This is a genomic window from Stenotrophomonas sp. X (assembly GCF_055721025.1).
Window position 1 is genome coordinate 1,209,858 of the sequence record NZ_CM146756.1, and the last position, 230,686, is coordinate 1,440,543.

Sequence of the window (230,686 nt, forward strand, 5' to 3'; positions counted from 1 at the left end):
AGCTGCGCGACGAAGAGAAATTCAATGATCTGGCGGCACTGACCGACCAGATGCACCGCGACGCCGAACAGGCGCGCGCCCTCCTTTCCGAACATAGATTGCGAGCCACTGCGTGAGCCAGGACTACAAGACCACCCTGAACCTGCCAGCCACCGAATTCCCGATGCGCGGCGACCTGCCCAAGCGCGAGCCGGGCATTCTGGCGCGGTGGGAAGCGCAGGGGCTCTACCAGCAGCTGCGCGACAACGCCGCCGGCCGCCCGCTGTTCGTGCTGCACGACGGCCCGCCCTACGCCAACGGCCGCATCCACCTGGGCCATGCGGTCAACAAGATCCTGAAGGACATCATCGTCAAGTCGCGCTACCTGGCCGGCTTCGATGCGCCCTACGTGCCGGGCTGGGACTGCCATGGCCTGCCGATCGAGATCGCGGTGGAAAAGAAGTGGGGCAAGGTCGGCACCAAGCTCGACGCGGTTGAATTCCGGCAGAAGTGCCGCGAGTTCGCCGAAGAGCAGATCAACATCCAGCGCGTGGACTTCAAGCGCCTGGGCGTGACCGGCGACTGGGACAACCCGTACAAGACCCTGAGCTTCGACTTCGAAGCCAACGAGATCCGTGCGCTGGCCAAGGTCGTGGCCAACGGACACCTGGTGCGTGGCGCCAAGCCGGTGTACTGGTGCTTCGACTGTGGCTCGGCGCTGGCCGAGGCCGAGATCGAGTACCAGGAAAAGGAATCGCCGGCGATCGACGTGGCCTACGCCGCGCGCGATGCGCAGGCCATCGGCCAGGCGTTCGGCGTGGGCGTGCCGGCCGACGTCGAAGTGGCCGTACCGATCTGGACCACCACGCCGTGGACGCTGCCGGCCTCGCTGGCGGTGTCGCTGGGTGCGGAAATCAACTACGTGCTGGCCGAGGGCCCGGCCCACAACGGCAAGCGCCGTTGGCTGGTGCTGGCCGCCGCCCTGGCCGAGCGCGCGCTGCAGCGCTATGGCGTCGAGAACGTGGTGCTGCACGGTGAAACCACCGGCGCGGCACTGGAGAACCAGCTGCTGGCGCATCCGTTCTATCCGGAGCGCGACATCCCGCTGCTCAACGGCGACCACGTCTCCGACGAGGACGGTACCGGTGCGGTGCACACCGCCCCTGGTCACGGCCAGGAAGATTTCGTGGTCAGCCAGAAGTACGGCCTGCTGGACAAGTACAACGCCGGGCAGGTGACCCCGATCGACGGCCGTGGCGTGTACCTGGAATCGACCCCGCCGGCCGGTGAGGTGGTGCTGGCCGGCCAGCACCTGTGGAAGGCGCAGGAGGCCATCGTCGGCGTGCTGCGCGACAACGGTTCGCTGCTGGCCTTCCACCCGATCCGCCACAGCTATCCGCACTGCTGGCGCCACAAGACGCCAGTGGTGTTCCGCGCCACCCCGCAGTGGTTCATTTCGATGGACAAGGCCAACCTGCGCAGCGATGCGCTGGCCGCCATCGACACTGTCGGCTGGTTCCCGACCTGGGGCAAGGCGCGCATCCAGAGCATGGTCGACGGTCGCCCGGACTGGACCATCTCGCGCCAGCGCACCTGGGGCGTGCCGATCGCACTGTTCACCCATCGCCAGACCGGCGAGATCCACCCGCGCTCGGTGGAGCTGATGCAGCAGGTTGCCGACCGCGTCGAAGCCGAGGGCATCGATGTGTGGTACTCGCTGGACGCCGCCGAGCTGCTCGGCGCTGAAGCGGCCGACTACGAGAAGGTCACCGACATCCTCGACGTCTGGTTCGACTCGGGCGTGACCCATGAGGGCGTGCTCGCCGCGCGTGGCTTCGGCAAGCCGGCCGACCTGTACCTGGAAGGCTCCGACCAGCATCGTGGCTGGTTCCAGTCCTCGCTGCTGACCGGCGTGGCGATCGACAAGCGCGCGCCGTACAAGCAGTGCCTCACCCATGGTTTCACCGTGGACGAGCACGGCCGCAAGATGTCCAAGTCGCTGGGCAACGGCATCGAGCCGCAGGACATCATGAACAAGCTGGGCGCGGACATCCTGCGCCTGTGGATCGCCTCGGCCGACTACAGCAACGAGATGTCGCTGTCGCAGGAAATCCTGAAGCGCAATGCTGACGCCTACCGCCGCCTGCGCAACACCGCACGCTTCCTGCTCGGCAACCTGGACGGTTTCGATCCGGCCCGGCACCTGCAACCGCTCGAGCAGATGGTCGCGCTGGACCGCTGGATCGTGCATCGCGCCTGGGAGCTGCAGGAGAAGATCAAGGCGGCCTACGACGGCTACAACATGGCCGAGATCGTGCAGCTGCTGCTGAACTTCTGCAGCGTGGACCTGGGCTCGCTGTACCTGGACGTGACCAAGGACCGCCTGTACACGATGCCGACCGATTCGCACGGTCGTCGTTCGGCACAGAGCGCGATGTACCACATCGCGGAAGCGTTCACCCGCTGGGTCGCGCCGATCCTGACCTTCACCGCCGACGAGCTGTGGGGCTACCTGCCGGGCGAACGTGCCGGCCATGTGCTGTTCACCACCTGGTACGACGGCCTGGCGCCGCTGCCGGTCGATGCCCAGCTCAACGCCGCCGACTTCGACCAGCTGCTGGCCGTGCGCGAGCAGGTGGCCAAGGTACTCGAGCCGATGCGCGCCAACGGCGCGATCGGTGCCGCGCTGGAAGCGGAGATCACCATCGCCGCCAGCGAAGAGCAGGCCGCGCGCTGGCAGCCGCTGGCCGATGAACTGCGTTTCCTGTTCATCAGTGGCGACGTGCAGGTGCGCCCGGCGACCACCGACGAGGTGTTCGTCAGCGCCCAGCCGACCACCAAGGCCAAGTGCGTGCGCTGCTGGCACCACCGCGCCGACGTCGGCAGCAACGCCGACCATCCGGAACTGTGCGGCCGTTGCGTGAGCAACGTGACCGGCGCCGGCGAAGTGCGGAGCTGGTTCTGATGGCCGCGTCCCGTCCGCATCCGAACGCCCTGGTCTGGCTGCTGCTGTCGGCCGCCATCATCGGCCTGGACCAGTGGTCCAAGGCCTGGGTGCTGTCGAGCCTGCCGGAGTTCCAGCCGGTGGTGGTCATCGACGGCTTCTGGAACTGGTACCGCACCTACAACACCGGCGCGGCATTCAGTTTCCTGAGCGACGCCGGTGGTTGGCAGAAGTACTTCTTCACAGCGCTGGCGATCGCCATCAGCGGCCTGATGGCCTGGTGGCTGCGCGGTACCGCCCGCGGCAACTGGAAGGCCGCAGTGCCGTATGCGCTGATCATCGGCGGCGCCATCGGCAATGTGATCGACCGCCAGGTACACGGCCACGTGGTCGATTTCATCCAGTGGTACGTGGGCAGCTACACCTGGCCCTCGTTCAACATCGCCGACTCGGCCATCGTGGTGGGTGCCATCGGCATCGCCCTGTTTGGCCTGTTCGACGGCAAGTCCGCCAAAAAGGCGGATAATACCAACCCGAAACCGTAAGCCGGCCGCTGCCGGGAGATTGAACTGATGGATGTGCTGCTCGCCAACCCGCGTGGTTTCTGTGCTGGTGTCGATCGTGCGATCGAGATCGTCAAGCGCGCGATCGAAACGCTGGGCGCGCCCATCTACGTCCGCCATGAAGTGGTGCACAACCGCTTCGTGGTCGACGACCTGAAGCAGCGCGGTGCGATCTTCGTCGAAGAACTCGATGAAGTGCCGGACAACAACACAGTCATTTTCAGCGCCCATGGCGTGTCCCAGGCCGTGCGCCAGGAAGCCGATCGCCGTGGCCTGAAGGTGTTCGACGCCACCTGCCCGCTGGTGACCAAGGTGCACTTCGAGGTCGCCCGCCACTGCCGTGCCGGCCGTGACGTGGTGCTGATCGGCCACGCGGGTCACCCGGAAGTGGAAGGCACCATGGGCCAGTGGAACCGCGAAGCCGGCACCGGCCAGATCTACCTGGTCGAGGATGTCGAGCAGGTCGCCACGCTGCACATCAACCAGCCGGACAACTTCGCCTACACCACCCAGACCACGCTGTCGGTGGACGATACGCGCGGCATCATCGATGCGCTGCGCGAGCGTTTCCCGGCGATGCAGGGCCCGAAGAACGACGACATCTGCTACGCCACGCAGAACCGCCAGGACGCCGTACGCGACCTGGCCAAGCGCTGCGACCTGGTGCTGGTGGTCGGCTCGCCGAACAGCTCCAATTCCAACCGTCTGAGCGAACTGGCCCGCCGTGAAGGTGTGGAGTCGTACCTGATCGACGGTGCGCACGAGATCGACCCGGCGTGGGTGGTGGGCAAGCAGCACATCGGCGTGACCGCTGGCGCCTCGGCGCCGCAGGTACTGGTCGATGGCGTGCTGGCGCGCCTGGCCGAGCTGGGTGCCACCGGCGTGGGCGAGCTGGAAGGCGAACCGGAATCGATGGTGTTCGCGCTGCCGAAGGAACTGCGTCTGCGCCTGGTCGACTGACCCGGCCTGGCTCTGGTGGGTGCGAACCTTGGTTCGCACGCCTTTGGCATGCACTGATTGGCGCACCGCCCATGACCTTTGGCCATGGGGCAGGGCACCGCACAGGCCTAGCATCGGAGGATTCTCCGCTGCTGGAAGTTGCCGATGAAGACCCGAGCCCTGGCGATGTCGTTGCTGTTCGCGCTGGCCGCCACGCCCGCGCTGGCGCAGGCCTCGCCATCGGGTGATGCCGCAGCCCCAGGACTGCTGCGCATCGATGTGGATGCGCGCGATCTCGCTCGCCGCATCTTCAAGGTGACCGCCACCGTACCGGTCAAACCCGGCCCGATGACCCTGCTGTACCCCCAGTGGATTCCCGGCAACCATTCACCCACTGGCCCGATCGACAAACTGGCGGGCCTGCGTGTCACCGCCAACGGCAAGCCGCTGGCCTGGCAGCGCGACCAGTACAACGTCTATGCGTTCAAGGTGGACGTGCCCGAGGGCGTCAGCGAGATCGTCGCCCACTTCGAGTTCCTGTCCTCGCAGGGGGGCAGCCAGGGGCGGGTGGTGATGACCCCGGAGATGCTCAACCTGCAGTGGAATGCCAACTCGCTGTATCCGGCCGGCGTCGATGCACGCGACCTGCAGGCGCAGGCCAGCGTGACCCTGCCCAAGGGCTGGTCGTTCGCCACTGCGCTGGAAACCGCGCGCCGCGACGGCGATACCGTGGTGTTCAAGCCGATCTCCTATGACCACCTGGTCGATTCGCCGTTGTTCGCCGGCGAGCACTACCAGCGCATCGATCTCGATCCGGGCGCGAAGGTGCCGGTGCACCTCAATGTGTTTGCCGACGAAGCCAAGTCGCTGAAGCCGAGCGAGGCACAGATCACCCTGCACCGCGCACTGGTGCAGCAGGCCGACAAGCTCTACGGTGCGCGCCACTACAACCACTACGAATTCCTGCTGGCGTTGACCGACCGTCTTGGTGGCATCGGCCTGGAGCATCACCGTTCCAGCGAGAACAGCGCCGACCCGGGTTACTTCACCGAGTGGGACAACAACGCCTGGATGCGCGATCTGCTGCCGCACGAGTACACCCATTCCTGGAACGGCAAGTACCGCCGTGGCGCTGACCTGGCTACCGCCAACTTCAACACGCCGATGGGCGACAGCCTGCTGTGGGTATACGAGGGGCAGACCCAGTTCTGGGGACAGGTGCTGGCGGTACGCTCGGGGCTGTGGTCGACGGCGCAGGCGCGCGACATGCTGGCCAATGTGGCCGCGACCTATGATCGCGGCCGCCCGGGCCTGGCCTGGCGCCCGTTGCAGGACACCACCAACGACCCGACCATCGCCCAGCGCCGGACGTTGCCGTACCGCAACTACCAGATGAGCGAAGACTATTACTCCGGTGGCCAGATGCTGTGGCTGGAAGTGGAGGGCAAGCTGCGCGCGCTGAGTGGCAACCGTCGCAGCCTGGATGACTTCGCGCGTGCGTTCTTCGGCGTCGGCAACGGCGACTGGGGCGTCAACCCGTACACCTTCGACGACGTGGTGGCGACCTTGAACGGCATCGCGCCCTACGACTGGGCAACGTTCCTGCGCGGGCGCCTGGACGGCCACGGTTCGTTGACCGGGGGGCTGGAACTGGCGGGCTGGAAGCTGGTCTACCGCGATACCCCGAACGACGCTTACAAGGCACAGGAGAAACGCGCCAAGGCGGCGTTGCTGGCGTACTCGCTGGGTGCGACCGTGCTCGACAACGGCACGGTCGGTGATGTGATCTGGGACAGCGCGGCCTTCAACGCCGGTCTTGCACCCGGCATGAAGGTGATCGCGGTTGGCGGGCGCGAGTACAGCAGCCAGCGCTTGAAGGATGCGGTGGCGACGGCGGCCAAGGACAAGGCGCCGATCGTGCTGCTGGTGAAGCAGTTCGACCGCATCGAGACGATGAACATCGACTACCACGATGGCCTGCAGTATCCGGTGCTGGAGCGCATTGCCGGCAAGCCTGACCGCCTGGCGGATCTGTGGAAGGCGCGATGACAGCGCGCGTGCGCGACGTCGGGATCCTTCTGATGGCGGTCCTCGCCATCATCGGCGCATTCCTGCACGGTGACGGGCGCTGGCTGCATTGGCTGGCGAAGCCGGCGACCACGCTGCTGATCGCTGCCATCGCCTGGCGGGTGCGTGATCCCGCGCAGCCGTCCTACCGGCGCGCGGTGCTGGCCGGCATGCTGCTGTCGTGCGTGGGTGACATCGCGCTGATGTTGCCGATGGACGCGTTCGTATCGGGGCTGGTGGCGTTCCTGCTGGCGCACCTCTGCTACATCGTCGCCTTTCGTGAGGGCCTGCGTGCCGGGCGTGGCCTGCTCGCCGCCAGCATCCTGCTCGGCGCGTTCGCTGTACTCAATGTGCTTGGGCTGTGGCCGCACCTGCCTGCACCGATGCGTATGCCGGTGCTGGCGTACGTGGTGGTGCTGGCCTCGATGGCGGTGTTGGCCTTGGCACGGCAATGGCGCAGCCCGCAGCCCGCCGTGGAAGCCCGAAGTGCGCCCTGGGCTGCCGTCGGTGCGCTGCTGTTCGTCGCCAGCGATTCGCTGCTGGCCTGGGACCGCTTCGCCGGTGGCCTGCCACTGGCCAGCCTGCTGGTGCTGTCCACCTACTACGGCGCACAGTACGCCATCGCCCGTTCGGTGAAATAGAAAAAGGGGACGGAGGGGATTAAGTCGCAGACGGCACCAAGGCGCAAACGACTTAATCCCCTCCGTCCCCTCTTTGCGTTGACTATCGGAGGCTCGCGTTGCCGGAACGGCCCTGTGCGTCGAACGAGAGTCGTGCGGACTGGCGATCGCCGGCGACCTCGTCCGGCAGCCACACCAGCTTGCCACCCTTGCGCACGATCACATAGACGTGGCCGACGTCACCCGGCGTGGCCATCAGCGCGTTGCGCTGCGCCTGCAGCGCCTGGGCGACGCGTGGCACCGCCTCGAAATCGATGTTGGCCAGCGCCGTGCTGCTGCGGCGCAGGGTGATGGTGGGCGCGAAGCGCTGCGGATCGACCGGCTCGCCCTTGCGCCACTGGCCGTGCTCGAAGTGGTAGCTGTCCACGTGCGTAGGTTGCTGCGGATCGACCAGGTCCAGATTGATGCGGCCGTCGTCGTAGAAGTGGATGCTGTGGAACACCATCAACCGGTGCCCGGCCAGGGCTGGCATCTGTTCCAGTGCCTGGCGGGCGGCCAGCAGGTAGTCCGCATCGAACAAGCGGTTGCTGCGTTCGGGCATCGACATCGACCGCGGTTCGGGAATCGGTGCGAGCGAAGCAGGCCGCTCGCACGGTGGGGGCGTGGTGATCGGCGTGGTTGCGCGGTCATCCTGCACCGAATGGCCCATCGTTTCGGCAAGGGTCTGCAGTGCCCCGCCGGCAACGGCGACGCCGGCCAGCAACAGCAGCACCATCGAAAATACCAGTCGCGTCGAGGGGGGCTGCTTCATACACCCTCCAGGCGAACGTTGCCGCGATCTTCCGGGTCGTACAGCAACGTGACCTGCTCGCGTGGAAGGTTGGCCAGCTCGATCAACGGGATGAAGCGGCGCACGCTCACCTGCTGTATGCCACCTTCGCGGTCGGTGTACTCCAGCTGGAACTCCACCTGCGGCTGCTCGTTGAGGTAGGTGCCGGTCTGGCGCAGCTTCAGCACCTTCGCATCCACGCCGATGCCGCGGTACTTCAGCGCGTCGCCGCGCGCATCAGCCTGCAGCAGGCGCCCCAGGACGCGCAGGCCCAGGGCGTAGCCGCACAACACCAGCGGGCACACCAGCAGTGGGTGGCCGAAGGACAGGAACGTCCAGCCCAGGCCCTCGCCCTGCAGCCGATAGGCGAGCACGTAGGCGCTGGCAACCACGACGATGCCGATGACCGCGCCGGCGCCGCGGCGCCAGAGGCTGGCGACATCAAGTTCGGGCAGGGCACCGTCCAGCACCACATTGGGGAACGCACCCGGCATCCGGCTCAGGCGAACCTCGATGCGCTGGCCGGCCACGAAACGCTGCAGCTGCGGTTTGCTGTCCACCACCAGCATCTGCTCGTTGATCGGCGTGCCGGACAGGTTCTGGAAGCCCAGTTGCAGCTTCCACTGCGCGAAGCCGCGCACGTGCACGCCGGTCTGCTCGGCCTGTTCGATCAACGCCTCACGTGGCTCACCGTCGGCCAGGATGGTGCGCACCCGATGCAGCGCGCGCGGTGGGCCCAGCAGCAGGTAGTGCAGGAAGGCGAGCAGCAACGCGAGCCACAGGGCCAGCGACAGCGCGAGCAGCAGCAGGGCCAGCCATGGCGCGCTGCGTTCGGCCAGTGGCACCGGCCACGACGTGCCGAAGTAGAGGATGCAGGGGAAGGGCAACGCGAAGAACAGCAGGAACGCGCCCCAGAACCAGAGATAGGCCTTCATGGGGTGGTGGGGGACCGATGGAACAGGGCGCGTAGGGTACTACGCTCAGCGGATCTGCAGGGTCAGCAGGAAATAGCGGCCAAGTGGATCGTCCAGCCCCGGCATCTGCCCGCCATTGCCGACCAGGTAGTTCACCGGTTGCGTGTCGAGCACGTTGTGCACGTCCAGCGCGGCGACCACGCGCGGCCCCAGCCGCCTTGCCAGATGCAGGTTCCAGCGCAGCTGCCGCGGATTCATGCAATGGTTCTGCTCGCGCTGTTCCTCCGGGCATTCCGCACCGGGCAGCCAGGCACGCGTGCGTCCCACCTGGTTGCCGCGCAGGGCGATGTCCCAGTTGCTGTTCTGCCACTGCACATTGAGCACGGCGGCCATCGCTGGCGTGACATGGCCACGCAGGTCCACCGTCGCTTCGTGGCCACGCTCGCGGCGTAGCTCCTGCTGTTTCAATGCATCGACGGAGAACAGCCACTGGCCGGTGCTGCCGGTGTCGATGTGGTACTCCCCGCGCAGAACAAGGTTGCGCGACGTGGTGCGGCCGATGTTGTCGAAGGACAGGCGCAGGTTGTGCAGGTTGCCGTCCTCGTCCAACTCCCACGTGCTTGAGTTCCACACTGCGTCGGCCGGTTGCAGGGCCAGGATCTCGTTGCGCAGTTCGACGATGTTGTGGGTCAGCGACAGTGAAAACGCGTCGGTCGGTGTCCAGGTCGCACCCAGGGAATGACTGCGCGACCGCTCCGCTTTCAGCGCATCGTTCTCCACCACGTCCACGGTTACGCTGCAGCGTCCGTTGCCGTTGCTCTGCGCGCAGTCGGGCAGTGCACTGGAGGCGGGTAGTTCGATCGCGCCGAAATAGCCCGGTGGCCGCCGTTGCTCGAACAGGCTGGGGGCCCGGTAGCCGCGCCCGGTGGCAAGCAGGAATGACCACTGCGGTGTCGGGCTCCAGCGTACGCCCACGCGGGGCGAGAAAGCCTGGTAATCGCCATCGCGGTCCCAGCGTGCTGCCAGGTCCACGCGCAGCGTGCGCGCCAATGGCAGGCCGAGTTCGGCGTAGGCACCGCCACTGCGGCGTGACAGGTGGCGTTGTTCCTGTGGCAGGCCCAGCGCCAGGTCGCCCTGGCTCAGCAGCGCGTCGGGATGCGACGTCCAGCTTTCCTGGCGCAGGTCGATGCCGGTGGCCACTTGTGCAGCACCGCCGGCCAATGGCATCAACTCGCGCTGCATGCCCCACCAGCCCTGCCACTGCTCGGTGCGCCCGCGGTTGCGGATCGACGGGAACAACTGCGCGGCGGTCTCTGCCGGCAACGAGGTGAAGCCGGGCAGGAAATCCAGCGTCTCGGCCGCGCGCAAAAGTGGTTGGGCGCGCACGGTGCCGGACGTCGTCAGAGTGACATCGCTGCGCTGTGCGCTGATGCCGGCATCCCAGCTGCGGCGGCCCTGGTCGCGGCCGATGCCGAAGGTGACGTCGGCATCGGTGGCACGTACATGCGGACGCACGTTGCCGGCTTCGCGCAGCACGCTGTTGAAGGTGAACCCATAAAGTCCGATGGCTACGGCGGTCGGGCCGAGGTCGAAGCGCTGCCGGTTGTGGCTGGCCCGCACCTCGGCGTAGGCATAGCGACCCTCGCCGCGCTCATGCCGATAGCGCAGGTAGGCCGAGGCGGTGTCCGAGGCCGGTTGCAGCGAACGCGGGCGTGCGCTGTCGAACCAGCAGGCACCATCGCGCCGTTTCAATGGCCCTTCGCAGCGCGTTGCCGGCCAGTAGCGTCCATCGCGGAACGCGCCGATCAGGTACTGCGAGGTTTCCGCATGCCATTCGCGGCGATCGCCGGCCACGTGGTCGATGCGATGCAGGTCGATGCCAGCGAACCAGCGGTCCCCTCCGTCGCGCACGCCACCGGTGGCCGCCTGCAGGCGATACTGGCCGGCGTCGCCGCGCCCGCTCAGGCCGGTCTGCAGCATGGCTTCAGGGCCATCGGCCTGGTCACGCAGGATGATGTTGACCACGCCGGACATCGCGTCGGCTCCATAGATGGCCGACGCACCGCCACGCACCAGTTCGATGCGCTCGACGAAGCTGAGCGGGATGCCCCCCAGGTCGGTGAGCCCGCCCTGTTCCAGCGACACCATCGGATAGCGTGGCAGGCGCCGGCCATTGACCAGAAACAAGGTCGCACGCGGTCCCATGCCGTCCAGGCTGGTGGTGGTGGCCGCACCCACCGGCAGGTACTGCGAATCGCCACTGCGCGAGGTGCTCATTGCCGGGTGGCCGTTCATGCCCGGCAAGTGTCGCAGCAGGTCGAACAGGCTGCCGTAACCGCTGCGCAGGATGTCATCGCGGTCGATGATGGTCACCGGCAGCGTGGTCTGCACGGAGGTGCGCGGCAGCCGGCTGCCGGTGACATGGATCGGCGCCAGCTCCACCTGCGGTGGCGTCTCCGGCACCCTGCCCGGCGACGGTGCCGCGGGCATCGCACGCGCCGCGACCGGCGGTGGCGATGGCGGTGCCGGCCGGGTGCGGCGGACGACGAATCCACCGGCAGGCGTGCGCAGGATGGTCACCGGCATGCCGGCGACCAGTTCCTTCAGGGCCGCGGCCGCATCGCTATGGCCATGGGTGCCGGCCGTGCGCAGGCCATCCAGTTCACGCGCATCGAACAGCAGGGCGATGCCACTCTGGCGCGCCCATTGCTGCAGGGCAGGTGCGAGCGGGCCTGAACCCACATCGACCTCCAGGGTGCCGGCCTGTTCGGCTGCATCGGCAGAGGGCAGCGCGGCGATGCTCAGTGCGAAGCAGAACAGGGTGCGGAGCAGCCCCTCCCGCAGCGCGCCTGGTACTGCCTTCACTGCAGGCCTCCTCAGTACGTGCGGCGCAGTTCCAGCGCGCCATCCGGTCGCGCCTGGCCAGCCACCGACCAGCCCAGTTCCAGCGCCGACAGCAGTTCCTGCGCATCGCCGGCACGGAAGGTGCCACTCACGGCCAGGCTGGCGATCTCGGGATCGGCGATCACCAGCGGCGTGCGACCGTAGCGGTTCATGCGCTCGACCACGATCGACAGCGGCGTGGCATCGAACACCAGCTGTCCCTTCAGCCAGCCTTCGGCAGCGGCATTGGACGACAGCGCCGGGCCGGGCTGGAAGCGGCCCGAGGGCAGCACCTGCAGCTGCTGGCCGGGTGCCAGGGTGTGCTGGGCCCCGCCATTGCTGACTTCCACCGCACCTTCCAGTAGCGCGACTTCGACCAGGCCGTCGTTCAGGCGCTCCACCTGGAAGGTGGTGCCGATGTCGCGGATGGTGCTGTCGCCGGCGCGCAGCTGCAGCGCCTTGCTCGACGGTGCGACCTGCAGCTGCAGGCGGCCACGTTCCAGCACCAGGTTGCGATGGCGCCAACCGAATCGGGCGTGCAGCGTGGTGCCCGCATCCAGCGTGGCCACGCTGCCATCGGCCAGCGTCTGCTGCCGGGGCTGGTGGGAATCGTTGGCATAGCGAAGCGGTGTGGGGTTGCCGTCTATGGCGACCATCCAGCCGATCCCGATGGCCAGGCAGACGCCTGCGGCGGCGGCCACTGCCGGCAGCCAGCGACGCTGCGCCGGCCGTGCCGCACGTGCTGCGGCGGTGCGCAGCCACGGGTCGGCGGCCAGTTCTTCGCCCCGCTGGAACAGGGTCTCGGCCTGGATCCAGGCGCTGACATGGGCCGGGTCCTCGGCCAGCCAGTCCTCGAACCTCTCTCGCTCGCCCGGCGTGCAGTCCGGAGCCTCCAGCCGCGCCACCCAGGCGCTGGCGCGTTCAAACAGCAGGGTGTCTTCCCTGGATCTGGCGTGACTCATCCGTTGTCCCTGTCGTTGTGCAGCGGATCCGATCCGAGTTCCTGGCGCAGGCCCTGCAGGGCGCGGGCGATATGTTTTTCCACGGTCTTGGCGGTGATTCCACAGTGCCGCGCGATCTGCGTATAGCTCATGCCGGTGATCCGGTTGAGCAGGTACACCTCGCGCGCGCGCTCGGGCAGCTTGAACAGGGCCTGCCGCAGCAGGGACAGCATCTGCCCGGACTCGGCCTGGCGCAATGGATCGGGCGACGTGCTGGAGGGCTCGTCGCCGCCATCGTGTTCGGCAAGAGACAGGTGTGGCCGCGACTGCGACGAGCGGCCGCGGTCTGCCAGGCGGTTGCGGGCGATACGATACAGCAGCAACCGCAGCTCGTCGGCACTGTGCGCGCGATAGCGGATCAGCCGCTCCATGCAGTCCTGCGCGATGTCCTCGGCATCCTCCGGCCCAACGCCGCGCGTGCGCAGGAAAGCGCACAACGGCGCGCGCTCTTCCCGTACGAACGCAATGAACGCGTCCGTCGGCACGGACAGGTCCGGCGCGCGATGGATCAGAGGAGAGGGCGTGGACAGGGCTGGCCTCGGGCGTCGGTGGCGGGTGCGTCTTCGAGTTTTACGCGACGATGACCGGATGGGGAAGAGTGTGCATGGCCCCTGATTCCATTGTGAATGCATTCATGTTTCGGGGGCTGGTGCGCTGGGGGAGTTTGCGCCGCCCGGACGTTGAACTCCTGACCCGTGTGTTGCGGGTGGAGAGAGAACACATGAAGCATTCGAAGTTGAGCCTGGCCCTGGCCGGGCTGATGGGCATCACCGCCATGGCGGCGGTTGATGACGTCATGGCAATGAATTATCACGTGCGGGACGATCGCGTCTTCCTCAGCGGCGGCGTGACCGTCGCCGACGTGGTGGCGCTGCCCGCGCTGCTGGCCAAGGCACAGGCTGAAGGCCGTCCGATCCGCGAGGTCGTGCTGCGCACATCCAATGGTGGCGCGCTGATCGCCGGCGAGTGGCTGCAGGCGGTGATCCGCACCCAGGGCCTGGACACCATCGTGTCCGGCCACTGCATCTCGTCCTGCTCGATCATGCAGTCCGGTGGCGTCAACCGTTACCTCGGCGGCGATCTGCCACTGGTCGACTCGGTGCAGATCCATGCCGCCAGCAGTGGCGGCAAGATCACCTATGCGCCGTCAGCGCGCATGACCCAGATCTACACAGGCAACTACGGCGGCGGCATGGATGCGGGCCTGTTGCACAAGGCGATGTATGAAGTGGTTCAACCCAATGGCCTGCTGGTATTCCGCGACCCGGCGCGCACCACGGGTACGTCGGTCACCTTCGATCCGGATGGCAGCGGCAGCAAGCTGGAGTCGTTCCCGGGCCAGGACATCCGCGGCAACAACATCATCAACACGGCAGGCTATCGCGATCCGGGCGACACCCTCCGTGTCACCAGCAACGTCAGCGGCGACATCAACCCGGGCTACCTGCGCACCGCGCGCCAGCTGCAGGCCTTCGTCGACGACGATTTCGCGCGCTGGAACACCGACTGGGCCAGCACCTACATCAACTACGCGGTGAGCCTGTACAACGTCTCCACGCGGGGGCCGAACGGCATCGGCACGCAGTCGCTGCAACAGCTGCTCGCCGATCCCGACCTCCAGGAAGAGCTGCGCGGCCAGTTGCGGCTGGCCGATCTGGATGCGTCCACCCTGGCCAGTTCGGCGGGCGTGATCCGTGTCAGCAACGGCGCCACCTGGCGCACCGCCGAAACCACCGGCGCCGATTTCATTCTGGTGGACAACGGCACCATCGCACTGGAGGGTGGTGCGCTGCGCACCCCCGAACTGCGGGTGATGCCGGGCAGCATCGTGGTCGGCCACGGTGATATCGCATCGGTCGGCACCGACAGCGATGCGTTGCTGGATGGCACCGGCCCGTCCTACCGCGAAGACGGCTTCAACCGCCTGCGCGTGTTCGGCACGCTGATGCCGCGTGGTGGTGATCTGGTGACCCACGGCTACGTCAACATCATGCCCGGCGGGCAGGTGCTGTTCGACGTTACCGAAACCGGTGGTACCGGCAGTGGCCGCCTGCGCGTGGGCAGCTTCTACGATGGCGGCTCCGAGGAGGGCGCGCTGGTGATCGCGCAGGGCGCACACCTGGCGTTGAACGTCGCCCAGGGCTTCTATGCCGGCACCTACCGTCGCGACCTGGTGGAAGGACCGATCTACCAGGGGGGCTTCCAGGATGCCGTGCGGCTGGGCGATGCCGGCTACAGCGCCAGCATCACGGCCGGTGAAGTGTTCCGCCCGCGCCACAATTCGCTGCTCAGCTTCAACGTCAACCAGACCGCCGATGGCCTGTGGTTGACCGCCAATCCAGGCTTCGACCAGCTGGGCCTGTTCACCAACGGCACCTCCGGCGACGGCCTGGGGCGCGCGCTGGCCGCTGCATCGGACCGGCAGGACAGCGGCCTGAAGTCGTTGCTCGGCGCGCTGCAGTTCGCTGACCGTGATGTGATCGCACAGCAGGCTGGCGCCCTGCGCGGTGACGCGCACGCCAGCCTGCGCCTGGCCGACAATGCACTGATCGGCAGCATCGGCAACGTCGTGCAGCAGCACCAGTCGGCGATGCGCAGTGGCGGCGATGCAGACGGGTTGGCTTCGCAGGCGGCGCAGTCGGTCTCAGCGCAGCCGGGCATGCGCCATGGCAGCCTGTTCAATCAGCTGGCCATGCATCTGGTCGAGCCGGCGGGCGAGGCTGCTGGCGACAGCCGGGTGGCGGGGCGCAGCCATGGCCTTTGGGCACGCGGTTTCGCCAGCCATGGCCGCATCGATGCCGACGGCGGCGTGGCCGGCCTGAGCCACAACATCGGTGGCATCGTGGTCGGTGCCGACACCCGCGTGGCCGATGACCGTGTCACGCTGGGGGTCAGCGTGGCCGCGGCGGACATGTCGACCAAGGCCAGCGATGGCTCCGGTTTCAGTGGCGACGTACGCGCGCTGGATGTGGGCGGCTATCTGGATGCGACCTATTCGCGTGGCTACCTGTCGGCGGCCGTGCGCTACACCGACCTGCGGCATGACACCCGCCGCGGTGTCGGCGGCATTGATGGGCTGCAACAGCCGCTGCACGCCCGATACAGCAACGATGCGATCTCCGCACGTGTTGAACATGCGTTCTCGTTCACCACCGGCAAGGGACTGGTGATCCAGCCGCTGCTGCCGGTGGTGGACTACGCGCGGACCTCGGCCACCCGCTTCAGTGAAGGGCAGGGCGCCGGTGCGCTGGTTGGCCGCAGTGGCAGCCTGGAGAGCATTCGTGTGGGTGCGGGCCTGCAGCTGTTCAAGACCTTCGAAGGCAACAACGGCGAGCGCATCACCCCGCGCGCGCGCGTGGTCTGGCAGAAGGAACTGGGTGACACCCAGGCCCGCTACAGCACCGGCTTCGCCGCAGCTCCGGACCTGCTGTTCGGTGCCAGCAGCCAAGCCGTGGGTGAGCAGGTGCTGGCCTGGAACCTGGGCGTGACCAGCCGTGCCAGCGAGCGCCTGTCGATCATGGCCGACTACGTGGGCGAACGCCGCGATGGGCAGATCCAGAACGGCGTGATGCTGGGCCTGGGCTACCGGTTCTAAGGGGCACTCGGTCCCGGCGATATCCGTATCTCCGGGACCATCCCATCAGGGCAGGTGCTGCGGTATGGTCGGCAGGGAATTCCCGCCAGGCCTGTCCATGCAGATCGCCGTTTTCAGTGCCCGCCCCTACGATCGTCGTTTCCTCGATGAGGCCAACCAGCGCGATGCGGCCGGGCAGGGCTTTGCATTCGTGTACTTCGATGCCGCGCTGGACGTGCATACCGCTGCGTTGGCACAGGACTGCGCCGCGGTATGCGTGTTCGTCAACGATCACCTGGACGCGCCGGTTCTGCACGCCCTGCATGCGTTGGGCGTGCGCGCCGTGCTGCTGCGCTGCGCGGGTTTCAACAACGTGGATCTCGTCGCCGCGAAAGCGCTGGATCTTTTCGTGGCCCGTGTTCCTGCCTATTCGCCCGAGGCCGTGGCCGAGCATGCACTGGCGCTGGTGATGACCCTCAACCGGCAGACCCATCGCGCCTACAACCGCGTGCGCGAAGGCAACTTCATGCTCGATGGCCTGCTCGGGCGCACCCTGCACGGGCGCACGGTCGGCATCGTCGGCACCGGCAAGATTGGCCTGGCTACTGCGCGCATCTTCAGGGGCATGGGCTGCATCGTGCTGGGGCACGACCCGTATCCATCGCCGGCCTTCGCCGGCGTGGGCGACATGGTTGGGCTGGATGAACTGCTGGCGCGCGCCGATATCGTGTCGCTGCATTGCCCGCTGACACCCGATACCCAGCATCTGATCAACGATGCCTCGCTGGCGCGGATGAAGACCGGCGCGATGCTGGTCAACACCTCGCGCGGCGGGCTGGTCGATACCCATGCGGTGATCCGCGCGCTGAAGTCACGGCGGCTGGGTCATCTGGCCATCGACGTGTACGAGCAGGAAAGCGCGCTGTTCTTCCAGGACCTCTCCGGCGAGATCATCGACGACGAGGCCTTCCAGCGCCTGATGACCTTCCCCAACGTGCTGGTGACCGGCCACCAGGGCTTCTTCACCGTGGAGGCGCTGCAGGAGATCTCGGCGATTACGCTGGGGAACCTGCGGGATTTCGCCGAGGGGCGGGTGTGTGCGAACCGGGTGGGGGATGAGTAGGCGTCGCGGCGCACTTGTAGGCGGGTAGGGTCTTTACTTTGAATGAATATCATATGAAGCTGGGGTGAAGGAGGGGCTTGCGCCTCCCTGAATCATAGGGGGCGCAAGGGACGGCGCAGTTGCAGGTTGGCCGGAACATGACGCCAGGACAGGTCGGCGGATGTGCGTAGTCCGTTTGCCGACGCATCTGGAAAGAGGGATGTTCCATGCGCAATTGGCCGTTGCGGGGGGTGTTGGGGACGGTATTGGTGGGTATGGTCTGGTCGGCTGTCGCAAGCAGCCCGTTGACCCCGCATACCGAATACAACAAGCGGATCCGGACAGGTGAGATGCTCTCGCCGCTGACATCGGAACTGTTCGGCGAGAAGATCAATCCAAGCTCCGGCGCGACCGAGTTCGTGGTTACCGACGTTGAACTCCCTGGCAACTCTGCCTTGCCGGTGCGGCTGCAGCGCCGCTTGTCGATAGGCTCATTCAAGGACCGCCAGCCACTGGGCGGATTCGGCAGCTGGGACATCGATGTCCCCTTCATCGATGGGACGTTCGAAGCCACAAGCAAATGGAACATCGGGGGCAACGGGGCGACGCAACGCTGTGGTCAGCCCTTCTACCCGAAGGTTCCGACCATCGCGAATCTGTACGAAGTTTGGACCGGCAACAAGGCACACATCCCCGGTGGCTCCGACCAGGAGCTCCTCTACATCGGCGCAGCCGGCACGGTCAATCCGCGGCCGACCGATGGCGCCATCTACAACTGGGGAACGCGGGGTAATCTCCGTTTCTCCTGCCTGCCAGCCACCGCCAACGGCTATCCAGGTGAAGGATTTCTTGGGGTGGATGGCGAGGGCAACCGGTACTTCTTCGACGTGGGAATCGAGCGTTGGGTCGGGCCGATGGACTTCGGTGGCTCGAGCTTCGGAATGGTGCGGGTGTTGCTGATGGCAAGCCGGGTCGAAGACCGCCACGGCAACTGGGTCGCCTACGACTATGCCGGAGACAAGCTGGTCGGGATCCGAAGCAACGATGGGCGTGCCATCGACATCGCCTACGCTGGTGACGAAATCACCAGTGCGACCGCCAATGGCCGCACCTGGCGCTATGAGTACAACGCGCGAGCCGGGGCGCTGGGATTCGCGCGCTGGCCAAGCCTGCGCGCGGTGGTCCAGCCGGACGGTTCGCGTTACACCTATGAGTACAGCGCACCTGACGAGTTTGGCGGACTGAACCCCGAGTATGGATCCTGGGATGGAAACCCGACGCGTTGCACCAAACCATCGTTCATTCCTTCGACGTTTACGTTGGTCGCGACCCATCCAGCGGGCGCGCGCGGCGAATTCGAGTTTGAGTACGTTCGGCGCATCCGCACGGGTATCGGTGCAAACGCCTGCGCAAAACTGGGTACCCGTTACTACCAGCGCGCCTCGGCTTCGTTCGACCTCTATGCAATCAAGCGGAAGCTTTTGTCTGGGCCGGGGTTGAGCGCCCAGGCCTGGTCATTTGAAGGCGGCGGTTACGACTCGCGTGCCGATGCTGCGGTTTCCACCGTCGTTGAACCGGATGGCACCCGCCGCCATCGCGTGTTCGGAATCAAGATTGACGAGAACGAAGGTCAGCTGTTGGAAGAGGCTGTCCGCGCCCCTGACGGAACGATCGTCCAGGTCGTTAGCAACAGCTACGTTACCGAGGCGGATGCGCCCACGATGCCGTTCGCTGACAGCTATGGTCTGCTGTCTGCAGCGGATGATGCGTTCGCGGTGAGGGCGCGTCCCTTGAAGCAGTCCGTTCTCAGCCAGGATGGCGTCAGCTTCGTCAACACGACAGATCAGTTCGATGTGCATGTGCGGCCGGTGGTGCAGACCGAGAGCAACTCGTTGGAGCGCTCGCGGACGCTGAGAACCACCTACTTCGACGACACCGGCCGCTGGATACTCGGCCAGGTCGGGCGCAGCACACAGACCGTTGGCGGCGTTGAAATCGAGACCGAGCGCACCGAGTTCGACTCGATGGCGCGCCCGCAACGTACCTACGCCTTCGGCATGCTGCAGCAGGCGCTGGGTTACCACGCGGATGGCACGCTTGCCTCCGTGACCGACGGCAAGGGCAATGCCATTGCACTGGGTAGCTGGAAGCGTGGTCTGCCGCAGACTGTTGCGTACCCGGACGGCAGCAGTGCCTCGCTGCAGGTCGACGACAATGGTTGGGTGCGCACGGCGGTGGAGCCCAATGGCGCCAGCCGAAGCTTCGACTACGACGGGATGGGCCGGATCGTACTGGCGACCCAGGCCGCCAATGACAGCGTGGCCTGGAATCCTTCTACAACGCGATTCTTCCAGGTGCCGGGAGCGGAGATCGGGCTGGAAGCGGGACATTGGAAGCGCGAGTCCAGTACCGGCAACGCACGCGCGGTGACGTACTACGATGGGTTGTGGCGCCCAGTGTTGGAAGAGTCGTTCGACGCTGCGGACCGTGGCGGTACATTGCGCCAGACGGTGACCCGTTATGACAGCAATGGGCGCCTGGTTTTCACCTCCTATCCGACGCGCGCGGCGTCCGACTTCCGCTCGGCGCTGCCCGGCACCCATACCGGCTATGACGCGCTCGGGCGCCCCAATCGCAGCGAGCAGGACAGCGAACTGGGTCGGCTTGTCACGACCACCGAGCAGATCGGCGGAGGCAGTGTAAGGGTGACCAATCCGCGCGGCATTGCCACCACCACCGACTACCTGATGTACGGCAAGCCCAGCCAGGACACGCCCATCCGGATTCTCCACGCTGAGGGAGTGGTGACGGAGATTCAGCGCGACACGCTGGGCAAGCCGCTGTCGATCCTGCGACGCAACGGCGATGGCAGCATCAGTGTGCGGCGGCAGTACGTCTATGACGGCGCCCAGCGACTGTGCAAGAGCATGGAGCCCGAAACGGGTGCGACCGGCATGGGCTATGACGCTGCAGGCAATCTGCTCTGGTCTGCCTCGGGCCTGACGTTGCTGGGCCCTCAATGCGACAGCGAGGCTGCCTATGCGTCGCCTTCACGGGCTGACCGCACCTACGACAGCATGAATCGTTTGCTGACGCTGCGCTTCTCGGATGGCCAGGGTGATCAGGACTGGAACTACTGGCCTGGCGGGAAAGTGAAGCGTGTGCAGACCCGCAACAACGGCGCCGTCACCACCAACGACTACACCTACAACCTACGCGGGCTGCCTACGTCCGAGAGCGTGGCCTACGACGGCGGCGAGCCCTGGGCACTGGGCTATGGCTACGATGCGAACGGCGCCTTGGCAACTCATGTGCAGCCGTCCGGCCTGACGATCGACTACGGCCCGAATGCGCTGGGGCAGCCGACGCGCGCCGGAACCTTCGCCACCAACGTGCGCTATTACGCGAACGGCGGCATGAGCGGCTTCACCTATGGTAACGGCGTCGTGCATCAGATGACGCAGAACGCGCGCGGCCTTCCCGATCGCAGCACCGACAGTGGTGCCGGTGGCAAGGTCATCGATGATGGCTACGATTACGATGCCAATGGCAATGTGGCGGCCATCAGTGACGGCCTACCGGCAGCCCCTGGAAACCGCGACATGCGCTATGACGGTCTGGATCGTCTGACCGCGGTGACGGCAGCCAGCTTCGGAAACGCAAGCTATGCGTACAACGTTCTGGACAACATCGTGGCCGCCAACGTCGGCGCGCGGCGGCAGTCCTTTGAATACGACTTCAACAATCGGTTGACGAACGTGCGGGATGTCGACAGTGGTGCGACCGTGACCGGGCTGGGGTATGACGCGCAGGGCAATCTGAAGATCCGCAACGGCGTGGCGTTCCGGTTCGACTATGGCAATCGCCTGCGCGAGGTCGATGGCAAGGAGGCTTATCAGTACGATGCACATGGCCGTCGTACCTTGGCCAGCGCAACCAATGGCAACATTCGCTCCCTGTATGGGCAGGATGGCGTGCTGCGCTATCAGCACGACCAGCGCCAGGCGAAGGGCTTTGACTATATCCAGCTCAACGGCAGCCTCGTTGCCAAGCGTGCTGTGGATATCGCGCCTGCAGCATTGGTCGTAACGGTTCCGGGTTACAGCGCGGACGGCGCGTTTGCGGTGCAGTGGGCAGCCGTTGCCGGTGCGCAGCGTTACGAGGTGCAGGAGTCGAATGGCGGAGACTGGCAGGCTGTCTATCAAGGGCCCGCGCTGAACGTTTCGCTGGCCGGGCGAAGCTCCGGCGTCTATCGCTATCGTGGCCGTGCCTGCAATGGCACTGTCTGCGGCGCTTGGGGTGTGGAAGCCTCCATCCAGGTGGAGCTTGCTCCCACAGCTGCACCGGTGATCACCGCACCGGCACAAGGTATCAACGGAACCTATTCCCTAAGCTGGTCAGCGGTGCAGGGTGCTGCCCGCTTTGTGCTTGAAGAGGCCGTGGGTGATGGTTGGAATGTGGCCTTTGATGGCTCTGGCCGAACCTATCAAGTGACCAGCAAGCCTGCAGGCACCTATCGCTATCGGGTCAAAGCATGCAATCCACAGGGCTGCGGCGCCTACTCGGCCGAAGCGGCGATTACCGCGCTGTATGCCCCATCCGTGCCGACAGTGTCCGTGCCCGCCGCGAGCTACAACGGCAGCTACACGCTCTCTCTTTCGAGTGTGGCTCAAGCCAGTAGCTACCGCATTGAAGAGCAGCTCAACGGTGGCACGTGGACAGAGATCAACAGGATCAGCGGCACTCAGCTGGCCATCAGCGGACGAAGCGCTGGTAGTCATGCCTATCGTGCGTTCGCATGTAATGACGCCGGGTGCAGTGCGGCCAGTTCAACTGCGAACATCGTCGTGACGCTGCCCCCTGTCCAGGCAACGGGGATCAACCTTGGCGGCACGAGTTACAGTTCCACCGTGAGCATGTGGTGGGGTGCGATTCCCGCAGCGACAAGCTATCAGTTGATGGAACAGTTCAATGGTGGTGGCTTCGGCCTTGCTCAGGAGGATGGCGCTACCTCGGTGGCGCGTGGCGGCCGTTGGCCTGGTCAGTGGGATTATCAGGTGCGTGGTTGCAATGTTGCTGGATGCGGCCCATGGTCGGCGGTAGCGGGTGTGCGCGTGATTGGTCCTCCGGCCGCTCCCGAGATCCGGGTGCCTGGAACAGCGGGCATGGGAGTGGGTTACTCCGTCGCGTTGCTGGAAGTGGCAGAGGCGTCTCGTTACGAGATCGACGAGAGCACCGACAATGCCAACTGGAGCACCATCGCGGGTGAACGCAGCGTCACCCTGAGCAAAGGCGGTGGTGGGACGTTCTTCTACCGTGGTCGTGCCTGCAATCCTGCCGGGTGCGGGCCGAGTTCCGTGTCGGGTCAGATCGTCATCTCCAGTGCGCCTCCGGTTCCGACCGGCGTGAGGATCGCCAAGAATCAACCTCAGCTGTGCTCCATCGTCTGGAATATTTCCACTGGTGCAACCTACTACCAGGTGCGTTCGTCCCGCGGTGGTGCGACCTATACGACCACGGGGGCAGGCTACGAGCTGGACACTCGGTGCGATGCAGCCTACGTCGTTCGTGCCTGCAATGCGCAGGCGTGCTCGGCATGGTCGAACTGAGGTGGATATGAACACACGGAAGACAATGCGGGCTCCCAAGTGGCTGGCTGCCATCGCCATGGCTGTGGTGACGTTTGTAGGGACTGCGACAGCACAAACGGTCACTTATATCCACACCGACGCCTTGGGCTCGCCGGTGGCCGAGACCGATGCATCCGGCAACGTCATCAAGCGATACGCCTATGAGCCCTATGGAGCCGTCGTTGGGGGGGAAGTGACTGATGGACCCGGCTATACCGGGCATGTGAGCGATGCAGCAACGGGCTTGAGCTACATGCAGCAGCGCTACATGGACCCACAGTTAGGAGCGTTCCTATCTGTTGATCCCGTGACCGCCCAAGGCAAGGGCGATATGCGCCTGTTCAATCGCTATGCGTATGCATTCAACAACCCCTACACTTTCGATGACCCTGATGGAAGATGCCCATCCTGTGATCGATTTGGTGATGCATTTGCCAAGGAGCCGCAGGCCTTTGATCATCCGGGCTTTACGGTTCCAGCCGCAATTGTGGCGGCGGCCATGGCGGCGCCAGTGGTATGGGAAATGGGGATGGCCGCAATGGCCAATCCTGCGACCACGACCGCTATAGTGGGTGAGGCGGGGGCGGCGGCAGGAGTGACTGGCGTTGGTGCCAATCAAGCAGTGGGAAAAGCTGCAGAAAGACTTGCCGCAAAAGAGCTTGTTGCGGAAGGAAATAAAATTCTGGGTAGCCAAGTAGGAGCAAGGACGTCCTCAGGGTTGCGAGTTATCGATCATTTGGTTGAAACGCCTTCCGGGAAAGTGATGGGCGTCGAGGTCAAGGCAGGGAATGGCGTTCGCAATTCGGCTCAGCTAACAAAGGACGCAAAGATGGCTACGGAAGGCGCAGTACTGACCGGCAAGAATGCGCCAGAAGCACTGCGGGGTCAGCGAATGATCATTGAAACGGTTGAACGGAGGTATCCCAATAAATGAATAATCTCATTGCTCTTGAGAAGGAACTTCTTGCTGAAGTTGGATCCTTGCTCAATAAACGCGGCTTCGGCTCAAGGCCGGTAGGCCAGTCGTTCCGTCTGGCTAGATCCTTCGGATGGGCATCTATTCATCTTGCCTTTGTGCGTCATGCGCAAGTCGACTTTGATGTTGTGGTCAGTGCGGCAATCCGAATCGATGCTGTGCAAGACATGATCCAAGATAAGAGCGACAGATTGATAACTGATAAAGATCGAAAGAACTCTGCAACCATCGGGTGCGAGCTTGGCAATTTGACTGAAGAAGGGCAACGGCGATGGATCGTTTCATCCCATGACGACGTTGGTCGGGTCGCATCTGAAATAGTGGCTGCTTGCGACGAGTGGTTGATCCCCTTTATTGAACGGCACTCCAATATCGCGGCCATTCTTGAAGTGCTAAAGACAGATGATATGCATGCTAAGTTGATATCTCCGATCGAAGAAAAGAGAAGGAAGACGATCTTGGCCTTGTCAGAAATATTGAACGCCGTATAGCGAGTCGGAGCAGCGCCCCCTATCCCTGCGTAAATTGATAACCCGCTAGTGGGTTGGCACAGCTCATCAAGCGAGCCTGCTGGATAGCCTTGGTCGGCAAGCAGATATCGTGCAAGTCAGGAGTACGACCCGGTCCTTCAAGGTTCCTCGTGTCACCCGAGGGCAGCGCTCCAGATAGATCATGCGCTGATGACCAGGTTCGAGCCCTTCCAAGGTAATGATTCCCTTGGGCGAGTACACCATCAGGGGGCCTCTTGGTGACATGAGGGCGCACTTACCGTAGAGCCGGCTTGTCACCCACGCCAATAAAGTGGGTAATCGACGGGTAAGAGTTCGCCGCCGCGCCCCACCGTACCCCTTGTCGGGTACGGCGCCGACAAGCTCGGCGATGAGCTCCAGTGCTTCTTCCAATTCGGCCTGGGGGCGGTGCTCCAAGGCCCAATCGGATTCCGGCAGCTTAGTCGGTGTTGGCGGCCGCGCTGAGCGCGCGGGCCGCGCCGGGTTAACCACCAATGAAAAGGGAGCGCTGGCCCGGCGGGAGCAGCTGATCGCTGAACCGGATCTGCGCTGCAGCCCGTCGGGTCGATTCCTGCTCGCGGCCGCTGGCCGGGGCACTGGGACTACCAGTGCGTCGCCGCAATGTCGCCGGTTGCGGAGCGTGGTCACCGGTGGCGGGCGTGCGCGCAGGAGTTGGAGACGGGTCGCTCAGCACCGACGTAGAGGAGTGGGGAAAATGAGAGGTTCGATCTTGCTGGGGGCGGAGCTGTTGTCCCTCATTGGCTGCAGTTCGCCACCGGGTCTCGGGGTAAGTTTGGGCAATGAATCTGGTGAGGCGATCTATCAGGTCAGATTGCAGGCCGGAGGAAGCATGTTTGGCATCGACCAGTTGCCGGCGGGTGAGAAGGCGTCTGGCAGTCTGGACGTTGTCACGGATTCGGCGGCGGAAGTTGTGTATCGGCGATCACCTCAGTCGGAGGAGATCCATTGCGGCGGGGATGTTTATGTTGCTGCCGGTGCTCGTCAGACATTGGTCGTTGTCGTGGGCAAGGATGGATGCGCGTTCAGGATCCAGTAGATGGGGGGAAAGCAAGTGGATGTGAGAGGGCGGCCAAGATCTGTTAAAGGTAGAGCGATGGGTTGGAAGAGCATGGTGCTGCCTGGCTGCTGTCTGCCCTAGAAGACTCCCGTCGCGCCAATGCTCAGGTACTTCTGGAACACGCCCGATGTGACACCGCGCCAGCTGAAGAATTGAGGAGGATGCGGCAGACGACCCGCTCGCAGCGGAAATCCCGAGGGTGTAGCAGATCGTCTTGGCTGTGCCCTCAAGGCAATTGACCTTGGCGCCTGACAGCCACTAGAATAGCCAGCTAAGCCGGAATAGCTCAGTTGGTAGAGCGGCGCATTCGTAATGCGTAGGTCGCAGGTTCGACTCCTGTTTCCGGCACCATGTTTGATGGAAAGCCCCGGCCCTGGTCGGGGCTTTTTTTGTGCTCCGGTAGTGCCGGCCGCTGGCCGGCGACCCGTAGTGCCAGCCCATGGCTGGCAGCCCCCAATTTCCGAGCCTCGCGGCCTACTCGCCCGCCGGCTTCGCAGGTGCTTAGCGCCGCGCCCTGTTCCTGACCTGGCAACCGCAGCCGGTCATTCCTGTGCCATGAATACCCAGCCTTGCTTCAAGGCTCTTTCAGGGATTGGAAGGATGCGCAGGTTCGGGGAACCGCAGGCGGTGTGTTTACCCGCTTCAAGGGATTGGAAGATCGATTTTGGAAGCTGGGGGCATTCGGCGCCTGGCTGTGCTGCGTTCCGATGATCGGCGTTGGCTTGTCGCCAGCCGCAATTGCCCAGACGACGGTCACGTACATCCATACCGATGCCCTCGGTTGGGTTGTTGCCGAGAGCGATGCCAATGGCAACGTGATCAAGCGCTATGACTACGAGCCTTATGGGCCTGTCGTTGGCGGACAGGTCACGGACGGGCCTGGCTATACCGGGCAGGTGAGCGACTCGGCCACCGGGCTGAGCTACATGCGGCAGCTGTATATGGATCCCCAGTTGGGGGTGTTCCTGTCAGTGGATCCGGTGACGGCGTATCTGAAACCGGTTGGGCAGTTCATTCGGTACAGGTATGCCAACGGGAATCCGTACAAGTTCACTGATCCTGATGGACGGCAGGCGATCCCGGTGCCGGCTCCTTGCATCTTTCCCATCCCGGTTCCCAACCCCGGTGGAAACATCCAGCGCAGTGAGGATACATCCGGGGGGAATCGCGAGAGCGGGCCAAGTGGAAGGCCAACTTCGAGACCCACTGAACGTCCCGCAGGTCGGGATACAGTTCGGCGGGGGCGAGACGGGCAGCCAATACCCAATCGTTTCCCCGACCGACCACTACCCACTAAGCCCAATGGTGAGCCTGCACCAGAACCGGATGCGGCTGGCCCGCATACGCAACTGGGGCAGCGAGATGGTAGAAATGGAAAGTACGACCAGGCGAGAGAATTCGACGGTCACGGGAGGCCGGTAAAGACTATTGATTTTACTGACCACGGCCGGCCGGGCAGTCATACGAACCCGCACGAACATCCTTATGAGCCGAGTGCTACCGGGGGCACTCCTTCACGCGGACCCGCGCGGCCGCTTAACGGAGGCGGATAGTCATGACGGTAAACGCCTGGGACTTCCCAATCACGGGAGACAGGGTAGTTGAGGCGTTAAGAGATAACTTCAGCACGAATGATACTTGGCTGCTATCGCATTTGGATGTCCCTTCGGGAGCGGAGTCAAAAGCGACCTTGGGTCATCTTCGAGAGCGGATGGTGAACAGGCCGTTAGAGGTGTCTACGGGTGATCTGTGCGATGCGCTTGCCGGCGCGCCGCAAGTATGGGTACTGGACATCCGGCTATCATCCGACCACGAAGTCCAGCTCTACATTGAAGATGGTGAGGTATTTGAGGAGAGTCTGGACAGGATGGTCGGAACCGGAAATATCGCTGGACCGACAGACCCGGGACTGAGATGAAATGTAGGTTCGACTCCTGTTTCCGGCACCAGTTGTAGAAAAGCCCCGGCCTTTGGTCGGGGCTTTTCGTTTGGCCGATTAGCGGCGCGACGCGATCAACGCCGCGTCATACCCACATCCTTCGCCAGCCACCACGCCAGCTGCCGGATGTAGCCACCTGCAGCTCCCGCCAATGCGCCGATCAGCAGGCGTGCGAGCACTCTGATCCCGCGCGCGGCCCGCTCCCGCACCCAAGGCAGTACCGCCACCCCCTGCGCACCCAGCAACAGCATCAGCACGTCCAGCCCCAGCGCATCCACCACCGGTAACAACGGCAGCAGATCCGGATTGCAGGCCAGCACGATCACCAGCGCAGCACCCAGCACGGCCATCAGGCGGCGCCCGGCGGGCAGGGTGTTCCAGTGCAGGAGTCGGTTGATCAGGCGCATGGCATTCCTTGTGTCATCTGCGGGAATCCTCATCAGGCCCGATCGGCCGCACCGGCTGCCGCAGCACGGTCTTCAACCGCGCCGCCTCGGTCCTGCGTGGGTCGCTGAGGTAGATCTCATGATGGGACCCGGCAAAGGTGTATCCCAGTGCGGGCATCACTTCGTCATGCAGCTGCGCCAGGATGGGGCCTTCGTCGTCGTAGGCGCCTACATGCAAGGTCTGCAGGCTGGGGCCCTCGGCAAGGATCTGATGGCGAAGGCTGGGCGGCGCGTCCCGCAGCTTCGTGCGCGCCTTGCCGATCGCGGCCTGCCACAGTGCGGGGCCGATGCCCTCAGGCGTTCGGATCATTACGGTCCAGGCCCACTCATCCTTGCGCCGTGCGACGAAGCTGGCCGGGTCCTCGGCACTCCAAAGCGCCTCCAGCGGTGGCACCACGTAGTCGCGCCCTTCGGCCTTCAGCGCGAACTTCAGTGCATAGCTCACCGAATACAGCCACTGCACGGCCTGCAGGTAGGCGGGGGCCGTGTTCGGGTCGCCGCGACCATCGACCATCACGTAGGGAATGGGCGGTACATCCACGCGTACGAACCTGCCGGCGGGCGGTTGATAGAACGCCCGGTCGCGCTTCTTGAAGTCGATCTTGTCCACGGGCCTTCCTCCTGCGCCGAGCATCCCACGCCAGGCACCCGCCAGCACGCCTGAACAGGTTCAGGTGACTTTGCCGAACGAGGGCGGACTGCCGGCCAGCACCTGATGCCAGGATGCCGCCCGCGGGCGTCCTGCCCGCCGCGCGTGCGCGGTGCGACAACGTGTCGCAGCCAGAATCGGGCCTTTCCTGCGCTCGATCATTGTCAATGCCTTTCTTAAATGGTGGGTGACGGCCTAAAATTGAAAGGCTGACTCGACCCCACCTCCCTGCCTGTCTTCCGGACCGGTGGGACCGGCTTTGGCCGGAACAGGCAGGGACGGGGAACGGCATTCCCTCGCAATTGGATCGACCGATGATTCCGTTGAAAACCCTTGGGCGCTGGTTGCGCCCGGGCCTGCTGCTGTCGTTGCTGGTGATGCTCACCGGCTGCGATGCCGTGGCCATCCTCAGTCCGAAGGGCCAGATCGGCCAGGATGAGAAGACCCTGCTGATCACGGCCACCGTGCTCATGCTGCTGGTCGTCATCCCGGTCATCATCATGACCCTGACGTTCGCGTGGAAGTATCGCGCCTCCAACACCAAGGCCCGTTACGAGCCGAAGTGGTCCCACTCGACGGCGATCGAGGTGGTGGTGTGGTCCATTCCCTGCATGATCGTGCTGGTGCTGGCGGTCCTGACCTGGCGCTCGTCGCACGCACTGGACCCGTACCGTCCGCTGGATTCGGACGTCAAGCCGGTCACCATCGAGGCGATCTCGCTGGACTGGAAGTGGCTGTTCATCTATCCGGAAGAGAAGGTGGCGGTCGTCAACGAAATCAAGTTCCCGGTCAACACGCCGCTGAACTTCAAGATCACGTCCGATTCGGTGATGAATGCATTCTTCATCCCGCACCTGGGCAGCATGATCTACTCGATGGCTGCGATGGAGACCAAGCTCCACCTGATCGCCAACGAGACCGGTGAATTCCCGGGCATGTCCTCGCACTACAGCGGCGCGGGCTTCGCCAAGATGCACTTCACCGCCTACTCGGTCACCGATGCCGAATACCGCCAGTGGCTGGACCAGGTCCGCGCCGGCGAGCAGACCCTGGACAAGGCCTCGTTCAAGGCCCTGGGTGAAGCACGCAACGCCGAGTGGTATCCGGTCACTTACTTCGGCAAGACCGAAGAAGGCCTGTTCGACTGGGTCATCGCCAAGCACATGGGCGACAACAAGCATTACGGCATGAAGCACTCGCATGCCGGTGCCGCCGCTGCCGATGCCGCCACCCATGAAGCGCACGAGGGCCACGCCCCGAGTGACGCGCATGATTCCAAGGAATCGGGTGAAAACCTGGATGCCACCGAACACGAACACGCAGGCCATGCCGGCCACGCGGGTTCGGGAGAATGAACATGTTGGGAAAACTCTCTCTTGAGTCGATCCCCCACGATCCGATCGTGCTGACCACCCTGGTCGGCGCGGTTCTTGGTGGCCTGGGCGTCGTCGCCCTGATCACCAAGTTCAAGCTGTGGGGCTATCTGTGGAAGGAGTGGTTCACTTCGGTGGATCACAAGAAGATCGGCGTGATGTACCTCATCGTCGCCTTCGTCATGCTGCTGCGCGGTTTCTCCGACGCCATCATGATGCGTACCCAGCAGGCCATCGCCGTCGGTGGTTCCGAGGGTTACCTGCCGCCGCACCACTACGACCAGATCTTCACCGCCCACGGCGTGATCATGATCTTCTTCGTGGCGATGCCGCTGATCACCGGCCTGATGAACCTGGCCGTGCCGCTGCAGATCGGTGCGCGCGACGTCGCGTTCCCGTTCGTCAACTCGCTCAGCTTCTGGCTGTTCGTGTCCGGTGCGGTGCTGATCATGCTGTCGCTGTGGATCGGTGAGTTCGCTGCCACCGGCTGGCTGGCGTTCCCGCCGTTGTCGGGCATCGAATACAGTCCAAGCGTCGGCATGGACTATTACATCTGGGGCCTACAGGTGGCGGGTTTGGGTACCACGCTCAGTGGTATCAACTTCTTCATCACCATCCTCAAGATGCGCACCCCGAGCATGAAGCTGATGCAGATGCCGGTGTTCACCTGGACCGCCCTGGTGACCAACGTGCTGATCGTCGCGGCCTTCCCGGTGCTGACCATCACCCTGGTGCTGCTGACCCTGGACCGTTACCTGGGTACGCACTTCTTCACCAATGACGGTGGCGGCAACGCCATGCTGTACATCAACCTGATCTGGATCTGGGGTCACCCGGAGGTGTACATCCTGGTCCTGCCGGCGTTCGGTGTGTTCTCCGAAGTCATCGCGACCTTCTCGCGCAAGGCGCTGTTCGGCTACAAGGGCATGGTCTACGCCACCGCCTGCATCGGCGTGCTGTCGTTCATCGTGTGGCTGCACCACTTCTTCACCATGGGTTCGGGTGCCAACGTCAATGCCTTCTTCGGCATCACGACGATGATCATCTCGATTCCGACCGGCGTGAAGATCTTCAACTGGCTGTTCACCATGTTCCGTGGCCGCGTGCACTTCACCACCCCGGTGCTGTGGACCATCGGCTTCATGGTCACCTTCGTCATCGGCGGCATGACCGGCGTGATGCTGGCGATTCCGGCCATCGACTTCGTGCTGCACAACAGCCTGTTCCTGATCGCCCACTTCCACAACGTCATCATCGGCGGCGTGGTGTTCGGCATGTTCGCCGGCATCACCTACTGGTGGCCGAAGATGTTCGGCTTCCGCCTCAATGAGTTCTGGGGCAAGTGCGCGTTCTGGTGCTGGTTCATCGGCTTCTACGTGACCTTCATGCCGATGTACGTGCTGGGCTTCATGGGCATGACCCGCCGCCTGCAGAGCACCGTGAACCCGGCCTACGAGCCGCTGCTGCTGGTTGCTGCCTGCGGCGCGTTCATCGTCGGCGCCGGCATCCTGTGCCAGATCATCCAGGTGGCCGTGTCGATCCGCGACCGCAAGAAGACCGTCGACCTGACCGGCGACCCGTGGGATGCCCGTACGCTGGAGTGGGAAACCTCCTCGCCGCCGGCCTTCTACAACTTCGCGACGCTGCCGGAAGTCACCGAGCTGGACGATTTCTGGGAGCGCAAGCAGCGGGGTGAAGCCTGGCCGAAGCCGGCCAAGTACACCGACATCCACATGCCGCGCAACACCGGCACGGGCGTTGTCATCGGTGCCTTCAGCCTGGTGTTCGGCTTCGCGATGATCTGGCACATCTGGTGGCTGGCCATCGTCGGCTTCGTCGGCATGATCGCCACGTTCATCTACCGCACCTTCGACCAGGACGTGGACTACTGGGTCCCGGCCGCCGAGGTGGAACGCATCGAGAACGAACACCGCAAGCACCTGGAAGCCCAGGGCCTGGTGAAGTCGGAGCTGAAGGCATGAGCACCAATACCTCGACCCTGAGCCACGGGCACGCCGCGCATGCGGCGGCCCATGGCCATGACGACCACGAGCACCACGATACCGGCGGCAACACCGTCTTCGGTTTCTGGGTGTATCTGATGAGCGACTGCCTCATCTTCGCCTCGCTGTTCGCCACCTACGTGGTGCTGGCAGGCGGTACCGATGGCGGTCCCACCGCGAAGGACCTGTTCGAGCTGCCGTTCGTGGCGTGGGAAACCGCGCTGCTGCTGACCTCGTCGCTGACCTTCGGCCTGGGCATGATTGCCATGCACCGCAGGCAGATGGGCCAGATGTACCTGTGGCTGGGCATCACCTGGCTGCTGGGCTTCGGCTTCATGTGCATGGAAGTGTGGGAGTTCCAGCACCTGATCCATCAGGGCTACGGTCCGGACCGCAGTGCCTTCCTGTCGGCGTTCTTCGCCCTGGTCGGTACCCACGGCCTGCACGTCAGCGCCGGCCTGTTGTGGCTGCTGGTGATGTTCGTGCAGCTGAAGAAGTACGGCCTGACCCCGACCAACAAGACCCGCATGGCGTGCCTGAGCCTGTTCTGGCACTTCCTGGACCTGATCTGGATCGGCGTGTTCTCCGTCGTCTACCTCAATGGAGCGCTGTAATGGCACATGACAACCATGCACACGACCACGGCACCGGCGGCGAAAGCCACGGCAGCGTGAAGTCGTACCTGATCGGCTTCGTGCTGGCGGTGGTGCTGACCGTCATCCCGTTCTGGATGGTGATGTCGGGCGATTTCTCGCGCACCGTCAACGGTGTGGTGATCGCGGTCACCGCGGTGCTGCAGATGCTGGTCCACCTGGTGTTCTTCCTGCACCTGGACCGCTCTTCGGAAAGTCGCTGGAACGTCAACGCTGCGGCCTTCACTGTCGTGGTGATCGGCATCATCGTGATCGGCACCCTGTGGGTCATGCACAACATGAACGTGCACATGATGCACTGACGTCCTCGCGACGTTGCCACGCAGAAAGGCCGCCCTCGGGCGGCCTTTCTGGTTTTCCGTTGTCCGGTAGTGCCGGCCGCTGGCCGGCAATTGCGGGACGCCGGCCAGCGGCCGGCTCTACCCGTGGTTCCACCCCGTGCGTGGAGGAGCCGCGCGCCTCACCCCACCCGGCGCAGGAACTCTTCGGCCTCCATCGGTCGGCCCAGATGGTAGCCCTGCAGCTGGTCGCAGCCGAGCTCGCTCAGGTACTCGCGCTGCGCCTGGGTCTCCACGCCTTCGGCCACCACCTGCAGCTGCAGGGTGCGGCCCAGCGCGATGATCGACGAGACGATGGCGGCGTCCTCGTCATTGCGCTCCAGGTCGTGCACGAACGCACGGTCGATCTTCAGTTCGGTGGCTGGCATCCGCTTGAGGTACAGCAGGCTGGAATAGCCGGTACCGAAATCATCGATGGCGATGTGCACGCCCATTGCGGTCAGGTCGCTGAGGATCGCCAAGCTGGCATCGACGTCCTTCATCGCCGTGGTCTCGGTGATCTCCAGGGTCAGCCGTGCCGGTTCGATCCGGTGCCGCTCCAGCACCTCGCGCACGCTGTCCAGCAGTGCCGGCGAGGCGAACTGCAGCGGCGACAGGTTCACCGCCATGGTCCATTCCGCATGCCCGGCATCGTGCCATGCCCGCAGTTGCGCGCAGGCCTGGTCCAGTACCCAGTCACCGATCGGCAGGATCAGACCGCTGCGTTCGGCGATCGGAATGAACACATCCGGCGCCAGCAGCCCCAGCTCCGGGTGCTGCCAGCGCAGCAGCGCCTCGGCGCCGGTGGCCGGTGCGCCCGCGGCCGGAAATTTGGGCTGGTAATGCAGGATCAGTTCGTTGCGGGCGATGGCCTTGCGCAGGTCCTGCAGCAGGCGCAGTTGGCGATTGGCACTGAGCTGCATCGAGGGCGTGAAGAAGGTATAGCCGTTCCGCCCGGTTTCCTTGGTGTGGTACATCGCCGCATCGGCGTGCGCCATCAGCTCGCGCTCGTTGCTGGCGTCATCCGGGTACAGGGCGATGCCCAGGCTGGCGCTGACCTGCAGTTCGGCCGCATCCAGCGTGAACGGCTCACCGGCGGCGGCAATGATGCGCTCGGCCACCACGACCGCATCGTCGGGAGTATCGATGGCCAGCACGATCACGAACTCGTCGCCGCCGAGACGGGCGAACGTGTCCTGCGGGCGCAGCAGGCCGCCGATGCGCTGCGCCACCGCCACCAGCAGGCGGTCGCCAAGCTGATGGCCATAGGCATCATTGACCGCCTTGAAGCCATCCAGGTCGCAGAACATCACCGCCACCGCATGATTGCGGCGCCGCGCCTTCTCGATAGCCTGCTCGATGCGGTCCTGCAGCAGCATGCGGTTGGGCAGCTGGGTCAACGGGTCGTGCAGGGCCGCCTGGATCAGCTTGTCGTTGGCGTGCGCCAGCGAATCGGCCAGCAGCCCGGTGCGCACGCGCATCTGCCGGTCGAACAGCGAGGCCACCAGGGCGATGCCCAGCGTGGCCACGGTGGTGACGATCACCAGCACCGCCAGCCAGCGCGTGTCGATGCCGCCACTGCCGGCGGCGCCACAGAGGCTGCCTTCGGGGAAGCGCGCCGCCGCCATGCCGGTGTAATGCATGCCGACGATGGCCAGGCCCATCACCAGCGATGCGAGCGCGCGCAGGAGGAGGGTGTGGCGCTGCTCGGCGCGCAGGCGGAAGGCGATCCACAGGGCGGCGCCAGCGGCACCGATGGCCACCGCGATGGAGGCGGCAAACCAGCCCGGGTGGTAGTCGATGCCGGGCTGCATGCGCATCGCTGCCATGCCCAGGTAGTGCATGGCTGCGATGCCTAGGCCCATCAGCACGGCCCCGGCCAGCAGCCGGCGCCACGGCAGGCTGGGGCGCGATACCAGCCACAGCGCATAGGCCGAGGCGCTGATCGAGACCGCCAGCGAGTACAGGGTGATGCCGAGGTCATAGCCCACCGGGATCGGCAGGTCGAAGGCCAGCATGCCGATGAAGTGCATCGACCAGATGCCCAGGCCCATGGCCGCCGCGCCTCCGGCCAGCCACCAGCGCGCCACGCGCCCCTCGGCGGTGGCCAGGCGCCCGGCCATGTCCAGCGCCGTGTACGAAGCAAGAATGGCCACCAGCAGGGAGATGATGACCAGGCTCTGACTGTAACTGCCAGTCATGTTGAATCCAGTGGGGGAGGAAGGGGGCGCCCGCAAGGCGCACGCCCGCGACCCCTATCGGCGCGGGTGGGCAGGACTTGAGCGGTCGCAGCAGCTGCGACCCGGCTCGGCTATCCTGCCACGCCTGTTCCCGTTGCTGGAAATCATCCGATGGCCAAAGCCCGCACCGCCTACGTCTGCAATGAATGCGGCGCCGAATTCAGCAAGTGGCAGGGCCAGTGCACCGAGTGCAACGCCTGGAACTCGTTGTCGGAAATCGTGCTGGAGAGCGCGGCGGCGGCCAAGGCACCGGCGTCGCGCCGGGCAGGCTGGGCCGGCAAGATCGATCCGCCGAAGATCACCGCGCTGAAGGATGTGGAGCAGACCGAGCATCGCCGGGTCTCCACCGGCATCGGCGAGTTCGACCGTGTGCTGGGCGGCGGCCTGGTCGAAGGCGCGGTGGTGCTGGTGGGCGGCGACCCGGGCATCGGCAAGTCGACGCTGCTGCTGCAGGCGGTGGCGAAGATGGCCGCTGAGCTGCCTGTGCTGTACGTCACCGGCGAGGAGTCACTGGCGCAGGTGGCTGGCCGTGCGCATCGCCTGGAGCTGCCGCTGGACGGCGTCAATGCGCTGGCCGAGACCGGGGTCGAGTCGATCCTGCAGCACGCATCCAAGGCCGGCCCGCGGCTGATCGTGGCCGATTCGGTGCAGACCCTGTGGACCGAGAGCCTGACCGCTGCGCCCGGTTCGGTCAGCCAGGTGCGCGAGAGCGCGGCGCGGCTGGTGCGGTTCGCCAAGGAAACCGGCACCGCCGTGTTCCTGGTCGGCCATGTGACCAAGGAAGGCGGCATCGCCGGCCCGCGCGTGCTGGAACACATGGTGGACGCGGTGCTGTACTTCGAGGGCGAGAGCGGCAGCCGCTTCCGCCTGTTGCGCGCGTTCAAGAACCGCTTCGGTGCGGTCAACGAGCTGGGTGTGTTCGCGATGGGCGACAAGGGCCTGAAGGAGGTCTCCAACCCCTCGGCGATCTTCCTGTCCGGCGGTAGCACCCATCAGCCGGGCAGCTGCGTGATGGTCACCCGCGAGGGCACGCGGCCGCTGCTGGTGGAGGTACAGGCGCTGGTCGACGCATCGCCGCTGTCGAACCCGCGCCGTGTCGCGGTCGGCCTGGAGCAGAATCGCCTGGCCATGCTGCTGGCGGTGCTGCATCGCCATGGCGGCGTACTGGTCGGCGACCAGGACGTGTTCGTCAATGTGGTCGGTGGCATCCGCGTCCAGGAGACCGCCGCCGATCTGCCGGTGCTGCTGGCGGTGTTGTCGTCACTGCAGGATCGGCCGCTGGCGGAGAAGACCATCGCCTTCGGCGAGGTGGGCCTGTCCGGCGAGATCCGCCCGGTGCCCAATGGCGAAGACCGCCTGCGCGAGGCCGCCACCCATGGCTTCAAGCGCGCCATCGTGCCCAAGGCCAATGCGCCCAAGGGCGGTTCGGTGAAAGGCATGGAGGTGATCGCGGTGGAACGCCTGTCCGAGGCCATCGACGCGGCGTGATGCCAGCCCTGTAGAGCCGAGCCCACGCTCGGCTGCCTTCTGTGGAGTCGAGCCATGCTCGACTGGTGGTCGAACAGCAGCCGAGCATGGGCTCGGCTCTACAAGTGTCCAATGCAGTAACGGTCAGCTTCACTGTGCTAGTTTTTCCCGCTCGACGAAGACGCCCTCTGGCGTCTTTCCGTGCCCAGGAGTAAACGATTACATGCAGGACACCGCACTCACCGCCCCCAACGCCCCCAACGCCGAGATCCGTCGTGCCGGGGTCGATCTCAATGGACTGATGACGGTGCTGGGCAAGCACCTGTATTCCACCCCGGTGGTGGCGCTGCGTGAGCTGGTACAGAACGCGCATGACTCGATCATCCGCCGCCGCATCGAGCAGCCCGGCGTTGACGTGCCTTCGCGCATTTCGGTGCAGGTTGATGCCGGTGCCGGCGTGCTGCGCATCACTGATACCGGTGCTGGACTGACCCGCCAGGAGATCCACGATTACCTGGCCACCGTCGGCGTCGGCTACACCCGTGGCCTGCGCCAGGGCGGAGAGGACGATGAAGGGCTGATCGGCATGTTCGGCCTCGGCTTCCTGTCGGCCTTCGTGCTGGCGCGCCGGGTCAGCGTGCGCACCACCTCGTACCAGACGCCGGATCTGGGCCATCTGTACGTGTCCAGCAACGCCGAGCAGTACACCGTCAGCGAAGTGCCGGCACGCGCGGTGGGCACCGAGGTGGAGCTGGAGCTGCATCCGGACTTCCTGCCGCTGGCCAACGAGGCGCGCCTGCATGAGGTGCTGGGCCGCTACTGCGCGTTGCTGTCCGAGCCGATCTTCATCGGTGCTGCGGGCGAGGCGCTCAATCCCGAGCCGCCGCCGTGGCGCGGCCAGGGGGAGGTCGCCGTGCATCCGGTGCAGGCCCGCCGGCAGGCGCTGCAGTTCGCCGCGCGGTTCGAGCATGATTTCGAGCCGATTGTCACCGTGCCGTTGCGTGCCGATGGCAACAGCGATGCCACTGGCCTGCTGTGGGTGCAGGACGGCGCCACCTATGGCACCAGCGACAACCGTAACCTGTCGGTGTTCGTGCGTGGGATGCTGCTGGATGACGACGCGCGCGACCTGCTGCCGCCGTGGGCCGGTTTCATCGGCGGGGTGATCGAATCCTCGCGGTTGACGCCCACCGCCAGCCGCGAAGACCTGCAGCGCGATGACCAGTACCGCGCGGTGCAGCATGCACTTCTGGAGGCGCTGATCGACGGCCTGGCCGACGTTGCGAAGCAGCAACCGGAAGCCTGGCGGCGCGTGCTGACCCGCCACAACGAGGCGCTGCTGGGTGCGGCACTGTGCGATGAGCGCCTGTTCGAACTGCTGATGGAGCATGTGCGGGTGCCGACTTCGCAGGGCGACCTGCCGGCCAGTGCGCTGCCCGCGCGCGGTGCCGTGCATGTCATCCTCGACAACGGCGGTGGCTTTGAAGAGATGCTGTTCCGCGCGATGGGCGTACCGGTCGCGCATGGCCATCGCTATGCGGTGGTGCCGTTCCTGCGGCGCTGGGCCCAGGCCAAGGGCCTGCGCCTGGTCGAGCTCGGCACCGAGCAGGGCAACCGCGCACTGTTCCGCAGTGATGACAGCCTCGACGAGGCGCAGCTGGCGTGGCTGCGCGAACAACTGGGCGACGGCGAGCAGCTGCTGCCCGCGCGTTTCAGCCCGGAGGCGCTGCCGGTGGTGGTGGTGCCCGATCGCGAGGCCGAGCTGAAGCAGCGGCTGGAAGACGACGAGAACGACAAGCGCGTCTCGATGGCCGCGCTGCGCCTGGCGCGCCAGTTCACCGCGCGCATCGAATCGCGCGCACCGTCGCGGCTGTATCTCAATCTCGACAACCCGGCGGTGCAGGCACTGCTGCGCGCCCAGCACGAGGGCCACCCACAGGCTGAGGCTGCGGCGCGCCTGCTGCGCTCGCTGAAAATCATCGTCGCCGCGCAGGGCCGCCCGCTGGCACGCACGAACGCTACGCCCGGCCCGGACCTCAACGGCGCCTTCACCGACATCGCCGGCGCCCTGCAGCAGATGCTGCGCTGAGCACCGCACCTTCTCATCCAGCCTTCGCTAGACAGGAGCAATTACCCCCATGGACATCTGGAACTGGGTCGAAAAGCTGCAGGGTGACCTGCGCCAGGCCGGCCAGGCGCAGAACGCGCACCTGCTGAACCGTCTCGCCGACGAGGTCAGTGAACTGCAGATCGACCGCGTCGATGCGCTGCTGCCCGAAGCACGCGCCCTGGGCAAGGCGCTGGACAACCCGTGGGTTGACGTCTACGTCGGCCACTGGGCGCTGCGCAACCGCGTCGGCAACCGCGTGGAAGGCGAGAGCGCACTCGGCGAAGCCGTAGCGCTGTTCGAGCGCGCGCACCGCGAGGACACCCTGGAATGCCCGCAGTCGATCTGCGTGACCCAGGACCTGGCCGCCTGCTACGGCAACATCGACGGCCCGGGCTGGGTGCCCGAGCGCATCGAGGTCTGCGACGAAACCCTTGGCCGCATCGATCCGAGCTGGGCCTGTTTCCAGTGCCTGAGCTGCGAGAAGGCCGATGCGCTGCTCGATGATGGCCGTGGCCAGGCGGCGCTGGATTACCTGCAGGTGCAGGCCGATGCCGTGGAAGCCTGTGGCAAGGAAGTGTTCGACAGCTTCCCGGAGATGCAGATCAAGATCCTGCTGGGCATGGGCCGTGCCGATGAGGCACTGGCGCTGATCGAGAAACGGGAGGCCGAAGTTGCTGCGTCCGGAGAGTACGAGCCGGCCAACTGCACGGTGCCGCGCCGCCTGTCCAAGGCCTGGGCGCTGGCCCAGCTGGGCCGCGACGAAGAGGCGCTGCAGCAGCTGGTGCCGTGGAGCGAACTGACCCCGAACTACTGGCGGCTGTGGGCAAACACCGCGGCAGCGCTGTGCCAGCGGGATCCTGCGCGCAACAGCTGGGACCTGGGCACGCGCTTCAACACCATCATCGAGCACTTCGCCCGGGTTGGTTCGCATCGCCTGCTGATCGAAGTGGCGGCGCTGAGCCTGGAGCTGGCGCTGCAGCGTGGCGCGCGCTGGGTCGCACTGCGGCAGCTGGAACTGGCCCGCACCCATCTGGCGCAGCTGCGCCAGGATCGGGGTGCTGCGGCGCTGGTGGCCGGCCTGGCCGCGCGCATCGAGGCATTGCCGGACGTCGCGCCGCTGCCGGTGCCGGCGGGCGAGCTGCTGGCATGGCTGGACGCGCAGGGCGAACAGAACCAGTCGCGCGATCCCGAGCGCGAAGCGCAGTGGTTGCTGCAGGCGCATGCCGAGCTGCCAGATGACGAGGCGCTGGCCGACATGGCCGCCTCGGCACTGAATGCCTGCGGCGCGCAGGCCGAGGCGCGGTCGCTGCTGTGGCGGTTCGTACGCGGCCATGTGCAGCACGATGGCCCCGTGGCCTACACGTTGATGCGCTGGCTGGCCGAACAGGGCGACGACGACGGACTGCGCCAGCTGGCCGATCTGTATCGCGGCAGCGTGCCCGTGTTCGCGCACTGGTGCGAGGTGCAGCGTGCACGCCGCGTGTCCGACTGGCCGGCGCTGGAGCAGGCGGCCCGATCGCTTCTGGAGCTGTCTCCGGGCTCGCACGGCGCGCGCGGCACGCTGGCGCGCATGTACATGGAAACCGGCCGTTTCAGCGAGGCCCAGGCCTGTTATGCACAGCTGGTGGAGCTGCTGGACGAGCCCAATGCCGCGCATTGGGACCACATGAGCGCAGCCAGCGCCGCGCGCGACTGGGACGCCGTGCGCCGCTCGGCGTCGGCGCTTGGCATGGAATTGTCCAGCCAGGACGGCGTGGTAGAGGAGCCGTGGGGCTGGGTGATCATCCGCAGCGAAGAAAACGGCGAGCCGATGGAGTACTACGCCCGTCGCAGCGGTCCGGTGACCGCGCGCATCGTCGAGAACGCGCCGTCCAACCGCGCCCAGCAGGTGGGCGACTGGGTGGTGTTCGATGCCGCGCTGGTGCATCCGGCACCCGAGGAGGAGGAAGCACGCGAGCATTTCATCCCGACCTATGCGCAGGTGCATGTGCTGGAGCGCGGCGGCTTCGCCCGCAGCTGGATGATCGATGGCGCGCACCCGGGCGAGGAGGCCTGGAATGCCTTCGTCGAGGCGGCCGAAGCACAGGGTTGGAGAGTGTGGTCACACAGCCGGCCGGACTACACCGTCACCGACCCCGATGTGGAAGAGGGGACGCTGCCCGGCCTGCTGTTCACCGTGGCCCAGCCGCAGGACCACGCACCGCTGGCACTGCACCGCTTCCTGCAGCAGCACACCGCGACGTGGCCGCATCCGCATTGCTGGTTGCGCCTGGCTGAAGCCTGTGACCAGGATCGCCAGCCGCATCTGGACGTGATCGAGCGTTACGGGTTGTAGGCCCCAGGCTCGTGTAGAGCCGAGCCTGCGCTCGGCTCATGCGGATAATCAGCCGAGCATGGGCTCGGCTCTACAACGAATCATCATCACCAAGGAACGCGATATGCGCGGGACAAGGATGTTCGTGATCGCCGGGGTGCTGCTGGCCCCTACCGCACAGGCTGCACCCGCATGCCAGGAGCCTGCGGCTGTCGCCCGCGCTTTCTACGAGGCGACGACCGGCAACGGTGACCTGCTGGAGCCGCCGGCCGCGCTGGTCAGCCCTGCCTTCGGCAAGGCACTGCGTGGAGAGCGCGCCTGCCAGCAGCGCGAAGAGGGCATCTGCACGATCGATTCGGATCCGTGGCTGGATGCGCAGGACGGTGACATCGAAACCCCGGTGCGCTACAGCTGGAAGGAGGCTTCGGCCTCCGCCGGCCAGGTCGAGATGCGCTATTCGGTGTGGAAGAAGGCCTACCTGACCCGCCTGCCGATGGTGCGCCACGGGCAGGGGTGCTGGCAGGTTGATGACATCGTCACCAACAGTGGTCGTTCGGTGCGGAAAATCCTGGCCCAGCCGCTGCCTTGACCGCCCACGGCATCCACGCATGGTGCGGTCCAGCGGCCGGCACTACCCGGTGATGCTGGGGTGGGTGCCGACCGTTGGTCGGCACGCCTTTATCGCGAATGCCCGAACACCAGTTCGATCACGAACTGGCTGCCGAAGAAGGCCAGCAGCAGCAACAGCATCGCTGCCAGCGTCCAGTGCACCGCCTTCATGCCGCGCCAGCCGTAGCGCCGGCGGCCGATCAGCAGCACGCCGAACACGATCCACGACAGCACGCTCAGCACGGTCTTGTGCACCAGCTTCTGCGCCAGCAGGTCGTCGACGAACAGCACCCCGGTGACCAGGGTCAGGGTCAGCAGCGCGAAGCCGACGGTGATCACCCGGAACAGCAGTGATTCCAGGTCGGCCAGCGGCGGCAGTGCCCGCAGCCAAGGCCGGAACTCGCGGCGGCGCAGCGCGCGTTCCTGCAGCCACAGCATGATCGCCAGCAACGCGGCGATGCTCAGCGTGGCGTAGGCCAGCAGGGCCAGCCAGGCGTGGCTGGCCAGGCGCCAGCCCAGTACCTTGCTCGGTTCGTGGCCGTAACCGTGGTAGGCCAGCAGCAGCACGGCGGCCAGCGGGAACACCACCACGCCCAGCGCCGACATCCGCCCGCGCGCGCCGACCAGCGACGTCAGCCAGGCCATGCCCAGGCCGACCAGCGACAGTGCGGCGAAGAAGTGCATGTCCGGCCCGCCGTTGGTGCGCATCGCCACCATCACGTGGTAGCCGCCGTGCAGCAGCATGGCGGGCAGGGCCGGCCACAGCCAGATGGGGGAGCCGGTCGTCTCATCGCGGCCAAGCGCGCGCACCAGCAGGGCACTGGCAGCCAGGTAGAGCAGGACGGCGATGAGAACGATTGTCATCGTTGCAGTTTCGCATACCCCCGTGATGCTGGCGACGGCCCCGTGGCCGCAGTCCGGGGAGACAGCCGGACCCGTTATACTGTCTGCCTTATTGTCCCCCGCTTTCAGACAGGTTGCGCCGCATGTTCGAGTCCCTGACCCAGCGCCTTTCCGGCACCATCGAGCGCCTGCGTGGCCGTGGCCGCCTGACCGAGGAGAACATCCGCGAGGCGACCCGCGAAGTGCGCATCGCGCTGCTCGAGGCCGACGTTGCGCTGCCGGTGGTGCAGGCCCTGATCGAGCGCATCAAGGTGCGCGCGGTCGGCCAGGAAGTGCTGAAGTCGCTGACCCCGGGCCAGGCGCTGATCAAGATCGTGCGCGACGAGCTGACTGCGGTGATGGGCGCCGAAGCCAGCGACCTGAACCTCAACGTGCCCGCCCCGGCCATCATCCTGATGGCGGGCCTGCAGGGCGCCGGCAAGACCACCACCGTGGGCAAGCTGGCCAAGCACCTGAAGGAAAAGCGCAAGAAGAAGGTGATGGTGGTCTCGGCCGACGTCTACCGTCCGGCCGCGATCGAACAGCTGAAGACCCTGGCCGAGCAGGTCGGCGTGCTGTTCTTCCCGTCCAGTGCCGACCAGAAGCCGGAAGCCATCGTCCGCGCCGCCATCGACGATGCACGCAAGTCGTTCGTCGACGTGCTGCTGGTCGATACCGCCGGCCGCCTGGCCATCGACGAAGCGATGATGGCCGAGATCAAGGCCCTGCACGCTGCGGTGAATCCGGCCGAAACGCTGTTCGTGGTCGATGCCATGACCGGCCAGGACGCGGCCAATACCGCCAAGGCCTTCGGCGATGCCCTGCCGCTGACCGGCGTGGTGCTGACCAAGACCGACGGTGACGCCCGCGGCGGCGCCGCGCTGAGCGTGCGCTACATCACCGGCAAGCCGATCAAGTTCGTCGGTGTCAGTGAAAAGCCGGAAGGCCTGGACGTGTTCCACCCGGACCGTATCGCCAGCCGCATCCTCGACATGGGCGACGTGCTGTCGCTGGTCGAGCAGGTCGAGCAGCAGGTCGACAAGGACAAGGCCGCCAAGCTGGCCGAGAAGGTCGCCAAGGGCAAGAAATTCGACTTGAACGACATGCGTGACCAGCTGGAGCAGATGCAGAACATGGGCGGCATCGGCGGCCTGATGGACAAGCTGCCGGGCCTGGGCAACATCCCCGACCATCTGAAGCAGCAGGTCAGCCAGGGCAAGGAAGTGCCGCGCATGATCGCCATCATCGGCTCGATGACCAAGAAGGAACGGCGCAATCCGAACCTGCTCAACGGCTCGCGCCGCGCGCGCATCGCCAAGGGCTCGGGCGTGACGCCGGCCGACGTCAACAAGCTGATGAAGCAGTACATGCAGATGGAAAAGATGATGAGCAAGATGGCCGGCGGTGGCATGAAGGGCATGTTGCGCAGCATGAAGGGCATGATGGGCGCCATGGGCGGCCGCGGCATGCCGTTCCGTTGATGACGGCCCCCTCCGCAATCTGATGTAGCGCCCGGGCCCACGCTCGGGCGGCGGCGCAAGCGCCGCAGCAGGCCGTCGGGCAGCAGGCTCGACTCTTCCCCTGTCCTGCGCGCACCATGGGGGCCTGTCCGAAACGATGGGCCGTCATGCAGAGTTCCGCTGTAGCTTCCCGCGCCGAGGCGTTCTGCCGGCGCTTTGGCGTTTCCGTTCCGATCCTGCTGGCACCGATGGCCGGTGCCTGCCCGGTACCGTTGTCGGCTGCGCTGGCCAACGCCGGCAGCATGGGCGCAATGGGCGCGGTGTTGTCCTCTTCGGCCGATATCGGTCGCTGGATGGATGACTTCCGCGCAGCCTCCAGCGGTCCGGCGCAGGTGAACCTGTGGATGCCGGACCCTGTACCTGCCCGTGACGTTGCCGCCGAGGCCGCCAGCCGCGCCTTCCTCGCGCAATGGGGCCCGGAGGTGCCCGCCAGTGCCGCCGACGCCACGCCGGCCGACTTCGAAGAACAGTTCGCCGCACTGCTGGCGGCGCGTCCTGCGGTGGCCTCGACCATCATGGGCGTGCTGTTGCCGCGCCACGTGCAGCAGTTGAAGGACGCCGGCATCGCCTGGATCGCCTGTGCCACCACCTTGTCCGAAGCGCGCGCGGCACAGGACGCCGGTGCCGATGCGGTGGTGGCGCAGGGCGCGGAGGCCGGCGGCCATCGTGGTTCCTTTGATCCGGCGATGGCCGAGCGCCAGCTGGTGGGACTGTTTGCGCTGCTGCCGCGCCTGGCCGATCAGCTGCAGATTCCGGTGATTGCCGCCGGCGGCATCGCCGATGGCCGTGGCATCGCTGCCGCACTCACCTTGGGCGCCAGTGCGGTGCAGATCGGCACCGCCTTCCTGCGCACGCCGGAAGCGGCGATTGCTTCGGCGTGGGCCGATGGGCTGGCCGCCAGCGAACCGGAAGACACCTGGCCGACCCGCGCCTTCAGTGGTCGCCTGGGCCGTGGCCTGGCGACGCCCTATGTGCGCGCCGCTGCCGCAGAAGGCGCCCCCGCGCCGCGTCCATACCCGGTGCAGCGCGGCCTGACCGCCCCGATGCGCAGGCAGGCGGCACAGGAGAATCGTCTGGCGGCGATGCAGGCCTGGGCCGGGCAGTCGGCGTGGATGGCGCCGGCGCAGCCGGCCGCCGACGTGCTGCGCGGCATGTGGGAACAGGCGCAGGCACTGCTGCCATGATGGTGAGCTGCAACGGCCGGGCGGCGCAGGTGGAGGATCTCCTGCCGGCGCTGGTGAATTACGGCCACTTCACCTCGCTGCAGGTGCGTGGTGGTGCAGTGCAGGGGCTGGACCTGCATCTGGCGCGGCTGTCACAGGCTACGCGCGAACTGTTCGGCAGCGAACTGGACACGGTGCAGGTACAGGCATGGATGGCGCAGGCATTGCAGCAGTCAGGGCAGGCCGATGCCTCGCTGCGGGTGACGGTGTACTCGCGCCGCTTCGATTTCCGCAATCCGCTGGCGGCGGTGCCGGTGGACGTGCTGGTGGCGGTGTCAGCGCCGGTGACGCTGACCGTCGCCAAGCGCGTGCGCAGCGTGGCCTGGCAGCGTGAACTGCCGCAGATCAAGCACGTCGGCACGTTTGGTTTGTTCGCCGAACGCCGCGCGGCGCTGGCGGCCGGATTCGACGATGCGCTGTTCGTGACCGCCGATGGCGAAGTGAGTGAAGGCAGTACCTGGAACCTGGCCGTGCACGATGGTGAACGGCTGCTCTGGCCGCAGGCGCCGGCCCTGCGCGGTACGGCTGAGGCGCTGCTGAAGCAGCATTGGCCGGGACCTCAGGTCACTCAGCCGCTGCCGCTGGCCGATCTGGCCGGCGTGAAGGCGGCTTTTGCCTGCAACGCCAGCGGCCTGTGGGCGCTGGAGGCCATTGACGGGCATGTCCTGCCCGGCTCGCAGGCGCTGGCTGAACAGGGCAGGGTGATGCTGGCGGCGGTGGCCTGGCAGGGATTGGGGTCAGCCCCCTTTTGCGGCACAAAAGCGATCTGACCCCCCGGGGTTGGCCCGGCCGCGATCTGCCGCTATAATCGCCAGCTTACCTCGCCATCCTGGCGACTGGGCAATAGGAAAAACACCATGGTCAAGATCCGACTGACCCGCGGCGGCGCCAAGAAGCGTCCGTTCTACCACATCATCGTCACCGACGTGCGCAGCGCGCGCGACGGCCGCAACATCGAGCGCGTTGGCTTCTACAACCCGGTCGCCCAGGGCGCCGAGAAGCGCATCGAGCTGGACCTGGCCCGCGTTGACCATTGGGTCAAGAACGGCGCCCAGCCGACCGACAAGGTCCGCAACCTGATCAAGGAAGCGACCAAGTCCCAGGCCGCTGCGGCCTGATCCTGACGGGCCACGCTTCGGCGTGGCCCTCTTGGTTGAAGCAGATGAAAGATATCGAGCGCCGCATCCTGCTGGGCAGGGTTGTCGGCGCTTTTGGTGTGCGCGGCGAAATCAAGCTCGAGTCCTGGACCGAGCCTCGTTCCGCCATTTTCCGTTACCAGCCGTGGATCGTGCGCAGCCCGTCCGGCGTGGAAACCACGGTTGAGGGTGTACGCGGCCGCGACAGCGGCAAGCACCTGGTGGCCCGTTTTCCCGGGGTCGAGGATCGCGATGTGGTCGAAGCGATGCGCGGCACCGAGATCTACGTGGCCCGCAGTGCCTTGCCGCCGCCGAAGCCCGATGAGTATTACTGGGTGGACCTGGAAGGCCTGGATGTGAAGACCACCGAGGGCGTCGCCCTGGGCCAGGTCTCGCACCTGTTCAGCACCGGCGCCAATGACGTGGTGGTGGTCCGGGGTGACCGCGAGCGGATGATTCCGTTCGTGCAGCCGGACTTCGTCAAATCGGTCGATTTCGAGGCCAACCTGATCTTGGTCGACTGGGACCCCGAGTTCTGAGTGCGAGCATGCGTTTCGACGTCATCACCCTGTTTCCCGAGTTCCTCGCCCAGTCCGCTGGACTGGGCGTGGTCGGGCGCGCGCAGGAGAAGGGACTGTTCAGCCTGCATGGCTGGAACCCCCGTGATTACGCCGAAGGCAACTACCGCCGGGTGGACGACCGTCCGTTCGGTGGTGGCCCGGGCATGGTGATGCTGATCGAGCCGCTGCAGGCCTGCCTGCAGGCGATCCGAGAGGCCGATCCAACCCCTGCGCGGGTGATCTACCTCAGTCCGCAGGGCGCGCCGTTGACCCAGGCCAAGGTGCGGGAACTGGCGGCGCTGCCGCGCATGGTCCTGCTCTGTGGCCGCTACGAGGGCATCGACGAGCGTTTCCTGGAGGCCAATGTCGACGAGGAAATCTCCCTCGGCGACTACGTGCTGTCCGGGGGCGAGCTGGGCGCGGCGGTGATCATCGACGCCGTGGCCCGCCTGCAGGACGGTGCCCTGAACGATGCGGAGTCGGCGGCGCAGGACAGCTTCGAGGGCGACCTCGGTCTGCTCGACTGCCCGCATTACAGCCAGCCGGCCCAGCACCCGCTGGGGGACGTGCCGGAGGTGCTGCGCTCGGGCAACCACGCGGCCATCGCCGCCTGGCGCCGCCAGCAGTCGCTGCTCCGGACCGCCCAGCGGCGCCCGGACCTGCTGGATGAACAGGCACTGGGCAAGGCCGACCGCAAACTGCTGGAGCAGGGCCGCCAGGCCCGGAACCAGAAGGCCAGCCCCTAGCGCAGGGCTGGCTTTATCGGCTATCATGGCCAATTCCCGCCAGCCCCGGTTGGCGCGCGCAGTACCCAAAACAAACGTGCAGCACAGTCCGGTGACTGCATGAGCCCACGTTGTCGATACGACACGCCCACCCGAACAAGAATCGGTGTAACCCATGAGCAAGCTGAACAAGTCCATCGTCGCGGAATTCGAATCCGCCCAGATCACCCGTGAACTGCCGAAGTTCAGCCAGGGCGACACCGTTGTCGTCAACGTGAAGGTGAAGGAAGGCAGCCGCGAGCGCGTGCAGGCCTACGAAGGCGTCGTCATCGCCACCAAGAATGCCGGCCTGAACTCCTCGTTCACCGTCCGCAAGATCTCGCACGGCTACGGCGTCGAGCGCGTTTTCCAGACCCACAGCGCCATCATCGACTCGGTCGAAGTGAAGCGTCGTGGTAAGGTCCGCGCCGGCAAGCTGTACTACCTGCGTGGCCTGGAAGGCAAGGCTGCCCGCATCAAGGAAGACCTGGCTGCCGCTGCTGCCGCCAAGGCTGCCCGTCTGGCCGACAAGGCCTGATAAACAACTTCGGTTGTTGCCGCGACGGCCACCTTCGGGTGGCCGTTTGCGTTTCCGGCATCGCATCGGCCACGATCAGCTGATGAACGATATCAACCCGCGCTATCCCGCCGTGATCCAGTCGGCGCTGCGCTTTCTCGACGGCAAGGGGCTGGCGCGCGTGCAGTCGGCGCCGTTGCTGCACCGCCTGCTATGGCGCGCGGGCATCGCGCTGCCACCACCGATCCTGGCTGGTTTTGGTACCAATGCGTTGGTGCAGGGCCTGTTGTTCGGGCTGTTCTGGACCGCGCTGATGTGGCTGATGCTGTGGCAGGGCAGCGAACGTCCGCTGGTGCTGTTGCTGGTGGCCGGCCTGTTGGCCGGAGCGCTGTTCGGCATGGTGATGGCGGCGCTGATGCGCTCGCTGCGCCGCCACCGCAAGCTGCCGGACTGGCGCCGGTTCCGGGCGCGGCAGGCCGATTGAGCCGATGGCGCACTGCGCCGTGACCACCCGGCGGGCCTGCGCTAGGCTGCAGCTTCATCCCGATGGACGTATCGTGCGATGCCTGCCAAGCGAACCGCACCTTCCACTGCGCCCACGCTGCTGTCCGGTGGCAACCCGCAGATCGCCAAGGGCGAGGGCGATGCGCCCGTGCAGGCATACATCGCCGCCATGCCGGATTGGAAACGTGCGATCGGCGCGCGACTGGATGCATTGATCGAGCAGGCCGTACCTGGCGTGCACAAGGCGGTGAAGTGGAACTCGCCGATGTATGCGGTTGCGCCGGGCGAAGGGTGGTTTCTCAGCTTCCATTGCTTCACCCGCTACATCAAGGTGGCGTTCTTCCGCGGCGCGGCACTGGCGCCAGTGCCGCCCGAGCCGTCCAGGAGCGCCAATACGCGTTACCTGCACATCTTCGAAGATGCCCCGTTGGATGAAACGCAGTTCCGCGACTGGGTGCGCCAGGCCGCCGCGTTGCCCGGCGAGCGCATGTAACCCCGACGTTTCGATTCCCTTCCCGACGAGAGCCGCTGATGGTCACGCATGCACCGAACCCTGCCGATGCCGGAACACCGGCGGCTGAACTGATCGACGCGCGCATCGCCGAACTGGGTGACTGGCGCGGCGAAACGCTGGCACGCGTGCGCGCCTTGATCCATGAAGCCCTGCCCGACGTGCAGGAAACCTGGAAGTGGCGCGGCACGCCGGTGTGGGAGCAGGACGGCATCCTGTGCACCGGCGAGACCTACAGGCAGGCGGTGAAACTGACCTTCGCCCACGGCGCGGCGCTGCCGGACCCGAAGGGCCTGTTCAATGCCAGCCTGGACGGCAACACCCGGCGCGCGATCGATATCCATCAAGGCGCGATGCCGGATGCCGCTGCGTTCAAGGCGCTGCTGCGCGCGGCGGCGACGTTCAACGCGGCGAAGAAGAAGCGCTGACCGTCTTCTGTAGAGCCGAGCCCATGCTCGGCTGACAGGCCTGTGCGGACCAACGGTCCGCACCCACCTCAACGTGGCGGCGCTGGCTCCAGTGCCGCATCCGGGTCGGCCACCGGCGACGGTGGGCAGGCCGGAATTTCTGACGGCGTGGCCAGTTCTTCGGCGTGCGAAGGTTTGCCCATCATCTTCGCCTTGCGCCAGCCACCCCAGCGGTAATACGCCAGCGACAGCAGCATCGACACCAGCGAGCTGACCGGGAAGCTCCACCAGATCGCATCGGCGCCCCAGTACGGCTGCAGCAGTTCGGCGAACGGCACGCGCACGCCCCACAGCGAGCCGGCCAGGATCAGCAACGGCGGAATCACCGCGCCGGTGGAGCGCACCACGCCGGAGATCACGAAGCTGACGCCGAAGAACAGGAACGAGCCGATCACTACGTGGTTGAGGTGGCGCGCGATCTCCAGCGCCTGGCTGGCCGGTGGCAGGAACAGCGCCAGCAGCTGGCGATCGAACACCACCAGCGGCAGGATCAACGCGCCGGTCAGCAGGAAGTTGAACAGCACGCCCTGGCGCGCGGTGCCGCGCACGCGGTCCCAGCGCTGCGCCCCCACGTTCTGTGCGGCCATCGAAGAGCACGCTGCACCGATCGCCATCGCTGGCATCTGCAGGTAGTTCCACAGTTGCAGGGCAGCGCCGTAGCCCGCGCCGGTGTCGGTCCCGTACTGGTTGACCATGGTCATCAGCAGGATCACCGACAGCGAGATCAGCACCATCTGCAGGCCCATCGGCACGCCCTTGACCACCAGCGCCTTGAGGATGGTCATGTCGAGCTTGAACAGGCGCATGTCGGCGCGGCCCAGCCACAGGGTGTGGCGCTTGTGCCGCATGTACAGCAGCAGGCCGGCCAGCGACAGCGTCTGTGCGACCAGCGTGGCCCAGGCCGAGCCGGCGATACCCAGCGCGGGGAACGGCCCCATGCCGAAGATCAGCACCGGGTTCAGCACGATGTCCAGTGCCACCGACACCATCAGGAAGCGGAACGGCGTACGCGAGTCACCGGCACCGCGCAGCGCGGCGGTGAGGAAGGCGAACGCGTACAGCGTCGGCATCGCCAGGAAGATGATCTGCAGGTAGGCCTCGGCCAATGGCAGCGAAGCGGCCGGCGTGCCCATCGCCGCCAGCAGCGGATGGGCCATGAACCAGCCGGCGAGGGCGATGATCACCGACAGGCCGATGAAGAAGGTGGCGCTGGTGCCGACCACGCGCCGCGCCTGCACGATGTCGCGCGCGCCGATCGCCTGGCCGATCAGGATGGTGGAGGCCATGCCGAAACCGAACACCGAGCCGATCAGGAAGAACATGATGTTGTTGGCGTTCGCGGTGGCGGTCAGTGCCGCCTCGCCGAGGAAGCGCCCGACCCAGACCGCGTTCACCGAACCGTTCAGCGACTGCGCGATGTTGCCCGCCAGGATCGGCAGGGAGAACAACAGGAGATTGCGCCCGATCGGGCCGGAGGTCAGGTCAAGCGGCGCTTTGGCCATGGAGTGGTGATCGAATCCCGGGAGGCGCACACTAGCACCAAGCCGGTTCGCGGGATGTGGCAATGCATCAACGACTGCAGGTGGAGCGGAGGTTGGCGCTGGCCTTGATCAGCGCTGTATTGGCCGCATGTTCGATGGACGACCGGCTGGGTGATACCCAGATCCGGCCAACCGACCGTCCCGAGTGCCTGGTCGGCAGCCAGCGCCAGGACCTGGCCTCCGGGGTGCGGCCATTGATCGGCGGCACCGGCTGCCGCGCCGACCCGGACAACCCGCGTCCCCTCAACAAGCCACTGGAGTAGCCTGCCCCCATGCCCGAGCTTTCCCCGCTGTCACCCAGTGTCCGCCTGGACATCTGGTTGTGGGCGGCCCGTTTCTTCAAGACCCGCAGCCTGGCCAAGCAGGCGATCGAGACCGGCAAGGTCAGCGTTGCCGGGCAGCGTCCGAAATCCTCACGCGCGGTGCGCGTGGGCGAGCAGCTTCAGGTCGACCGTGGTGAAGAGCATTTCGAGGTCCAGGTGCTCGGCCTGAGCGATCAGCGCGGGCCCGCAGCGACGGCGCAGCAGCTGTATGCCGAGAGCGAGGCCTCCAAGGCGCGTCGTGCCGAACAGCGTGCGCTGCGCATCGCCGCGCGCGATGGGTTCCAGCCGCCGGAGCACAAGCCGGACAAGCGCGCACGCCGGTTGATCCGCGCGCTGGGGGACATCGACGCGCTGTGACGCAGCCCCGGCGTTCGCCGGCGACATCACCTTCCGGGATACGCCGCAGCGCGGTGGCAACGGCTTCAACGAGAGCTCGCCGGACCGTGCCTGCGTCCAGGCGCTGCGGGACGCCAGCCGAAATGGCGTACCTGCTGCGGAGAGCATGCGAACCGACGCTTCGCACCCGGTGAAGCGCGCCGGTAGCGCCGGGCCATGCCCGGCGACTACCCCGATCGCCTCAACCGTGCAGGTCGTAGCGGTCCAGTTCCATCACCCGCGTCCAGGCGGCGATGAAATCCTGCACGAACTTCTTCTCGCCATCGGCGCTGGCATAGACCTCGGCCAATGCGCGCAGCACCGCGTTTGAGCCGAACACCAGGTCGGCGCGGGTACCGGTCCAGCGCACAGCGCCGTCGGTGCGGCCACGGCCTTCGTAGCTTTCGCGGCCGGTGGCCTTCCACTGCGTACCCATGTCCAGCAGGTTGACGAAGAAGTCGTTGCTGAGCGTGCCTGGGCGCGTGGTGAACACGCCGTGCTTGCCACCATCGGCATTGGCACCGAGCACGCGCAGGCCGCCGACCAGCACGGTCATCTCCGGCGCGGTCAGCGTAAGCAGCTGCGCCTTGTCGATCAGCAGCGCCTCCCCGGGCACGCTGTAGGCGCCCTTCAGGTAATTGCGGAAGCCATCGGCGACCGGCTCGAGCACCGCGAACGATTCGACGTCGGTCTGTTCCTGGCTGGCATCGGTGCGGCCCGGGGTGAACGGCACGCTGACCTCATGGCCACCGGCCTTGGCCGCCTGCTCGACACCTACGCCACCGGCCAGCACGATCAGGTCGGCCAGTGACACGTGCTTGCCGCCGGCATTGAAGCTGGCCTGCACCTTTTCCAGCGCGGCCAGCACCTTGGCCAGCTGCTGCGGCTGGTTCACCTCCCAGTCCTTCTGCGGCGCCAGGCGGATGCGCGCACCGTTGGCGCCGCCGCGCTTGTCCGAACCACGGAAGGTCGAAGCCGACGCCCATGCGGTGGACACCAGCTCGGCGACGCTCAGGCCCGCTGCGGCGATCTGCTGCTTCAGCGCGGCGATGTCCCTGGCGTCGATCAGCGGGTGCTGTGCTTCCGGCAGCGGGTCCTGCCAGATGAACTGTTCGGCCGGAATTTCCGGGCCGAGGTAACGTGCGCGCGGGCCCATGTCGCGGTGGGTCAGCTTGAACCAGGCGCGGGCGAAGGCATCGGCGAAGGCCTGGGGCTCGGCGAGGAACCGGCGCGAGATCTTTTCGTAGGCCGGATCCATGCGCAGCGACAGGTCGGTGGTGAGCATGGTGGGGCGGTGCTTCTTCGACGGGTCGTGCGCGTCGGGAATCACCGCTTCGGCGTTCTTGGCCACCCACTGGTGGGCACCGGCCGGGCTCTTGCTCAGCTCCCATTCGTTGCCGAACAGGATTTCGAAGAAATCGTGGCTCCACTGCGCCGGGGTGCGCGTCCAGGTCACTTCCAGGCCGCTGGTGATGGCGTCGCCGCCCTTGCCGCTGCGGAAGCTGCTGGCCCAGCCCAGGCCCTGGTTTTCCAGCCCGGCGGCTTCCGGTTCCTTGCCGACGTTGTCGGCCGGGCCGGCACCGTGGGTTTTGCCGAAGCTGTGGCCGCCGGCGATAAGCGCGACGGTTTCCTCGTCGTCCATGGCCATGCGGCCGAACGTATCGCGGATGTCATGCGCGGCCAGCACCGGATCCGGGTTGCCATCCGGCCCCTCCGGATTGACGTAGATCAGGCCCATCTGCACTGCGGCCAGCGGGTTTTCCAGCGTGCGCGAGTGCACGTCGCCGTCGGCATCGTCATCGGATACGAGCACGCCATGGTTCTCTTCAACGCCTTCCGAGCCATGCTTGTAGCGCACGTCACCGCCCAGCCAGGTGGTCTCGCGGCCCCAGTACACATCCTGGTCCGGCTCCCAGGTATCGGGGCGGCCGCCGGCAAAGCCCAGGGTCTTGAACCCCATCGATTCCAGAGCGACGTTACCGGTGAGGATGAGCAGGTCGGCCCAGGAAATGGCCTGGCCGTACTTTTGCTTGATCGGCCACAGCAGGCGCCGGGCCTTGTCCAGGCTGACATTGTCCGGCCAGCTGTTGAGCGGTGCGAAGCGCTGCTGGCCACGACCGCCGCCGCCGCGGCCGTCGCCGATGCGATAGGTGCCGGCACTGTGCCAGGCCATGCGGATGAACAGGCCACCGTAGTGCCCGAAGTCTGCTGGCCACCAGTCCTGCGAATCGGTCATCAGCGCCTTCAGGTCCGCCTTCAGCGCGGCGTAGTCCAGCCCCTTGAAGGCCTTGGCGTAATCGAAGCCGGCATCGAGCGGATTGGAGCGCGCCGAATGCTGGTTGAGCAGGTCCACGCGCAACTGGTTCGGCCACCAGTCGCGGTTGGTCGTCGCGTCGCCGACGACGGCATGGTTGAACGGGCACTTCGCTTCGCTTTTCATGGGTCTCTACCTGTGGACTGGCGAAAGGTGGAATCGGGGGAGGCCTGACCACGATAGGTGGCGCCTACCAATGGGTAAATTCGATTGATTCAACCGATGCGATAGTGGCGAACTATGGAGCCGTCCGACTAGGACGGTCGTGTCCGATCAACGCTTCAGCAGACCCGCGCCCAGCTTCATCAAGTCACTGGCTCCGAACTGGCCGTCGCCGTCCTGGTCCAGGACGCCGCCGAGCAGGTTGCCGATGCCGCCGGACTGCTGCGTTTCCTGGCCCAATGCCTGGCTCAGCTGGCCTGCGTTGCCACCCTGGGCGAAGCGCTGGGCCAGGAAGGACATGACGATGGGGGCGAGGATTGCCAGCAGCTTGCCCGAAGTGCCGCTGTCGAGACCGGTCTTCTGCCCGAGCAGTTGTGCCGCCTGCGGTTGCTGGCCACCGAACACGTGGCCGAGGATGCCGGCGCCATCGGTGGCGCCGCTGCCGCCCCCGCCCATCACCGCGCCCAGGATCCCGCCCAGGTCGAAACCGCCGCCACCGCTGTGGTCGCGCTGCAACGCGTTGAGCAGCGACTGCGCGCCCTGCGGCTCACTGGCGTTCTGCCCCATCGCGCCGAGCAGCAGGGGCAGGGCGCTGCCGACGGCCTGGGCGGTCTGGCTGCTGTCCAGGCCGAGTTGCTGGGACACCTGCTGCAGGCCCTGGCCCTGCTGCAGCTGCTGGAAGAGGGATGCAGCGAGCGATTCGGTGTTCATGGCAGTCTCTGTTCTGTGAAGGAAGGACGGCCCGAGCATAACGCTGCGTGCACTACGGGAATGCGAAGGCAGCCGAGCATGGGCCCGGCTCTACAGACAGAGCGCCACGGGGTCGTTGTGGAGCCGAGCATGGGCTCGGCTCTACAGGCAGGGCGTGAGTTGTAGAGCCGAGCCCGCGCTCGGCCCAGGCCTGCCAGCGGGCGCGGTTACAGCAGCGTCTTCAACCGGTACAGCGCCTCAAGCGCCTGCTTCGGCGTCAACTCGTCCGGGTCGATCGCCGCCAGCGCTTCCTGCGCCTTGCTGGACGGCGCGCTGAACAGGCCGAACTGCTGCGGTGCATCCAGTGCCTGCGGTGCCAGTTCGGCCGCGTGGCTTTCACCGCCGCGCTGTTCCAGCTCGGCCAGGCGGCGACGCGCCTGCGCCACAGTAGCCCGCGGCAGGCCGGCCAGTGCCGCCACCTGCAGGCCGAAGCTGCGGTTGGCCGGGCCATCCTTCACCGCGTGCATGAACACCAGCCCCTCACCGTGCTCGACGGCGTCCAGGTGCACGTTGGCGATGCCACTGCGGCCGCCCTCATGCTGTTCGTCGGCCAGCGCGGTCAGTTCGAAGTAATGGGTGGCGAACAGCGTGTAGCAGCGATTCTGGTGGGCCAGGTGGCGGGCCACCGCGTCCGCCAGCGCCAGGCCGTCGTAGGTGGAGGTGCCGCGGCCGATCTCGTCCATCAGCACCAGCGAATGGGCGGTGGCGTGATGCAGGATGTAGCTGGTCTCGGCCATCTCGACCATGAAGGTCGACTGCCCGCGGGCGAGGTCGTCACCGGCGCCGATGCGGGTCAGGATGCGGTCGATCGGGCCGATCACAGCGCGGCTGGCCGGCACGAAACTGCCGATATGGGCCAGCAGCACGATCAGCGCGTTCTGCCGCATGTAGGTCGATTTACCGCCCATGTTCGGGCCGGTGATGACCAGCATGCGACGGTCGGGATGCAGGTCCAGGTCGTTCGGTTCGAACGGCTGCTCACGCACCGCTTCGACCACCGGATGGCGGCCACGCTCGATCTTCAGGCACGGCTCGGCCTGCAGCTCCGGGCGCGACCAGTCCAGTGCCTGCGCGCGCTCGGCGAAGGCGGCCAGCACGTCCAGTTCGCTCAGCGCAGCGGCGCACTGCTTCAACGGTTCCAGCTGTTCGCCGAGGGTGTCCAGCAGCTGCTCGTACAGGTATTTCTCTCGCGACAACGAACGGTCGCGCGCGGACAGCACCTTGTCTTCGAACGCCTTCAGTTCTTCGGTGATGTAGCGCTCGGCATTGGTCAGCGTCTGGCGGCGGGTGTAGTGCACGGGCGCACGGTCGGACTGGCCCTTGCTGATCTCGATGTAGTAGCCGTGCACGCGGTTGTAGCCCACCTTCAGGGTGGGAATGCCGCTGCTTTCGCGTTCGCGCTGTTCCAGGTCCACCAGGAACTGGTCGGCATGGGTGGACAGGCGGCGCAGCTCGTCCAGCTCTTCATCGAAGCCGTCAGCCAGCACGCCGCCGTCGCTCAGTTTCAGCGGTGGCACCTCGGCGATGGCGCTGGCCAGCAGCTGCGCGCACGCGTCATGCTCGCCCAGCGCGGCGTGCAGGGCCTGCAGGCGCGGCGAATCCAGCGGCGCCAGCACCTCGCGCACGGCGGGCAGCAAGCCCAGGCCATCGCGCAGGGTGGAGAAATCGCGCGGGCGCGCCGAACGCAGCGCGACGCGGGTGAGGATGCGTTCCAGGTCGCCCAGGCGGCGGAACTGTTCGCGGATATCGGCGTCGCTGCCGCGGTCGATCAGGGTTTCCACCGCATGGTGACGCTGTACCAGGACCTCGCGCAGGCGCAGCGGGCGGTGCAGCCAGCGCCGCAGCAGGCGGCCGCCCATCGGCGTCACCGTGCTGTCGAGCACGCCCAGCAGGGTATTACGGGTATCGCCGTCGACGCGCGTTTCCAGTTCCAGGTGGCGACGGGTGGCGGCGTTCATCGCGATCGCCTCGCCAGCGGTTTCCATCGCGATCGAGGTCAGGTGCGGCAGCCGCTGCTTCTGGGTTTCCTCGACATAGCCGAGCAGGGCACCTGCGGCAGCGGTCGCGCGCGGCTTGTCATCGATGCCGAAGCCGCTCAGGTCATGCAGCTTGAAGAAGGCCAGCAGCTGGCGGCGGCCACTGTCGGCGTCGAACAACCAGGGGGCGCGACGGCGCACGCCGGTGCGCTGGCGCAGGAATTCCGGCCAGTTCTCTTCGTCGGGCACCAGCAGCTCGGCCGGCTCCAGTCGGGCCAGTTCGGCTTCCAGGGCGTCGTCGGTTTCCACTTCGTTGACCAGGAAGCGGCCACCGGCCAGGTCGGCCCAGGCCAGGCCGTAGCCCTGCTTCGTGCGCGACAGCGCCATCAGCAGGGTGTCACGGCGCTCGTCCAGCAGCGCTTCGTCGGTGACGGTGCCGGGGGTGACGATGCGCACCACCTTGCGTTCGACCAGGCCCTTGGCCAGCGCCGGGTCACCGATCTGCTCGCAGATCGCCACTGACTCGCCCAGCGCCACCAGCCGTGCCAGGTAGCCCTCGTAGGCATGCACCGGCACGCCGGCCATCGGAATCGGTGCGCCGCCGGAGCTGCCACGCTGGGTCAGGGTGATGTCGAGCAGGCGCGCGGCCTTGCGCGCATCGTCGTAGAACAGCTCGTAGAAGTCGCCCATGCGGAAGAACAGCAGCAGGTCCGGGTACTCGGACTTGGCTGCGAAGAACTGCTTCATCAGCGGGGTATGTTCGGCGGACTTGTCTTTGGACATGGGACTCGTGGATCAGGGCGTCCGGCCGCGCCGGGCGGCAGCGGCAGCGGAGCGGGTACAGGGCCGTCCATGGTAACTGCTGGGGCCGGTGGGCGCCGCTGCGGTTGGTGGGCATTGCCCGTGCGGGGCACACAGTCAGGCCGGAACCAGGGTGATCTGCCGGTGGCTTGCGAAGATCTCCATTACGATCTCGAAGTAGGTCTGGCCCTGGCCTCGTTGCAGGGCGTCCAGCTGGAGCGCAATGGTCCGCGTATTGAACGTGCCCGGGGCTTCCAGCTTGGACTGCAGCCACTGACATGTGGTAGTTCGTCCCAGTGCGGCGCGGCTGTGCTCGATATCACCCCAGATCACCGTGGCCCGGTCGTGGCCGGCCAACACCCCATAGCCGCCATGCAGCAGGTCATCCAGGGCGTCCAGGCTTGGCCCGAGCTGCCAGTTCCCGCCGGCCATGAACACGCGATTGATCTCCGCGTACAGGCTGGGGATGTCATTGATGGCGGCGCCTTCAATCTGTAGGACGATGGTCATGCGGCGACTGTAGCGTCAGCAGGCGGAAGCTGGCGTGCTGTAGGACCAGGGTTCGCGCCATGGCCCGAACGCGCAGCGTCCTGGGCGTTTGCGGTGTGTTGCCCCGCAGTCGACTGAATTTGCAATCTTTCCTATAGAAGTTCCTGAGGCGGCCGATACCCTTTGCGCCTTTCTGCGCTTCGCGTAGCGGCGTGCTGTCGCCTGTGCGTCGGCAGACCCGAATCAAGCCGGCACGTCGATGCCTTGTCCTTTTCCGGACAGAGCGCCTGACGGCCTGCATCAATATCAGGAAAACACTGTGCGGTCAGGGAAGAAGCAGGCACGACAGGCGTGCCGTGGTGGTGGGTGGGTGGTGTTGCTTGGCATGACCTTCGGTGTTGCCGCCCAGCAGGCCGGTGATCCAGCCGCGCAGGAACTGCTGAGGCAACAGGAACGCGAACGCGTGCTGCGCGAGCAGCAGGAACAACGCCCCGACGTCCGCCTGGAGCGGGACGCGCAGAAGGAGGGCGACCGCCTGCCGGCGCAGGAGCACCCGTGCGTACGCATCGATCGCATCGTGTTGGAAGGCGAAGGCAGCCAGCGCTTCGGCTGGGCACTGGCGGCCGCCGACCCGGTCGACGATCCGGCCACCGGCCGTTGCCTGGGGACCGAAGGCATCAACGTGGTGATGAAGCGTGTGCAGAACGCGATCATCGCCCGTGGCTATGTCACCACGCGCGTGCTGTCGGCACCGCAGGACCTCAACCAGGGCACGCTGGCGTTGTCGGTGGTGCCGGGCCGGTTCCGCGAGGCCGTGTTCTCCGACGCGCAGGGACGGCATCCGGTCCTCGCCAATGCACTGCCGATCCGCAGCGGCGGCCTGCTCAACCTGCGTGACATCGAGCAGGGGCTGGAGAACCTGCAGCGCGTGCCCACCGTGAGCGCCGACATCAAGATCGCGCCGGCCGACGGCGAGGGCGCGGCGCCGGGCCAGAGCGACCTGCAGATCGACTGGACGCAGCGTTCACCGGTACGCGCCAGCGTCACCCTGGACGATGCCGGCAGCCGTGGCACCGGCAAGCTGCAGGCCAATGCCACGCTGTCATTGGACAATCCGCTGGGCCTGAACGAGTTGTTCTACATCAGCGCCGGCCGTGGCGTGTTCAATGGCCGAGGCAAGGACACCAACAGCTGGACCGCGCACTACGACGTGCCCTACGGGTATTGGCTGTTCGGTGCCACTGCCAGCGCCTACGACTACAGCCAGAACGTGGTCGGTGCCTTTGAACGCTATGACTACAGCGGCCGCAGCCAAAACGCCGAAGCGCGGGTAGACCGGCTGTTGCTGCGCAATGCCAAGGTCAAGTTCAGTGCCTACGCACGCGGCTGGCAGCGCGAGTCGAAGAACTACATCGACGATACCGAGATCGAAGTGCAGCGCCGCCGCACCGCTGGCTGGGAACTGGGCCTGACCCACAAGCAGTTCATCGGCACTGCCACGCTCGATGCCAGCGTGGCCTACCGGCGTGGCACGGGCGCCTTCCACGCACTGCGTTCGCCGGAAGAGATGGCGCAGTTGTGGGACCCGACGTTGCCCCTGGAAGGGACCTCGCGGATGAAGCTGATCACCGCCGACGCGCAGTTCAGCGTGCCGTTCCAGCTGGGCAGGCAGCGCCTTCGCTACACCGCCGCATGGCGGGCGCAGTGGAACCGCACGCCGCTCTCGCCACAGGACCGCTTCGCCATCGGCGGCCGCTATACCGTGCGCGGTTTCGATGGTGAAAGCTCGCTCAGCGGTGAGCGCGGCTGGTCGCTGCGCAACGATCTTTCGCTGGGCATCGGCGGTGGCCAGGAGTTCTACGTCGCCGCCGACTACGGCCGCATCGGCGGCCCATCCGCGCAGTGGCAGTCCGGCCGTGACCTGGCGGGCATGGCGCTGGGCCTGCGCGGCGGCTGGCAGCAGCTTTCCTGGGATGGCTTCGTCGGTTCGGCACTGCACAAGCCCGCCCATTTCCCCACCGACTACACCACATTCGGCTTCAGCCTGGCCTGGCGCTACTGATCTGCCACAAGGACACGTGACATGAACACTATCTATCGTCTGGTTTTCAACCGCGCGCTGCGCGTCTGGCAGGTGGCGTCGGAGCTGGTGAAGGGGGGCGGTGGCCTGGTCGGCCATGTGCCGGGCCGGCAGAGCGCCGCGCTGTCGCCCCTGGGCTTCGCACTGATGTGCTCACTGGGCTGGGTCAGCTTGGTACCCCCTGCGCTGGCGCAGTCCGATGCGCGCATCATTTCCGACCCCAATGCGCCGGGCCGTGAACGGCCGACGATGGTGACGGCCCCCAATGGCGTGCCGATGGTGAACATCACCACGCCGTCGGCGGCGGGTGTGTCGCGCAACCGCTATTCGCAGTTCGACGTGGGCCGCGATGGCGTCATCCTGAACAACGCCCGCGGCCAGGTGCAGACGCAGCTGGGCGGCTGGGTACAGGGCAACCCGTGGCTCGCCACCGGCAGTGCACGGGTGATCCTCAATGAAGTGAATGGTCCGGCCAGCCGGCTCAACGGCTATGTGGAAGTGGCCGGGCAGCGCGCCGAAGTGATCATTGCCAACCCGGCCGGGATCCAGGTCAACGGCGGTGGGTTCCTCAATGCCAGCCGGGTGACCCTGACCACCGGCACGCCGATGTTCACGGGTGCAGGCGCACTTGAGGGCTACCGCGTCACCGGCGGCGCGATCCAGATCGATGGCGATGGCCTGGACACCAGCCGTGCCGACTACACCGACCTGATCACCCGTTCGTTGCAGGTCAACGCCGGCATCTGGGCCAACCAGCTGCAGGCGACGCTGGGCAACAACGTGGTCAGTGCCGACCACAGCCAGGCCAGCGCGACCGCGGCCAGCGGCGAGGCACCGGCCTTCGCGCTGGACGTTGGCGCGCTGGGCGGCATGTTCGCCAACAAGATCTGGCTGGTCGGCAACGAGCACGGCGTGGGCGTGCGCAATGCCGGCAGCATTGGCGCACAGGCCGGCGAGCTGGTGGTGACGGTGGATGGCCGGCTGGAAAACACCGGCGCCCTGCAGTCGCGGCAGAACGTGCGCGTGCAGGCCAGTGGCGATCTTGCCAATGGCGGCACCATCGCGGCCACGCGCGAAGTTGCGATCACCGCCGGTGGCACGCTGGACAACAGCGGCGGCACGCTCAATGCACAGCGCCTGCAGGTGGAGGCGCACGGGTTGCGCAACCATGGCGGCGCCATTGAACAGACCGGCGCGCAAGCGCTGGCGCTCAAGGCCGACGCAGCCAGCAACCGTAGCAATGGCCTGTTGGGTGCACTGGATGCCGTAGCGTCAGGTGGTAACGGGAGCAGCGTTGGCAGCGGCACGTCGCCCGGCAATGGCGGTGGAACACCCGGAACCGGCACGCCGGGAACGCCGGGAACCGGAGGCGGCAATGGCGGCTCGGCGGGCACGCCGACGTCGCCGGAGCTGCCCCTGGCCGAGGGCCTGATCGCCATCGCCGGTACGCTGGACAACGACGGCGGCAGCATCAGCAACGGCGGCACGGTGTCACTGGCCGCACGCAACGGTCTCGACAACAGCGGCGGTCGCCTGGGAGTGAGCGCGCTGCAGGCTGGGGGCGAGCTGCGCAATGATGGCGGCACGCTGCAGGTGCATGGCGATGCCGCGTTGCATGTCGGCCTGTTGTCGAACCAGAAGGGTGCGCTGAGCGTGGCCGGCGACCTGTGGCTGGATGCGCAGTCGCTCGACAACCGCGGTGGTGAACTGCGGCACGCCGGCAAAGCGGCATCGTCGTGGACGGTGCAGGGCCTGTTCTACAACGACGGTGGTCTGCTGGCCACCAATGCCACGCAGTTGGCGTTGCGCGCAGGCCAGGTCGGCAATGCCGGTGGCCGCATTGAACATGCCGGTGAGGGTGGCCTCACGCTGGACACGGGTGACTGGGCTGGTCCCGGTGGACGGCTGAGCACGGTGGGGCGCCTGCACTGGACGACTGGCAACGCCGACCTGCGCAACGGTGCGCTCAGTGCGGCGGGATTCGACATCGTGGCTGGCATGCTGGACAACCGCGGCGGCAGCCTGCTGTCGCTCGGAACCGGTGCCAGTTCGGTGAAGGCGTCGAACCTGGACAACGGCGCAGGTGGCACGTTGGCCGGCAACGGCGACCTGATAGTGGCCGCGACCACGCTCGACAACAGCAAGGGCCTGGTGCAGCAGGCTGGCACCGGCACCCTGAGCGTGCAGGCCGATACGCTGCATGGCAGCGAGGGGCGCCTGCTCAGCAACGGCGCGCTGGTGCTGTCCGGCGGCGAGTTGGACGTGAGTGGTGGTACGACATCGGCGCAGAGTGTGCAGATCCACGCCGGGGCACTGCGCAACCGCCAGGGCCAGATCGTCTCGCAGGGTGTCTCGGCGCTGGCGCTGGACGTACGCGATGCGCTCGACAATCAGGGCGGCCAGATCGTCGGCAACGGCGGCCTGCGCATCGACGCCGGTCGCATCGACAACCAGAAGGGCACGCTGCAGTCGGCCGGCACGCAGGGTCTGGTGCTGACGGTACGCGACTCCCTGGACAACACGGGGGGCGCGATATCCGGCAATGGCCAGGTGCAGCTGCAGGCCGACAGGCTGGTCAACCAGGGCGGCAAGGTACTGGCCGCAGGCAGCGCTGCATTGCAGGTGCTGGCCCGCGAGCTGCTGGACAACAGCAACGGTGGCCGATTGGCCGGTACCGGTGATGTGCAGCTGCAGGCAGCGCGCCTGGACAACCGCGGCGGCGCGATCGAACACGCCGGCAGCGGCATCTTGCAGATCCACGCCGACAGCCTGCAGGGCGCGGCGGGCCGCATCCTCAGCCAGTCGTCGCTGATGCTTGAGGGCGGCCAACTGCAGCTGGGGGCCGGCAGCATTACCCAGGCCGAGCGCATCGCCATCGATGCGCAGCACCTGGACAATGCCGGCGGCAACCTCAGCGCGACCGGCAGCGACGCGCTGCGGCTGCACGTGGCGCAGGGCGTGGACAACAGTGGCGGCACGATCGCCGGCAACGGGGCACTGGATGTGCAGGCCGGTGAACTGATCAACCGCACGGGCACGCTCAGCGGCGCCGGAACGGCTGACAGCACGCTGCAGATCGTCGCTGCGCTGGACAACCACGAAGGCACGATCGCCAGCAATGCCAATCGCCTGACGGTCACTTCCGCACGACTGGACAACAGTGGCGGCAGCATCCGCCAGGCCGGCAACCAGGGCCTGGACATCACCACCGGCCGCCTGGACGGCAGCAAGGGCACGCTGGTCTCCTCGGCCACGCTGACCCTGCGTGCTGGCGACGTGGATCATCGTGACGCGACGCTGGGCGCCGATCGCCTCGACCTTGAGGCCACTACGCTCGACAACGCCGGTGGCCGCATCATCGCCAGCGGCGAAGGCGCCAGTCGCATCAAGGCCACGACGCTGGGCAATGCCGGTGGCACGCTGGCCAGCAATGGCGACCTGGCCCTGCTGGCACAGGCGCTGGACAACCGTGCAGGCAGGATCCAGCACGCGGGGAGCGGCCAGCTGCAGGTCTCGGCGAAGACCCTGCTGGGCAACGGCGGCAGCGTGCTCAGCAATGGCAGCTTCGCGCTGGATGGCGCCAACCTCGATCTGGCCGCGGCAACCACCTCGGCGCGCCGCGTCGACATCACCGCCGATACCCTGACCACCGCCGGTGGCACGCTCACCGCAACCGGTGAAGACGCGCTGCGCCTGCGCGTACAGGGTGTGCTGGACAATCGTGGTGGCACGCTGGCGGGCAATGGCGCGCTGGATGTCATCGCGCAGCAGCTGATCAATGCACAGGGCACGCTGCAGGGTGCAGGCGCGGGTCACTCCACGCTGGCGATCGGCCGGGCGCTGGACAACCAGAAGGGCCGCATCCTGCTCGGCGGTGCCGGCACGGTCACCGCGGCCAGCCTTGGTAACCAGGGCGGCACAGTGCATGCGGGCGGCAGCGCGCTGGTGCTGGGCGTTGACGGTCGTCTCGACAATGGCGAGCAGGGGCTGCTGTCCAGCACCGGCACGATGACCCTGGGCGCCGGCAGTCTCGACAACCGCCACGGCACCCTGGTCGCTGGCAAGGACCTGAGCGCGACCACGGCGGCAGGCGTGGACAACAGCGACGGCGCGATGCAGGCCGGCGAACGGCTGCAGTTGCAGGGCAACGGCCTGCTCAACCAGCGCGGCACGCTGCTGGGCGGCCAGCTGGACATCGATACCCGCGGCCAGCGGCTGGACAACCGCGCCGGCACGCTGGGCACGCAGAAGGGCGACCTGATCGTTCGCAGTGGCGCGATGGACAACCAGGGCGGTCGCGTGCAGTCGGCGGCCGACCTGGCCATCAACACGGCCGGGCAGGACATCGACAACCGCGCCACCGCCGGCAGCGGTGGATTGCTGGCGGCCGGGAAGCTGCAGCTGGATGGTGGCGCGCTGGACAACCGTGGCGGCGCAGTCAATGCACAAGGCGATGCGCGCTTGCTGCTGGCCCGCGTCGACAACAGTTCCGGTGGAACACTTGCCAGCGCCGCGAATCTGTCGCTGCAGGCGGCGAGCCTGGCCAATGCCAGTGGTCGCGTGCAGGCCGGGCGCAACCTCGACCTGACCCTGGGCGGGCACCTGGACAACGCCGCCGGTGCGATCGCGGCGGGGCAGCTGCTGGCCCTCAACGCCGCCAGCGTGGACAACCGCAACACCCGTGGCGGCGACGGCACGCGTGGCCTGCAGGCGGGCCAGCTGCAGTTCGGCGCCCAGTGGCTGGACAACAGCCAGGGCCAGGTCGTCACCGATGGCGGTGCGCGGCTGCAGATCAACGGCCAGCTGCAGAACACCGGCGGCGTGATCAGCACCGGAGGCAACCTGGACAGCCAGGCGGACAACGTCGCCAACAGCGGCGGCCTGCTGCGCGCCGATGGCAGCCAGACCCTGGTCGCACGTGCGCTCAGCGAAGACGGCCAGGTGCATGCGCAGCGGGACCTCGGCCTCATCCTGCAGCAGGGCATGCGCCATCGTGGCGAATGGATCGCCAACGGTACGCTGTCGCTGAACCTGTCCGGCGACCTCGACAACCAGGGTGTGGTGCGCGGTGGCAACCTCGACCTCAACGCCCAGAACATCACCAATGCCGCGTCAGGCGAGATCTCCAGCCAGGGCACGACCCACCTCAACGCCCGTGGCCAGCTGACCAACCGCGGCCTGATCGATGGCGCGTTGACCCACCTGGAGGCCGGCGAAATCGACAATCTCGGCACCGGGCGCATCTACGGTGATCGCGTGGCGATCTCCACCGGCGTGCTGAAGAACCGCGCCGAAGAGGCCGGTGGTGCCACCCGCGTCGGCACCGTGGCTGCACGCGAGCGCCTGGACCTGGGCGTGCGCGAGCTGCAGAACACCGGCAAGGGCCTGATCTACAGCGGCGGTGATGCTGCCATTGGCGGCACGCTGAGTGCCGATCGCATCGCCAGCGGCATTGCCGGGCGGATCGACAACATCAGCTCGGTCATCGATGTCACCGGCAACCTGTCCATCGATGCGCAGGTGGTCAACAACATCCGCGAGAACGTGGTCATCACACAGACCACCACCTTGAACGCTCCGGTGCGCATGGATCGACCCGCCTGGTGGCGCAACGGCAAGAATGGCACCGAGGACATTCGCAGCACCAGCCATTATTCCGCGCACGAGGTGTACTACCTCGACCCAGCCGATATCCTCGAAGACACGCCGCACATCACGCCGGATGGCTTCACCGTGCACCGTGCGGTGGTACGACTGACCGCGCAGACCAGTGCCTACTTCTTCGGGCGCGGTGGGCTGTATGCCGCGCTGGGTGAGCGTGCGCGGCTGAACGTGCAGGACGGCACGGTGGTGATGTACTACGTCGGCCGCCAGGACAACCAGGTCAATCCGGACCAGGTTGCCGCTGGCGCCGACGATCCGTTTGCCGAGCTGGCCACCCTGCATCCCGATTCGCCGCCATTCCGCTACGTCGATGACAAACTCACCTACTCGTCAGCGTATGGCACCTGTACGACCAACTGCGTGCAGTTGTGGACCTACAAGGACTACGATCCCGACCGCATTCTGACCAGCCCACAGTTTGCGGGCGGCAACTCCACCAGTGCCAACGAGCAGTATCGCCTGGCCACGCGCACCGTGACCGAAGATGTGTTGCAGCCGAGCGTCGGTGCCGATGCGGTCATCCGGTCAGTCGGTGCGATGCGCATCCGCAGCGATGACCTGCGCAACCACTACGGCAGCATTGCCGCCGGCGGCGATCTGGACATCATCGGCCTGACCGGCGCGGCAAAGGTGGAGAACCTGGCGGCCACGCTGTATCGCACGCACCAGTTCTCCAACGTCAGCCACACCTTCGGCGGGGATGTGATGACCTGGAGTGCTCCGGCCATTTCCGAGGTGACCGGTAAGATTGGCGGCAGCATTGTCAGCGGCGGCTCGTTGAGCATCGACGTCGGTGACCTGAGCAACCTCAACCAGGGACGGAACGCGCCGAACGTGCAGAACGGTTCGGCCATGGCCAACCTCAACGTGCAGGGGCCCACGGCGCTGCCGGATGGGCCGGGTCATGGCGGTGCGCAGGGGCCGGGCCAGTCCGCCGGCACCGGTGCCGAACGCGCGCTGGCACAGGCGGCCGATGGTGCCAGTACCCAGCAAGGGAGCAGCGTCGGCGGCGTGAGCGGCAACACCGGTACGTCCGGGCCGCGCGTGGTCGCAGCCAGTGGAGGATCGCCGGATCGCATCGCGATGGGTGCACCGGACACGCGCGCGCCGAGCGCCAGCCTGTTCAACGTCAATCCCAACGGCGGCCACTATCTGGTCGAGACCGATCCGCGCTTCACCGACCACAAGACCTGGCTGAGTTCGGACCACCTGCTGGGCCAGATGGGCTACTCGCCCGATACCGTGCAGAAGCGGCTGGGTGATGGGTACTACGAGCAGAAGCTGGTGCGCGAGCAGATCGGCCAGCTGACCGGTCGCCGCTTCCTCGACGGCTACGCCAGTGACGAGGCGCAGTACCGCGCGCTGCTGGAGGCCGGTGCCACGGTCGCCAGCGAATGGGGCCTTCGCCCCGGCGTGGCGCTGACCGAAGCGCAGATGGCACAGCTGACCAGTGACATCGTCTGGCTGGTCGAGCAGACCGTCACCCTGGCCGATGGCAGCACCACCACCGCGCTGGTGCCGCAGGTCTACCTGCGCCTGCGCCCGGGCGACCTGGACGGCAACGGTGCACTGCTGGCCGGCGCCAATGTCGATATCAAACTGGGCAATGGCCTAGTCAACACCGGCAACATCGCCGGGCGCAAGCTGGTGACCATCGATGCCGGCAACATCGAGCATCTGGGCGGCAGCATTTCCGGCCAGTACGTCGGGCTGTCGTCGGACAAGGACATCCGCGTTGTCGGTGCAGCCGTGACGGCTAGCGATGCGCTGTCGGTCAAGGCTGCGGGCAATGTCACGGTGGCCTCCACGGTGGAGACACAGCAGGGCGGTGGCACCTACCAGTACGAGACCAACCGCATCGATCGGGTCGCCGGTCTGTATGTAACCAATCCCAGTGGCGACGGCATGCTGTCGGTGGTGGCCGGTGGTGACATCAGCCTGCAGGCCGCACAGATCCGCAACGCCGGCGCCGACGGTCTGACCCAGCTGGCCGCAGGCGGCACTCTGGATGTTGGCGCGATTGCGCTGGAGGAACGCCGCGACGCCACCTTCGATGAACGCAACCATCAGCGCAGCAGCAGGACGACACACGCTGCCACGTCAGTGCAGGGCGCTGGCGATGTGGTGCTGGCGGCCGGCAAGGACATCAACCTGGCAGCCGCGCAGATCAATGCTGGTGGTGGCCTGGCATTGCAGGCCGGCGGTGACATCAACAGCCAGGCGCTGGTGGACAGTGAGAGCCGGGATTTTGCGAACGCGGGCAAGCGCAGCTCGCTGCAGATCAGCCAGAGTGATGAGACGGTGCGGGGCAGCCAGTTGTCTGCTGACGGCGGAATCGCACTCAGTGCAGGTCGCGATGTGAACCTGGTAGCCGCGGAGGTACGAAGCGAACAGGATGCGATCAGTATTGGTGCTGGCCGTGATGTGAATCTGACATCTGCGCAGGAAGAGCATACCTGGGAGCAAGACACCCAGCGCAAGAAGCGTGGGCTCACGTCCACTACGCGTACCGCAACGCACGATGCGACCCAAGACATCCTGGCCGTTGGCACGGTTTTGTCGGGTGAGCGGATCAGCATCGGCGCAGGTCGTGACATCACAGCCGAGGGCGCCAAGATTGCGGCCACTGGCGATGTAGTGATGGCTGCCAAGGGCAATCTCAGTATTGTTGCTGCGGAGTCCAGTCATTCCGAACAGCACAGTAGCGATCGCAAGAAGTCCGGGCTACTTGGAGGGATGAATGGCAGCTTCGGGGTTACCTTCGGCAGCCGAAGCAGCGGCAACAGCAGTTCCCTGACCGAGACGATCGCGGAAGGAAGCATCGTCGGCAGCGCGCTGGGCAGCGTGACACTAACGGCGGGAGAAACGCTGCACATCGGCGGATCCGATGTTCTCTCCAAGAACGGAATGACGTTGCTTGGCAAGAATGTACGTATCGATTCAGCAGAACAGCACTCGGAGTACAACGACAGGAACTACTTCAGGCAGTCCGGTCTGAATGTTGCCGTGGGCGGTGCGACCGTTGATACGATTCAAAGTGCACGCGCCGTGTACGCTTTCGCCAAGCGCGCAGACGAGGTCGAGGACGATCGCCTCAAGGCGCTCTATGCGTACAAGGCGGCGCAGGGTGCAATCGCGGTGGCCCAGGCTGCGGGGCAGCAGTCGGGCGATGGCGGTGGCGGCGCCGGATTGAACGTCCGGGTGACCGCAGGAACCCAGCGATCCCAGTCGGAAACGACGATGGAGCAGACGACCCATCGTGGCAGCACATTGCACAGTGATGGCGATGTGGTGATCGCAGCCACGGGCGGTGATCTGACCGTGGTGGGCAGTAACGTGTCCGGTCGCAACGTAGATCTTGCGGCGGCCAAGGATCTGGTGATCAGAAGCAGCGAGGATCGCTATGCCCAGGACAGCAGAAGCCAGTCCCAGGGTGGAGAGATCGGTGTTGCGATCAGTGGAAGCAGCGGCGGTGGTGCAGCGATCGGTGTCTATGTTGGCGCCAATGCCGCGCGTGGCAAGGCCGACGGGAACGGCACCGTCCACAACGAAAGTATCATCAAGGCCGGGGATCGCCTTACGTTTGCGAGTGGTGGAGACACGACTTTGCAGGGCGCACAGCTGGTTGCCAACCAGGTGATTGGCCAGGTAGCGGGCAATCTGACGGTGCGCACAGAACAGGACACGGATAGATACAAGAGTCAGCAGCTTGCGGCGAAAGGTGAAGCCACGATTGGCTATGGCTTCGAGGGTAGTGCCAGCGGCAGTGCCGCCTTGATTGACAGTGACTACCGTAGCGTCCGTGAGCAGACGGGAATCGCCGCTGGCGACGGGGGCTTCCAGTTGCAGGTGGGGGGCAACACGCATCTGGTCGGGGCCGTCATCGCAAGTACCGCGGATTCCTCGAAGAATCTACTGTCGACGGGTAGCTTGACGGTTGAGGATCTAAACAATCGAGCGGAGTTCCTTTCTGCATCGATCACTGGCGGTACCAGCGGCGGTGGGAGTCCCTCAGACGGGTTCAATTTCAACCCGTCGGTGATGCCGGGCATGCCGACGGGGGACAGCAGGAACACCACCACGCGGAGCGGCGTAGCCGACGGCACGATCGATATCAGAAACGGAGACAGCAGCACGCTGGCAGACCTGCAGCGCGGCGTAACCAGTCTGGACAACGCCAACGGGTTTGCGCCCATCTTTGACGAGAAGAAGGTTCAGGAGCGGCAGGAACTCACGCAGATCCTGGGAGAGATCGGTTTCAAGGCCGTTGGCAATCTGGCCTCCAAGAAGAGTGCCCAGGCCAAGGTGGACCTGGAAGTTGCGCGCGCCAATGGTGATGCCGAGGCCGAGGCAGACGCGCTGCGGCGGATCAGCGAGTGGGGTGAAAGCGGGCGCAACAAGGTCTTGCTGCATGGCCTGACAGGCGCTGCCGTTGCGGCATTGAGTGGCGGCGATATTAGTGGCGCCGCTGCGGGTGCCACCGGTGCCGCGCTGGCCAAGGAGGCAATGACGCGTTTCCTCACAGGCCAGGGCATAGATCCGCGAAGTGGTGAGTTCAACAGCTTGATCGAACTCGCCAGTGCTGCGCTGGGCGGGGTCGTGGGTGGTACCGATGGTGCGGGCACGGCGCTGCTGGGAGATCAGTTCAATCGACAGTTGCATCCTGATGAGATCAATTTCCTGGCCGCAAAGGCCAAGGACTTCGCCAATCTGCTGTTCGGATGCGGGGAAAACTGTAGTAGCGATCAGGTCAAGGTGGCGCGGGGGCGTCTGTTGCGCGAAGCCTACGCACGTGTAGATGCCATATACGGCTCGTACGAGTCAGACTTTGCTGCGTCAAGCTTCATTGGCTCAAACCCAATGACGTTCGTTGGTCCCGATGGTCAGCAGCGCGAAGGGCTCATAGAACTGGACAATGATCGCCGCAATGACCACAGCCTGTACAAGGATCTGCTTGGCACCCGGCGAACGGAATTCAATCTGTTGACGGAAGCACTGCTGGACGGTGGGAAAACCGAAGCGGCGTTAAGACTGGACTACAACCGGCAGCTCGCTGAGCTCGCCACGAGTGCACGTGGCCGTGATGGAGTGATGATCCTCGAAACCTTCAGTGGAGAAATCGGGGGATGGGGCTCAGTAGTAAAGAATGTACTGAAGGGGGATGGTGAGTCTGCGAGCCTTGCAGCTGCGCCTCTTCTTATTTTCACCAAGGTGCCGGGGGCCAAGGCCGCAGCCGAGTTGGCGGAGGACCTAGCGACGCAGATTGTGAAGGGAGCTGCGTCTCGGGCCGAGGCAACAGCAGGCACAATGAGTGCGAACATTGGCACTCCTTTGACCTTCAACAAGGCGACCCGGACTTGGAGTAGTCCGGGAGGGCTTGACTATGGGATGGGCTCTATACATGGAAATCGTATCAAGCACATATTGGCACATACGGTTCCAAACCCAGCAAAGGTCACGCATTCCGTTTTCGTTGAGGATAGATCCAAGTTGATCTCTCTTATCGACGAGGCCTGGAGGATGAAGGGCGCTGCGGTGCCTGGAGATCCGGGGGCATTCATAGTCCCTATGGGGCGAGTAATTGGCACTGCCGGTGAGAAGAACATAAGAATTATTGTTAAGCCTGGCACCAATAAAATAATATCTGCGTATCCTGTACAGTGAGGTGTTTCGTGATTTGTCCGCGTTGTGAGCAAGGTGAGATGCTTGAGGCCCGCGTCAAGGAGAGTGGGGTTCAGATGTTTGTCTGCGACGAATGTGATGCTGTATGGTTTTCTTTGAGTGACATCGGCGTTTCTCCGTTCCGGGATCTTGAGACCTACCTCGAGGAGAATTCAATTGCTCCATCTTGGGATTCAATTTCCGTGGATCGGCGACTGTGATGCCTTGATGCACGCGACGGTTTTTCTCTAGTGAAACAGCAGGAGCAGGGGCGGCACTGAAACAGGGTCGGCCATTTGAGAGTGGCTGGAATGCAGCAAGCTGCAAGCCACGTATGAGCAAGAAGTGGGTACGACCTCCGATGGAGTCCTGTGTGCTTCGTCAAGTGCTACGCCGCGACGTGCGGGTTACGCTTTGTGCTCTCCTTTCAGTTCGAGAGCACCATGCGGCAAGGCTCGGGAAGGAGCTGGTCTTCCCGGGGCTTGCTGCCCCGTAATGCCCGATAGCCGGGTCGCAGCTCCTAGCCTAATACCACTCGCTTCACGTGGTGATATACCTTATGGATATAAGGCGCAGCCTCCGGCCTGCGCGCGGCCACCACGTCGACCGTGGTGACTGCGGGCAGCCAGCGCACCAACAGCGAACAGAGCCATTCGACCAGTGATGCCCGCGTCAGCCAGTTGGCTGCAGGCGGCGATCTCACGTTGATTGCCAACGGGGGCTCGATCCTCAGCCAGGGCACGCAGATGTCGGCCGAGGGCAACGCTGTGCTGCTGGCCACCAAGGACATCGTGTTCGACGTGGCCCACAACACCGAGCGCAGCGACAGCAGCAGCCGCGGCAAGGGCTGGGGCTTTGCCAACAACACCAGCGGCCTGCCGTTCGGTACCAACAACGCGCAGAGCCAGGGCAGCGGCAGCAGTGACACCATCACCGGCACGCAGCTGTCGGTCGGCGGCGGCGTGCGCATGGCCACCACCGAGGGCAACATCCGCCTGACCGCAGCCAACATCGCCGCCGAGAAGGACGTCAGCATTCGTGCGGCCGGCGATCTGCTGGTGCGCAGCGGGCAGGATACGGTCAGCAACGCCAATACGTCCGACAGCAAGGCGATCGGCACGGTACAGATATCGGATACCGAGAAGTTCTCCGGCTGGCACCGCGAGCAGCACCAGGACGACAGCGCGCAGGTGTCACAGGTGGCCAGCAGCATCGGCAGCCTGGGCGGCAGCGTGAACCTGACCGCCGGTGGCAAGTACACGCAGACGGCCAGCAACGTGGTGGCCGCCAAGGACGTGAACATCACCGCCGCCGAGATCGAGCTGCTGACCGCCGACGAAAGCGGCCACTACTCCCAAAGCGACAGGGTCCTGAAGATCGGCGTGTTCGCGCGGGTGAAGTCGCCGTTGATCGACCTGATCAACAACGTGGACGCGGCCCGTCAGTCCGATGATCGCCTGCAGAAGATGCAGGGCATGGCAGCAGGCGCTAACGCGTACCAGGCAGCCAGTGCGATCTCAGCGCTGTCCGGCCGTGGCGGCAGTGGCGAACTGTTCCGTGCTGAAGCAGGCATCGGCTTCAAGACCGCCAACAGCAGTGCCGATGGCAGCAGCAGGGTGTCGCGTGGCTCCACCATCCAGGGTGGCGGCAACGTCAACCTCACCAGCACCCAGGGCGACATCCATGTGGTGCAGGGCAACCTGAGTGCAGGCAACACCCTCAGCCTGGATTCGGCCGGCGACATTCTGCTGGAAGCAGGCAAGGCGCACGTGGCAGACCGCAGCAAGAGCAGCAATGCCGGCGCCGAAGTGGGCGTTGGCGTCTCTGTAGGGGCGCAGACGGGCGTGTATGTGTATGCCGAAGCCAGCGTGGGCAGCAGCAAGGCGAACTCGGACAGCAATACCTGGCAGAACACCACGCTGACCGGCCAGAACATCTCGCTGAAGGCCGAGGGTGACACCACGTTGCGCGGCGCGACCGCCACGGCTGACCGCATCGACGTCAAGACCGGCGGCACGCTGACCATCGAATCGCTGCAGGACATTGCCGAGAGCATGTCCAGGAACAGCCAGGTGGGCGGCCGCGTACAGGTGTCGTTCGGTACCGCGTGGAATGCCGACGGGTATGCCAGCGCAGGCAAGGCCAGCGGCAGCTATCAGGGTGTCGGCCAGCAGAGCGGCCTGTTCGCCGGCAATGGCGGCTACCACGTCGATGCCGGCCACGTGAACCTGGTGGGCGGGGCGATTGCCAGCACTAATGCGGGCAACAGTGAACTGACTGCGGACTCGCTGACGTTCACCGACCTGCAGAACCACATGGACTACGCAGCCAGCTCCGGCAGCATCAGTGGCGGTGCGGGCGGGCAGATGAATGGCGGGGCGCCCAAGCCGGGAACGGCCGTACCGCGAGGTGGTCCGGGCCTGCCGATGATGGAAAAGGGCAGCGACAGCAGCTCCACCCTGGCCACCTTGACCGAGGGCAACATCACCATCGGTGGCAAGCAGACGTCGGCGGCCGAGCTGGGCATCAACACCGACGCCAGTGGAGCGCATCGTGCGCTGGATGCATTGCCGGATGCGAGCAAGCTGCTGGCGGACCAGCAGGCGATGGCGGCTGCGGCGGGAACTGTGATGGCCACCAGCCAGCAGATTGCATGGGATATTGGCAGTGCGGATGCGAAAAAGATCACGGACAAGTATCGGGAGCCGATGAGTCCCGAAGAGAGACGGGCGTTCGATGCGCTTCTTCCCGAGGAGCAGTTCAAGCGCCTGGTCGCGTTCGATGCATCCTACCCGAATGCGCTGGTGACCCAGCAGAAGTGGGCCCCTGATGGCGTCTATGGTCGCGCGCTCGGCGCAGTGACCAGCGCGTTGGTCGGTGGTGTTGAAGGACAGGGACTGGGTCAGCTGGGTTCCAATGCGCTGGCGCCGTATGCGGCTGAACTGATCGGCAAGACGTTTGACCCGAACAAGCAGAGTGCTGTGCCTAGCGAGGCCATGCAGATGCTGTCGCACGCGCTGCTGGGCGCGCTGTTGGCTGAGGCCAATGGTGGCAAGGCGGGGAGTGGGGCGTTGGCGGCCGGTGGTGGTGAGTTGGCGGCGAAGTTCCTGACGGACACCTTGTTCGGCGGCAACCCCGCGAATCTCAGCCCGCAGCAAAGGGAGGCAGTTCTGGCGCTTTCACAAGCGGTGGGAGCGCTGGCGGGTGGGCTGTCGGGGCAGGATCTGGCTGGGATCGCATTGAATGCGGGGATTGCCAAGAATTCGGTTGAGAACAACTGGCTTAGTAGGCAGGAAGGGCGTCAGTACGACGAAGCGAAAGTAGGTTGCAAGAATGGGGACGAGGCGAGTTGCAGTGTTCAACGAAAGCTGGAGAATCTTTCCCATGAGCGCGATGTCGATCACGCCGGATTTGTAAATGCGGCAAGAGAGGCCTTGGTCGCACAGGGGTATGCAATCACTCCCGCTGCGATGGCGGCGATTGAAAATCGCTATTGGCAGAGGCATGGGGAAGATATCCAGTCCGTAGTCTTTACGCAACCTGGGATGAGACCCACTCAGCTGGGTGCCTTGCATCTGTTTGCAGATGCTGCACTGGATAATTCCGCATTAATGGATCGCTTCATCCCGGGGAGCGGAACCAGTCCTCGAATTCTCGCGAATACGTTGATTGGGCTTGGGCAAACCGTGGGTGCATGGACAGGGATAAATCCCGTGACCGGCCTCGAGGTGGTCGGTGTCGACGCATTCGATGCCCGATTTATGACCGTGGTCGACATCGCGACTGCTGCATATGCTGGCGGTAGTACTGTTGCGCGAGCAGCAGGAAAAAGTGCGTTGCGAGACGTTGTTGAGACTTCTGGTCAGAACGCTGGGCGTAACACGGCTAAGGATTTAGCGTCTGAAGGGATGTTGCCGGTAAATATGCTGCCAGACAACATCAATGGTACGGGTCTTATTTCCGGCGGGGTAATAAGTCGTGATCCGGTTGCTCATTCTAACAATCTAATGAATGATGTAATATCGAAGTTTGCGGATCCTGCATTGAGGCCAAAGGATTTTACAATAACGATTGATGGGAAATTCATGCGCGCCGATCCCGTAAATAGTATTAATGCGCCAATATTTCAAGGGGCGTCTGATAATCTTGTAAAGAGCTATTTCATGCAATTGGGTGGTGTTGATTCATTGCCCCTCCCTAAGTCGGTTATGATCAGGGGTTCGAGTGCTGAGGTCTATACTCTCACCAGAAAGGATGGTGTGAGTATAAATTTAAGAAATGGTTCTAGTTCGAGCAATGTTACTGGTGCGAAGTGGACTATAGATATAATGTCGCCGAATGGGGTCAGGGCAAAAAGAGTGGAGATTAAGTTCAAGTGATCAATAACTGGTTGGGTGATCTTGATGCAAGGGAATTTATTGGTAGGGTGGAGCTTCTTGATGTTGATGTGATCTGGTGGAATAGTTTTGACTATCTTCCGGGTCTTTCGTTTGAAGAAAGGAAGCAGTTCTTCCGGTGGGGGTTGGGTGCTGTTTTGAGGGAGGGGAGGGCCAGGCTCGAAGATGTGAATGGTTTTTGGGGCGGTACCGTTAATGAGCAGATTGAGCGTTTCATGGCGGCGTGGCCGCCTGAGTTGGACTGGGATCCGGACATGTTCTGGGTTGCCAAGCCTGGATATGGATGGGTTCCTAGCGGTTTTGTCTGGAAGCTGGAAGATGGTAGTTATTTCAGTCCGTAGATCTAAGTGCTGCTGGGGGCGGAGACGTCGGACGAAGGAGGATGAATCCGAAACATGGACAAGGGTCTTGACCCATTCGGTCGCTGACGGGATCTGAGGGGGAGCTATTGATGAATGATGCGTTCTGTCCGCGGTGCTGGAATCGATCGGTCGCATGGCTGATTCCGTCTCGCGGACCGAGCTGGATGGCGAGCCGATAGCGATTGGCGACTGGCTTGCAGGAAGTGTCGACGGCTTCCCATGCAGCTCTTGCATGATCCAGATGATCAATGGTTTTAGGTTGGGATCTGCCGTCTATATTCCAGCGTTGTTGATTCGTGTCTTTAAGGTTGACGGGACGATAATTTTCGATTTTTCATTCGACATGGATTGGTCGAATGTTGCCGTGGCCATGCCTATGCTGCATCGGCATTTCCAGCAATTGAAGTTGCTGAGTGGAGCGCGCAGTGTGTTTGGAGGGATGGAGCCGGCGCGGGATCTGGACACTAGATTTTTCACTGACGATGCGCGCGGCCCTTTAGTGAGTTCCATTGCCTGATCTGGAAGGGAATCGCCGTTCCGTGAGGGCCGGGGCTTGATCTTTAAGGGGATTTCAACCACTGGCGATGACAGCAAGGGTGATTCACGAGGGGGGCACTAGGTGGAGCTGAGTGGGATCGGTTCTACGGGGGCGAAGTCGCCGTTGATCGATCCGATCATCAACGTCGACGCGGCGCGAAAGCCCAATGATCGCCCGCAGAAGATGCGAGGCGCGCAGTAACATCTCGATGAAGGCCGAGGGCGATACCACGCTGCGTGGTGCCACGGCGACCGCTGATCGCATCGACGTCAAGACCGGTGGCACGCTGACGATCGAGTCGTTGCAGGACATCGCCGAGAGCATGTCCAGGAACAGCCAGGTGGGTGGCCGCGTGCAGGTGTCGTTCGGTACCGCGAGGAATGCCGACGGGTATGCCAGCGCAGGCAAGGCCAGCGGCAGCTATCAGGGTGTCGGCCAGCAGAGCGGCCTGTTTGCCGGCAATGGCGGCTACCACGTCGATGTACGATGGCCTATCAAGCGATGATAAAAAGGCGTTCAACGCGCTTAGCGCGGAACAGCGCGATGCGGTGCTGACGGCAAACAGCCAGGCCTATAACGATGCGAAGAAATGGGGTGATGGTGGTGATTACAGTCGTGCCCTGAGCGCATTGACGACGGCTGTGGTAGGGGGCATAGGCGGCCAGGGCGCCGGTCAGGTCGCGTCCAATGCGCTGGCGCCCTATGCCGCTTACTTCATCGGCAGCAAGCTGGACCCGAATCACGGCAGCGATCCCAATGCGACTCTGCAATTGCTGTCGCATGCGGTGTTGGGTGCGCTGCTGGCAGAAGCCAATGGTGGCAGTGCGGGAACCGGAGCGGTCTCCGCGGCTGGCGGCGAGTTGGCCGCGAAGGTGCTGACCAATACGTTGACCGGAGGAGACCCTTCCAGGCTGAGCCCGGAGCAGAAGGAGATGGTGCTGGCGTTGTCGCAGGCGGTGGGTGCACTGGCGAGTGGGTTGTCAGGGCAGGATCTGGCCGGGATTGCGTTGGATGCGGGGATTGCCAAGAATTCGGTTGAGAACAATTTCCTTGGCAATGACGATCATGCTCGGATGGTGCATCTCCGCGAGAAGGCCAAGCGGCAGGGGGGGCTGGATAAACAGGAATCCTTGGAACTGGTTCTGCTTGATGCTGCGGACCAGATGAGTGCGGGGTTGCTCCGGAAGGCGTTGGCAGGAGAGACCCTGACTGAGGTTCAAGCCGCAGATCTCGCGACTTATATCAATCGTTACGAACTGCAAAACGGTCCGCTAGACCTTCCGGAGCTACAGAAGCAGTTCCTCGCCAACAGTGGTTCTCTGAATCCTGGCGAATTGCAGGGAATCAACCCGTCGCAGTCCTATGGGCGACCCTATGTCGGTTTGGGGGCTGACCAGAAGGCATACAAGGATGCAAACTATTCGTGGTTTGAAGATTTAATCTATCGTGGCAAAGGGACAAACGAGCGCCTGTACGATGCTGCGTTGAAGCAGTCTGGGCTTGAAATAACTCGTTCCGAAGACTTGCTTCCCTCAGCAATGCAGCTTAGGAACTTCTTCGCTGTACATGACGCTCAAGCTTCAAGTGCTATCGCCAGTGCCGCGTTCATTGCCGCAACGTTGGGTGGCGCGAGCGAAGAGAATCGACGAGCGCTGACGTTGACGATGGGGGCCTTGGCCAACATCGGAGCAGTGAGATTTGTGAACAGGACTGGGCTTTTGCCTCAGACGGGCGGTCTTGGTGTAACGCGGCCACGAGCGCTCAGACCAACTGATGAGGCGTCGACAACGAATTCCGTGCCGGCTGGGTACGAGAAGGGCTTCTCTCGTCCGGAAAATTCCAATCCGCCAAAGTTACAGGTAACCAATGACGGTGGGGGTTTCAGTGCTCCAGGAAATCCAGTTCAGCGTGGTGTAGTGCTTTCGCGAGTCAATCTGGCCAACGGACGGACACGAACAACGCCTTTGCGCGACTCAGGGGCTCCGGTTTCTGCGGGCTTTCAGCATGTTCTAGATGGGCACTTTGGAAAGTCACCAACTGGAAATAGATCCATCTTCAGTATTAATCCGGATGAGCTCAAGGTGGTTCTACAAAGCGCGGTTGTTGTTCGCTCTCCTGTCTATGAAATTCCTGGAGGACAATACGTTCGTATTGTTGATGTTGGAAGGCCGATTGGGATATCTTCACTGAAGGATGGGGGGGCAGCCAACCTCCGTCATCAAAGTGTTTACAGATAAGGCGGGAAACTTGATTACAACGTTTCCAATAAAGGGTGGAGAGTAATGGCTCGCTTGTCGGGAATTTTGAGGAATAGACTGATTTCAGGTCTTTCGAGCGTAAATAATAATTCGGGTGCGAGGGGTGTTGTTGAGGCACTGATCCAATGGGTTATGGAATGCGAGGGCGAGGTTCGCAGAGAACCATTCCTAAGCTATGGCTTTGACTTGATTGTGAATATGGATGGTCGATTGGATGAATATCCATTCGCGGAGATCGGGGAAGCGGATGTTGGGCGCGTGCATTCGCGTGCGACCCAGTTGAGAAACGCAAGTGATGACGGTGTCGCGCAGTTTGTCAGAGATCTGATGGAGGAGTTGGTCGCCGTCGAGATTGACAGGGTGTGTTCCCGCTGCGGGGAGGCGTATATGCGGGCATATATGGGGTTGATTAGTTTTACGCCCGCATTTCAGTGTGGTGTATGCGGCTATGGCGAATTCTTGAATGGTTCGGCTTTGAGAGGTGAAAGGCTTCGATTCATTACATTGAAGGAGCTTGAGTCTTTCGGGATTTCTTAGCTGTAGATTGCTGCACGCCCTGGATTCGATCCAGGCCGAGTACTCCGACGGTACTGACGGTCTGCATGGGCATCTTCCAGCATCCAACACCGGCTTCGGGTTCGGCATCGTCGACCCACCGGAAGCTGTCGTGGCGGAAGGGATTGAAGCCGAGTGGCAGGTGGGTCTGCTGGGTTCGTTTCATTTCCGCGCGAGCGGGTTTGAAAGCGCCTGGGGGGAAATCTGCCGCTTCATCAAGCTCTACACCGCGACGTGCGGGTTCCGGTTTGTGCTCTCCTTCCAGTTCGAGAGCGTCTATGCGGCAAGGCTCGGGAAGGATCTGGTCTTCCCGGGGCCTGCTGCTCCGTAATGCTGGATACCGGGGAGGCAGGCCCGGCCTGATCCCATTCTCGGTACACATGGCGATATACCTTATGGATATAGCGCGTTCGTGGGTTGTCTGATTTCACACCTGTCTGCACAGTTCCGGAGTTTTGGATCGATATAATAATATCGACCCATAAAGTTTCCCCTGCCTGCGCCGCCATCGATCATACGGCCATGATCAAGGGAATTGAGATGCTCGCCTTACGCAACCTCCGAGTGGGATCCCGGCTGGGTGCCGGGTTCGGTTTGCTGCTGCTGTTCATCGTGGCCATCGTCGGCCTGGCGCTGTACGGAAACCATCTGAAGTCCGCCCAGTTCTCGAAAGTGGTGGACGTCAACATGGTGAAGATGCGGCTGTTGAACGAGATGCTGGATACCAACAACGCGGTGTTGATGCACCGCCGGCTGATGGTGATCAAGCGCGGCGAGGATTTCGACAAGGATTATCAGAAGGCGCAGGAGCTGTCGCAGACCTACGACGGTATCTGGGCCAAGTACATCAAGATTCCGCGCGACGCCACTGGCGATACCCTGGTCGCGAAGATCGACGCGGCACGCAAGGCCACCGACGCCTCCACCCAGCATCTGCACGAGCGCATGAAGGCCGGTGATTTCGACGGTGCGGCCAAGGAACTGCTCGCCGAGCACGGCCTGGCTACCGCATGGAACGAGACGATCTCGACCCTGCTGCGGCATCAGGAGACACTGACCGCGCGCAGCCGCGAGGAATACCGTTCAACCGAGTCCTGGACCGGCACGCTGTCGATCGTGTTCGGTGTGCTGAGCCTGATACTGGGCTCGCTGGCCGCGTGGGCCATCACCCGCAGCCTGACCTGCCCGCTGGAAGGTGCGGTGAAGCTGGCCGACGGCATCGCCAACGGGCGGCTGGACAACAGCATCGACGCGTCCGGCAACGATGAGGTGACGCAGCTGCTCAGGTCGATGCAGCGCATGCAGGCGCAGTTGCAGTCGGTGATGGCGGCGCAGGGCGAGCTGGCCCGCCAGCACGATGCCGGCAGCCTCAGCTATCGCATGGACGAGAGTGCCTTCCCCGGCGACTACGGGCGCATGGTGCACGAGACGAATGCGCTGGTCGGCTCGCATGTGCAGGTGCAGAACCGGCTGATCGAAGTGATGAAGCACTACGCCCAGGGCGACCTGTCGGTGGACATGGATCCGCTGCCGGGCGAGAAGGCGGCGATCACCCAGGCAATGGACGAGACCAAGACCAGCCTGTCGGCGATCAACGGCGAGATCCGCCGGTTGGCGACAGCGGCCGCGGCAGGCGACTTCAGCCTGCGCGGTGACGAAGATCGCTTCGCCTACGATTTCCGCGACATGGTGGCCGGGCTCAATCGCCTGATGCAGACCACCGACCAGAACCTGGTACAGGTGTCGACCCTGCTGCAGGCGATCTCGCGCGGTGACCTCACCGTACGCATGCAAGGTGATTTCCACGGCGTGTTCGCCCGCATGCGCGATGACTGCAATGCCACCGTCGATCAGCTCAAGCAGATTGTCGGCCGCATCCAGTCCAGTGCGTCCAGCATCAACCTGGCAGCGGGCGAGATTGCCTCGGGCAACACCGATCTGTCGCGGCGTACCGAGCAGCAGGCGGCGAACCTGGAAGAGACGGCGGCGTCGATGGAGGAACTGACCTCCACCGTGAAGCAGAACGCCGAGCATGCACGCCAGGCCAACCAGCTCGCGATCGGCGCGCATGGTGTCGCCTCGCAGGGCGGCGAGGTGGTCGGCCAGGTGGTCACCACGATGTCGGCCATCGAAGCCTCGTCGAAGAAGATCGCCGAGATCATCAGCGTCATCGACGGCATCGCCTTCCAGACCAACATCCTGGCCTTGAACGCGGCGGTGGAAGCCGCGCGTGCCGGCGAGCAGGGCAGGGGCTTTGCGGTGGTGGCCAGTGAGGTGCGCACGCTGGCACAGCGCTCGGCCGGCGCGGCCAAGGAGATCAAGGGCCTGATCGAGGATTCGGTCGGCAAGGTCGCCGATGGATCGGCGCTGGTCCGCCAGGCAGGCACCACAATGGGCGAGATCGTGGCGTCGGTGCAGCGCGTGACCGACATCATGGCCGAGATCTCTGCCGCATCGCAGGAGCAGAGCTCGGGCATCGAACAGGTCAACCAGGCGGTGGTGCAGATGGACGAAACCACGCAGCAGAATGCGGCGCTGGTGGAAGAAGCCAGCGCGGCGGCACGCTCCATGGCGGAGCAGGCCAACCTGCTGGCCGAGGCGGTATCGGTGTTCCGCACCGGTGCGGCAACCGCGGCTGCAGCCGTGCGTCCGGCCCTGGCTGCGGTGGCCGCGACAGTCACTCCGGTGCGCAGGCCGGCGGCACTGTCGCCGCGCATCGAGCCGACACTGGCGGCCAATGCCGGTGGTTGGGAAGAGTTCTAGAACGTGGCACGCCGGTAGGGAGACGGCGCCCATCACGACGGCTGATCGTGATGGGCGGACTTTCTTCCTGAACGCGCGATGGCCGATGAGGTGGCGGACACGCGCATTTCACTTCCGGTTGCCAACCGCAGGAGGAGACTTGCGCCATACCGGAACTCAGGAGATGGCCATGAAGACCTCGACCCGATTGCTTGTGCTGGGCACCCTGCTGGCGGCTTCGTCGGTGGCCGGCGCGCAGACGTATGGCCCGCGCGATGAGGGACGCAAGTTCAACGACGGCAGCCGCGTGGTCTGCAAGAACGTGGAAGTGCAGCGCAACTCGCGCGATCCGAACCGCATTGCGGGTACGGCCACGGGCGCAGTGATCGGCGGCCTGCTGGGCAACCAGGTGGGCGGCGGCAATGGCAAGAAGCTGGCTACCGTCGCCGGTGCCGTGGCCGGTGGTGCGGCCGGTCGCCAGATCCAGGGCAACAGCCAGCAGAAGAACGGCGACCGCGTGGTCGAGCGCCGTTGCGAGCGCGTCTATCGTTGATCGGTTGCCGACAGCGCCCGTTCCCCCTTACACATCGCAGTACTCGAACGCCGGCCCCGCGCCGGCGTTCTTCGTTCCGGACCTGTATCGCTGACTCCGGCGTCGTGCCTATACTGCGCCGACTCAACGGATGAATGTCCAGTGAACGAATCGGCTCCAGCTCCCCAACCGGCACCGCTCGCAAGGCACGACCCGATACCGGAAGCGACTGCCCATCCCCATCGGGTGCGTGATCGCACCGATGAACTCGAGCTCTTCATTTCGGGCCTGCTGGCGTTCGCGCTGCTGGCCGTGCCGGGTTATCTGTTCGACGCCTGGGCGCGCAGCAGCCTGCACACCGAAGGCATGTACTTCCAGATGCTCTGGTTCGGTTTCAGCATCAGTGTCGGCATGTGCTATGTGCTGGCAGTGGCCTTGATCATCCACCTCACGGTGCGCGGCTACTGGATCGGGCTGATCGGTCTCAGGTCGCATTTCCCCGATGGCATTGACTGGGGGCGCCTGCCAAGAATGGGGGCGGTCACGCGCGCCTTCCTGCAGGCCCGGGACGGAGGCCTAGATGGCAGCATCGAACGTGCCGACCGGCTGGCGACGATGCTGTTCTCGACCACCCTGCTTGCCGTACAGACATTGGCGGGCACTCTGGTACTGGCCGTCCTGACGCTTGGTGTGTCGATGGTGATCGGCGCGCTGTCCGGTGGCGCCGATCATGTCGCCATGCTCGCCCTGTGCACCGTGCTGGCCGCAATGTTGGCGCTGGCTGTTACCCCCGGGATCCTGGAGAAGATCGTGGCGCGGCGGCAGGCGCGCGGGCAGCCCCATGAGCGACCGCAGCGACTGCTGCAGGGCATGCTGGCGGCACTGCAACGGGTTCCGCTGTTGCGCCTGATGCAGACCATGCAGCTGACCATGCAGAGCAACCTGCGCTCACGCTCGTTCATGGCGGCCTACCTGTTCGCGGTGCTGGTAGCGATGCTGCTGGCGGCCGTGCAGGTGATGGCGTCGTTGAAGTTCTCGCTGTTCAACCGTTACCAGATCGTCACGGAAGCGGCGGTTGAGCACGGCATGCTGAGTGCGCATTACGAATCGATGCGTTCGGCGCATGACCAGCTGCTGCCGTACCCGATGATCCCGTCGGACACGATCAGCGGTGCGCAGCTTCGTTTGTTCATTCCGCATCGCCCGCAACGCGACAATCCGCTGGCGCGCCAGCATTGCACCGCACTTCCGGACGCGCGCAATGAGGCCACCGGGCAACAGGCCGCCAATGCCGCAGTGGAGTGCCTTTCCCGGCTCTGGCAGGTCAAGCTGGACGGCACCCCGGTCGACCTGCATGGCTTCGTGCCCATGGAGCGGCGTGACCTGGATATGCGCGGCCTGGTGGGGTACCTGCCTACCCGGGGGCTCGCACCCGGACGCCATGACCTGGAACTGGTGTGGAATGCTGCAGGCGGCGAGCGGGGGGCCGGACGGCGCCGCGCGTTCCGCATCCCGTTCTGGTACGCCCCGGACCCCTGAACCTTGGATCAAAGCGGCCATGCCGCGCCGCTTGAACCGGCCGCTTACGACTTAATTCCCTCCGTCCCCTTTTTTGGCGAGGAGGCGCCAGGAGGCGAGGCTGCCGTAGAGCAGCAGCAGGACGGTGAGGGTGATCAGTTCGTGTCTGACGTCGGCCAGGCGGGCGTCCATCTGGTTCAGGCGCACCATCAGATTGATGCCCGAGGTGGTCGGCAGCAGCTGTGCCAGCCAGACCAGCGGTTGCGGCGTCATCACCGCCGGCCACGATAGGTTGGCCAGGAAAAACAGCGGGATGGAGGTGGCGATGATGTACTGGAAGGCGCGCTCGCGGGTGCGGAAGAAGCTGCCGACGAACAGGCCGAAGGCCACGGTGGTGGCGATGAACAAGGTGCCGCCCAGCAGCTGGCCCATCGGGTTGCCGCCGCGTGGATAGTCCTGCACCCAGGCAGTGAAACCGGCGTACCAGAACAGGCCGAACAGGCCGATCAGGCCGAAGCCCAACGCCATGCCGGCCAACGTCGGCAGGTCGAAGCGCAGGCGCCGGCCCAGTGCGAGGCGGCGGCCGCCGAGCAGAACGCCGATGCCCATCAACAGCGTCTGGTGCACGATCAGCTCGGCCACGCCGGGCACGATGGCGCTGCCATAGCCTTCCTGCGTGTTGTACAGCGGGCGCTGCACCAGGGTGACCGGCGGTGCCTGCGGCGCACCCATGAAGGCGGCCTGGCCGACCACCGCATCACGCCCGAACGCACCCAGCGCATCAGCTACGCTGCCCAGCACCCAGCTGGCGCGGCCCAGGTAGGCACCGTTGCCAAGCAATACCAGCTTGGCCGGATGGCCGCGCATGATGTCGCGCTCCAGGTTGGCCGGGATCACGACGATGCCTTCGGCGTGGCCGGCTTCCAACTGCTGGCGTGCGCTGTCGACGTCCGCCGGTTGCCCGACCACGCGCGCAACGCGCAGTGCGTCGAGCTTGCGCAGCAGCTCGCGGCTGGTCGCGCTATGGTCCTCGTCCACCACCAGCACCGGCAGGTTGCCGGCCACCTGGTGCCGGTAGGCGGCTGGATAGAAGAACGAATACAGGATCACCGCACCGACCATCACCACGATCGCGTAGCGGTCGCACAGCACCGCCATCAGGGTCTGCCGCAGGCTGCGCCAGAGCATGCTCATGCGTCAGCCCCTGCGGATTGTGCGGCGGCAGGCGTGCGTGCAAAGGCGATCAGGCGCAGGCCGCCGATGCCACCGGCCACCACCGTCATCAACAGCAGCGTAGCCAGCGGCCATGCCGAAACCTGCAGCGGCGAGCCGATGAACTGCTGCTGGGTCTGCAGCTTGATGTAGGCGCTCAACGGCAGCAGCTGGTGCCAGACGCGGGTAAACAACGGCCCGTCCAGCACCGGGAAGGTAGCGCTGGAGAACGCCAGTGCGGTGCCGATGCTCAGACCGACCGCAGACAACGCGGTGCCCATGTCGCGGGTGACGCCGACGAAGAACAGCGCGTAGGCGGCCGTGGCCAGGTAGAACAACGGCTGCGCGAGCAGCAGCAGAAGCACGCTGCCGGCCACACCATCGCCGCGCAGCCACGCCAGGTAGCCGATGCCGAGCGCGCCATACAGCGAGAACAGCAGGAGGTACGGCGCGACCTTGCCGGCAATCGCCGACCACGGCGTGCGAGCCAGCCAGGCGGGCAGGGTGCCATCGCGGATCTCGCGGCCGAGGCTGCCGGCCACCGCAAGTGCCAGCACCAGTGACAGCACCGCCGGGAAGATCAGTGGCAGCAGGAACAGTTCGTAGCTGCGCGCCGGGTTGTAGAGGATGTCCGACTGCACCGCGATCGGCGCCGCGCGCAGCTTGCCCGGGCCGACCTGCAGGCCGATGCGCTCGCGCAGCAGGCGTGCGTTCCATGCGGAAATCGCGTCGCCGATGTCGCGCGACGCCGACTGGCCGGTGGTCATGTAGGTGGCGTTGTAATAGGCGAACACCGTGCCCTGGCGCCCACGCAGCGCCTGCCGGGTGACATCGCGCGGCACCAGCACGATGGCGAACACGTCCAGGCTGCGCAGCTGCGATCGTGCCTCCTCCAGGTCCGCTGGCTGGCTGGCGACGCGTACGCCGGGACTGGCGTCGAGCATGCGCAGCAGCAGGCGGCTGTCACTGCTGTGGTCAAGGTCGACCACAGCAATCGGGATATCGCGCATCACCGACGGCGTGAACATCCATGCCATCACGACCAGCATCAGTAGTGGCAGCAAGGTGACCAGCAGCAGGTCGGCACGGTTGCCGCGCAGCGACTGCAGCTCGCGCCGCCACGAAGCGGCGAAGCCGTTGCGGTCCGGGCTCAGTGCTGGGGCCATGCGAACAGCACGCTCATGCCGGGGCGGAAGCCCTCGATGCGGCGTACCGGGCGCACCCGCACCTCGAAGCTGCGAACGTCATAGCCGGACGACTGGCGGGTGGTACGCCAGGTTGCGTAGTCGCCGGCCGGATTGATGAAGTAGACCTCGAACTCGCCATCCAGGCCCAGCGCCGGCACGCTGCCCTGCAGTTTGCTGCCGACCTTCAGGCCCTGCATCTGCGATTCGCGCAGGTTCATCGCCACCCACATGCGGTCGATGTCGACCAGGGTGAACACCGGATAGCCGGCCGGCACCAGCTCGCCCGGATCGGCCATGCGCTTGTTGATCTCGCCCGCCACCGGCGCGCGTCCTTCCACTTCGGCTCGCGCGGCGTTGACCTCGGCCACCGCGCCCTGCGCCTGCTGTACCTGGCCCTGCGCGGCGCGCTTGTCCTGCTCGCGGGCGCCGGCCAATGCCATGTCGTACTGCGCGCGGGCGGCGCGGGCCAGTTCGCGCGAACTGGTGGCCTGGGCATGCGCTTCATCGCGCTTCTGCCGGGTCATCACCCCTTCGTTGAACAGGTTCTGCACGCGCCGGTAGGTGGCTTCGGCCAGTGTCGCGCCGGCTTCGGCCCGCTTCCAGTTCGCTTCGGCGGCGCGGATGTCTTCGCTGCGCGCGCCTTCGTCGGCCTTGTCGGCCACCGCCTGCGCAGCCGCCAATGCGCCGTGCGCCTGCTGTTCCTTGGCAGCCACTTCGGGGCTGTCGAGCAGGAACAGCACCTGCCCGGGCTGCACGCGGTCGCCCTCGCGTACCTTCAGTTCGGCCACGCGCGCGGTGATCTTGGCAGCTACGTTGATGGTGTCCGCATCGGCCATGCCCTGGATCTGGTCGGCCGGGCTGCGCCAGGCCAGCCACAGGCCGAGCGCCACTGCGACCAGCAGGACCACCAGCAGGATCGGTCCCAGCCGTCGCTTGCCGGGTGGCGTCGTCGCATCGTCGTGCAGCACATCACTCATGGTCGATCACCTCGTCCGCACGCCGCCGGAATTCTTCGAAACGGTCCATCTGTCCACTGATCTCCAGCAACTGTGCCAGCGCAATGTCGTATTGGTAGGCGGCCTGTGCGCGCTCGACACGGGCGCCGCCCAGGCCGAGCCGCGCATCGATCACATCCAGCGAGGTGGCCTGGCCTTCGCGGAATGCCAGCTCCTGCAGGCGCAGGTTTTCCTGTGCCTGGGCGATGCTGCTGTCGAGCAGCACGAACTGCTGGCGCGCGGTCTCAAGTTCGTTCCAGGCCTTGCGCACGCCCAGTGCGACCTGGTTCTCGGCCTCGCGCAGGCCTGCTTCGGCCTGCTCCTGCTGCGCACGCGCGGCGCTGATCTGCGCCGGCCGCGAGTTCGGCGACAGGAAGGTGTACTTCAGGCCGATGCCGAACGCCCAGTCCGGGTCGGTCAGCATCTCGTCGCGGCGACGGAAGTCGTACTGGCCGAAGGCGAAGATCTGCGGCTTCAGCTTGGCCTGCTGCACGCGCACGCCCTGTTCGGCCTGCGCAACCATCGCGCGCAAGCGCGCGATCTGCGGCTGGCGCGCCTGCGCCGTGCGCTCGAAGCTGGCCACCGGTTCCATCGGCACGCGCTGCACGAACAGCGGCGACACCGGCTGCACTTCGCCACCACTGCGCAGCAGCGTGGCCAGCGCGGCCTTCAGCGTAGCCAGATCGTTCACCGTCTTCTGGTATTCGCGCTCGGCCTTGTCGCGGGCCACGGTGGCCTGCAGGCGCTGGGCGCGGGTGGCAAAGCCCTCGCGTTCCAGCTTTTCTGCATCGGACAGGTGGCGGTTGAGGCCGTCGCGCACGTCGCGGCGCACGTCCACCGCCTGCTCGGCCAGGCGCTGGCCGAAGTAGGCCTGGGCCAGCTGCACGGTCAATGATTGGCGCTGCGCCTCGCGCTCGGCGTTGGCCTGCTCATGGGCGGCGCTGGCCGCACGTTGCGCGGCCGGGATCACGCCGCCGGTGTACAGCGGCAGCACCGCGGTCACTACCGGGCGTGTACGCCAGTCGCGCTCGGTGAACGACAGCGGCGAATCGATACCGAAGGCTTCAGCCACGGGCGCCAGCGAACCCAGTGGCAGGGTCAGGGTCTTCTGGAACTGCAGGCGGCGCACTTCGCCGGTGATCTCCGGCAGGCGCAGCAGGCGCGTGGCGTCCTGCAGGTCCTGCTTGTTGCGTACCGCTGCATCAGCGGCCGCCAGCGCATCGGAGACCTGCTCCAGGCGTTGGCGTGCCTGTTCCCAGTCCAATGCGGGGGCGTCGTTGCTGTTCTGCGCGGACGCAGCGGTTGGCAGGCAGGTCGCCAGCACCAGCGCCAGCGCGGCCTTCGCGCGGTGCATCCTTGTACGTCGGCCGATCACGCCCATGCCGTCCCAGTGGTAAAGAAGTGCGCAAACGGTAGTGCGCGCGGCGTGAAGCCCGAGTCTGCGGTCATCGGATTGTCCTCAACGAAGGGTGCCGCTGGCTGCAGTGCGCAGCGCCTGGGTGATGTGCTGCAGCGTGCTTGAGCGCACGGCGGCATGTTGCCAGTACAGCGGCACATCCAGCCAGCGGCGGGGTTCCAGTACCACCACGCGGCCGGCGCGCACGGCGGGCGCGACCAGGGTTTCCGGGGCCATGCCCCAACCGAGTCCACACGCGGCGGCTTCGACGAAACCGGTGGAAGAGGGCAGGTAGTGTAGCGGCGGCTGCAGTCGCGCGCGGGTCAGGCGCCGCACGAAGCGCCATTGCAGTTCATCCTTGCGGTTGAACACCAGCATCGGTGCGCGCGCCAGGGCCGCGGCCTGCATGCCATCGTTGAAGTATTGGCGGGCGAAGCCGGGCGAAGCGATCGCGTGGTAACGCATGGCGCCGAGCGGGTGCACGTTGCAGCCCTTCACCGGCTGGCTTTCGGCGGTCACTGCGCCGAGCACGCTGCCATCGCGCAGCAACTGCAGGGTGTGGTCCTGGTCGTCCATGCGCAGATCGAACAGGTAACCATGGCGCTGGTGCAGGTCGGCGACGGCGGGCACGAACCAGGTATCAAGCGAGTCGTCGTTGACCGCCAGGGGGATGGGCGTACGCGCAGCGTCGTTGCCACGCTCGGGTAGCAGCTCGGCCAGCGCCTCGGCTTCCAGCGCCTGCATCGGGCGTACCCGGCGCAGCAGCGCTTCCCCCGCGGCAGTCGGTCGGCAGGGTGCCTGGCGCACCACCAGGACCTGCCCGAGCCTGTCTTCCAGCGCCTTGATCCGTTGCGACAGTGCTGATGGGCTGATCGACAGGCGGCGTGCCGCGGCCTCGAAGCTGCCTTCTTCCAGCACCGCAGCGAATGCGGCCAATTGTGGATGTACCAGATCCATGCCGGTGCCCCTTCAGTTTTCCTGCACAGGATAAAGAAAAATCAGATTGTCTAAACAGGGGCGGTGGCCGCACCCTGCGCGTCCCCTCGCTGCCTGGCCTGTCCTGATGTGGATCGCCGCTACCGCCGCCGGCCTGTTCGCAGGTGCCGGCCTGATCATCGCCATCGGCGCACAGAATGCCTTCGTGCTGCGCCAGGGCCTGCAGCAGCGGCATGTGGGCAGGGTGGTGCTGGCCTGCGCCGGCGCGGACACCGCGTTGATCCTGGCCGGCGTCGGTGGCATGGGCGCGCTGGTGCTGCAGTGGCCGCTGCTGCTGCAGGTGCTGCGCTTCGGTGGCGCGGCGTTCCTGCTCTGGTATGGCCTGCGGGCCGGGCTGCGCGCGTGGCGCGGTGGTAGCGTACTGGCCGCCGCCGAGGCGCAGGCCGGCAGTGCGCGCCAGGTGCTGCTGACCTGCCTGGCGTTCACCCTGCTCAACCCGCACGTCTATCTGGATACGGTGGTGCTGCTGGGCAGCCTGTCCACGCGCTACCCGGGCGATCTGCGCTGGGCCTTCGCCGCCGGGGCCTGCGTGGCCAGCGTCGCCTGGTTCTGCACGCTGGGCTATGGCGCGCGATTGTTGCGGCCGGTGTTCCGCAGGCCAGGTGCCTGGCGGGTGCTGGATGCCGCCGTGGCGGTCTTCATGTTCTGCCTGGCGACACTGTTGCTGTTGCGTCCGCTCTAGGCCGCGTCGACCGCGCACAGTGGCGCTTCGCCGGGGCGCAGGGTCAGTACGCGCACACCGTTGCGGGTGACCGCCACCGTGTGCTCGAACTGCGCCGACAGCTTGCCGTCGCGGGTGTACACCGGCCATTCGTCCGGCTGCTGGCGGATGGCCGGCTTGCCCTGGTTGAGCATCGGCTCGATGGTGAACACCATGCCTTCTTCCAGCACCCTGCCGGTGTTGGGATGGCCGTAGTGCAGGATCTGCGGTTCTTCGTGCATTTCCTGGCCGATGCCATGGCCGCAGTATTCCTTCACCACGCTGTAGCCGTGGCTGCGCGCGTGGCGGGCGATGGCGTGGCCGATATCGCCCAGGCGCGCGCCGGGGCGCACCGCAGCGATGCCTTTCCACATCGCCTGGTAGGCGGTCTGCACCAGCCTGCGCGCGGCGTAGTCGACCTCACCGACCAGGTAGGTGGTGCTGGAGTCGGCGATGTAGCCGTTCTTCTCCAGGGTGATGTCGAGGTTGACGATCTGGCCATTGCGCAGCACGTCGGTGGTGCTGGGAACGCCGTGGCAGACCACGTTGTCGATCGAGGTGTTGAGCACATACGGGAAGCCGTACTGGCCCTTGCTGGCCGGCCGCGCCTGCAGTTCATCGACGATCATGCGTTCGACGAACTCGTTGATCTCCATCGTGCTGCGGCCCTGCAGCGGCAGCCGGTCGAGCGCGGCGAACACCTGCGCCAGCAGGCGCCCGGATTCGGCCATCAGCGCGATTTCGTGCGGCTGCTTGATCACCGCCACGTCAGGCCCGCCCGGGTGCCAGCGCCTGTGGCTGCACGCCGGCGGCGCGCAGTTCGCTGGCGACGATGTCCTGGAAACTCAGCGTCGGGTTCATTTCGCACAGCATGCCGACCCGGATCCAGAAGTTGGCCTGGGCGTTGATCGAGCGGCTGGAGACGGTGCAGGCACGGCGCAACTGGTCGTGCAGGGTGTCATCGATGTTGACGATGCCCATCGGCGGTCCTGGAGCAGGGAATATACGAAGCGTATATGTTTCGTATATCCGCCTCAAGCCCGCGTTGTTCAGTCCAGGTGGGTGGCAAAGCGCAGGCGGTTGCCGTCGGGGTCGCGCAGCAGCATTTCGCGGCTGCCCCAGTCGGTGTCATGCGGTGGCTGCTCGATCGGCACGTTCGCGGCGCTGAAGGCGCGGTACACGCTGTCGACGTCGTCGACGATGAAGTACACCGCGCTGCCGACCTCGCAGTCACCGCTGTGCTCGGTGAGGAAGATCGTCTGGCCATCCCGGGTGAGCTGGGCGAACAACGGCAAACCGGCTTCGAAGCGGTGTTCCCAGTCGACCACGAAACCCAGCCCCTGCACGTAGAACGGCAGGGTGGTATCGGCATGGCGCATGCGCAGTTGCGGGATGACGGTCTGGGGCATGGCGGCGGCTCCGAGGTGGGAACCCAGTGTAGAGCCGAGCCATGCTCGGCTGCTGTTCGCGGTCCCCTCAGGCGAGCATGGCTCGACTCTACAGAAGGCGCCAGCCGGGCGTGGGCTCGGCTCTACCCGGCGCTGGTAGATGCCAACCTTGGTTGGCATTGCCGGCCAGCGGCCGGCACTACCGACGCGGTCAGCAGGCCGTCGGCACGGCGGCCATCGCGGCCAGCAGCTCGCGGTTGACCTGTTGGTGCCGTGCCTGCCAGACTGGCAGGTCCTCGGCGCTGATGTCGGGCTGGCCATCCAGCGACGACAACCAGCGCTTGAAGCCGCTCTGGTAGTTCGCCAGCGAGACTTCGCCGGTGATGTCACTGCCGACCAGGCCACCGGCGCGCAGTGCTTCGATCACCACCAGTGCGTGTTCCAGCTGGAAGCGGCCCTGGTCCCAGTTGCTGCGCGCAACGTCCTCGGCGAATACATCCTTGTCGATCGACAGGTAGGTCGGCTGCGGGGATGTGGCCTGCTCGGCGGCGAACGCGGCGACCAGTGCCTCCGGATGCTCGAAGCGTCGGAACGCACGGCCCATGCCGAGGCGGTGGCCCCAGCCCACGTCCACGTCCATGCACCAGTACGTCAGGCGTCCACCCATCAGCGGTCGCCAGTGGTTCTCCCAGGCATGACCGGGGCCGATGTCGCTGGAAGTGATGCCGAGCACATGGATGTGCGAGATCTGCGGCAGCTTGCTGGCGGCGTTCACCCACGAGCCGCAGTGCATGCCGAGCGGGAACCGCATGTTGTCCGGATGGTTGTCCAGCACCACCAGCTGGAACGGGGCCTGCCCATGCATGCGGCGCAGCAGTGGCAGGGTGAGGTGGTGGAAGTCGCCACTGCCGAGCATGACGGTTCCGAGCTGGGCCGGCAGTGGTGCCAGCACGTCAGCGGCGAAACGGTCGAGGGTGGCATTGCTGCAGGCAAAGCGCAGCGGGTCATGCCACTGCGGCAGGGCCAGGGTCTGCGCCTGTGGCAGCGGCAGCACGCCACCGTCCAGGTCCAGGATCAGCGGGGAACGCAACGGCATCATTCAACCGCCTCCATCAGGTTCGCCCTGCAGATAGGGTGCCAGCCGGCGCAGCGCAGCGCGCAGCAACGGGGAACGAGCATGGATCGCATGCCGGGTGGAGGTGAAGCGCGCACCCAGTTCGGCCTTGATGCGCGAGTCGGTCCAGCCGGCCACGTAGTGGCTCAGGCCGTGCTGCTGCGCGTACTCGAGGTTGTGCATCCAGCTCACTGCGTACAGGTTGTGCTCGCGCGACTGCGGATAGGCCAGGCCGATGTACTTGTCCACCAGTTTGCCGGCATGCACGTAGCACAGGTTCCAGCCGATCAGCCGGCCCTGGTGGCGGTACAGGAACATCCGTCCCTGGCCCTGGCTGTCGGCCAGCAGGTACTGGAAATAGGGCAGGTCGAGCTGGTCGAAATGCACCGCGCTCTGCGCGTATACGCCCAGGTACAGCGCGTACAGTTCGGCCTGCAGTTGCGGGTCGGCCAGGGCCGGGTTGCCGGTGGCGATGCAGTCGATCTGCAGGTCATCGCGCGAACGCAGCTTGCGACGGATGTTCTTGCGGCGCGACGATGACAGGCGGCCGAGATAGTCGTCGAGCGAATCGAAATCGATCGCCACCCAGGCCAGCGGCATGCCTTCCAGTTCGACGAAGCCGCGTGCCAGCAGCGCCTGCAGGAAGGCGCCGCTGTGTGCGTTGGCGGCGTCGTCCAGCAGCGGTGAATCGATCGCCAGGTCCTTCACCACCAGCAGCCGGGTATCGCCGATCGCGTGACGTGTCACGTCCTCGGCCAGCGCCTCCGGCGCCACGTGCGCCGGCAACGGGGTGTACTCGGTGCTGGTGGCACCGACGAAGCGCGTCTTCCAGGTGATCCAAGGCCGCCACAGGCGCGACAGCGGCAGGCCGAGCAGCCTGCCGCGCAGTTCGTCGTCCATCGTGGTGGTCAGGTCCAACGGGGCACGGAAGGTCGGCAGGCCGCTGGGAAGGCGGCCCGCCTCGAATCCGAGCGGCGGGTGGGCCAGGAAGCCCTCCAGCAGCGCGGCCGGTTCCAGCGCGGTGCTGGATGCGCGTGACCTCATTTCCATCGGCACGGGAACCGGCAGCGCATCGACCTCAGCCCTTGGCCTTGGTCAGCGCCTGGTCGAGCAGGGTGATCGCCAGGTCGATCTCTTCGTAGCTGATGTCCAGCGACGGCGCGAAGGTGATCACGTTCTTGTACCAGCCACCCACGTCGAGCACGAGGCCCATGCGCTTGCCGTCGTGCAGCAGGTCACCGGCCAGGCCGATGTCGACCATGCGGTCCAGCAGCTCCTTGTTCGGGGTGTAGCCGTCGGCCTGGCAGATTTCCGCACGCAGCGCCAGGCCCAGGCCGTCGACGTCGCCGATTTCCGGGTGGCGCTTCTGCAGGCCGCGCAGGCCGTCGAGGAAGTACGCGCCCTTTTCCGGCACGGTGCGCTCGTAATCCATTTCCTTGCCCAGCTTCAGCACTTCCAGGCCCAGGCGGGTGCCCAGTGGGTTGGAGTTGAAGGTGGAGTGGGTGGAGCCCGGCGGGAACACGGTCGGGTTGATCAGCTCTTCGCGCGCCCACAGGCCCGACAGCGGGTTCAGGCCGTTGGTCAGCGCCTTGCCGAACACCAGCACGTCCGGGGTCACGCCGAAGTGCTCGATCGACCACAGCTTGCCGGTGCGCCAGAAGCCCATCTGGATTTCATCGACGACCATCAGGATGCCGTACTTGTCCAGCACGCGCTTGAGGCCGGTGAAGAAGTTGCGCGGCGGGATGACGTAGCCACCGGTGCCCTGGATCGGCTCGACGTAGAACGCGGCGTACTCGGCTTGGCCGACCTTGGGATCCCACACGCCGTTGTACTCGCTTTCGAACAGCCGCTCGAACTGCCACACGCAGTGGTCGGAGTACTCGTCCGGGGTCATGCCCTTCGGGCGACGGAAGGGGTACGGGAACGGGATGAACATCGCGCGCTCGCCGAAGTGGCCGTAGCGGCGGCGGTAGCGGTAGCTGGAGGTGATCGACGACGCACCCAGGGTGCGGCCGTGGTAGCCGCCCTCGAAGGCGAACATCAGGCTCTTGCCGCCGCGCGCGTTGCGCACGATCTTCAGCGAGTCTTCAATGGCCTGCGCACCGCCAACGTTGAAGTGCACGCGGCCGTCGAGGCCAAACTTCTCGTGCATGTCCACGGCAATGGTCTTGGCCAGCTGCACGCGGGTCGGGTGCAGGTACTGGCTGGCGACCTGCGGCAGGGTATCGATCTGGTCCTTCAGTGCATCGTTCAGGCGCTTGTTGCTGTAGCCGAAGTTGCACGCCGAGTACCACATCTGCAGGTCGAGGTAGGGCACGCCTGCGCCGTCGAACATGTAGCTGCCTTCGCCGCGCTGGAAGATCTTAGGCGGATCGACGTAGTGGACGGTATCGCCGAAGGAGCTGTAGCGGGCTTCGTCGGCCAGCAGCTGCGCATCGGAGGCAGCGTTCTTGTCAAAAATGTTCATGCAGTTCGGTTCCGTGAAGGACGTTCGAAAGGGGTAACAGGGGAGCGCGCCTGGAAGGGAGTGCTCAGGCGGTGGCCAGCAGCAGGGGCAGTGCGGCGGGCTGCGGGCTGGCGTCGAGGCGACGTGGCTGCAGCAGGCTGCCATCGAGCAAGCGCGGCAGCAGTGCGATTGCATCGTGGAAGGTGTCGATGGCGGCATGCTCGATGCCGGCATGGGTGCAATGGGTGATCAGGCGGCGCTTGGCGAACACGAAGTCGGCATCTTCGGATACACAGAAATCCGAACTGCCGTCGCCGATCATCAGCACGCGCGGTGCTTCGTTGGCGCGCGCCTGCGCGGCGCAGGTGCATTTGCAGGTGCCACTGCGGCAGCCTTCGGCCTGGTAGGGCGATTCCAGTTCCCAGTGGTCATCGCACCAGCGCAGGTGGTTGGCCACCACCGGCAGCTGCGCCAGGCCGTGGTTGGCGAGAATGCGATGGATCGCATAGTCCAGGCCGTCACTGACGATGCGCAGCGGAACGCCCAGCTGTCCGGCACGGCTGACAAAGGCGGCGAAGCCCGGATCGATCTGCACCTGGTCCAGATGGGCATCGAGCGTGGCCGGGTCCAGCTTCAGCAGCCGCACCTGGCCCTGCATGCATTCACGCGAGCCGATCTTTCCCGCCTTCCACTGGTCTTCCAGTTCCTGCCAGCCCGGCTGGCCGTACTTTTCCAGCAGCGAGTCGATGACATCTTCGAGGCTGATGGTGCCGTCGAAGTCACACAGGATGCTCCAGCGCATGGGCAGGTCCGTCGATGAAAGAAGCGTCCGGCACGATGCCGGGGCAGGCTCAATGTAGGCAGGCCGCCTTTCTCGTTCCTTTCCTGTTGAAAGGCTTTTTTTACGGGCTGGGAAAGCGTTCAGGAAGATGCATGGATGAATGCGCGGCGCGCAGGCCATGCATGCACGTGCGGGTCAGGCACGGGCCAGGACCTGCAGTATTTCGGCCGTCTCCTCACGGGTCTGCCAGGCGCTGTTGCCAAGGGTGAGCATGCGTGCGGCGAAGTCACGTGCATTGGGCACGTCCTCCTGCGGCACGATGCCACGCAGGTAGGCGTAGTCGGGCAGGGCACGGATGAACATACGGCTGGCGCCGAGGCCGCGCGGCCACAGTGTGTCCAGTGCGGCGTCACGCGCGCGCTGGCTGGGCAGCAGCAGCATCAGCATCGGCCAGGTGCCGCCGCTACCGGCCAGGCCATCGACCACCTCCACCGCCGGCAGTTGTGCCAGCTGCACGCGCAACTGCAGTGCGCGCAGGCGCCCGGCCTGCAGGAACGCCGGCAATCGCCGCGCGGCATGGGCACCGATGTTCTGCCGCCATCGGCTGACCCGGTGCTGCGGTATGTCCAGCGGGAAAACATCACCGACCGCGTCTTCCAGATCGCCACGCTGCAGTGCGTTGCGCAGCGGATTGCCGTACACCAGCGACAGCAGCGAGGGGCGATAACAGGCGGCAAGGCCAAGCAGCTGCACACTGCGAAGCAGCTCCCAGCGCAGGTTGAAGCGCACGTGTTCGGCGGCATGCTCGGCCAGTTCGGCGCGCAGTTCGTCATCGCGGCTGACCAGCAGGCCGCCTTCGTGCAGGCTCAGCCCCTTGCCGGCGGCCAGGCTGAAGAATCCGATGTCGCCACGCAGGCCGACACTGCTGTTGCCCACCCGTGCGCCCAGCGCCTGTGCGGCATCTTCGATGACCCAGGCGCCGGCGCCGCGCGCGATGTCGCAGGCCCGTTCGACATCGGCGATGCGACCGCCGAGGTGGGTCGGCAGGATGGCCAACGTACGCGCATCGGCCAACCGCTTGAGCTGGCCGGGATCGAAGTCGAAGTGGCCGCGCCGGGTATCGCACAGCTGCACGCGCAGGCCGAGGCTGTGCACCGCGATCGGCACCAGCGGACAGGTGTAGGCCGGCATGATCACCGTGTCGCGCCTGGGCGCGCGCTTGCGCAGGGTGCGCAGGGCGATCAGCAGCGCGTGCGTGCCGGAACAGGTCAGCTGCAGCGGCGGCGTGCCCAGCTGGTTGGCCAGGATCCCGCGCAGGTCACCACCACCGGGAAGGAAGTCGCTGGCCTGCATCGGCAGGCCGGCGGTCGGTGGCAGTTCGCGCGCGAACAGGCTCATCGCAGCCCGCTCACGAGGTGCTTTCGGCGGGACTGTGCGGGTCGTCCGCTTCCGCGCGGCCGAGGCAGACGATGCCGGCCACGATCAGCACCGCACCGACCAGGTGGTGCAGGGTGAGCGGCTCTTTCAGCAGCCAGGCCGACAGCAGCAGCACACTGATCACTTCCAGGTGCGAGGCCGCGAATGCCGGGCCGATCGGCGCATGCCGCAGCAGGCTCATCCAGGTGAAGAACGCACCCACGTAGCCCAGGATGGCGCCGTACACCCATGGTTGCGACAGCACGCGCAGCAGCCAGGTGGTGTTGGCCTCGACCGGCAGCGCAGCATCACCGGCGTACTTGAAGCACAGCTGGGCCAGGGTGTCGAAGGCCATCAGCAGGGGGAAGCCGATCACATACAGGCGCCTCATGAGCCGGCCCCCACCACCGCCACGCCTGCTGTGACCAGCAGCATCCCGGTCACCCGCAATGGCGTGAGCTTCTCGCGGAACAGGATGCGGCCGGCGATCATCAGCGCCACGATGTTGATCGAGCCCAGCAGCACGCCCTTGGACAGCGGAACCAGTGACAGGAAGGCGATCCAGGCGACGAACTCAAGCACGTAACAGGCGATGCCGATCCACAGCCAGGGGCGGCTGAGCATGTGCTTCCAGCGCTGCAGTCCCTCGCCCTCCTGCGGGTCGCTGGCGGCGGCCTTGAAGGCGAGCTGGCCACCGGTATCGAGCACGACATTGGCCAGCCACAGCAGCGTGGCAAGTGCCCCCATCTCAGGCCACCGCCTTGAGGACGCCGCTGTGTTCACCGATCCCGGTGAAGAAGCGCGCGCTGCGGCGGATCACCTCGCGGCGTTCGCGGTCGATCGTGATCATGTGGTAGCTGTCCTCCAGCACCACCAGTTCCTTCGGGCCACTGACCCGCGACATCACCAGTTCGGCATTGCCCATGCTGGCCACGTCGTCTTCGCGGGCGTGCATCACCAGGCACGGGGCGGTGACCTGGTGCAGGTGGCGGCGGGTCCAGTTGCTCAGCGCACGCATCTCGGCCAGCGCGTGCCAGGGATTGCCCGGAAGGCCGGCCGCCGCGCTGTCGCCGGACAACATGGCGGCGCTGACCTGTGCACGCAGGCGCTCGTCGCGCAGGCCGTACGGCGGTTCTTCCATGAACATGCGGTCGCGGCCGATGTTGAAGCGCTTGAACCACGGCAGCAGGAACGAGAGGCGGGCGACAGCGGGTATGTTCCAGCCGTCGTAGCGGAACGTGGCGCCATACACGCCGACGCCGGACACCCAGTCCGGTCGTCGAGCAGCAAGTGCCAGCGACAGCACCGCGCCCATCGACAGGCCACCGACGAACAGCTGGTCGACCTTGCCGCGCAGGCTTGCCGCCGCATTTTCCACGCCCTGGTACCACTGTTCCCAGGTGGTCGCCAGCAGGTCATCCACGGTGCCGCAATGGCCGGGCAGCTGCACGCCGTGTACGGTGAAGCCGGCGTTGTTCAGGCCCTTTCCCAGCATGCGCATCTCCGCCGGAGTACCGGTCAGGCCGTGGACCAGCAGCACGCCGTGCGGGCCACCGGGAAGGAAGAAGTCGTGCGAGTCGGTCACCTGGCGGCTCCGGGACGGCAGTGGGGAGGGTCAGGATCGCAACCGCGATTTTCGCCAGCCTTTCAGCGCCCCGGTCCGGGTCAGGGGCCCTTCAGCAGCGGCAGCGTGATGGCGACCTTGAGCCCGCCGCCGGGGCGGTTGAGGAAGCTCAGGCGCCCGCCGAAGTGCTCCACCGCCTCGTGGGCGATGGCCAGGCCCAGGCCGGTGCCGCTGGCGGTGGTGCCGGGGGCGCGGAAGAAGCGCTCGCCCAGCCGCGGCATCACGTCCTCGGGTACGCCGGGCCCGTTGTCCTCCACGTACAGTTCGACGTCGTTGTCATCCAGCGCGTGCACGCCGACGGTAACGGTCGCATCGCGGCCGGCATAGCGCAGCGCATTGTCGATCAGGTTGTCCAGTGCTTCCTGCAGCTGGGCACCGTTGCCGAGCACGCGCAGCGGCTGGGGGCTGCCGCGGTAACCCAGATCGATGCCATCGCGGATCGCTTCAGGCACGCGTGTACCGACCCACTGCGGCACCCGTTCGCACAGGTCCAGTGCCTCCACCGTCTCCGGCACGGTCTGGGCCCGGCTCAGCGCCAGCAGCTGGGTGCTGACCCGCGCGGTGCGCTGGTTGAGCCGGCGGATGTGCTGCAGTGCCTCGCGCACCGTGTCCGGGTCGCCATGCGCCAGTGCCTGGTCCACGTGCAGGGCCATGCCGGCCAACGGGGAGCGCAGCTGGTGCGCGGCGTCGGCGATGAATCGGTTCTGCAGGGTGATCATTTCCGCCTGGCGGGCAAACAGATCGTCGATGGTGCTGATCAGTGGCTGGATTTCCTCCGGCACGTCGGCGTCGGAGATCGGCGCCAGTTCGCCGCGGCGCTGTGCCAGACGGGTCCTCAGCGGGGTCAGGATGCGCAGGCCATGGGTCACCCCGAACCAGACCAGCGCGGCAGTGCCCAGCGCCAGCATGGTCATCAGCGGGATGATGATCATCAGGATCTCGCGCGCGCGCTGGCGTCGTTCGGCCATGCTTTCGGCCACGGTCACCGCCAGCTGGTCCTGCGGATCGTTCATCGCACGCGTGCAGACGGTGGCCATGCGCACCGGCTGGCCGTTGAGAATGCCATCGTACAGGGTGGGGTCCACGCCGGTGCATTCCTGCGAAGGCGCGTAGGCACTGAAATCTGCATTGCCGCTGAGCGTCCCCTGGCGGCTGCTGTCGACGTTGAAATAGCGATGGCCGTCGGGCTCGTACTCGATCAGGAAGCGCGCCTGCGGAGAAAGGTCGCTGGTCACCGGCATGGTGCTCAGCATCTGCGCGAACGAGTGCGTGTCGTCGATCAGGTTGCGGTCGTGGATGCGGTTGGAATAGTCCAGCGCAACGTAATAGGCCAGGATCGTATTGAAGGTGAGAAGGCCCAGCATCGGCAACGCCAGGAAGGCGAGCAGGCGCCGGCGCAGGCTGGGCGGTCCACTGATCACGGGGCGCTGTCGTCCTGCGCGTCTTCCAGCATGTAGCCCAGCCCGCGCACGGTGCGGATGCCCATGCCGCCCGGCTGCAGCTTGCGGCGCAGGCGGTGCAGGGCGATGTCCAGGCCGTTGTCGGTCAGGTCCTGGCCCCAGTCGCACAGCGCTTCCACCAGTTGCGCGCGTGACACGATGCGCTCTGCACGCACCGCCAGCGCCGACAGCAGGCCGAACTCGCGTGCAGTCAGTTCAAGTGATTGGTCGTCGATCCATACGCGGTGCCCGGCCAGGTCCAGGCGCAAGCGGCCGATGCGCAGGTCCGGATTGCCATTGCTGGTGACCCGCCGCAGCTGTGCACGCACGCGGGCTTCGAATTCATCCAGTGCGAACGGCTTGACCAGGTAGTCGTCGGCACCGAGGTCGAGCACGCGCACCCGCTCGGCCAGGCCGTCACGCGCGGTCACCACCAGCACCGCCAGGCCATCGCCACGCTGGCGCAGTCGTTGCAGCACGTCGCGGCCATCCAGTTGCGGCAGCCCCAGGTCCAGCACCAGCAGTGCGTACTGGGTCGAGCCCAGTGCTGCATCGGCGTGCGCACCGTTGTCGACGTGGTCGACCACGTGCCCCTGCCGGCGCAGCGAGGCGCACAGGCCGGAGGCGATGTCCGGGTCGTCTTCAGCAATCAGAACGCGCATGCGCGGGGGCTCCTGTAACGGTCAGGCCCACCGGCTGGACGGGGCGGGCCTCTCGGCTGCCGAAGGGTAGCCGCAAACCGGGTGAAGGTGGAGCGCGCCGGCACCTCCCGGCGCCGTCACGCTGTCCCTCCATTCAGTCCTGCAGCTCCGGCTCACCCGGCGCCAGCGGCACCCGGGAGCCATCCAGCAGGCCACGGCTGAGCTTGCCCTCCTCGATGAACAGCAGTTCGCCGTTCTCGCCGTTCTTGATGCTGCTGTCGATGGCGATCACGCGGTCGCCGTGGAAGCTGCTGACGTGTGGCATCGAGGTATGGCCGACCACGATGCGCTTGAGCTGCAGGCGGTCGAGCACGGCCTGCACACCCGCGGTGTCGAGGCGGCCATCGAAATAGCCGCGGTACCAGATCGGGCTGGTCTTGCCGTCATACAGCGGTGCGGTGGCCGGGTCGGCCTTCACTTCGGCCTTGGGCAGGCCCAGTGAGGCCTGATAGGCCGCGTTGGTGCGTGCCGGGTCCAGCGCCAGCTGCACCGCCTCGGGCGAGATGCCGCCGTGCAGGAACAGGGTATCGCCGATCTTCAGCAGGACCGGTCGGGTGCGCAGCCACTGCCCGATCACCGAGTCGGCGCCATACAGCTGCGGGTAGCTGCGGTCCAGCAGCTGGGCGCTGCGCAGGTACTTCGGGTTGACGTAGCGCAGGTCGTCGTACAGCACCATGGTTTCGTGGTTGCCGAGCAGGAAGTGCACGGCGCCACCGGCGGCGGCCGCCTGCTGCTGCAGGCCGTAGAGCAGCCAGAACGCCTCGGTCACCTGCGGGCCGCGGTCGAACACGTCGCCGGCGATGACCAGCGTGTCCTTGCCCAGCGCCCAGCGATCCTCCGCGTCGATCACGTGATGGGCACGCAGCAGGCGCACCAGCAACCCGTACTGGCCGTGGATGTCGGACAGCGCGACGATGCGCGGTGTGGCCGGCAGCACCGACACCGAGGCTGCATTCGGCGCAGCCACGTGCACGGTGTGTTCGTAGCCGCAGCGCGGTGCGATATCGGTCCCTGTTGCCCCGGAGGCAAGCGTGCGCGATTCGACCTTGTCGGCGCAGATCCATTGGGCCTGCACCTGGTCGCCCTGGCGGAACACATAGGGGCCATCGGCCTGCACGTGGTCGGCGGGCGCGGCCACCTCGCGGGCCTGCGTGGTTCCGGCGCTGCAGGCCAGCAACGGCAGCAGCAGGGCGGTCATCAGGGAAGGGCGATAGCGCGACATCGTCGGTATCCGGCGGCGGAAACATCCGATGCTAACCGGCGCGACCGGGTCGCGGTGTGCGCGAATGGGCGGGTCAGGCGCTGTGCCCGTCGTCCCTGAGCTTGCGCACACGGGTGGCGGCGGCCTGCAGGGGCCGACCGTCGCGCCCGCGCGGCTGCATGTACGGCAGCGGGCGACGTGTGCTCGATTCGATCAGCTGCGAATGGGCCTCACCGGCAGCGAAGCGATGGCGTTCGCCCCACTGGCGCAGCGCGACCAGCACCGGGAACAGCGCCTGGCCCGCGGCGGTGAGCACGTATTCCTGGTAGGCCGAGCCGTCGGAGGCCGGTTGCAGTTGCAGGATGCCGGCCTCGACCAGCCTGCGCAGGCGATCGCTGAGGATGTTGCGGGCGGCGCCCAGGCTGCGCTGGAAGTCGCCGAAGCGGCTGACGCCGTCGAAGGCATCGCGGATCACCAGCAGTGCCCAGCGATCACCGAGCAGGTCGGCGCTGCGGGCAACGGGGCAGGGGCTGTCTGCGTGCATGGCGGTCTCCGTCCTATGTGGTTGCAGTTTAAAACCAAAGTGGCTAGCCTGCATCTGGTTTCAATATGAAACCAGATGACGAATGCCATGCCGATTCCACGCCCCCTGCTGGTGCTGCTTGCGGTTGCCGCCGGCGCCAGCGTTGCCAACGTCTATTACGCGCAGCCGCTGCTGGATCAGCTTGCACACGCCTTCGCGCTGGAGCGGGCGGTTGCCGGCGCGGTGTTGGCCGCGACCCAGGCCGGCAGCGTGCTGGCATTGCTCGGGTTGCTGCCGCTGGCTGATCGCGGTGACCGACGGCACCTGCTGCGGCTGCAGCTGGCGGCACTGGTGGCAGCCCTGCTGTGGCTGGCAGCGGCACGCACGGCCGGTTGGCTGTTGTCGGGCATGCTGCTGGCCGGGCTGTTGGGCACGGCGCTGACCCAAGGCTTGATCGCCTACACGGCAGCGATGGCTCCGGCCGCGCAGCGCGGGCGCGTGGTGGGGGTGGTGCAGGGCGGGGTGTTCATCGGGTTGCTGCTGGCGCGCGTGCTGTCCGGCACGGTGGCGGCCATTGCCGGCTGGCAAGCCGTCTATCTGCTGTCGGCAGCGCTGATGGCGACCCTGGCCGCACTGCTGTGGCGGCGCCTGCCTGCTGTGCCGATACCCGTGGTGCCGCCGCGTTGGCGCGACCTGATCGGCTCGATGCTGGGCATGCTGCGCCGGGATCGAACGCTGCGCGAGCGCGGTCCACTGGCGTTGCTGCTGTTTGCCGGACTCAACGTGTTCTGGGCGGCGGCCCCCTTGCCGCTGTCGGCCCCACCGCTGCAGTGGTCCACTGCGGCCATCGGTGCGCTCGGCCTGGCCGGGGTGGCAGGTGCATTGATGGCGTCGCGGGTCGGGCACTGGATGGACCGCGGTTTTGCCGATCGGGTCAGTCTTGGCGCGCTGCTGTTGATGCTGGTCGCGTGGTGGCCGCTGCTGGGCCTGCCGCAGTCGCTGTCGTTGCTGCTGCTGGGCGTGATCGTGCTCGATCTGGGTGGGCAGGCGCTGCATGTCTCGAACCAGGCGCTGCTGCTGCGCGCGCCGGGCGAGCAGCATGGACGCCTGGTGGCGCTTTACATGCTCTTCTATGCGGTGGGCAGTGGTGCCGGTGCGGCTGCCGGGCCCTGGATGCAGGCCCGGCACGGCTGGCCTGCCGTGTGCCTGCTGGGCGCCGGCATCGCGCTGCTGGCGCTGCTGTGGTGGGCAGCGTGGCGGAGGCGGGCGGTGAAAGCAGCGGCTGGCGCGCGAATCGGTAGAGTCGACTGTTAGTCGACTGCTCCTCGTTCCGACGGCGAAAAGCTCCGCGCTGCGCGCGGTAGTCGACTAACAGTCGACTCTACCCGCCACCGGGATTTTTCATTTCCGCCAGCTCAGCGCTGCAACGCGCGCCGCCCCGGCGTTTCCTGCAGGTCCGCGCTGGCCACCACCACGCGGTTGCGGCCGCTGCGCTTGGCCTCGTACATCGCCGCGTCGGCACGTGCCATCAACCGCTCGTAGTCCGGGTGGCCATCATGGCCGGCCACGCCGATGCTGGCAGTCAGCGACAGAGCCTGGCCGTTGGCCAGTGCCACTGGCGACTGCGCGATCTGCCGGCGCAGGCTCTCGGCGATCACCGTGGCCTGTGACTCACTGGCGGCAACCAGCACCACCACGAACTCCTCGCCGCCGTAGCGGAACAGGTAGTCGCTGCCGCGGGTCAGCTGGCCGAGCAGGCCGGCGACGTGCTGCAACGCGCGGTCGCCGGCATCGTGGCCGTGGCCGTCGTTGATCGCCTTGAAGTGATCCAGGTCGAGCAGCAGCAGCGAGAACGGCGTGCGGTTGCGCGTGGCCAGCTCGATCTCCCTGCGCAGCACGGTAGGCAGGAAGCGGCGGTTGAGCAGGTTGGTCAGGGCATCGCTGCCGGCATCCAGTTCACCGATGCGTTCGAACAACAGCGTCATCAGGGTACGGATGGCGGCCAGGTCCTCGCGGATGGCCGGCAGCACCGCCAGTCGTTGCGCCGGGGTGTCATGGCTTGCCCGCTGCAGGTTGCCGTCGATGCGGGCCATCAGTTGGCCGACCTGCTGGGTTTCGCTGCTCTCGCCGAAGCTGGGGATGCCCTTGTGGGTGAACCACAGGCCGAATTCCGAGGTCGCCAGGCTGGCGCTTTCGCTGGCCTGCACGTGGCCGGCGAGTGCGTACAGCAGGGCGTTCTCCCAGTCCAGCAGCAGTGCACGCTGGCGCTCGCGTTCAGTACCGACATTCTGCACCAGCGAGAACAGCCGATAGGCAGCATCGGCACGGGTGGAGCGCTCGCGTGCATGGGTGTAGGCCAGGGCCATGCCTTCCATGGCGATGTCCATGATCGCGCTGAGGCAGTCGATGGCGGCGAACGCGGTGGCGCTGTCGGGCGCGTCGTCGCGCAGGCGCACGAACAGCTCGTGCTTGAGTACGCGCGCGCCGCGGGTGACCAGGTCGACCGGAATGCCGACCCGGGCATGCACATCACCGATCACGCGTTGCGAGGCAACGGTGGCGGCAATGCCGTCGGCATCAGTGGTCAGCAGCTGCACCAGCCAGCGCTGCATGGCCGGTTGCAGGCGTTGCTTGACCTGATCGTGGGACAGGAAGCGGCGTGCACGCCCGTCCTGCAACAGCACTTCGTAGAAGCGTTGGGCCAGCGCCGGCGGGGCATCGGTTGCGGCGGCGTGCAGCAGCGCGGTGGCGGCCGGGCCGGCCTGTTGCAGGCAGTGCTGCCAGGCCTCGGCCAGCGGCTGGCTGGCATCGTCCAGTTGGGGTGGTTCCACGTCGATCTCTGACTGCGTACGGCAAACCACGGGTATCGGCCGCGGTGGCGTGCGGTTGATGGTGGGCAAGCCGGCCAGTTTAAGCGCGATGCAGGGTCGTCCGGCACGCAGGCCACATCACGCCTGCGGTATCAATGAGCGAACGCATTTGAGAATCACTCGCATTGATGGGAGAATGCGCGCACGGATCGGGCCGCAGGCGACTGCAGCGACGCTCCGCCTCCCCCTCGTCGTTGCCTCAAGCCCTTTGCCAGAGGCCCCGTTGCCCTGCCAGAAGGTCCAGATCATGTCTCCTGCCGTTGTCCTCTCGCCGCGCCCGCTGGCGCTCGCCGTTGCCGCCCTGCTGGCGGGCAGCGCCCTGACCGCCCAGGCTGAAGCCGACGCCACCGATATCGACACGGTGCACGTCACCGCCTCGCAGATTGCCCGCCAGGCGTTGGGTACCTCGACCATCACCGCCGAGGACATCGCCAGGCGCCCACCGGCCAACGACATCGCCGAACTGCTGCGCACCATGCCGGGCGTCAACCTCACCGGCAACAGCGCCTCGGGCCAGTACGGCAACAACCGCCAGATCGACCTGCGCGGCATGGGCCCGGAAAACACCCTGATCCTGGTTGACGGCAAGCGCATCGGTGCGCGCGATGCCGTGCGCATGGGCCGCAGTGGCGAGCGCAACACGCGCGGCGACACCAACTGGGTGCCGGCGGAGATGATCGAGCGCATCGAAGTGCTGCGCGGACCGGCGGCGGCGCGCTATGGCTCCGGTGCGTCCGGCGGCGTGGTCAACATCATCACCAAGCGCCCGACCGGCGACCTGACCGGTGCCGTCGACCTGTACGGGCTGGTGCCCGAACACAGCGCCGAAGGTGGCAGCGAGCGCGTCGGCCTGCAGCTGAGTGGGCCGATGACCGACACGCTGTCGTTCCGCCTGTACGGCAACCTCAACAAGACCGACGCCGATTCACTCGATCTCAACCGCCGGTACGCCACCCAGCCGAACGCAGTGCCACCGGCTGGCCGCGAGGGCGTCAAGAACCGCGACATCAACGCGCTGCTGCGCTGGGACGTGACCGCCGACCAGGTGGTCGAGTTCGAGGCCGGCACCAGCCGCCAGGGCAACATCTATGCTGGTGACCGCGCGGTCAGCACCACCGGCACTTCGACCGGCATCGATCTGGCCGCGCTGGCTGACGGCAAGGCGGAAACCAACCGCATGTACCGCAACACCGGCGCGATCACCCATCGTGGCCGCTGGGGCGATGTGACCTCGCGGGTGACCGCCGCGGTGGAGGCGGTGAACAACTCACGCATCAATGAAGGCCTGGCCGGTGGCCCGGAGGGCAGCTTCAACGGCACCGACTGGTCGACCTCGCGCCTGCGCAACTACCAGCTGGATGGCGAAGTGAGCTTCCCGACCACGCTGGGCGGCGCCGAGAACATCTGGACGCTGGGCTTTGAATACCTGGACAGCCGCCTGACCGACCCGTACTCGATGAGCCAGTCCAGCAGCAGCGGCGGTGGCATCCCGGGGCTGTCGGCCGATCGTGCGCGCGGCAAGGCCGATGCGCAGACCACGGCGGTGTTCGTGGAAGACAACATCTACCTGGGCGAGCGCTGGATCGTTACCCCGGGCCTGCGCTTCGACCACCACAGCCAGTTCGGCAACAACACCAGCCCCAGCCTCAACGCGCAGTTCCGCATCAGCAGCGACTGGGTGGTGAAGGGCGGCATTGCCCGCGCGTTCAAGGCGCCGAACCTGTATCAGTCCAATCCCGACTATCTCTACTACACCCGCGGCAACGGCTGCCCCAATGCGCTGCCGAGCCTGGGCGCCGGTTGCTACATGCGCGGCAACGCGGACCTGAAGGCGGAAACCAGCCTGAACAAGGAACTGGGCATCGAGTGGGCACCGCAGAGCGGCTGGCAGGCGTCGTTGACCTACTTCCACAACGATTACAAGGACAAGATCCAGGCCGGCTACACCCAGATCGGGCTGACCGCCGACACCAAGGGCCGCATCTTCCGCTGGGAGAACGCGCCGAAGGCGATCGTGCAGGGGCTGGAAGGCAACCTGGTCATTCCGCTGCTGGGCGAGCAGGGCAACCGCCTGAAGTGGAGCAACAACTTCACCTACATGGTGGAAAACGAGAACAAGACCACGCACCAGCCGTTGTCGGTGATTCCGAAGTACACGATCAACACCATGCTGGACTGGCAAGCCACCGACAGGCTGTCCGTGCTGCTGACCGGCACCTTCTACGGCAAGCAGGAACCGGCCACGACCAACATCAACAACGACCCGCGCTGCACCGGCAGCTGCGATGCATCGATCGCGCTGCAGGATCGTGGCGCGTACAACATCTGGGGCGTGAGCGCGCGCTACAAGGTGACCGAGACGGTCAGCTTCGGCTTCGGCGTGAACAACCTGGCCGACAAGCGCCTGTTCCGCGAGGCCAACAGCAGCGATGCCGGTGCGGCGACCTACAACGAACCGGGCCGGGCCTACTGGGCCAGCCTTCGCTTCGGCTTCTGACCGCAGGCCGGCGTCGGTCTGCAGCCCTCGCCGGGCCATGCCCGACGAGGGCTCGTGTGGCCTGCAATGTTATAAACATCGTAATAGTCTCCCCCGCCAGCACGGCGTAGCCTGCACCGCATCGCAAAGGAGCTGTTGCCATGGGCCACGACCACGATCACCTGCCATCCCAGATCCGCCACGAGAAACCCTTGTGGTGGGCACTCGGCCTGACCACCACCTTCCTCGTCGTCGAAGTGGTGGGCGCGTTCTGGACCAACAGCCTGGCGCTGTTGTCCGACGCCGCGCACATGGCCACCGATGCGCTGGCGCTGATGATCGCGCTGGTCGCGGTACGGTTGAGCCGGCGCCCGCCGGATGCGCGCCGCACCTACGGCTATGCACGGCTGGAAGCGTTGGGCGCGATGATCAACGGTGCCATGCTGTTCGTGGTCGCCGCCTACATCCTGTGGGAGGCGGTCGGCCGCTTCCGCCAGCCGCAGGAGATCGCCTCCTCCGGCATGCTGGTGATCGCGGCTGCGGGCCTGGTCATCAACCTGATCTCGATGCGCCTGCTGCAGGCGGGCAGTGGCGAGAGCCTCAACGTGAAGGGCGCCTACCTGGAAGTGTGGGCCGACATGCTCGGCTCGGTGGCTGTGATTGCGGGCGCATTGTTGATCAAGTGGACCGGATGGAAACCGATCGACCCGATCCTGGCCGTGCTGATCGGCCTGTGGGTGCTGCCGCGTACCTACGTGCTGATGCGTGAAGCGATCAACGTGCTGCTGGAAGGCGTGCCCAAGGGCATGGACGTGGACAGGGTGCGCGACAGCCTGTCCGGCCACGCCGCAGTCCTGGACGTGCATGACCTGCACGTGTGGGCGCTGGCTTCCAGCACCCCGGCGCTGACCGCGCACATCGTGATGCGCGAGGGCACCGATGCCGATGCGCTGCGCCGTGAGCTGGGCGGACGCCTGCATGATGACTTCGGTATCGAGCACGTGACACTGCAGATCGAAGCGGACCACTGCGGCGAAGCCTGTGGCGGGCCGGCGCCGGCCAAGGGCGGCGGACACGAGGGCCATGAAGGCCACGACCACGGCGAGGACGTGCAGGGCCATCGTGGCCATGTGCATCGTTGATCGAAGATGACGCGCGCGCCGGGAGACGCCCGGCGCAGCTATTCGTCCCGCCGCGAGGCCAGCCGATCCGCCAGCCGGGTTGGCTCCGGCAGCCGATAGCCACGCAGGGTGTGCTGCACCCAGCCCAGCGCGGTATCGGCACTGATCCGATGGCCACCGGCCACGAACAGCGGCTTGCAGCGCACCTTGCTGCGCAGCACCCAGCCCAGCTGCTCATCGCCGTCCAGCAGTGGTGTATGCGCGCCGGCCTCGGCGCCCGGTTCGACGAACCTTCCCACCAGTTTCGATTTCGCCACGCCGATGCTCGGCAGGTCGGTGACCACGCCCAGATGCGCGGCCACGCCCAGCCTGCGCGGATGGCTGATGCCGTGGCCATCGACGAACACCACGTCCGGTGCCCGCGGCAGCAGCGCCAGCGCGGCCAGCAGCGCCGGCAGCTCGCGGAAGCTGAGCAGGCCGGGGATATAGGGCATCACCGTGGGGATGCGCGCGATCTCCTGCGCCACGGGCTGCAGCGTCCTTGCATCCAGCAGCACCGCCGCGGCGCGGGTAATGGCACCGTTGTCCTCGAAGCCGACGTCCAGCCCGGCCAGCCAGCGCACGTCACGGGGCAGGCGGTCCTGGCGTTCCACGCGGGCGGCCAGTTGCAGCTGTTGCGCGCGGGCAGCGGTGACGCTGCCTTCCCAGCGCCCGGGGTCGATCACCGTATTCATTGGCTGCAGCATCGCATGCGCGGCGCCACGGCACGGTGAGCGGCGACCGGGGCTACAATGGCGGCCTGCCTTTCCTCGCGTTGGAGACCCTGCAGTGACCCGTAAACTCGTACTGTTGCGCCATGGCCAGAGCCAGTGGAACCTGGACAACCGCTTCACCGGCTGGGTCGATGTCGACCTGACCGAGCAGGGGCGCCGGGAAGCGGCTGCCGCCGGTCGCCTGATGCGCGAGGAAGGCCTGCAGTTCGACGCCGCCCATACCTCCGTGCTGAAGCGCGCCATCCACACCCTGCAGGGTGCGCTGGCCGAGCTGGAGCAGGACTGGCTGCCGGTGAACAAGTCCTGGCGCCTCAACGAGCGCCATTACGGCGGCCTGCAGGGCCTGGACAAGGCCGAGACCGCTGCCAAGCACGGCGAAGAGCAGGTCAAGGTGTGGCGTCGTTCGTACGACATCCCGCCGCCGCCGATGGACCTGGAAGATCCGGGCCACCCGATCCATGACCGCCGTTACGCCGGGCTGGACCGCAACGCGCTGCCGGGCACCGAATCGCTGGCCACCACCCTGGACCGCGTGCTGCCGTACTGGCACGACGCCATCGCGCCGCAGCTGAAGGACGGCAAGACCGTGCTGGTCACCGCCCACGGCAACTCGCTGCGTGCGTTGTACAAGTACCTCAACAACGTCTCGCGCGAGGAAATCCTCGAGCTGAACATCCCGACCGGCATCCCGCTGCTGTTCGAACTGAACGACGACCTGACCGTGCAGTCGTTCCGCTACCTGGGCGACCCTGAAGCGGCGCGCAAGGCCGCCGAAGCCGTAGCCAACCAGGGCAAGGCGAAATAAGAAACAGAAGGCCGGCGCAAGCCGGCCTTCGCTTTTGTAGAGCCGAGCCCACGCTCGGCTGCTTTGGGCTTTTGCCGCAGGAAGCATGAACCCGGAACGGAGAGCAGTCGAGCATGGCTCGACTCTACAGAAGGACGCTCTGTGACCTTTGGCCGGTCCCCAACCTCACGCCCCCGGCTACCCTGTGAAATTACCCGCAGGAGAGCCTCATGAACGTCCGCAACCTGGTCCCGCTGGGCCTGACCATCGCCATCGCTGCCTCGCTGGCCGCCTGTGGCAAGAACGAAACCGCGCCGGCGGCCAGTGCCGACGCCAAGCCGGCCTTCGACCTGTCGCAGATCAAGACGCCGCTGATCTCGCTCAACAGCGCCGACCTCGATCCGGCCATTTCGGCCTGTACCGACCTCAATGGCTTCGTCAACAGCAAGTGGCTGAAGGCCAACCCGGTGCCGGGCGACCAGACCACCTGGGGCAGCTTCGAGATCCTGCGCGAGCGCTCGCTGGAAGTGCAGCACGCGCTGGTGCAGCAGGCCGCCGCCAGCCAGGCCAAGGCCGGCTCGGTGGAAGCCAAGATCGGTGACATCTGGAAGACCGGCAACGACGAGGCCAAGATCGAAGCCACCGGCCTGGCGCCGCTGCAGCCGCAGCTGGACAAGATCACCGCGCTGAACGACACCGCCGCCATCACCCAGTACCTGCGCGACAGCCAGGCCGAAGGCAAGGGCGTGTTGTTCTCGCTGTTCGCCAATGCCGACTACAAGGATTCGGCCAACGTCATCGCCTATGTCGGCCAGGGCGGCCTGGGCCTGCCGGAGAAGGGCTATTACTTCGACGATGCGCAGGCCAAGATCCGCGACGCCTACGTGGCCTACATCGCACAGGTGCTGACCCTGTCCGGCGTGGACGCGGCGCAGGCCGCCGAGCAGGCCAAGGCCGTGATGGCCTTCGAAACCCGCCTGGCCAAGGCCTCGATGTCGCGCATCGAAATGCGTGACCCGGCCAAGCGCTACAACCCGCTCAGCGCCGCCGACGCCGACAGGCTGACCCCGAACTTCAGCTGGACCGCGCTGTTCGACACCCTGAAGGTACCGGCCGCGCAGAAGTTCTCGCTGGCCCAGCCGGGCTTCTTCGGTGAAATGGACAAGATGCTCGCCGACGTGCCGGCCAGCACCTGGCAGGCCTACCTGCGCTTCCACACCATCGACGATGCCGCGCCGTACCTGAGCAGCCAGTTCGAGAAGGCCAACTTCGATTTCTACGGCACCACCCTGCGTGGCCAGAAGGAAATGCAGCCGCGCTGGAAGCGCGTGCTGGAGTCGGTCAACGGTGGCATGGGCGAAGCCCTGGGCCAGCTGTACGTCGACGCCGTGTTCCCGGCCGAGTCGAAGGTGGCCATGCAGCACCTGGTGGAGAACCTGTCGCAGGCATTGAAGGCGCGCCTGGAGCAGCTGCCGTGGATGGGCGAGGAAACCAGGAAGAAGGCACTGGAAAAGTGGGCCAGCTTCACCCCGAAGATCGGCTACCCGGACAAGTGGCGTGACTGGTCGGGCCTGCAGACCAACGGCGACAGCTACCTGGGCAACATGCAGGCAGCACGCGCGTTCAACTACCGCTACATGCTGGACAAGATCGGCAAGCCGGTGGACAAGACCGAGTGGGGCATGACGCCGCAGACCGTCAATGCGTACTACAACGCCACCAAGAACGAGATCGTGTTCCCGGCGGCGATCCTGCAGGCGCCGTTCTTCGACGCCAAGGCCGATCCGGCGCTGAACTACGGCGGCATCGGTGCGGTCATCGGCCACGAAATGATGCACGGCTACGACGACTCGGGCAGCCAGTTCGCCGCCAACGGCAACTTCGACAACTGGTGGACCGACGCCGACCGCAAGGCCTTCACCGAGCGTACCGACCAGCTGGTCGCCCAGTTCGACGGCTACGAGTCGGTGCCGGGCGTGTTCGTGAAGGGCAAGCTGACCCTGGGCGAGAACATCGGCGACCTGGGCGGCCTGACCGTGGCCTATGACGCGCTGCAGATGGCGCTGAAGGAAGACCCGAAGGCGAACGTCGAGGTTGACGGCCACAGCCAGGACCAGCGTTTCTTCATGAACTGGGCCACCGTGTGGCGCCGCAACTTCACCGATGGTGAGCTGCGCGTGCGCCTGAACACCGATCCGCACGCGCCGGCCAACTTCCGTGCCAACGGTGCGCCGTCGAACATGCCCTCGTTCGCCGCTGCATTCCAGTGCAAGGCGGGTGATGCGATGGTGCGCGCCGACGACAAGCGTGTGGTGATCTGGTGATCGATCACCCGTGATGCGAGAAGCGAAAGGCCCGGCGAACGCCGGGCCTTTCGTTTGCCCGGCCGATCTCAGGCCAGCGCCGGTTCCCGCTCCAGCATGCGATGGAAGCGTTGCAGCACGTACGGATCCACCAGCCCGCCGGCCTGCTCGTCGATGATCCGCAATGCGGCCTCATGCTCCATCGCGTCGCGATACGGGCGCACGCTGGTCATCGCATCGTAGGCATCGGCGATGGTGACGATGCGCGCGCCCAGCGGGATGGATTCGCCGCGCAGCCCATCGGGGTAGCCGCTGCCATCGAAGGCCTCGTGATGGGCGCGGATCAGCCGCGCCACCGGCAAGGCGTCGCTGCGGCCGGTGGCCAGGAAGATGTGTTCGCCGCGTACCGGATGCTCGCGCATGATCGCGCGCTCCTCGTCGGTATGCCGGCGGGGTGCCAGCAGCACGTCATCGGGTATGCCGATCTTTCCGATGTCATGGAAGCGCGCGGCCAGGCCGATCTGCGCACGGGCCTCGTCATCAAGATCGCAGTGCGTGGCCAGGCGCTGCGCGAGCAGGCCAACGCGGTCGCAGTGGTGGCGGGTGTAGGCGTCGCGCATCTGCAGCGACATCGAGAGGGCATCGATCAGGCAGGCCTGCGCGTGCAGCAGGTCGGGGGCGGGTACGGCGTCAGGGAACATGGTCATCCGCCCGCACCGGGTGGGGACCGGTGCGGGGTGTTCGGGGGGGGCGATCAACCCGGGGCGAGGGTGGTCAGAAGGGCGCGGGCCGCATTGAAGCGGTCTTCCGGCAACGGCAGCGGGTGCTTGATGCGCAGCTTGTCGGGCCCTTCCATGGCATAGAGGTTCGGTTGTTTCTGGATCAGCTGGATCACCGCCATCGGATCGATGTTCGGCTTGGACTCGAACACGATGCGGCCGCCGTTCTCGCCCAGGTCGAGCTTGCGGATGCCCAGCGTATTGGCTTTCAGCTTCAGCTCGGCGATGGCGAACAGGTGCTTGGCTGCATCCGGCAGCAGGCCGAAGCGGTCGATCATCTCCACCTGCAGTTCGCGCAGCGCATCGCTGTCGCGCGCGCTGGAAATGCGCTTGTACAGGGTCAGGCGGGTGTGCACGTCCGGCAGGTAGTCTTCCGGGATCAGCGCCGGCACATGCAGCTCGACCTCGGCGCCGCGCACTTCCTCACCGGCATCCAGGTCGGGCAGCTTGCCCTGCTTGATGCTGCGTACCGCGCGTTCCAGCAGCTCCGTATACAGGCTGAAGCCGACCTCGGCCATCTGCCCGCTCTGGTCCTCGCCAAGCAGTTCACCGGCGCCGCGGATTTCCAGATCGTGGGTGGCCAGGGTGAAGCCGGCGCCCAGCTCGTCCATCGAGGCGATCGCTTCCAGGCGCTTCTCGGCGTCGGGGGTGATCGCGCGACGGTCGGGGGTGATCAGGTAGGCGTAGGCACGGTGGTGCGAACGGCCGACGCGGCCACGCAGCTGGTGCAGCTGGGCCAGGCCGAAACGGTCGGCACGGTTGATGATGATGGTGTTGGCGTTGGGGATGTCGATGCCCGATTCGATGATCGTGGTCGACAGCAGCACGTTGAAGCGCTGCTTCTGGAAATCCAGCATCACCTTTTCCAGTTCGCGCTCGGGCATCTGCCCGTGGGCGATGCCGATGCGTGCCTCCGGCACCAGCTCGGACAGCTCGCGCTGCATGCGGCCGATGCTCTCCACATCGTTGTGCAGGAAGTACAGCTGGCCACCGCGCGCCAGTTCGCGCTGGAAGGCTTCGCGCAGCAGCGCGTTGTCCCACTGGGTGATGAAGGTCTGCACCGCCAGCCGGTTCGGCGGTGGCGTGGCGATGATCGACAGGTCACGCAGGCCGGCCATGGCCATGTTCAAGGTGCGCGGGATCGGCGTGGCGGTCAGGGTCAGCAGGTGCACATTGGCGCGCAGCGCCTTCAGCGCCTCCTTCTGGCGCACGCCGAATCGCTGCTCCTCGTCGACGATGACCATGCCCAGGTCCTTGAACTTCACGTCCGGCTGCAGCAGGCGATGGGTGCCGACGATGACGTCGATGGTGCCAGCGGCCACCTTCTCCAGTTCGGCCTTGATTTCCTTGCTGGTCTTGAAGCGCGACAGCACTTCGACCTTCAGCGGGTAATCGGCGAAACGGTCGCGGAAGTTGCGGTAATGCTGCTCGGCCAGCAGCGTGGTCGGCACCAGCACCGCCACCTGCTTGCCGGCACTGGCCGCAGCAAATGCAGCGCGCACCGCCACCTCGGTCTTGCCGAAGCCGACGTCGCCGCAGACCACGCGGTCCATCGGCTGGCTGCTGGCCAGGTCGCGCAGGGTGGCATCGATCGCAGCCAGCTGGTCGGGGGTTTCCTCGAACGGGAAACCGGCGGCGAACGGCTCGTACATCGCGCGGTCCACCTGCAGTGCCAGGCCGGCACGCGCCTGGCGGCGGGCCTGGATCTCCAGCAGTTCGGCGGCCACGTCGCGCACCTTCTCGGCGGCCTTGCGCTTGGCCTTGCTCCACTGCTCGCCACCGAGCGAATGCAGTGGCGCTGTCTCCGCCGAAGCGCCGGAGTAGCGGCTGATCAGGTGCAGCTGGGCGACCGGTACATACAGGCGGTCGCCCTTGGCATATTCGATCTCGAGGAACTCGCCGGGCATGCCGCCGACGTCCATCGCGATCAGGCCACGGTAGCGGCCGACGCCATGGTCCTCGTGCACGATCGGCGCACCCTCGGTCAGCTCGCCGAGGTCGCGGATGATCGCTTCCGGCTCGCGGCCGGCGCGGCGCGTACGCCGGGTGCTGCCGGCGCGCTCGGGGAACAGCTGGCGCTCGGTCAGCACCGCGATGCGCGGATCGTCCAGCGCGAAGCCATCTTCCAGCGGCGCCACCGCGATCGCGAAGCGCGCATCGCTAGCGAGGAAACTGGGCAGGTCGGCCACCACCGGCGGCTTCAGCTCGGCGGCCTGCAGCACTTCCAGCAGTGCCTCGCGGCGGCCGGGCGAATCGGCGGCGATCAGTACCCGGCCCGGATAATGGCCGAGGAAGGATTTCAGCGCATCGCCGGGGGGGGCTTCGCGTGCGGCCACCGGCAGCGGGGGCAGCGGCTGGTCACCCAGCGCGTGCGCGTCGGCGATGCGTGCGTGGTCGGCGGCCCATACCTCGATGCGCGGGGCATCATTCAGGCGCTCTCGCAGTAGCTCCGGCGACAGGTACAGCGCCGACGGCGGCAGCAGCGGCCGTTCCACATCGTGGCGGCGCTGCTCATAACGCTCGCCGGTCTGCGCCCAGAACGCCTCGGCGGCTTCGCCGGCACCGGCATAGACCACCGGCAGGCTGCCGCTGGGCAGGTAGTCGAACAGGGTTGCGGTGCGCTCGAAGAACAGCGGCAGGTAGTACTCGACGCCGGCCGGCGCCAGCCCGGATTTCAGATCCTGGTACAGCGCGCTGCGCCGGGTATCGACATCGAAGCGCTCGCGCAGCGTGGCCAGCACGCGGGCGATGCTGGCCTCGTCCATGGGCACTTCGCGGCCCGGCAGCATGTGCACGGCCTCGACCTTGTCCAGCGAACGCTGGCTTTCCGGGTCGAAGGCACGGATCGAATCGATGTCCTCGTCCAGCAGTTCCACCCGCAGCGGCTCGTCGGCGCCCATCGGGAACACGTCGAGCAGGCCGCCGCGCACGGCGAAGTCACCCGGGTCCATCACCTGCGGCACGTTGCGGTAGCCGGCGCTTTCCAGGCGGCGCTTCTCGGCTTCCAGATCCAGGCGCTGGCCGACCTTCAGGTCGAAGCTGCCACCAATCACGTAGCTGCGCGGGGCCAGCTGCTGCAGCAGGGTCTGCACCGGCACGATCACCAGGCCACGCTTCAGCGTGGGCAGGCGGTGCAGGGCAGCCAGGCGCTGCGAGATGATGTCCGGATGCGGGCTGAAGCGGTCGTAGGGCAGGGTTTCCCAGTCCGGGAAGGCGACCACCGGCAGGGCCGGGTCGCCACCGAGCAGGGTCTGCAGGTCGGCTTCGAGCTGGTTGGCGCCGTGGTTGTCACGGGCGATCACCAGCAGCGGAGCGTCGTGCACGCGCGCTGCCTGGGCCAGGTACCAGGCCAGTGCGGTGGGCGAGGCGGGGGCGCGCCACCAGGCGCGGAGCTGGCCGGCGCGCGGCAGCGGCGGGGCGGGGTATGAGGTACGCGACATGGACCCCGGATTTTAGCAGAAGCCCGATCCGGCTCCTGTGCGTCGTGCCGGCCGGTTGCCGGCAGCCTCATGTGCCGTTGGCGGAGCGGAATGCCGGCCAGCGGCTGGCACTACCGGGAGACGTGGCCGGGCAGGGCCCGGCGCATCCGTCAGTTGTCCAGCTCCAGCACCATCCGGACCAGGCCTTCGGCGCCGGTCGGGTGCGGCACCGGCTTGAAGCCCAGCGACGCGGCCAGCTGCTTCATCGGTTCGTTCTCGGCGGCAACGTCGCCGTACAGGCGGTCCAGGTACTTGCCACGGCCCCACTTCACCAGCTTGCGCATCAGCTGCCGTCCCAGGCCTTGGCCGATCAGGAAGCGGCTGATCAGGATCGCGTACTCGGCTTCACGGGTGCCGGGGATGATCGAGGCCCGGGCGACCGCGCCGACCACCGCTTCGCCAGCGGGCAGGGACTCGGCTGCGACCAGGGTGATCTCGGTCTTGGGGTTGGGGTGGGTCAGGCGCTGGGTGGTTTCCGGCGACAGCTCGGTCACCGCCTGCAGGAAACGATCACGGATTTCTTCCGGCCCGAACAGGCTGAATGCCGCTTGCAGCGGTGCGCCGTCTTCCGGGCGGATGGGGCGGATCAGCAGCTCGTGGCCGCTGGGAGCCTTGAAGATCTCATGCCAGGGCGGCATGCGGTTGCGAGTGGCCATACCGGGTGATTCCTTGGTGGTCCATCGATTGTGGCATCACCGGGGCTGCGTTCCGTGAACGAAAGGCTCACGGCGGTACAGCCTCGTGAAGGCCGTTATTCGGGGGCTTTGAGCCAGTCCAGGCGGGTGCTGGCCCCGGGTTCGCCCAGGTGCTGGCGCAGCGCCGGCAGGGCCGGGCCGACCACGCGGTCGAACTGCCACGGCGGGTTGAGCAGCAGCATGCCGCTGCCGTTGAGGCGCAGCGGTGAGTCGTCCGGGCGCACCAGGAACTCGATCGTCATCGCCGATTTCACCGGCAGGGCGGTGGCCTTGCGCAGGAAGTGCAGGATGGTGCGGCGCTGCTTGATCGGGAACCAGACCGCACAGGTGGCCTGCGGCCAGCGTGCCAAGGTCTCGGCCAGGGCGGCCAGGATGTTCTGGTATTCGGCGTCCTGGGCCTCGTACGGGGGGTCGATCAGCACCAGGCCTCGGCCGATCTTGCTGCCGTTGAACCTGGGCGGCAGCAGCGAGCGCAGCAGGGCGTAACCATCGCCGGGGCGCACGTCGACGCGGCTGTCATGGGCAAACAGGGCCTTCAACGTGGCCGCTTCGGCTTCCTGCAGCTCGCAGACCGCCATGCGGTCCTGCGCACGCATGGCCTGTGCGCTCAGCAGCGGCGAGCCCGGGTAGTTGGTCAGTGCGCCCACGGGATTGTCGGCCTGCACCGCCTTCAGGTAGCGCTCGACCACCTCCGGCAGCCTGGGCTGGGCCATCAGCCGCATGATCCCGGACTCGGCCTCGAGGGTCTTGCGGCTCTCTTCGCTGGCCAGCAGGTAACGGCCGGCACCGCCGTGGGTATCGAGCACGAAGAACGGGCTGTCCTTGCGCTTGAAGCTGTCGATCAGGGCCAGCTGCACGATGTGCTTGAGCACATCGGCGTGGTTGCCGGCATGGAAGGCGTGGCGATAGTTCATGGGCGGCAGTGTACGGGGCGGCAGCCGCAGCGGCTATGCTGCGCGCCATGACAGCTCCTGTTGCCCATGTCCTGGTCGTCGAAGACGAAGCCGCCATCGCCGAAACCGTGCTTTATGCGCTGCGCAGCGAGGGCTATGCCGCCAGCCACTGCCTGCTCGGTGGCGAGGCCCTGAAGCGCCTGCAGGCCGGGGATATCGACGTGGTGGTGCTGGACGTGGGCCTGCCCGACCTGGGCGGCTTCGAGGTGTGCCGGCGGCTGCGCGCGCAGCCCGGGCCGGCGGCCCAGCTGCCGGTGATCTTCCTGACCGCCCGCAACGATGAAGTGGACCGCGTGCTGGGCCTGGAACTGGGCGCCGACGATTACATGACCAAGCCGTTCTCGCCGCGTGAGCTGGTGGCGCGGGTGCGTGCGCGCCTGCGTCGCGCGGCACCGGTCGCGGCAGCCCCCGGCGCCGATGCGGGCTGGCAGGAGCATGGTGCCTTCGCCATCGACCGCGAAGGCCGGCGCATCCGCTTCCGCGGCCACGCGCTGGACCTGACCCGCTACGAGTACGCGTTGCTGGAAGCGCTGCTGCAGCGGCCGGGCGCCATTCTCAGTCGCGCCCAGTTGATGGATCGCGGCTGGGACAGCAGCGCCGACAGTGCCGACCGCACCGTCGACACCCATGTAAAGACGTTGCGCGCCAAGCTGCGCGCAGCCGGTGCCAGCGACGACCCGATCCGCACCCACCGTGGCCTCGGCTACGCGCTGGAGGTCTAGCCGATGCGCCTGGTCCTGAAGCTGTTCCTCGGCTTCTTCCTGATCACCGGCATCGCCGCGTTCTTCGTGATGCGCGTGTTCGTCAACGAAGTGAAGCCGGGTGTGCGCCAGGCGATGGAATCGACCCTGGTCGATGCCGCCAACGTGCTGGCCGAGATGGCGGCGGCCGATGTCAAGGACGGCACCATCCGCAGCGGCAGCTTCACCCGCAACCTGGCCAAGGCGCGGCAGCGTGACCTGAAGGCGATGGTCTGGCGCTTTCCCAAGCGCTCACTGGACTACCGGGTGACCATCACCGATGCCAAGGGCATCGTCATCTACGACTCGCTGGGCCGCGACCTGGGGCGTGACAATTCGCGCTGGAACGATGTCTACCGCACCCTGCGTGGCGAGTACGGCGCCCGCTCCAGCCCGGAAGTGCCAGGCGAAGAAGGCGATACGGTGATGCATGTGGCGGCGCCGGTATACGACCCGGCCGATGGCCGCACCCTGATCGGCGTGCTCAGCCTGGCCCAGCCCAACCGCAGCATCGATCCGTTCATTGCGGCCAGCCAGCGCGCCATCATCGAGCGCGGCGCCTGGCTGATCGGATTGTCGGCGCTGGTCGGCGTGCTGGTGACGATGTGGCTCACCACGGGCCTTGGCCAGCTCAGCCGCTATGCACGCGCGGTCAGCGCCGGCGAACCGGTGCCACCGCCGCGGCGTCGCCGCGACGAGATCGGCGACCTGGGCCAGGCACTGGAAACGATGCGCCGCAAGCTGGAGGGCAAGGCCTACGTCGAGCAGTACGTGCAGTCGCTGACGCATGAAATGAAGAGTCCGTTGGCGGCGATCCGCGGTGCCGCCGAGCTGCTGCAGGAGCCGCTGCCGGAGGCCGACCGCGTGCATTTCGCACGCAGCATCGTTGATCAACAGGAGCGGCTGACCGAGACGATCGACAAGCTGCTGGCGCTGGCCGAAGTGGAACAGCACGGCTGGCTGCAGACCCGCGATCCGATCGCGCTGCCCACGCTGCTGGCCGATGCGGCGGCGGCCGCGCAGGTGCGTGCGCAGGCGGCCGGCGTGCAGGTGCGCATCGGCAGCGTGCCCGACCTGCGCGTGCAGGGTGATGCCTATCTGCTGCGGCAGGCGTTGCACAACCTGATCGACAACGCCATTGCTTTCTCACCGCCCGGCGCGGACATCGCGCTGCAGGCCGAGGTGGACGGGCCGGGCGTGCGCCTGCAGGTAGCGGATCGCGGTGCCGGCATTCCCGACTACGCGCGCGAACGGGTGTTCGAACGCTTCTATTCGCTGGCCCGCCCCGGCAGCGGCCGGCGCAGTTCCGGCCTGGGCCTGCCGTTCGTGCAGGAAGTGGCTCGCCTGCATGACGGACGCGCCAGCCTCGACGCCCGCGATGGCGGTGGCACGGTGGCAAGCCTGTGGCTGCCGTTGGGTGCAGCGGGCCAGCGCCCGCGCCGCTGACTTCACACTCGCTTCAAATTCGCCACAAACCCTGCTCACCGCAGCGGTCCATCCTGCAGCCCTCTCCAACGAGGATGGACCATGAAATCCCTGAAGATGCTGCTGCGGTTCGCCATTGTCGGCGGGCTGATCCTGTTGTTGCTGGTGCCGCTGATGATGATCCGCGGGGTGATCACCGAACGCAGCCAGTACCGCGACGAGGCCTTTGCGCGGGTGGCCGACAGCCGTGCGGGCACGCAGCAGCTGGTGGGCCCGGTGCGGGTGGTGCCGTGGGTGGAACGCAAGCAGGTTGAACTGGTTGACCCGCTGGGCGTCAAGAAGACCGAGGTGCAGGTCACCGAGGGGCACTGGCTGCAGATGCCGGCGTCGCTGGAGGTGGGCGGTGAGATGCTGCCGAGCCAGCGCGAAGTCGGCCTGTTCAAGGTGCCGGTGTACAGCTGGAACGGCCAGATGAAGGCGAGCTTCGCCGCTGACGATTATCCGGTGAAGGCAGGGCGCACGTATGGCCAGCCGTATGTGGCGGTGGGAATTTCCGATGTGCGCGGCCTGGTCGGTACACCGAACCTGCGCGTGGATGGCAAGCAGCTGCGCCTGCTGCCGGGCGTCGGCGTGGCCAGCGAAGTCGGCCGTGGCCTGCATGCGCCGGTGGCCGGTTTCGCTGCGGATCAGGGCGGCACGCTGGCGGCCAGCACCGTTGAACTGGAGCTGCGCCTGGATGGCAGCCGTATGCTGTCGGTGGTGCCGGTGGGCGATGACACCCACATCGCGCTGCGTTCGAGCTGGCCGCATCCGTCGTTCAGCGGTGCGTTCCTGCCCAACGAGCGGCGCGTTGATGCACAGGGATTCGACGCGCGCTGGGCGGTGTCCTCGCTGGCCTCCGACGCACAGCGGCAGCTGCGCAATGAAGGTTCGGTCGACTCGCAGGCAGTGACGGTGTCGCTGGTCGATCCGGTCGATACCTACACCCAGGCCGACCGTGCGTCCAAGTACGGCGTGCTGTTCGTGCTGCTGACCTTCGTCGGCTTCATCCTGTTCGAGCTGATCAAGTCGCTGCGCATCCACCCGCTGCAGTACCTGATGGTCGGCCTGGCGCTGGCAATCTTCTTCCTGCTGCTGATCAGCCTGTCCGAACACATCGCGTTCTGGAAGGCCTACCTGGTTTCGGCGGTGGCCTGTATCGGCCTGCAGGCGGTGTACCTGGCCAACGTGCTGGGCCATTGGAAGCGCGGCCTCGGCTTCGCGGCCCTGCTGACCGTGCTGTACGGCGCGCTGTATGGCCTGCTGGTGTCGGAGAACAACGCACTGCTGATGGGGTCGCTGCTGCTGTTCGTGATCCTGGCGCTGGCGATGTGGGTGACCCGCCGGGTCGACTGGTACGCGCTCGGCGCGGACCTGAAGTAAGGAGCACCCCATGGGCTGGCGCCAGGGATTGCGGCAACGGGCACAGCAGGGCGTTCCGGCCCTGCTGGAAGTGGATGCACTGCTGCAGGCACATGGCGTGCTGGCGGCCCTGCCGGGGGCGCGGATCGCCCCCGGCCTGGTCCGCTTCCAGCTGGCGGCGGTGACCTGCGAAGGATTGCAGGGGCAGGGATTGCGTTGGCTGCAAGGTGCGCGGCAGGGACGCGGCGTGGTGGCCGGCCGGGTGCCGCGCTACCGGCCATGGAAGGCCGGCGCGGAGGCATTGGCCGAGATCGGCATCGGCGGTCTTCCGGATGACTGGCCGGCACACGCGGCGGTGTACGGCTGCAGCAGCATCGACCGGCGGCACTGGTTGCTGTTGCTGCCGGAGCGGGCGCAGTTGTGGTTGGGATGGAGCGGGTGATTGGGCTGTTCATCCACGCACGGCGTGGATCTACTGGTGTGGGTGCGAACCTTGGTTCGCACGCTTCCGCGCCGTCCATGACCGATGGGACGGTATCGCCGCGCCCCGGCTGGCTAGACTCGATGGGTTGATGATCGAGCCGAAGGGCAGGGGTGCGATGTGTTGAAGTGGGGCGTGCTGGCTGCAGCGCTGGCGATGGGTGGCAACGCAGGGGCGCAGCAGCGCGAGACGGTGGACCTGGACATGGTCAGCCGCATCCGCCAGGAGGCCTTCCACCGCTCGCAGGTGATGGACACCTTCAGCTATCTCACCGAGCGCATCGGCCCGCGCCTGACCAACTCGCCGGCGATGGGCCGCGCCAACGCCTGGACCCGCGGCAAGTTCAACGAATGGAAGCTGGACAACGTCCACGACGAGGCCTTCGACGACTTCGGGCGCGGCTGGGAGTTCACTTCGGTCAGCGTGGAGATGCTGGGCGACCGCGTGCAGCCGCTGCATGCACTGCCCAAGGCCTGGACGCCGGGCACCAAGGGGCCGGTTGAAGGCGAGCTGGTCCAGGTCGAGATCAAGAAGCCCGAAGACATCGAGAAGTACCGCGGCAAGCTGCGCGGCAAGATCCTGCTGCTGGGCGAGGCGCGCGAGTACAAGCGCGGCACCGAGGCGGATTCGCATCGCCACGACGCCACCTCGCTGGAGGGCCTGCAGGAGTTCACCCTGCCCAAGGACAAGGACGCCACCGCCGAACGTGCCAAGCGGGTCAAGGAGTACCAGGAACGCCAGCAGCTGGCGGCCAAGGTCAATGCGTTCTTCGTCGAAGAAGGCGCGCTGGCCTCGATCAGCATCAGCAGCTGGGACAACGGCATCATCCGCGTTGCCGGTGGTGGTTCGCGCAAGGCCGGGGAGTCGGTGGGCATCCCCGAGCTGGCGATGATCAGCGAGCACTTCAATCCGCTGGTGCGCGCGCTTCAGGCCAAGCAGACGGTGCGCCTGCGCGTGGATGTAGCGGCGCGCTTCACCGACGAGGCCGACCAGCCCGGCTACAACACGCTGGCCGAGATCCGCGGCAGCAGCAAGCCCGATGAAGTGGTGATGATCGGTGCGCACCTGGATTCGTGGCACAGCGGCACCGGTGCGGCCGACAACGCCGCCGGCGTGGCGGTGATGATGGAGGCGATGCGCATCCTCAAGGCCACCGGCGCCAAGCCCAGGCGCACCATCCGCGTGGCGCTGTGGAGCGGCGAGGAGCAGGGCCTGATCGGCTCGCAGGCCTACGTGGCCAAGCACTTCGGCAAGTTCCCGGAGCCGACCGACCCGGCCCAGAAAGCGCTGCCGGCGTCGCTGCGCGAGCCGACCGGTGCACTGCAGAAGACCCGCGATTACAGCAAGTTCCAGGTCTACTTCAACATGGACAACGGCTCGGGCCGCTTCCGTGGCATCTACGCGCAGGAAAACCTGGCGGCGATGCCGATCTTCGAAGCCTGGCTGGCGCCGTTCCATGACGTGGGCGCCACCACCGTGGCCACCCGCAACACCGGCAGTACCGACCACATCAGCTTCGATCGCATCGGCCTGCCGGGCTTCCAGTTCATCCAGGACCGGCTGGACTACTTCACCAACGTCCACCACAGCCACCTGGACACCTGGGACCACGCCGAACCGGAAGACCTGAAGCAGGCCGCGGCCATCGTCGCTTCGTTCGCCTACAACGCCGCAATGCGCGAATCGTCCTTCCCGCGAAAGGCAGAACCGTAAAAGGGGACGGAGGGGATTAAGTCGTTTCTCCCCTCCGTTTCTCGGTTGCAGGCCCAGCGGCCGGGCAATCGCGACTTAATCCCCTCCGTCCCCTTTTTCCGTCGGGGGCGGTGGGCTGGTAAAATCGGGGAATTCCCGTTCCTCGAGCCGTCCATGACCTGCCGCACCCGCTTCGCCCCCAGTCCCACTGGCTACCTGCACATCGGTGGTGCCCGCACCGCGCTGTACTGCTGGCTGGAGGCCCGCCACCGTGGCGGCGAGTTCGTGCTGCGCATCGAGGACACCGACCGTGAACGCAGCACCCAGGGCGCGATCGACGCGATCCTGGAGGCGATGGAGTGGCTGGGCCTGGACTACGACGAAGGCCCGATCTACCAGACCGACCGCGTCGCCCGTTACCAGGAAGTGGCCGAGCAGCTGATTGCCGAGGGCAAGGCGTACTACGCCTACGAGACCCGCGAGGAGCTGGATGCCATGCGCGAGGCTGCCATGGCCAGGCAGGAGAAGCCGCGCTACAACGGCGCTGCGCGCGATCTGGGCCTGCCCTACAGGGACGACCCGAACCGCGTCATCCGCTTCAAGAACCCGCTGGAAGGCACGGTGGTGTTCGACGACCTGATCAAGGGCCGCATCGAGATCGCCAACAGCGAGCTGGATGACATGGTCATCTTCCGCCCGGACGGCTACCCCACCTACAACTTTGCGGTGGTGGTGGACGACTGGGACATGGGCATCACCGAGGTCATCCGCGGCGACGACCACATCAACAACACCCCGCGCCAGATCAACCTGTATGAAGGCATCGGCGCGCCGGTGCCCAGGTTCGGCCACATGCCGATGATCCTGGACGAGCAGGGCGCCAAGCTGTCCAAGCGCACCGGTGCGGCTGACGTGATGCAGTACAAGGACGCCGGCTACCTGCCCGATGCGCTGCTGAGCTACCTGGCCCGCCTGGGCTGGTCGCATGGTGACCAGGAGCTGTTCAGCCGCCAGGAACTGATCGACCTGTTTGACGTGAAGGACTGCAATTCCAAGGCCTCGCGCCTGGACATGGCCAAGCTGGGCTGGGTCAACCAGCACTTCCTGAAGACCGAGGACGTGGCCGCGATCGTGCCGCACCTGGTCTACCAGCTGCAGAAGCTGGGGCTGGACGTGGCCGCCGGCCCGGCTCCGGAGGATGTGGTGATCGCCCTGCGTGAACGCGTGCAGACCCTGAAGGAGATGGCCGAGAAAGCCGTGGTCTGGTACCAGCCGCTGACCGAGTACGACGACGCGGCGGTGGCCAAGCACTTCAAGGCCGGCGCTGATGTGGCGCTGGGCAAGGCGCGCGAGCTGCTGGCCGCGCTGCCGGAATGGACCGCCGAGTCGGTGGGCGTCGCCCTGCACGACGCGGCCGCAGCGCTGGGAATCGGCATGGGCAAGGTCGCCCAGCCGCTGCGCGTGGCCATCACCGGAACCCAGGTCAGTCCTGACATTTCCCATACCGTGTACCTGGCCGGCCGCGAGCAGGCCTTGAAACGCATTGATGTGGCCATCACCAAGGTAGCAACGGCCTGAGGCATCCTTGCCAGGCCCGAACCGGAGAATACGCATGCCCGCCAAGACCGCCACTGCCTGTACCGCCCCGCACCACCACGTCCACGACGCATCGGATTTCGTGGCGGTGGTCGAGCGTGTCTCGCGCGAACGCGGGCTGCGCCTGACCCCGATCCGCGCCAATGTGCTGAAGCTGATCGCCGAGGCCGGCAAGCCGGTCAAGGCCTACGAGCTGCTGGAATGGGTGCGCAACGGCAAGGGCGTGGGCGCTGATGCCCCGCCCACCGTGTACCGCGCGCTGGACTTCCTGATGGCCAATGGCTTTGTGCACAAGCTGGAGTCGGTGAATGCCTTCGTGGCCTGCCATCATCCAAGCAGCGCTGCGCATTCGGTGCCATTCCTGATCTGCAACAGCTGCCACAGCGCAGTGGAGCTGGAAGACCGCGAGATCGTCAGCCAGCTGGAGAAGCGGGCCAAGGAACTGGGCTTCCAGCCGCAGGCACAGACGCTGGAAGTGCACGGACTCTGCGCGCGTTGCGCGGGGTAACGCAATGGTAGTGCCGCCCGCTGGCCGGCATTCTGGGATTGGGGTCAGATCCCTTTGCCATTGGCAAAGGGATCTGACCCCGTTTCATATCGGCGCGACAGGGCCCGCGTCCTAGTCCATCGCCTTGGAACGGGTATCCACCCGCACGATCACCGACATGCCGGGCCGCAGCTGCGCGGCCAGCTTCTGGCCGTCATCGATCGATATCCGCACCGGCAGCCGCTGCACCACCTTGGTGAAGTTGCCGCTGGCATTGTCCGGGCGCAAAACGCTGAACTCCGATCCGGTGGCGGGCGCGATCTCCTGTACGCGGCCCCTCAGCACCTGCCCCTGGAACGCGTCCACCGAGAACGTGGCCGGCTGGCCGATCGCCATTCCCCAGGTCTGGCCTTCCTTGTAGTTGGCCACCACCCACAGTGTGTCAGGTACCAGGAACAGCAGCTGCGAACCGGCGGCGACATACTGGCCCACGCGCACGCTGGCTTCACTGATCTGGCCGTCGCGCGGTGCGTGGATCACCGTGTTGGCCAGGTCGATGCGGGCCAGTTCCAGCTGCGCCTGTGCGCTTTCCACCTGGGCCTCCAGGCTCTTGCGCGCGACCTGGGTCGACACCAGTGTTTCCTCGGCGATGCGGATCTGCGCCTGCGACTGCTGCACGCTGGCCTGCGCCGAGGCTTGGCTGGTGCGGAACTTGTCGCGGTCATTGATCGACACCAACTGCTGCGCGGCCAGTTCCTCGTAGCGCTTCAGCTCGTTGCGCGAGCGCTGCAGTTCGGCCTGGCCGGCCGAGAGCGTGGCGCGCGCCGAGGCGATCTGCGCACGGTTCTGCGCCTGCGACTGGTCGGAGTTGGCCAGCGCCGCACGCGCACTGTCCAGCGTCGCCTGCGCCTGGGCGACGCGTTGGGCATAGATGCGGTCATCGATGCGCAGCAGCGGCTCGCCCTGCCTCACATGCTGGAAATCCTTCACCAGCACTTCGGTCACATAGCCGTTGACCTGTGGCGCCATCACGGTGATCTGGCCGCGCACATAGGCGTTGTCGGTCACCATCACGCTGCTGGTGAACGGCCACAGATGCCAGGCGCGCAGGATCAGCGCAATGCCCAGCAGGGCCACCACCACCATCACCAACACGCTGCGCGCGCTGGGCTTGAGATACTTCGGCGCGACTGCCGGTTCAACGGGCGTGGGCGCAGGTGCCGCGTCGGTCGGCGGCGGTGGCGTCACATTGTCGGCGTCGTCGGATCGGGGCGGAACGGGGGGCATGGCGGAGGACTCAGCGGTGCGCGGCCGGGGTGGCCGCAACGGGTGAAGTGGGGTGGCGCTTGCGCCATTGCTTGAGCACGGCGGTGCGCAGCGACAGCAGCAGCAACCAGCACAGGAAACCGATCGCCAGCCAACCGCTCAGGGTGAACACATCATTGAAGCCGCGCACATTGGCTTCGCGGCGCGTGGTCTGCGCCAGCTGCGCGCTGCCCTGCGCGCTGCGCAGCACCGGGTCGGTGATCTGTGCGCTGTACAGCTGTTGCTGGATGCGCAGGCGTTGTGCCACCACCGGATCGGCGGGGTCGAGCTGGCTGGTCAGCGCGCTGGAGTACAGTTGCTCGCGATGCAGCTGGAAGGTGCCCAGCACTGCCGAGCCGGCCAGGGCGCCCAGTGTCTGCGTGATCGACAGCGTCACCAGGAAGGTGATCATGTGGTCCACGCCCTGTTTCAACGCAGCGGAAATGCCGAGCATGATCAACGGACCCATGAACATGCCGGCGCCGACCGAGGCCAGGAACTGGCTGGCGTAGAAATCGTGCGGCCGATCCATGCTGGTGCGGTGCTGGTCGAAGAAGGCGGCAGCGCCCAGCAGCAGGATCGCCATCAGCAGCTGGGCAATCAGCCGCTTCGGGCCGAAGGTCAGCGAGGCACCGGCGATGCCCACGATCACCCCGGCCAGGATCACCACGAACAGCGGCCGCATCTGGTCAGGCCCCATGCCGAGCGTGCGCATCAGGTTGACCACGCCATAGGACTGCTCGGTGGTCAGGAAGCGGATCAGGAAGGCGCCGACGATGAAATGCAGCACCGGCAGCGTCGACAGCCAGCGGATCTGCAGCAGTGGATTGCGCCGGTAGTGCTCGATGATCAAGGCGGTGGTGGACAGCACGATCGAGGCGACCAGGGCCCAGCCCAGCCACGGCGTGTTGAGCCACCAACGGGTGTAGCCCTGCGCCAATACGATCACCAGCAGCGCAACCGCCGGCGCCAGCAACGCGAAGGTAAGGAAATCCAGCGGCTCGAAGGCCTTCACCTGGATGCCGGGCGGCAGCTTCAACACCACCACAGCGGCGAACGCACACAGCGCCAGCCCGGCTTCAAACGAATAGAGCTGGTGCCATTGGCCGGTATCCACCAAGCCTGGTGAGACGATCCAGGCGATCGGCACCGCCAGCTGGGAAAGGCCGACGCCGACCACCAGCAGATTGCCGGTGAAGCGCCGCGGCAGCGCCTGCAGCATGTACAGCGTGCCCAGCGTTGAACAGGCCGCGCCGGCGAAGCCGCTGGCGGCACGGGTCAGCATCGTGGTCTCGAAGCTGCCGACGAACAGGTGCAGCACCGCCAGCGCCGCATACAGCCCCAGCCCGATTTCGGCGAACAGGCGGATGCCGTACTGCTGGCGGAACTTGAAGGCCAGCAGGTTGGCGGTGACGTTGACCATGGCATAGGCCGCTACCAGCCAGCTGCCCTGGGTCGGGGTCAGCGCCAGCTGGCCCTGCAGGAACGGCAGGTTGGCGGTGACCAGCGCATTGCCGAGGCCGCCGGTGATCGCCACCAGCAACGATACCAGCGCATAGGCCGCGCGCCGGTACGGCGGGTGCCAGGGCATCGACGCCGAGCCGGGCATGGTCGGCTTCTCATGCTCCTCCCAATCCGGAACCGGCTTCAGATACGGCTGGACCATCAGCGCGCCTCGCTGGTTGCTCCCTGGAGACCCCCGCGCAGCAGCTGCAGGGCGCGCCCGGCGAGGTGGGCGCGCTCGTCGCGGGTCTTGCCGCGCAGGGCCGCACCCAGCATGCCCGAGATCAGTGAAATATCCGTCTTTTCCAGGTCGGCACGGCACAGTCCGGCGGCCTTGGCGCGGGCGATCGGCTCCTCCAGCAGGTCGCGCACGGTCTCGCGCGCCGCGCGCATGGCCGGCACGTCCGAATCGACCGCGCGCCAGTAATCGGCCAGTGCGGGCGAATCGATGATGCGCTGGGCCATGCCCTCGAACACCTCGAACAGGGCGTCGTCGCGGTCACCGAGCTGTTCGACCTGGCGCCGGATGCGATCAACCGTGCGCTGCAGCAGCGCCTGGATCAGCGCGGTGCGGTCGGGGAAGTTGCGGTACAGGGTGGCGCGGCCCACCTGGGCGCGTTCGACCACCAGGTCCAGTGGGGCAGTGACACCGTGTTGGCCGAACACATGATCGGCGGCGTCGAGGATGAGGGCACGGCGGGCAGCGGCATCGGCACGTTGGGCAGTCATGGAATTATTTTCGGACAAAAGTGTCCGATTGGCGAGACATTGGGTGACGGGATTGTCCGCTTGTTGTGGTACGCACATCTTTGTGACGGGTGTGTGAGCGAGGGCGCCGCGACCTCGCTCACGCATAAAGGAACGGGGGGCCAGACGGCCCCCCGGGAGAGAGAATGGTATTCGTGGTGCGGCCCCGCCATGCGTGGAAGGGCGAGTGGGGGCAGAGCCCTTTCCCGCGGAAAGGGATCCGCCCCCCTGCATCCGATCAGAAGAACGCGCGGATGCCGAATGCGACCCCACGGCCCGGCAGCGGCGAGTAGTCGCGCAGCAGCGAGGTATGCGGGCGCACTTCACGGTTGGTCAGGTTGCTGCCATCCAGGAAGACTTCGTAGCTGTTGCTGGCGTTGCGGTCCCAGCGGTAGGCCAGGTGCGCATCGACCAGGGTGTAGCCATCGCTCGGTGCTTCGTTCTGCGCGACGTCCTTCTGGCGGCTGTAGCGCACCGCACCGACCGAGGCGCGCCAGCCGTCCTTCGACCAGCGCAGGTCGGCGCCGACGCGGGCCGGGGCGATGCGCGGCAGGTAGCCGGTGTTGGCCAGCTCCACCGAGTAGTTGTGGTTGTGGTCGCCATGCGGCACGGCGATGTCCAGGTTGCGGCTGCCGCTGCCATCCAGCTTGGCCTTCACGTAGTCGCCGAACAGGCGCAGATCCCAGTCACCGGCGCCGCCCTCGAACAGGTGCACCAGCGCTTCGGCCTCGGCGCCGCGGAACACCGCGTCCTGCTGGGTCCAGGCGCGGACCGGCAGGCCTTCGGTAACACCGGTGTCGGCCAGGTAGATGAAGTCCTTGAACCTGGTCTGGTAGACCGACGCGGAGAAGTCCAGGCGCTCGCTGTGGGTGTGGATGCCCAGTTCCACGCGCTGGCCGCGCTCGGTCTTCAGGTTGGAGTCGCCGATTTCCAGCGAGCGGGTGGCGATGTGCGCGCCGGCGGCATACAGCTCTTCGTTGGTCGGTGCACGCTCGGAGCTGTCCACGCCGATGCGCAGGTCAACGGCGTCGTTGAGCTTCCAGATGCCAGCGGCCGACAGGTTGGTGGCGCCGAACGTGCGGCGGCGATAGTCACCGCGCGGGTCCAGCTTGACCTGGTCATGGCGGCCGCCCAGTTCCAGCTTGAACGGGCCGAACTGCTTTTCCTGCAGCACGAACAGGCCGATGTTCTTGGTGCCGGTATCCGGAACGAATGCCTCTTCGCCCTTGGCGCCGAAATCACTGTTGCCGAACTGCAGGCCGAAGGCGCCGTCCCAGCCGCCGATCTGCTGCTGCACCGCTTCCAGGCGTGCCTCGATGCCGCGGTTGGTGAAACGGGTGGACGGCGTGCCGGCCTCCAGCTCCACGTGCTCGTAGTCGGTGTAGGCCACGCGTGCGTTGATGTTCTTCAGGAACGAGACCGGGTTGTAGATGCCAGCCTTGGTCTCGAAGCGGTTCTGCACCATGTCGATGCGCACGTCATGCTCGTCGCCGCCTTCCTCTTCATCGCCATGGTCGTGACCGTGGTCATGGCCATGATCATCACCGTCGGCGTGCACGTGCGCGCCATTGGGAATGCCATAGTTGGTGCGGTAGGTGCTGGCCGATACGCCGAAGTAGCCGCCGTCGCCCAGCCACGTTGCGCCGACGCCACCGGCGCGGGTGCGGATCGAGCTGTTGTCGAGGCGGCCGCGGCGCGGTTCTTCGCCTTCCTCGCCCGCGTGGTCATGGTCGTGGTCGTCGTGGTGGTCTTCAAGGCTGTCGATCACCGCGTAACCGGGAATGCGGTAGTCGTCGCCGTTGCGGACCAGGCCATCCACATGCAGCACGACGTTGCCGCTGACGCCGTCGAGGCGGAACATGCCGCTGCGTTCATTGTTCACCGAATTGCCGCGCAGCTCGGCGCAGCCGCTGAGCGGGCGCTCCGGCAGTTCGCGCGCGATGCGCCCATCGACCACATTGACCGCGCCACCGATGGCGCCGCTGCCGAACAGCAGCGTCGCCGGCCCCTTCAGCACTTCGATCTGGTCAGCCAGGAACGGCTCGATGCTGGTGGCGTGGTCGGCACTGACCGTGGAGGCGTCCATGTTGCCCATGCCGTTGGACAGCACGGCCACGCGCGGGCCTTCCTGGCCGCGGATGATCGGGCGGCCGACGCCGGGCCCGAAGAAGGTGCTCTGCACGCCGGGCAGCTTGGCCACGGTATCGCCGAGGGTGCCGGCCTTCTGCTCGTCCAGGCGCTCACCGGCCAGCACGTCCACCGGGCGCGCCAGGGATTCGGCATCGCCCTGCAGCGGCGACGCGGTGACCTGCACCGAGGACAGCTCGGTCAGGTGGCGGTCACGATGGGCGGCGTCCTGACCGGCTGCAAAGGCGCCGGACGGCAGCAGGGCGGCGAGGGCCAGAGCCAGGGAATGCGGCTTGAGCCGTGCGGTGTGGGTGGGCATGGATGGGTCCTTTGTTACACTGTATCAATCGCTGGGCGCACGAATCCCGTCGAGGGACGGGGAGAGGGAAAGCGTGCGGGTCAGGAAGGGATGTTATATTATTCCATAACGATTCGCCGACCCTGCTGGAAGTCATGTCCTTGTCCTCACGCCTGCGCCACCTGCTCGACCGTTTCGGTGCCACCGGTTCGATGCTGTGCGCGGTGCATTGCGCAGTCATCCCGGTGCTGCTGGCGGCAGCGCCCTCGCTGGGCCTGTCGTTCTGGCTGAGCGACGGCGTTGAACAGGCGCTGGTGCTGTTCGTGACCCTGCTTGGGCTGTTCAGCCTGGTCTGGGGTTACCGCCGCCACGGCGCGCTGCGTGCGCTGGGCTTCCTGATCCCCGGCCTGGTGGCGCTGTGGGCCGGCGTGCTGTACGAGCCGCTGCATCACAACGCCGTGCCGCATGCGGTGGTGATGACCATCGGTGGCCTGCTGGTGGGCGTTGCCCATCTGGTCAATCTGCGCCTGAACCACGGCCACGTACACGACGCCAGCTGCGCGCACTAGGCGCTCCGTGATAGGATTTTCGATCGTGCGCGGGGGCGCCCAGCAAGGCGGCCCCGCCGAACCCGTGTCAGTACGGGGTAACCAGATTTCACACTTGAGGAGTTGAAGACATGGGTAAGGGTGACCGCAAGACCGCCAAGGGCAAGCGCTACAACGCCAGCTACGGCAACGCCCGTTCGCATACCGCGAGCAAGGTCGCCGTAGGCGCCGCCGCCCCGGTTGCCAAGAAGACCGTGGCCAAGGCTCCGGCGAAGAAGGCCGTGGCGAAGAAGGCCGTCGCCAAGGCCTGATCCGGCCGACCGACCGGTCCAAAGAAAACGCGGCGCCTGGCGCCGCGTTTTTTTATGCACGATTTTGCAGAGCCGAGCCCATGCCCGGCTGGCGCAATGCAGCCGAGCGTGGGCTCGGCTCTACAACCGGATCAGCGCAGGGTCTTCTTCAGCGTTTCCGGGTTGCCGTCATTCGGCGCGGCCGGCACCTGCAGCAGGTGCGCCAGCAGTGGATAGACATCGACATTGTCGAAGCCATCGATCACCAGGCCCTGGCGGAACGACGGACCGCTGGCCACGAACACTGCACGCATGGACGGCAGCGCGTTGTCGTAGCCGTGCGAGCCGCGGTCCTGCTGTTCGCGCTTGGCGATCTTTTCCTGATGCAGGGCATCCCAGCCTTCATCCATCATGCAGACAATGGCGGGAATGCGCGGATGGGTGCCGTAGTGCAGGCGCGCCGGCAGTTTTTCTTTCTTCCAGCATTCGTAGTGCGCGTGGCGGCCGAGCAGGGCGCGTTCGGCGGCAGCTTCATGGCCGACCACCGGTGCGAAGCCGACCGACTGGCCTTGGCTGACATTGCGCGCAATCGCAGGGTCAACCATCGATTCGGTGGAGATCACCTGGCCGACCGGCACGCTGGCCATGCCATGGTCAGAGACCACGATCACATTGGTGGTTGCGGCCAGCCCACGTTGCTGGAGTCCGTCGAGCACCTGGCCGACGATCTGGTCGGCGCGCACGATGGCGTCGGCATACTGCTTCGACTCGGGGCCGTAGTTGTGGCCGGCCTTGTCCACGTGTTCCATGTACAGCGTGGTCAGGCGGGGTGCATCGGCGTCGGTCTGTGCAAGCCAATCGAGCACGATGCCGGCGCGCTGTTCCAGCGGTTCCTTGCCGTCGTAGATGCGCCACTGGCTGGGGCGTACACCACGGATCTCCGATTCGCTGCCCGGCCATGACGTGGTGGCCGAACGCACGCCAGCGTTCTCTGCGCCGACCCAGATCGGTTCGCCGCCCCACCAGCCACTGGTGGTGACCGCTTCGCGATTGCTCAGCTCGAACCGGCCCAGTGCTTCATCGTCCATGCTGTTGTTGACGATGCCGTGGTGGTCCGGACGCAGGCCGGTGACGATGGTGTAGTGGTTGGGGAAGGTCAGTGACGGATAGGACGGGGTCATCCAGCGTGCACGCACGCCGCCGTCGATCAGGCGTTGCAGATTCGGGGTCAGGCCGCGGTCCAGCGCGTCGGCGCGCAGGCCGTCGATGGAGATCAGCAGCAGCTTGGGCGGCGCCGCTGTTGCAACAGTGGTGGGAACAGAAGCGGAAGGGGCGGGTGCGGTGGTGCAGGCGGCCAAGGGCAGCAGCAGCGCCAGCGCGCAGGTCAGGCGTACGGAAGTCATCCGCGCATGATAGTGCGAGGTAATGACGCGCCCAAGACACGGCGCACTATCGCGCGCCGTGTCCGCGCATTTTTCCTTATCCCCGCGCCTGTCGGCGCGCCCCCTTCAACAAGAAGGGGGCTTTTCTCCAGACAGATTCCAGATGCCTCCATCCACGCATGGCGTGGATTTACCGTGTCGACCAATGTCGACACCTACCAGCCGCCGCGCAGTACGCCGTCCCGGCAGATCGCAGGAATCAGTCGAAGGCGGGGTGGGTCCGGTTGCAGGGGCGTGAGCGCCATGGATGGCGCGACCGAGCTTACAAGGGTGAGGGCGCTTTGTTTGCGAAGCACTGCTTCGCAAGCGCCCGAACGCCCAGCCGCCAGCGGCTGGGCCGGGACCCGGAGGGGGACTTGCAGCGTCCCCTGCAACTGGACCCACCCTGGCTCCCCGCAGGAAGCCCGCTGTTGCTGTTGCTCTAGCCTCTGCGGGTGCCGGGCGCAGCCCGGCCAGCCCACTCAGGCGAACAGCGGGGCCTGGCGTTGTTCCAGCCGCAGCAGCGCGGCCTTGGTTTCCAGGCCGCCGCCGAAGCCGGTCAGTGCACCGTTGCTGCCGATCACGCGGTGGCAGGGCAGGATGATCGGCAATGGATTGCGGCCATTGGCCGCGCCCACCGCGCGGGTCGCGCTGGGCTGGCCCAGGTGCTGCGCCAACTGCAGATAGCTCCAGGTCTGGCCGAACGGAATCAACGCCAGCGCCTGCCACACGCGCAGCTGGAAAGGCGTGCCTCGTGGTGCAAGCTGCAGGTCGAACCGGCTGCGTTCACCGTGCAGGAACTGCAGCAGTTGTTCGCGCGCTTCGGGCAATGCGCCCGGCGCGTGATGCCAGCCGTCGCGCCCGCGCGCGGGGTGGCGGTTCTCCGGGAACAGCACGTGAGCAAGACCACGCTCGTCACCGGCGATGGTCAATACGCCGATCGGGCTGTCGAAACGATCGAACAACAGGGTCATGTCGGTTCTCCAACGAACGTGCCGGACAGGTGCCACAGGTGCAGCACCGCGTAGGCGCGCCACGGGCGCCATGGTTGCGAGCGCGCTTCGGTCGCGCGTTCGCTGAGGCGCTGGCCCTGGACGTGGCCGAGCACCTGCTGCAGTACAAGATCGCCGGCCGGGAAGGCATCGGGCTGGCCGAGTCCGCGCAGGGCAATGTACTGAGCGGTCCAGGGGCCGATGCCGGGCAGTGCAACGCAGCGGGCCACGAATTCCTCCAAAGCTTGGCCGGGCCCGAAGTCGAGCCGGCCGCTGGCGCAGGCGGCGGCCAGGGCGCGCACGGTGGCCGCGCGGCTGCGCGGCAGGCCGATGGATTCCAATGGTGCCTCGGCCAGTACCTCGGGCGCGGGGAACTGGCGATCGAATTCCGATGGCATGCCCGGCAGGTGTGCGCCGTAGGCATCGACCAGGCGCCGCGCGAAGGTGGTGGCCGCGGCCACGCTGACCTGCTGCCCGAGTACCGCGCGTACGCCCACCTCGAAGCCATCCCAGCCGCCGGGTACGCGCAGTCCGGGGCGTTCGGCGATGCCACGCGCGAGCAGCGGTTCTTCGCCCAGCGCGGCATGGACCTGCTGCAGGTCGGCATCCAGATCAAACACCCGACGCACGCGGCGCACGATGTCGGGGATCAGGCGCGGATCCACCGCGCCCAATTGCAGGCGCAGTTCCGGCCGCTTCGAATCGGCGGTGACGCGCAGCAGGGTGGGGCGCTCGGGCGTACCCAGTACGCGCTGGTAGCTGTCTTCGCCGATCAGTTCGATGCCGGGCAGGCTGCGTTTGCGCAGGAAGGCCAGCATGCGTGGGAAGTCCAGTGGTGGACGGTAGCCCAGGCGCAGCACCAGGCCGCCATCATCTGCAGCCAACGGTTGATGCTGGCGACGCAGGGCGGTCGGCGCCATCCCACAGCCCTGCAGGAACGCGGTATTGAAGCGGCGCAGGCTGTTGTAGCCGGCAGCCAGCGCGACGTCGGTCACCGCCAGCGTGGTTTCGGTCAGCAACTGTTTGGCCAGCAACAGGCGATGGGTTGCGTGGATCTGCCCGGGCGTCGCGCCGAGATGTTCGACGAACAGGCGCTGCAGTTGGCGCGCGCTGAGGCCGAGCTTCGTTGCAAGATCGGCCACCGGCTGCTCCTGCAGGAAGCCGCCGTGGATCAGCGCCAGTGCCCGCTGCACGGTCTGTCCGGCCAGGGCCTGCTGGGCCTGCGGTGCCAATTCCGGGCGGCAGCGCAGGCAGGGGCGGTACCCGGCGGCCGCAGCGGCCGCGGCGGTCGGAAAGTAGGTGATGTTGCGCGGCTTCGGCGGCGGTGCCGGGCACACCGGGCGGCAATAGATGCCGGTGCTGCGCACGGCGGTGAAGAACACGCCGTCGAAGCGTGCGTCGCGGGCCAGGCGGGCGCGGTCGCAGGCGGCGGTGTCGAGGGCGAGGGCGGTGTCCATGGCGCCAGTCTAGGCCCGTGCGGGCGGCGATACTCGCCACATTCGGACATGGATGCTGAAGGGGGTCAGGCCGGGCTGCGCCAGACATCGCGGTAGTGCCGGCCGCTGGCCGGCAACAGCATCCCGCTCTGGTAGGTGTCGACCTTGGTCGACACGCTTCCCCAAGGGTCAGAAGGGGTTCAGTGCCACGCGCTGAATGCGTCCCCCGGACGGGTAGACTGTGGCTCCTGCTCACGTGAAGACTGGTTGCCCGATGTCCGCCAAACGCCGCTGGTTGCCCCTGTTGTGCCTGGCCCTGGCGGGCTGCAGCCAGCTGGAAAATCCAGGCAATGTGACCGCTGCTGACAAGGCGGCGCGGGCGCCGGCCAGCGATGGCGAGAACATGGTGTCGATCAATGCGGCCGATGCACCGCCACCGCCAGCGCCGCCGCGCAGCCAGGCGGATCGGCCGTGGCCGCAGGCGCAGCTTGAGAATGGCCGTGCCTGGGTCAGCTGCAGCACGGAATATGCTGGCGATGCCGGTGACGGTGTCGAGCTGGAAGGCCTGCAGCGCGAGCAGATCACCCAGGCGCTGGCGCCGTGCGCCGAGCGCGGCCTGATGCGCGTGCGTTACGCCGGCAAGATCAATCCGGGCTTCGCCGAGATGATGTGGCGACTGGCCGTGGTCGCTGACGAGCAGAAGATCCACAAGCGCATCCTCGATCTGGATTCCAGCGGGGGGCAGGTGGAGTCGGCGATTGTCGCCGGTGACAGCATCGGTGAATCGGGCTGGACCATCTGGGTGCGCGAAGGCTCGATCTGCCATAGCGCCTGCGTGTTCGTGCTGGCCGCCGGCGACAACCGCCTGCTGTCGGGCAAGGTCGGCATCCACCGCATGATGCGCATCAGTTCCAAGGCCACCTCGCGCGCCGAGCTCAACCGCGAGCTGCACGAGGTCTACGACAACGTGAAGGACTACCTGCAACGCAACGGCGTGGCGGTCGGTGTGGCCGATCTGATGATGACCGTGCCCAACCGCAGCCTGCGCCTGCTGACTCCGGACGAACTGCGCCAGTACGGTCTGGATGGCACCAATGCGGTGCAGGACGATCTGGAACGGATCAAGCAGATGCGTGCCTGCGGCGACGATTTCGTGCAGCGCAAGGACGCCTTCCTGGTCGCCTTCGACCAGCAGTGCAAGCGCGAGGGCGCCGACATGGAGTCGATCAACAGCTGCGGCCAGGCGTTGAAGCAGCGCTTCGGCTTCCCGGACGCGGTCTGCCCCGACGAAAGCCCGCTGTCGGAGATCGATGTGGCGACGCTACCACCAGCGCCGCCGGAGCCGCCGCCGGTGGCCGAACAGGCGCCAGCAGAGACCGGCACGCCGGCCGCGCAGGCCGATGCGGCGGCGGTGGAAGGCAACGCCCACGCGCGCTGACGAACCGCTCACTGCGCTGGCGTAGACTGCGGTCCTTTCCTCCAGAACCGGCGGTGTCCATGAAGCGCGTGCTCCTGCTGCTGTCCCTGCTGCCCCTGACTGCGTTGGCGCAGGCACCTGCGCCGGCCACGCCGGCACCGGCACCCGCGCGCCCGGCCCCGGCATCGCCGGCGGCCGCGAAGCCCGCCACTGCAGGTGCCCCGGCGTTGACCGCTGCGCAGCAGGCCCAGGTGCAGAAGCAGGACGCGGAAATGGGCGCGGCTGCGTTGAAGGCGGCGCAACTGGTCGATGCCAACCGCGCCGGCGAATTGTGGGATGGCGCTTCGGCCGTCGCGCGCCGTGCGGTGCCGAAGGCCACCTTCGTGAGCCAGCTGACCACCGAGCGTGCACGCCTCGGTGCGTTGGCCGGGCGTGGCCAGCCGACCATCACCCGGGTCAAGTACAGCCCCGGCGCCGCAGTGCCGGAAGGGCTGTACATAAATGTCAGCTTCCCGACCCGTTTCGCCAACAGCGCACAGCCGGTGCGCGAGCTGGTCTCGTTCCGTTTCGACGAAGACCAGGTGTGGCGCCTGGCCGGTTACAGCCTGCGCGCGTCGGCGCCCTGAGGAGATGAGCGATGGCAACTGAACTGACGATGCTGGCCTGGTCGGTGCTGCTGGGTTTTGTCTACATCTTCGCCACCTCCACCGTGGTCACCCGCGAGCGCGGGATGAAGTGGAATGCCTCGGCACGGGATGGCGATGCAAAGCCGCTCAGCCCGCTGGCCGGCCGCCTGCAGCGTGCGCAGTCCAACTTCCTGGAAACCTTCCCGTTCTTTGCCGCTGCCGCCATCGCAGTGGTCGTGGCCGGGCGCAGCAACGGCACCACGGCGCTGGCTGCGCAGGCCTACGTCTGGGCGCGTGTGGTCTACCTGCCGCTGTATGCCGCGGGCGTGCCCTACGTACGCAGCCTGGTCTGGCTCGTATCGCTGCTGTCGATCCTGGCGCTGGTGTTCGCACTTCTGTAAGTCGGCCTGATCCAGATCAAGGCCGCTCAGGCGCGCGGCGCTATGCTGGCCCGGACTGAATCAACGGCAGGAGGCGCGCATGCGCAGGATGGACGTGGTGGTGGTCGGCGCCGGACCGGCGGGCCTGTGCTTCGCGCGTGCGCTGGCCGGCAGTGGCCTGCAGGTCGGGCTGGTCGAAGTGCAGCCGCGCCAGGCCCTGGCCGACGCCGCCTTTGATGGCCGCGAGATCGCGCTGACCCATGCCTCGCGGCAGAGCATGGAACAACTGGGGCTGTGGCAGCGCCTGCCGCAGGCCGAAGTCGCCGAGCTGCGCGATGCCAGGGTGATGAACGGCGGCTCGCCGTTCGCGTTGACCTTCGCCAGCAGCCAGGTCGACGGCCAGCCGCTGGGCTGGCTGGTACCCAACCATCTGATCCGCCGTGCTGCCTGGGACGCCGTGCAGGGCCAGGATGGGCTGGAGCTGTTCGACGGGCGCAAGGTGCTGGGCGTGCAGGCCGATGCGCAGGGCCAGGTGGTCAGACTCGATGACGGCAGTCAACTGCACGCGCGCCTGCTGGTCGCAGCTGACAGCCGCTTCTCCGCCACCCGCCGCATGCTTGGCATCGGTGCGCAGATGCGCGACTTCGGCAAGTCGATGCTGGTATGCCGCATGCAGGTCGAGCGCGACCATCACCACACGGCCTGGGAGTGGTTCGGCTACGGCCGCACCATGGCGCTGCTGCCGCTCAACGAGGGCCAGGCATCGGCGGTGATCACGCTGCCGCCGCGGCAGATCGAAGAACTGCTGGCGATGGACGAGGTGGCTTTCGGTGAGGCCATCAGTGCCTGCTTCGAGCATCGGCTGGGCCGCATGCAGCCGGTGGCCACACCGCAGGCGTATCCGCTGGTGGGGGTGTACGCGCACCGTTTCGTCGGCGAGCGTTCCGCGCTGATCGGCGATGCCGCGGTGGGCATGCACCCGGTCACCGCGCACGGCTTCAATCTGGGACTGGCCAGCGCACAGCGGCTGGCACAGGGCATCGTCGCGCAGCAGCGGCGCGGTGCGGACATTGCCGCCGCCGGCATGCTGGCCAGCTACCAACGCGGTCATCGGTTGGCGTCGCGGCCGCTGTACGAGGCCACCAACGCGATCGCCAGCCTGTACACCGACGATCGTCGCCCGGCACGCCTGCTGCGGGCCGCGGGCCTACGCCTGGCGCAGGGCGTGGCGCCGTTCAGGCAGCTGATCGCCTCGCACCTGACCCAGCGCGTGGCCTGAACACTCTCGGATCAGCCAGCGGCCAGCACGCGGATCTGGCTGTCGGCGAACTCGACCACCTGGCCTGCGCGGATCTTGCAGGCCTTGCGCAGTTCGACCTCACCGTCGACCCGCACCTGGCCCTCGCTGATGACCATCTTGGCCTCGCCGCCGCTGGTGACCAGGTCGGCCAGCTTCAGCAGCTGCTTGAGTTCGACGTAGTCGCCGTCGAGGTCGAATTCGAGAATCTGCATGGAGCGAGGGGTCCTGGAAAGAGGGCGCAGGCCAGCGGCCGGGCCGGGAAGCGGGCGCGTATTGTGCGCCAGCACGGGGCACGACGGCACGCGCATGGAAAGCTGTACGCCTCGTTCAGGATCAATGCGGTATCATTCCGCTCTGAGCGAGTGAAATCTCCTCCGACCGAGCAGCGCCAGGGCACGCGATAAGAAGGGCGCCCAAAGCGCGGACCATCACCCTTTTTATCGCACTGCCAGGAAGACGGCAGTGCCTTCGGAGTTCCCCATGTCCCAAGATTCCCAAGCGCCGCTGCAGTTCGCGCAGCTCGGCCTGTCCGAGCCCGTGATGCAGGCGGTCACCGCCATCGGCTACGAAACGCCGTCGCCGATCCAGGCCGCCACCATCCCGGCGATGCTGGAAGGCCGCGACGTGCTGGGCCAGGCCCAGACTGGTACCGGCAAGACCGCTGCGTTCGCACTGCCGGTACTGTCCAACATCGACCTGCAGCAGATCAAGCCCCAGGCCCTGATCCTGGCGCCGACCCGCGAACTGGCCATCCAGGTTGCCGAGGCGTTCCAGTCCTATTCGTCGAAGATCCCGGGCTTCCGCGTGCTGCCGGTGTACGGCGGCCAGCCCTACGGCCAGCAGCTGTCGGCCCTGCGCCGTGGCGTGCACATCGTGGTCGGTACTCCCGGCCGCGTGATCGATCACCTGGACCGCAGCACCCTGGACCTGTCCGAGCTGAAGACCCTGGTGCTGGACGAAGCCGATGAAATGCTGCGCATGGGCTTCATCGACGATGTGGAAGCCGTGCTGAAGAAGCTGCCGGAGCAGCGCCAGGTGGCCCTGTTCTCGGCCACCATGCCGCCGCAGATCCGCCGCATCGCGCAGACCTACCTGCAGGACCCGGTGGAAGTGACCATCGCGGCTAAGACCACCACCTCGGCCAACATCCGCCAGCGCTACTGGTGGGTGAGCGGCATGCACAAGCTGGACGCGCTGACCCGCATCCTGGAAGTCGAGCCGTTCGACGCGATGATCATCTTCGCGCGCACCAAGGCCGGCACCGAAGAACTGGCCAGCAAGCTGCAGGCGCGTGGCCTGGCCGCTGCCGCCATCAACGGTGACATGCAGCAGGCCCAGCGCGAGCGCACCATTGCCATGCTGAAGGAAGGCAAGCTGGACATCCTGGTGGCCACCGACGTGGCCGCCCGCGGCCTGGACGTGGAGCGCATCAGCCACGTGCTGAACTACGACATCCCGTACGACACCGAGAGCTACGTGCACCGCATCGGCCGTACCGGCCGTGCCGGCCGCAGCGGCGAGGCGATCCTGTTCGCCACCCCGCGCGAGAAGGGCATGCTGCGCCAGATCGAGCGCGCCACCCGCCAGCCGATCGAAGAGATGCAGCTGCCGAGCGTGGAAGCGGTCAACGACACCCGCATCAACAAGTTCACCTCGCGCATCAGCGAAACCCTGGGTACCGGTGGCCTGGACTTCTACCGCCAGCTGCTGGAGCGCTTCGAGAACGAGCAGAACGTGCCGGCCATCGAGATCGCCGCCGCGCTGGCCAGGATGCTGCAGGGCGATACCCCGTTCCTGCTGCAGCCGCCAGTGCGTGCCCCGCGCGAAGAGCGCGCAGCGCGCGAGCGCTTCGACCGTGGTGACCGCCCGGAACGTGGTGATCGCTTCGACCGCAACGAGCGGGGGCCGCGCTTCGAGCGTGGCCCGCGTCGCGACGACGCCGAAGGTGGTTTCGAGCAGCGTCCGCGCCGTGAAGTTCCGCCGCGTGGTGCACCGGAGCAGGGCATGGAGACCTACCGCATTTCGGTGGGCCATCAGCATGGCGTGAAGCCGGCCAACATCGTCGGCGCCATCGCCAACGAAGCCGGCCTGGAAAGCCGTTTCATCGGCCGCATCGACATCCACGACGACTTCTCGCTGTTGGACCTGCCGGCACAGATGCCGCCGGACGTGCTGTCGCACCTGCAGAAGGTGTGGGTGTCCGGCCAGCAGCTGCAGATGCGTCCGCTGGCGGCCGGTGAAGAGATCAACCCGGCCCCGCGTCCGTTCAAGCCGCGCTTCGACAAGCGTGGTCCGGGCGGCCCCGGTGGCCCGCGTCGTGGTGGTCCGGGTGGTCCGGGTGGCCATGGCGGCGACCGCGGCGGTGACCGCGACAGCCGCTCGCCACGTCGTGATGGCTTCAAGCCGCGCGGCCCGCGCAGCTTCTAAGCTGCACCCACAGCCGTCCAGAGCAACGCCAGCCCCCGGGCTGGCGTACAGGAAAAGGGGACGGAGGGGATTAAGTCGTATATGGCAGGCCATGCGCTTATGCCGAAAACGACTTAATCCCCTCCGTCCCCTTTTTCGCACGGTCAACACATTGCCGGTCATAGGCTGGTCCGGTTCCAAAGGAGGTTGTCACCGCAGCACATTCGGGGGGATCCGGGATGGGTAGGAGTGGCACGGACCAACAGAGCCGGCGGGTGCCGATGACCCGGGGGCTGGGACTGCGATTTGCGTTGTTGACCGGCATGGCGATCGGACTGGTCGCACTGTCGGCGTTGATCCAGGAACTGCAGGCGGCCTCCACCGCCTGGATCGCCGGCCAGGGATACTGGTCGCGCGGTCAGCAGGATGCGACCGCCGCGCTCAGTCGCTACCTGGCGCGCGGCAATGTCCAGGACCTGGACGATGCACGCCAGGCCCTGCAGGTGCCGTTGGGCGATCTGCAGGCGCGCTTGGCGCTGGAACAGGCGGAGCCTGACGAAGAGAAGGCCCGGCAGGGCTTCCTGCAGGGGGGCAACGCGCACGCCGACATTCCGCGCCTGGTGTTTTCGTTCCGCTACGCGCGCGATATCGGTGCTTTCCGCGAAGCGACCGCGTTATGGCGGCAGACCGACGGGGACCTGATGGCGCTGCAGCGCCTGGTCGATGAGTTGCAGCGGCGGCACGAGGGTGGCCCCTTGCTGACAGCCACGCGTGACCAGTACCTGCAGCAGCTGCGTGACCTGGACCAGCGGATGAAGGTGCAGAGCCAGGCGTTCTCGCAGGCGCTGCTGCGGATGGCGACGCTGGTGAGGCTGGCCACGTTGATGGTCGCGGGCCTGTCGGTGCTGGCGATCAGCCTGATGGCGGTGGCCCTGGCGCGCCGCGTCGGCAAGGACCTGACCGAACACGAGAGCCGCTTCCGCGCAGCGTTCTACCAGGCCAACGTCGGCATGCTCAAGCTCGATACCGAAGGCAAGGTGATCGAGGCCAACCAGGCGATGGCCGACATCCTCGATCATCGCCGCGACGTGCTGCTGCAGCTGTCGCTGGCTGACCTGCTGATGGACGGCGAGCTGGTCATTGACGGGGTGGGGCGCATCGATTGGGACCGCCAGCTGCGCCCGAGCGAACTGCGATTCCGCCGTCGCGATGGCAGCCTGGTCTGGGGCCGCTGGAGCGGCACCGGTGTGCGCAGCGCCGGCGGCGGCCTGTCGGTGTTCGCGATCATCGAAGACGTCAGCCAGAACCATGCACTGGCGCGCGAGATCGAGCACCACGCCAGCCATGACCCGCTGACCGGCCTGATCAACCGGCGCGAGATCGAGCGCCTGCTGGAACGCGCACTGCTGCAGGTGCGCAGCGAAGGTGGCACGCACGCGCTGTGCTACATCAACCTGGACCATTTCAAGCTGGTCAATGACAGCTTCGGCCATGCCGCCGGCGACCAGATGCTGCGCAGCTTCGCCGAGTACCTGGTGGCGGCGGTGCGCGATGGTGACTGGGTGGGCCGGCTGGGTGCGGACGAGTTCGCGGTGTTCCTCGCCCATGCCGGGCAGGACGAGGCCAAGCGCGTGCTGCAGCGCGTGATCCGCAATCTGGGGCAGGCGACGTTCCTGGTGAGCGAGGGCAGCCCGCAGTTGAGCTGCAGCATCGGCGTGGTCGAGGTCAGCGCCGATGCACCGGATGTGAACTGGTTGATGAGCGCCGCCGACAGTGCCTGCTATGCGGCCAAGCAGGCCGGGCGCAACCGCGTGCACTGCTTCAACGAGAACCGCATGGCGCTGGAGGAACGGCGCCGGGAAGCCGAGCGGCTGCAGGGCGTCAGCCTGGCCATGGCCGAGAACCGCATGGTGCTGTATGCGCAGCGCATCGCCCGCGTCGGCGATCCCACCTACCTGCACTATGAGGTGCTGGTGCGCATGCGCGGCAGCGATGGCAGCCTGCACCTGCCGGGCCAGTTCATGCCGGCGGTGGAGCGCTATGGCATGGCCGTGGCGCTGGACCGGCACGTGCTCGGCCTGCTGTTCCGGCACCTGCAGGTGTGCCCGGCGCATGTGCGGCAGCTGGGACTGTGCAACGTCAACGTGTCGGCGCAGTCGATCGCCGAGCCCGGCTTCCTCGCCTTCGTCTGCGACCTGCTGGAGCGCAATCGCGCGCTGGCCTCCAAGCTGTGCTTCGAGATCACCGAGACCGCCGCGATCAGCAACCTCAGCCAGGCGCGCGCGTTCATCGATGCGGTGAAGGCGCGCGGCTGCCGGATGGCGCTGGACGATTTCGGCTCCGGGCTGTCCTCGTTCGGCTACCTGCGCCAGCTGCCGGCCGACATCCTGAAGATCGACGGGGCCTTCGTGCGCGACATGGATACCGATCCAGTCAGTCACGCCACCGTGCGCGCGATCAGTGAACTGGGGCGCGAGCTGCAGATGGAGGTGGTGGCCGAATGGGTAGAGACCGCCGAAGTCGCCGCCGCGCTGACCCGGCTTGGGGTGCAGGGCCTGCAGGGCTATGCGGTCGAGCGACCGCAGCCACTGGAACGGATGACCCTGGCCGACCTGCGGCCGGTGCGCCTGGTGGCCGTGAAAGGTCCTCCCGCCGCAGGCTGAATGGTCTGCGGCGACTTTGGTCTACACATGCGTTGCAGCCGCGGCTGCGATAATGCCCGCCAGGGGCGACGCGCAGTGGGCGCGGGCGTAAGCAGGAACAGGACGTGGCGTGGGCGGCAGGCAGTGGCAGTACGGAACAGGGGCGGTGCTGGTCGTGCTGCTGGTGTGGTTGGCAACGCCGTGGCCACTGTGGGCCGCCGCCGCCGAAGCCGGCCGCGATTACCTGCTGGTCGGCGCAGCCACCGATGAACCCACTCCACATCGCGCATGCACGCCGGGCATGCTGGCCGGTCACCGGCAGCAGGTGCAGGTGCCTGCGCCGCCGGGTGGCTGGTCGGGGCAACCGCAGGCCCTGGACGTGTTCAATGTGTTCGCTGGCGAAGTCCGCGTGCAGTATGGCGATCGCGAGATCTGCGGCAACATGCACGATGCCCGTACCCGAGACTCACGCTTCCGCGCAGGCATCGGGCTGGTGGCGGTGCCGCCAGCGGGCAGTCACGATCCCTTCCTGGTGTCGTGGCAGACGCCGTTGAAGGCGCGTTGGGTACCCACCCTTCGGCTGGGCGCGCCCAGTCCCGTGCAGCAGAACGATACCGCCCGCCTGCTGGTGCGCGCGGCCTGCATCGCCGTGGCGATCGCACTGGCGTTGTCGGCACTGATGGCCTTCCTCACCACCCGCGACCGCAGTTTCCTGGTCTACATCGCCGGTACCACCGTGCTGGTGCTGTGGCAGGCCATCCTCGGTGGCCTCAGCGGCTATCCGGAACCCTGGCTGCCGGTGGGCGAGCGCGGTGCCTGGTGGCTGCTGGTGTTGACTGCGGCCACGCAGGCCCTGGTGCTGCCGGCGCTGTGGCGGCTGAATGGCGGTGATCGCCTGTTGCCGCGTTCGCGTCCGTTCCAGCTGCTGGCGCTTTGGGGATTGCTGGCGTTGGCTGCACTGGTGCCTTGGCTGCCATGGGACAGCCTGGCCTGGGTGGCGCAGGGCCTGCAGGTGTCCTATCTGCTGGGCTGTGGCCTGGCGTTGATGGCAGGGGTGTGGGCACGGCTGCGCGGTGACCGCTGGGCGCAGGCGGGGCTGGCGGCGCTGGCGCCGATGCTGGTGTTGATCCTGGCCGACGCCTGCCGCGCGGCGTGGTTGCTGGAATACCGCGTGGAGGCCCTGCAGCTGGCGGTGACCTGGCTGCTGATGATGGCCGCCTACGCACTGAACCAGCGGCTAGGTCGCCTGCGCCAGCAGCGCGATGAACTGCGCCAGCTGGCCGAGACTGATGGCCTGACCGGCCTGCCCAACCGCCGTGCCGGCCTGCAGCAGCTGGCCCGCCACTTGGAGCGGGTTGACCGCGAACGTGGCCCGCTGGTGATCGGCTTCCTCGATATCGATCTGTTCAAGGACATCAATGACCGCCATGGCCACGCCGTGGGGGACCAGGTGCTGGTGGCGGTGGCGCGCGCATTGCGTGCCGCGGTACGCAGCCAGGACCAGGTAGTGCGGATGGGGGGCGAAGAGTTCCTGCTGCTGATGCCGGGCATGCCGCGGGAGGCGGCGTCGGCGCGCCTGGATCGCCTGCGCCGGCACATCACGGAGGCGGCCCGGGCGCTGCAGGTGCCCGGCCTGGAGGTCACCGCCAGCATCGGCCTGGCGCAGTGGCGGCCGGGCGAGGACGATCTCGCCGCGCTGCTGCGCCGGGCCGACCATGCCATGTACGTGGCCAAGCGTGCCGGCCGCAACCGGGTGTTCGACGGCGAAGAACTCGATCCACCCGGCCTGGCATGAAGCGCGGCGGGCGGCGATGCCGGATAATAGGGCGATGACCACCCGACTCAACAAACACATCGCCGACACCGGCTTCTGCTCCCGCCGCGAGGCCGATCGCCTGATCGCCGCCCGCCGGGTCACCGTCAACGGCCACCCGGCAGGCACCGGCGCGGTGGTGGGCGAGGAAGACCAGGTGCTGGTGGATGGCCAGCCACTGCGCGCGCGCGTGGCCCGCAAGCCCGGCGCCCGCCGCCACGTCTACATCGCGCTGAACAAGCCGGTCGGCGTCACCTGCACCACCGAGACGTCGGTCAAGGGCAACATCGTCGACTTCGTCGGCCATGAACAGCGCATCTTCCCGATCGGCCGCCTCGACAAGGACTCCGAAGGCCTGATCCTGATGACCAGCAACGGCGACATCGTCAACCAGATCCTGCGTGCCGAGAATGGCCACCAGAAGGAGTATCTGGTGGCGGTCAACAAGCCGGTCACCGATGAGTTCCTGCGCGGCATGGCGCGTGGTGTGCGCATCCACGACCAGATGACGCTGCCATGCAAGACTTCGCGCATCGCCAAGTTCGGTTTCCGCATCACCCTGCAGCAGGGCCTGAACCGGCAGATCCGCCTGATGGCCGCCGAGTTCGGCTATCGCGTGACCCAGCTGCGCCGCGTGCGCATCGACAACATCAAGATTGGCGCGCTGAAGCCGGGCCAGTGGCGCAACCTGACCGAGCAGGAGCTGCAGGGCCTGCTGCCGAAGCAGCTGGACTGGTAGTGCCCGCCGCTGGCCGGCTGCAATGGGCGCGCGATGTATCCGGGATGCCGGCCAACGGCCGGCACGACCTGCCATGCGGATTGCGCACCGGCTTCCGCTAGACTTCGCGGTGACCTGCCGGAACGTGACGTTGCATGATCAAGCCCGACAAGCCCGCCAACGAAGCCCTTCGGCTCGAGGCGCTGTATCGCTACCGCATCCTCGATTCGGAGCGTGAAAAATCCTTCGACGACCTGGTGGTGATCGCCAAGGCAGTCTGCGGCACCTCGATGGCGGCGGTGACCCTGATCGATGTCGAACGGCAATGGTTCAAGTCGATCCAGGGCATCGATGCGGCGGAAAACCTGCGCAGCGAATCGATGTGTGGCCATGCCATCCTGCAGCCGCAGCAGATCATGGTGGTCGAGGATGCGCTGCAGGATGTGCGCTTCCACGACAATCCGGTGGTGGTCGGCGATCCGCACATCCGCTTCTATGCCGGCGCGCCGCTGATCAGCTCCGACGGCTTGCCGCTGGGTACGCTGTGCGTGTTCGACGCACAGCCGCAACACCTGGCCAGCGACAAGGCCGAGGCGCTGGCCGCACTGTCGCGGCAGGTGATGCTGGTGATGGAGTTGCGCCGTTTCGCGCTCGACATCCAGAACCACATGCTGGAACGCGATGATTATGAGCGCCTGCTGTCGGAGTACCACGACGTGCTGCTGGCGCAGAACGCCGACCTGGCCGAGCAGAGCCGCACTGATGCGCTGACCGGCCTGCCGAACCGCCGCGCGATGGCAGCGGCGCTGGACGAGGCCGTGGCGATGACCGGGGAGCAGCCCGCTGAGGCCTGCGTCGCGCTGCTGGACATCGATCATTTCAAGCACATCAACGACTTCCAGGGCCACGCCACCGGCGACCGCGTGCTGGCCGAACTGGGCGCGCTGCTGCGGTCGCACTTTGCCGGCCGTGGCATGGCGGCGCGCTATGGCGGCGAGGAGTTCGTGGCAGTGATGCCCGCAACCGACCTGCGCACCGCCGAACTTCAGTGCGAGTTCCTGCGCCTGGCCGTGGCCGACCTGCCACTGGGCTTCCCGGTCACGATCAGTATCGGCATCGCCCAGCACCAGCCCGGTGAAAGCGTGGACGACACGCTGGCACGTGCCGACAAGGCGCTGTACCGGGCCAAGGGCAATGGCCGCAACCGGGTGGAAGTAGCGGGCTGAAGCGCCCCGCCCGGTAGATCCACGCCATGCGTGGATGCTCTTCCCGATTCACATCGCGTCGCAGCGCCTGCGATCAAGAGCGGGCAGGATGACGCCCTGTTTTCCCGGACGCCGACCATGTTGCAGACCCTGGCCATCGCCCACTATCGCTCGCTGCACGGGTTGGTATTGCCGCTGCAGCAGTTGAATGTGGTGACCGGCGACAATGGCAGTGGCAAGTCCAGCCTGTACCGCGCGCTGCGCCTGCTGGCCGAGACCGCGCAGGGTGGCGTCGCGGCGGTGCTGGCCCGCGAAGGTGGGCTGGGTTCGGCGCTGTGGGCGGGCCCGGAAAAAATAGACCGTCGGGTTGCTGCCGGCGAAATCCCCTTGCAGGGCGGCCCACGCCAGGAATCGGTGGGATTGAAGCTCGGCTTCACCACCGACGAATTCGGCTACGCCATCGATCTCGGCTACCCGCCGCCCAGCCGTTCGGCGTTTGCGCTGGACCCGCAGATCAAGGCCGAGGCGATCTGGGCGGGGCCGTTCCTGCGCAGCGCCAACCAGCTGGTCGATCGTCGCGGGGCGATGGTGCGGCAGCGCCATGCGCGCGGTTGGGATCTGGTGGATGACCGGTTGTCGCTGTTCGACAGCCTGTTCACCCAGGTCGGCGATCCGCAGCGCATGCCCGAAACGATCACCTTGCGTGAGTACATCCGTTGCTGGCGCTTCTATGACCATTTCCGCAGCGATGGCGATGCCCCGGCGCGGCAACCGGCGATGGCCACGCGCACGCCGGTGCTGCATCACGATGGCCGGGACCTGGCGGCGGCCTGGGTGACCATCCTCGAGATCGGCGACCCGGTTGCGTTGGCACGCAGCGTCGACGACGCGTTCCCGGGCGCTACGGTCGATTTCGAGGCGCTGGATGGACGCCTGGCGCTGCGCTTCCACCAACCTGGGTTGCTGCGGCCATTGTCGATGGCCGAGCTCTCCGACGGCACGCTGCGCTTCCTGCTGCTGGCGGCGGCGCTGCACACACCACGCCCACCGCCGCTGATGGTGCTCAACGAACCGGAGACCAGCCTGCACCCGGACCTGCTGCCGGCGCTGGCGCGGCTCATCATCGCAGCCAGTGCGCGCAGCCAGGTATGGGTGGTGTCGCACGCCAGCCGGCTGATCGCGGCGTTGGAACAGGCGCCAGGGTGCCATTCGCTGCATCTGTACAAGGACCAGGGCCGCACGCTGTTGAGCGGGCAGGGCCTGCTGGATGCGCCGGCCTGGCATTGGCCGCAGCGCTGATGCGGCCATCCACGCCATGCGTGGATGCACTCAATCGGCGATGTTGCGCGCTTCGGCCGTGCCGAGGATTTCTGGATGCTGCACCGGCTTGCGGCGGTTCAGCAGCGGATGCAGGAACACCGCGCCGACGATGATCGCCACGCCCAGGTAGAACCACGGGGTGACTTCGTGCTGCTCGCGCAGCAGCACCACCGCCAGTACCACCGCATAGACCGGCTCCAGGTTGGTCACCAGCTGCACCGTGTAGGCGCTCAGGTGGCGCAGCGCGACCAGGGCCAGGGCGAACGGCAGCAGCGTGCAGAACCCGGCCAGCACCAGCAGCAGGATCCCGTCGTGCAGATTCGGGACCACCCACAGCGGGCTGGCCAGCGCCGGCAGCAGATAGGGCATCAGCGGCGCCAGCAGGGTCAGTGTGAGGGTGCCGGCACCCAGCTCCAGCGCGGTGACCGTGAGCGGATCGGCATGGCTGACCATGCGCTTGTTGAGCGAACCGAACACCGCCACCAGCAGCGCCGAGATCGCGCCGATCAACACACCCAGGCGCATGCCATCGGGCACGCCACCGACCACCAGCGCAACACCCGGCAGCACCGCCAGGCCAAACGCCAGCTCACGCAGCTGGAACGGCCGCTTGGCCACCCACGGCTCGATGATCGAGGTGAACACCGGTGCCAGTGCGATGCAGGTGGCAGCCACCGAGGCATTGGCCAGCTTCACCGCGCCGTAGAACGTCAGCCAGTGCAGGGCGACCAGCGCGCCGATGCCGGCGTAGCCGGCGACCAGCCGCAGGGGCAGGGTACGCAACCCGCGCCAGACCCGCGGCAGCAGGGCCAGCATCGCCGTCACCAGCAGCATGCGCCACCACACCAGCGGCAGCGCGGGCATCGTGATCAGCTTGCCGAGGATGGCGGTGACGCCCCACAGCAGGACACAGAAATGGATCTGCCACAGCGCTTTGCGGGTGTCGGGTGTGCTCATCGGCCTATTGTGAGGCAATCTTACGGTCGCCGGCGACGCCTGTGGCATGCTCGCGGCATCGACCCAGGGAACCGAGCCATGGCAACCGATCGCTCTTTTCTGCGCGGATGGGCCGCACTGACTGCCATGGTGGCAACAGCCTCACTGCTTTTGCAGTACGTGTTGCTGGTGCGCGGGCCGGGGGGGGCGGCCGGGATCGGCGTGGCGACGCTGCGCTTCTTTGGCTATTTCACCATCCTCAGCAACCTGGCTGTCTGCGTCGGATGCGGGTGGGTGCTCCTTGGCAGAATGCTCAAGCCGACAGTGGCGGCGGGCCTGGCGCTGTGCATCGGCGTGACCGCGTGCGTCTACGTGCTTGCATTGCAGGGGCTGTGGCAACCGACCGGGCTGCAATGGTGGGTCGATGCGGGCCTGCACTATGTCGTGCCTGCGCTGTTCCTGCTGGGGTGGCTGCTGCTGTTGCCGCACGGCGCGCTGCGCTGGCGGCGTGCTGCTGGTACCGCTGGTCTACCTTGGCTGGGCGATGCTGGTCGCTGCAATGACCGGACAGGCGCCGTATCCATTCCTCGAACTGCAACGCCTGGGGCTGGCGGCCTTCCTGCTCAACGTGCTGCGCGTTGCGGGCGTGTTCGTGGTGGGCTGGACCCTGCTGTGGGGGCTGGACCGCTGGCGCCGTCGATGAGGCGCTGCAGGGCCATCGCTGCGGCCGGGTTGCGGGCCTTGCCGGCACCGATGCACAGCAGGTAGACCTCGCGCGGGGTTTCCGGGGCGGGCCCGGCCAGGCAGGGCAGGTCGTCCACCGGCTCGCCGCGTGACCAGCGTCGTGCGCGTTCAGCCCAGCGCTGCTGCACGGACGCAGGCAGGCCCTCGTTCAAGCGGGCCTGGCTGCGCTTGATCCGCGCGTAGACGAAGCCCGCACTGACATCGCCATGCAATGGCGCCTCGTCGCTGTCCTCGATCACCAGCGCCACGCCGTGGCGGCGCGCGGCGGCGACCAGAGCCGGTCCATGTGCCTCGGCGTTGCGCACTTCCAGAGCGTGCTGCAACGGCACGCCCTCGAGCTGCTTCGGCAGCTGCGCCATCAGCGCTTCCAATGCATCGGCGTCGGCCGGATGGTGCGGATCGAACTGCCACAGCAGCGGGCCGAGCCGGTCACCCAGCGCAAGTGCCGCCTGCAGGAACGGCGTGGCCGCTTCCACGGTGCTGGCCAGGTCGCGGCGCTGCACCAGGTAGCGTGGCGCCTTCATCGAGAAACGGAAGCCTTCCGGCGTCTGCGCGGCCCACTGCGCGCACTGGGCCGCAGTCGGCGTGCGGTAGAAGGTGCCGTTGATCTCGATGCAGCGCAGGGCGCGGCTGGCATGGGCCAGTTCCTCGCGCTGCGGCAGTCCCACCGGATAGAACATGCCGCCGCGCCACTCGGGAAACACCCAGCCACCGATGCCGCAGCGGATCTCCGCCTGCCGGGCGGTCGCGGTCACTGGTCGTGGTCCTCGCGCCAGGGGTCGTAGCTGCCGAACCACCACAGGTAGCCTTCAGGATCGGCACAGGCGTAGCCGCGGCCACCGTAGTCCTGGTCGGCAATGTCGATGACGATGCGCGCCCCAGCCGCCTTGGCCCGCGCATAGTGCGCATCGACATCGGTGACGATCACGCAGGCACTCTGGGTCTGGCGGCCGCCGACTTCTCCGGGCAGGACCGCGTGTTCGCTCCACGCGCTCTGGTTGTTGGCCGAGCCGAGCATGATCATGCCGTTGCCGAAGGTGAGCTGGGCATGGAAAACCGTATCGCCATCGGCATACACGGCCTGGGCATGGAAGCCGAAGGCCCGTTGCAGCCAGTCGATGGCGGCCAGCGCGTCGCGGTAGCGCAGGCACGGAATGATGGTGGAGCCGTTGCTTGGTTGGCCGTTCCCGCCCATGACACCCCTCCTTTGGCACGGGGCAGGGTGCATCGGCGACCGTTACCATCCTGCGAAACCCCGGTGACGGCCTGCACATGGCCGCGACCCCTGTTCGGAGATGGTGCTCGATGAAAACCTGGATCGGAGGAGCCGTGCTGCTGGCGTGCACGACCATGGCCAATGCGGCGACCCCGCAGCAGCTGCAGGACCTGGATGCGACCGTCGAGCGCGTGCGCACGCAGTTCGACGTGCCCGGCATCGCCGTGGCCGTGGTCAAGGATGGCCAGGTGGTGCTGGAACGTGGCTGGGGCGTGCGCGAGCAGGGCAAGCCGGAACCGGTGCAGGCCGACACCCTGTTTGCCATCGCTTCCAATACCAAGGCGTTCACCGCCACCTCGCTGAACCTGCTGGCCGAGGACGGCAAGCTGAAGATGGATGACAAGGTGATCGACCACCTGCCGTCGTTCCGCATGTCCGATCCGTTCGTGACCGGGCAGATGACGATCCGCGACCTGCTGTCGCATCGCAGCGGGCTGAGCCTGGGCGCCGGTGACCTGCTGTTCTGGCCGGCTACCTCCTACAGCAACGCCGAAGTGGTGGAGCGACTGGGTAGGGTACCGCTGAAGGGCGGCTTCCGCGAAAGCTATGCCTACGACAATATCCTGTACGCGGTCGCCCAACAGGTGATCGAGCGCGTGTCCGGCATGAGCTACCAGCAGTTCCTGCAGACGCGCATCTTCGACAAGGTGGGGATGGCTGGCACGCGCTACAACGCCGACCACCTGAAGCCAGGTGACAAGGCGGCGGTCGGCCACGCCAAGTACGATTTCAAGGACCTGCGCACCGTTGCACCGCTGACCTGGTCGAACAATGCCGGCGCCGGTGGCATCTATTCCAGCGCGCACGACATGGCGCGCTGGATGCAGGTGCAGCTGGCCGGAGGCAAGCTGGCTGACGGCACGCCGTTGTTCAGCGAGAAGAGCCAGCAGCAGATGTGGCGGATGATCACCCCGCAGTCGATCCCGGCGCCGAGCGTGCCGGAGCTGGCACCGGCGCGGGCCAACTTCGCTGGCTACGGCGAAGGCTGGAGCCTGAGCGACTACCGTGGTCAGAAGCTGGTCTGGCATACCGGTGGCTGGCCGGGCATGGTCTCGCGGTTGACCCTGGTGCCAGGCGAGAAGCTGGGCGTGGTGGTGCTGACCAACCAGGAAGTGGGCGCGGCATTCAATGCGATCACCCTGAGCGTGCTTGACGCTTACCTGGGCGGAGAAAAGCACGATTGGGTGGACGCCTATGCCAAGGCCGTGGCCAAGGGCCAGGACAAGGCCGACGAGGCCTGGGCCAAGCACCAGAGCGCACGCGACAAGGGCAGCAGGCCATCGCTGGCGCTGGCCGGCTACACCGGCAGCTTCCGTGACCGCTGGTATGGCGACATGCAGATCAGCGCCGAAGGCAAGGGCCTGCACCTGCGCTTTGCGAAGACCGCGCAGCTGAGCGGGCGCCTGGAGCACTGGCAGCACGACACCTTCATCGTGCGCTGGGGCGACCGTTCGCTCAACGCCGATGCGTTCGTGAACTTCAGCCTGGACCCGGATGGCAAGGTGCGTGAGGTGCGCATGCAGCCGATTTCCGACCTGACCGATTTCAGTTTCGATTTCCAGGACCTGCTGTTCACCCCGGTCAAAGAATGAGGGTAGCGCCGGCCGCTGGCCGGCAACCTCATGATCCCTGGAAACGTCGCGAGGTTGCCGGCCAGCGGCCGGCACTACCGGCGCCACGGCATCGTCGGCCGGCGTACACATCCGGCGTGGGATACTCCGCCGGCTATTGATGGCGAGGGAATGCGATGTTCCGTTGGTTTGAATCCCTGATTCCGGTGTTCCCGCCCGTGGATGGGCGCATGCCACCGCGCAAGGTGCTGCCGTTCTACCTGCACTACCTGCGCCCGGTGTGGCCGGTGCTGCTGGCCACGCTCATCGCCGGCCTGCTCCTGGCGCTGGTGGAAGTGGCCATGTTCGATTACCTGGGCCGCATCGTCGACATGGTCGCCGAGCAACCCGGTGCCGATTTCTTCAAGCGCCATGCCAATGAACTGGGCTGGATGCTGTTCATCACGGTCATCGCGCGGCCGATCCTGGTCGGCCTGCACAACCTGCTGGTCAACCAGGCGATCGTGCCCGGCCTGAGCAACCGCTCGCGCTGGCTGATGCACAACTACGTGGTTCGGCAGAGCCTGAGCTTCTTCCAGAACGACTTCGCCGGCAGTGTCGCCAACCGGGTCATGCAGACCGGTACCTCGCTGCGCGAGTCGGCGGTACAGATGGTCGATTCGCTCTGGTACATCGTGGTCTATACCGGCACGGCGCTGTACCTGTTCGCGCAGGCGGACTGGCGGTTGATGGTGCCGCTGGTCCTGTGGCTGCTCGCCTATGCGGTGATCATGGTCTACTTCGTGCCGCGCGCGAAGGAACGGGCCTGGATTGCGTCCGAAGCGCGCTCCAAGGCAATGGGCCGCATCGTCGATGGCTACACCAACATTCCCACGCTGAAGCTGTTCGCCCATGGCGGGCGCGAGCAGGCCTACGTGGCCGAGTCGATCCAGGAACTGGCGGTCAAGCACCGCGCGCAGACCCGGGTGACCACCGGCATGGACCTGACCATCGCCATCGTCAACGGTTTCCTGATTGCCGGTACCTGTGGGCTCGCGCTGTGGCTGTGGAATGGTGGCCATATCACCGTGGGCGCGATCACCCTGGCGACCGGCCTGGTGATCCGCATCCACAACATGTCCGGCTGGATCATGTGGACCATCAACGGCATCTTCGAGGACATCGGCACGGTGCAGGATGGCATCACCACCATCGCCCAGCCGCTGACCGTGCAGGACCGCGAGGACGCGGTGCCGCTGCAGGTGACCCGTGGTGGCGTGCAGTTCCAGGACATCCACTTCCATTACGGCAAGAAGGGCGGCGTGATCGCCGGCCTCGACCTGGTGGTGAAGCCGGGCGAGAAGATCGGCCTGGTCGGTCCTTCCGGTGCCGGCAAGTCGACCCTGGTGAACGTGCTGCTGCGCTTGTACGACCTGGAGAGCGGCCGCATCCTGATCGACGGCCAGGACATCGCCTACGTCACCCAGGAAAGCCTGCGCCAGCAGATCGGCGTGGTCACCCAGGATACCTCGCTGCTGCATCGCTCGATCCGCGACAACCTGCTGTACGGCCGCCCCGACGCGACCGAGGAGCAGCTGCGTGCTGCCGTAGCCAAGGCGCGTGCCGAGGCCTTCATCGATACTCTGGTGGACGGGCAGGGGCGCCGTGGCTACGACGCGCATGTCGGCGAGCGCGGCGTGAAGCTGTCCGGTGGCCAGCGCCAGCGCATCGCCATTGCCCGCGTGCTGCTGAAGGATGCGCCGATCCTGGTGCTGGACGAAGCGACCTCGGCACTGGACTCGGAAGTCGAAGCGGCGATCCAGGACAGCCTGGATGAGCTGATGGGCGGCAAGACGGTGATCGCAATCGCGCACCGGTTGTCGACCATCGCGCGCATGGACCGGCTGGTGGTGATGGACCAGGGCCGCATCGTCGAGACCGGCAGTCATGCCGAACTGATCGCGGCCGGTGGCCTGTACGCGCGCTTGTGGGCGCGACAGACCGGTGGTTTCGTGGCCGCGGAGCAGTGATTGCTTCAAGGCTTTTTGAACGGGGCACGGAGGCGGAGCCCAGGCAATTGCTTCGACGCATCGAGATCTGATGCGGACGTAAAGCGCCACGCTGTGGTGCAATCCGCGCGTTGTTTTCGCACAACTGACGCTAGATGTTCGGCTCGTCTTTCGTCCTCAATTCAGCGGGAGGGAGTGGAAATGAGAATCACGGATTTCCTGGTGATGGACGGTGAGGGTGACCAGATCCCTGCTGATCCGCATGGCAACCATGTGGCTTTCAACTGTTTCGAGTGCGGATACCCAGTCGTGGCTGGCTCATTGGAAAACGAGCGTGGCAGTGATGAGGATTGTCCTGCAGCCTGTCGTGGCTGTGGTGCCGAGTACTTCGTGGATCTGCGGCTGGGCTCAAAGAAAATGTACATCCATCTGCTCTGATCCGGCAGCAGCCCAAGCAGGGGCGAACAAAGAAAGCGGCCCGGGTTTCCCCGGGCCGCTCCGCTTCATCTCACACCGTCCCGATCACTCGATCGGCTGGTCCAGCATCAGCTGGCGGGCGAAACGCACCGGCGGCGCGCCGTAGGACAGCACCTGGTCGTGGTACGCCTTCAGGTTGAACTTGTCCCCCAGCTTCTCCTGCACTGCCTTGCGGGTGTCGAAGTGTTCCTGCGCACCGACGAAGTAGGTCGGCAGCTGTGCCGACGTCAGCTGCGCGCGCACCCACTTGCCGGCCGCTTCGCTTTCCTGCTGGAACGCGTCGTGGGTCATCAGGTGCATCGCCTTTTCGCGATCCCAGTTGTCCACGTGCACGCCCTGGTCGAGGATCGCGTTGGAGATCGTGCGCAGGTAGAACTTCAGCTGCACCAGGTGGAACAGCGGATCGTTGTTGAGGTAACCCTGCTCCTGCATCATGCGCTCGGTGTAGACCGCCCAGCCTTCGGCGAACAGGCCCGAACGCAGCACCGCACGCAGGGTCGAGGGGAACTTGGCCGAGTGCCAGCCTTCCAGGTAGTGGCCCGGGGTGCCTTCGTGGATGCTCAGCAGGTGGATCATGCGCGAGTTGTACTCACGCAGGAACGAGTCGACCTGCTTCTCGTTCCAGTCGTCCGGAATCGGCGACACGGCGTAGAAGGTCTTCAGGTTCTTGTCCAGCGGGCCCGGCGAATCGCAGTAGGCCACGGCCACGCCACGCTGGAATTCCGGCATCAGGATGATATCCACCGGCGCATCGGGCAGCGTCATCAGATCGTGCTCGCGCACGAAAGCGGTGGACTGCTCCAGCGCGGCCTTGGCATCGTCAACCACCTTGTCGCGTGCCGGCTTGTCGGCGTAGGCCAGTTCCAGCGCGGCCTCGATCGCCTTCTGCTGCTGCTCGTCGGTCGGCTGGGCCGGCGTCTCCGGTGCACCCGGCTTGTCCTTCAGCACGGTCTGCGCGATGCCGTACATGTCCTCGCGCACGCGCTTGAGTTCGGCGCGCGCACGCTCACCGATCTCCTGGCGCGACAGCGAGGAGCTCAGCGCGAATTTCAGCTTCTGGTCGTACTTCTCCGCACCGATGCGGAAGTCGCCCTTGGCGTTCGGCACCAGGGTCTTGTCCAGCCAGGTCTGCTGCTCGTCCACGGCCTTCTTCAGGCCGTCGATGGCCGCTTGCAGGCGCTGCTGGTCGGCCTGCGGCAGTTCGCCGATATGCGGGGTGATGAAGGTATCGACGATGCTGAGGATGCCCTTGTTCTGCTTGGCAACGGTCTCGGCATGGATCTTCGGCACGCGGGCCGGATCCAGGTTCTCGCGCGCCTGGGCGAAGATCGCCGGCAGCTTTTCCATGCGCGCGGTGGCCGCCTTCAGGCGCTCCGGCAGCGGTGCGAACTCGCGCGCCATCAGGCCGTAGATCGCGCTGCCGGCGATGCCGTTGTACAGCTGCGGGTCCCACTTGCCGGACTGCAGCACTTCAGCGTTCCAGATTTCCGACTGCAGCTGGTTGCGCAGGATCGCCGCGTCCACCTGGTTCTCGCGGCCCAGCTTGGCCACTTCGATCTTGTCCAGCTCGCCCAGCAGCGCCTTGTAGGCGGCCACGGTCTTCTGCTGGCCGGCGGCGCTCAGGTCGTCCAGCTCGCTGTCGTAGCGGTGGTCACCGATCTGGGTGGCGCTGACCGGCGACAGCTGCATCCAGGTGTCCAGGGCGCGCTTGGACAGATCGGCGAAGGCGGCATCGACCGCCGCGTCACCGGCCTGCTGGCTGGCGGCCGGGGTGGAAGCGGTGGTCGGGGCGTCGGCCGGCTGGCAACCGGCCAGCGCGGCGACCAGGGCGAGGGCAAGAAGATGCGGGCGCATCGGCATTCCTGTACGGGGTCAAACCCTGAGCATAGGGCCCCGTTGCTGCTTTGTCCCCGTGCCATAGGATTACCATGGGCGGATTCAAGGACCCTCCAAAGGAGCGCAGGACATGGAATACCAGGGAAGCTGCCATTGCGGCAGGATCGCATTCACCGTGCAGGCCGAGGCGCCGATCAGCGACGTCATCGACTGCAACTGTTCGATGTGCCGGCGTTGCGGCAGCCTGCTGTGGTTCGCTCCGCGTGCGGCGTTCCAGCTGGCCACCGATCCGGCTGACGTGGCCACCTACCACTTCAACAAGGCCCACATCGACCACCACCACTGCCGCGAATGCGGTATCGCTCCCTACAGCGAAGCGGTCGATCCGCGTACCGGCACACCGATGGTGGCGGTGAACGTGCGCTGCGTGCCGCAGGTCGATCTGGCGGGCCTTTCGGTGACCTCCTACGACGGAGCGGCACTGTGAGGCCGGTGCGAGCGTGGACGCGCAGGGCGGCGCTGCCGGTACTGCTGCTGGCGCTGGGCGCCTGCGCCAAGCAGGGCGACATGGTGGGGGATGCGGGCGCCACGGCCGCCGAGGCTGCCATCGCGTCGCCGGAAGGCGCATTCCTGGCCTACGAACATGACGTGCAGGTGCAGCTGGAAGCGGCGCAGATCGCACCGCGCATCCAGCAGATCGCTCAGGCCTGCCAGAGCGCGAAGTTCGGCGACTGTGCAGTGTTGCAGGTCGAGCAGCACGGCGGCGAGCAGCCCAGCGGTGAAGTGAAGGTGCGCATCGCCCCGAAGGGTACCGAGCCGCTGATCGCGATGGCTGGTGAAGGCGGCAAGCTGCAGTCGCGCAATACGCGCGCCGAGGATCTCGCGCAGGCGGTGGCCGACACGGCATTGACCAAGGCACGGCTTGAAAAGGAGCACGCCCGCCTGCTGTCCTACCAGGACCGCAAGGACCTGAAGATCGAAGACCTGATGGCGATCACCACGCGCCTGTCGGAGATCGAAGCGGGTGTCGAGCAGGCCAACAAGGATGCCGCGCAGCAGCGCCGGCGCATCGATACCCAGCTGGTGACGATCCACTTCGACACCACCTCGGGCCAGCGCAGCCGCAGCGAGATCGGCGAGGCGCTGAGCGAGTCGGGCAGCATCCTCAGCACCAGCATTGCGTTCCTGATCCGCGCCGCGGCCGCGCTGCTGCCGGTGGCGGTGCTGGCCTTGATCGCGGCCTGGGGTGTGCGGGCAGGGTGGCGTCGCCGCCGTCGCAAGCTACCGCCCAACCGCTGAGGTGAAGGCTGATGCGGGCCGTCAGCCGGCATCAGCCCTCGTCGGTCTCGTACTCGACGAACACATCCAGCTCCAGCGCCAGTTCCTGCACCGCATCGCGCACCTTCTGCGCGGTGCTTTCATTGCCGACTTCCACTTCCAACTCGTGGATGCCCGGGCCGATGTCATCGGACAGCCCGGCCGAACTGGAATCGTCGTCGTCCATGTGCGGCATCAGGTCGTCGGTTTCCTCGACATGTTCGATGCCGTCCAGGCCGAGCAGCAGGTCGCTGATGGCGCGGGCGTCGTCTTCGGTTCCGGTGATGCGCAGTCGCAGCATGGCCATGGCATAGGTACGTTGTGGGTTCGCCAGCAGCCTAGCCAGCGTGAGGCAAAGAACGGGTGAGGGCGCAGTCAGGCGTGCGTCGCCGGCCGCCCGAGCAGGCTGTCCGGCAATGCCGGGATCGGCGTGCGCTCGTCCTGCGCCTGTTCCAGCAACCAGTCGATGAACAGGCGCGCGGCCGGGCTCGGCGGTTGCCCTTCTGCGTGCACCACGTGGTAGGCATAGCGTGCCTTCAATGCCGGACCGGGCAGGCGCACCACCTCGTAGCGCTGCAGGTAGGGCTGGGCAATGTGGGTGCGCGCCAGCACCGCGCCCATGCCATACACCGCCGCACGCATCGCGTCGGTGCTGTCGGCGAACGTGTGCATCGGCGGCAGGGGCGACGGTGGGCGCACGCCGGCGTGGCGGAACCAGTCACGCCAGCCCTGCGGCGACAGGTCGGTCAGCAGCGGCAGGTCGGCGATGCGCGCCGGATCAACCAGTGCTTCGACCCCGGTCAGCGCCGGTGAGGCCACCGGGAACAGGAAGTCATCCATCAGGTGCTGTGCACGCAGGCCCGGCCATTGGCCCAGCCCGTAGCGGATGCCGACTTCCGGTCCGTTGTCGTCGTAGCGATCCAGCCCGCTGCCGGTGTGCAGCTCGATGCGGATGTGTGGATAGGCCTGGGTGAAGCGTGGCAGTCGCGGCAGCAGCCAGCAGTACGAGAGCGAGCGCAGCGTGGTGATCCGCAGCGGCACGCTGTCGGCATCCGGTTGCAGGTGATGGGCCACCGCCGCGACATCGGTGAAGGCGGCGCTGGCGGCGTCGGCCAGCTGCCGGCCCTCGGCGGTCAGGCGCACGCCGCGGGCGTGGCGCAGGAACAGCCGGGTTTCCAGCACTTCTTCCAGGCGGCGCACGTGGTGACTGACCGCGCTGGCGGTCAGGTGCAGCTCCTGCGCGGCCTGGGCGAAATTCTGGTGCCGTGCGGCGACCGCGAACACGGCCAGTGCGGGGAGCAGGGAAGGGCGTAGCTGCATGTCAAGCCTCAAACCATATTTGTGGCTGACAGCGATACTACGCGCTTGTGCGGCGGGCGTCTGCGCCTGATCCTGTCTGCCTTGGCGAGGAACAGACGATGGACGGAGGCAGGACATGAATGCGATCCCACAGGCGGCCGAGCGCGACTGGCGCACGCCGCTGGAATTGACCCTGCTGGGCGCCATCTGGGGCTGCTCGTTCCTGTTCATGCGGGTGGCGGTGCCGTCGTTCGGCCCATTCGCGCTGGTCGAGGTGCGGCTGGCGCTGGGCGCGCTGGTGCTGCTGCCGTTCCTGTGGCGCGCCCGCGCGCAGTTCCCGCCGCGCCGCTGGCTGTGGCTGGCGCCGATCGGCCTGATCAATTCGGCGCTGCCGTTCGTGCTGTTTGCCTATGCCGCCGAGCAGGCGCCGGCTGCGATCGGTGCGATCTGCAATGCGATGACGGTGCTGTTCGCCGCGCTGATCGCGTTCCTGTTCTTTGGCGAGAAGATCGGCATGCGCCGTGCCGGGGCGCTGCTGGTCGGCTTCGCCGGCGTGGTGGTGCTGGCCACGGCCAAGGTTTCCGGCCTGAGCATCGGCACCGCAGTGCTGGCCGGTGCGGCGGCATCGCTGCTGTACGGTCTGGGCGTAAATCTGGTGAAGCGGCACATGACCGGGTTGCCGTCGGCCGCCGCCGCGGCGGCAACGCTGTCGTGCGCCTCGCTGTGGATGCTGCCAATGGCGGTGATCCACTGGCCGCAGGCGGCGATCCCGGCCAAGGCCTGGGGCGCGGCGATCGCGCTGGGCGTGGCCTGTACCGGCTTGGCGTTCCTGATGTTTTACCGCCTGATTGGCCGAATCGGCCCGTCGCGTGCGTCGACGGTGACCTACCTGATTCCGCTGTTCGGCGCGGCGTTTGCGTGGTTGTTCCTGGGGGAGGTGGTGACGGTGCAGATGTTGATTGCTGGTGCGCTGATTCTGGGGAGCGTGGCGGTGAGTCAGAAGGGCTGAGCGGTTTCGCGCGTGACGCGTGCTGAAGGTGCTTCACTGTTCATGGGCGTTACTTTTCTTTGTACGCAAAGAAAAGTAACCAAAAGAAACGTTCCGCCGGCCGCGAGCCGGTGCTGCGCACCGGTGCCCTGCGCTCCTCCGCCCGTCGAGGGACGGCGCGGGAACTCGCTGCGCTCAGACACCCGCGCCTCTTCGCCCTCGCCGGACCTGCGGTGCTCGGCTCGCTCAAGGCGGACTGGAAGGTCAAGATCAACAGCAAGAGCATCCACGCATGGCGTGGATCTACTGGGTGCAGCTGTGGCCTTTGAACTGGGTCCGCCTTGAGCGAGCCGAGCATCGCAGGGGAATCAGGGGCGAAGAGGTGCCGATGTCTGAGCGCAGCGAGTTCGGCACCGTCCCCTGATTCACCGAGAAGCGCAGGGGACCGGCGTGCGAAGCACGGCGGCTCGCGACCCGGCGGCGCGTTTCTTTTGGTTACTTTTCTTTTCGCGCGAAAAGAAAAGTGACGCCCATGAACAATGAAGCCCCTTCAGCACGCGTCACACGCAGGAAACCATCAGCGCACCGGCACCGGGATATTGCAAAGATCGATATGCCCCGCCGGGCGCTTGTAGAAATCATCCACGCGGTTGCGCCGCGCCTCCACCGTATCGGCGAAGGTCTTCGAGTCGGTACGCAGTACCTGGATCGGCGTGCGCTCGGCCGCCGGCACATCGCTGGCGCGGCGGATCGACATGATCGGCGTACGCAGCTTCGGGTCGGTGTAGAAGCCCATCGGCGCCGGTCCGCGGGGGGTCGCGCTGAGCAGTTCCATGCCCTTCAGCACGCGGCCGACCAGGGTGATGTTGCGGTCCAGCTGACGCGGTGACTGGCCGGTCACCACGTACAGTTCGGCGCCGATGCTGCTGTCTTCCTCGTTGCTGCGGCCCGCGCCCAGCATGCCGTAGCAATGGGCCAGCCAGGCCTTGCCGGCCTGTGGGTCCTGGCCGACCGGGAAGCCGTCGACGAATCCGGTCTGCGCGGCCCAGCCATCGCGATCCGGCAGCACGTTGACCTTCAGACCGGCGCTGGCGCGCTCGAACTCGGCCGGCAGCTTGCGCGCGGCGCTGCCGAACGGCCTGGCCTTGGCTGCGTCATCGGCGTCGGCATCGCCGAACTGCACCACGAAGTTGTCCTGCGAGCGGTAGATGCTGGTGCTGTCCCAGAAGTGCTCGTGGGCGAAGGTCTGGATGTTGGCGACATGGCGCGGGGCGAACTGCGGCGCCAGCTCGATGATCACCCGCCCGGCCGGCAGGTCCATGTACAGCAGATTGGCCGGGTCGGGGGTGCGCCAGTCGCTGGCGGCCGAAGCGTCCAGGATCTGCTGCGGGCTGCGGTAGGGCGTGGCCGCGCTGGCCACGGCGGGCAGCAGGCAGGCGAGGGCGAGGGCGAGGGCGGTCAGGGCAAGGCGACGACGGTGCGGCATGGGAACCCCGGAACATGAACGAGGCTTCGATTCTGCGTGAGCAATTCGGTCACGCCAACCGGCAGAGTGACTAACGACACATTCGCTATACCGAACTTCGCACTACTGTGGACTTCAACGTAGTGGAGGACCGGCCATGTCCGAGGACGATGTCCACCTGAAGAAGTTCCAGAAGGAACTCAGCGCCGGAACGGTGTCGCTGGCCCTGCTGGCGGTGCTGGCCCGGGCCGGGGAGCCGCTGTACGGCTACCTCATTGCCAAGGAGCTGGAGCGGGTGGGCGAGGGCGTGCTGAGCGGCAAGCAGAGCGCGCTGTACCCGGTACTGCGCAACCTGGAGGGCGCCGGCCTGCTGGAAAGCCATGTGGAACCGTCCAGCAGCGGGCCGCCGCGGCGCTACTACCGCATCAATGAACGTGGCCGCGAGGTGCTGGCGCAGTGGCGCCAGGCGTGGCAGGCCACCCGTGATTCCGTCGATTCCGTGTTGGAGGGGGTACCGCAATGAACGACCCGAGCCTGGCAGGCCGCGCCCTGCCGACCACCATTCCGCAGTACTTGGCGCAGCTGCGCGCTGCGCTGGAAGGTGCCGATCCGGCGATGGTGCAGGACGCGCTGTACGACGCCGAGGAATACCTGCGCTCGGAGCTGGCGGCGCAGCCCGGCCGCAGCGAGGCCGAGGTGATCGCCGATGTGGCCGGCAGCTATGGCGCGCCGGACGAAGTGGCCGACATCTACCGCGAGACCGAAGTGACGGTGAACCGCGCGCTGCGTACGCCGCGTGCGGATACCGCGCCGGTACTGCGTGCCGCTGCCGAAGCCAGTGGCGTCGAACCGGCCGCGCCGCCGCCGGCGCCGGTGCAACGCTCGCTGCTGGCGCGATTCTTCGGGGTGGTGGCCGATCCGCATACCTATGGCGCGCTGTTCTACATGCTGCTGTCGCTGGCCACCGGCATCTTCTTCTTCACCTGGGTGGTGACCGGCCTGTCGCTCTCGCTCGGCCTGTTGATCCTGATCGTCGGGATTCCGCTGACCGTGCTGTTCTTCGGCTCAGTGCGCGGGCTGGCGCTGCTGGAAGGGCGGCTGGTGGAAGCATTGCTGGGCGAGCGCATGCCGCGCCGTCCGCGCTACACCGACCGTAGCCGCACGTGGCTGCAGCGCATCGGCGACATGTTCACCGATGGCCGTACCTGGCTGACCCTGCTGTACTTCGTGCTGATGCTGCCGTTGGGCGTGGTCTACTTCACCATCGCGGTGACGCTGCTGTCGCTGTCACTGGGGTTCATCTGGGCGCCGGTGGCCGCGCTGTTCAGCGGTGACATTCCGGGTGTCTACATCGATGGCGTGAACGTGTTGCCGATGGCCGCCTCGCCGCTGGTGGGCATCGTGATCGCAGCCGTGGGCGTGCTGCTGTTGCTGTTGACGATGCACCTGGCACGGGGCATCGGCAAGCTGCACGGGCTGATTGCCAAGAACCTGCTGGTGCGGTTGTAACAGGCCAGGGGTCGGATTCCTGTTCGCAGAGCAGGGCTCTGACCCCGGATCCCATCATGCTGGGTCAGTGCCCTTCCCGTTGGAAAGGGATCCGACCCCACGGCGGGGAGTTACCCCGCCTTTCGCCGCAACGGAGTGACGTTGCTCTTCTTCTTCGTAGCCTTCGCCGCCGGGGCTTCGGCGTGCGCGGCGAAGAAGTCGCGCACCTTCGGGTACACCACTTCGCGCCAGCGACGGCCGCTGAAGATGCCGTAGTGGCCGGCGCCTTCGACGATGAAATGCTCGCGGCGGTCAGCAGCAATGCCGGTGCACAGCGCCTGCGCTGCTTCGGTCTGGCCGAGTCCGGCGATGTCGTCCAGTTCGCCCTCAATGCTCAGCAGCGCGGTATCGCGGATCGCCGACGGATCGACCTTCTCGCCATTGACCACCCACTCGCCACGCGGCAGCAGGAAGTCCTGGAACACCACGCGGATGGTATCCAGGTAGTACTTGGCCGGCATGTCCAGCACCGCGTTGTACTCGTCGTAGAAGCGACGGTGCGCGTCGGCGTCTTCCAGGTCGCCCTTGACCAGGTCGGTGTAGAAATCCCAGTGCGAACTGAAGTGGCGGCTGGGGTTCATCGACAGGAAGCCGGCGTGCTGCAGGAAGCCCGGATACACGCGGCGGCCGGCGCCGGGATAGCTGGCCGGCACGGTGTGGATGACGTTGTTCTCGAACCACGACAGCGGGTTCTGCGTGGCCAGGTTGTTCACTGCGGTCGGGCTGCAGCGTGCATCGATCGGGCCGCCCATCATCACCAGGGTGCGCGGTGTCGGCTCGCCACGGCTGGCCATCAGTGAAACCGCGGCCAGCACCGGTACCGTCGGCTGGCACACGCTGACCACGTGCAGGCGTTCGACGCCCAGATGGCGGATGAACTCCTGGATGTAGGCGATGTAATCGTCCAGGCCAAACTCGCCTTCGTTGGCCGGCACCATGCGCGCGTCCACCCAGTCGGTGACGTATACACGGTGGTCGCGCAGCAGCGTGCGCACGGTATCGCGCAGCAACGTGGCGTGGTGCCCGGACAGCGGTGCCACCACCAGCACGAACGGCTGGTTGAGCATGGTGTGCAGCTGTTCGGCTTCATTGCTGTGGCGCTTGAAGCGCAGCAGCTTGCAGAACGGCTTGCTCACTTCCTCGTGCACGACGATCGGCACGCGCTCGCCGTCGACCTCGATTTCGTTGATGCCCCACTCGGGCTTCTCGTAATCCTTGCCGATGCGGTGGAACAGCTCATTGACCGCCGCCAGGCGATCGGCGCCGGGCATCTGCGACCACCAGTGGCCCGGGTTGGCGAAGAATCTGGCGTTGGCCTGGGCCTGGTGCACCCAGGGGGCGAGCAGGTTGCGGGTCAGTTCGTGCAGTTGATAGAGCATGACGACCGAATATGTATGGTCATATGTTGCCGCGCAGCATATCCCATCCGGGTGTCCCGCAGGTTAAGTTGGCTGAAAATAATGAATCTGGATTCACATCCGTTCCAGCGCGGCGGCGTCGCCTGCCAGGGCGGGGCCGAGCCAGCAGTGCGACCCGACCGGCTGCAGGCCGTGCCGGGCCAGCGTCCGCCGATACCAGCGTGCCGGGCGGGCCTGGAAGCCCTCGTGGTCGCCGTCGAACGCGTCTTCGGCGGCGAAGGTCTCCAGGAAGGCCACGCCGCCGGTCAGCTCGGCCACGCCGGCCAGGCCGGCGCGCAGCTCGCGGTCGGGCACGTAGTGCATCACGTCCGAACACACCAGCAGGTCGACCGGCGCGCAGGGCCGCAGCCAGGCGAAGTCGCCGAAGTGGGCCAGGTGCAGGTTGCGGGTGCGGCCGTAGCGGCGCACAGCGTACTCGCTGCTGTCGAAGCCCAGGTATTCGACCTTCGGACGCAGCTTCAGCAGCGGCGCGCGCCAGGCGCCTTCACCGCAGCCGATATCCAGCACGCTGCGGATCGGCCGCTCCAGGTAGTACTCGGCGCTGGCCACGGCCAACGCAACCTTGCGCGCCAGGCGGGCGCTGCCGCCGATGTCGGCACGGCGGTACCAGCGTTGGAAGTAGGCGGCGTCGTAGGTCTTGTCCATGGGGCGGTGCGCGATCGGGGAAAACGGCGCCTATCGTACGGTGTTGCGGCGCGCCATGCGTCGATGTGTCGCGGCGGGCGTGCCTGCGGCGGCTTCGCCACGGCATGCGAGAATGGCCGCCAACCTACGCCAGCCGCCGGAGCGAGCGCATGCAGAGCTACTACTGGGTCAAGACCTTCCACATCGTGTTCGTGGTGGCGTGGATGGCCACGGTGTTCTACCTGCCGCGCATCCTGGTCAACCTGGCCGAGACCGCAGGCCAGCCAGCGGTGACCGAGCGCCTGCAGCTGATGGGCCTGCGCCTGTACCGTTTCGGCCACTCGATGTTCGGCCTGGCTTTTGTGCTGGGCCTGGTGCTGTGGCTGGGCTACAAGGTCATCCCGGATTTCCCGACCATGGTCGCGCCGGGCGGCGCTGGCTGGCTGCACGCCAAGCTGGGCCTGGTGGTGGTGCTGCTGGTGTATTTCAGCTGGATCGGCCGTCTGTTGAAGGGCGTGGCCAAGGGCAGGGCGCTGCCGTCGTCGCGCGCGCTGCGCTGGATCAACGAGATCCCGCTGCTGGCGTTCATTCCGATCGTGTGGCTGGTGCTGGCCAAGCCGTTCTGAACGGGGCGCGCAGCGCATCGCACAGATGCATCCACGCATGGCGTGGATCTACTGGGTGCAGCTGTGGCATTTGATGTTCAGGTCCGCCATGAGCGAGCCGAGCATCGCAGGTGAAACAGGGGCGAAGAGGCGCCGATGTCTGAGCGCAGCGAGTTCGGCGCCGTCCCCTGATTCACCGAGAAGCGCAGGGAACCGGTGCGTGGCACCGGCTCGCGTTCGGCGGCGTGTTCTTTGGTTACTTTCTTGCACGAGCAAGAAAGTAACAAGCCGATGAATCAGGCCGCTTCGTACGTGCCGTAACTGCGCAGGCGCGTGTAGCGCTGCTCCAGCAGTTGCTCGGTGGAGAGCTTTTCCAGCGCGTCCAGCTCGTTCAGCAGCACGGCCTTCAGGCGCTTGGCCATCTGGGTCGGGTTGCGGTGGGCGCCACCGGTCGGCTCGCGCACGACCTTGTCGACCAGGCCCAGGCTCTTCAGGCGCGGGGCGGTCAGGCCCAGTTGCTCGGCCGCTTCCTTGGCCTTGCCCGCGTCCTTCCACAGGATCGAGGCGCAGCCTTCCGGGGTGATGGTCGAGTACACCGCGTATTCCAGCATCACGGTGCGGTCGCCCACGCCCAGCGCCAGCGCGCCGCCGGAGCCGCCTTCACCGATCACGGTGCAGATGATCGGCACCTTCAGCTCGGCCATCTCGATCAGGTTGCGCGCGATGGCCTCGGACTGGCCGCGCGATTCGGCGTCGATACCCGGCCAGGCACCGGCGGTGTCGATCAGGGTCAGCACCGGCAGGCCGAAGCGCTCGGCCATCTTCATCAGGCGCAGCGCCTTGCGGTAACCCTCCGGCTTGGGCATGCCGAAGTTGCGCTTGATCTTTTCCTTGGTGTCGCGGCCCTTCTGGTGGCCGATCACCATTACCGCGCGGCCATTGATGCGGGCCAGGCCGCCCATGATCGCCTTGTCGTCGGCGAAGGCGCGGTCACCGGCCAGCTCCTGGAACTCATCGAACATGACGCGGATGTAGTCGGCGGTGTACGGACGCGACGGGTGCCGGGCCAGCTGCAGCACCTGCCACGAGGTCAGGTTGCGGAAGATCTGCGCGGTGCGCATGCGCAGCTTGTCCTGCAGCGCGTGCACTTCCGCCTCGACATTGACCGCCGGCCCGGCACTGGCGTTGCGCAGTTCCTGGATCTTGGCTTCCAGGTCGGCGATGGGTTGCTCGAAGTCGAGGTAGTTCGGATTCATCGGAAGCCGTCGTGTAAAGAAGGGGGCAATTCTAGCCGAATGCGTGCAAACCACCCGTACGCCTTCGTCTGGAAGGCGACGGTAGCGCAGCCGGGCAGGCGGCGCCAGTCAGCTCAGGGCACCACCAGGGCGCTGCGGCCCATCAACTGGCTGCGCTGGGAAACGAAGTCGTTGTAGGCCTCGTTGGCCTCCCGGCCCAGGCCGCTGCCCAGGGTGGCAGTGGCCGAGGTGAAGGCCATCTGCGCAGCGAAGTCCTGCTTGCGCAGGGCCTTCTGTTCATCGGCGGTGGTGGCCTTCAGCCACTGCGCGTAGACCTCGCGCAGCGGCGCGGCATGCGCCTCGAACGCCGGCGCCAGCGCCGGCAGGCTGGCCGGTGCCGGTTCAAGCCTGTATGCCGGGGCCACGTAGCCGGCCGGCTGTTCGCGCTTGAACGCGCCCGGCTCGCCCATGCCTTCCTCGACGTAGGCGATGAAATCCGGTGCCGTGAACACCTTGGCGACGATCTGGCCACCACTGGAATCGACGTGGGCGACCACCTTTTCCTTCGGGAACGGTTCGCGCACGCCGTAGGTCCAGGTCTTGTCGATGAACAGTTCGTGGCTCTTCTCGAACGGGCCCTCGAAGTCGACGCCGCCCAGCTCGATGCCGACCTTGCCGGTGCCGAAGTTCTTCAGCTTGCTCTCGTCGGTGACATAGACCTCGCGAGCGATCACGTACTCGCTCAGGGTCGGGTTGATCAGGCCGCCGCGGCCATCGACGTAGACGATGAAGCGCACATCGCCGAGCGTGTCGGTGTGCAGGCGATGCTCGCCAATGGCCAGCGAAACCGGGCGCGAGCCGTGCGCGGCGACCGGCAGGTCCTTGCCATCGATGCTCAGCGCCAGCGGCGTGTCGGTCGGGTTGTCGATCTGGAACTCGATCTTCGACGGCGAGCAGGCGGCCAGCGCCAGTGCGGCAACGAACGGAAACAGCAGGGTCTTCATGGGCAATCGTCCTTGATGACTGGAACGGGAAAACAGGAACACGAAGGAGCCAGCCTCAGCTGGCCCACGGCGGGCTGTAGCGCACCTTCAGCGTGCGTACGGCCGGGTCGGCGCGCAGCGCCTCCATCAGCTTGGAATCGATGCGTACCGCGCTCTGCCCGGAGACATCCAGCATGCCGGCGACACCGCCGTGCGGGCCCTTCAGCAGCAGGTCCAGGCGCAGCGGCGTGCGCCCCGGGCGATGGCGGTCGAGCAGAGCATTGATGCGCTCCCAGACCGGGCGCTGCTGGCGCAGGTCCAGGCGCAGCGACAGCCGCGTGGCGTAGTTGGCGCAGACTTCGTCGAAGTCCCAGCACTGGCGGATGCGCAGCGCGTAGCCACCGTTGAACTCGTCCTCGCGCAGGCCGCCCTTGACCACCAGGATGCGGTCCTTGGTCATCAGGTGGCCGAACTCGGCCATTGCATCGGAGAACGCACTGCACTCGACGCGGCCGCGGCCATCCTCCAGCTGGATGAAGATCTGGCTTTCGCCCTTGCGGCGCACGCCGACCACCTGGCCGGCCAGCACGGTCTGCACCTCCGGGCGCCAGCGCTTCTCGCCGCCACCGCCGCCACCGCTGTTGGCGCTCCAGATTTTCTCCACCGAACCCAGGTCGTTGCCTACCAGATCGCGCACATCGTCGCGCCAGGGATCGAACGGGTGGCCGCTGAGGTAGAAGCCCAGCGTGTCGCGCTCGCCGTTGAGGCGCTGCAGCAACGGCCATTCTTCGGCTTCCGGCAGGTCCAGCTGGATCGAAACGGTGCTCGGGTCGGGCCCGCCAAACAGCGAGTTCTGTCCGGACGCACGCTCGCGTGCCATCTGATCAGTGGCCTTGATCACTTCCGGCAACTGCAGCATCAGCGAGGCACGGTTGCGACCGAGCTCATCGAGCGCACCGCAGTTGATCATCGCTTCCAGCGTGCGCCGGTTGAGCTTGGCCGAGCCGACGCGGGTGCAGAAGTCCAGCAGATCCTTGAACGGTCCGCCCTTCAGTCGTTCCTCGACCACCGCTTCGCAGGCGCCCTGACCCACGCCCTTGATCGCGCCCAGGCCGTACTGGATCGTGTCCGGGGTGACCGCTTCGAACATGAAGGCCGACTGGTTCACCTTCGGCGGCAGCACGGTCAGGCCGAGGTTGCGCACCTCGTCGAGGAAGCCGACCACCTTGTCGGTGTTGTCCAGGTCCGAAGACAGCGTGGCCGCCATGAATTCGGCCGGATAATGGCGCTTCAGCCACGCGGTCTGGTAGCTGACCAGTGCGTATGCAGCGGCGTGCGACTTGTTGAAGCCATAGCCGGCGAACTTCTCCATCAGGTCGAAGATCTCGTCGGCCTTGGGGCCGTCGACGCCGCCCTTGGCCGCACCTTCGCGGAAGATCTCACGGTGCTTGGCCATTTCCGCCGGCACCTTCTTGCCCATCGCGCGTCGCAGCAGGTCAGCGCCGCCCAGCGAGTAGCCGCCGACGATCTGCGCCATCTGCATCACCTGCTCCTGGTACACCATGATGCCGTAGGTGTCCTTCAGGATCGCTTCGGTGCGCGGATCGGGATAGATGATCTCTTCCTGGCCGTGCTTGCGCGAGTTGAAGGAGGGAATCAGGTCCATCGGGCCGGGGCGATACAGCGACACCAGCGCGATCAGGTCTTCGAAGCGGTCGGGGCGCGCGTCCTTCAGCAGGCGGCGCATGCCCGAGGATTCGAACTGGAACACCGCGCCGGTGTTGCCGTTGGCGAAGATGTCCTTGTAGGTGGGCGCATCGTCGAGCGGGATCGCGGCAATGTCGACCGGCGGAATGCCCGCGCGTTCGTGGCGCTTGTTGATCGCCTTCACTGCCCAGTCGATGATGGTCAGCGTGCGCAGGCCGAGGAAGTCGAACTTCACCAGGCCCACTTCTTCCACGTCGTTCTTGTCGAACTGGGTGACCGGGTTCTTGCCGAGCCCATTTTCGTCGTGTTCGGCGTACAGCGGGCAGAACTCGCTCAGCGGCTCGGGCCCGATCACCACGCCACCGGCGTGCTTGCCGGCGTTGCGGGTCAGGTCTTCCAGCTGCAGCGCCAGATCGATCAGGTCGCGGACATCGTCCTCGGTCTCATAGCGCTGGATCAGTTCGGCCGAGGCCATTTCCGAGCTCGGGCCTTCCTTGCCCTTGCCCAGCGCATCCTTCAGGTGGATGCCCAGGATGTTCGGGATCAGCTTGGAAACACCGTCGACCAGGCCATACGGGAAGCCGAGCACGCGGCCGGAGTCGCGCACCACCGCCTTGGCGGCCATGGTGCCGTAGGTGATGATCTGGCTGACGCGCTCGCGCCCGTACTTGCGGGCGACGTAGTCGATCACCTCGTCGCGGCGGTCCATGCAGAAGTCGATGTCGAAGTCGGGCATCGACACGCGTTCCGGGTTCAGGAATCGCTCGAACAGCAGGTTGTACGGCAGCGGGTCCAGATCGGTGATCTTCAGCGCCCAGGCCACCAGCGAGCCGGCACCCGAGCCGCGGCCGGGACCGATCGGGATGCCCTGGTTCTTGCCCCACTGGATGAAGTCGGCCACGATCAGGAAGTAGCCGGGGAAGCCCATCTTGATGATGGTGTCGAGCTCGAACTCCAGGCGCTCGAAGTACTCCTCACGGGTCTTGCCCGGCGCCAGCGGATTCTTCTCCAGGCGCTCTTCCAGGCCGTCGCGCGACATCTTCTGGATCCAGGTGTCCAGGGTCTCGTCGTCGGGCACCGGGTAGTTGGGCAGGAAGTAGGTGCCCAGCCGCATCTCGATGTTGCAGCGCTCGGCCAGCGCCAGCGTGTTGTCGATCGCATCGGGGATGTCGGCGAACAGCGCGCACATCTCCTCGGCCGACTTCAGGTACTGCTGGTCGCTGTACTCGCGCGGACGCTTGGGATCGTCCAGCACGCGGCCGGTGGAAATGCACACGCGCGCTTCGTGCGCGCTGAAATCCGACGGCGACAGGAAGCGCACGTCATTGCTGGCGACCACCGGCAGGCCGCGCTGGCCAGCGGCCATCAGCGCGAACTGGTTGAAGGTTTCCTCGCCCTCGCGGCCGGTACGGGTCAGCTCCAGGTGCAGGCCATCGCCGAATACGCGCTGCCAGTCGGCCAGCTGCTGCTCGGCCAGTTCATGCTTGCCGTCCAGTGCCAGGCGCCCGGCCAGGCTCTGCCGGCCGGCCAGCGCGAACAGGTTGGCGTTGCCGGCCTTCAGCCAGTCCGGGTGGATGGCCACACCGCCTTCCGGGCGATGGCCTTCCATCCAGGCGCGGGTCAGCAGCCGCGACAGGCTCAGGTAGCCCTCGCGGTCGCGGCACAGCAGGGTCATCCGCCACGGGTCCTGGCCTTCCTCGGCGATCAGCACGTCGGCACCGGCGATCGGCTTGATGCCCACGCCTTCGGCGGCCTTGTAGAACTTGACCAGGGCGAACAGGTTGTTGAGGTCGGTCACCGCCAGCGCAGGCAGGCCGAGCTCGACCGAGCGCGACAGCAGGTTGGCCTGCTTGGCCTTCTTCGGGTCCGCCTGGTCCGGCTTGGCCGGCACGCGGATGGTCGAGTCCGCCAGCGAGAACTCGGTGTGGACGTGGAGATGTACGAAGCGGGAGTTGGACATGCCGGACCAGGTTGGAGCGCGCGGGCCCCGGGTGCTGACGGAGGTTCGTCGCCGGGGTCGGGAAGCGCTGGAATGCCCGGTCAGGGTAGCGAGGGCAGGGGGTTGCCACAAGGCTTGACAGGGGCACGGCGTGGCGCCGGATTCAGGCGTGCGGGAGGCCGTTTCCTGTAGAGCCGAGCCCACGCTCGGCTGCTGCGGAAAGCCGAGCATGGGCTCGGCTCTACAAGGTCAACCGAGGCACTCCCGCACCGGGGCGAAGCTGCGCCGGTGCTCCACGCAGGGGCCGTGCTCGCGCAGGGCGGCCAGGTGGGCCGGAGTGCCATAGCCCTTGTGCTGCTTGAACCCATACTGAGGGTGGCGGGCGTGCACGGCCTGCATGTAGCGATCGCGCGAGACCTTGGCCAGGATCGAGGCGGCCATGATCGCGCGGTCGATGCCATCGCCGCCGACCAGCGCCTGCGCCGGCAGTACCAGGCCCTTGGGCACCACGTTGCCGTCGATGCGGGCGAAGCCGGCCACATGGGCGACCGCTGCAACGACGTCACGCATGCCCTGCAGGGTGGCCTGGTAGATGTTCAGGCGGTCGATGGTGTCCACGTCCACCAGCACCACATGCCAGGCCAGGGCGCGCTCGATGATGCGGTCATGCAGCTGCTCGCGGCGGGCAGCGGTCAACTGCTTGGAATCATCCAGGCCGTTGATGCGTGGCCGTGACGGATCGAATACCACCGCCGCCACCGCCACCGGCCCAGCCAGCGGGCCACGCCCGGCCTCGTCGACACCGGCGACCAGGCGCTCCGGCTCGATCACTGCCGTACCGTCGAACAGGGTCAGGCTGGCTGCTGCGGCGTGGCGGCGGCTCATGCCTGCGCCTGGTCGCGCATCATCAGCTCGCCGACGGCATCGGCGGCACGCGCCGAGGCGTTGCGTCGCAGTCGCTGGTGCAGGCGCACGTACGTGTCCTGCAGGTCGCTCACCCGCTGCGGGTGGTCGAACCACTGCTGGATGGCCGAGGCCAGCCTGTCCGGCGTGCAGTCGTGCTGCATCAGTTCCGGCGCCAGGTCCTGGCCGGCCAGGATGTTGGGCAGGGCGAAGCGGTCGACCTTGATCAGGCCAAGCGCCTTGACCAGTCGATAGGTCAGTTCGTTGACGCGGTAACCGACCACCATCGGCCGCTTCACCAGCATGGCTTCCAGGGTCGCGGTGCCGGAGGCCAGCACCACCACGTCGGCGGCGATCATCGCGTTGCGCGCCTGGCCGTCAAGCACGTGCGAGTAGGCCACCGGCAGCGCCGAGCGCGACAGCTGTTCTTCGATCAGCTGCCTGCAGGCCGGGTTGGCGGCAGGCACCACCACATGCAGGCCCGGAATGCGTTCGGAAACCTGCCAGGCCGCTTCGAAGAACGGCTCGCCCAGGCGCGAGATCTCGCCGAGGCGGCTGCCCGGCAACACCGCCAGCACCTTGGCCGAGGCCGGCAGGCCGAGCGCGGCGCGTGCTTCCTCGCGGTTGCCCTGCAGCGGAATGTCATCGGCCATCGGGTGGCCGACGAAGCGCGCGTCGATGCCGTGCCGGGCATAGATCGGCGGCTCCATCGGGAACAGGCACAGCACCAGGTCGGCGCTGCTGCCGATTTTCTCGGCGCGCTTTTCGCGCCAGGCCCAGACCGACGGGCTGACGTAATGCACGGTGCGCACGCCACGCTGCTTCAGCCAGCGCTCGATGCCCAGGTTGAAGTCGGGGGCGTCGATGCCGATGAAGACGTCCGGCTGCCAGTCCAGCGCACGCTGGCGGAACGCCGAGCGCAGCTTGAGCAGGCGCGGCAGGTGGCGCAGCACTTCGGTCAGGCCCATCACCGCCAGCTCGCTGGCATCGTGCCAGGTCTGGCAGCCGGCGCTGCGCATGGCATCGCCGCCGATACCGGCGAACTCGGCATTCGGGAAGCGCGCCTTCAGTTCACGCACCAGGCCCGCACCGAGCAGGTCGCCGGAGGCTTCGCCGGCAACCAGCGCGATCCGCAACGGGCGCTCGCTGAGCACCCGCTGCGCGGGAACGCTGCCGGCCATCGAGGCCAGCGGGATCACCGCGGCGCCGGCCGGCGCCTGGCCGGTCGAGCTGCTCATCGCAGCAGGGGCCTCTCGGCGTGCTCGATGAAGTCCAGCATCGCCTTCACGTCGTCGCTGTCACGCGCCTGTTCGGTCAGCTGCACCTTGGCCTCTGCCAGCGGCAGGCCCGCGACGTACAGCGTGCGGTAGGCACGCTTGATGGCCGAAATGCGGTCAGCGTCGAAGCCGCGCCGCTTCAGGCCTTCGCTGTTGATGCCACGCGGGCGTCCCAGCGAATCGGTACCGACCATGGTGAACGGCGGTACATCACCATTGGTCAGCGCGCCCATGCCGAGGAAGGCATGCGCGCCGATGCGGCAGAACTGGTGGGCACCGGCGAAGCCGCTGATGATCACGTAGTCGCCCACGGTCACGTGGCCAGCCAGAGTGGTGTTGTTGGAGAACACGCAGAAGTTGCCGACATGGCAGTCGTGCGCCACGTGCGTGTAGGCCAGCATCCAGTTGTCGTTGCCGATGGTGGTGATGCCGCCGCCGCCGCCGGTGCCACGGTTGAGCGTGACGAACTCGCGGAACACGTTGCGATCGCCGATCACCAGTTCGGTGCGCTCGCCGCCGAACTTCTTGTCCTGCGGCTCGCCACCGATCGCGGCATGGCCGACGAAGCGGTTGTCGCGGCCGATCCGGGTCGGGCCGTGGATGCTGCAATGAGGGCCCACCACCGTGCCGGCACCGATTTCAACGTCGGGGCCGATCAGGGTGAAGGCGCCCACCTGGACATCGTCGGCCAGGCGTGCGGCCGGGTCGATGACGGCGGTGGGGTGGATCCGCGGTGCGTTGTCAGTCATTGCTGCCTCCAGTGGATCAGCCCTTGGCGCCGGCACACATGACCTCGGCCGACGCGACGACTTCGCCGTTGACCTTGGCTTCGCCGTAGTACCAGCCCATGTTGCGGATCAGGCGCTTCATCTGCACGTCCAGCATCAGCACGTCACCGGGCACGACCTGCTTGTTGAAGCGGGCGTTTTCCACCTTGACCATGTAGAACAGCTTGGACTGCGCATCGCGGCCGAGCGTGAGCTGGGTCATGACACCGCCAGCCTGCGCCAGCGCTTCGATGATCAGCACCCCGGGCATGATCGGGCGGCCCGGGAAGTGGCCCTGGAAGAACGGCTCGTTGATGCTGACGTTCTTCTGCGCCAGGATCCGCTTGGCCTCGACGTCGAGTTCAAGCACCCGGTCCACCAGCAGGAACGGGTAGCGGTGCGGAAGCAGTTCCTGGATCTGGCAGACGTCGATCGGAAGCTGCAGCGAATCGTTCATTCTTTCTCCTTGCCAGCAGCCAGAACGCGGCGAGCCAATGCGTCCAGCTGCTTGAAGCGCGCGGCGTTCTTGCGCCACGTGCGGTTGTCGGTCAATGGGGTGCCGGACGAGTACTCGCCCGGCTCATGGATGGAGTTGCGGACCACCGACTTGCCGGTGATCACGACCTTGTCGCAGATCTCGAGGTGGCCGACCACGCCAACGTGGCCGCCGAGCAGGCAGTAGCGGCCGATCTTGGCGCTGCCGGCGATGCCGGTGCAGCCGGCAATGGCCGAGTGCGCGCCGATCTGCACGTTGTGCGCGATCTGCACCAGGTTGTCCAGGCGCACGTCTTCGTCCAGCACGGTGTCTTCCAGCGCACCACGGTCGACGCAGGTGTTGGCGCCGATCTCGCAGTCATCGCCGATGCGGACGCCGCCGAGCTGCGGCACCTTGATCCACTTGCCGGCGTCCATCGCCAGGCCGAAGCCGTCGGCGCCGAGCACGGCACCGGGATGCACGCGCACGCGCTTGCCCAGCCTGACCCGGGTGACCAGGGTCACGCGTGCGATCAGCTCACAGCCGGAATCCAGGCTGCAGTCCTCGCCGATCACGCTGCCGGTGCCGATGATGCAGTTCTCACCGACGACGCTGCGCGCACCGACCGAGACGAACGGGCCGATATGGGCGCTGGCGGCGACCTGGGCGCTGGGATCGATCACTGCGCTGGGATGGATGCCGGGCGGGCGGGTCGGCGCGATGTCGAACAGTGCGGCAATCTTGGCGAATGCGGTGTACGGGTCCTTGGCGACGAGCGCGGCGCCGGGGGCGGCCTCGACGTCATCGGCACGCAGGACCACCAGCGAGGCCTGGCTGTCGGCCAGCTGGGCGCGGTAGCGCGGGTTGGCAAGGAAGGTCAGCTGGCCAGGTCCGGCATGGGCGAGGGTAGCCACGCCATGGATGGCGGTAGCGGGATCGCCATGGACCTGCAGGCCGAACTGCTCGGCGAGTTGCTGGGCGGTGTAGGTGGGAGTATTCACGGCGGGAGTTTAACGTGTGACGCCATTTCGGTCATGCAGGGTCAAAAGCGGCGCCTGCCTGATGTCCCGGGGTGATGGCGCAGGGGGCTGCCCAGGACACGCCGTAAACCCATCCCTGGGGGCTCGATGGCGCCATCCATGGCGCCAACGGTCCTGGTCAGCCCCCTGCGCCATCACCAGATGATTTCACGCGAGCGCGGGAAGTAACGGCGGCGAGCAAGTAAAACGGAAACGCCGGGCAATGCCCGGCGCTTCGCACCCCGTCTGGTGGAGAGCCCCCCTTTGTTAAGGGGGGCGCGCCCCTGGGAATCGCAGGAGCGATTCCCAACGTTGCTATGCAACGGCCCGAAGGGCGCATGCCATGGATGGCATGCGTAGCGGCGCGGGGGATAGGTGGAATGCGGGGGCAGTTCTGGCGAACCGCCTCGCGGTTCGTCAGAACTGCCCACCGAACGTGAATTGCAGGCGTTCGATCTTGTCATCGTCTTCCTTCTTCAGCGGGAAGGCGTAGCTGATCGAGATCGGGCCGACCGGGGCGCGCCACAGCAGGGCCACACCGGTGGATACGCGCAGCTCGTTGGCCTTGAAGTTGTCCACGCCGGTATACACGTTGCCGAAGTCGACGAAGGCCGACACGCGCGCCGACGGGCTGTCGAACAGGCGCGGGAAGTAGGCTTCCACCGAACCGACGGTCTTCAGCGAGCCACCCAGCGGCTGGCCTTCCGGATAACCAGTGGTGACTTCGCGCGGGCCGAGGGTGTTGTCCTCGAAGCCGCGTACCGAGTTGGTACCACCGGCGTAGAAGTTCTCGAAGAACGGCAGGCCGCTGGCGGTGACGGTGCGGGTGGTGCCATCCGGATTGGTCAGCGTACGGGTGTAGTCCTTGCCGTAGGCATCGCCGTAGCCGATTTCGGCGCGGGTGTTGATCACCAGCGACGGCATGATCGGCCAGTACTTGCTGATCTGGTAGTTCAGCTTGTAGTACTCGATGGTCGAACCCGGCAGTGTGGTTTCCAGGCCCACGCGCTGGTAGGTACCGCGGGTCGGCATGAAGTAGTCGTTGCGCGAGTCGCGCGCCCAGCCCAGCTCGGTGCGCCAGGCATGGAAGGTGCGCTTACCGACGGCGTTGATGTAGTCGATGATCGACTGCGGGGTCGAGCCCTGGTAGGTGGTGATCTGGTTGCTGTCGATGCCGAACATCAGCGAGACGGTATCGGTCTCGGTCAGCGGCACACCGAACACCACCTGCGCGGCACCGTTGGTGCTGTTGTACTGCGCGGTGTTGAAGTCGGAGTAATCCAGTTCGCGCCAGGACAGGTTGTAGCCCAGCGACACGCCGTCATCGGTGAAGTACGGGTTGGTGTAGCTGAAGCCGTAGCGCTGCAGGTAGCTGCTGCGCGAGGCTTCGACCGACACGCGGTTGCCGCCGCCGAGGAAGTTGTTCTGCGACAGCTGCACCGAGGTGGTCATGCCGTAGGACTGCGAGTAACCCAGGCCGAACACGAAGCTGCCCGAGGTGGTTTCCTTGACGTTGTAGACGACGTCGACCTGGTCGTTGCTGCCGCTGACGGCCGGGGTTTCCACTTCCACCGATTCGAAGTAGCCCAGGCGCTGCAGGCGGATCTTGGAGCGGTCGATCGCGGCCTGCGAGTACCAGCTGTTCTCGAACTGGCGCATTTCGCGACGCATCACTTCATCGGACGTGCGGGTGTTGCCGCGGAACAGGATGCGGCGCACCGACACGCGCGGGCCGGGCACGACCTGCATGTTGATGGCCACGGTCTGCTCGGCGCGGTTGGTGGTCGGGATCGGGTTCACCTTGGCGAACGCGTAGCCGATGTTGGACAGCGAATTGGTGATGGTGTCCGAGCTGAACTCCAGCAGGGCACGCGAGAACGTGTCGCCGGACTTCTGGATCACCATGCGCTCGACGTCCTCCTGCGGGAGGATGGTGTCGCCGCTGACCTTGATCTCGGAAATCTTGTACTGCGCGCCCTCGGTCACGCCCGCGGTCAGGAACATGTCGCGCTTGTCGGGGCTGATCGAGACCTGGGTGGAATCGATGCTGAAATCGACGTAGCCGCGATCCAGGTACCAGGAGTTGAGCTTTTCCAGGTCGCCGGACAGCTTTTCCTTGGAGTACTGGTCGTCACGGCGGTACCACGACGCCCAGTTGTGCTCCTTGGACTCCCAGGTCTCCAGGATGTCCTTGCTCTCGAACTTTTCGGTGCCCACCAGGTTGACGTGGCGGATCTTGGCGGCCTTGCCTTCCTTGATGGCGATGGCGATGTCCACGCGGTTGCGGTCCAGCGGGCTCACCGTCGGGGTGATGTCGACGTTGTACTTGCCACGGTCGTTGTACTGGCGGCGCAGTTCCTGGGTCACGCGGTCCAGGCTCAGGCGATCGAAGGTGCCGCCCTCGGTCAGGCCGATGTCGGACAGGCCCTTGAGCAGCTGGTCGGACTTGATGTCCTTGTTGCCGGTCACGGTCAGCTTGTTGATCGCCGGGCGTTCCTTGACGGTCACCACCAGGATCGTGCCCTGGCGGTCCAGCTGCACGTCTTCGAAGAAGCCGGTCTTGTACAGGGCGCGGATCGTCTCGCCGACCTTGTTGTCGGTGATCGTCTCGCCGCGTTCCACCGGCAGGTAGGTGAACACCGTGCCCGAGCTGATGCGCTGCAGGCCATCGACGCGGATGTCGCTGACAGTGAAGGGCTCGGCTGCCTGGGCCAGGGCGGGAGCGCCGGTGACGGCGGCGAGGGCGAGGGCCAGCAGGCGGCGATTGGGGAGTCGCGTCATGTCACGTCCGGTAGGAAGGTCGATTTCATTGGTGCGGGATGCCGACGCTGTAGACGGCAACAACGTGGAAAAGTTCATCGCGGGACCAGGCCGAGGATGTCGTTGTAGAACGCCAACCCCATCAGCCCGGCCAGCAACGCCAGGCCGATGTATTGGCCGGCGGCGATGGCACGCTCGCTCAGCGGGCTGCCCTTGACCAACTCGATAAGGTAATACAGCAGGTGGCCGCCGTCCAAGATCGGGATCGGCAGCAGGTTGATGATGCACAGGCTGAGCGACAGCAGGGCCAGGAACTGCAGGAACCAGTCGAGGCCGCGCTTGGCCGAGACATTGGCCACGCGGGCGATGGTGACCGGCCCGGAAACGTTCTGCAGCGAGGCCTTGCCGGTCACGATGCGACCCATCATGCCCAGCGAGTCGGCGGCCAGGCGGCCGGTCTCGCGCACCGCCACGGTCACCGCATCCAGCGGGCCATAGCGCAGCAGGGTGTCATAGGCGGGGCTGTAGCTGGTGGGGAAGCCGACGCCGATCTGCCAGACCGGATTGCCCTTGCCGTCCTTGCCCTGGCGCGGGGTGACTTCCAGCGCCAGGCGCTCGCCGCCACGCAGGACCTCGATCATTCCCGGCCCGCCGGCACGGCCCAGGGCCTGGATCTCGCCGATCACCTGGTCGACGCTGTCGATGCGCTGGCCGTCGATGGCCACGATCAGGTCGCCTGGCTGCAGTTGCCCTGCCACCACGGAGTCCGCAGTCAGCGACTCCACTTGCGCCGGCTGCAGCCACGACTGCCAGTGCAGGCCAGCCAGGATCGGCACCCGCCGCTCATCGAAACCCGCCGGCAGCTGCGACAGCGGCAGGGTGCGCGTGCGTACCTGGTCGGCCGTATCCAGCACTTCCAGCTTCACGTCGCGGCGGTCCATCGCGGCTGCGGTCAGCGCCATGCTGGCCTCGCCGAGGGTGACCACCTGGCGGTCGTCCACGCGCAGCACGCGGTCGCCGCTGGCCAGGCCGGCACTGGCGGCGATGCCGCTGACACGGCCGATGGTGGGCGAGTAATCCTGCTTGCCGATCACGAACATCGCCCACAGCAGCAGGATGCACAGCAGCAGATTGGCGATCGGGCCGGCGGCAACGATCGCGATGCGCTGCCAGACGGTCTTGTGGTTGAAGGCCTGGCCGCGCTCGTGCGGGTGGACTTCGACCTCGCGTTCGTCGAGGAACTTCACGTAACCGCCCAGCGGGATGGCGGCGATGGCGAACTCGGTGCCGTGCCGGTCGCGGCGCGACCACAGTGGCCGGCCGAAGCCGACCGAGAAACGCAGGATCTTGACCCCGCACAGGCGCCCGACCCAGTAATGCCCGAACTCGTGAAAGGTGACCAGCAGCCCGAGGCTGACGATCATCCACCAGACCGATCCGATGAAGTCAGTCATGCAGGCTCACAGTGGTGGGCAAGGGCGGCGGCGTCATGCTGGGCGAGGCGGTCGTTCAGGCGGCGTCGATGGCGTTCAGGGTGAGCTGGCGTGCCCGCTGGTCGGCGGACAACAGGACCTCCAGTGTATCGGCTGGCTGGGTCGGCAGTGTTGAAAGAGCGTTAGCAACCAGCTCCGGGATCGTCAGGAAACCGATCCGGCCCTGAAGAAACGCTGAAACCGCCTCTTCATTGGCGGCGTTCAGCACCGCCGGCGCGGTGCCGCCGGCCTGCATCGCCTGCCAGGCCAGCGCCAGGCAGGGGAAGGCGTCGGTATCCGGGGCCTCGAAATCCAGGCGGCCCTGGGCCAGCAGGTCCAGCCCGGCCACGCCCGATTCGATGCGCTGCGGCCAGCCCAGGCCAACGGCGAGGGTGGTGCGCATGTCCGGCAGGCCCATCTGGGCCAGGGTCGAGCCATCGACGAACTCGACCAGCGAATGGACCAGGCTCTGCGGGTGCACCAGCACCTCGATGCGCTCGCCGGGCACGCCGAACAGGTGGTGGGCCTCGATGACTTCCAGGCCCTTGTTCATCAACGTCGCCGAATCGACCGAGATCTTCGGCCCCATCGACCACTTGGGGTGGGCAACGGCCTGGGCGGGGGTGACCTGGGCCAGCTCGGCGCGGCTGCGGCCACGGAACGGGCCGCCGGAGGCGGTCAGCAGGATCCGGCGCACGCCGGCGCCGTCGACACTGGCATCGCGCGAGCGCAGGCACTGGAAGATCGCGCTGTGCTCGCTGTCGATCGGGATGATTTCGGCACCGGCACGTTCGGCCGTCCGGGTCAGCAGTTCGCCGGCCAGCACCAGCGATTCCTTGTTGGCCAGCAGGATGCGCTTGCCGGCGGCGGCGGCAGCCAGGGTCGAGGACAGGCCGGCCGCGCCGACGATGGCCGCGACCACGGTATCGCAGGCATCGCTGGCGGCCAGCTGGTCCAGCGCGGCCTGGCCGGCATGAGCCTCGGTGGCCAGTCCGGCCTCGCGCAGGCCGTCACGCAGCTCGGCGAACAGCGATGCGTCGGCGATCACCGCGTGCGCGGGTCTGTGCTGGCGGCACAGCGCCAGCAGCGCCTGCACCTGGCGGCCGGCAGCGAGCACCGTGGCCTGGTAGCGGTGCGGGTGGCGGGCGATCACGTCCAGCGTGGAGGCGCCGATCGAGCCGGTAGCGCCGAACACGGCGACCCGGCGCAGGTCTGCAGCTGCATTCATGGTCAGAACCCGAAGATTTCCTTGCCCAGCGCGAACACCGGCACGGCGGCGAGGACGCCGTCGACCCGGTCGAGCACGCCACCGTGGCCCGGGATCAGGTGGCCCGAGTCCTTGGCGCCGGCATGGCGCTTGATCAGGCTCTCGAACAGGTCGCCCAGGACCGAGGCGAACACCGCCACCACCGCGGTGATCAACAGGCCGGGCAGGTGTGCGGCATCGATGCCAGCCAGCCAGCCCAGGCCGAGGGCCACGGCGACACCGGCCAGCAGGCCGCCGAACAGGCCTTCCCAGGTCTTGTTGGGGCTGATCCGCGGCGCCAGCTTGTGCTTGCCGAAATGGCGGCCAGCGAAATAGGCGCCCGAGTCGGCCGCCCACACCAGCGCCAGCGCAGCCAGCAGCCACAGGTGGCCCTGCTGGCCCGGCGGATCGCCGCCAGCATGGATCAGCACCAGCGCGGCCCACGCCGGCACGATGGCCAGGGTACCGGCCAGCATCTTCAGGATCCGCGAGGGTGCCGACGGCTGCGCACCGAAGTTGAAGAAGCGCAACCAGACCAGCGCGGCCAGCCACCAGGCAACGCCGGCCAGCGTGGTTATCTGGAACAGGACCAGGGTGCTGCCATCGGCCCAGACCAGCAGCACCATCAGCAGCAGGTTCAGCACCAGCAGCACAGTGCGCGCCAGGGTGTCTTCGATACCGGCCAGCTTCAGCCATTCCCACAGGCCGATCAGCAGCACGGCGGCGGCGGCGGCGGCCAGCCATTGCGTAGGCAGCAGCAGGATCGCCGCAATGGCTAGCGGCGCCATGATCAGCGCGGCAAGGACTCGGGTCTTGGTCATGGGCTGGAAGTCTCGGTGGCCAGTGCGGCAATCTGGGCGCTGGTCAGGCCGAAACGACGCTCGCGACCGGCATAGGCGTCGAGCGCCTGCTGCAGCTGCCCGGCGTCGAAGTCCGGCCACAGGGCCTCGGTGAACCACAGTTCGGTATAGGCGAGCTGCCACAGCAGGAAGTTGCTGATGCGGGTGTCGCCGCCGGTGCGGATGAACAGGTCCGGCGGCGGCAGGTCGGCCAGGGCCACCTGGCTGCCCAGCAGCGATTCATCGATCTGCTCGGGCAGAAGGCGACCGGCCGCCACTTCGACGGCCAGGGCGCGCGCGGCGCGGGCGATGTCCTGGCGGCCACCGTAGCTGGCGGCGATCGACAGGGTCAGGGTGGTGTTGTCGGCGGTGCGCTGCTCGGCCAGCTGCATGCGGCTGACCAGCCCGGCGCCGAAGCGCTCGCGTTCGCCGATGAAGCGCACGCGCACGCCACGCCGGTGCAGCTCGTCCACTTCGCGGTCGAGTGCACCGAGGAACAGCTTCATCAGCGCGTCCACTTCCTCCTGCGGCCGGCCCCAGTTCTCGCTGGAGAAGGCGAACAGGGTCAGCGCCGGAATGCCCAGTTCAAGGCAGCGCTCGATGGTGCGGTTGACCGCGCGCGCGCCGGCACGGTGGCCGATCACGCGGGGGCGACGGCGCTGCTGTGCCCAACGCCCATTGCCATCCATGATGATGGCAATGTGGCGGGGCAGGGAGGCAGGCAACGGAGGCGGGACTGAAGGCATCGACTTCAGACCGACAGCAGTTCTTTTTCCTTGTCGGAAACGACCTTGTCGACGTCCTTGATGTTGGCGTCGGTCAGCTTCTGGATGTCGTCTTCGCCGCGCTTCTTCTCGTCTTCGCTGATCGCCTTGTCCTTGACCAGCTTGGCGATTTCCTTGTTCGCGTCCTGACGGATGTTGCGGATCGCGATCTTGGCGCCTTCCCCTTCCTTCTGCACCTGCTTGACCAGCTCCTTGCGGCGCTCTTCGGTCGGCGGCGGCATGTTGATGCGGATCGCGGTGCCCAGCGTGTTCGGAGTGAACTCGGCGTTGTAGAGACCCTTTTCGATCTCCTTGATCATGCCTTTGTCGAACGGGGTGACCAGCAGCGAGTGGGCGTCGGCGTTGGAGATCGACGCGACCTGGTTCAGCGGGGTGCTGGCGTTGCCATAGGCGCTGACCGTCACGCGGTCCAGCAGGGCCGGGGTGGCACGGCCGGTCCGGATGGAGGTGAGGGTGTGCTTCAGAGCGTCAATGCTCTTGGCCATGCGCGTCTGCGCGTTGTTCTTGATGTCGTTGAGCATCGCCCGGTCCTGGATGTATCTGGAATCGGGCGATTATAGGCGAATACGGGACGCTGCCGGGCCTGAATCGGCCCGGTTGTCGCTTTGCGCTCAGGCTCAGGCCGGGTCGCGGCCCTGGACCAGGGTGCCGATGTTCGCGCCGTTGAGGATCTTCAGCAGTTCGCCCGGCTGGCCCATGTCGAACACGCGCATCGGCAGGTCGCTGTCGCGGGCCAGAGCGAAGGCCGCCGTGTCCATCACTTCCAGGCCGCGGCGGATCACTTCGTCGTAGCTCAGGCTGTCGAAGCGGACCGCATCGCTGTGCTTGTTCGGGTCTTTGTCGTACACGCCATCGACCTTGGTGGCCTTCAGCAGCAGGTCAGCGCCGATCTCGATCGCGCGCAGCGCGGCGCCGGAGTCGGTGGTGAAGAACGGGCTGCCGACGCCGGCAGCGAAGATCACCAGGCGGCCCTTTTCCAGGTGGCGGATGGCGCGGCGGCGGATGTAGTCCTCGCACACGTCGTTGATCTTGATTGCGCTCATCACCCGGGCCTTGGCACCCAGCTTCTCGAGGGCGTCCTGCATGGCCAGGGCGTTGATGACGGTGGCCAGCATGCCCATCTGGTCGCCGGTTACGCGGTCCATGCCGCCGGCGGCCAGACCGGCGCCGCGGAAGATGTTGCCACCTCCGATCACCAGCGCGACCTCGGCACCGGCCTGCTGGGCTTCGATGACCTCACGGGCGAGGCGATTGATGATCTTCGGGTCGATGCCGTAGTCCTCGTCTCCCATCAGCGCCTCCCCGGACAGTTTCAGAAGGATGCGGCGATAGGCGAGCTTGGACATGGGGACCTCGGGTGCGTGGAAATCGCGGGCGATTCTACGCGCATGCGGCGTTGTGCCAAAGTGTTTTGTGCACTGCGGCGCAGAATCCGGTGGTTCGCCCGGTCGGCCGGGGCGTCCCGTTCAGCCCAGTTCGGCGCTGGCCGTGGCCGACAGCTCGTCATGGCCCAGCGCCCCCGGCGAGCGGGCGATCACCCGGTTGCGGCCCAGGTTCTTGGAGCGGTACAGCACGTCGTCGGCCGCGCGCAGCAGGTCCTGGACGTCGGCGAAGCGCTCGTAGCCGCCTTGGGTGGCCACGCCGGCGGAGAAGGTGACGAACAGCGGACCACCCTCCAGCTCGGCCATCGGCGTGGCGACGATGTTGGCCAGCACCCGGCGGATCACGTCCAGGGCCACGCTTTCGCTGGTGTTGGGCAGCAGCGCGACGAACTCCTCGCCGCCGAAGCGGGCCACGGTGTCGCTGTTGCGCAACTGGCCCTGCAGCTTGCCGGCGAAGGCGCGCAGCACCTCGTCGCCGGTCAGGTGGCCGTGGGCGTCGTTGATCTTCTTGAAGTCGTCCAGGTCGATGAAGGCCACCGACAGTGGCCAGCCCTGGCGGCCGGCACGCAGGAATTCCTGCTCCAGCACCGCTTCCAGCTGGCGGCGGTTGAGCACGCCTGTCAATGCATCACGATGGGCCTGGTCGGCCAGGCGCTTGGCGCGCGCCTCGAATTCGTCGGCACGGCGGCGTGCCTGGTCGGCATCCTGCAGTTCGCGCAGGTTGCGCAGCGTGGCCAGTTCCTGCGCGTGATCGATCAGCTCGCGTACCCGCGCCGGCGAATTGAGGCTGGCATCGAACAGGCTGGCGATGTCGGGCAAGGCCTCGCTGATGCGGGCCAGCACCTGGTCGAAGCGCGCGCTGTCCAGCTCCAGGCGGTCGTGCACCTGCTGCAGTGCGCGCTCGCGCGCGGCATCGGCATCGTTATCCAGCCAGATGTCGGCCACTGCGCCGGACAGTTGCACGCAGACCTGGAATGGCGATTCGGCGGCGTCCTCGTCCTCGCTGTGGCTGATGCTCTCCACCAGGTAACGTGGCAGGCCCCATTGCTCGGCCACCCAGGCGCCGACGTCGGCGTGGCTGCAGCCCAGCGCCTCGCGCTCGCGGGAAACCAGGTCGATGTTGTCGCGTGCCTCGCGCAGCAGTGGCAGGTAGCGCTCCGATTCGGCCTGGGCCAGGCACAGCACGCCCAGGTCCTGCAGCAGTCCGGCCAGCATCAGCTCCTCCAGCCGGCGCAGGCCGCGCGCCTGGCCCAGTTGGCTGGCGGCCAGGGCACTGAGGATGCTGCGCTTCCACGCGCGCTGGCGCAGGTCATGATCGGCGCCACCGCCGGCCAGGCCCTGGGTGACGGTGAAGCCGAGGGCGAGGCTGATCGTGGCGTTCAGGCCCAGCATGGTCAGCGCCTGGCCGAGGTTCTCGATCCGACGGCGGCTGGCATACAGCGGCGAATTGGCGATGCGCAGCATGCGAGCGCTCAGCGCCATGTCGATGGCGATGATGTCGGCGGCGGTGGCGATGTCCGCTTCCGGGTCCTGAGCCAGTTCGATGATGCGCAGGGCAATACCGGGTGGCGAAGGCAGGTTGCGGCAGAGCGCCAGGGCAGCTGTCAGCTCGGGAGGCATGTCGGGTCGTTCAATTCCATTGGGACAAGAATACCTAGGAATGCATCACAGTCCGCGATTTTCGTTCCTGCTAAGTGACTGAGGATTCCCTGCGACTGAGTATCGGCTTGATTCGAGCGCAACGCAAAGGTGCCGGTTGTGCGCACCAACGGTGCGCACCCATCGAGGGGCCATGGGTTAATCCCTGGGCCCATGCATAAAAAAAGAGCCGCGGTTTCCCGCGGCTCCTTCTGGTCGCTTCACAGCCGGAGGGCTGGAATCAGACCTGCATCGCCTTGGCAACTTCGGCGGCGTAGTCTTCCACCACCTTTTCGATGCCTTCGCCGACGATCAGCAGCTTGAAGCCTGCCACGTCCGCACCAGCGGCCTTGACCACCTGCTCGACGGTGGTGTCGCCCAGCACGTAGGTCTGGCCGTACAGGGTCACGTCGCTGACGATCTTGTTGATCTTGCCGCTGATGATCTTTTCCAGGATGTCGGCCGGCTTGGCCTTGTCCTTCTCGGTCATCTTGGCCAGCTCGATTTCCTTTTCCTTTTCGACGAAGTCAGCCGGAACGTCCGCAGCCTTGTTGTGCGGCGGCTTCAGCGCGGCCACGTGCATGGCCAGGCCGCGGGCCAGCTCGACGTCGCCGCCGACCAGGTCGACCAGCACGCCGACCTTGCCGTTGGTGTGGACGTAGGCGCCGATGTTGCCGGTGGTGTCGACCTTGACCATGCGGCGGATCTGGATGTTCTCGCCCAGGGTCTGCACGGCGGTGGCGCGTGCTTCTTCAACGGTGCGGCCGTCGGCCAGCGTGGCGGCCTTCACGGCTTCGACGTCATTGGCGCCCGATGCCAGGGCAGCGGCGGCGACGGCGTTGACGAAGGACTTGAAGTTGTCATCGTTGGCGACGAAGTCGGTTTCCGAGTTGACTTCGACCAGCACGGCCTTGCCGCCGTCCTGGGCCAGGCCCAGACGGCCTTCGGCGGCCACGCGGTCAGCCTTCTTGTCGGCCTTGGCAGCGCCGGACTTGCGCATGGCTTCAGCAGCGGCGTTGATGTCGCCGTTGGCTTCGGTAAGCGCCTTCTTGCATTCCATCATGCCGGCGCCGGTGCGCTCGCGCAGTTCCTTGACCAGGGAAGCAGTGATTTCCACGGGATTACCTCACGAAAGAAAGGGGTTGGGCCGGCATGGTGGCCGGCCCGTGTGACACGGTCCTGTCACGCGCCAGGGGCTGCGTGCAGGGAGGGTGGACGCCGGGCGTCCACCCGGGCCTGGATCAGGCCTGGGCGTCGTCGCCCTTCTTGGCAGCCTTCTTGGCCGGAGCGCGGCGGGCCGGCTTCTCTTCGCCTTCAGCAGCGGCTTCCGCGAACTCTTCCTCGCGCACCGAAGCGGCGTGCGGCGCAGCGGCCTTGCCTTCCAGTACGGCGTCGGCAGCGGCGCGGGCGTACAGCTGCACAGCGCGGATGGCGTCGTCGTTGCCCGGGATGGCGTAGTCCACCAGTTCCGGGTTGTAGTTGGTGTCGACCACGGCGATGACCGGAATGCCCAGCTTCTTGGCTTCCTTGATCGCGATGTCTTCGTGGCCGATGTCGATCACGAAGATGGCGTCCGGCAGGCGGTTCATGTCCTTGATGCCGCCCAGCGAGGCTTCCAGCTTGTCGCGCTCGCGACGCAGGCCCAGCACTTCGTGCTTGACCAGCTTCTCGAAGGTGCCGTCGGTTTCACCGGCTTCCAGTTCCTTCAGGCGGGCAACCGACTGCTTGACGGTACGGAAGTTGGTCAGGGTGCCGCCCAGCCAACGCTGGTTCATGAACGGCATGCCGCAACGCTCGGCTTCTTCCTTGATGGTTTCGCGGGCGCTGCGCTTGGTGCCCAGGAACAGGACGGTGCCGCGCTTCTGGGCAACCGACGAGATGAAGTTCATCGCATCGTTGAACAGCGGGACGGTCTTTTCCAGGTTGATGATGTGGATCTTGCCGCGGGCGCCGAAGATGTACGGAGCCATCTTCGGGTTCCAGTAGCGGGTCTGGTGGCCGAAGTGGACGCCGGCTTCCAGCATCTGACGCATGGTGACCTGGGGCATTGCAATACTCCTGATAGGGAACCAGCGATTCCGCCCGCGGGATAGGTATGCGGGACGCGTGGAAGCGCGATCGGTTCCGGGGTTGGGCTTCCCTGTTGCCTCCGTGGCCGAACTCCTCGCGGAGCACCCCGGCACGGATGGGGGCAGCAGGTGTGGATTCACCGGTGACGTCCGGTGTGGACGGGCTCCCGCGCACGCAGGCGGCAGGAATCCGGTCGATTATAGCCCGCTGGGGGCGTCCGCTGCAATGGCAGGGTCAGATGCGGCCAGATCGACCTCGCGGCCGTCCTGCAGGCGGGCCCGGAAGTGGCCGCCCACATAGCCATCGGGGCGGGCGGGCAGGGGCCAGCGACGTTCATGGCCTGCGAGGATATAGCCGGCCAGCCCGGCCACCAGCAGCGACGATTGGCCGTCGGCCGCTATGAATCGCAGATCGTGCAGGCGGCCATGCAGCGTACTGGAATTGCTGAGTCGCAGCATGGCCTGAGGCCCATGTGCCTCGACGCGGGCCTGCAGCCAGGCATGCAGCGCTGGCGCCGCTGGGCCGCGGAACAACGGCAGCGAGTAGCGGGGCAATCCCGGCAAGGCCGGCGCCAGTACGATCCGATAGGCCTGTTCACCCACCGATGCTGGCGGACCGCCTGGCAGCAGCCAGACGCGCTGGGTGCTGCCAGGGGCCAGGTCCAGCCGCGCAGGGCTGACCCGGATCCGGTCGCTGGGCTGCAGTCGTTCGGCGTCCAGTTGCTGCTCCCAGGCCAGCACCTGCACCTGGCCCTGCCAGCGGCCGGGCCCCGGATTACGCAGCCACAGTTCGGCGCGGCCGCCTTCGGCGGGTAGCTGCAGGGTGGTCGGCAACAGCTCCAGCGCCGCCGAGGGCTGCGCCAGCAGCAGTCCAAGCAGGATCAGCAGCGCGCGCATCAGTAGATGAGGGTCACGGAGGGCATTGCGCTGTCGTCTGTCGCCGGTGGTGCGAGGTCGCGGACCTGGGGCGGCACCTTGGGGGCGTCACTGCGCTGGTGTGGCGCCGCGCAACGGGGAGCGCCGGCATCGTCGCTGCAGGATTCGACCACGGTCAGCCGGATCTGCAGCGTGCTGCTGCGCGGTTCGGCGCGGGCCGGCGTGCTGGCGACCAGCATCGCCCCGATCAGAAATGCGCGAATCACCTGCCAACCACCGTGCTGAAAGATCTTGCTGCGCGGTATCGGCTGGATGCGCCGCAACTGTAGCGCCGAGCCCGCGCTCGGCACGGCCTTCGTCCGGTGGGTGCCGACCGTTGGTCGGCACGCAGGTCAGTAGGTGATCGTCACCGTCACCAGGTCGTTGTAGGTGCCGGCTGGGGGCTGGCCGGTGACCGGCGGTACCCGGCCGTAGATGGTCAGCTGCTGTGCGCTTCCGGTGCCGGTGCTGCTGGCCGTGTCGACCGTCAGGGTGTTGCCCCAGCGCTGGCTTCGTGCCGGATCCCGGTACAGCTCGTAGGGGAGGTAGTAGGTGCCGCTGCCGATGGTGGTGGCCATGCGCCGGGTGGTGGTGGCGGCAGGATTGTTCTGGCCGTTGTTCAGGCCGACCTGGAAGGCGGTGTTCTTCAGGCAGGTCAGGGTCAGGGTGGCGGTCTGGTCGATGTTGGCCGGGATGCCGCCGGTGACGTTGCCGAAATTCATGTTGGTGGTGACGTAGCTGCCGCATTGCGGCAGCACGTTGGCGGTAGCGGTGAAACTGAAGGCCGCACTCGCGCTGTTGGTACCGGTGGCACCGCCGTTGCAGGTGGCGGGGACGGTGGCGCTACCGGCCAGCACCTCGTTCCAGGCCCAGGTCAGCACCACGCCGGCACCGCTGAAAGTGCTGCTGTACGCGCCGGAGGCGAGGACCTGGTTGGCCGGAATCTGACCGAACAGCTGCACAGTCTGCGCACCACTGCCGCCGGTCAGCAGCGGTACGTTGTAGCTCATGGTCAGCTCCTGCGCTGGCGGCGTGCCGCGCGGGACCAGGCCAGTGACCTGGCCGAAGCTGGCGTTGTTGTACAGCTGGAAATTCATCGTGTCGCTGGTGGAGGTGGCCATCGTGCGGAACGTGGAACTGCTGCCGCCGCCACTGCCTGCGCCGATGCCCACGCAGACGCGCACGCCGGTGGTGGCCAGCAGGCTCAGCGCGGCGGTGGTGCAGGTCACCGTGATGTTGAGGTTGGCCGTGCTCGGGCCGGGTGCATTGCTGTTGATGTTGCCGAACGGCAGGGTCGGATTGGCGACCGCCGTGCAGACCGCTGTGGCACCGGCCGGCGCCGCTGCCAGCAGGCCGGCCCACAGCAGCAGGACGAGCAGCAGCACCCTCATGGCGCCACCTCCGGGATGCACTGCTGCGGCGCCGGCTTCGGGCGGGCACCGGACGCCACCACCTTGGGCGGGTCCGGTACCTTCACCCGGCACGGGCCATGGCTGGTGGTGACGTACAGCACGCTGCCGGCGGCGACATCTTCCAGATAGAGCAGGCCGTCGTAGCCGACCGTGGCCTGGCGACCGTCAGGCAGCTGCACCTCGCTGCCCACCTCCAGAGGCTGGCCGTCCATGGCCAGCAGGGTCAGGCCCAGTGACGACCGCGAACGCAGCTGGAAGGTCACGCGGGTGCCCGCGCGCTGGCGCGGCGTGACCCAGTCCTCGATGCGGTCGGCACGCATGTCTTCGGGCAGGTCCAGGGTGTCGATCGAGACCCGGTTGCGCTGCCAGGACAGCAACGGACTGACCAGCAGCAGGCCGCGATCGTCGGTGACACCGATCAGGCGGTTCTCCAGCCGCACCGGGACGCCGCCGACGCCATTGGTGCTGATCACCGCGAACGCATCGGATACCTCGCGCGTGGCGAAGGCGTGCCCGCCCATCCACACCAGGCTGCCGCTGGCACTGGCGTAGGCATGGTTGAGCCCGCCCTGGCGCGAGGCACCGAAAGAATAGCGGCCGACATCGTTGAGGATGCCGACCTCGGCCAGGCCGCCGTTGCCGTCCTCGCCGTGGCGCAGCTGCGCGCGCCAGCCGACGCCGCCGGCGCTGCCATCGCCGGGCACCGGCTGGGTCACGTCCGCGACCCAGCTCTGGCTGTCGCCGTTGCGCTGGCTGGAGAGGCTGGCCTGGCGATTGTTGCCCAGGCTGGCAGTCATCGACAGATAGATGCTGCGGTCATCGCTGCGGTCCAGGTTCTGGTTCACCGACAGGTAGGCCGACCAGCGTTGGCTCCAGGTGCGCGACCAGAACAGGCTGGCATAGCGGTTGTCGTCGCCGTCGGGGTAGCGCAGGCGCAGATAGCTGGCGCTGAGCGTGCCCAGCCGCAGCAGGTCCAGGCCGACCGTGGCCTGCTCGCTGATGCTTGGTGGCAGGTTGCCTTGCAGCGCGCCCAGGTCGCGGTAGTCGCCGTGACTGCGCACGCTGCGCAGATTGACGTTGAAGCGACGGTTGTTCCAGCTGTAGCCCAGCGCCCATTGCCCACCCTGCAGGCCGTGGTAGTCACTGTGCGCATAGGCGGCATTGAACACGCCGGCGGCGCCGAGCAGCCACCAGCCGCCAATGCCGCCCTGGGCCAGGCCGCCGCCGCCTTCGGCATGCGCCTCGCCGGTGAACGTGTCGGTGACACCGCCGCGCCAGCTGGCGCTGGCCACCGTGCGATCGTCATAGGCGAAGGAGCGCTCGCCGAAATCCCGGCGCAGGTGGCCGACGCCGACCGACCAGTCCGACAGGCTCTTGGCCAGCAGCTGCTGGGTGCCGTAGAAACTGAAGTCCAGCGTCTGCATTCGGCCGAATGCGTCGGTCACCACCACCTGCGCGTTGCCGGTGCCGCTGATGCCGGGTTGTGCTGCGAGCTGGAAGGGACCGACCGGCACCTGCCCGCTGTACTGGCGCAGGCCATCGACATACAGCTCGACCGTGGAGGGCACCACGGCCTGGCCGAGGAAACTCGGCGTGGGCGTCAGCACGCGGTAGGGCTGCAGGCCATAGTTGCGGCCGATCTGCAGGCCACCCAGGCGCACGGGGCGGGTCCAGTCGACGAACCCGCTGTAGAAGTCGCCGACCTCCAGGGTCGTTGCGCTATCGGGGAAATCCAGGCTCCAACGCGTGTCCAGGCGCACGCTCTCGCCGCGCCAATGGCGGTCGCCGGGTTGCTGGTAGCGGCGGCTGATGGCGGTGTTCTCGAAAGTGCCATTCCCGATACCGAATACGCGCAGCTCCGAGCTCAGGCTGAGGTTGCCGAGCGTGTCCACCTGGCTGCCGTAGACGTCGTAGTTGAGCAGCACGCCGGGCGAGGCGCTGCCGGTGGGGGCGCGCGTCTGCGGGCGGCTGAGCACGGTGGTGGGCAGTGTCAGCTGGTCCAGCGGCACGTCCAGCGCCAGGGTCTGCATGTGGGCGTCGTAGCGCACCACCGCACCGCTGATCTGGTCCAGGTAGACCGGTGCATCGCCGCTGGCGTTGAAGCCGAGCTGGCGCAGCACTTCGGGGCTGGCCTGCAGCCGGCCACGGTTCTCGGTGAACGGCAGCAGGCCGCGCGGCGTGCTGTTGAGCGACACATCCAGGTACAGCGTCTGGCTGGCGGTCAGCGGGGTGGGGGGTGGCAGGATCGCATCGGCCGACACGCCGGATACATCAGCCGCCGTGGCCACGCCGGACACATCGGCAGCCTCGGTCGCCGCGGGAACCAGGGCAGCCAGCAACGCGCCCATCATGGCCTCAGCGAGCCGGTGGGGGCGACAGTGGCGTCTGTTCCGACTCGCCATTGAGCTTGGCCGTGATCTGGTCGTTGTCGCGGTCGATCACCGTGCGTTCGATCGGCCAGCGCATCACCTGACCGGGCAGTACGTAGCCCAGCAGTCCAGGATGGACGATGCGTGGGCGCGTGGCGCTGCCCAGCGCGAGATCGGCGATCTGAGCGTAACTGTTGCCCGAATTGGCTACTTCGACGCCGTTGCGGCCGTCCGCCAGCTTTACCAGCCGGGCCTGCAGCTGCGGCGCCAGCGTGCCGGCCGAGGGCTGCACGAACACCGGGATCGAATAGCGCAGGACGAACTGCATGCCACCCGCGCGGATGGCCAGGTCGGGCACCTCGTCAACGATCAGGCGGTAATGTTGCTGTGCCGCTGGCGGTTCCTTGTCCGCACGCATGACCCGCACCAGCTGCTGCTGTCCGGCGGCCAGTTCCTGCATCGGCGGAGTGGCCATCAACGCATCGGTGGGCAGCAGCTGTTCCTGGCCGTCCTGCTGCACCCAGCGGAACACGCGTACCTGCAGCTTCACCGGTGAGGTGCCGCTGTTGGTCAGCCACAATTCGCCGGCACGCTGGCGGGCTTCCAGCTGCAGGCTGGTCGGGGCCACCTGCAGGCTGGTGGCGCCGGCGGCCGCGATGGCAAGCAGGTACAGGGCGAGCAGCGCCACGCCGGTGGCGCGCCACGGGCGGGATCCGGCCATGCGGGCGTGCTCCATCAATAGGTGATCGTGGCGGTAACCGTATCCAGGTAGCTACCGGCGGCCGGGTTGTTGGTGCTCAGGTTCAGGATCTGGCCGTAGACGATGTAGGGCACGGCCAGGCCGGTGCCGATGCCGGCCTGGGTGTTGGTGCCGGTTGTGGCGCCCCAGACCAGGGTATGTGCGGCATCCTGGTAGAGCTGGTAGCCGACATAGTTGTTGGCGGTCACCGCCGCATTGGTGTTCTTCATCCGGCGGGTGGTGACGTCATTGGCGGTGCTGGCGTTGGCACCTGCATTCAGTGAAATCGTGTACGGGGTCAGTGCCGAGCACTGGGCGGTGACCGTGCCCTGGCCCAAGGTGGGGGTCGCCGTGGTCGAAGCGGCGGTACCGAAGTCGACGTTGGTGGCCGCCGCCGCGGTGATGGTGCAGGCCTTGGTGACCACCAGGGTGACATTGAAGGTGGTGGTATCGGCGGCCAGTGCCGGGCTGGACAGCAGGAACCCGGCCACGGCCCATGCCAGCGGGGATCGAACTGGGGATCGCATGAACAACCTCCCTGACCCGAAGGTCCGTTGAACAAGGCGAAGACGGCACGTTCGGTGCCGCTTTGACGACGGTGGATCCAGCTTAGGAGGCGTAAGTGTCTGTAATCCGTGATAATTAGGCAGACGAAAAAGCGGAGGCCATCACGCTTTCACTTTCCTTGCCGGAACCGTGCATGACCCGGATCGGCAGTTGGGTGGCGTTCGTTCAGATTGCGGCCGGATCGGCGATAATGGGTGCCATGAGCGTGAATCTGAAAACCCCGCAGGAAATCGAGATGATGCGCATCGCCGGCCGCCTGGCCAGCGAAGTGCTCGACATCGTCACCCCCCACGTCAAGCCCGGTGTCACCACCGAGGAACTGGACCGCATCTGCCACGACCACATCGTGAACGTGCAGGGCGCGATTCCGGCCAACGTCGGCTACCGCGGCTTCCCGAAGACCGTGTGCACCTCGGTCAACAATGTCATCTGCCACGGCATCCCCAGTGAAGGGAAGGTGCTCAAGGATGGCGACATCATCAACATCGACGTCACCGTCATCAAGGACGGCTGGCACGGCGACACCAGCCGCATGTACTTCGTCGGCACCCCGTCGGTGATGGCCCGCCGCCTGGTGGAAACCACGTACGAAGCCATGTGGCGCGGCATCCGCGCGGTGCGCCCGGGCGCCACCCTGGGCGACATCGGCCATGCCATCCAGAGCTATGCCGAAGGCGAGCGTTTCAGCGTGGTGCGCGAGTACTGCGGCCACGGCATCGGCAAGGTCTACCACGACGAGCCGCAGGTGGTGCATTACGGCCGCCCGGGCCAGGGCCTGGTGCTGCAGCCGGGCATGACCTTCACCATCGAGCCGATGATCAACGAGGGTACCCGCTACAACAAGGTGCTGCCGGATGGCTGGACCGTGGTGACCAAGGACCGCAAGCTGTCGGCACAGTGGGAGCACATGGTCGCGGTCACCGAGACCGGCGTCGACGTGCTGACGCTGTCGCCGGGCGAGTCGCAGGTTTCCTGACGATGCTGCCGGCGAGTTCGCTGCTGGACACGCCGGCCGCGTCGCTCAACGACCCGGACTGGGCTGCTGCCGCGCGCCAGGCGCTGCAGCAGGCCGACGCGCGCCTGTATCGCCGCTTCGACCAGGGCGACAACATCGAGCGCCTGCTGGCGCTGCGGGCGCGCGCGGCCGACCATCTGATCCGCCTGGCCTGGCAGCGTTGCCTGCCGGCCGACAGCGGCCTGTCGCTGTTCGCGGTCGGTGGCTATGGCCGGGGTGAACTGTTTCCGCGTTCGGACATCGACCTGCTGGTGTTCGGCGACCCGCCCGCACAACTGGCGCATGAAGCGGCATTGGCACGCCTGTTCGCGCTGCTGTGGGACTGCGGATTGGCGGTCAGCCATGCGGTGCGTTCTGCATTGCAGTGCCGCGAGGCGGCGGCTGACCAGACCGTGCTGACCGCGCTGATCGAGGCGCGTCCGATCCTGGCTGATGATGCAGCGCGCCGTGCGCTGCGCGAGGCCATCGACGACCGCGAGCTGTGGCCGGCGCGTGCCTTCTTCCTGGCCAAGCTGGAAGAGCTGCGCAACCGCCACCAGCGCTTCGGCGACACTGCCGACAACCTGGAACCGGATCTCAAGGATGGTCCCGGCGGCCTGCGCGATCTCAACACGCTGGGCTGGATGGCGCTGCGCGCCTTCGGCGTACGCGACCTGGAAGCGCTGGTCGGCCTGGGCCACCTGGGCGCCGACGAAGCGGCTGCGCTGAAGCGCGAGCGTGCGGTGCTGGCGCGGCTGCGCTTCGGCCTGCACCTGGTCGCGCGCCGCCCGGAAGAACGGTTGCGCTTCGATTACCAGAAGACCCTGGCCGCGCGCCTGGGCTTCGAAGACGATGCCGAGAATCTCGGTGTCGAGAAAATGATGCAGGGCTTCTACCGCGCCGCACTGGTGGTGCGCCGGATCAGCGACCGCCTGCTGCAGCGCTTCGAGGAGCAGTTCGATGGCGAGGCCCAGCCGGAACCGCTGACCGTAGGCTTCTCCCTGCGCCGCGGCTACCTGGCCGCCAACGAGGCCGACTGGCCGCGCGGTGACATCGGCCAGGTGTTCGCCCTGTTTTCCAGCTGGGCCAACAATCCACAGGTGCGAGGCCTGCATTCGCTGACCGCGCGCGCGCTGGCCGAAGCGCTGCCGTTGTTGCCGGCCTACGACCAGGCCGATGCCGATGCACGCGAGCAGTTCCTGTCCCTGCTGCGCGGCCAGCGTCCGGTCGACACGCTTTCGCGCATGGCGCGGCTGGGTGTGCTTGGCCAGTGGATCCCCGCGTTTGCCCAGGTCAGCGGGCGCATGCAGTTCGACCTGTTCCATGTCTATACGGTCGACCAGCACACGCTGATGGTCCTGCGCAATATCGGCCAGTTCGCCAGCAGCCGTGCCGACGAACGCTTCTCGATCGCGCACGAAGTGTGGCCCCGCCTGCGCAAGCCGGAACTGCTGCTGCTGGCCGGCCTGTTCCATGACATCGCCAAGGGCCGCGGCGGCGACCACTCGGAGCTGGGTGCGGTGGACGCGCGTGCGTTCTGCCAGGCGCATGCGCTCAGTGGCACCGATACCGAGCTGGTGGCATGGCTGGTCGAACAGCATCTGCGCATGTCGGTGACCGCGCAGAAGCAGGACATCGCCGATCCGGTGGTGATCCATCGCTTCGCCACTCTGGTCAGCAGCCGCGACCGCCTGGACTACCTGTACCTGCTGACCTGTGCCGACATCGCCGGCACCAGCCCGAAGCTGTGGAATGCCTGGAAGGACCGCCTGCTGGCCGACCTGTACTTCGCCACCCGGCGCGCGCTGCGCGAGGGGCTGGAGCATCCGGTACCGGCCGCCGAACGCGTGGCCGAGGCACGTGACAGCGTGCGCGCACTGGTGCGCGAGCAGGGTTACGACGACGCCACCATCGATCGCCAGTTCGCGGTGATGCCGGATGAGGGCTTCATTCGTCTGCGCCCCGAGCAGCTGGCCTGGCAGGCAGCGGCGCTGGTACCGGTGAAGCAGGGCCAGGCGCTGGTGAAGGTGCGCCGGATCAGTGTGGATGACCCGGCGCTGGAAGTGTTCGTGCACTCGCCCGACCGCGACGGCCTGTTCGCCGCGATCGTGATGACCCTGGACCGCAAGGGCTATGGCATTCACCGCGCACGCGTGCTGGACGGTCCGGCCGATACCATCTTCGATACCTTCGAAGTGAACCCGGCCGACACGTTTGCCGATGGCAGCAGTGCCAACCTGGAGGCGGCGCTGCGCGAGGCACTCAGTGGTGACCTGTCGCGCCTGCGGCCGTCGCGCCGTGTGGTACCGCGGCAACTGCGGCACTTCCGCTTCGCCCCGCGCATCGAGTTCCGCGACGAACCGGGCGCAACCCGTTTTGCCCTGGTCGCTCCCGACCGTCCCGGCCTGCTGGCCGACGTGGCGTTCGTGCTGCGCAACCAGGGCCTGCGCGTGCATGATGCGCGCATTGCCACGTTCGGCGAGCGCGCCGAAGACACCTTCGTGATCAGTGACGAACACGACCTCCCCCTGACTGAACCTGCCCGGCAGCAGCTGCATGACGCAATGCTGGCCTGCCTGGACCCTGATCGAAACGCCGGAGACCCTGCCTGATGGCCACCAAGCCCGCCAAGAAGACCGCCGCGCCCCCCAAGAGCGCAGCGGCCCGGAAACCTGCTGCAGCCGCACCGGCCGCAAAGAAGGCCACTGCGCCGAAGAAGGCCGCTGCGGTGAAGGCCCCGGCGAAGAAAACGGTTGCGGTCAAGCGTGCTGTGAAGAAGCCGGCCCCGGCCAAGAGCGCCGAAGCCGTCCGCGCCGAAACCATCGCCCGCAAGTCGCTGCGCAAGCCGTCGGCACCCGGCGTGGAAGAACTCAGGTTCGGCATCGAGAGCGCCTTCGAGCGCCGCGCCACCTTGACCCTGCATGAGCTGGAAGGCTCGACCAGGCCGCTGGTCAACCGCGTGATCGACGGTCTCGAGAGCGGTGAATTCCGCGTCGCCGAGCCGGACGGCCAGGGCGGCTGGAAGGTCAACGAGTGGCTGAAGAAGGCCGTGCTGCTGTATTTCCGCGTCAACGACATGGCGGTGGTCGATGCACGACCGGCACCGTTCTGGGACAAGGTCGAATCGCGCTTCGCCGGCTATGACGAAGCGAAGTTCCGCCGTGGCGGCGTGCGCGTGGTGCCCGGTGCGATCGCCCGCCGCGGCACGTACTTCGGCAAGGACGTAGTGCTGATGCCGAGCTTCACCAACATCGGCGCCTACGTCGGCGAAGGCACCATGGTCGACACCTGGGCCACCGTCGGTTCCTGCGCGCAGATCGGCCAGCACTGCCACCTGTCCGGCGGCGCCGGCATCGGCGGCGTACTGGAGCCGCTGCAGGCCAGCCCGACCATCATCGAGGACCACTGCTTCATCGGTGCGCGTTCGGAAGTGGTGGAAGGCGTGGTGGTCGGCCACCACAGCGTGATCGGCATGGGCGTGTTCCTCAGCCAGAGCACCCGCATCTACAACCGCGCCACCGGCGAGATCAGCTACGGCTACATCCCGCCCTACAGCGTGGTGGTGTCCGGCTCGCTGCCGAGCAAGGACGGCACCCACTCGCTGTACTGCGCGGTGATCGTCAAGCAGGTTGATGCCAAGACCCGCAGCAAGACCAGCGTCAACGACCTGCTGCGCGGCCTGGCCGACTGAAGGTGAGTGCGCCGGAGGACCTGGCGCAGTCCGCGATCTACCGGCATCCGTCCGACAACGCGCTCGGACGGATGCTGCCGCGCCTGCTGCACGCTCCGCGCTGGACCCGGTTGCGCCGGGCACTGTCGCGGCGCTGGCCGATGCCGGTGCTGGCCAGCGACGTGCGCGACGTGGTCTACGCGAGCTGGTGGGTCGATGTGCGCCATGCCCCGCCAGCGCCACCTGGCCATCACTACGTGGTCCATGCAGGACGCACGCCTTATACCGTTCTCAGCTATCGCCATGGCCATTTCGGGCCGGTGCTGGCGGGACCGTTGCGCTGCTTGATGCCGTCGCCAAGGCAGAGCAACTGGCGCTGGTACCTGCGCCGTGACGATGATCCAGGCGGGGCCCCGGTGGTGCTGTTCGATCGCAACGTGATGGACCAGCTGGCCTTCGTCGCCGGCGCGCGCGCTTTCAGCGATGCCATGCAGCCCCACCTGTCCACGCGCTTCGAGCATGTGGTGCGCGCCGATGGCGATGGGCACACCCTGATCGAAGGCGGGCAGGGCGGTGCGCCTGCGCTGCACCTGCAGTGGCGGGCCGCTGCGGGCTGGGAGGACGGGGCGTGGCGGGGGGCCTTCGGTGGCCATCAGGCCCTGCTGCGCTTCCTGACCTGCCAGGATGAGGCCGTTGCGCGCACCTGTGACCGGCGCTGGGCCAGCACCCGCATCGCGCTGCCGGTGGATGTCGACAGCCTGCAGCCGCTGCAGCTGGAAGGCGAACTGCAGTGCCCGCGCCTGCAGGCGATGGACGTGGCGCTGCACGAGGGGCTGGCCTTCCGGCTGCCAAGGGTACCGTTCCGGGTCGTGTCCGAGCGCCTGTTGTGAGATTCTGGGCCTCTGTTTTCCAGCATCACAGATGGCCATGAGCACCACTGTCTACGGTTTGAAGAACTGCGATACCTGCAAGAAGGCGACCAAGTGGCTGGACCGCTTCGGCGTGCCGTACACCTTCGTTGACTACCGCGACAACAAGCCGAGCCCGGAAACACTGCTGGCGTGGGCTGAGCAGCTGGGTGGCCTGGCCGCGATGGTCAACAGGTCCTCCACCACCTGGCGGCAGCTGCCGGACAACCGCAAGGCCGCCGATTCCGAGGCCGAATGGAAGCTGCTGCTGCGCGAGTACCCGCAGCTGATCAAGCGCCCGCTGGTGGTCACCGCCGACGGCACGGTCAGCCAGGGGTTCAGTGACAATGGCTTCAAGGCCCGCTTCGGCGTGGGTGACGCGTGAGCGCGGTCCTCGACCTGACCTGCGAGCTGATCGCACGGCCCTCGGTGACGCCCGATGATGCCGGCTGCCAGGCACTGCTGGCGGCACGCCTGAAGCAGGCCGGGTTCCAGTGCGACCACCTGCGGCTGGGTGAGGTCGACAACCTGTGGGCGACCCATGGCCAGGGCGCGCCGGTACTGGTGCTGCTGGGCCATACCGATGTGGTGCCGACGGGGCCGCGCGAGGCCTGGACCAGTGATCCTTTCACGCCGACGATCCGTGATGGCGTGCTGTATGGTCGCGGCACCGCCGACATGAAGGGCAGCGTGGCGGCGTTCGTGGTGGCGGCCGAGCAGTTCGTTGCCGCGCATCCCGATCACCCCGGCACGCTGGCGGTGCTGCTGACCAGCGACGAGGAGGGCGATGCCATCGATGGCGTGCGCCACGTCGCACGGCTGTTCGCCGAGCGCGGCCAACGCATCGACTGGTGCATCACCGGCGAGCCGTCGTCGACCGCGACGCTCGGTGACCTGCTGCGCGTGGGTCGTCGTGGCAGCCTGTCGGCCAAGCTGCGGGTGCAGGGCGTACAGGGCCATGTGGCGTACCCGGAGAAGGCACGCAATCCGATCCACCAAGCGGCGCCCGCCCTGGCCGAGTTGAGCGCACGGCGCTGGGATGACGGCTACGAGAGTTTCCCGCCGACCAGCCTGCAGGTCTCCAACATCCATGCCGGTACGGGCGCCAACAATGTGATTCCCGGCGAGCTCGAAGTGGATTTCAACATCCGCTACAACCCGCACTGGGATGCGCCGAAACTGGAAGCGGAGATCACCGCGCTGCTGGATCGGCATGCCCTGCAGTACACGCTGAAGTGGCATCGCAGCGGCGAGCCGTTCTACACCCCGGAAGGCACGCTGCGCGCCACTGCGCGTGCGGTGCTGGCCGAGCACATCGGCCGCGCACCGGAGGAAAGCACTGGCGGCGGCACGTCCGATGCCCGCTTCATCGCGCCATTGGGCGCGCAGTGCATCGAAGTGGGGCCGGTCAACGCCAGCATCCACCAGGTGGACGAGAACGTGCGCGTGGACGAACTGGAAGCGCTGCCCGGGCTGTACCAGCGGCTGGTGGAGCGGCTGCTGGTGTGAGGAGCGTGGGTGCCGACCGATGGTCGGCACGCCTCCCGGCGGCACTGCTTTCCTGTAGAGCCGAGCCGTGCTCGGCTGGTTTTTCCCGGCAGAAGCAGCCGAGCATGGCTCGGCTCTACTATTCCGAAAAGAGGAAGAACGGCGGCTCGACCGCCTTCTTCCAGTAACTCGGCGCGGCCATGTAGAAGTGCTGCGCTTCGGCCCTGGCGAACCAGTGCGCCGCCGCGTCGGTGTCCTTCTCCACGCCCGGCGCACCGCGGCCCAGCAGCAGCCCGGCGAAGTACTGGCCGAACACATTGCCCTTCGCACCGGCGCGCTGGTACAGCTGCAGCGCACGCGCAGGATCGCGTGGCAGGCCTATGCCCTTTTCCAGCAGCGCGCCCAGATCGACCTGTGCGTCGGCATCGCCACGCTCTGCGCGACGCTGGATCTGCGCAACCCGTGGATGCACGGTGTCACCCTGTGCGGCGACCGCATCCGGCCGTCGTGACGATGAACTCGGATAGCGCTCGTAGATCATTCCGCGCAGGTCCCAGCGCAGTGCCTGTTGCGCGTCGCCTTGCTGGCGATAGGCCTTGGCGAGTTCGTGGAACGCATAGGGATTGCCGTGGTAGGCGGCCGCCAGATAGGCACGTTCACCGCGTCGCCAGGACGCGCGCAGCACCGGTGCCGGGTTGATGTGGGGGCTGTCGGCATGGCGCAGCGTGCCCGAGATCCAGATCCTGCCCAGTGCTTCTTCCGCCCTGGTGTTGTGGAAGGTCCAGGGCGTGACCGCTGCGGCGCGCTCGTAGTAGTCGATGGCGCGCGGATCGTTGAAGCGCTCGAAGGTCTGCGCGGTATCAAAGGCACCCTCGAAGCTGCCGTCGGCGCCGCGTTGTTCCAGGCCCCGCAGCTGAGCCGGCGGCAGGGGCGACGGCCGGGGCAGGGTCTGGCAGGCGGCCAGGCCCAGGCAGAGCAGGGCGGCCAGCGCGGCGTTGCGTCCAGTGCGGTGTTGCATTTCCATTACACGTTTCACGGCGGGCCATTATGCGCGCCGGGGAGTGGTTGCCAACGCAACGGTTGCGCCGTGCCGGAAACCGGGGTAGGGTCGATGCCATGTCGATCCGCCTGGCCACCGCCGTCAATAACAACAACCGCAATAATCTGCGCGCGAATAATCGTGCGCGGCCGATGCGGGACTGCGCCCTGGGTAGATAGACAGCAACACACGCCCGGACACCAGAAAACCCGCATCGGTCGATGCGGGTTTTTTTGTGCCCGGGCGCGCAGCCCCACCCGGGCCTGGATGGCCGGTCGAACACCCTCCCACCCGTGAAATTCCCCCAACAGGAGCTCCCCCATGTGTTCGATCTTCGGAATCTTCGGCCTGCAGGCCGGTGACGATCTTCCGGCCCTGCGCCGCCATGCGCTGGAACTGTCGCAGCGCCAGCGCCACCGCGGCCCGGACTGGAGCGGCGTGTATCTTGACGAAGGTGCGCTGCTGGTCCACGAGCGGTTGGCCATCGTCGACCCGGCCGGCGGCTCGCAACCGCTGCTGTCGGCCGACGGCCAGCTGGCGCTGGCGGTCAACGGCGAGATCTACAACCACCAGCAACTGAAGGCCGCACTGACCACCGCCTATGACTTCCAGACCGGTTCGGACTGTGAAGTGATCAATGCGCTGTACCGCCAGGGCGCTTCGCCGGCTCAGTGGCTGGAGCAGCTCAATGGCATCTTCGCGTTCGCGCTGTGGGACCGTGGTGCCGGTCGTGTGCTGGTGGCGCGCGACCCGGTCGGCGTGGTGCCGCTGTACTGGGGCCACGATGCCCAGGGACGTCTGCGAGTGGCCTCGGAAATGAAGGCACTGGTCGATACCTGTGCCGACGTCGCCCAGTTCCCGCCGGGTCACTATTTCGACAGTGCCAGCGGTGAGCTGGTGCGCTACTACCAGCAGCCGTGGCGCGACTACGCTGAAGTGCAGGATCGCCAGGCCGATCTGGCCGAGCTGCGCAAGGCCTTCGAGCATGCGGTGGAACGCCAGCTGATGAGCGATGTGCCGTACGGCGTGCTGTTGTCTGGTGGCCTGGACTCGTCGCTGGTGGCGGCGGTGGCCGCGCGCTATGCACGCCGTCGCATCGAAGATGGGGGGCAGACCGAAGCCTGGTGGCCGCGCCTGCACTCGTTCGCGATCGGCTTGAAGGGCTCTCCCGATCTGGCCGCCGCTGCAATCGCCGCCGAAGCGCTGGGCACCGTGCATCACGGCTTCGAGTACACGTTCGAGGAGGGCCTTGATGCACTGCCGGAAGTGATCCGCCATATCGAGACCTACGACGTCACCACCATCCGCGCATCGACGCCGATGTTCCTGCTGGCACGGCGGATCAAGGCCATGGGGGTGAAGATGGTGCTTTCCGGCGAGGGCAGCGACGAGATCTTCGGTGGTTACCTGTACTTCCACAAGGCGCCGGATGCGCGTGAGTTCCACGACGAGCTGGTGCGCAAGCTCGACGCGCTGCACAACTACGACTGCCTGCGCGCCAACAAGTCGATGATGGCCTGGGGTGTGGAGCCGCGGGTGCCGTTCCTGGATCGCGAATTCCTCGATGTGGCGATGCGCTTCGACGCCGCGCACAAGATGGTCGGTGCAGGCTTTGGTAGCCGCCGCATCGAGAAGGCGGTGCTGCGCGAGGCGTTCGAAGGCTACCTGCCGGACAGCATCCTGTGGCGGCAGAAGGAGCAGTTCAGCGATGGCGTTGGCTATGGCTGGATCGACGGGCTGAAGGCGCATGCCGAAGCTCAGGTGAGCGACCGTGTGCTGGCAGCGGCCGACAAGCGCTTCCCGCACAACCCGCCGCAGACCAAGGAGGCCTACTACTACCGTCACCTGTTCGAGCAGTTCTTCCCGAGCCGTGCGGCCGCCGAGACCGTGCCGGGTGGCAAGTCCATCGCCTGCTCGTCGCCGGCGGCGATCGCGTGGGATGCCAGCTTCGCCGCTGCTGCAGATCCGTCGGGGCGCGCGATCGCTGGCGTGCACGAGCAGGCACTGGCGTAAGCCCCTAAAAGGGGACGGAGGGGGCCGGGGCGCTTGTGCCACTAACGACTTAATCCCCTCCGTCCCCTTTTTGTATGATCGCCCCCCTGCACATTGGGGAATGTTCATGGACGTACACAGCGGGGGCCCGGCGCCACCGACGAAGTGGGGATGGCGCTACCTGGCCTGGGCCGGGGTCCCGCTGCTGGCCGGCGTGCTGCTGGCCCGTTATGCCGGGCCGGCGGCGCCCGAGGCTGTTGCCCGCGCCACGGCCACGGCCACGGCCGAAGCCACCTGGGTGCAGCATCTGGCGTCCCCGCTGGGCCTGTTCCTGCTGCAACTGCTGGTGCTGTTGCTGGTGGCCAAGGGCGCAGGCGCGCTGCTCAAGCACTTTGGACAACCGGCGGTGATCGGCGAGATGGCCGCCGGCCTGATGATGGGCCCATTGATGCTCGGCAGCCTGTTGCCGCCGCTGCATGGAGCCCTGTTCCCGCCCAGCTCGCTGGGCCCGCTGGGCATGCTCAGCCAGTTGGGTGTGCTGATGTTCCTGCTGGTGGCCGGTGCCGAGCTGGACCTGGCGGCGCTGCGTGGACGCCGGCGTTTTGCCTTTACGGTCAGCCATGCCGGCATTGCGGTGCCGTTCGTGCTTGGCGTCGCCCTGGCGATCTGGCTGTACCCGCAGCACGGTCCGCAGGGCGTGGGCTTCACCGCATTCGCACTTTTCGTTGGCATATCGATGAGCATCACGGCCTTCCCTGTGTTGCTGCGCATCCTTGCCGACCGCGGTATCACGCAGGCGCCACTGGGGCAGACCGCGATTGCCTGCGCTGCATTGGGTGATGCCACCGCGTGGTGCCTGCTGGCGCTGATCGTGGCGGCTGCACAGGCCAGCGGATGGCTGCCGGCCAGCCTCAACCTGCTGTGCGTAGTCGCCTTCGTGGCGCTGATGCTGGGGCTGGTGAAGCCGTGGTTCGCCCGCCAGCAGATCGCGCCGGGTGGTGAGGGACGCTGGCTGCTCGGCATCCTGCTGCTGTCGCTGGCCAGTGCCCTGGTCACCGAGATGCTCGGCATCCATGCGCTGTTCGGTGCGTTCGCGGCTGGCGTGGCGGTGTCGTCAAATGTGCAGTTGCGCGAGCTGCTGATGGCGCGCGTCGAACCGTTCGCGGTGACGCTGCTGCTGCCGCTGTTCTTCGCCATGACCGGGCTGCGCATGCGCGCCGATACGCTGCAGGCCAGCGATGTCCTGTTGTGCGTGGTGGTGATCGCGGTAGCGACGACCGGCAAGCTGCTGGGTACCTTCAGTGCCGCACGCAGTGCCGGCATGCCCACCCGTGAGGCGTGGCGGCTGGGTGCACTGATGAACACCCGTGGCCTGATGGAGCTGATCGTGCTCAACCTGGGTTACGAACTTGGCCTGCTCGGTGACCGCCTGTTCGCGGTGCTGGTGATCATGGCGCTGGTGACAACGGCGATGACCGGGCCACTGTTGAACCTGATCGAGCGGCGTAGAAGCTGACCCGGTAGCGCCGCGCGGGCATTCTGTAGAGCCGAGCCCATGCTCGGCTCCGCGCCAGAAGCAGCCGAGCATGGGCTCGGCTCTACAGCGTGCAGCGCACCCTCGGGCATGTGGGTGCCGCCGTCAGCGCGCTGGCACCAGCGTCATGGTGTGCTGCGCCTTGCCCGGCAGGAACGGCGTCGGCCGCCCATGCACCCAGTCTTCGTGGCCGGCACCCCAGTAGGGCGACAGTGGATGCCCACTCTGGCCGCCGGGCATGTGCACGATGCCATCCGCCTCGTGGCCCGGTGAAACCACCATGCGCTCGGAAGCGCCGAAGTTCGGCGTCTGCACGCGCGGCATGTCGCGGTCGCCGGGCAGGCGGTCGGCCGGCATGCACAGCCAGCGTTTGGCGATGTCCGGCAGCGCCCGTGCGATGGGATGGCAGATCGCCGCGGTATTGCGTTCGCCCCAGCTGCGTTTGGCCAGCGGTCCCTGCCTGGTCAGCTCACTTTCGGTACGGCGTGCGGCGTCGATCAGCAGTGCATCCCAGCTGTCGAAGGCCGGTGGCAGCAGATTGGCCGGCCGCTGCTGCAGCATCGGCCAGGCCACGCCTTCCAGCTGCGCCAGTCGCGGCTCCAGATAGTCATCGCCCAGCTGCGCGTTGGCCGGTGCCAGCAGTGCATCGGACAGTGTTGCCATCACCTGCGTACGGAACTCACGCACCACCCGGTAGCTGACCGAGCTGGCCGAGGCACGGCCGTCCCATTGATGGCTGGCCTCCTTCATGCGCTTCAGTGCAGGGTCGTCACTGCGTTCGATGACGTCGTGCAGCAGCGCCCACCAGCGCTGCAGGAACACCGCGCGATCGTCGAGCTGGATCGCCAGCAGGTCGTGTTCATCGAAGCGCTCCTGGATCGCCAGCAGGTCGCGGATCTGCCGCGCGCGGGCGCCAAGGTCATAGCCGCCGTTGCCGGCCTGGGCCAGTGCCTCGCCGTCGAGGACGCGGCCGTTGGCGGTCCACAGGCGATGGTTGGGTGGATCGATCAATGCCGGCGAGGCATCGCTGCGGATCGGCCAGGGGGCGCAGTCCTGGTTGTGGGCGGCGTTGAAGCCGGCCGGCGCGCAGCCCGGACCGCGATCCGGGCGGGCGCCGATCAGGCGCCAGGCGATGCGTCCGGTGCGGTCGCCGACCACCAGGTTCTGTGCGGGAATGCCGGCGTGGTCGGCGAACTGCAGGGCCGCGTCCAGGTCACCGGCGCGGGCCAGGTCACCGAAGTCCAGGCGCACCGCACCGGGCAGCTGGGCGACCCAGCGCAGCGCGTCGCCGCTGCCATCGGCATGCGTGTGCAGGATCGGTCCCCAGGCGGTTTCGCGTACCGGGAACAGCACATCCGCCCGGCCGGCCACCGCAATCCGTTCTTCATGCACCGTCACTGCGGCATTGGCCGGTTCGGTGCGGTAGTCCGCCGTGTCGATGTAGCTGTTGGTGAACCCCCAGGCGACGTGCCCGTTGCTGCCGACGATCACGGCCGGAAGGCCCGGCAGCGAGAAGCCGGTGACGTCGACCTGGCCGCCAGCGGCCTGCGGGTCGGGATAGCGCAGGCGCACGCGGAACCACAGGCTGGGTGCGCGCAGGCCAAGGTGCATGTCGTCGGCAACAATGGCGCGGCCGTCGGCGGTGAGCGCACCGGCCACCGCGAAGTTGTTGCTGCCGACGGCGTCGGCTTCTTCCTGCCCGGTGCCCGGCGTTCCCTTCAGCGTGCGCAGGTCCAGCTGGCTGGCATCGGGCAGCGTGGCGTTGCCGGTCGGTTCGCCGAACAGCGGTGCATCCCATTCAGTGCCGCCGTGGGCGATCAGTGCGTACAGCGCCGACGGCACCACCGCGCGGATGCGGCTCAGCGCAAGCTCGGTCTGGTTGCCGGGATCCTGCAGGTCGGCGTACATGGCCAGCCCGGTCAGCACGCTGTCGCTGGCCTGCCAGGGCTGCGGTGACTGCCGCAGCAGCAGATAGGCCCACGGGCGCACGGAGAGATCGGCCAGGCCCTTGTTGACGCCATCCACGTAGGCGCGCACGGACGCGCCGTTGTCGCCCAGTGCGGCCTGCAGATTCGCCTCGGTGCGTGCTCGCAGCCGGTGCACGCGCATGCGCTTGTCGGCGTCGATGGCCTTCGGCCCGAACAGCGCCGACAGCTCGCCAGCGGCACTGCGGCGCATCAGGTCCATCTCGAAATAGCGCTCCTGCGCATGCACGCGGCCCAGCGCGCGCATCGCATCGGTCTGGCTGCCGGCCGTGATGGTGACCACGCCCAGCGCATCGCGCTCGATGGTGACCGGCTTGGCCAGGCCCGGCAGTGGATGCTCGCCGTCCAGGTCGGCCAGGCTGCCGCGCAGCAGCAGCCACAGGACCAGTGCGGTGATCAGCACGATGGCGATCACTACGCCCAGCATCCAACGCCATGTACGTCGCATCGCACGTCCTTTCCGAACTCGTGGGCCGATTGTAGCCGCAGGCGCAACTGCGACTGATTCCGATTAGATCACCGTATTCTGAAATGCGGCACCCTATGCCGCATCGATTCACAGGAGCCCCCCATGAAAGGCAACCCGGACGTCATCGCCTGCCTGAAGGAACTGCTGCGCGGCGAGCTCGCTGCCCGCGACCAGTACTTCATCCATTCCCGCCGCTACGAGGATCAGGGCCTGTTCGCACTGTACGAGCGCCTGAACCACGAGATGGAAGAGGAAACCCAGCACGCCGATGCGCTGCTGCGTCGGATCCTGTTCCTGGGGGGCGATCCAGACATGCGTCCGCATGCCACGGAGCCGGGCAAAACCGTCGAAGAGATGCTGCAGAAGGATCTCGACACTGAATACGCCGTTCGGAACAATCTGGCCGCCGGCATGAAGCTGTGCGAGGAGAAGGGCGACTACGTGAGCCGCGACATCCTGCTGGCGCAGCTGAAGGACACCGAAGAAGACCATGCCTGGTGGCTGGAACAGCAGCTGGGCCTGATCAAGCGCATCGGCCTGGAGCTGTACCAGCTGAGCAAGATCGACGGCAGCGGCGCCCCGGCGCACTGAGCCGGCACCGCTTTTTGTAGAGCCGAGCCAATGCTCGGCTGCGTTCCGGTAGCGCCGACCGCTGGTCGGCTGCTTTTCGGTAAAGCAGCCGACGGGAGCAAAGAGCAACCGACCAGCGGTCGGCTCTACCGGAAGTACAGCGTTCTGTCGCCCGCCAGCACCGGAGCACGGCCAGCCAGCTTTCGCCCGCCAGCCGCTCCACCGCCCGCCAGCCGACAACGAAAAAGCCGGGGAATGCCCCGGCTTTTTCGTGTCCGGGGTCAGATCCGTTTTCGACGAAAACGGCTCTGATCCCATTGGCTTGGCAATTGCCAACCGAGGTTGGCGTGTACCGGGGTAATGCGTGTCAACCAAGGTTGACACCTGCCAGGGGCGGTGTCCGGGGTCAGAGCCCTTTCCGGTGGAAAGGGATCCGACCCCGGTGCTCCTCACTCCACCGACAACCCTTCCACCTTCTGCCAGCCGCGCGGCAGCAGGTGGCCGCGGGTGGCGCGGGCGCCGAGGTAGGCGTCGAGCTCGTTGAACTTCAGCCCCATCGTGCGCTGGCCACTGCGCACCTGCAGGGTCTGCCCCGGGCTGATCGCCACGATGGCGACCACGCGTTCGGTGGCGAGCTTGGCCTTCGGGATCTCGATGATCTTGTTGCCCTTGCCCTTGTCCAGTTCCGGCAGGTCGTTGGCGGCGATCGCCAGCAGGTTGCCGGAGCTGGTCACTGCCACGATGCGGTCGGTGGCGACGTTGGCCACTGCCGACGGGGTCAGCACCGACGAACCGGCCGACAGGTTCAGCATCGCCTTGCCGGCCTTGTTGCGGCCGATCAGGTTCTCGAAGCGGGTGACGAAGCCATAACCGTGGCTGGAGGCCAGCACGAAGCGGGTGTCCGGCTCGGCGCTGGCCAGGGTCACGAAGCTGGTGCCCGGTGCCGGCGAGAAGCGGCCGGTCAGCGGTTCACCATTGCCACGCGCGGAGGGCAAGGTGTGCACCGGCGTCGAGTAGGCGCGGCCCTCGCTGTCGAGGAACGCGACCTGCTGGGTGCTGCGTGCGCGCACCGCGCCCTGCAGTCCGTCGCCTTCACGGTAGGACAGGGCAGATGCATCGACGTCGTGGCCCTTGGCGGCACGGATCCAGCCCTTCTCCGACAGCACCACGGTCATCGGCTCGCTCGGCACCAGCTCGGTCTCGTCGATGGCCTGCGCCGCCTGACGCTGCACCAGCGGCGAACGGCGTGCGTCGCCGAACTTCCTGGCGTCGGCGGTCAGTTCATCGCGGATCAGCTTCTTCAGCTTGGCCTTGCTGTCGAGGATGCCGAGGATCTTCTCGCGCTCCTTGGCCAGCTCGTCCTGCTCGCCGCGGATCTTCATCTCCTCCAGGCGGGCCAGCTGCTTCAGCTTGGTTTCCAGGATGTACTCGGCCTGTTCCTCGGACAGGCCGAAGCGCGCGATCAGCGCCGCCTTCGGTTCGTCCTCGGTACGGATGATGTGGATCACCTCGTCCAGGTTGAGGAAGGCGACCAGCAGGCCTTCCAGCAGGTGCAGGCGGCGCTCGACCTTCTGCAGGCGGTGCTGCAGGCGGCGGGTGACGGTGTTGCTGCGGAAGGTCAGCCATTCGCTGAGCAGCATTTTCAGGTTCTTCACCTGAGGACGGCCGTCCAGCCCGATCACGTTGAGATTGACGCGGTAGCTGCGCTCCAGGTCCGTGGTAGCGAACAGGTGGCCCATCAGCTGGTCGGCGTCGACCCGGTTCGAACGCGGCACCAGCACCACGCGCACCGGGTTGGCGTGGTCGGATTCATCGCGGATGTCTTCCAGCCACGGCAGCTTCTTGGCGCGCATCTGTGCGGCGATCTGCTCGATCACCTTCGACGGCGACACCTGGAACGGCAGCGCCGTGATCACGATGTTGCTGGCTTCCTTGGTGAAAGTCGCGCGTGCACGCACGCTGCCGTTGCCGGTCTCGTAGATGTTGCGCAGGTCATTGGCCGCGGTGATGATCTCGGCGCTGGACGGGTAGTCCGGGCCCTGCACGTGTTCGCACAGATCGCGCACGGTGGCGTCGGGGTTGTCCAGCAGGTGCAGCAGCGCGCTGACGATCTCGTTGAGATTGTGCGGCGGCACGTCGGTGGCCATGCCCACGGCGATGCCGGTGGTGCCGTTGAGCAGCAGGTGCGGCAGCCGCGCCGGCATCCAGGTCGGCTCCTGCAGGGTGCCGTCGAAGTTCGGTGCCCAGTCGGTGGTGCCCTGGCCCAGTTCGCCCAGCAGCACTTCGGCGATCGGGGTCAGCTTGGATTCGGTGTAACGCATCGCCGCGAACGACTTCGGGTCGTCACTGGAGCCGAAGTTGCCCTGGCCCTCGATCAGCGGGTAGCGGTACGAGAACGGCTGCGCCATCAGCACGAGTGCTTCGTAGCATGCACTGTCGCCGTGCGGGTGGTACTTACCGATGACGTCACCGACGGTGCGCGCGGACTTCTTCGGCTTGGACGCGGCATTCAGGCCCAGCTCGCTCATCGAATAGATGATGCGGCGCTGCACCGGCTTCAGGCCGTCGCCGATGAACGGCAGGGCACGGTCCAGGACCACGTACATCGAGTAGTCGAGGTAGGCGCGTTCGGCGTACTCGCGCAGCGGCAGTTGTTCGAATCCGTGGAACACGGGGCGGGCAAGTTCGGTCATGCGGCGTTGTTACCTATGTCGGGAGGCGGCGACGGTGGTCGCCGCTCGCAATCCTGTGATTATCCGGATGCGGCGGGGGATGCCAAGCCGCGCGCAGGGTCCAGCCCGGTTTCCAGGCCGTGGCCGGCCCGCGCCAGGTAGCGCCCCGGTGGCAGCCCGAAGTGGCGGCGGAACACGGTGACGAAGGCGCTGGCGCTGCTGAAGCCCAGTGCGTGGGCGATGTCGGCGACGCTGCGGCCATCGGTCAACTGGCGCAGGGCTTCGGAGAGCCGGGCCTGCTGCCGCCACTGGGCGAAGCTGAGCGTGGTCTCGTCGCGGAAGTGGCGGGTCAGGCTGCGCGGTGACAGGCCGGCCCAGTGCGCCCATTCGGCCAGGCTGCGTTCGTCGGACGGGTCGGCCAGCAGCTGCGAGGCGATCTTCAGCAGGCGCCGGTCATGCGGCATCGGCAAGTGCATGCGCTGGCGTGGCGCTGTGCGGATCTCGTCCACCAGCACCTCGATGATGTGCTGGCGTTCGGAGGTGGTGTCGTAGCCCGGTGGCCAGTCACAGATGCGGTCGGCGAGCGCCTGCGCCAGCTTGGACAGGCCCAGCACGCAGGGATCGGAGGGCAGGGTGGCACAGACCGGGGCCGCCAGCGCCATGCCCCAGCCACGCAGGGGTCCGTCGAGGGTGACCGTGTGCGGCTCCAGCGGCGGCATCCAGCCGGCCGAGCCCGGCGCCAGCGACCAGGTGCCGTGCGAGGTACGGGTGGTCAGCAGGCCGCGCTCGACGCAGATCAGCTGCGCGCGCTGGTGATGATGCCAATCCACCTCACGGACCAGCCCTTGCGGGCTGTCGAAACGGAAACCGACCACCGGGGGACCGTCGTTGCGCTCGAACCAGTCCAGTGCTTCGTCTCTGAGCAGGCGTTTGGGAGTAGAGATTTCTGCCTTGTTCATCATGTCTGCTGGCTGAAATGTGTCATCCATTGGCTGAATTGTACTACCGGGCCACCTGACCAGGTCATTAAGGTAGGCGCCGTCACTGATCCAGCCCACTGCTGCAACACAGCATTCGATGCCAGATCGAATATTTCCATTGAGAAATATTTTTTTTGGAAGAGAATGCTCCCCCATGATCTGTCCTGCAACCACTCCCCCCAGCTTCGGCCTGCTGCTGCGCCAGGTGCGCGACGGCCTGGTCCGCCAACTCGACGCGTCCATGGCTGAAGAAGATCTGGGCATCGGCTTCACCCACTACATCGGGTTGAAGGTGCTTTCGAACATGGCGCCGTGCACCGCCAACGAACTGGCCCAGGCCATCGATCAGGTGCCCAGCGCGGTGACCCGGCTGCTGGACAAGCTCGAAGCGCTGGGCTGCGTCCGCCGCGAACCACATGCGCAGGACCGGCGGGCATTGCAGATCGTGCTGACCGACGAAGGCCGCGCGCTGTGGGCGCGCCTGAAGCTGCGTGGCGACGCGGTGATGGATTACGCCCTGCGTGATCTTTCCGCCGACGAGCGCACGCTGCTGCTGTCCCTCCTTACCCGAATCCGCGATTCCCTGACGACCCCATGAACCCGATCCCGCATTCCACTCTCCGCCGGTCCGGGCGCGCGCTGCTGGTGTCAGCGCTGGCCCTGGCCCTGGCCGCCTGCGCCAGCAGTCGTGGCCTCAACCCGCAGGGCCACGTGCTTGACGTGGACAGCCTGCACAGCGAACGCACCCTGGCCGACACCGACCTGAGCGCCACCGGCTTCCCGGCGCAGGACTGGTGGAAGGCGCTGGGCGATGCGCAGCTGGACGCGCTGGTCGCCGAGGGGCTGGCCGGCCACCCGAGCCTGGACGCCGCCGACGCGCGCCTGCGCCAGGCCCAGGCCCAGGTCGGCACCGCACGTGCCGATGAGCTGCCCAGCCTGTCGGTGTCCGGTGGCTATACCGGGCTGCGCCTGCCCGAATCGATGGTCGGCAGCGAGATGGGTGGCCGTTACGGCGGCAGCAGCCAGGTCGCCTTCGACTTCAGCTACGGCGTTGACCTGTGGGGCGGCAAGCGCGCCGCCTGGGAAGCCGCCGTGGATGGCGCGCATGCGGCCACCGTCGAGGCGCAGGCGGCACGCCTGAACCTGTCCACCGGCATCACCCAGGCCTACGCCGACCTGGCCTACGCCTGGCAGCTCAACGATGTGGCCGAGGAAGAGCTGGCCCGTTCGCAGAAGTCGCTGGAACTGACCCGCCAGCGCCGCCGCGCCGGCATCGACAGCGATCTGCAGGTGCGCCAGGCCGAGGCCCGCGTACCGGCCGCGCAGCAGCAGGTACAGGCCGCACAGCAGCGGATCGACGCGGCCCGCACCGCACTGGCCGCGCTGGTCGGCAAGGGCCCGGACCGTGGCCTGTCGATCCAGCGCCCGCAGCCGTTGAACCCGGTGGCGCTGCAGCTGCCGGGCGTGCTGCCCAGCGAACTGCTCGGCCGTCGCCCCGACATCGTCGCCGCACGCTGGCGCGTGGAAGCGGCCGACAAGCAGATCAAGGTCGCCAAGACCAAGTTCTACCCGAGCTTCAACCTGACCGCGCTGGCCGGCGTGGTCGCCCCGAACGTGGGCGACCTGCTGAAGAGCAGCTCCACCTTTGCCTATATCGGCCCGGCGCTGAGCCTGCCGATCTTCGAGGGCGGCAAGCTGCGCGCCAACCTGGCCAATACCGATGCGCAGTACGACCTGGCGGTGGCCAACTACAACCAGACCGTGCTCGACGCACTGCGGGACGTCGCCGACCAGGTCAACGCGGTGCGCTCGCTGGCACAGCAGGCGCAGTCGCAGCAGCAGGCGGTGGACACCGCACGCGCTGCCTTCGACCTGGCCCAGCAGCGCTACCGCGCCGGCATCGGCAGCTACCTGGACGTGCTGACCGCGCAGTCCACCCTGCTGCAGTCGCAGCAGCAGCTGGCCGGCCTGCAGTCGCAGCAGGTGCAGTCCTCGGTGCGCCTGAGCAAGGCGCTGGGCGGTGGTTTCCAGCCCACTGACGCCGACCGCGCACCGATCGCCTCCCATTCCGATTCCTCGCATTCCTGAAGATCTCCGACATGAGCCAGACCCAAGACACCGCGGCCCCGGCCGCCCCCAACCGCCGCGGCAACCTGCTGCGCGGCCTGTTCGTGATCGTCGTGCTGCTGCTTGCCGCTTTGGCGCTGTGGTACTTCATGTTCGGCCGTTGGTTCGAAGAGACCGACGATGCCTACGTGCAGGGCAACCAGGTGCAGATCACCCCGCTGGTGGCCGGCACCGTGGTCGCCATCAATGCCGATGACGGCATGCGCGTGGAGCGCGGCCAGCTGCTGGTGCAGCTGGACCCGTCCGACACCGCAGTGGCGCTGCAGCAGGCCGAAGCCAACCTGGCCAAGACCGTGCGCCAGACCCGCGGCCTGTACCGCAGCGTAGAAGGCGCGCAGGCGGACCTGAACGCCCGCCAGGTGACCCTGAAGCGCGTGCGCGAAGACTACGCCCGCCGCAAGGACCTGGCCGCCACCGGCGCCATCTCCAACGAAGAACTGGCCCACGCCCGCGACGAGCTGGCCGCGGCCGAAGCGGCCGTGGCCGGTTCGCGCGAGACCGTCGAGCGCAACCGCGCGCTGGTTGACGACACCGTGATCGCCACCCAGCCGGACGTGCAGGCCGCCGCTGCGCAGCTGCGCCAGGCCTTCCTCAACAATGCCCGCGCCGGCATCGTTGCACCGGTCTCCGGCTACGTCGCCCGTCGTTCGGTGCAGGTCGGCCAGCGCGTGCAGCCGGGCAATGCCCTGATGGCCGTGGTGCCGACCGAGCAGATGTGGGTCGAGGCCAACTTCAAGGAAACCCAGCTGCGCCACATGCGCCTGGGCCAGGAAGTGGAGCTGAAGTCGGACCTGTACGCCGGCGACGTGAAGTACAAGGGGCGCATCCAGAGCCTGGGCCTGGGCACCGGCTCGGCGTTCTCGCTGCTGCCGGCACAGAACGCCAGCGGCAACTGGATCAAGATCGTGCAGCGCGTACCGGTGCGCATCGCCATCGATGCCAAGCAGCTGGCCGAGCACCCGCTGCGCATCGGCCTGTCGATGAAGGCCGAAGTGAGCCTGCGCGACCAGAAGGGCGAAGTGCTGCCGAGCACCCCGGCCAAGGGCACGGTGTTCGACACCGACGTGTATGCCAAGCAGCTGCATGATGCCGACGAGGTGATCCACACGATCATCCAGGGCAACCTGCCGCAGCAGCAGGCGAAGGTGGGCTGAGGTCGCCATGTCCGCACAAGCTCCAGCCGCGCCCGGCGCTCCGGGCGCACCGGCGGCGCCGGCTGCGGCCTCCGGGTTCCTGCCGCCCAGCGTCGCCCTGTGCACCGTAGGCCTGGCGATGGCGTCGTTCATGCAGGTGCTCGACACCACCATCGCCAACGTCTCGCTGCCGACCATCGCCGGCAACCTCGGCGCCAGTTCGCAGCAGGCGACCTGGGTCATCACCTCGTTTGCGGTCAGCACAGCCATCGCGCTGCCGCTGACCGGCTGGCTCAGCCGCCGTTTCGGCGAACGCAAACTGTTCGTCTGGGCCACCCTGGCCTTCGTCATCACTTCGCTGTTGTGCGGCCTTGCGCAGAGCATGGGCATGCTGGTGGTGTCGCGTGCGCTGCAGGGCTTCGTGGCCGGCCCGATGTACCCGATCACGCAGTCGCTGCTGGTCTCGATCTATCCACGTGAGAAGCGCGGGCAGGCATTGGCACTGCTGGCGATGATCACGGTGGTGGCGCCGATCTGCGGCCCGATCCTCGGTGGCTGGATCACCGACAACTACAGCTGGGAATGGATCTTCCTGATCAACGTGCCACTGGGCATCTTCGCCGCGCTGGTGGTGGGCAACCAGCTGAAGGGACGCCCGGAGCAGATCGAGAAGCCGAAGATGGACTACGTCGGCCTGATCACGCTGGTGATTGGTGTCGGCGCGCTGCAGCTGGTGCTCGACCTGGGCAACGACGAGGACTGGTTCTCGTCGATGAAGATCGTGGTGCTGGCCTGCGTGGCGGTGGTGACGCTGACGGTGTTCCTGATCTGGGAACTGACCGACAAGGATCCGATCGTCGACCTGAAGCTGTTCCGGCACCGCAACTTCCGTGCCGGCACGCTGGCGATGGTGGTGGCCTATGCGGCGTTCTTCAGCGTGGCGCTGCTGATTCCGCAGTGGCTGCAGCGTGACATGGGCTACACCGCGATCTGGGCAGGCCTGGCGACCGCGCCGATCGGCATCCTGCCGGTGATCATGACGCCGTTCGTGGGCAAGTATGCGTCGCGCTTCGACATGCGGATGCTGGCCACCGTGGCCTTCATCGTGCTGTCGATGACCAGCTTCCTGCGCTCGAACTTCAACCTGCAGGTGGACTACATGCACGTGGCCGGCGTGCAGCTGATCATGGGCATTGGCGTGGCGCTGTTCTTCATGCCGGTGCTGCAGATCCTGCTGTCGGACCTGGATGGGCGCGAGATCGCGGCGGGCTCCGGCCTGGCGACGTTCCTGCGCACGCTGGGCGGCAGCTTCGCGGCCTCGCTGACGACGTGGCTGTGGGCGCGGCGTACCCAGGTGCACCATGCCGACCTGACCGAGCACATCTCGGCCTATCAGCCGGGCATGCAGGAGCAGGTCACGGCAATGGGGCAGGGCGACCTGCAACATGGCGCGGCGGTACTGAACAACATGATCAACCACCAGGCATCGCAGATGGGTTTCAACGACATCTTCTTCCTGCTGGGCTGGATCTTCCTGGCGATCATCACCTTCCTGTGGCTGGCCAAGCCGCCGTTCGGCGCCGGCGCGGGTGCGGCGTCCGCGGGCGGTGGGCATTGATCGACCATTGGCGTTGAAACGCAGAAAACCCCGCCGCAAGGCGGGGTTTTTCTTTTGGTAGATCCACGCCATGCGTGGATGGATCCCGGGGTCGTGTGGGTTCCCGAATTCCGGAAACGAAAAAACCCGCTTTCGCGGGTTTGATCATCTTGAGTCGTGGTGCCCAGGAGAGGACTCGAACCTCCACGGTTTTACCCGCTAGTACCTGAAACTAGTGCGTCTACCAATTCCGCCACCTGGGCGACTCAGGAGAGGAATTGTGCGGCACGGCAGAGAGTGTGTCAACAACATTTCACACTTTTTTCTGCGGTTGCACGCCCAGGTGGTGCAGCAGGCTGCGCATCGACGGTGACAGCTGCGCCCATCCGGCGAAACAGGCGCACAGGCGGCGCTGTGCCCACGCATCGGCAAGCGGCACCGCAACCGTATGCGTACTGCGTCGATGCTGGCGCGCGATGCTCCGCGGCACGATGCCGACACCGATGCCGTAGCCGACCATGATGCAGACACCCTCGAAGGTTTTCATGCGGATGCGCACATCCAGGCGGCGCCCGATGTCGCGGGCCTGGTCTTCGATGTAGATCTGAAGCGCGTTGCCATCGGCGAGGGCAACGAAGGTCTCGCCGGCGGCATCGGCGAAGGTCACGCTGCGCAGTGATGCAAACCGGTGATCGGCAGGCAGCAGCATCACCAGCGGATCTTCGGCCACCACATGCTGCTGCAGGCCGGTGGCGTCGACCGCATCACTGATGATGCCGGCCTCGGCCTGGCCAGCGCTGATTGCACGCACGACTTCGGGGCTGGTGCGTTCCAGCAGTTCGACGTGCAGGCGGGGTCGTTCGGCCAACCACGGTGCGAGCCGCGGGGGCAGGTAGCTGGTCAGTGCTGCGGTGTTGGCATACAGATGCAGGGTGCCGCGCGCCCCCTGCGCGAATGCCTGCAGTTCGCCGCGCAGCTGCGCCTGCTGTTGCAGGATCAGGCGTGCATGGTGGGCGAGGGCGGCGCCGGCTTCAGTCAGGCTGACGCCACGTGGATGCCGGTTCAGCAGCGGGGTGCCGGCATCGGCTTCGATCGTGCGCAGGCGTTCGCTGGCCGAACCCAGGGCCAGGTTCGCCTGCACTGCACCGGCCGTGATGCTGCCCGCCTCGGCAATCGCCAGGAACAGCCGCAGGTCGGCAATGTCCATCCGCATGTGATGCCCTCATCGCAACGCCCGAGCCTTCGGGTCAGCCGAAGGGTGGGCCGGGAAGACCGCATTGTGCGCCGGGCGACGGCCCGATCCAATGAAGGCATGAATGAATCGATGTACTTCTATGGGTTGCTGGTGGTGGTGTTCGTGCTGGCCGGCGTGGTCAAGGGCGTGACGGGCATGGGGCTGCCGACGGTGGCGATGGGCCTGCTCGGTGGCGCGCTGTCGCCGGTGGCGGCGGCGTCGATGCTGTTCATCCCGACCTTCGTCACCAATGCGTGGCAGCTGCTGTCCGGGCCGTCACTGGGCCACATCGTGCGGCGCCTGTGGCCGATGATGCTGGCCGTGGTGGTGGTGACGCTGGGTTCGGCAGCGCTGCTGGTGCGGGTCGATCGCACTGGGTCGCGCGTTGCCCTGGGCCTGGCGCTGGTGGTCTATGCGGCCTATGCGCTGCTTGCGCCGGTGTTCCGCGTGCCGCAGCGGCGCGAGCGTTGGCTGGGGCCGCTGGTGGGGGCGTTGTCCGGCGTAGTGACCGGCGCCACCGGCGTGTTCGTGATGCCGGCCGTGCCGTACCTGCAGTCGCTGGGGTTGCAGCGCGAAGAGTTGGTGCAGGCGCTCGGGTTGGCGTTCACCGTGTCGACGATTTCGCTGACCACCGGCCTGGTGCTGCACGGTGCGTTCGGCATCCAGCAGCTGGGGCTGAGTGCACTGGCGGTGCTGCCGGCGCTGCTGGGCATGTGGTTGGGGCAGGTGATCCGGCAGCGCATCAGCGCACGGGTGTTTCGGGCGTGCTTCCTTGGCTTCCTGCTGCTGCTCGGCCTGGAGCTGGTGCTGCGGCCATTGTTCTGATGCCAAATTCCCGGCATGAAAAAACCCGCTTTCGCGGGTCTTTCTCATTCTCGACGTGGTGCCCAGGAGAGGACTCGAACCTCCACGGTTTTACCCGCTAGTACCTGAAACTAGTGCGTCTACCAATTCCGCCACCTGGGCGTCGAGGAGCGAGATTATGGGGTGTCGTTATGGGGGTGTCAACACCTTTTGCAGCGCCGGGGTCGGATCCCGTTTCGCTTGCGAAAGGGGCTCTGACCCCAGGGCCAGAGCGCCGGATCGCAGGCAAAAAAAATCCCCGCCGAAGCGAGGAGTTTTTTCGTTGGTGCCCAGGAGAGGACTCGAACCTCCACGGTTTTACCCGCTAGTACCTGAAACTAGTGCGTCTACCAATTCCGCCACCTGGGCGTTCCAGAGGCGCAATTGTGAAGATGAATCCGGGAGCTGTCAACGACTTCCTGAAATTATTTCATCCAACGCCTCCAGGGCGGGCGCTGACCCGTTCTGCACGCCATCAACGGCTACCATGTAGGGCGATGACTACCAAAAAACCAAGCAAGGGCGGGAGCAAGTCCCGCAGCCAAGCCCCGAAGAAGGGCCCGAAGGCGGGCGCAGCCCGCACCACCAAGCCGGGCAAGCCGCTGCCAGGCTGGTTCCCCGAATTGAATGAAGGCGGTGCGCCGCCACGCGGCCGCAAGGTCCGCACCGCTGATGCGGCAGCACCCGGCCCGGCCCCGGGCCGCAAGCTGCCGCCGACCGGCAAGGTGATCGACGATCCCTATGCCGCCCGCGAAGCCGAGAAATACGAACAGCCCATCGCCAGCCGCGAGGCCATCCTGGCCCTGCTGGAGCGTTGCGAAGGGCCGCAGACCGCCGAGGAACTGGGCGCACGCCTGGGCCTGACCGCCCCGGACCGTGCCGAAGCACTGTCGCGCCGGCTCGGCGCCATGGTCCGCGATGGCCAGCTGGTGCAGAACCGCCGAGGCGGCTTCGCCCCGATCCAGACCCTGAACCTGGTCACCGGCGTGGTGATCGCCAACCCGGAAGGATTCGGTTTCCTGCGTCCGGTCGAGGGCGGCGACGACCTGTTCCTGCCGCCGTATGAAATGCGCAAGGTCATGCACGGTGACAAGGTGCTGGCCCGCGTGACCGGCATCGACCACCGTGGCCGCCGCGAAGGCAGCATCGCCCGCGTGCTGGAGCGCGGCATGACCCGCCTGATCGGCCGCTTCAGCGTCGAGATGGGGATCAATTACGTGGTACCCGATGACAAGCGCGTGCAGCGCAACGTGCAGGTACCGCCGGACCAGACCGGGGGCGCGCGTGATGGCCAGCTGGTGGTCTGCGAACTGACCCAGGCCCCGGACAGCCGCCGTCCGCCGATCGGCCGCATCATCGCCGTGCTCGGCGACAAGCTGACCGCATCGCTGGTGGTGGAGACCGCCATCCACGGTCACGAGCTGCCGTTCGAGTTCCCGCAGGAGGTACTGGATGAAGCGGCCTCGGTGCCGCTGGTGGTCGAACCGGCAATGATCGGTGACCGCGTCGATCTGCGCAGCACGCCGCTGGTTACCATCGATGGCGAGGATGCCAAGGACTTCGACGACGCGGTGTACTGCGAGCCGAATGCCGACGGTTTCCGCCTGGTGGTGGCCATTGCCGATGTCTCGAACTACGTCCGCCCCGGCACGCCGCTGGACGAGGAAGCGCAGAAGCGTGCGACTTCGGTCTACTTCCCCGGCTTCGTGGTGCCGATGCTGCCGGAGACCCTGTCCAACGGCATCTGCTCACTGATGCCCAAGGTCGACCGCATGTGCTTCGTCTGCGACATGCAGATCGACCGCGATGGCCTGGTCACGCATTCGCGCTTCTACGAGGCCGTGATGAATTCGCACGCGCGCCTGACCTACACCCAGGTGTGGAAGGCGGTGGGCGAGGACGATGCCGATACCAAGGCCTGGATGGGTAACCTGCTGCCGCAGGTGCAGCGCCTGCACCAGCTGTACAAGGTGCTGTCCAAGGCGCGCGCCAAGCGCGGTGCCATCGAGTTCGAAAGCAGTGAAGTGCGCTTCGTGCTGGACAACCGTGGTGAAGTCACCCAGGCCGGCATGCTGGTGCGCAACGACGCGCACAAGCTGATCGAGGAATGCATGATCGCGGCCAACGTCGAGGCGGCGAAGTACCTGCTGTCGCGCCACGTGCCGGCCCCGTACCGCATCCACGAGAAGCCGCCGGAAACCAAGTACGCCGACCTGCTGGAATTCCTCAAGGAGTTCAAGCTGAGCCTGCCGCCGTGGTCGAAGGTGCGCCCCGGTGACTACACCAAGCTGCTGAAGAAGATCCGCGACCGCCCCGATGCGACGCTGCTGGAGTCGGTGTTGCTGCGCAGCCAGAGCCTGGCGATCTACAGCCCGGAGAACCACGGCCACTTCGGCCTGGCGCTGGAGGCCTACGCGCACTTCACCTCGCCGATCCGTCGCTATCCCGACCTGCTGGTGCACCGCGCGATCAAGCATGCGCTGTCCGGCAAGCCGCTGGACAAGTTCACCTACAACGCCCGCGAGATGGCCGCGCTGGCGCTGCAGTGTTCCGAGCGTGAGCGCCGTGCCGACGAGGCCGAGCGCGAGGTCGACGAGCGTTACCGCGCTGCGTGGATGGAAAAGCACGTGGGCGGCCAGTTCGACGGCGTGATCAGCGGCGTGACCAGCTTCGGCCTGTTCGTCGAGCTGGACGAGTCGAAGGTACAGGGTCTGGTCCACGTGACCCAGCTGCCGCAGGACTATTACAAGTTCGACGCGACCCGCAAGACGCTGACCGGCGAGCGCCGCGGCGGCAGCTACCGGCTGGGTGACCGCGTGCGCATCCTGGTGCTGAAGGCCAGCATGGAAGAACGCAAGATCGACTTCCGCCTGGTGGAACACAAGGGTGAGGACGAGGGCGATGGCCTGCCGCCGCTGCCTGAGCGGGGCAAGCCGGCCAAGCGGAAGAAAGAGAAATATTGATGACCGTGGTAGTGCCGGCCGCTGGCCGGCATCCATGGCACCCTCGGCACCGACGGGTTGCCGGCCAGCGGCCGGCACCACCAGGAGACATCGCATGCAAGGCCAACCCGAATACAGCGGCGGCTGCCAGTGCGGCGCGATCCGCTTCCACGTGCGTGGCGCGCTGACCGACAGCTCGATCTGCCACTGCCGCATGTGCCAGAAGGCCTTCGGCGCCTACTACGCGCCGCTGGTGTCGGTACGCGGTGTGCAGTTCAGCTGGACCCGCGGCCAGCCGCGCTATTTCCAGTCGTCCAACGTGGTGCGGCGTGGCTTCTGCGCCGACTGCGGCACGCCATTGACCTACGAAGCGCCCGATGGCGTGGCGGTGGCTGCCGGCGCGTTCGACGAACCCGAACGCCTGCCACCGACGATCCAGTACGGGGTCGAACGCAAGCTGCCCTTCGTCGACAGCCTGGCCAGACTGCCGGTACGGCGTACCGAGCAGGACATCGCGGCCCTGGACTTCCTGGCCACGATCGTGTCCCACCAGCACCCCGACCACGACACGCCGCACTGGCCACCGCGCAGCCGGTGAGGTTTGTGTAGAGCCGAGCCCATGCTCGGCTGCCTTGAAGCGCGGCCGCCGCCGATGCTCTACCATAGCCACCCCCTTTCCGGTCCCCGCCCGCATGAGCAAGAACAGCCAGTGGATCGTCGGCGTCAACGCCGTCGCCTCCTCCATCGAGAACGACGCCGAGAACGTCCGCGAAGTGCTGGTCGAGGCCGGAGCGAAGAACCCGCGCCTGACCGAGATCGAGGAAAACGCCCGCCGCAAGGGCATCGACGTGCGCAAGGTGAACAGCCAGGCGCTGGACGGTGTGGGCGGCTCGGTGCGCCACCAGGGCGTGGCCGCGCGCTATGCCGCCGCCCGCACCTACAGCGAGAACGAGCTGGAAGGCCTGGTCACTGCGGCCGAGGGCAGGGCGCTGCTGCTGGTGCTGGACGAGGTGCAGGACCCGCACAACCTGGGCGCCTGCCTGCGCTCGGCCGCTGCGGCCGGTGCGACTGCAGTGATCATCCCCAAGGACAAGTCGGCCACGGTCAACGCGACCGTGCGCAAGACCTCGGCCGGCGCCGCCGACCTCATCCCGGTGGTGGCGGTAACCAACCTGTCGCGCTGCCTGAAGGACCTGCAGAAGCAGGGCGTGTGGATTTATGGCTTGGCCGGCGAAGCCACCGCGTCGCTGTACCAGCTGGACCTGAAGGGCAACATCGCGCTGGTGCTGGGCGGCGAAGCCGACGGCCTGCGCCGCCTGACCCGCGAGAACTGCGATGGCCTGGTCAAGATCCCGATGCCGGGCGAGATCGAGAGCCTGAATGTCTCCGTCGCCGCCGGCGTCAGCCTGTTCGAGGCCGTGCGCCAGCGCGGTTGATCTGTAGAGCCGAGCCCACGCTCGGCTATCGCATACCCGATCAGGAAAGCAGCCGAGCATGGGCTCGGCTCTACAGAAGCCGCTACCCCGCGCTGCCACCCAGTGCCTTGAACAGGGTCACGTCGTTGTTCAGCTGGCCCTGGCGCACGCGCGCCAGCGACAGCTCGGCATCGCGCCGGGTCTGCTGCGCTTCCAGCCAGGTGCGCAGATCGGTAGCACCCACGCGATAACGCACTTCCTGCGCGCGCTCCACTTCCACCGCTTCCTCGTACGAAGCCTGCGAGGCAGCGACCTGGCGCGCCAGCTGCTCGCGCGCGGACAGGGCGTTGTCCACTTCCGAGAGCGCGGTGTACAGCGTCTTGCGGAAATTGGTCGCGGCGATCTGATAGCTGGTGCCGGCGATATCGGTATCCAGCTGCGCGCGCTGCAGGTTGAGGAATGGCAGCGAAAGGCCGGCACCCAGCGTGGCCACCGGATTGCGCAGTACATCGCCCAGCGAGGCCGCACTGGAACCGAGGCTGCCGGTCAGGCTCAGTGCCGGGTAGTACTGCGTGGCGGTGACCCTGATGGTCTTCAGGCTGTTGCGCAGGCGGAGTTCTGCCGCACGCAGGTCGGGGCGGCGGCCGAGCAGATCGGCCGGCAGCCCCTCGACAATGCGCGGGCTGCGTGCGCCCAGCAGGTCCTGCGGTTCGTCCTGTTGTGGCCAGGGCGTGCCGTCCAGCAGCACGGCCAGTGCGTTGCGCACCTCCACCCGCTGCTGTTCCAGCGCGCTCTGCGAGGCGCGCTGCGATTGCAGGTTCTGCAGCGCCTGGCGCACTTCCAGGCGCGATACCGCACCGGCGTCGAAGCGGGCCTGCACCAGTTCGCGGGTGCGCTCCAGCCGCTCCAGGTTGGCCTGGCCGGTGGCGATCGACTGGTTCAGGTAGGCCAGGTTCCAGTACTGGGTGATGGTGTCGCTGATCACCAGCAGGGCGGTATTCTGCCGGTCTTCCTCGCTGGCTTCGGCTTCCCAGCGGGCGATGTCGCGCTGGGTGCGCAGGCGTCCCCACAGATCCACCTCCCAGCCCAGCGATACGCCGGTGGAGTAGCTGCGGCGCCATTCGTCGGCCTGGTCGGTGGCGCGGCTGGCATTGCCGCTGACGCCCGATGACGAAGGCTGCGGCCACAGCGCGTTGCTGGCCAGGCCGGCCTGCAGGCGCGAACGCTGCACGGCCAGGCCGGCGGCGGCCAGGTCGCTGTTGGCGGCCAGCGCCTGCGCCACCAGGCGGTCCAGGCGCTCGTCGCCGAAGCCGGTCCACCAGGTGTCCTGGCGGATGTCGTGGCCCGGTGTGTCCAGGCTGCTGCGCGGGTCGCCGGCCGGTGCGTTGAGGGTGGCATCGCCACGCCCATACTGGGCCGCCACGTCGGGATCGGCCACCGGATAGCGGCCGACAGAGGCGCAGCCAGACAGGGCGAGCAGAACGGCACCCGCCAGCAGCCGGCGCGAGGGGGCAGGGAAGGGCAGTCGGGTCATCATCTTCATTCGCGTGCCAGGGCCTCTACCGGGTCAAGCTGCGCGGCATTGCGCGCGGGCAGGAAGCCGAACGCCACGCCGATCAGGGTCGAGCAGGCGAAGGCGGCAACAATCGAGGCGGTGGAGAACAGCACCTGGAAGTCGCTGGCGAAGCGGCCGATCATCGAGCCCAGCAGCAGGGCCAGGCCGATGCCGAGCACGCCACCGAGCAGGCACACCAGCACCGCTTCGATCAGGAACTGCTGGCGGATATCACTTTGTCGTGCACCGACGGCCATGCGCACCCCGATCTCTCGGGTGCGCTCGGTCACCGACACCAGCATGATGTTCATCACGCCGATGCCGCCGACCAGCAGCGCGATGGCGGCGATGGCGCCGATCAGCAGGGTCATCGTGCGCGTGGTCTGCTCGATGGTGTCGCGGATCTCCGCGCTGTTGCTGAGGAAGAA

The 230,686-nt window shown here is 66.6% G+C and carries 185 protein-coding genes, 4 tRNA genes and 2 pseudogenes (2 of these 191 only partly in view); 100 read left to right on the forward strand and 91 right to left on the reverse strand.

From position 1 onward, the window contains the following. The 6 genes from ACZ75I_RS05595 to ACZ75I_RS05620 all read left to right on the forward strand — a co-directional run. Positions 1-116, forward strand: the 3' end of a protein-coding gene (locus ACZ75I_RS05595) for a bifunctional riboflavin kinase/FAD synthetase (protein WP_472958796.1). Its footprint begins 832 nt before the window's first position; only the last 116 of its 948 coding nucleotides appear in the window; its start codon lies beyond the left edge, outside the window; the stop codon is at positions 114-116. Further along, a complete protein-coding gene (gene ileS / locus ACZ75I_RS05600) occupies positions 113-2,944 on the forward strand; it encodes an isoleucine--tRNA ligase (protein WP_472958797.1) in 2,832 nt (943 codons plus the stop codon). Before ACZ75I_RS05595 ends, ileS begins: the two co-directional genes overlap by 4 nt. Next, positions 2,944-3,468, forward strand: coding sequence for a signal peptidase II (lspA, locus tag ACZ75I_RS05605; RefSeq protein WP_180870959.1), 525 nt, complete (start codon positions 2,944-2,946; stop codon positions 3,466-3,468). Before ileS ends, lspA begins: the two co-directional genes overlap by 1 nt. 27 nt (positions 3,469-3,495) lie before the next feature. Beyond that, positions 3,496-4,446 (forward strand): 4-hydroxy-3-methylbut-2-enyl diphosphate reductase, encoded by a 951-nt coding sequence (ispH, locus tag ACZ75I_RS05610; RefSeq protein WP_180870957.1) that lies wholly within the window; start codon positions 3,496-3,498, stop codon positions 4,444-4,446. A 144-nt stretch (positions 4,447-4,590) separates the two neighbouring features. Further along, positions 4,591-6,474, forward strand: coding sequence for a M61 family metallopeptidase (locus ACZ75I_RS05615; protein WP_180870955.1), 1,884 nt, complete (start codon positions 4,591-4,593; stop codon positions 6,472-6,474). Beyond that, positions 6,471-7,133, forward strand: a complete 663-nt coding sequence (locus ACZ75I_RS05620; protein WP_180870952.1) for a lysoplasmalogenase — start codon at positions 6,471-6,473, stop codon at positions 7,131-7,133. The genes ACZ75I_RS05615 and ACZ75I_RS05620 overlap by 4 nt, the downstream gene beginning before the upstream one ends. Before the next feature lie 82 nt (positions 7,134-7,215). On the opposite strand, the gene ACZ75I_RS05625 is transcribed toward ACZ75I_RS05620, so the two are convergent. From ACZ75I_RS05625 to ACZ75I_RS05645, 5 genes are read right to left on the reverse strand one after another with little or no spacing between them, the layout of a single operon-like run. After that, positions 7,216-7,923, reverse strand: coding sequence for a hypothetical protein (locus ACZ75I_RS05625; protein WP_180870950.1), 708 nt, complete (start codon positions 7,921-7,923; stop codon positions 7,216-7,218). Next, positions 7,920-8,876, reverse strand: coding sequence for a hypothetical protein (locus ACZ75I_RS05630; RefSeq protein ID WP_472958798.1), 957 nt, complete (start codon positions 8,874-8,876; stop codon positions 7,920-7,922). The genes ACZ75I_RS05625 and ACZ75I_RS05630 overlap by 4 nt, the downstream gene beginning before the upstream one ends. Positions 8,877-8,921: 45 nt before the next feature. After that, positions 8,922-11,720, reverse strand: coding sequence for a TonB-dependent receptor plug domain-containing protein (locus ACZ75I_RS05635; RefSeq protein WP_472958799.1), 2,799 nt, complete (start codon positions 11,718-11,720; stop codon positions 8,922-8,924). Between the two features lie 11 nt (positions 11,721-11,731). Then, positions 11,732-12,700, reverse strand: a complete 969-nt coding sequence (locus ACZ75I_RS05640; protein WP_472958800.1) for a FecR family protein — start codon at positions 12,698-12,700, stop codon at positions 11,732-11,734. Further along, positions 12,697-13,224, reverse strand: coding sequence for an RNA polymerase sigma factor (locus ACZ75I_RS05645; protein WP_080352916.1), 528 nt, complete (start codon positions 13,222-13,224; stop codon positions 12,697-12,699). The genes ACZ75I_RS05640 and ACZ75I_RS05645 overlap by 4 nt, the downstream gene beginning before the upstream one ends. A gap of 236 nt (positions 13,225-13,460) precedes the next feature. On the opposite strand from ACZ75I_RS05645, the gene ACZ75I_RS05650 reads away from it, so the two are divergent. From ACZ75I_RS05650 to ACZ75I_RS05685, 8 genes are all read left to right on the forward strand, one after another. Beyond that, positions 13,461-16,334, forward strand: a complete 2,874-nt coding sequence (locus ACZ75I_RS05650; RefSeq protein ID WP_472958801.1) for an autotransporter domain-containing protein — start codon at positions 13,461-13,463, stop codon at positions 16,332-16,334. Between the two features lie 97 nt (positions 16,335-16,431). Then, positions 16,432-17,436, forward strand: coding sequence for a 2-hydroxyacid dehydrogenase (locus ACZ75I_RS05655; protein ID WP_180870941.1), 1,005 nt, complete (start codon positions 16,432-16,434; stop codon positions 17,434-17,436). A gap of 206 nt (positions 17,437-17,642) precedes the next feature. Continuing rightward, positions 17,643-23,024, forward strand: a complete 5,382-nt coding sequence (locus ACZ75I_RS05660) for an RHS repeat protein (RefSeq protein ID WP_180870939.1) — start codon at positions 17,643-17,645, stop codon at positions 23,022-23,024. Between the two features lie 58 nt (positions 23,025-23,082). Further along, positions 23,083-23,979 (forward strand): RHS repeat-associated core domain-containing protein, encoded by an 897-nt coding sequence (locus ACZ75I_RS05665; protein WP_472958802.1) that lies wholly within the window; start codon positions 23,083-23,085, stop codon positions 23,977-23,979. Next, positions 23,976-24,512, forward strand: coding sequence for a hypothetical protein (locus tag ACZ75I_RS05670; RefSeq protein WP_157803433.1), 537 nt, complete (start codon positions 23,976-23,978; stop codon positions 24,510-24,512). Before ACZ75I_RS05665 ends, ACZ75I_RS05670 begins: the two co-directional genes overlap by 4 nt. 733 nt (positions 24,513-25,245) lie before the next feature. After that, positions 25,246-25,587, forward strand: coding sequence for a hypothetical protein (locus tag ACZ75I_RS05675; RefSeq protein WP_099494772.1), 342 nt, complete (start codon positions 25,246-25,248; stop codon positions 25,585-25,587). 296 nt (positions 25,588-25,883) lie between these two features. Continuing rightward, positions 25,884-25,959: transfer RNA gene (locus ACZ75I_RS05680), tRNA-Thr, on the forward strand. A 356-nt stretch (positions 25,960-26,315) separates the two neighbouring features. Beyond that, complete coding sequence (locus tag ACZ75I_RS05685) at positions 26,316-27,161, forward strand: RHS repeat-associated core domain-containing protein (protein ID WP_472959045.1); 846 nt, start codon at positions 26,316-26,318, stop codon at positions 27,159-27,161. Positions 27,162-27,621: 460 nt separating this feature from the next. On the opposite strand, the gene ACZ75I_RS05690 is transcribed toward ACZ75I_RS05685, so the two are convergent. Beyond that, the gene (locus ACZ75I_RS05690; protein ID WP_472958803.1) at positions 27,622-27,954 is read right to left on the reverse strand and encodes a hypothetical protein; all 333 of its coding nucleotides are present in this window, start codon (positions 27,952-27,954) and stop codon (positions 27,622-27,624) included. Positions 27,955-27,967: 13 nt separating this feature from the next. Continuing rightward, positions 27,968-28,603 carry a GyrI-like domain-containing protein gene (locus ACZ75I_RS05695; RefSeq protein WP_111201638.1) on the reverse strand — a complete coding sequence of 212 codons (636 nt, stop codon included), beginning with the start codon at positions 28,601-28,603 and terminating at the stop codon, positions 27,968-27,970. Positions 28,604-28,956: 353 nt separating this feature from the next. On the opposite strand from ACZ75I_RS05695, the gene cyoA reads away from it, so the two are divergent. The 4 genes from cyoA to cyoD are packed head-to-tail and all read left to right on the forward strand — an operon-like array spanning position 28,957 to position 32,973. Continuing rightward, positions 28,957-29,997, forward strand: coding sequence for a ubiquinol oxidase subunit II (gene cyoA / locus ACZ75I_RS05700; protein ID WP_005415723.1), 1,041 nt, complete (start codon positions 28,957-28,959; stop codon positions 29,995-29,997). A 2-nt stretch (positions 29,998-29,999) separates the two neighbouring features. After that, positions 30,000-31,997 carry a cytochrome o ubiquinol oxidase subunit I gene (cyoB, locus tag ACZ75I_RS05705; protein ID WP_061479143.1) on the forward strand — a complete coding sequence of 666 codons (1,998 nt, stop codon included), beginning with the start codon at positions 30,000-30,002 and terminating at the stop codon, positions 31,995-31,997. Next, positions 31,994-32,632 carry a cytochrome o ubiquinol oxidase subunit III gene (cyoC, locus tag ACZ75I_RS05710; RefSeq protein WP_134968501.1) on the forward strand — a complete coding sequence of 213 codons (639 nt, stop codon included), beginning with the start codon at positions 31,994-31,996 and terminating at the stop codon, positions 32,630-32,632. The genes cyoB and cyoC overlap by 4 nt, the downstream gene beginning before the upstream one ends. Continuing rightward, the gene (gene cyoD, locus ACZ75I_RS05715; RefSeq protein ID WP_005415725.1) at positions 32,632-32,973 is read left to right on the forward strand and encodes a cytochrome o ubiquinol oxidase subunit IV; all 342 of its coding nucleotides are present in this window, start codon (positions 32,632-32,634) and stop codon (positions 32,971-32,973) included. Before cyoC ends, cyoD begins: the two co-directional genes overlap by 1 nt. Before the next feature lie 158 nt (positions 32,974-33,131). Here cyoD and ACZ75I_RS05720 read toward each other — a convergent pair whose 3' ends face one another. Next, complete coding sequence (locus ACZ75I_RS05720; RefSeq protein ID WP_472958804.1) at positions 33,132-35,189, reverse strand: putative bifunctional diguanylate cyclase/phosphodiesterase; 2,058 nt, start codon at positions 35,187-35,189, stop codon at positions 33,132-33,134. 150 nt (positions 35,190-35,339) lie between these two features. Between ACZ75I_RS05720 and radA the strand changes: the two genes are divergently transcribed. From radA to ACZ75I_RS05740, 4 genes are all read left to right on the forward strand, one after another. Next, complete coding sequence (radA, locus tag ACZ75I_RS05725; RefSeq protein WP_014646395.1) at positions 35,340-36,716, forward strand: DNA repair protein RadA; 1,377 nt, start codon at positions 35,340-35,342, stop codon at positions 36,714-36,716. A 202-nt stretch (positions 36,717-36,918) separates the two neighbouring features. Further along, a complete protein-coding gene (locus ACZ75I_RS05730; protein ID WP_180869371.1) occupies positions 36,919-38,784 on the forward strand; it encodes an ATP-binding protein in 1,866 nt (621 codons plus the stop codon). A 49-nt stretch (positions 38,785-38,833) separates the two neighbouring features. Beyond that, positions 38,834-41,140 carry a tetratricopeptide repeat protein gene (locus ACZ75I_RS05735; RefSeq protein WP_472958805.1) on the forward strand — a complete coding sequence of 769 codons (2,307 nt, stop codon included), beginning with the start codon at positions 38,834-38,836 and terminating at the stop codon, positions 41,138-41,140. A gap of 103 nt (positions 41,141-41,243) precedes the next feature. Next, positions 41,244-41,708, forward strand: a complete 465-nt coding sequence (locus ACZ75I_RS05740; protein WP_472958806.1) for a YqhG/Tai3 family protein — start codon at positions 41,244-41,246, stop codon at positions 41,706-41,708. 89 nt (positions 41,709-41,797) lie between these two features. On the opposite strand, the gene ACZ75I_RS05745 is transcribed toward ACZ75I_RS05740, so the two are convergent. Beyond that, positions 41,798-42,592 (reverse strand): cytochrome C assembly family protein, encoded by a 795-nt coding sequence (locus ACZ75I_RS05745; RefSeq protein WP_005415730.1) that lies wholly within the window; start codon positions 42,590-42,592, stop codon positions 41,798-41,800. Positions 42,593-42,714: 122 nt separating this feature from the next. On the opposite strand from ACZ75I_RS05745, the gene ffh reads away from it, so the two are divergent. The 10 genes from ffh to ACZ75I_RS05795 all read left to right on the forward strand — a co-directional run bounded on the left by ffh (position 42,715) and on the right by ACZ75I_RS05795 (position 49,773). Next, entirely contained in the window at positions 42,715-44,091 is a 1,377-nt protein-coding gene (gene ffh, locus ACZ75I_RS05750; protein WP_472958807.1) for a signal recognition particle protein, read from the forward strand. A 146-nt stretch (positions 44,092-44,237) separates the two neighbouring features. Beyond that, positions 44,238-45,314 carry an NAD(P)H-dependent flavin oxidoreductase gene (locus ACZ75I_RS05755; RefSeq protein ID WP_061479149.1) on the forward strand — a complete coding sequence of 359 codons (1,077 nt, stop codon included), beginning with the start codon at positions 44,238-44,240 and terminating at the stop codon, positions 45,312-45,314. Continuing rightward, the gene (locus ACZ75I_RS05760) at positions 45,311-46,123 is read left to right on the forward strand and encodes an aminotransferase class IV family protein (protein WP_346476513.1); all 813 of its coding nucleotides are present in this window, start codon (positions 45,311-45,313) and stop codon (positions 46,121-46,123) included. The genes ACZ75I_RS05755 and ACZ75I_RS05760 overlap by 4 nt, the downstream gene beginning before the upstream one ends. Before the next feature lie 87 nt (positions 46,124-46,210). Next, complete coding sequence (rpsP, locus tag ACZ75I_RS05765; RefSeq protein ID WP_005415733.1) at positions 46,211-46,471, forward strand: 30S ribosomal protein S16; 261 nt, start codon at positions 46,211-46,213, stop codon at positions 46,469-46,471. Between the two features lie 44 nt (positions 46,472-46,515). After that, positions 46,516-47,028, forward strand: a complete 513-nt coding sequence (rimM, locus tag ACZ75I_RS05770; RefSeq protein ID WP_346476514.1) for a ribosome maturation factor RimM — start codon at positions 46,516-46,518, stop codon at positions 47,026-47,028. Positions 47,029-47,036: 8 nt separating this feature from the next. Next, positions 47,037-47,795 (forward strand): tRNA (guanosine(37)-N1)-methyltransferase TrmD, encoded by a 759-nt coding sequence (gene trmD, locus ACZ75I_RS05775; protein WP_005415735.1) that lies wholly within the window; start codon positions 47,037-47,039, stop codon positions 47,793-47,795. Between the two features lie 154 nt (positions 47,796-47,949). Further along, entirely contained in the window at positions 47,950-48,351 is a 402-nt protein-coding gene (rplS, locus tag ACZ75I_RS05780; RefSeq protein WP_005415736.1) for a 50S ribosomal protein L19, read from the forward strand. 82 nt (positions 48,352-48,433) lie between these two features. After that, positions 48,434-48,814 carry a DUF6404 family protein gene (locus ACZ75I_RS05785; protein WP_134967842.1) on the forward strand — a complete coding sequence of 127 codons (381 nt, stop codon included), beginning with the start codon at positions 48,434-48,436 and terminating at the stop codon, positions 48,812-48,814. 78 nt (positions 48,815-48,892) lie between these two features. Continuing rightward, on the forward strand, positions 48,893-49,327 hold the full coding sequence (locus tag ACZ75I_RS05790; protein WP_242890018.1) for a DUF1801 domain-containing protein: 435 nt from the start codon (positions 48,893-48,895) through the stop codon (positions 49,325-49,327). Between the two features lie 38 nt (positions 49,328-49,365). Further along, positions 49,366-49,773 carry a DUF1801 domain-containing protein gene (locus ACZ75I_RS05795; RefSeq protein ID WP_061479152.1) on the forward strand — a complete coding sequence of 136 codons (408 nt, stop codon included), beginning with the start codon at positions 49,366-49,368 and terminating at the stop codon, positions 49,771-49,773. Positions 49,774-49,841: 68 nt separating this feature from the next. On the opposite strand, the gene ACZ75I_RS05800 is transcribed toward ACZ75I_RS05795, so the two are convergent. After that, entirely contained in the window at positions 49,842-51,314 is a 1,473-nt protein-coding gene (locus ACZ75I_RS05800) for an MATE family efflux transporter (protein ID WP_180869354.1), read from the reverse strand. Between the two features lie 62 nt (positions 51,315-51,376). Between ACZ75I_RS05800 and ACZ75I_RS05805 the strand changes: the two genes are divergently transcribed. Together ACZ75I_RS05805 and ACZ75I_RS05810 are read left to right on the forward strand one after the other, a co-directional pair. After that, positions 51,377-51,616, forward strand: a complete 240-nt coding sequence (locus tag ACZ75I_RS05805; RefSeq protein WP_061479154.1) for a hypothetical protein — start codon at positions 51,377-51,379, stop codon at positions 51,614-51,616. 9 nt (positions 51,617-51,625) lie between these two features. After that, positions 51,626-52,033 (forward strand): RNA-binding S4 domain-containing protein, encoded by a 408-nt coding sequence (locus ACZ75I_RS05810; protein WP_005415742.1) that lies wholly within the window; start codon positions 51,626-51,628, stop codon positions 52,031-52,033. Between the two features lie 220 nt (positions 52,034-52,253). Here ACZ75I_RS05810 and katG read toward each other — a convergent pair whose 3' ends face one another. The 4 genes from katG to ACZ75I_RS05830 form a co-directional block, all read right to left on the reverse strand. Continuing rightward, the gene (katG, locus tag ACZ75I_RS05815; RefSeq protein ID WP_134967844.1) at positions 52,254-54,491 is read right to left on the reverse strand and encodes a catalase/peroxidase HPI; all 2,238 of its coding nucleotides are present in this window, start codon (positions 54,489-54,491) and stop codon (positions 52,254-52,256) included. Positions 54,492-54,638: 147 nt separating this feature from the next. Then, entirely contained in the window at positions 54,639-55,238 is a 600-nt protein-coding gene (locus tag ACZ75I_RS05820) for a DUF937 domain-containing protein (protein WP_061479156.1), read from the reverse strand. 206 nt (positions 55,239-55,444) lie between these two features. Next, positions 55,445-58,036, reverse strand: a complete 2,592-nt coding sequence (gene mutS / locus ACZ75I_RS05825) for a DNA mismatch repair protein MutS (RefSeq protein WP_472958808.1) — start codon at positions 58,034-58,036, stop codon at positions 55,445-55,447. Between the two features lie 135 nt (positions 58,037-58,171). Continuing rightward, positions 58,172-58,564: a barstar family protein gene (locus ACZ75I_RS05830; RefSeq protein WP_061479158.1), complete on the reverse strand. Its 393-nt coding sequence runs from the start codon at positions 58,562-58,564 to the stop codon at positions 58,172-58,174. 364 nt (positions 58,565-58,928) lie between these two features. Between ACZ75I_RS05830 and ACZ75I_RS05835 the strand changes: the two genes are divergently transcribed. The 13 genes and pseudogenes from ACZ75I_RS05835 to ACZ75I_RS05895 all read left to right on the forward strand — a co-directional run bounded on the left by ACZ75I_RS05835 (position 58,929) and on the right by ACZ75I_RS05895 (position 84,871). Next, positions 58,929-60,605, forward strand: coding sequence for a ShlB/FhaC/HecB family hemolysin secretion/activation protein (locus tag ACZ75I_RS05835; RefSeq protein ID WP_258009448.1), 1,677 nt, complete (start codon positions 58,929-58,931; stop codon positions 60,603-60,605). Positions 60,606-60,626: 21 nt separating this feature from the next. After that, a complete protein-coding gene (locus ACZ75I_RS05840; RefSeq protein WP_472958809.1) occupies positions 60,627-71,951 on the forward strand; it encodes a hemagglutinin repeat-containing protein in 11,325 nt (3,774 codons plus the stop codon). 8 nt (positions 71,952-71,959) lie between these two features. Continuing rightward, positions 71,960-72,169: a zf-TFIIB domain-containing protein gene (locus tag ACZ75I_RS05845; RefSeq protein WP_081275792.1), complete on the forward strand. Its 210-nt coding sequence runs from the start codon at positions 71,960-71,962 to the stop codon at positions 72,167-72,169. Between the two features lie 348 nt (positions 72,170-72,517). Next, positions 72,518-75,233 (forward strand): annotated as a pseudogene (locus ACZ75I_RS05850) (hemagglutinin repeat-containing protein); the annotation flags it as partial. Positions 75,234-76,323: 1,090 nt separating this feature from the next. Further along, the gene (locus ACZ75I_RS05855) at positions 76,324-76,686 is read left to right on the forward strand and encodes a hypothetical protein (protein ID WP_134967847.1); all 363 of its coding nucleotides are present in this window, start codon (positions 76,324-76,326) and stop codon (positions 76,684-76,686) included. 154 nt (positions 76,687-76,840) lie between these two features. Next, positions 76,841-77,224: a hypothetical protein gene (locus ACZ75I_RS05860; protein WP_180869344.1), complete on the forward strand. Its 384-nt coding sequence runs from the start codon at positions 76,841-76,843 to the stop codon at positions 77,222-77,224. Positions 77,225-77,453: 229 nt separating this feature from the next. Further along, entirely contained in the window at positions 77,454-77,750 is a 297-nt protein-coding gene (locus ACZ75I_RS05865; RefSeq protein WP_258009446.1) for a hemagglutinin repeat-containing protein, read from the forward strand. Then, positions 77,707-79,482 (forward strand): VENN motif pre-toxin domain-containing protein, encoded by a 1,776-nt coding sequence (locus ACZ75I_RS05870; protein ID WP_472958810.1) that lies wholly within the window; start codon positions 77,707-77,709, stop codon positions 79,480-79,482. The genes ACZ75I_RS05865 and ACZ75I_RS05870 overlap by 44 nt, the downstream gene beginning before the upstream one ends. A gap of 45 nt (positions 79,483-79,527) precedes the next feature. Then, a complete protein-coding gene (locus ACZ75I_RS05875; protein WP_472958811.1) occupies positions 79,528-80,040 on the forward strand; it encodes a hypothetical protein in 513 nt (170 codons plus the stop codon). A 7-nt stretch (positions 80,041-80,047) separates the two neighbouring features. After that, positions 80,048-80,389 carry a hypothetical protein gene (locus tag ACZ75I_RS05880; RefSeq protein ID WP_258009444.1) on the forward strand — a complete coding sequence of 114 codons (342 nt, stop codon included), beginning with the start codon at positions 80,048-80,050 and terminating at the stop codon, positions 80,387-80,389. Between the two features lie 209 nt (positions 80,390-80,598). Continuing rightward, positions 80,599-82,821, forward strand: a complete 2,223-nt coding sequence (locus ACZ75I_RS05885) for a methyl-accepting chemotaxis protein (RefSeq protein ID WP_472958812.1) — start codon at positions 80,599-80,601, stop codon at positions 82,819-82,821. A gap of 163 nt (positions 82,822-82,984) precedes the next feature. Continuing rightward, positions 82,985-83,353 carry a glycine zipper 2TM domain-containing protein gene (locus ACZ75I_RS05890; protein ID WP_005415760.1) on the forward strand — a complete coding sequence of 123 codons (369 nt, stop codon included), beginning with the start codon at positions 82,985-82,987 and terminating at the stop codon, positions 83,351-83,353. A 225-nt stretch (positions 83,354-83,578) separates the two neighbouring features. Further along, positions 83,579-84,871, forward strand: a complete 1,293-nt coding sequence (locus ACZ75I_RS05895; protein WP_329846370.1) for a hypothetical protein — start codon at positions 83,579-83,581, stop codon at positions 84,869-84,871. 51 nt (positions 84,872-84,922) lie between these two features. On the opposite strand, the gene ACZ75I_RS05900 is transcribed toward ACZ75I_RS05895, so the two are convergent. The 5 genes from ACZ75I_RS05900 to ACZ75I_RS05920 form a co-directional block, all read right to left on the reverse strand. Continuing rightward, positions 84,923-86,044 (reverse strand): ABC transporter permease, encoded by a 1,122-nt coding sequence (locus ACZ75I_RS05900; RefSeq protein WP_472958813.1) that lies wholly within the window; start codon positions 86,042-86,044, stop codon positions 84,923-84,925. After that, complete coding sequence (locus ACZ75I_RS05905; protein ID WP_180869331.1) at positions 86,041-87,228, reverse strand: ABC transporter permease; 1,188 nt, start codon at positions 87,226-87,228, stop codon at positions 86,041-86,043. The genes ACZ75I_RS05900 and ACZ75I_RS05905 overlap by 4 nt, the downstream gene beginning before the upstream one ends. After that, positions 87,213-88,226: an HlyD family secretion protein gene (locus tag ACZ75I_RS05910; RefSeq protein WP_180869329.1), complete on the reverse strand. Its 1,014-nt coding sequence runs from the start codon at positions 88,224-88,226 to the stop codon at positions 87,213-87,215. Before ACZ75I_RS05910 ends, ACZ75I_RS05905 begins: the two co-directional genes overlap by 16 nt. Next, a complete protein-coding gene (locus tag ACZ75I_RS05915) occupies positions 88,219-89,625 on the reverse strand; it encodes a TolC family protein (RefSeq protein WP_180869326.1) in 1,407 nt (468 codons plus the stop codon). The genes ACZ75I_RS05910 and ACZ75I_RS05915 overlap by 8 nt, the downstream gene beginning before the upstream one ends. A gap of 78 nt (positions 89,626-89,703) precedes the next feature. Next, a complete protein-coding gene (locus tag ACZ75I_RS05920; protein ID WP_180869324.1) occupies positions 89,704-90,597 on the reverse strand; it encodes a LysR family transcriptional regulator ArgP in 894 nt (297 codons plus the stop codon). Positions 90,598-90,703: 106 nt separating this feature from the next. Between ACZ75I_RS05920 and ACZ75I_RS05925 the strand changes: the two genes are divergently transcribed. Then, positions 90,704-91,318 carry a LysE/ArgO family amino acid transporter gene (locus ACZ75I_RS05925; RefSeq protein WP_180869321.1) on the forward strand — a complete coding sequence of 205 codons (615 nt, stop codon included), beginning with the start codon at positions 90,704-90,706 and terminating at the stop codon, positions 91,316-91,318. Here the strand turns inward: ACZ75I_RS05925 and map (ACZ75I_RS05930) are convergent. The 15 genes from map (ACZ75I_RS05930) to ACZ75I_RS06000 all read right to left on the reverse strand — a co-directional run bounded on the left by map (ACZ75I_RS05930) (position 91,315) and on the right by ACZ75I_RS06000 (position 103,993). Beyond that, positions 91,315-92,097: a type I methionyl aminopeptidase gene (gene map, locus ACZ75I_RS05930; protein WP_154351704.1), complete on the reverse strand. Its 783-nt coding sequence runs from the start codon at positions 92,095-92,097 to the stop codon at positions 91,315-91,317. The two genes, ACZ75I_RS05925 and map (ACZ75I_RS05930), sit on opposite strands and share 4 nt — an antisense overlap. 7 nt (positions 92,098-92,104) lie before the next feature. After that, positions 92,105-92,317: a ParD-like family protein gene (locus tag ACZ75I_RS05935; RefSeq protein ID WP_006425741.1), complete on the reverse strand. Its 213-nt coding sequence runs from the start codon at positions 92,315-92,317 to the stop codon at positions 92,105-92,107. 68 nt (positions 92,318-92,385) lie between these two features. Next, positions 92,386-92,745, reverse strand: coding sequence for a bleomycin resistance protein (locus ACZ75I_RS05940; RefSeq protein ID WP_180869319.1), 360 nt, complete (start codon positions 92,743-92,745; stop codon positions 92,386-92,388). Between the two features lie 190 nt (positions 92,746-92,935). Further along, positions 92,936-93,820 carry an arginase family protein gene (locus ACZ75I_RS05945; protein WP_346476530.1) on the reverse strand — a complete coding sequence of 295 codons (885 nt, stop codon included), beginning with the start codon at positions 93,818-93,820 and terminating at the stop codon, positions 92,936-92,938. Between the two features lie 3 nt (positions 93,821-93,823). Continuing rightward, the gene (locus tag ACZ75I_RS05950; protein WP_346476531.1) at positions 93,824-94,888 is read right to left on the reverse strand and encodes a GNAT family N-acetyltransferase; all 1,065 of its coding nucleotides are present in this window, start codon (positions 94,886-94,888) and stop codon (positions 93,824-93,826) included. Between the two features lie 28 nt (positions 94,889-94,916). After that, complete coding sequence (locus ACZ75I_RS05955) at positions 94,917-96,308, reverse strand: aspartate aminotransferase family protein (protein ID WP_180869312.1); 1,392 nt, start codon at positions 96,306-96,308, stop codon at positions 94,917-94,919. 64 nt (positions 96,309-96,372) lie between these two features. Further along, positions 96,373-97,089 carry an MtnX-like HAD-IB family phosphatase gene (locus ACZ75I_RS05960; RefSeq protein WP_061479536.1) on the reverse strand — a complete coding sequence of 239 codons (717 nt, stop codon included), beginning with the start codon at positions 97,087-97,089 and terminating at the stop codon, positions 96,373-96,375. Positions 97,090-97,263: 174 nt separating this feature from the next. Further along, positions 97,264-98,466, reverse strand: a complete 1,203-nt coding sequence (locus tag ACZ75I_RS05965) for a DegT/DnrJ/EryC1/StrS family aminotransferase (protein WP_061479535.1) — start codon at positions 98,464-98,466, stop codon at positions 97,264-97,266. A 10-nt stretch (positions 98,467-98,476) separates the two neighbouring features. Then, positions 98,477-98,875 (reverse strand): DMT family transporter, encoded by a 399-nt coding sequence (locus ACZ75I_RS05970; protein ID WP_032954032.1) that lies wholly within the window; start codon positions 98,873-98,875, stop codon positions 98,477-98,479. Next, positions 98,872-99,231, reverse strand: a complete 360-nt coding sequence (locus tag ACZ75I_RS05975) for an EamA family transporter (protein WP_021202495.1) — start codon at positions 99,229-99,231, stop codon at positions 98,872-98,874. The genes ACZ75I_RS05970 and ACZ75I_RS05975 overlap by 4 nt, the downstream gene beginning before the upstream one ends. 1 nt (position 99,232) lies before the next feature. Further along, positions 99,233-100,069: an alpha/beta hydrolase gene (locus ACZ75I_RS05980; RefSeq protein WP_472958814.1), complete on the reverse strand. Its 837-nt coding sequence runs from the start codon at positions 100,067-100,069 to the stop codon at positions 99,233-99,235. A gap of 80 nt (positions 100,070-100,149) precedes the next feature. Then, positions 100,150-101,529, reverse strand: a complete 1,380-nt coding sequence (locus ACZ75I_RS05985; RefSeq protein WP_188238856.1) for an ATP-binding protein — start codon at positions 101,527-101,529, stop codon at positions 100,150-100,152. After that, complete coding sequence (locus ACZ75I_RS05990; protein ID WP_008265770.1) at positions 101,526-102,209, reverse strand: response regulator; 684 nt, start codon at positions 102,207-102,209, stop codon at positions 101,526-101,528. Before ACZ75I_RS05990 ends, ACZ75I_RS05985 begins: the two co-directional genes overlap by 4 nt. 133 nt (positions 102,210-102,342) lie before the next feature. Next, positions 102,343-103,470 carry a metallophosphoesterase gene (locus ACZ75I_RS05995; protein ID WP_472958815.1) on the reverse strand — a complete coding sequence of 376 codons (1,128 nt, stop codon included), beginning with the start codon at positions 103,468-103,470 and terminating at the stop codon, positions 102,343-102,345. 73 nt (positions 103,471-103,543) lie between these two features. Further along, positions 103,544-103,993, reverse strand: coding sequence for a winged helix-turn-helix transcriptional regulator (locus ACZ75I_RS06000; RefSeq protein WP_134967858.1), 450 nt, complete (start codon positions 103,991-103,993; stop codon positions 103,544-103,546). Positions 103,994-104,068: 75 nt separating this feature from the next. On the opposite strand from ACZ75I_RS06000, the gene ACZ75I_RS06005 reads away from it, so the two are divergent. Next, entirely contained in the window at positions 104,069-105,286 is a 1,218-nt protein-coding gene (locus ACZ75I_RS06005) for an MFS transporter (RefSeq protein ID WP_472958816.1), read from the forward strand. 101 nt (positions 105,287-105,387) lie between these two features. Here the strand turns inward: ACZ75I_RS06005 and ACZ75I_RS06010 are convergent, their stop codons facing one another. Beyond that, complete coding sequence (locus ACZ75I_RS06010) at positions 105,388-106,803, reverse strand: diguanylate cyclase (RefSeq protein ID WP_180869305.1); 1,416 nt, start codon at positions 106,801-106,803, stop codon at positions 105,388-105,390. A gap of 286 nt (positions 106,804-107,089) precedes the next feature. On the opposite strand from ACZ75I_RS06010, the gene ACZ75I_RS06015 reads away from it, so the two are divergent. Together ACZ75I_RS06015 and ACZ75I_RS06020 are read left to right on the forward strand one after the other, a co-directional pair. Beyond that, on the forward strand, positions 107,090-109,339 hold the full coding sequence (locus ACZ75I_RS06015; protein ID WP_180869303.1) for a TonB-dependent siderophore receptor: 2,250 nt from the start codon (positions 107,090-107,092) through the stop codon (positions 109,337-109,339). A 140-nt stretch (positions 109,340-109,479) separates the two neighbouring features. Beyond that, entirely contained in the window at positions 109,480-110,460 is a 981-nt protein-coding gene (locus ACZ75I_RS06020; protein ID WP_472958817.1) for a cation diffusion facilitator family transporter, read from the forward strand. A gap of 38 nt (positions 110,461-110,498) precedes the next feature. On the opposite strand, the gene nfi is transcribed toward ACZ75I_RS06020, so the two are convergent. Beyond that, positions 110,499-111,173 (reverse strand): deoxyribonuclease V, encoded by a 675-nt coding sequence (gene nfi, locus ACZ75I_RS06025; protein WP_061479528.1) that lies wholly within the window; start codon positions 111,171-111,173, stop codon positions 110,499-110,501. Positions 111,174-111,267: 94 nt separating this feature from the next. On the opposite strand from nfi, the gene gpmA reads away from it, so the two are divergent. After that, a complete protein-coding gene (gene gpmA, locus ACZ75I_RS06030; protein WP_472958818.1) occupies positions 111,268-112,017 on the forward strand; it encodes a 2,3-diphosphoglycerate-dependent phosphoglycerate mutase in 750 nt (249 codons plus the stop codon). A gap of 209 nt (positions 112,018-112,226) precedes the next feature. After that, positions 112,227-114,320, forward strand: coding sequence for a M13 family metallopeptidase (locus ACZ75I_RS06035; protein WP_472958819.1), 2,094 nt, complete (start codon positions 112,227-112,229; stop codon positions 114,318-114,320). Positions 114,321-114,388: 68 nt separating this feature from the next. Here the strand turns inward: ACZ75I_RS06035 and ACZ75I_RS06040 are convergent, their stop codons facing one another. The 4 genes from ACZ75I_RS06040 to ACZ75I_RS06055 form a co-directional block, all read right to left on the reverse strand. Beyond that, on the reverse strand, positions 114,389-115,006 hold the full coding sequence (locus ACZ75I_RS06040; protein WP_061479525.1) for an HD-GYP domain-containing protein: 618 nt from the start codon (positions 115,004-115,006) through the stop codon (positions 114,389-114,391). A gap of 47 nt (positions 115,007-115,053) precedes the next feature. Further along, complete coding sequence (mfd, locus tag ACZ75I_RS06045) at positions 115,054-118,518, reverse strand: transcription-repair coupling factor (protein WP_472958820.1); 3,465 nt, start codon at positions 118,516-118,518, stop codon at positions 115,054-115,056. 149 nt (positions 118,519-118,667) lie between these two features. Continuing rightward, entirely contained in the window at positions 118,668-119,213 is a 546-nt protein-coding gene (locus ACZ75I_RS06050; RefSeq protein ID WP_004150340.1) for a GNAT family N-acetyltransferase, read from the reverse strand. 95 nt (positions 119,214-119,308) lie between these two features. Beyond that, entirely contained in the window at positions 119,309-120,166 is an 858-nt protein-coding gene (locus tag ACZ75I_RS06055; RefSeq protein WP_111201451.1) for a 23S rRNA (adenine(2030)-N(6))-methyltransferase RlmJ, read from the reverse strand. A gap of 35 nt (positions 120,167-120,201) precedes the next feature. Here ACZ75I_RS06055 and creB point away from each other — a divergent pair, with 35 nt between their 5' ends. The 7 genes from creB to ACZ75I_RS06090 all read left to right on the forward strand — a co-directional run bounded on the left by creB (position 120,202) and on the right by ACZ75I_RS06090 (position 128,048). Next, complete coding sequence (gene creB / locus ACZ75I_RS06060) at positions 120,202-120,927, forward strand: two-component system response regulator CreB (protein ID WP_072166850.1); 726 nt, start codon at positions 120,202-120,204, stop codon at positions 120,925-120,927. Between the two features lie 3 nt (positions 120,928-120,930). Then, positions 120,931-122,391: a two-component system sensor histidine kinase CreC gene (gene creC / locus ACZ75I_RS06065; protein WP_065197072.1), complete on the forward strand. Its 1,461-nt coding sequence runs from the start codon at positions 120,931-120,933 to the stop codon at positions 122,389-122,391. Positions 122,392-122,472: 81 nt separating this feature from the next. After that, positions 122,473-123,792: a cell envelope integrity protein CreD gene (creD, locus tag ACZ75I_RS06070; RefSeq protein ID WP_049413546.1), complete on the forward strand. Its 1,320-nt coding sequence runs from the start codon at positions 122,473-122,475 to the stop codon at positions 123,790-123,792. 10 nt (positions 123,793-123,802) lie between these two features. Continuing rightward, positions 123,803-124,213 (forward strand): hypothetical protein, encoded by a 411-nt coding sequence (locus tag ACZ75I_RS06075; protein WP_472958821.1) that lies wholly within the window; start codon positions 123,803-123,805, stop codon positions 124,211-124,213. A 159-nt stretch (positions 124,214-124,372) separates the two neighbouring features. After that, positions 124,373-125,965 (forward strand): M20/M25/M40 family metallo-hydrolase, encoded by a 1,593-nt coding sequence (locus tag ACZ75I_RS06080; protein ID WP_472958822.1) that lies wholly within the window; start codon positions 124,373-124,375, stop codon positions 125,963-125,965. A gap of 153 nt (positions 125,966-126,118) precedes the next feature. Further along, on the forward strand, positions 126,119-127,522 hold the full coding sequence (gltX, locus tag ACZ75I_RS06085) for a glutamate--tRNA ligase (protein WP_472958823.1): 1,404 nt from the start codon (positions 126,119-126,121) through the stop codon (positions 127,520-127,522). 34 nt (positions 127,523-127,556) lie between these two features. After that, positions 127,557-128,048, forward strand: coding sequence for a Fur family transcriptional regulator (locus tag ACZ75I_RS06090; RefSeq protein WP_005415799.1), 492 nt, complete (start codon positions 127,557-127,559; stop codon positions 128,046-128,048). 111 nt (positions 128,049-128,159) lie between these two features. Here the strand turns inward: ACZ75I_RS06090 and ACZ75I_RS06095 are convergent, their stop codons facing one another. The 4 genes from ACZ75I_RS06095 to ACZ75I_RS06110 form a co-directional block, all read right to left on the reverse strand. Further along, positions 128,160-129,314 (reverse strand): HlyD family secretion protein, encoded by a 1,155-nt coding sequence (locus ACZ75I_RS06095; RefSeq protein WP_180869291.1) that lies wholly within the window; start codon positions 129,312-129,314, stop codon positions 128,160-128,162. A 10-nt stretch (positions 129,315-129,324) separates the two neighbouring features. Beyond that, a complete protein-coding gene (locus tag ACZ75I_RS06100) occupies positions 129,325-130,998 on the reverse strand; it encodes an MFS transporter (RefSeq protein ID WP_061479519.1) in 1,674 nt (557 codons plus the stop codon). Further along, complete coding sequence (locus ACZ75I_RS06105) at positions 130,998-131,564, reverse strand: TetR/AcrR family transcriptional regulator (protein ID WP_005415802.1); 567 nt, start codon at positions 131,562-131,564, stop codon at positions 130,998-131,000. Before ACZ75I_RS06105 ends, ACZ75I_RS06100 begins: the two co-directional genes overlap by 1 nt. Before the next feature lie 256 nt (positions 131,565-131,820). Continuing rightward, the gene (locus tag ACZ75I_RS06110) at positions 131,821-134,028 is read right to left on the reverse strand and encodes a TonB-dependent receptor (protein WP_472958824.1); all 2,208 of its coding nucleotides are present in this window, start codon (positions 134,026-134,028) and stop codon (positions 131,821-131,823) included. A gap of 134 nt (positions 134,029-134,162) precedes the next feature. Between ACZ75I_RS06110 and ACZ75I_RS06115 the strand changes: the two genes are divergently transcribed. Together ACZ75I_RS06115 and ACZ75I_RS06120 are read left to right on the forward strand one after the other, a co-directional pair. Next, positions 134,163-134,576: a MerC domain-containing protein gene (locus ACZ75I_RS06115; RefSeq protein WP_005415804.1), complete on the forward strand. Its 414-nt coding sequence runs from the start codon at positions 134,163-134,165 to the stop codon at positions 134,574-134,576. Positions 134,577-134,686: 110 nt separating this feature from the next. Further along, positions 134,687-134,866: a 30S ribosomal protein THX gene (locus ACZ75I_RS06120; protein ID WP_004150462.1), complete on the forward strand. Its 180-nt coding sequence runs from the start codon at positions 134,687-134,689 to the stop codon at positions 134,864-134,866. A 131-nt stretch (positions 134,867-134,997) separates the two neighbouring features. Here ACZ75I_RS06120 and ACZ75I_RS06125 read toward each other — a convergent pair whose 3' ends face one another. From ACZ75I_RS06125 to ACZ75I_RS06135, 3 genes are all read right to left on the reverse strand, one after another. Beyond that, a complete protein-coding gene (locus ACZ75I_RS06125) occupies positions 134,998-136,248 on the reverse strand; it encodes an alkaline phosphatase family protein (protein ID WP_472958825.1) in 1,251 nt (416 codons plus the stop codon). A 500-nt stretch (positions 136,249-136,748) separates the two neighbouring features. Next, a complete protein-coding gene (locus tag ACZ75I_RS06130) occupies positions 136,749-137,240 on the reverse strand; it encodes a methylated-DNA--[protein]-cysteine S-methyltransferase (RefSeq protein ID WP_061479516.1) in 492 nt (163 codons plus the stop codon). After that, positions 137,237-138,715 carry an AlkA N-terminal domain-containing protein gene (locus tag ACZ75I_RS06135; RefSeq protein ID WP_472958826.1) on the reverse strand — a complete coding sequence of 493 codons (1,479 nt, stop codon included), beginning with the start codon at positions 138,713-138,715 and terminating at the stop codon, positions 137,237-137,239. Before ACZ75I_RS06135 ends, ACZ75I_RS06130 begins: the two co-directional genes overlap by 4 nt. Positions 138,716-138,968: 253 nt before the next feature. Here ACZ75I_RS06135 and ACZ75I_RS06140 point away from each other — a divergent pair, with 253 nt between their 5' ends. From ACZ75I_RS06140 to ubiM, 4 genes are all read left to right on the forward strand, one after another. After that, positions 138,969-140,132, forward strand: coding sequence for a COG3904 family protein (locus ACZ75I_RS06140; protein WP_061479514.1), 1,164 nt, complete (start codon positions 138,969-138,971; stop codon positions 140,130-140,132). A gap of 59 nt (positions 140,133-140,191) precedes the next feature. Then, the gene (locus ACZ75I_RS06145; RefSeq protein WP_472958827.1) at positions 140,192-140,737 is read left to right on the forward strand and encodes a DUF4019 domain-containing protein; all 546 of its coding nucleotides are present in this window, start codon (positions 140,192-140,194) and stop codon (positions 140,735-140,737) included. An 11-nt stretch (positions 140,738-140,748) separates the two neighbouring features. Beyond that, positions 140,749-141,138, forward strand: coding sequence for an MAPEG family protein (locus tag ACZ75I_RS06150; RefSeq protein WP_180869280.1), 390 nt, complete (start codon positions 140,749-140,751; stop codon positions 141,136-141,138). Positions 141,139-141,217: 79 nt separating this feature from the next. Beyond that, complete coding sequence (gene ubiM, locus ACZ75I_RS06155) at positions 141,218-142,396, forward strand: 5-demethoxyubiquinol-8 5-hydroxylase UbiM (RefSeq protein ID WP_346476544.1); 1,179 nt, start codon at positions 141,218-141,220, stop codon at positions 142,394-142,396. Positions 142,397-142,407: 11 nt separating this feature from the next. Here ubiM and ACZ75I_RS06160 read toward each other — a convergent pair whose 3' ends face one another. Then, positions 142,408-142,629, reverse strand: coding sequence for an RNA-binding S4 domain-containing protein (locus ACZ75I_RS06160; protein WP_014036469.1), 222 nt, complete (start codon positions 142,627-142,629; stop codon positions 142,408-142,410). A gap of 268 nt (positions 142,630-142,897) precedes the next feature. Between ACZ75I_RS06160 and ACZ75I_RS06165 the strand changes: the two genes are divergently transcribed. The 6 genes from ACZ75I_RS06165 (at position 142,898) to ACZ75I_RS06190 (ending at position 152,500) form a co-directional block, all read left to right on the forward strand. Beyond that, positions 142,898-144,844, forward strand: coding sequence for a DEAD/DEAH box helicase (locus tag ACZ75I_RS06165; RefSeq protein ID WP_472958828.1), 1,947 nt, complete (start codon positions 142,898-142,900; stop codon positions 144,842-144,844). A gap of 218 nt (positions 144,845-145,062) precedes the next feature. Beyond that, positions 145,063-147,486: a putative bifunctional diguanylate cyclase/phosphodiesterase gene (locus tag ACZ75I_RS06170; RefSeq protein ID WP_346476546.1), complete on the forward strand. Its 2,424-nt coding sequence runs from the start codon at positions 145,063-145,065 to the stop codon at positions 147,484-147,486. A gap of 109 nt (positions 147,487-147,595) precedes the next feature. Continuing rightward, a complete protein-coding gene (locus ACZ75I_RS06175; RefSeq protein WP_180869272.1) occupies positions 147,596-149,260 on the forward strand; it encodes a diguanylate cyclase in 1,665 nt (554 codons plus the stop codon). Positions 149,261-149,294: 34 nt separating this feature from the next. After that, on the forward strand, positions 149,295-150,017 hold the full coding sequence (locus ACZ75I_RS06180; RefSeq protein ID WP_019659152.1) for a pseudouridine synthase: 723 nt from the start codon (positions 149,295-149,297) through the stop codon (positions 150,015-150,017). A gap of 134 nt (positions 150,018-150,151) precedes the next feature. Further along, complete coding sequence (locus ACZ75I_RS06185; protein ID WP_005415818.1) at positions 150,152-151,222, forward strand: sensor domain-containing diguanylate cyclase; 1,071 nt, start codon at positions 150,152-150,154, stop codon at positions 151,220-151,222. 117 nt (positions 151,223-151,339) lie between these two features. Continuing rightward, positions 151,340-152,500: an AAA family ATPase gene (locus ACZ75I_RS06190; protein ID WP_346476549.1), complete on the forward strand. Its 1,161-nt coding sequence runs from the start codon at positions 151,340-151,342 to the stop codon at positions 152,498-152,500. A 30-nt stretch (positions 152,501-152,530) separates the two neighbouring features. Here the strand turns inward: ACZ75I_RS06190 and ACZ75I_RS06195 are convergent, their stop codons facing one another. Next, positions 152,531-153,478, reverse strand: coding sequence for a DMT family transporter (locus tag ACZ75I_RS06195; RefSeq protein WP_346476550.1), 948 nt, complete (start codon positions 153,476-153,478; stop codon positions 152,531-152,533). 126 nt (positions 153,479-153,604) lie between these two features. On the opposite strand from ACZ75I_RS06195, the pseudogene ACZ75I_RS06200 reads away from it, so the two are divergent. Both ACZ75I_RS06200 and ACZ75I_RS06205 read left to right on the forward strand, forming a co-directional pair. Next, a pseudogene (locus ACZ75I_RS06200) lies at positions 153,605-153,913 on the forward strand (Pr6Pr family membrane protein); the annotation flags it as partial. A gap of 52 nt (positions 153,914-153,965) precedes the next feature. Further along, a complete protein-coding gene (locus ACZ75I_RS06205; RefSeq protein WP_472959067.1) occupies positions 153,966-154,160 on the forward strand; it encodes a hypothetical protein in 195 nt (64 codons plus the stop codon). Here ACZ75I_RS06205 and ACZ75I_RS06210 read toward each other — a convergent pair. Together ACZ75I_RS06210 and ACZ75I_RS06215 are read right to left on the reverse strand one after the other, a co-directional pair. After that, the gene (locus ACZ75I_RS06210) at positions 154,081-154,956 is read right to left on the reverse strand and encodes a DUF72 domain-containing protein (protein ID WP_242890151.1); all 876 of its coding nucleotides are present in this window, start codon (positions 154,954-154,956) and stop codon (positions 154,081-154,083) included. The two genes, ACZ75I_RS06205 and ACZ75I_RS06210, sit on opposite strands and share 80 nt — an antisense overlap. After that, positions 154,953-155,396, reverse strand: a complete 444-nt coding sequence (locus tag ACZ75I_RS06215; RefSeq protein ID WP_346476551.1) for a VOC family protein — start codon at positions 155,394-155,396, stop codon at positions 154,953-154,955. The genes ACZ75I_RS06210 and ACZ75I_RS06215 overlap by 4 nt, the downstream gene beginning before the upstream one ends. Before the next feature lie 110 nt (positions 155,397-155,506). On the opposite strand from ACZ75I_RS06215, the gene ACZ75I_RS06220 reads away from it, so the two are divergent. The 3 genes from ACZ75I_RS06220 (at position 155,507) to ACZ75I_RS06230 (ending at position 159,474) form a co-directional block, all read left to right on the forward strand. Further along, the gene (locus ACZ75I_RS06220) at positions 155,507-157,069 is read left to right on the forward strand and encodes a serine hydrolase (protein WP_472958829.1); all 1,563 of its coding nucleotides are present in this window, start codon (positions 155,507-155,509) and stop codon (positions 157,067-157,069) included. A gap of 155 nt (positions 157,070-157,224) precedes the next feature. After that, the gene (gene smrA, locus ACZ75I_RS06225) at positions 157,225-159,057 is read left to right on the forward strand and encodes a multidrug efflux ABC transporter SmrA (protein WP_061480683.1); all 1,833 of its coding nucleotides are present in this window, start codon (positions 157,225-157,227) and stop codon (positions 159,055-159,057) included. A gap of 180 nt (positions 159,058-159,237) precedes the next feature. Next, entirely contained in the window at positions 159,238-159,474 is a 237-nt protein-coding gene (locus ACZ75I_RS06230) for a hypothetical protein (protein WP_072166827.1), read from the forward strand. Positions 159,475-159,558: 84 nt separating this feature from the next. Here ACZ75I_RS06230 and ACZ75I_RS06235 read toward each other — a convergent pair whose 3' ends face one another. Next, the gene (locus tag ACZ75I_RS06235) at positions 159,559-161,367 is read right to left on the reverse strand and encodes a DUF885 domain-containing protein (protein WP_180870780.1); all 1,809 of its coding nucleotides are present in this window, start codon (positions 161,365-161,367) and stop codon (positions 159,559-159,561) included. Positions 161,368-161,479: 112 nt separating this feature from the next. Between ACZ75I_RS06235 and ACZ75I_RS06240 the strand changes: the two genes are divergently transcribed. Next, complete coding sequence (locus tag ACZ75I_RS06240) at positions 161,480-161,836, forward strand: GFA family protein (protein ID WP_180870778.1); 357 nt, start codon at positions 161,480-161,482, stop codon at positions 161,834-161,836. Continuing rightward, positions 161,833-162,648 (forward strand): DUF4349 domain-containing protein, encoded by an 816-nt coding sequence (locus ACZ75I_RS06245; RefSeq protein WP_472958831.1) that lies wholly within the window; start codon positions 161,833-161,835, stop codon positions 162,646-162,648. Before ACZ75I_RS06240 ends, ACZ75I_RS06245 begins: the two co-directional genes overlap by 4 nt. A 31-nt stretch (positions 162,649-162,679) precedes the next feature. Here ACZ75I_RS06245 and ACZ75I_RS06250 read toward each other — a convergent pair whose 3' ends face one another. Both ACZ75I_RS06250 and ACZ75I_RS06255 read right to left on the reverse strand, forming a co-directional pair. Beyond that, the gene (locus ACZ75I_RS06250) at positions 162,680-162,973 is read right to left on the reverse strand and encodes a hypothetical protein (RefSeq protein ID WP_005415831.1); all 294 of its coding nucleotides are present in this window, start codon (positions 162,971-162,973) and stop codon (positions 162,680-162,682) included. A gap of 68 nt (positions 162,974-163,041) precedes the next feature. Beyond that, positions 163,042-163,986: a LysR substrate-binding domain-containing protein gene (locus ACZ75I_RS06255; protein ID WP_472958832.1), complete on the reverse strand. Its 945-nt coding sequence runs from the start codon at positions 163,984-163,986 to the stop codon at positions 163,042-163,044. Between the two features lie 115 nt (positions 163,987-164,101). Here ACZ75I_RS06255 and ACZ75I_RS06260 point away from each other — a divergent pair, with 115 nt between their 5' ends. Then, the gene (locus ACZ75I_RS06260; RefSeq protein WP_472958833.1) at positions 164,102-164,974 is read left to right on the forward strand and encodes a DMT family transporter; all 873 of its coding nucleotides are present in this window, start codon (positions 164,102-164,104) and stop codon (positions 164,972-164,974) included. Positions 164,975-165,530: 556 nt separating this feature from the next. Here ACZ75I_RS06260 and ACZ75I_RS06265 read toward each other — a convergent pair. Further along, positions 165,531-166,439, reverse strand: coding sequence for a peptidylprolyl isomerase (locus tag ACZ75I_RS06265; RefSeq protein WP_472958834.1), 909 nt, complete (start codon positions 166,437-166,439; stop codon positions 165,531-165,533). Positions 166,440-166,575: 136 nt separating this feature from the next. On the opposite strand from ACZ75I_RS06265, the gene ACZ75I_RS06270 reads away from it, so the two are divergent. Together ACZ75I_RS06270 and ACZ75I_RS06275 are read left to right on the forward strand one after the other, a co-directional pair. After that, complete coding sequence (locus ACZ75I_RS06270) at positions 166,576-166,941, forward strand: PadR family transcriptional regulator (protein ID WP_004150914.1); 366 nt, start codon at positions 166,576-166,578, stop codon at positions 166,939-166,941. Continuing rightward, positions 166,938-167,927 (forward strand): sensor domain-containing protein, encoded by a 990-nt coding sequence (locus ACZ75I_RS06275; RefSeq protein ID WP_180870767.1) that lies wholly within the window; start codon positions 166,938-166,940, stop codon positions 167,925-167,927. Before ACZ75I_RS06270 ends, ACZ75I_RS06275 begins: the two co-directional genes overlap by 4 nt. A gap of 110 nt (positions 167,928-168,037) precedes the next feature. Here ACZ75I_RS06275 and ACZ75I_RS06280 read toward each other — a convergent pair whose 3' ends face one another. Further along, complete coding sequence (locus ACZ75I_RS06280; RefSeq protein ID WP_061480170.1) at positions 168,038-169,345, reverse strand: polyhydroxyalkanoate depolymerase; 1,308 nt, start codon at positions 169,343-169,345, stop codon at positions 168,038-168,040. A 93-nt stretch (positions 169,346-169,438) separates the two neighbouring features. Then, the gene (locus ACZ75I_RS06285; protein WP_188217952.1) at positions 169,439-170,029 is read right to left on the reverse strand and encodes a class I SAM-dependent methyltransferase; all 591 of its coding nucleotides are present in this window, start codon (positions 170,027-170,029) and stop codon (positions 169,439-169,441) included. A gap of 149 nt (positions 170,030-170,178) precedes the next feature. Between ACZ75I_RS06285 and ACZ75I_RS06290 the strand changes: the two genes are divergently transcribed. Then, positions 170,179-170,634: a CopD family protein gene (locus ACZ75I_RS06290; protein WP_053497082.1), complete on the forward strand. Its 456-nt coding sequence runs from the start codon at positions 170,179-170,181 to the stop codon at positions 170,632-170,634. Positions 170,635-170,909: 275 nt separating this feature from the next. Here ACZ75I_RS06290 and ACZ75I_RS06295 read toward each other — a convergent pair whose 3' ends face one another. From ACZ75I_RS06295 to ACZ75I_RS06410, 24 genes are all read right to left on the reverse strand, one after another. Continuing rightward, the gene (locus ACZ75I_RS06295; protein WP_005415839.1) at positions 170,910-171,869 is read right to left on the reverse strand and encodes an acetyl-CoA carboxylase carboxyltransferase subunit alpha; all 960 of its coding nucleotides are present in this window, start codon (positions 171,867-171,869) and stop codon (positions 170,910-170,912) included. Between the two features lie 113 nt (positions 171,870-171,982). Continuing rightward, positions 171,983-172,852: a hypothetical protein gene (locus ACZ75I_RS06300; protein WP_472958835.1), complete on the reverse strand. Its 870-nt coding sequence runs from the start codon at positions 172,850-172,852 to the stop codon at positions 171,983-171,985. Between the two features lie 55 nt (positions 172,853-172,907). Continuing rightward, positions 172,908-176,498 carry a DNA polymerase III subunit alpha gene (gene dnaE / locus ACZ75I_RS06305; RefSeq protein ID WP_472958836.1) on the reverse strand — a complete coding sequence of 1,197 codons (3,591 nt, stop codon included), beginning with the start codon at positions 176,496-176,498 and terminating at the stop codon, positions 172,908-172,910. Positions 176,499-176,726: 228 nt separating this feature from the next. Next, the gene (locus ACZ75I_RS06310) at positions 176,727-177,362 is read right to left on the reverse strand and encodes a ribonuclease HII (RefSeq protein ID WP_180870756.1); all 636 of its coding nucleotides are present in this window, start codon (positions 177,360-177,362) and stop codon (positions 176,727-176,729) included. Further along, complete coding sequence (gene lpxB, locus ACZ75I_RS06315; protein ID WP_472959046.1) at positions 177,359-178,561, reverse strand: lipid-A-disaccharide synthase; 1,203 nt, start codon at positions 178,559-178,561, stop codon at positions 177,359-177,361. Before lpxB ends, ACZ75I_RS06310 begins: the two co-directional genes overlap by 4 nt. A 53-nt stretch (positions 178,562-178,614) precedes the next feature. Next, positions 178,615-179,406: an acyl-ACP--UDP-N-acetylglucosamine O-acyltransferase gene (gene lpxA, locus ACZ75I_RS06320; RefSeq protein WP_005415844.1), complete on the reverse strand. Its 792-nt coding sequence runs from the start codon at positions 179,404-179,406 to the stop codon at positions 178,615-178,617. A 16-nt stretch (positions 179,407-179,422) separates the two neighbouring features. Further along, on the reverse strand, positions 179,423-179,881 hold the full coding sequence (gene fabZ / locus ACZ75I_RS06325; RefSeq protein WP_005415845.1) for a 3-hydroxyacyl-ACP dehydratase FabZ: 459 nt from the start codon (positions 179,879-179,881) through the stop codon (positions 179,423-179,425). Further along, complete coding sequence (gene lpxD / locus ACZ75I_RS06330; protein ID WP_061480176.1) at positions 179,878-180,900, reverse strand: UDP-3-O-(3-hydroxymyristoyl)glucosamine N-acyltransferase; 1,023 nt, start codon at positions 180,898-180,900, stop codon at positions 179,878-179,880. Before lpxD ends, fabZ begins: the two co-directional genes overlap by 4 nt. A gap of 435 nt (positions 180,901-181,335) precedes the next feature. Continuing rightward, positions 181,336-183,699 carry an outer membrane protein assembly factor BamA gene (gene bamA, locus ACZ75I_RS06335; protein WP_053497093.1) on the reverse strand — a complete coding sequence of 788 codons (2,364 nt, stop codon included), beginning with the start codon at positions 183,697-183,699 and terminating at the stop codon, positions 181,336-181,338. 74 nt (positions 183,700-183,773) lie between these two features. Then, positions 183,774-185,132, reverse strand: a complete 1,359-nt coding sequence (gene rseP / locus ACZ75I_RS06340; protein WP_061480177.1) for an RIP metalloprotease RseP — start codon at positions 185,130-185,132, stop codon at positions 183,774-183,776. A gap of 55 nt (positions 185,133-185,187) precedes the next feature. Further along, complete coding sequence (locus ACZ75I_RS06345; RefSeq protein ID WP_065197094.1) at positions 185,188-186,378, reverse strand: 1-deoxy-D-xylulose-5-phosphate reductoisomerase; 1,191 nt, start codon at positions 186,376-186,378, stop codon at positions 185,188-185,190. Between the two features lie 2 nt (positions 186,379-186,380). Next, positions 186,381-187,217 (reverse strand): phosphatidate cytidylyltransferase, encoded by an 837-nt coding sequence (locus ACZ75I_RS06350; RefSeq protein ID WP_061480179.1) that lies wholly within the window; start codon positions 187,215-187,217, stop codon positions 186,381-186,383. Then, positions 187,214-187,981 carry a polyprenyl diphosphate synthase gene (uppS, locus tag ACZ75I_RS06355; RefSeq protein ID WP_049412139.1) on the reverse strand — a complete coding sequence of 256 codons (768 nt, stop codon included), beginning with the start codon at positions 187,979-187,981 and terminating at the stop codon, positions 187,214-187,216. Before uppS ends, ACZ75I_RS06350 begins: the two co-directional genes overlap by 4 nt. 5 nt (positions 187,982-187,986) lie before the next feature. Next, the gene (gene frr / locus ACZ75I_RS06360) at positions 187,987-188,541 is read right to left on the reverse strand and encodes a ribosome recycling factor (protein ID WP_061480180.1); all 555 of its coding nucleotides are present in this window, start codon (positions 188,539-188,541) and stop codon (positions 187,987-187,989) included. 96 nt (positions 188,542-188,637) lie between these two features. After that, complete coding sequence (gene pyrH / locus ACZ75I_RS06365; RefSeq protein ID WP_005415854.1) at positions 188,638-189,366, reverse strand: UMP kinase; 729 nt, start codon at positions 189,364-189,366, stop codon at positions 188,638-188,640. Between the two features lie 120 nt (positions 189,367-189,486). Then, the gene (locus ACZ75I_RS06370; protein WP_180870751.1) at positions 189,487-191,022 is read right to left on the reverse strand and encodes a GGDEF domain-containing protein; all 1,536 of its coding nucleotides are present in this window, start codon (positions 191,020-191,022) and stop codon (positions 189,487-189,489) included. 259 nt (positions 191,023-191,281) lie between these two features. Next, on the reverse strand, positions 191,282-192,157 hold the full coding sequence (gene tsf, locus ACZ75I_RS06375; RefSeq protein ID WP_180870749.1) for a translation elongation factor Ts: 876 nt from the start codon (positions 192,155-192,157) through the stop codon (positions 191,282-191,284). A gap of 124 nt (positions 192,158-192,281) precedes the next feature. After that, a complete protein-coding gene (gene rpsB, locus ACZ75I_RS06380; protein WP_005408748.1) occupies positions 192,282-193,088 on the reverse strand; it encodes a 30S ribosomal protein S2 in 807 nt (268 codons plus the stop codon). A 219-nt stretch (positions 193,089-193,307) separates the two neighbouring features. Continuing rightward, entirely contained in the window at positions 193,308-194,006 is a 699-nt protein-coding gene (locus ACZ75I_RS06385) for a fimbrial biogenesis chaperone (RefSeq protein WP_180870747.1), read from the reverse strand. Then, on the reverse strand, positions 194,006-194,335 hold the full coding sequence (locus tag ACZ75I_RS06390; protein ID WP_258009439.1) for a hypothetical protein: 330 nt from the start codon (positions 194,333-194,335) through the stop codon (positions 194,006-194,008). The genes ACZ75I_RS06385 and ACZ75I_RS06390 overlap by 1 nt, the downstream gene beginning before the upstream one ends. 42 nt (positions 194,336-194,377) lie before the next feature. Further along, a complete protein-coding gene (locus ACZ75I_RS06395; protein ID WP_472958838.1) occupies positions 194,378-195,415 on the reverse strand; it encodes a Csu type fimbrial protein in 1,038 nt (345 codons plus the stop codon). Beyond that, positions 195,412-197,784, reverse strand: a complete 2,373-nt coding sequence (locus ACZ75I_RS06400) for a fimbria/pilus outer membrane usher protein (RefSeq protein ID WP_472958839.1) — start codon at positions 197,782-197,784, stop codon at positions 195,412-195,414. Before ACZ75I_RS06400 ends, ACZ75I_RS06395 begins: the two co-directional genes overlap by 4 nt. Positions 197,785-197,791: 7 nt before the next feature. Then, positions 197,792-198,541 (reverse strand): fimbrial biogenesis chaperone, encoded by a 750-nt coding sequence (locus ACZ75I_RS06405; RefSeq protein WP_472958840.1) that lies wholly within the window; start codon positions 198,539-198,541, stop codon positions 197,792-197,794. Beyond that, the gene (locus ACZ75I_RS06410; RefSeq protein WP_242890218.1) at positions 198,541-199,071 is read right to left on the reverse strand and encodes a Csu type fimbrial protein; all 531 of its coding nucleotides are present in this window, start codon (positions 199,069-199,071) and stop codon (positions 198,541-198,543) included. Before ACZ75I_RS06410 ends, ACZ75I_RS06405 begins: the two co-directional genes overlap by 1 nt. Positions 199,072-199,301: 230 nt before the next feature. Here ACZ75I_RS06410 and map (ACZ75I_RS06415) point away from each other — a divergent pair, with 230 nt between their 5' ends. From map (ACZ75I_RS06415) to dapE, 6 genes are read left to right on the forward strand one after another with little or no spacing between them, the layout of a single operon-like run. Beyond that, positions 199,302-200,087 carry a type I methionyl aminopeptidase gene (gene map / locus ACZ75I_RS06415; RefSeq protein ID WP_032955117.1) on the forward strand — a complete coding sequence of 262 codons (786 nt, stop codon included), beginning with the start codon at positions 199,302-199,304 and terminating at the stop codon, positions 200,085-200,087. Between the two features lie 20 nt (positions 200,088-200,107). Further along, entirely contained in the window at positions 200,108-202,717 is a 2,610-nt protein-coding gene (locus ACZ75I_RS06420; RefSeq protein ID WP_472959047.1) for a [protein-PII] uridylyltransferase, read from the forward strand. Next, on the forward strand, positions 202,717-203,796 hold the full coding sequence (dapD, locus tag ACZ75I_RS06425; protein ID WP_472958841.1) for a 2,3,4,5-tetrahydropyridine-2,6-dicarboxylate N-succinyltransferase: 1,080 nt from the start codon (positions 202,717-202,719) through the stop codon (positions 203,794-203,796). Before ACZ75I_RS06420 ends, dapD begins: the two co-directional genes overlap by 1 nt. Positions 203,797-203,798: 2 nt before the next feature. Beyond that, positions 203,799-204,665: a hypothetical protein gene (locus ACZ75I_RS06430; RefSeq protein WP_472958842.1), complete on the forward strand. Its 867-nt coding sequence runs from the start codon at positions 203,799-203,801 to the stop codon at positions 204,663-204,665. A gap of 31 nt (positions 204,666-204,696) precedes the next feature. Further along, the gene (locus tag ACZ75I_RS06435; protein WP_172412123.1) at positions 204,697-205,068 is read left to right on the forward strand and encodes an arsenate reductase; all 372 of its coding nucleotides are present in this window, start codon (positions 204,697-204,699) and stop codon (positions 205,066-205,068) included. Continuing rightward, positions 205,065-206,192, forward strand: coding sequence for a succinyl-diaminopimelate desuccinylase (gene dapE, locus ACZ75I_RS06440; protein ID WP_072166803.1), 1,128 nt, complete (start codon positions 205,065-205,067; stop codon positions 206,190-206,192). Before ACZ75I_RS06435 ends, dapE begins: the two co-directional genes overlap by 4 nt. Positions 206,193-206,310: 118 nt before the next feature. On the opposite strand, the gene ACZ75I_RS06445 is transcribed toward dapE, so the two are convergent. Beyond that, on the reverse strand, positions 206,311-207,189 hold the full coding sequence (locus ACZ75I_RS06445; protein WP_346476567.1) for a tetratricopeptide repeat protein: 879 nt from the start codon (positions 207,187-207,189) through the stop codon (positions 206,311-206,313). A 342-nt stretch (positions 207,190-207,531) separates the two neighbouring features. Between ACZ75I_RS06445 and asnB the strand changes: the two genes are divergently transcribed. Continuing rightward, positions 207,532-209,223: an asparagine synthase B gene (gene asnB, locus ACZ75I_RS06450; protein ID WP_472958843.1), complete on the forward strand. Its 1,692-nt coding sequence runs from the start codon at positions 207,532-207,534 to the stop codon at positions 209,221-209,223. A 100-nt stretch (positions 209,224-209,323) separates the two neighbouring features. Further along, positions 209,324-210,718 (forward strand): cation:proton antiporter domain-containing protein, encoded by a 1,395-nt coding sequence (locus tag ACZ75I_RS06455; protein WP_472958844.1) that lies wholly within the window; start codon positions 209,324-209,326, stop codon positions 210,716-210,718. A 123-nt stretch (positions 210,719-210,841) separates the two neighbouring features. On the opposite strand, the gene ACZ75I_RS06460 is transcribed toward ACZ75I_RS06455, so the two are convergent. Further along, the gene (locus ACZ75I_RS06460) at positions 210,842-213,169 is read right to left on the reverse strand and encodes a penicillin acylase family protein (RefSeq protein ID WP_472958845.1); all 2,328 of its coding nucleotides are present in this window, start codon (positions 213,167-213,169) and stop codon (positions 210,842-210,844) included. 123 nt (positions 213,170-213,292) lie between these two features. On the opposite strand from ACZ75I_RS06460, the gene bfr reads away from it, so the two are divergent. Next, a complete protein-coding gene (gene bfr, locus ACZ75I_RS06465) occupies positions 213,293-213,781 on the forward strand; it encodes a bacterioferritin (protein ID WP_005415872.1) in 489 nt (162 codons plus the stop codon). 428 nt (positions 213,782-214,209) lie between these two features. Here the strand turns inward: bfr and parC are convergent, their stop codons facing one another. Together parC and ACZ75I_RS06475 are read right to left on the reverse strand one after the other, a co-directional pair. Further along, positions 214,210-216,453: a DNA topoisomerase IV subunit A gene (gene parC, locus ACZ75I_RS06470; RefSeq protein ID WP_111127039.1), complete on the reverse strand. Its 2,244-nt coding sequence runs from the start codon at positions 216,451-216,453 to the stop codon at positions 214,210-214,212. Positions 216,454-216,512: 59 nt separating this feature from the next. Beyond that, positions 216,513-217,394 carry a helix-turn-helix domain-containing protein gene (locus ACZ75I_RS06475; RefSeq protein ID WP_472958846.1) on the reverse strand — a complete coding sequence of 294 codons (882 nt, stop codon included), beginning with the start codon at positions 217,392-217,394 and terminating at the stop codon, positions 216,513-216,515. 172 nt (positions 217,395-217,566) lie between these two features. Here ACZ75I_RS06475 and emrR point away from each other — a divergent pair, with 172 nt between their 5' ends. From emrR to emrB, 4 genes are read left to right on the forward strand one after another with little or no spacing between them, the layout of a single operon-like run. Further along, positions 217,567-218,010, forward strand: a complete 444-nt coding sequence (gene emrR, locus ACZ75I_RS06480) for a multidrug efflux system transcriptional regulator EmrR (protein WP_005415875.1) — start codon at positions 217,567-217,569, stop codon at positions 218,008-218,010. Continuing rightward, entirely contained in the window at positions 218,007-219,500 is a 1,494-nt protein-coding gene (gene emrC / locus ACZ75I_RS06485; RefSeq protein WP_180870725.1) for a multidrug efflux transporter outer membrane subunit EmrC, read from the forward strand. The genes emrR and emrC overlap by 4 nt, the downstream gene beginning before the upstream one ends. A gap of 11 nt (positions 219,501-219,511) precedes the next feature. Further along, on the forward strand, positions 219,512-220,693 hold the full coding sequence (emrA, locus tag ACZ75I_RS06490; RefSeq protein WP_021204129.1) for a multidrug efflux MFS transporter periplasmic adaptor subunit EmrA: 1,182 nt from the start codon (positions 219,512-219,514) through the stop codon (positions 220,691-220,693). Positions 220,694-220,700: 7 nt separating this feature from the next. Further along, positions 220,701-222,290, forward strand: coding sequence for a multidrug efflux MFS transporter permease subunit EmrB (gene emrB, locus ACZ75I_RS06495; protein WP_065186080.1), 1,590 nt, complete (start codon positions 220,701-220,703; stop codon positions 222,288-222,290). Between the two features lie 157 nt (positions 222,291-222,447). On the opposite strand, the gene ACZ75I_RS06500 is transcribed toward emrB, so the two are convergent. Both ACZ75I_RS06500 and ACZ75I_RS06505 read right to left on the reverse strand, forming a co-directional pair. After that, positions 222,448-222,532, reverse strand: a tRNA-Leu gene (locus ACZ75I_RS06500). A 50-nt stretch (positions 222,533-222,582) separates the two neighbouring features. Continuing rightward, positions 222,583-223,482, reverse strand: coding sequence for a LysR family transcriptional regulator (locus tag ACZ75I_RS06505; RefSeq protein ID WP_472958847.1), 900 nt, complete (start codon positions 223,480-223,482; stop codon positions 222,583-222,585). Positions 223,483-223,581: 99 nt separating this feature from the next. On the opposite strand from ACZ75I_RS06505, the gene ACZ75I_RS06510 reads away from it, so the two are divergent. Further along, positions 223,582-224,328 carry a sulfite exporter TauE/SafE family protein gene (locus ACZ75I_RS06510; protein WP_346476571.1) on the forward strand — a complete coding sequence of 249 codons (747 nt, stop codon included), beginning with the start codon at positions 223,582-223,584 and terminating at the stop codon, positions 224,326-224,328. 56 nt (positions 224,329-224,384) lie between these two features. On the opposite strand, the gene ACZ75I_RS06515 is transcribed toward ACZ75I_RS06510, so the two are convergent. Beyond that, a tRNA-Leu gene (locus ACZ75I_RS06515) sits at positions 224,385-224,469 on the reverse strand. A gap of 161 nt (positions 224,470-224,630) precedes the next feature. Further along, positions 224,631-224,715: transfer RNA gene (locus ACZ75I_RS06520), tRNA-Leu, on the reverse strand. Between the two features lie 128 nt (positions 224,716-224,843). On the opposite strand from ACZ75I_RS06520, the gene rnr reads away from it, so the two are divergent. The 3 genes from rnr to rlmB all read left to right on the forward strand — a co-directional run bounded on the left by rnr (position 224,844) and on the right by rlmB (position 228,724). Beyond that, the gene (gene rnr / locus ACZ75I_RS06525; protein WP_061480659.1) at positions 224,844-227,309 is read left to right on the forward strand and encodes a ribonuclease R; all 2,466 of its coding nucleotides are present in this window, start codon (positions 224,844-224,846) and stop codon (positions 227,307-227,309) included. Between the two features lie 94 nt (positions 227,310-227,403). Continuing rightward, positions 227,404-227,886, forward strand: coding sequence for a GFA family protein (locus ACZ75I_RS06530; RefSeq protein ID WP_061480658.1), 483 nt, complete (start codon positions 227,404-227,406; stop codon positions 227,884-227,886). A gap of 94 nt (positions 227,887-227,980) precedes the next feature. Next, complete coding sequence (gene rlmB / locus ACZ75I_RS06535) at positions 227,981-228,724, forward strand: 23S rRNA (guanosine(2251)-2'-O)-methyltransferase RlmB (protein ID WP_072166788.1); 744 nt, start codon at positions 227,981-227,983, stop codon at positions 228,722-228,724. 82 nt (positions 228,725-228,806) lie between these two features. Here the strand turns inward: rlmB and ACZ75I_RS06540 are convergent, their stop codons facing one another. Further along, positions 228,807-230,246: an efflux transporter outer membrane subunit gene (locus ACZ75I_RS06540; protein ID WP_242892852.1), complete on the reverse strand. Its 1,440-nt coding sequence runs from the start codon at positions 230,244-230,246 to the stop codon at positions 228,807-228,809. Beyond that, on the reverse strand, positions 230,243-230,686 hold the final stretch of the coding sequence (locus tag ACZ75I_RS06545; RefSeq protein ID WP_061478544.1) for a MacB family efflux pump subunit. Its footprint extends 1,515 nt past the window's final position; only the last 444 of its 1,959 coding nucleotides appear in the window; its start codon lies off the right edge, out of view — the gene reads right to left on this strand; the stop codon is at positions 230,243-230,245. The genes ACZ75I_RS06540 and ACZ75I_RS06545 overlap by 4 nt, the downstream gene beginning before the upstream one ends.

Bases quoted from the DNA above. Each gene is read 5' to 3' on its own strand.
- ACZ75I_RS06280 (WP_061480170.1), bottom strand. From the start codon at position 169,345: ATGCTCTATCAACTGCACGAACTGACCCGCAACCTGCTCGCCCCCTGG.
- ACZ75I_RS05655 (WP_180870941.1), top strand. From the start codon at position 16,432: ATGCAGATCGCCGTTTTCAGTGCCCGCCCCTACGATCGTCGTTTCCTC.
- ACZ75I_RS05955 (WP_180869312.1), bottom strand. From the start codon at position 96,308: ATGAACATTTTTGACAAGAACGCTGCCTCCGATGCGCAGCTGCTGGCC.
- mutS (WP_472958808.1), bottom strand. From the start codon at position 58,036: ATGTCCAAAGACAAGTCCGCCGAACATACCCCGCTGATGAAGCAGTTC.
- ACZ75I_RS06230 (WP_072166827.1), top strand. From the start codon at position 159,238: ATGAGAATCACGGATTTCCTGGTGATGGACGGTGAGGGTGACCAGATC.
- ACZ75I_RS05875 (WP_472958811.1), top strand. From the start codon at position 79,528: ATGGCTCGCTTGTCGGGAATTTTGAGGAATAGACTGATTTCAGGTCTT.
- ACZ75I_RS06395 (WP_472958838.1), bottom strand. From the start codon at position 195,415: ATGAGGGTGCTGCTGCTCGTCCTGCTGCTGTGGGCCGGCCTGCTGGCA.
- nfi (WP_061479528.1), bottom strand. From the start codon at position 111,173: ATGAATACGGTGATCGACCCCGGGCGCTGGGAAGGCAGCGTCACCGCT.
- ACZ75I_RS06295 (WP_005415839.1), bottom strand. From the start codon at position 171,869: ATGAATCCGAACTACCTCGACTTCGAGCAACCCATCGCCGACCTGGAA.
- ACZ75I_RS05820 (WP_061479156.1), bottom strand. From the start codon at position 55,238: ATGAACACCGAATCGCTCGCTGCATCCCTCTTCCAGCAGCTGCAGCAG.
- ACZ75I_RS05660 (WP_180870939.1), top strand. From the start codon at position 17,643: ATGCGCAATTGGCCGTTGCGGGGGGTGTTGGGGACGGTATTGGTGGGT.
- ACZ75I_RS06100 (WP_061479519.1), bottom strand. From the start codon at position 130,998: ATGGTCCAGCCGTATCTGAAGCCGGTTCCGGATTGGGAGGAGCATGAG.
- ACZ75I_RS06180 (WP_019659152.1), top strand. From the start codon at position 149,295: ATGACCACCCGACTCAACAAACACATCGCCGACACCGGCTTCTGCTCC.
- ACZ75I_RS06445 (WP_346476567.1), bottom strand. From the start codon at position 207,189: ATGCAACACCGCACTGGACGCAACGCCGCGCTGGCCGCCCTGCTCTGC.
- ACZ75I_RS06260 (WP_472958833.1), top strand. From the start codon at position 164,102: ATGAATGCGATCCCACAGGCGGCCGAGCGCGACTGGCGCACGCCGCTG.
- emrA (WP_021204129.1), top strand. From the start codon at position 219,512: ATGAGCCAGACCCAAGACACCGCGGCCCCGGCCGCCCCCAACCGCCGC.
- cyoA (WP_005415723.1), top strand. From the start codon at position 28,957: ATGATTCCGTTGAAAACCCTTGGGCGCTGGTTGCGCCCGGGCCTGCTG.
- ACZ75I_RS06150 (WP_180869280.1), top strand. From the start codon at position 140,749: ATGGCAACTGAACTGACGATGCTGGCCTGGTCGGTGCTGCTGGGTTTT.
- parC (WP_111127039.1), bottom strand. From the start codon at position 216,453: ATGACCGAACTTGCCCGCCCCGTGTTCCACGGATTCGAACAACTGCCG.
- ACZ75I_RS06160 (WP_014036469.1), bottom strand. From the start codon at position 142,629: ATGCAGATTCTCGAATTCGACCTCGACGGCGACTACGTCGAACTCAAG.
- ACZ75I_RS06170 (WP_346476546.1), top strand. From the start codon at position 145,063: ATGGGTAGGAGTGGCACGGACCAACAGAGCCGGCGGGTGCCGATGACC.
- ACZ75I_RS05805 (WP_061479154.1), top strand. From the start codon at position 51,377: ATGCATCAACGACTGCAGGTGGAGCGGAGGTTGGCGCTGGCCTTGATC.
- ACZ75I_RS06125 (WP_472958825.1), bottom strand. From the start codon at position 136,248: ATGACTTCCGTACGCCTGACCTGCGCGCTGGCGCTGCTGCTGCCCTTG.
- ACZ75I_RS05830 (WP_061479158.1), bottom strand. From the start codon at position 58,564: ATGACCATCGTCCTACAGATTGAAGGCGCCGCCATCAATGACATCCCC.
- ACZ75I_RS06235 (WP_180870780.1), bottom strand. From the start codon at position 161,367: ATGCGCCCGCATCTTCTTGCCCTCGCCCTGGTCGCCGCGCTGGCCGGT.
- rimM (WP_346476514.1), top strand. From the start codon at position 46,516: ATGAAAGATATCGAGCGCCGCATCCTGCTGGGCAGGGTTGTCGGCGCT.
- dnaE (WP_472958836.1), bottom strand. From the start codon at position 176,498: ATGTCCAACTCCCGCTTCGTACATCTCCACGTCCACACCGAGTTCTCG.
- ACZ75I_RS05795 (WP_061479152.1), top strand. From the start codon at position 49,366: ATGGTCACGCATGCACCGAACCCTGCCGATGCCGGAACACCGGCGGCT.
- pyrH (WP_005415854.1), bottom strand. From the start codon at position 189,366: ATGTCCAAGCTCGCCTATCGCCGCATCCTTCTGAAACTGTCCGGGGAG.
- cyoD (WP_005415725.1), top strand. From the start codon at position 32,632: ATGGCACATGACAACCATGCACACGACCACGGCACCGGCGGCGAAAGC.
- ACZ75I_RS06115 (WP_005415804.1), top strand. From the start codon at position 134,163: ATGTCCTTGTCCTCACGCCTGCGCCACCTGCTCGACCGTTTCGGTGCC.
- cyoB (WP_061479143.1), top strand. From the start codon at position 30,000: ATGTTGGGAAAACTCTCTCTTGAGTCGATCCCCCACGATCCGATCGTG.
- bfr (WP_005415872.1), top strand. From the start codon at position 213,293: ATGAAAGGCAACCCGGACGTCATCGCCTGCCTGAAGGAACTGCTGCGC.
- ACZ75I_RS06020 (WP_472958817.1), top strand. From the start codon at position 109,480: ATGGGCCACGACCACGATCACCTGCCATCCCAGATCCGCCACGAGAAA.
- ACZ75I_RS06055 (WP_111201451.1), bottom strand. From the start codon at position 120,166: ATGAACTATCGCCACGCCTTCCATGCCGGCAACCACGCCGATGTGCTC.
- ACZ75I_RS06290 (WP_053497082.1), top strand. From the start codon at position 170,179: ATGCAGAGCTACTACTGGGTCAAGACCTTCCACATCGTGTTCGTGGTG.
- ACZ75I_RS05990 (WP_008265770.1), bottom strand. From the start codon at position 102,209: ATGCGCGTTCTGATTGCTGAAGACGACCCGGACATCGCCTCCGGCCTG.
- ACZ75I_RS06455 (WP_472958844.1), top strand. From the start codon at position 209,324: ATGTTCATGGACGTACACAGCGGGGGCCCGGCGCCACCGACGAAGTGG.
- ACZ75I_RS05615 (WP_180870955.1), top strand. From the start codon at position 4,591: ATGAAGACCCGAGCCCTGGCGATGTCGTTGCTGTTCGCGCTGGCCGCC.
- ACZ75I_RS06345 (WP_065197094.1), bottom strand. From the start codon at position 186,378: ATGAATGCAGCTGCAGACCTGCGCCGGGTCGCCGTGTTCGGCGCTACC.
- ACZ75I_RS05960 (WP_061479536.1), bottom strand. From the start codon at position 97,089: ATGCGCTGGAGCATCCTGTGTGACTTCGACGGCACCATCAGCCTCGAA.
- rnr (WP_061480659.1), top strand. From the start codon at position 224,844: ATGACTACCAAAAAACCAAGCAAGGGCGGGAGCAAGTCCCGCAGCCAA.
- ACZ75I_RS06530 (WP_061480658.1), top strand. From the start codon at position 227,404: ATGCAAGGCCAACCCGAATACAGCGGCGGCTGCCAGTGCGGCGCGATC.
- ACZ75I_RS05950 (WP_346476531.1), bottom strand. From the start codon at position 94,888: ATGGAAATGAGGTCACGCGCATCCAGCACCGCGCTGGAACCGGCCGCG.
- ACZ75I_RS06405 (WP_472958840.1), bottom strand. From the start codon at position 198,541: ATGGAGCACGCCCGCATGGCCGGATCCCGCCCGTGGCGCGCCACCGGC.
- ACZ75I_RS05720 (WP_472958804.1), bottom strand. From the start codon at position 35,189: ATGACTGGCAGTTACAGTCAGAGCCTGGTCATCATCTCCCTGCTGGTG.
- ACZ75I_RS05995 (WP_472958815.1), bottom strand. From the start codon at position 103,470: ATGTCGCGCTATCGCCCTTCCCTGATGACCGCCCTGCTGCTGCCGTTG.
- ACZ75I_RS05920 (WP_180869324.1), bottom strand. From the start codon at position 90,597: ATGGATCTGGTACATCCACAATTGGCCGCATTCGCTGCGGTGCTGGAA.
- ACZ75I_RS06000 (WP_134967858.1), bottom strand. From the start codon at position 103,993: ATGCACGCAGACAGCCCCTGCCCCGTTGCCCGCAGCGCCGACCTGCTC.
- ACZ75I_RS06015 (WP_180869303.1), top strand. From the start codon at position 107,090: ATGTCTCCTGCCGTTGTCCTCTCGCCGCGCCCGCTGGCGCTCGCCGTT.
- rlmB (WP_072166788.1), top strand. From the start codon at position 227,981: ATGAGCAAGAACAGCCAGTGGATCGTCGGCGTCAACGCCGTCGCCTCC.
- ACZ75I_RS06275 (WP_180870767.1), top strand. From the start codon at position 166,938: ATGAACGACCCGAGCCTGGCAGGCCGCGCCCTGCCGACCACCATTCCG.
- ACZ75I_RS06385 (WP_180870747.1), bottom strand. From the start codon at position 194,006: ATGCGCGCGCTGCTGATCCTGCTTGGACTGCTGCTGGCGCAGCCCTCG.
- ACZ75I_RS06350 (WP_061480179.1), bottom strand. From the start codon at position 187,217: ATGACCAAGACCCGAGTCCTTGCCGCGCTGATCATGGCGCCGCTAGCC.
- ACZ75I_RS06090 (WP_005415799.1), top strand. From the start codon at position 127,557: ATGCCCGCCAAGACCGCCACTGCCTGTACCGCCCCGCACCACCACGTC.
- ACZ75I_RS05640 (WP_472958800.1), bottom strand. From the start codon at position 12,700: ATGAGTCACGCCAGATCCAGGGAAGACACCCTGCTGTTTGAACGCGCC.
- rpsB (WP_005408748.1), bottom strand. From the start codon at position 193,088: ATGCCCCAGGTCACCATGCGTCAGATGCTGGAAGCCGGCGTCCACTTC.
- ACZ75I_RS05860 (WP_180869344.1), top strand. From the start codon at position 76,841: ATGGCTGATTCCGTCTCGCGGACCGAGCTGGATGGCGAGCCGATAGCG.
- ubiM (WP_346476544.1), top strand. From the start codon at position 141,218: ATGCGCAGGATGGACGTGGTGGTGGTCGGCGCCGGACCGGCGGGCCTG.
- ACZ75I_RS06270 (WP_004150914.1), top strand. From the start codon at position 166,576: ATGTCCGAGGACGATGTCCACCTGAAGAAGTTCCAGAAGGAACTCAGC.
- ACZ75I_RS05885 (WP_472958812.1), top strand. From the start codon at position 80,599: ATGCTCGCCTTACGCAACCTCCGAGTGGGATCCCGGCTGGGTGCCGGG.
- ACZ75I_RS05760 (WP_346476513.1), top strand. From the start codon at position 45,311: ATGATGGTGAGCTGCAACGGCCGGGCGGCGCAGGTGGAGGATCTCCTG.
- lspA (WP_180870959.1), top strand. From the start codon at position 2,944: ATGGCCGCGTCCCGTCCGCATCCGAACGCCCTGGTCTGGCTGCTGCTG.
- ACZ75I_RS06145 (WP_472958827.1), top strand. From the start codon at position 140,192: ATGAAGCGCGTGCTCCTGCTGCTGTCCCTGCTGCCCCTGACTGCGTTG.
- ACZ75I_RS05755 (WP_061479149.1), top strand. From the start codon at position 44,238: ATGCAGAGTTCCGCTGTAGCTTCCCGCGCCGAGGCGTTCTGCCGGCGC.
- mfd (WP_472958820.1), bottom strand. From the start codon at position 118,518: ATGTCGCGTACCTCATACCCCGCCCCGCCGCTGCCGCGCGCCGGCCAG.
- ispH (WP_180870957.1), top strand. From the start codon at position 3,496: ATGGATGTGCTGCTCGCCAACCCGCGTGGTTTCTGTGCTGGTGTCGAT.
- ACZ75I_RS06185 (WP_005415818.1), top strand. From the start codon at position 150,152: ATGATCAAGCCCGACAAGCCCGCCAACGAAGCCCTTCGGCTCGAGGCG.
- rplS (WP_005415736.1), top strand. From the start codon at position 47,950: ATGAGCAAGCTGAACAAGTCCATCGTCGCGGAATTCGAATCCGCCCAG.
- ACZ75I_RS05890 (WP_005415760.1), top strand. From the start codon at position 82,985: ATGGCCATGAAGACCTCGACCCGATTGCTTGTGCTGGGCACCCTGCTG.
- ACZ75I_RS05790 (WP_242890018.1), top strand. From the start codon at position 48,893: ATGCCTGCCAAGCGAACCGCACCTTCCACTGCGCCCACGCTGCTGTCC.
- ACZ75I_RS05910 (WP_180869329.1), bottom strand. From the start codon at position 88,226: ATGAGTGATGTGCTGCACGACGATGCGACGACGCCACCCGGCAAGCGA.
- creB (WP_072166850.1), top strand. From the start codon at position 120,202: ATGCTGCGCGCCATGACAGCTCCTGTTGCCCATGTCCTGGTCGTCGAA.
- ACZ75I_RS05900 (WP_472958813.1), bottom strand. From the start codon at position 86,044: ATGAGCATGCTCTGGCGCAGCCTGCGGCAGACCCTGATGGCGGTGCTG.
- ACZ75I_RS06300 (WP_472958835.1), bottom strand. From the start codon at position 172,852: ATGAAGACCCTGCTGTTTCCGTTCGTTGCCGCACTGGCGCTGGCCGCC.
- ACZ75I_RS05620 (WP_180870952.1), top strand. From the start codon at position 6,471: ATGACAGCGCGCGTGCGCGACGTCGGGATCCTTCTGATGGCGGTCCTC.
- ACZ75I_RS06310 (WP_180870756.1), bottom strand. From the start codon at position 177,362: ATGAGCCGCCGCCACGCCGCAGCAGCCAGCCTGACCCTGTTCGACGGT.
- frr (WP_061480180.1), bottom strand. From the start codon at position 188,541: ATGCTCAACGACATCAAGAACAACGCGCAGACGCGCATGGCCAAGAGC.
- ACZ75I_RS06265 (WP_472958834.1), bottom strand. From the start codon at position 166,439: ATGCCGCACCGTCGTCGCCTTGCCCTGACCGCCCTCGCCCTCGCCCTC.
- ACZ75I_RS06035 (WP_472958819.1), top strand. From the start codon at position 112,227: ATGAACGTCCGCAACCTGGTCCCGCTGGGCCTGACCATCGCCATCGCT.
- ACZ75I_RS06120 (WP_004150462.1), top strand. From the start codon at position 134,687: ATGGGTAAGGGTGACCGCAAGACCGCCAAGGGCAAGCGCTACAACGCC.
- lpxB (WP_472959046.1), bottom strand. From the start codon at position 178,561: ATGGCCGGCAGCGTTCCCGCGCAGCGGGTGCTCAGCGAGCGCCCGTTG.
- ACZ75I_RS05740 (WP_472958806.1), top strand. From the start codon at position 41,244: ATGCGCGGGACAAGGATGTTCGTGATCGCCGGGGTGCTGCTGGCCCCT.
- ACZ75I_RS06005 (WP_472958816.1), top strand. From the start codon at position 104,069: ATGACGAATGCCATGCCGATTCCACGCCCCCTGCTGGTGCTGCTTGCG.
- ACZ75I_RS05935 (WP_006425741.1), bottom strand. From the start codon at position 92,317: ATGGGCATCGTCAACATCGATGACACCCTGCACGACCAGTTGCGCCGT.
- katG (WP_134967844.1), bottom strand. From the start codon at position 54,491: ATGAAAAGCGAAGCGAAGTGCCCGTTCAACCATGCCGTCGTCGGCGAC.
- ACZ75I_RS06400 (WP_472958839.1), bottom strand. From the start codon at position 197,784: ATGGGCGCGTTGCTGGCTGCCCTGGTTCCCGCGGCGACCGAGGCTGCC.
- ACZ75I_RS06505 (WP_472958847.1), bottom strand. From the start codon at position 223,482: ATGCGGATGGACATTGCCGACCTGCGGCTGTTCCTGGCGATTGCCGAG.
- ACZ75I_RS06195 (WP_346476550.1), bottom strand. From the start codon at position 153,478: ATGAGCACACCCGACACCCGCAAAGCGCTGTGGCAGATCCATTTCTGT.
- ACZ75I_RS05840 (WP_472958809.1), top strand. From the start codon at position 60,627: ATGAACACTATCTATCGTCTGGTTTTCAACCGCGCGCTGCGCGTCTGG.
- ACZ75I_RS06050 (WP_004150340.1), bottom strand. From the start codon at position 119,213: ATGGCCACTCGCAACCGCATGCCGCCCTGGCATGAGATCTTCAAGGCT.
- ACZ75I_RS05965 (WP_061479535.1), bottom strand. From the start codon at position 98,466: ATGAGCCTGTTCGCGCGCGAACTGCCACCGACCGCCGGCCTGCCGATG.
- smrA (WP_061480683.1), top strand. From the start codon at position 157,225: ATGTTCCGTTGGTTTGAATCCCTGATTCCGGTGTTCCCGCCCGTGGAT.
- map (WP_032955117.1), top strand. From the start codon at position 199,302: ATGGGTGCCATGAGCGTGAATCTGAAAACCCCGCAGGAAATCGAGATG.
- emrB (WP_065186080.1), top strand. From the start codon at position 220,701: ATGTCCGCACAAGCTCCAGCCGCGCCCGGCGCTCCGGGCGCACCGGCG.
- ACZ75I_RS05785 (WP_134967842.1), top strand. From the start codon at position 48,434: ATGAACGATATCAACCCGCGCTATCCCGCCGTGATCCAGTCGGCGCTG.
- trmD (WP_005415735.1), top strand. From the start codon at position 47,037: ATGCGTTTCGACGTCATCACCCTGTTTCCCGAGTTCCTCGCCCAGTCC.
- ACZ75I_RS05970 (WP_032954032.1), bottom strand. From the start codon at position 98,875: ATGAGGCGCCTGTATGTGATCGGCTTCCCCCTGCTGATGGCCTTCGAC.
- ACZ75I_RS05865 (WP_258009446.1), top strand. From the start codon at position 77,454: ATGAAGGCCGAGGGCGATACCACGCTGCGTGGTGCCACGGCGACCGCT.
- cyoC (WP_134968501.1), top strand. From the start codon at position 31,994: ATGAGCACCAATACCTCGACCCTGAGCCACGGGCACGCCGCGCATGCG.
- ACZ75I_RS06110 (WP_472958824.1), bottom strand. From the start codon at position 134,028: ATGCCCACCCACACCGCACGGCTCAAGCCGCATTCCCTGGCTCTGGCC.
- ACZ75I_RS05650 (WP_472958801.1), top strand. From the start codon at position 13,461: ATGAAGCATTCGAAGTTGAGCCTGGCCCTGGCCGGGCTGATGGGCATC.
- ACZ75I_RS06435 (WP_172412123.1), top strand. From the start codon at position 204,697: ATGGCCATGAGCACCACTGTCTACGGTTTGAAGAACTGCGATACCTGC.
- ACZ75I_RS06250 (WP_005415831.1), bottom strand. From the start codon at position 162,973: ATGGCCATGCTGCGACTGCGCATCACCGGAACCGAAGACGACGCCCGC.
- creD (WP_049413546.1), top strand. From the start codon at position 122,473: ATGAAATCCCTGAAGATGCTGCTGCGGTTCGCCATTGTCGGCGGGCTG.
- ACZ75I_RS06040 (WP_061479525.1), bottom strand. From the start codon at position 115,006: ATGACCATGTTCCCTGACGCCGTACCCGCCCCCGACCTGCTGCACGCG.
- creC (WP_065197072.1), top strand. From the start codon at position 120,931: ATGCGCCTGGTCCTGAAGCTGTTCCTCGGCTTCTTCCTGATCACCGGC.
- ACZ75I_RS05870 (WP_472958810.1), top strand. From the start codon at position 77,707: ATGGCGGCTACCACGTCGATGTACGATGGCCTATCAAGCGATGATAAA.
- emrR (WP_005415875.1), top strand. From the start codon at position 217,567: ATGATCTGTCCTGCAACCACTCCCCCCAGCTTCGGCCTGCTGCTGCGC.
- ACZ75I_RS06165 (WP_472958828.1), top strand. From the start codon at position 142,898: ATGTCCCAAGATTCCCAAGCGCCGCTGCAGTTCGCGCAGCTCGGCCTG.
- ACZ75I_RS06215 (WP_346476551.1), bottom strand. From the start codon at position 155,396: ATGGGCGGGAACGGCCAACCAAGCAACGGCTCCACCATCATTCCGTGC.
- ACZ75I_RS05670 (WP_157803433.1), top strand. From the start codon at position 23,976: ATGAATAATCTCATTGCTCTTGAGAAGGAACTTCTTGCTGAAGTTGGA.
- ACZ75I_RS06240 (WP_180870778.1), top strand. From the start codon at position 161,480: ATGGAATACCAGGGAAGCTGCCATTGCGGCAGGATCGCATTCACCGTG.
- ACZ75I_RS05690 (WP_472958803.1), bottom strand. From the start codon at position 27,954: ATGCGCCTGATCAACCGACTCCTGCACTGGAACACCCTGCCCGCCGGG.
- ACZ75I_RS06410 (WP_242890218.1), bottom strand. From the start codon at position 199,071: ATGCGATCCCCAGTTCGATCCCCGCTGGCATGGGCCGTGGCCGGGTTC.
- ffh (WP_472958807.1), top strand. From the start codon at position 42,715: ATGTTCGAGTCCCTGACCCAGCGCCTTTCCGGCACCATCGAGCGCCTG.
- ACZ75I_RS05800 (WP_180869354.1), bottom strand. From the start codon at position 51,314: ATGGCCAAAGCGCCGCTTGACCTGACCTCCGGCCCGATCGGGCGCAAT.
- ACZ75I_RS05625 (WP_180870950.1), bottom strand. From the start codon at position 7,923: ATGAAGCAGCCCCCCTCGACGCGACTGGTATTTTCGATGGTGCTGCTG.
- ACZ75I_RS05945 (WP_346476530.1), bottom strand. From the start codon at position 93,820: ATGCCGTTGCGTTCCCCGCTGATCCTGGACCTGGACGGTGGCGTGCTG.
- ACZ75I_RS05975 (WP_021202495.1), bottom strand. From the start codon at position 99,231: ATGGGGGCACTTGCCACGCTGCTGTGGCTGGCCAATGTCGTGCTCGAT.
- bamA (WP_053497093.1), bottom strand. From the start codon at position 183,699: ATGACGCGACTCCCCAATCGCCGCCTGCTGGCCCTCGCCCTCGCCGCC.
- radA (WP_014646395.1), top strand. From the start codon at position 35,340: ATGGCCAAAGCCCGCACCGCCTACGTCTGCAATGAATGCGGCGCCGAA.
- rseP (WP_061480177.1), bottom strand. From the start codon at position 185,132: ATGACTGACTTCATCGGATCGGTCTGGTGGATGATCGTCAGCCTCGGG.
- ACZ75I_RS06190 (WP_346476549.1), top strand. From the start codon at position 151,340: ATGTTGCAGACCCTGGCCATCGCCCACTATCGCTCGCTGCACGGGTTG.
- ACZ75I_RS05940 (WP_180869319.1), bottom strand. From the start codon at position 92,745: ATGCCCCAGACCGTCATCCCGCAACTGCGCATGCGCCATGCCGATACC.
- ACZ75I_RS05675 (WP_099494772.1), top strand. From the start codon at position 25,246: ATGAGAGGTTCGATCTTGCTGGGGGCGGAGCTGTTGTCCCTCATTGGC.
- emrC (WP_180870725.1), top strand. From the start codon at position 218,007: ATGAACCCGATCCCGCATTCCACTCTCCGCCGGTCCGGGCGCGCGCTG.
- ACZ75I_RS05630 (WP_472958798.1), bottom strand. From the start codon at position 8,876: ATGAAGGCCTATCTCTGGTTCTGGGGCGCGTTCCTGCTGTTCTTCGCG.
- ACZ75I_RS06095 (WP_180869291.1), bottom strand. From the start codon at position 129,314: ATGCCCCCCGTTCCGCCCCGATCCGACGACGCCGACAATGTGACGCCA.
- ACZ75I_RS06220 (WP_472958829.1), top strand. From the start codon at position 155,507: ATGAAAACCTGGATCGGAGGAGCCGTGCTGCTGGCGTGCACGACCATG.
- ACZ75I_RS06130 (WP_061479516.1), bottom strand. From the start codon at position 137,240: ATGACCCTGTTGTTCGATCGTTTCGACAGCCCGATCGGCGTATTGACC.
- ACZ75I_RS06285 (WP_188217952.1), bottom strand. From the start codon at position 170,029: ATGGACAAGACCTACGACGCCGCCTACTTCCAACGCTGGTACCGCCGT.
- ACZ75I_RS06075 (WP_472958821.1), top strand. From the start codon at position 123,803: ATGGGCTGGCGCCAGGGATTGCGGCAACGGGCACAGCAGGGCGTTCCG.
- ACZ75I_RS05665 (WP_472958802.1), top strand. From the start codon at position 23,083: ATGGCTGTGGTGACGTTTGTAGGGACTGCGACAGCACAAACGGTCACT.
- ACZ75I_RS05730 (WP_180869371.1), top strand. From the start codon at position 36,919: ATGCAGGACACCGCACTCACCGCCCCCAACGCCCCCAACGCCGAGATC.
- ACZ75I_RS05745 (WP_005415730.1), bottom strand. From the start codon at position 42,592: ATGACAATCGTTCTCATCGCCGTCCTGCTCTACCTGGCTGCCAGTGCC.
- ACZ75I_RS06370 (WP_180870751.1), bottom strand. From the start codon at position 191,022: ATGCCTCCCGAGCTGACAGCTGCCCTGGCGCTCTGCCGCAACCTGCCT.
- ACZ75I_RS06135 (WP_472958826.1), bottom strand. From the start codon at position 138,715: ATGGACACCGCCCTCGCCCTCGACACCGCCGCCTGCGACCGCGCCCGC.
- rpsP (WP_005415733.1), top strand. From the start codon at position 46,211: ATGGTCAAGATCCGACTGACCCGCGGCGGCGCCAAGAAGCGTCCGTTC.
- dapD (WP_472958841.1), top strand. From the start codon at position 202,717: ATGGCCACCAAGCCCGCCAAGAAGACCGCCGCGCCCCCCAAGAGCGCA.
- ACZ75I_RS05810 (WP_005415742.1), top strand. From the start codon at position 51,626: ATGCCCGAGCTTTCCCCGCTGTCACCCAGTGTCCGCCTGGACATCTGG.
- asnB (WP_472958843.1), top strand. From the start codon at position 207,532: ATGTGTTCGATCTTCGGAATCTTCGGCCTGCAGGCCGGTGACGATCTT.
- ACZ75I_RS05915 (WP_180869326.1), bottom strand. From the start codon at position 89,625: ATGGGCGTGATCGGCCGACGTACAAGGATGCACCGCGCGAAGGCCGCG.
- ACZ75I_RS05905 (WP_180869331.1), bottom strand. From the start codon at position 87,228: ATGGCCCCAGCACTGAGCCCGGACCGCAACGGCTTCGCCGCTTCGTGG.
- ACZ75I_RS05835 (WP_258009448.1), top strand. From the start codon at position 58,929: ATGACCTTCGGTGTTGCCGCCCAGCAGGCCGGTGATCCAGCCGCGCAG.
- ACZ75I_RS06105 (WP_005415802.1), bottom strand. From the start codon at position 131,564: ATGACTGCCCAACGTGCCGATGCCGCTGCCCGCCGTGCCCTCATCCTC.
- ACZ75I_RS06140 (WP_061479514.1), top strand. From the start codon at position 138,969: ATGTCCGCCAAACGCCGCTGGTTGCCCCTGTTGTGCCTGGCCCTGGCG.
- ACZ75I_RS05685 (WP_472959045.1), top strand. From the start codon at position 26,316: ATGATCGGCGTTGGCTTGTCGCCAGCCGCAATTGCCCAGACGACGGTC.
- uppS (WP_049412139.1), bottom strand. From the start codon at position 187,981: ATGCCTTCAGTCCCGCCTCCGTTGCCTGCCTCCCTGCCCCGCCACATT.
- ACZ75I_RS05735 (WP_472958805.1), top strand. From the start codon at position 38,834: ATGGACATCTGGAACTGGGTCGAAAAGCTGCAGGGTGACCTGCGCCAG.
- ACZ75I_RS06540 (WP_242892852.1), bottom strand. From the start codon at position 230,246: ATGAAGATGATGACCCGACTGCCCTTCCCTGCCCCCTCGCGCCGGCTG.
- fabZ (WP_005415845.1), bottom strand. From the start codon at position 179,881: ATGAACGATTCGCTGCAGCTTCCGATCGACGTCTGCCAGATCCAGGAA.
- lpxA (WP_005415844.1), bottom strand. From the start codon at position 179,406: ATGACTGACAACGCACCGCGGATCCACCCCACCGCCGTCATCGACCCG.
- ACZ75I_RS06510 (WP_346476571.1), top strand. From the start codon at position 223,582: ATGAATGAATCGATGTACTTCTATGGGTTGCTGGTGGTGGTGTTCGTG.
- ACZ75I_RS06255 (WP_472958832.1), bottom strand. From the start codon at position 163,986: ATGCAGCTACGCCCTTCCCTGCTCCCCGCACTGGCCGTGTTCGCGGTC.
- ACZ75I_RS06460 (WP_472958845.1), bottom strand. From the start codon at position 213,169: ATGCGACGTACATGGCGTTGGATGCTGGGCGTAGTGATCGCCATCGTG.
- gltX (WP_472958823.1), top strand. From the start codon at position 126,119: ATGACCTGCCGCACCCGCTTCGCCCCCAGTCCCACTGGCTACCTGCAC.
- ACZ75I_RS05925 (WP_180869321.1), top strand. From the start codon at position 90,704: ATGTGGATCGCCGCTACCGCCGCCGGCCTGTTCGCAGGTGCCGGCCTG.
- ACZ75I_RS06475 (WP_472958846.1), bottom strand. From the start codon at position 217,394: ATGATGAACAAGGCAGAAATCTCTACTCCCAAACGCCTGCTCAGAGAC.